The organism is Sutterella megalosphaeroides (assembly GCF_003609995.1).
Classification (GTDB): Bacteria; Pseudomonadota; Gammaproteobacteria; order Burkholderiales; family Burkholderiaceae_F; genus Sutterella; species Sutterella megalosphaeroides.
In genome coordinates, this window is the sequence record NZ_AP018786.1 from 434878 (window position 1) to 620000 (window position 185123).

The window sequence follows — 185123 nt, forward strand, 5'->3', positions numbered from 1 at the left end:
AGAGGCGGTCGAGGTGCTGTGGGCCCGCCGCCGTCCGGGCGACGTGCTGCTCCTCTCGCCCGCTTGCGCGTCGTGGGACATGTTCCGCGACTACGCCGAACGAAGCCGCCGTTTCATTGAAGCGGCCGAGCGCATTCGTGCTCGTGAAGAAGCCGACTCCGCCGGGGGAAGCGCGTCGTGAAAAAGACCCTGGCCTCGATTCATCCTCTGAAGTCGCGTGCGACGAACGACTGGTCGCTCTACGACAACACGCCCGTCGGGCCCAACTGGGACGTCCTCGTCTGCGTGGTGGCGCTCCTTGCGATCGGCGCCGTCATGGTCTTTTCCGCGACGACCGCATTTGCCGAGAGCCCCCGCTTCAGCGTCGAGAGCACGACCTACCTCGTGCGACACCTCTCAAGCATCGCCTTTGCGACGGTGTGTGCGCTCGTCGTCTATCGGATTCCGATGAGCTTCTGGTTTCGCTGGTCGGTGCCGATCGGCGTTCTGGCCGTGCTCGTACTCGTCGCGGTCTTCATTCCGGGGTTCGGCAAGTCCGTGAATGGCGCCCGCCGCTGGATCACGCTCGGCTTCATGAACCTGCAGGTGTCCGAAATGGTGAAGGTGGCCGCGCTCATCTTCACGGCCGCCTTTACGGTGAAGAAACAGGACTACATGCACTCGTTTCTGTCGGGCTTTTTCCCGATGGCCGCGGTGATGATGCTTCTTTCCTTCCTCCTCATTCAGCAGCCCGACCTGGGTGCGACCGTCGTGATCGCCGCGGAGATCATGGGGATCCTCTTTCTCGGAGGACTCTCGATCAACATCTTCCTCGCGGTGCTCGTGATCGTGTGCACGTTCGTCGGGTGGATGATCTACGCAACGCCCTGGCGACTCGGGCGCTTTCTTGCGTACCTCGACCCGTGGTCGGAAGAGTACGTGCTCGGGCAGGCCTATCAGCTCTCGCACTCGCTCATCGCCTTCGGGCGCGGGGAACTCTTCGGGGTCGGGCTCGGCGGCTCGGTGGAAAAACTCAATTACCTTCCCGAGGCCCATACGGACTTCATCATGGCGGTGATCGCCGAAGAGACGGGCTTTGTTGGTGTTATCCTCGTTCTTTTCCTTTTTTACTGGCTCATCCGGCGGGCGTTCGAAATCGGACGACAGTCGATCAAGCTCGAACGCGCCTTCCAAGGGCTTCTCGCTCAGGGCGTCGGTCTCTGGTTCGGCGTGCAGGTGATCATCAACATCGGGGTCGCCTCGGGCGCCTTCCCGACGAAGGGGCTGACGCTGCCCTTCGTGAGCTTCGGAGGGTCGGCCCTCTTGTCGGGGCTCGTCGCCGTGGCGCTCCTCTTGCGGGTGGACAAGGAAAACAAGATTTTGATGCGCGGAGGTCAGGTGTGACGAACACGAAGCAGAAACATTTGGTGATTGCCGCTGCCGGTACGGGCGGCCATGTCATGCCGGGCCTTGCCGTCGCAAAGGTGATGCGCGAGCGCGGTTGGAGCGTCTCCTGGATCGGTACGACGACCGGGATGGAAGCCGAACTCGTCGCGCGTCATGACATCTCCTTTGCGGGGCTCAATTTTCAAGGCGTGCGAGGGAAGGGCCTCCTGGGCGCCCTCAAAGGGGGCATGAAGCTTCTCGGCGCGCTCGGCGCCGCCCGCTCGGCGCTCGGGCGCGAAAAGCCCGACGTCGTCTTTTCAACGGGCGGCTACGTGGCCGTTCCCGTCGGCTGGGCCGCAAAGAGCCTCGGGCGTCCGCTCGTACTTATGAATTGCGATGCGGACCTCCTGATGTCGACCAACACTCTCATGCCCGTCTGCACGTCGCTTGCGTGCGGCTTTTCGGGCGGGGCCCGTTCCTTTGCGGGCAAAAAGGGCCATACGACGGGGAACCCCGTTCGCGCCGACATCGTGGCGCTCCCCGATCCCGAAACGCGTCTTGCGGGCCGCACGGGCCCCTTGAAGCTCTTCGTCTTCGGCGGGAGCCTCGGCGCGCAGGTTTTGAACGACGTGCTCCCCGAAGCGCTCGCACGCATTCCCGCCGAGCATCGTCCGAAGATTCTCCACCAGACCGGCAAGAACCGCGACGAAGCGGTGCGCGCCAAGTACCGCGAGCTCGGCGTCGAAGCCGACGTGGTGCCCTTCATCACCGACATGGCGGTCTCGTACGCCGAGTCGGACCTCGTCCTGTGCCGTGCGGGCGCGACGAGCGTTTCCGAACTCTGCGCCGCGGGCGCGGCGGCGGTGCTCGTGCCGTTCGTCGCGAAGACGACCGCACACCAGCGCGGCAACGCCCGCTTCATGGCGGAGCGCGGCGCGGCGATTTGCGTCGAGCAGGCCGATTTTACGGTCGAACGCGTGACGGAGCTTCTCGAAGGCATGACGCGGGAGAAGATTCTCGAACTCGCCCGGGCCGCCCGCGCGATCGCGCGCCCCGACGCCGCGGAGCGCGTTGCGGACCTGATCGAAGAGGCCGCGCGCTAAGACATCGGTTAGACACCGAAAAGATCGAGGGGGAAAAGGTCGAAGGGACCGAAGCAAGCCCGAGGGGCTTGCGCGACGAACAGCATTACATCGGGATCCGGAGCGACGAAAGAAATTCTCCGGGCACGTCATCCAACAAGGAGCAACCGTGAAGTTTTTGGTCAATCATCTGCATTTCGTCGGTATCGGCGGCGCGGGCATGAGCGGCATCGCCGAAGTGATGCTCAATCTCGGCTACGTCGTGAGCGGCTCGGACATCGCGCGCTCGGCCGTCACCGAACGCCTGCAGAGTCTCGGCGCCCGCATCTATCAGGGCCACGACAAGAAGCACATCCGAGGGGCGGACGCCATCGTCATTTCCTCGGCCGTGAAGGCGGACAACCCCGAAGTGGTCGCGGCGCGCGAACTCGGCATTCCCGTCGTGCCGCGCGCCGTGATGCTCGCCGAACTCATGCGTCTGCGCCGCGGGATCGCCATTGCGGGCGCCCACGGGAAGACGACGACGACGTCGCTTACGGCGTCCCTTCTCGCGCAGGGCGGGCTCGACCCCACCTTCGTGATCGGCGGGAAGCTCAACAGCGCGGGTGCGAACGCGCGCCTCGGCGCGGGCGAATTCCTCGTCGCGGAAGCGGACGAGTCGGACGCTTCGTTCCTCAATTTGACGCCCGTCATCTCCGTCGTGACGAACATCGACGAAGACCACATGGACACCTACGGGCACGACTTCGAGAACCTCAAGACGGCCTTCGTCGACTTCCTCGAACGCCTCCCCTTCTACGGGGTCGCAGTCCTCTGCATGGACGACGAGAACGTGCGCTCGATCCGCGACCGCGTGACCAAGCCCGTGATCGGCTACGGCCTCTCGGCGGACGCCCTCGTGCGCGCGATCGACGTGAAGGCGGTCGGGACCCGGATGCATTTCACGGTGCTGCGCCCCGACCACGCGCCCTTGCCCGTCGTTCTGAATCTGCCGGGCCTTCACAACGTTCGGAACGCCCTCGCGGCCGTGGCCGTCGCGACCCTTGCGGGCGTTTCGAACGAAGCAATCGCCAAGGGGCTCGCGGAATTCACGGGTGTGGGCCGTCGCTTCGCGCAGTACGGCGAAATCCCCTGCACGGGGGCCGACGGCGAAACGGGCACCTTCACGCTCATCGACGACTACGGTCACCATCCGCATGAAATGGCGGCGACGATCGCGGCGTTGCGCGGCGCCTGGCCGGGCCGCCGCCTGGTCGTTGCTTTCCAGCCGCACCGCTACACGCGCACGCGCGACTGCTTCAACGATTTCGTCGAGGTGCTCAAAACCGTCGACGGCGTTGTCCTTGCCGATGTCTATCCCGCGGGCGAAGCCCCGATCGAAGGTGCGGACAGCGCGCACCTTGCGGCGGCTCTTGAAGCGGCGGGTTGCGCGAAGCCCGCGGTCGTTCCCGTCGAGGGCGTGGCCGATGCGATCCGCGCCGCGGCTCGCCCAGGCGACGTCGTCGTGACGATGGGCGCGGGCTCCATCGGGCGCGTGGCGCCCGCCATGGCGGGGCGCGCCTGAGACCGAACACTACCAATCAACGGAGAAAATTTGTCATGTCGAACGAAACGAATCAGCTCGGGCGCGTCGTCCTCCTGATGGGGGGCGTTTCCTCCGAGCGCGAAGTCTCCCTCATGTCGGGCGCGGGCGTTGAAAAGGCGCTCAAGTCCCGCGGCGTCGACGTCACGGTGTTCGATCCGAAGACGAGCAGCCTCGCCGAACTGGAGGCCGGGCACTTCGATCGCGCGTTCATCGCGCTTCACGGCAAGCTCGGGGAAGACGGCACGATCCAGGGCGTCCTCAACTACCTCGGCATCCCCTATACGGGCCCGGGCGTCGCGGCCTCGGCGACCGCAATCGACAAGGAACGCACGAAGACCATCTGGCGCGCGGCGGGGATCCCCGTGCCGCGCGGCGTGCTCCTGCACCCCGACGCCGACGAGGCGGCGCTTGAACGCGCGATGGCCGAACTCGGTGCGACGGGTCTCGTCGTGAAGCCCGCGAAGGACGGCTCCTCGATCGGCGTGACGAAGATTCACAAGGAAGACCTCACGGTCGAGGCGCTCCGCGCGGCGCTTGCCGCCGCGGGCGACGAAGACGTGCTCGTCGAAGAGTACATTCTCGGTCGCGAATTCACGGTGGCGGTGCTCGACGGCAAGGCCCTTCCCGTCATCGAAATCGTCGCTCCCGAAGGGAGTTACGACTTCCAGAACAAGTACTACACGGACGTGGTGCGCTACGAGTGTCCGGCCAACCTCCCCGAAGAGCGCGCCGCCGAACTCATGCGCACGGTCGAAGCGGCCTTTGCCGCGCTCGGCTGCCGCGGCTGGTCGCGCGTCGACGTGATGCAGCGCCCCGACGGGTCGTTTGCGCTCCTTGAAATCAACACGTCCCCCGGCATGACGCCGCACTCGCTCGTGCCGATGGCCGCCCGTGCCGTCGGGATGGACTACACCGAGCTTTGCCTTACGGTGCTCGGGCTTGCCCGCACCGACGCATAAATCGTGATCGAACCGCAACCCGCCCATTCGCACAACCCGCCCGCAGAGAGAACCGTGCCGCAGGACGAGACGAACGCCGCAGAATCGAAGGCCCTTTCTCAGATCCCCGTCGACGACGGGATCGAAGAGCAACCCGGCGACGAAAGTACGGAGACGACGAACGAGCGTCGCGCCGCCCGATGGCGTTGGGTGGGGCGCTTCGCGCTCGGCGCGATCGTGCTCGGTCTCGGGGCCGTGGCCGTACTCTCCTACGAGTGGGCGGGCAATGCCGTTCGGGAGCTCGACGCATTCCGACTGACGGAGCTCGAGCTCGCGGGCGACGCGCAAAAGGTGCCCGTCGATCGGATGCGCTCGGCGATCGAACCCGTGCTGAGCGGGAACTTCTTCACGGCGGACTTGGAAGCGGTGCGCCGTGCGGCCGAAACCGTTCCCTGGGTGAAGCGCGCGACCGTGCGTCGCGTCTGGCCTTCGGGCCTTCGCATCGACGTCGAGGTGTACCGCGCGATGGCGCTCTACGAAGACGGACGGCTCGTGAGTACCGAGGGCGTCCTCTTTTCGGCGAACCCCGAGGAGCAGGCGGACGGTGCGACGCTGCCCTACTTTTACGGGTCGGCCGCTCAGATCGAACGAATCGCGCGGAACTATCAGCGCTTTCGCGAGATTGTCGGGACGATTCCCGCGCAGATTTCGGACATCCAGTATTCGGACCGCGAAAGCTGGTCGATCGTCATGCAAAACGACTGGATGCCGCCGACGCGCGTCGAGCTCGGTCGCGACGATCCGCGCCGCCCCGTCGAAGAGCGCCTGCAGGACGTCGTCGACTCGTACCCGCAGGTGGTGAAACTCATGAAGGGGCCTCCTTCGTCGATCGACGCCCGGTACCCGGGGGCGTTCGCCGCGGGGATCCCCGATGCGGCGGCCGTGCGCAAGCACTTCAAGGAAGTGGCCGAGCGCCGTGCGGCCGCGCTCGAGCCGCCCGTCGCGGAGGTGCCGCCCGAGGATGCGGCGGACGATTCGGGCGATTCGGGCACCGAGGAAAATCTCGAGCGCGCGCCTCTCGGCCAAGAAGCTTCGCCCTCAAATCCCGCGCCCGCAACGCTTTCGGCCGGTTAATGTGACACAATGTTGCCGCGACGTACCGTTTCGTCGCGGCCGACTTCGAACGACTGCATTTCCAACATTCCAAACTTCATGACGACCAATTCGAACGACGTGATCGTGAGTCTCGACGTGGGCTCGAGCAAGGTGCTCTGCGTTGTCGCCCGTCCGGGCGACGACAAGGGATTTCACCGCGTGCTCGGGATCGGCAACGTGCGCTCGCAGGGCATTCGCCAGGGAACGGTGATCGATGTCGAAGAGGCCGTTCATTCGATTCGCAAGGCGGTTTCCGAAGCGCAGTACACCTCGGGCGTGAAGATCGACCGAGTTTGGGGCTCGATCGGCGGCCAAACGCAGGTGAGCTACAACTGTACGGGCGCGGCCGTGCCGCGCAGCCGCGAAGTGCGCCAGGAAGACGTGACGCTTGCGGAGGTGAATGCCCGGCAGAACGCGATCCAGCAGGGTCAGGGGCGCGACCTCGTGAAGCTCATTCCGCAGGGCTACCGCGTGGGCGACGTCATCGCGCCCCGGAGCCCCGTGGGGTTGACGGGATCGAAACTCGAAGCGCTCGTCCATGCGGTCTACGGGTCCGCGTCGAACGCGGAAAACCTCAAGCGCTGCATGCAGCGCTCGGGTCTCGAACTCGTCGACTACGAGCCCCACGCCTGGGCAGCCGCACAGGCAACGCTTACCGAAACGGAAAAAACGTGCGGCGCCGCCGTGATCGACATCGGCGCGGAAACCACCTCGATGGCGGTCTTTCGCGAAGAGGTCGTCGCGTTTTCGAACGTGCGCCCGTGGGGCGCGGAATATTTCACGCGCGACATCGCCATGGTGCTCGGTGTCGAACTCGACGAGGCCGAGGCGCTCAAGGTGTCGGCCGGGACCTGCGACCCCGATCGCGTGCTCCCGGGCGAAATCGTTCAGGCCGGGAAGCGCCCCCGTCCTTATCTGCGCGAACTCGTCGCGAAGACCCTCCAGGCGCGCGTCAAGGAGTTTTTCGAACTCTATCGGCGCACGCTCATCGAGGCGAAAGTCTTCGATTCGATCGAACTCGTCGTATTGACGGGGGGCGGCGCGAGCCTCAAGGGGATCGACGTCGCCGCGGGCCGCCTGCTCGGGAAACGCGTTCGCATCGGCTGTCCGCAATTCATCGAGGGCGACACGCCCGTTCTTTTGCAACCCGATGCGACCGTGGCGATGGGACTCATCCGCTGCGCCGAAATGGGCGACTTGAGCGACACCGCTTCCTACGGGAAAAAACCTTTGCCGAACTTTTTCGGTCGACTGAGAAACGTCTTCGTGGGAGACTATTGAGAACACCCGATACGAGACCTGCGGTTCTCTGAAAACCGTAACAAAAAACTACCGAACGCTCCGCAAAAGCATGTGCGGGGCGTGCGCGATTCGCTCATCTAAGCGATAATTTCGAAATTCTGAATAAAAGAGGTCGACGATGCCTTTTGAAATCCTGCAGGAGATTGATCCGCTGAACACCGTGATCAAGGTGATCGGCGTCGGCGGTGGCGGCGGCAATGCCGTCGAACACATGATTGCGCACGGCGCCAAGGGTATTGAGTTCATTGCGGCCAATACCGACCACCAGGCCCTTCAGCGCTCGAAGGCTCACGTGAACATCCAGCTCGGCAGCACCGGGCTCGGCGCGGGCGCGCGTCCCGAAGTGGGCGCCGCTGCCGCGCAGGAAAAGCGCGAACAGGTGGCCGAAGCGATTCGCGGCGCTCACCTGCTCTTCATCACGGCCGGCATGGGCGGCGGCACCGGTACGGGTGCGGCTCCCGTCATTGCCGAGATTGCGAAGGAAATGGGCATCCTCACGGTGGCCGTCGTCACGAAGCCCTTCAGCTTCGAAGGCGCCCGCCGCATGCGTACGGCCGAACTCGGCATCGAGAACCTCAAGGACAAGGTCGACTCGATGATCGTCATCCTCAACGAAAAGCTCGAAGAGGAATGCCCGCCCAACGCGACGATGAAGGAATGCTTCGAAACGAGCAACGAAGTGCTCTACAAGGCCTGCGTCGGTATTGCGGAAATCATCCATACGCCGGGTACGATCAACGTCGACTTCGAAGACATCAAGACGGTGATGGGCGAACGCGGCACGGCGATCATCGGGCTCGCGACCGCGTCGGGTCCGGACCGCGCCCGCGTCGCCGCCGAAAAGGCGATTGCCTGTCCGTTGCTTGAAGGCGCCAACCTGCAGGGCGCCCGCGGCATGCTCGTCTACTTCACGGGCAACGACTCGCTCACGCTCGCGGAAATCCGCGAAGCCATGGGCGTTCTGAACACCTTCGTTCACAAGCAGGCGACGGTGATCTTCGGCTCGGCCCTCTCGGAAGAAATGGGCGACGAAGTGCGCGTCACGGTGGTGGCGACGGGTCTCGATCGACCGTTCGAAGCCGAACCCGGTCCCGGCTCGGAACAGCCCGTTTCTTCGGACGTGTTCGTCGTGTCCCCCGGCAAGCCTGCGGCGCCGAGCGCCCCCGCCGTTGCGCCGACCGACTACCCGGCGAAGACCTTTGCCGAACCGCAGCCTCAGGCGCCCGCCGTGCAGCCGCAGCCCGCGGCTCCGGGGATCGCGCCCGCCGTTCCGACGCCCTCGATGCCCCAGCCCGCCGCTCCGCAGGCCGGTCAGCAGTCGGGCTCGAACGGGAATCCCTTCTCTTTCGGCTACACGATTCCGAGCTACCTGCGCTCGGGCAACAACTAAGAGAAACGCTTTCGGGCTCGGACCCGAACGCTTCGCGCGGCGCGCTTTCCCGCCCCGACTCGGGCGGACGAAAGCCCGCCGCAATGCAAAGGCGGCTTGCGTCCGAACGGACGGGCCGCCCTTTCTTTGAAGAAACCATCGGAAATTCCAATAGAGAGCGCCGTCCTTCGTCGAACGAAGGATTCCTCGAACGAGCGACGGCTCGGGAGCAAGTTATGACCTACTTCAAGCAACGCACCTTGGGCGAAGCCGTCGAAACCGTCGGCATCGGGCTGCATTCGGGCCGCAAGGTGAAGTTGCGGCTTCTCCCGGCGGCGCCCGACACGGGGATCGTCTATCGCCGCACCGACATCGATCCGCCCGTCGACATTCCGGCTCAACCCCTCAACGTGAACGACACCCGCATGGCGACCACCGTCAACATCGGGTCGACGGCCGTTTCGACGATCGAACACCTGATGAGCGCCCTGAGCGGTCTCGGGGTCGACAACTGCGTGATCGAAGTCACCGCTCCCGAAATTCCGATCATGGACGGCTCGGGCGCAAGTTTCGTCTTTCTGCTCCATTCGGCGGGCATCGTCGAGCAGGACGCGCCGAAGAAGTTCGTGAAGGTGATCGCCCCCGTCGAAGTGCGCGAAGGCGACAAGTGGGCGCGGCTTGAGCCTCACATGGGCTACAAGCTCTCCTTCTCGATCGCGTTCGGGCACCCCGCAATCGACGCGACGGAACAGTTCTCGGAGGTCGACTTCTCGAAGACGACCTACGAGCAGGCCGTGGCGCGCAACCGCACGTTCGGCTTCGTGCAGGACGTGGAAATGTTGCGTCGCCTCGGGCTCGCCCAGGGGGGCTCGCTCGGCAACGCGATCGTCATGGACGAGTACCGCATCCTCAACCCCGAGGGGCTGCGCGAAGGGGACGAATTCGTGAAGCACAAGATCCTTGACGCCATGGGAGACCTCTACGTGCTCGGTCGTCCGCTCCTCGCGCACTACCGTGCTCACAAGTCGGGGCACGCGCTCAACAACCTCTTGCTTCGCGAACTCCTCAAAAAGCCCGAGTGCTGGACGGAAGTGGTCTTCGAAAACGACCGGGACTGCCCGGTCGACTTCTGGCTCCAGAAGGCGAAAGCCCCGAAATCCGCCCGTTGTTAATGCGCCGAGTGGTCGATGGCGCTCTCAAGCGCCTCGACTTCGTTTCGTAGGTCGAGCAACCGCGCCTTGAGCGCGAGATAGTCGCGCTCGAGACGCGCAACGTCGTCGGCGGACGGTTCGGGCATCCCCGACTCGGACCCCGCATCGCCCTCGAAATCGAACCCGAGTTGAAACCGCGCCGATTCGACGGCGAGGAGTTCGTCGCCCGCGCGCGCTCTCAGGCGCCCGAGGCGATCTTCGAGCGCGACGCGACGCGTGAGTTTGGAAAGGAGCCGATCGCGCACGCCCGCGAGTTCGGGCTTGTGTTGCACGTCCTCTTCCGTCGGCACGAGCCGGGGGTCGGGCGCTTCGGGGAGATGATTCTCCAGCCGCGCGAGCGCTTCGAGGAGATGCCGCGCGTCGTTCCCCGCTTCGTCGAACCCCGAACGCAACTGTCCCGTGCGCTCTTCGGGGCGCGGGGCGATCGCGTCCGCGAGGCGCGCGAGCGTCGCGCGCAGGTCCGGATCGTGAAAGTCGTCGAGCCGCGCGCGAAGGCGCGCCGAGGCCGCAATCGAATGCTCGCGAGGCGGAGCGGGCGGCACGGGTTCGGGTTCGGGTTCGGCGGGAGGCGCAATACGAATGTCGATCTCGGCAACGGGAAGGCCCTTCACGGCCAAGGCCGCAAGCATGCGCGGTACGAGCTGGCGCAGGCGGTTCAATTGCGCCGCATTTTGCGCAAGCAACACGAGCGTGTGATCTTCGTAGCGCGTGTGCCCCCGGGAGAAGTCGAGCACGAGTCGGAAAGGCTTCACGACGGGCTGAATCACCTCGCCCGCGCGGCGCGCGATCTGAAAGTCCGACATGAGGCGCGCCGTACCGTCCTCTTCCGAGAGAAGCCGATCCATGGACCGGAAGCCTTTGCGGCGGGTGAAATCTTTCAAATTCCTGCTCACGATCTCTCCTCCAACTGCGCGCAAGCCCTGAGAAACGCACCAACAGACTATGCGATAATCGACAAGTTACCCTCGGCGCCTGCGGGTGCCGGGACGAGGGCGTATCGAGCCGCGGGTGCCTTGCCGGGATGTGCAAGTGTACCCGAGGGACGTCGTCCGACCATCTTAAGCAGCGCGCGGACCGGGTTCGGCCCGCACGGAGGACCTCCCCGCGTCGCGGACTCGACGGGACGGGACGAGGGGGCCGCTCAGAACCGTAGAAGCCATGTTTGACGAACTCCTTACCAAAATCTTCGGCAGCCGCAACGACCGCCTGATCAAGCAGTATCGCCGCCAGTGCGAAGCGATCAACAAGCTCGAACCCGCCATGAAGGCGCTCTCGGACGAGGAATTGCAGGCCAAGACCGGGGAATTCCGCGAACGCATCGCCAAGGGCGAAACGACGGACCAGCTCCTGCCCGAAGCGTTCGCCGTGGTGCGCGAAGCCGCGGTTCGCGTGCTCGGCATGCGCCACTACGACGTGCAGCTGATCGGCGGCATGGTGCTCAACGACGGCAAGATCGCCGAAATGCGCACGGGCGAAGGGAAGACCCTCACCGCGACGCTCGCCGTCTATCTCAACGCCCTTCCGGGCAAGGGCTGCCACGTCGTGACGGTGAACGACTACCTCGCTTCGCGCGACGCGGACTGGATGGGGCGCCTCTACAACTGGCTGGGCCTTTCCGTCGGCAAGATTCTCACGCAGCAGGACACCGAAACGAAGAAGGCTGCCTACGCGGCCGACATCACGTACGGCACGAACAACGAGTTCGGCTTCGACTACCTGCGCGACAACATGGAGTACGACGTCGCGAACCGTCGTCAGCGCGGTCTCTACTACGCGATCGTCGACGAAGTGGACTCGATCCTCATCGACGAAGCGCGCACGCCGCTCATCATCTCGGGGCCCGCGAACGACAACACGGACCTCTACCGCGCCATCAACGAAATTCCGCCGCTTTTGACGCGCCAGGCCGAAGAAAAGGGCGAGGGCGACTACTGGGTGGATGAAAAGGCCCATCAGGTCTACATCTCCGAAAGCGGTCACGAAAAGCTCGAGGCCATCCTCTCCGAGCGCGGCCTCGTCGCCGAAGGCGAATCGCTCTATTCGCCGAAGAACATCATCCTCATGCACCACCTGATGGCGTCCCTGAAGGCTCACAACCTCTTCAAGCGCGATCAGCACTACGTCGTGCAGAACGGCGAAATCGTCATCGTCGACGAGTTCACGGGCCGCCTGATGCCCGGCCGCCGTTGGAGCGAAGGCCTTCACCAGGCGGTCGAAGCCAAGGAAGGCGTGCGCATCCAGCAGGAAAATCAGACGATGGCTTCGATCACGTTCCAGAACTACTTCCGCATGTACGAGAAGCTCTCGGGCATGACGGGTACGGCGGACACCGAAGCCTATGAATTCCAGGACATCTACGGCCTCGAAACGGTGGTCGTCCCGACGCACCGCAAGATGGTCCGCGTCGACGAACAGGACAAGGTCTACCGTACGGTCGCCGAAAAGTACCGCGCCATCATCGAAGACGTGAAGGCCTGCCACGCCAAGGGGCAGCCCGTTCTGCTCGGCACGACCTCGATTGAAAATTCCGAAGTGCTCTCGCAGCTCCTCACGAAGGAAGGGATCGAGCACAACGTGCTCAACGCCAAGCAGCACGAAAAGGAAGCCCAGATCGTTCTAGAAGCCGGCCGTTCCGGCATCGTCACGATCGCGACCAACATGGCGGGGCGCGGCACTGACATCGTGCTCGGCGGCGGTATCAACAAGCACATCGACGACGTTCGCAACGACGAAACGCTCACCGAAGCCGAACGCGAACTGCGCATCGCCAAGCTCAAGGCCGACTGGCAGGTCGAACACGACCGCGTCGTCGCCGCGGGCGGCTTGCGCATCATCGGCTCCGAACGCCACGAGTCGCGCCGCATCGACAATCAGCTCCGCGGCCGTGCGGGCCGTCAGGGCGACCCGGGGAGCTCGTGCTTCTACCTCTCGATGGAAGATCAGCTTCTGCGCATCTTCGGCGGCGAACGCATGCGTGCGATTGCCGACCGCTTGAAGCTCGAAGAGGGTGTCGCGATCGAATCGAAGATGCTCACCCGCATGATCGAATCGGCGCAGCGCAAGGTCGAAGGCCGCAACTACGACATCCGCAAGCAGCTCCTCGAATTCGACGACGTTCAGAACGACCAGCGTCACGAGATCTACGGTCTCCGCAACGAAATCCTCGAATCCTCCGACTGCTCGGAAATGGTGAAGAACTTGCGCGAAGGGTACTTCCGCGACCTCTTCCGCTCGTTCGTGCCGGCCGACACGGTCGAAGAACAGTGGGACCTCCCGGGGCTCACCGCGAAGTTGACGAACGACTTCGGGATCGACATCGACCTCCAGAAGATGCTCGACGCCTCGGATTCGACCACGGACGAAGATCTGCTCGAAGCGCTCGTCGCGAAGGTGAACGAACTCTACGGCGCGAAGGAAACCCTGGTGGGGCACGACGCCTTCACCGCGTTCGCGCGCTCGGTTCTTCTGCAGGTGATCGACCAGCTCTGGCGTCAGCACATTGCCGCGCTCGACGCTCTGCGTCAGGGGATCTATCTGCGCGGCTACGCTCAGAAGCAGCCCAAGCAGGAGTACAAGCGCGAAGCGTTCACGATGTTCGAGCAGCTCCTCGACAGCATCCGCGAAACGCTCGTCTCGGTGCTCATGCACGTCGAAATCAAGATGCCCGAAGAGGCGCAGGAAGCGACCGACACGGCCATCGCGATGGGCGAACAGACGGCTGCGGAAGCGGCCGACCCCGCTGCGGGTCGCCACGAAGGCGGCAGCGCCCTCGACGCGATGCAGGCCGACGAAGCCGAAATGCGCCGCCGCTTCGCGCACGCGGGCCGCAACGATCCGTGCCCCTGCGGCTCCGGCAAGAAGTTCAAGGACTGCCACGGCAAGCTCGCCTGATCGGTCCGAAAGGCGCGGGAGCCGAGCTCGCTCGGCCCCGCACGCATGAGAAACGCCCGGCGGTTCGACGACTTCCGGGCGTTTTGTCGTCCGCAGGCCCCGACCTCGGACGCCGCCCCCGAAACCGCAAGGAATCGTTCGTATGTGGAACCCCTTTTCGCGAAAGACCCGCACCGCTCCGCAGATGGCTCCGAGCGCCCCGCAGACTCATTCCGACAACCCCTTCGGGCGGGCGGCTTCTGCCGCTTCCGATCCCCTCTGGTTTTCCGACCCCGAGGGGCGGCTTGCCCTGATGGCGCTCCCCGCGTCGGGGACGGGCGTCTTCGCTCTGAGGGGCGGATTGGGTCTCGACGGTCGCGTGCGGGAACTCGCCGAGCGCCGTGCGAACGGGGACGGTACCGACTTTCGGGCGGTGATCGTGACGCCCGAGGCGGCGGCCGAAGGGCTCGGTGCGGCCTCGACAAGTGTCGCGGAAGCACTCGGCTTTGAGTGGGAACGACGGCTCGGCCTCGCACGGTGCGACCTCCTCTGGGCCTCGGGCGGCCCGATCGGCGAGACCCTCGAGGTCGGCACCCTCATCGGGGCCGCAAGCGTCCTTCGAGAAGTCGCAACGCGTGAGGCGGGGAAGTCGGACCCGCCTTTCGGCCCCCTGCGCCGCATGCCCTTTCGCATGCCCGAGGGGCATACGGAACTCTCCCTCTGGGAGACGCCGCCCGCGGTTGATCTCGCACGCGCGTCGGTGCACGGGCTTCACGTAGGGCTTCCCGTACGGCGAAACGTCTTGGAGGTTTTTGCGGAAACTCTGGCGCCTAAGCTTTGGGCGGGGCTCCATCCTGCGGGGACGGCCGGCGACCTGCTCGTCATTACGGCGTCGGGCGAAGGTGTCGAACGCAGCGGGAACGCGTCGCAGCCCCCCGTCGAACGCTGGGACGACCCGCGCGTCGAAGCGATTTCGGCGGGCCTCACGAATCTGCTGGAAGACGCCCTGCGGCGGCGCGCGCTCGTGCGCGGGATGCGCACGATGCTCGCGGTCGAAGGGGCGGAAACGACGAAGGAAGCCCATGAACTCGCGGAGAGTCTCTGGCCCGCGGCCGTTGCGGCGGGACGCGCTTTGCGGACTTCCGGAAAGCCCGAGCGCCCCTCCGGCTGGGAGCGGGTTTTTCGAGTGGCGCTCTCGCTCCGTGTCTCGGAAGGCGTCGAGCGTTCTCGCCTTGCGGTGCGCTTCGAAGGGATCGGTGCCGAAGCGACCGATGCAAGCGATGCGACCGACGCATCCAAACTTCCCGCACGCATCGTCGTTTCCTTCGGCCGTGGGCGTGCGTCGGTCATGATGCCGCTTCCGATCTGATGCGTCGGAATGGGCGTGACGGCGTTCATTCCGCCGCAGGCGGGGTAAGATGAACTGTTGTCGCAACCCTCAAGGAGACACCCCATGACTCAACCCGTCGTCGACGTGGCCGTCGGCGTTCTGATTCGTGAAGACGGCCGGATGTTGCTCGGTTCCCGCCCGCAGGGCAAGCCCTATGCCGGTTATTGGGAATTCCCGGGCGGCAAGATGGAACCGGGCGAAACCGTGCACGACGCTCTGAAGCGCGAACTCGACGAAGAGCTCGGGATTACGTTGCGCCGTTCCGTGCCGTGGTTCGTGACGGAACACCGCTACGAGCACGCGCACGTGCGTCTGCACTTCCGCCGCTCGAAGGACTTCACGGGCGAGCCCGTCGCCAAGGAAGGCCAGGAATTCGGTTACTTCTCGGCCTCCGAACGTACGCCGGGGCTCCTCCTGCCCGTGGACCTCGCGATCGTGGCCCGTGCGGAACTTCCCGACGTCTTCGAAGAGCGCGCAGACCAGACGGTGCTTTCGACCGCGGCGTTGCGCGCGACGGTCGTTCGCGACCGCGACGCCCGCTACGTGGGGGCCCGTGCCGAAACGTTCGACGACGTGATGAAGGCCCGCGCCATGGACTTCGACTTCGTGATCGTGCCGAAGGCGGCCTTTGAAGAGTGCGTGCGCGGGGGCGAAGCGCTCTTGCCCGTCTATGTGGAAGGCGTTCCCGCGGCCGAGCTCGACCGTTGGCAGGAAGCGGGCGCTCACGGCGTGAAGCCTTGAGGCGGCGAGCTTCCCGAATCGTGTTGCGCGCCCTTTCGGGGCGCGCAAATAAAGAAAAGCCCGATCGAGGCGTCTCGGTCGGGCTTTTTGCGAGTTCGGGTCGCGAAGGCTCGGAGGCTCAGCGGCGCTTCGCGCGCTTTTCCATCGCGCGCATCATCGCTTCGCGCTGCGCGGTCTCGTAGTCTTCGGGATTCATCGAGGCGGCGGAGCCCGGCTCCCCTTCGATGCGGTACTCGTCGTTTGCCCACGCGCCGAGGTCGATCAGGCGGCAGCGTTCGGAGCAAAAGGGACGGTAGGGATTGGCGGGCGAATATTCGGCTTCGGCGCCGCAGGTCGGACACTTGACTTTCATGGAAAGGAACGCGGCCCGACGCCGTCGGGCCGAAAGAAAAAAGGAAAAAGAATTCGGAAGGCCGTCGAGAAAGAAGAGCGGAAGAGCTCAACCGCAGAGGCCGAGCCGGAATTCGACGCGCTCGTGGACGACGTGGAGGCGCCGGCGGTGGTCGGGGCGCGAGAAGCGCACCCAGAGCATGTACTTGTTCGCGCTCACTTCCGGAATGAGCGTGTCGCCCTCCGGGATCCAGATGCGCGCAAGCGCGTAGTTGCGCCCCGTCATGGGCTTTTGGAACATGCCGTCGATCGCGGTGCAGTAGTGTTCGACGGACGAAGCGCGCAGGAGGCGCAACACGAGCTGGATCGCGTCCCGCGTCGGGAACATCGACTGCGCCCAACCGAGGAGCTCCTCGCGACGCACCTCGGGGCGAAGCGCGAGCCAGTAGTGGAGCATCGGCATGTCGAATTCGCACGTGCCGCCCGGAATCGACTGGCGCGTGCGAACGAGCTGCAGCCATTCGTTTTCGCGGATCACCTGACCCGAGCGCCCGACCGTATTGGAAATCGTGCGGCAGCACTCCGAGAGTTCGGCAATGGCGGGCTCCAGCGCGTCCTGACGCACCGCTTCGTTGCCGCGCAGGTTTTCGAGGTGCTGACGCTGACGTACGAGCTCCTGAATGAGTTCGTTGCGCAGATCCGAGCGGGCCGACGCGTCGACGAGGTCGAAGAGGGCCGAGAGCGCCGCATGGTGCGCGACCGGCTCCTCTTGGGCGCAGAACCAGTCGAAACGTCGGAAGAGCATCTCGAGCCGCAGATACATGCGGATTTTTTCGTTGCACGGGAACTCGTAAAGCATGAAGCCCGCGGTGTTCTCGGAGGCATCAGGCTGTTCGATCGAGTTGACGGACGAAAGAGTCATGTCGGGGCCGAAGGAGATGGGCGGGACGTCGCTCGTGAGGGGACGTGCGCGGCGGATGGAAACGGGGGGCGAACTCGCCGAAAGGCCTGCGGACGGCGGCTTTCGGCGCAAAGGCGCATGTTCCAAAAATACCACACGCCGCCGTATGGAAAATGGGAATTACCCGCAGGCCGAAAGGAAATTTGTATGCAAAGTTTGGACGGCCCGTTCGAGCGCTTCGGGCGTGCCGCCGTTGTAGAGGACGTAGTCGGCAATCACAAGCCGTTCGGCGCGCGAGGCCTGCGCGGCGAGAATAGCGCGAACCGCGGATTCGGGGAGGTGCGAGCGGCACATCACGCGGGCGATCTGCTCCTCTTCGGCAAGGTCGACGACAAGGACCTTCGCGCAGGCCTTGCGCCAGGCGGGGCGCTCCGCAAGGAGCGGACAATCGAAGAGCGCGTAAGGGAGCGCGCGTTCGCGCGCAGCGTCGAGCGCCGCCCGGATCCCTTCGGAAATTTCCGCTTCGAGGTGGGGGGCAAGCACCCGTTCGAGCTCCCGCCGCTTTTCGGGGTCGGAAAAAACGAGTTCGCGCATGGCCGAGCGGTCCATGGCGCCTTCGGGCGTGATGAAGGCGTCGCCGAAATGCGCGCGAACCGCTTCGATCGCGCGTCCTCCCGCAGCCGTGACGGCGCGCGAGAGCGCGTCCGCGTCGACGACAGGAACGCCGAGCCGCGCGAAGGCGGCCGCGGCCGTCGATTTTCCCGAGCCGATGCCGCCCGTAAGGCCGAGCAGATAGGGCATGCCGATTCTCCGTTGAGTGCGTTTCGAGCGGACAAACAAAAAGGCACCGCACTTGCGTGCGGTGCCTTTGGAAACCTGGTCGGGGTGAGAGGATTCGAACCTCCGACTCCTACGTCCCGAACGTAGTACTCTACCAGGCTGAGCTACACCCCGAAATTCCCGATTCAGCGTTATCGATCACGCTTAACCGTGAAGGACAACAATTCTAGCAGACTTTCGCTGAAAATGGAAGAGGGAATTTTCGAAAGAGCCTTGCGGCCCCGTTCCAGTTCCTTCTCAGCTCGTGCTCTGCATCGATCGAGAGCTTCGCAGTCTATCACAAGCTTTGCGATTTTGTCAAATTCTCCGTCACCCTGACGAATCGCGTCGTCGATGAGGCGGCGATCCTCGTCGGAAACGAGCTCGCGCGTATAGATCAGGGGGAGCGTTACCTTCCCTTCGCGCAGGTCGGCGCCGAGTGATTTGCCGGTTTCGGCGGTGTCGCCCGCGTAGTCGAGCATGTCGTCGGCGATCTGGAAAGCGTTGCCGAGAGCGAGCGCGTATTCGGCCACGGCTTCTTCGGCTTCCGGGGTGGCGTCGGCGATGGCGGCCGCCATACGGGCGCCCGCCTCGAAGAGGCAGGCGGTCTTGCGTTCGATCACCTTGAAGTAACGCTCTTCGTCGACCGTCGGGTCGTGGGCGTTGACCATCTGGATCACTTCGCCTTCGGAAAGGCGGTTGGCGGCGTTCGAGAGCGCCTCCATCACCTTGAGGTTCCCCGCCTTCACCATCATCTGGAAGGAGCGGGTGTAGAGGAAGTCGCCCACGAGCACCGCGACGCCGTTGCCCCAGCGGGCGTTGGCCGTCGGACGGCCGCGGCGCATGTCGCTCTCGTCGACCACGTCGTCGTGCATGAGGGTGGCCGTATGGAGAAGTTCGATCGTGGCGCCGAGATACTGGTGCAGCGTCCCTTCGTAACCGAGCGCGCGGGCGATGAGCATGAGCAGAGCGGGACGCATGCGCTTGCCGCCCGCACTCGTGATGTACTCGCCGATCTCGTGCATGCGACGGACGTCGCTGGCGAGTTCTTGGCGGATGACGTCGTCGACCGCGGCCATGTCGGCGGCGATCGGCGCAAGGAGGGCGCGCACGAGCGCCTTCGGATCCTCGGTGTGCGTGGTCTCTTCCATGATGTGTTCGACTTCGAAAAACGGAGGGCCGCCCGAAAGGGGCTCGGGCGAAACTGCCTCAAGTATATCGGGCGACGAGAGGGACGGACGGTCGATCCCGGCTCGACGGAAGGTCGACGTGCGTTCGGCGGGCGGGCTCTTTGCGGGAGACGTCGAAAACCGGAACGCAACTCCGTAAATTTTCGGGAATTTCGCTTGACGGAGAGGACCCCGCATGAAATAATGCGCTCCTTTCCACGCAACCGATGCGTCGCGTGCGCGCCCTCGGGATTTTCCCTTCGGACGCCGCGGTCGCATGCATTACAAAAAGGCTTCGCATACGTCGCATGCGCGATCGAAGCGAAGCGGGCGAGGTTTATTTACATGTACGCTATCATCAAGACGGGCGGTAAGCAGTACCGCGTCAGCGTCGGCGACAAGCTCAAGGTCGAATCCCTTGCTGTCGAAGCCGGCTCCCAGGTTACCCTCTCCGAAGTGCTCGCTGTGAGCAACGAAAACGGCCTCAAGGTCGGCGCTCCCTTCGTCGAAGGCGCCTCCGTGACGGCGACCGTTGTCTCCCACGGCCGTGGCGAAAAGGTCCGCATCTTCAAGTTCCGTCGTCGCAAGCACTCCATGAAGTCGGGCGGCCATCGTCAGAACTACACGGAGCTCAAGATCGAATCGATCGCGGCTTAATTTTCAACCGGTTTTTTAGCAGAGCATAGAAAATGGCACATAAGAAAGGCGGCGGCTCCACCCGCAACGGTCGCGACTCCCAGGCCAAGCGTCTCGGCGTGAAGGTCTTCGGCGAATCCCACATCAACGCCGGTTCCATCATCGTCCGTCAGCGCGGCACGAAGTTCCACGCCGGCGACAACGTCGGTATGGGCAAGGATCACACGCTCTACGCGCTCGTCGACGGCGTCGTCAAGTTCGAAGTGAAGGGCGCTTTCAACCGTCACTACATCAAGGTTGAACCGACCTCCCTCTAATCGACTGCGTTCGATCCGGAGAGCCGGCGCGGCGGACCGACGTCCCCGAAGGGGGTCGGCCGCGAGCGCCGGACAAAAAGCCCAGTACGGCTCCGCCGACTGGGCTTTTTTAGTAGAGTGGCAACACGGGGACGAAGGCCGAGTCGCTTGAAGCGCCGTCCTCACCCCATCATCCATAAAAAGCGGCTACGCCCTTTCGGGCGTCGCCCCCGCGGTGCGAGTGGTTCGGCTGCGGCGCAGGGAGAGATTCATGAAGTTTGTTGACGAAGCCCGAATCGAAGTGCAGGGCGGCAAGGGCGGGAACGGCGCGGCCAGTTTCCGACGCGAAAAATTCATTCCCAAGGGCGGTCCCGACGGCGGCGACGGCGGTCGCGGCGGCTCGGTCTGGGCCGTGGCCGACCGAAACATCAACACGCTCGTCGACTACCGCTACACGCGCAAGTTCTTCGCCCCGAACGGCGAGAACGGTCGCGGCGCGGACTGCTACGGTGCGGGCGGCGAAGACATCGTCCTGCGCATGCCCGTCGGCACGCTCGTGCGCGACGTGGATACGGGCGAGCTCGTCGCCGACCTCAACGTGCACGGGGCGCGTCAGCTCCTCGCCGCGGGCGGCAAGGGGGGGCTCGGGAACCTCCACTTCAAGAGCTCCGTGAACCGCGCTCCGAAGCAGGCGACGCCGGGAGAACCCGGGCAGTACCGCTCGCTCGAGCTTGAACTCAAGGTGCTTGCCGACGTGGGTCTCCTGGGGATGCCCAATGCCGGGAAGTCCACCTTCATCACGGCCGTCTCCAACGCCCGTCCCAAGATCGCCGACTACCCCTTCACGACCTTGCACCCGCACCTCGGCGTGGTGCGCGTCGGCCCCGAACAGAGCTTCGTGATCGCCGACGTCCCAGGGCTCATCGAAGGTGCGGCCGAAGGCGCGGGCCTCGGGCACGTGTTCCTGCGTCACCTCGCGCGCACGAAGGTGCTCCTGCACGTGGTGGACGCGGCGCCGCTCGCCGAAGAGACGGATCCCATCGCCGAAGCGAAGGCGCTCGCGCTCGAACTCGAAAAGTACGACCCCGAGCTCGCGGCCAAGCCCCGCTGGCTCGTTCTCAACAAGATCGACCTCGTCGACGCCGCGGAACGCGACGCGCTGATCGAACGGTACCGCGCCGAACTTGCGGGCCCCGACACGCCCGTCTATGTGATTTCGGCCGCGACCCGCGAAGGTTGCGAAGAACTCGTGAAGGCGCTCGCTCAATTCATCGACGAAGCGCGCCGCGAAAGCATGATGTTCCTCGACGACGAACGATTCGATCCGACGGCGGACTGATCGCAATCCGCTCAACGCGAAACGCTTGACCGAAAACGCCCGGAAGGCCCGAACGCTCTTCCGGGCGTTTTCCGTTTCGGTTGGCAAAACACGGGCGCTTCTTGCGGTATCCTCAAAGATCCGTCTCAATCCCGGGAGCCCAATTATGTCCTCGCTTCTTCAAAACGCGCACCGCATCGTTGTCAAAGTCGGCAGCGCCCTCGTCACGAACGACGGTCGCGGCCTCGACGAGTCCGCGATCGAGCGGTGGGCCGGTCAGATCGCCGAGCTTCGCCGCATGGGGCGCGAAGTGATTCTCGTGAGTTCGGGGGCGGTCGCCGAAGGCGTTCTGCGCCTCGGCTGGGAAAAGCGCCCTCAGCGCGTCTATGAAAAGCAGGCCGCGGCCGCCGTCGGGCAGATGGGGCTCGTGCAGGCCTACGAGACGCACTTTCGCGCGTACGGGATCCGCACGGCGCTCGTTCTCCTCACGCACGCGAACTTGGTCGACCGCGAGCAGTACCTCAACGCCCGCATGACGCTCAACGAGCTCCTTCGTCTCGGGATCGTTCCCGTCATCAACGAAAACGACACGGTCGTCACGAGCGAAATCAAGGTGGGTGACAACGACACGTTGGGGGCGCTTGTCACGAACCTCGTCGAAGCCGACTGTCTCGTGATCCTCACGGATCAAAAGGGTCTCTACACGGCCGACCCGCGAAAGGATCCGTCGGCCGACTTCGTTTCGAGCGCCGAGGCGGGCCGGCCAGAACTCGAAGCGATGGCGGGCGGCGCCGCAAGCTCGATTTCGACGGGCGGGATGATCACGAAGATTCTTGCCGCGAAGCGCGCCGCGCGCTCGGGAGCGAACACGATCATCGCCTCGGGCCGCGAGGAAAACGTGCTCGTGCGCCTCGCAGAGGGCGAGGCCGTAGGCACGCACCTCTATGCCGCTTCGAGCAAGCTCCACGCCAGGAAGCAGTGGCTCGCGGACCATCTGCGCATGGTCGGCACGGTCACGATCGACGCCGGAGCGGTGTCGGCACTGCGCAACGGCAAGTCGCTCCTTCCCGTCGGGGTCGTCGGGGTCGAGGGCGACTTCGTGCGCGGCGACGTCGTGGGGTGCGTGACCGAAGACGGGGTCGAAGTTGCGCGCGGGCTCGTCAACTACTCGAGCGACGAAGCGCGCCGCCTCTGCCGCGCGCACACCGAAGAGATCGAAGAGCGCATCGGGCACCTCGACCGCCCCGAACTCATTCATCACGACAACATGGTTCTTCGCTGACCTCTTCGCCGACAAAGGATGATCCCGCGGATCGTCTAAAATATTCGGACTTTTTCCCACAGCGCCCCCGACGAGTTCGGGGGCGTCCACTTTCAAGCACAAACTTATGCGCGCCCGTTCCTTTTTTATTTCCACGCTCAAGGAAGCGCCGGCCGATGCCGACGTGGTGAGCCAGCAGTACATGATTCGTGCCGGCATGATCAAGAAGCTTGCCGCCGGCGTCTATACCTACATGCCGATGGGGCTACGCACGATCCGCAAGATCGAAGGCATCATCCGCGATGAAATGAACCGTGCGGGCGCGATCGAACTCCTGATGCCGATCGTGCAGCCCGCCGAACTCTGGCAGGAATCGGGCCGCTGGGAAAAGTACGGCGACGAACTCCTGCGCTTCAAGGACCGTCACGACCGCGACTTCGTGATCCAGCCGACCTCCGAAGAAGTGATCACGGACGTCGCCCGTCAGGAAATCAAGAGCTGGCGTCAGCTCCCCGTGAACTTCTATCACATCCAGACGAAGTTCCGCGACGAACGTCGTCCCCGCTTCGGCGTGATGCGCGGGCGCGAGTTCACGATGAAGGACGCCTACTCGTTCGACCGCGACGAAGCGGGTGCGGCGAAGTCCTACGATACGATGTACGACGCGTACTGCAAGATCTTCAACCGCCTCGGGCTCATGTTCCGCGCCGTGCGCGCCGACACGGGCGCGATCGGCGGCTCGCGTTCGCACGAATTCCAGGTGATCGCCAACACGGGCGAAGACGTGATTGCGTACTGCCCCGAGTCCGACTACGCGGCGAACATCGAACTTGCCGAAGCTTCGAGCCTTCTTGCGGGCCGCGAAGCCGCGACGGAAACGATGGAAAAGCGCGCGACGCCGGGCAAGGAAAAGTGCGAGGATGTTGCCGAATACCTCGGCATTCCCTTCACGAAGAGCGTCAAGAGCGTGGTGCTTGCCGCCGACCGCACGAACGAAAAGGGCGAACCGCTTCCCGCGAAGATCGTGCTGGTCCTCCTTCGCGCCGACCACGAACTCAACGACGTGAAGGCGGGCCATATCCCTGAGCTCAAGGAAGGCTTCCGCTTCGCGACCGACAAGGAAATCGAAGCGGCCTTCGGCTCGAAGCCCGGCTACCTCGGCCCGGTCGGTCTCGGCGAAGACGTCGCCGTCTACGCCGACCTTACGGTCGCCGACATGTCGGACTTCTGTTGCGGCGCGAACGAAGAAGGTTTCCACTACACGGGCGTCAACTTCGGGCGCGATCTGCCCGAACCCAAGGCGATGGACCTTCGCAACGTCGTCGAAGGCGACAAGTCGCCCGACGGTGCGGGCGAACTGAAGCTGCAGCGCGGCATCGAAGTCGGTCACGTCTTCTTCCTCGGCACGCGTTACTCCGAAGCGCTCAACGCCACGTACCTCGACGAAAACGGCCAGCCCAAGGTCATGCAGATGGGCTGCTACGGTATCGGCGTCACCCGCATCGCGGGCGCCGCGATCGAGCAGAACCACGACGACAAGGGCATCATTTGGCCCGATGCCATCGCCCCCTTCGAAGTCGTCATCTGCCCGATGAACTACTCGAAGAGCGAAGACGTGCGCAACGCCGCCGAAAAGCTCTACCGCGAGCTGCAGGCCGCCGGCGTCGACGTCATTCTCGACGACCGCGACATGCGTCCGGGCGTCATGTTCGCCGATTGGGAATTGATCGGCGTTCCGCACCGCGTCGTGATCGGCGACCGCGGTCTCAAGACGGGCGAAGTCGAATACGCCGCCCGCCGTCACCTCGACGAAAAGGTGATGGTGAAGGTCGACGAAGCGCTCGACTTCATCGTGCGTCAGCTGAAGCGCTGATCGCGCAAGTGAGCCCGCGCCTGCGGGCTCCGACCTTCCGAAAAAGGCCGACCCGCCCCGTGCGCGTCGGCCTTTTTGCTCGGGCTACGTCGGCCCCGGCGGCACGGACGGGAACACCCGACGCGAAAAGGGCTCCGCACTGCGGAGCCCTTTTCGTGACCGGAAGCTCTTATTTTTTCCGGTCGTCGACCGGGTCGAAGGAGAGCGTCAGCTCCCTCGGCGCATCCTGACCGGTGTCGGGGCGCGGGAAGGGGTTGCAGCGCCGGATGGCGCGCTCGACCGCCGCGTCGTATGCGGCCCAGCCCGACGCCTTTTCCTGCTTCGGGTCGCCCACCTGTTCGCCCGTGGGGAGAAGACGCACGCTGTAGATCGCCTGGTACTGACCGCGCACCGTGGAAGAGGGAACCTCGATCATGATGTGCGGACGGATGCAGGCCGCAACGCGCGCGACGTAGCGAGCGCGCGCCGACCCCGTCAGGTTCTGGCGCACGTTCTTCGGGTCGCCCTTCGTCGTGCCGGAGACGGTCGAATTGGGATCGGCCTTCGCGGAAAGACGCGCGAGCTCCTGCTGACGGACTTCGCGCGCGATGCGGGCGCGCTCTTCGGCGGCCTTCTTTTCCGCGATGCGGCGGGCCTCCTCGGCCTTTCGCTTTTCTTCGGCCTTGCGAGCCTCTTCGATCTTGCGGGCTTCTTCGCGCTGACGGGCTTCTTCCTGCTTTCGGGCTTCTTCGGCTTTGAGGCGCTCGACTTCGAGTCGACGCGCTTCCTCGGCCTTGCGGGCTTCTTCGGCACGGCGTTGCTCTTCGGCGAGGCGTTCCTGCGCGAGACGTTCGTCTTCGCGGCGCTTTTCCTCTTCGAGGCGTCGCGCTTCGGCTTCGATCGCTTCCTGACGCTGCCGCTCGATTTCTTCGGCGCGGGCGCGTTCCTGAGCGAGACGCTCGTCTTCGGCACGGCGCGCCTCTTCGGCCTTGCGGGCCTCCTCGGCGACGCGCTCGGCTTCGATGCGGGCAGCCTCTTCGGCCTGACGGGCTTCTTCGGCACGCGCGGCCTCTTCGAGTTCCTCGGCCCGGCGCTCCTCTTCGGGATCGGGCTCGGGTTCGGCGGCCTTCTGCGGTTCGGGTTCGGGTTCGGGCTCGGGTTCGGTTTCGGGGGTTTGGGGTTCTTCGAGAACGGGCTTTTCCTCAAGTTTCGCCGCACCCGTCGGATCGTTGCCGCCCGAGACGTCCTCGGGGGCCCAGAGTTCCGCGTACACCGTCTCCGACTGCGTCTGCCAGTGGAAGGCCGTGAAGAGGGCGGCGAAAAGCGCCGTGTGCACGGCGCAGGAAAGGACGGCCGCCGGAAGGAAGTCCTTTCGGTCTTCCTTTCGGTAGAGCACCTTCCATGCGTTCGTTTCGCTCGACATCGACGTACCTCGCGTTACTTGGCCGCGGCCGAGCGTTCGATGCGAAGCGACAAGCCGACGCGGGCGACCTCGGCCGCCTGCAGAGTCTTCATGACGTTCATCACGTCTTCATAGCGTACGTCCTTGTCGGCGGCGATCACGACGGGCGTGTCGGGGTTCGTGCCCTGCGCTTCGCGCACGGCCGCAACGAGCCCGGCGGCGTCCGTCGGGCGCATTTCCTTGCCGCTTCGGAGCGACAATCGCCCGTCGGGATAGACGATCACTTCGACGACCGTTTCGGGCGCCTTCGACGCTTTGTTCACCGACGGAAGATTCACCACGCTCGGATTTACGAAGGGGGCCGCGACCATGAGGATCACGACGAGCACGAGCATCACGTCGATGTAGGGAACGACGTTGATCTCGGCCAGGAGCCCGCGGCGGTTGTTTTGACGTCTGAGCGACATGGCTTACCTCGTCTGGCGCTCGAGAATGTTGAGGAACTCTTCGCTGAAGCCGTCCATGCGGTTCGAGAGACGACCGACGCGGTTGTTGAAGTAGTTGTAGGCGGCCACGGCCGGAATGGCGGCAAAAAGACCGATGGCGGTCGCGACGAGCGCTTCGGCAATGCCCGGGGCGACGACCGCAAGGCTCACGTTGTCGAGGGTCGAGAGGCCCGTAAAGGCGTTCATGATCCCCCAGACCGTGCCGAAAAGGCCGATGTAGGGCGAAGTGGAGCCGATCGAGGCGAGAAGCGGAAGGCCGCTTTCCAAGTGATCGAGTTCGCGCGTGAAGACCGCACGCATGGCGCGCGAGACGCCGTTGATGACATCGCCCGAGCTGCGCTGCTGCTTGATGTATTCGTTCATGCCCGCGGCGAAGACGCGCTCTTCGGAGCCCGAGGTTTCGCGGTTGCGGTTGGCGGTTTCAAGGAGCTTCGTCAGCTCCGTGCCGCTCCAGAAGCGGGTTTCGAATTCGTCCGTCTGACGCGCCGCGCGCGCGATCATGATGGCCTTGCGGAAGATCACGGTCCAGCTCAAAAGCGAGAGGAAAACCAAGATCGCCAGAACGATCTTCACGACGGGACTCGCCTGGGCGACGAGCGTCAGAAGGGAGAGGTCGGAGACGGAATTCATGGTGCAAAAAAACAAAAAACGAGTGGAGAAAAGAGCGTTCGGTCGTGTCAGGCGGCGGGCGCCGTAAGTTCGGCGATCCGCTCGTAGAGTTCGTCGGGAAGCGGCGCGGGCGCAAAGGTCTGCGCGGAGACGACCCCCACGCGAATGCGGCCTTCGACGATCGTTTCGTCGCCGCGCTTCACGAGCTGCTCGAAAACGATCGAGGCGCGGCGCAGCGTTTCGATTTTCGTGTGCACCGTAAGTTCGTCGTCGAGCCGCGCGGCGCGACGGTACTTGAGCGCGGCGTCCGCCACGACGAAAAGCACCCCCTGCGGGTTCGAGAGCTCGGCGTTTTGCGAGACGTTCAGGCGGCTGAGGAGGCTGGAACGGGCGCGTTCCATGAATTTCAGATAGTTGGCGTGGTACACGATGCCGCCCGCATCGGTGTCTTCCCAATAGACGCGGACGGGAAACGCGGCAAGTTCTCGAGACATGGTTCCGACAAAAAAAGTGAAGCGGCCGCGAGCGGGAGCCCCCGAGCGCGGGTCTTGGTAGTATAGGGGCGATGCCGGTCGACGACGCCGTCAACCGTAAGAAATTGCAAGCGCATGCGCGGGTTGCGCGTCGCGCGCCCGCCAAACACCGAATTTTGTCATGATCGATTTTTTCCCCTGGGCATTCTGGGGCGCACTGTTCTTTTTCGCCGCGGCGGTTCTTTTCGTTCGCCGCACGGCCCCGAAGGGGCTCTTTCCGACGGCCGCGGGACGCGGCCCCGTGCTGGTCCTCGCCCTGCTCGTCCTTCTGACGGCGCTCGGGCAGATCCCGACCGAGAACGGCTCGGTCCTGCGTACGATCCTCACCGAAGGCTTTGCGGTCGGCCGCGCCGAAGCGGGGGCCTCCCTTCCCTTTGCCATGACGGACCTGCGCGGAGCGGCGCTCGTTCATGCGGGGACGACCGTTGTGTCGACGCCCGCCGTTCGCATCGCGATTCAGACGCTCGTTGCGCTCATTGCCGGCGGCGTCACGTCGTTCGTTGCGTGGATGCTCACCGCGGGCTGGTTCGGCGCGAAGCGCGGCGTCGGCTTTTCCGAGGGCGTTCGCGCGCTCGGCGACGCGAACCCCTGGCGCGGCGCGATGATCGCGGGGACGATTTTCTGGATGGCGACCACCTGGGTGCTCTTTCTCGGTCGGGACTGGCATCTTTTCGGTACGTCCCCGTCGGGCGAAGACCTCTTTCTCGAAGTGCTCGCGCACCTCTCGGGCCCCGTGACGGCGGGTCTCGTGGCGGGCGCCTTGGGGCTTCTCGCTTCGCGCGGCGGCTACCTGCGCCGCTGGGCGGCGTCGGGCTTTGCGGCCGGGGTCGTTTTGGACGGCCTTCTCGGCGTGACGGGCTTGGCGCCCGCGGGTCTCGGGGCGCTCTCGGCCGCGGGCCCCGCCTGGGGTACGGCGGGTGCGGTGGCGGCGACGCTTCTTCTTCTCGCGCTCTCGATTTCGGCCGCGCGCGAGTGAGTGAGGCGTCCGAAGCGCCTGAAGCGCTTCGAACAGATCGAGCAAAAACGGAACGGGGCCCTTCGGGCCCCGTTCCGTTGGATCGGATCTCAGCTTATTTTTCGGCGAAGGCCTTCACGAGCATCGCCTCCGCGCCCGGAGGGGGCATGCGGAAGTGCTCCCACGCGAGCATCGTGGCCATGCGGCCTCGGGGCGTACGCTGCACGAACCCCTGCTGAATGAGGTAGGGCTCGACCACGTCCTCGAGCGTGTCGCGGTCTTCGCCCACCGCGGCGGCGAGGTTTTCGATCCCGACGGGGCCGCCCGAGAATTTTTCGAGAATCGTGAGGAGGAACTTGCGGTCGATCATGTCGAGGCCCGCCGGGTCCACGTCGAGCATTGTGAGCGCGCGGTTTGCGACCTCCTGCGTGATCGTGCCGTCGTGCTTCACCTCGGCGTAGTCGCGCACGCGTCGGAGAAGACGGTTTGCGACGCGGGGCGTCCCGCGGGAGCGGCACGCCACTTCGCGCGCGCCCTCGGGGTCGATCGCGACGCCGAGCAGACGGGCCGAGCGGCGAACGATCGTCACGAGCTCTTCGGTCGTGTAGAACTGGAGCTGATTGACGATGCCGAAACGCGCGCGCAGGGGGTTCGTGAGCGAACCCGCACGGGTCGTTGCGCCGATCAGCGTAAAGGGCGGCAGATCGATCTTGATCGAGCGCGCCGCGGGCCCCTCGCCGATCATGATGTCGATCTGATAGTCCTCGAGCGCGGGGTAGAGGATTTCCTCGACGACGGGCGAGAGACGATGGATTTCGTCGATGAAGAGGACGTCGTTTTTCTCAAGGTTCGTGAGAATCGCCGCTAGGTCTCCGGGGCGCTCGAGCACGGGGCCCGACGTTTGCCTGAGGTTCACGCCCATTTCATGGGCGACGATATGGGCGAGCGTCGTCTTCCCTAGCCCGGGAGGTCCGAAAAGGAGCAGATGGTCGAGCGGATCTCCGCGGCGTTTGGCGGCTTCGATGAAGATATGGAGCTGTTCGCGCACGGCCTGCTGGCCGACGTAGTCGGCGAGCATCGTCGGGCGCAGCGCGCGGTCGATGTTCTCTTCGTTGGGGCTCGCGGTTTCGCCCGCGATGAGGCGCTCGTCGGCGGACATGAGATTCTCCCGGGAAAAGACGTGGCGTAGTGGGTGTGTGAGAGACTAGCGCGTTTCGGCCCGAGGGCTCGGGCCTGTTCGGCGTTCTCTCTCAGCGCGCAAGCGCCTTCAAGGCGAGTCGGATCCCGTCCGAGACGCTCGCCTCGGGCGGGAGTCCCTTCATGGCCGCCTTGGCTTCGCGTTCCGAGTAGCCGAGCGCAAGGAGCGCGCTCAGGATGTCGGCGTTGTGCGAGGACGCTTCCGTCGCGCCCGCGGCGGCAAAGAGCCCCGTCACGATCGCGGAACCTGCGAGCTTCCCCTTGAGTTCGAGAACGAGGCGTTCGGCGGTCTTTTTCCCGATCCCGGGCACCCGAATGAGCGGGGCGGTTTCGCCCGATTCGACCGCTTCGGAAAGCTTCTCGGGGGAAAGCCCCGAGAGGATCGCGAGCGCAATCCTCGGGCCGACCCCGGAAATCTTGATGAGCTCTCGAAAGGCCGCGCGCTCCGCGCCCGTCGCGAAGCCGTAGAGAAGCTGCGCGTCTTCGCGCACGACGAGGTGCGTGAAAAGCGTCACTTCGGCCCCTTCGGCGGGGAGGTTGCAGAAGGTCGACATCGGCACGTCGACTTCGTAGCCGACGCCCGAAACGTCGACGAGGATTTGCGGAGGCCGTTTTTCGAGCAGTTGGCCGCGCAGACGTCCGATCATGAGCGTGTTCCTTTCTGAAGTAGTTGCGTCCAGGCCGCGCGCGCGCCGCGCGAGGAGGCGCCGCGCCGGGCGGTCGCGTAGGTGCGCGCCGTGGCGCCCGAGCGCTCGAGCGCTCGAAGTTTCAAGGTGTGCGAGCAGCAGAGCGCGCACGCGAGCGCGTCGGCCGCGTCGGTGCGCGGAAGCGTCTCAAGGCCGAAGAGAAGCGCCATCATCTGCTGAATCTGCGCCTTGTCGGCCTTGCCGCTTCCCGTCACCGCCTGCTTGATTTCGCTCGGCGTGAATTCTTCGACGCGCAGCCCCTTGAGGGCCGCCGCGACGAGCGCCGCGCCGCGCGCCTGCCCGAGGCGAAGCGTGCTTTGCGGATTGATGTTGACGAAGACCCGCTCGGCCGAGCAGACGGTCGGGCGGTGCGTTTCGATAAGTTCCGTCAAGCGCGACGTGATGACGCCGAGCCGGAAGGCGAGTTCCCCGTCGGGCACGTCGATGACGCCGCAGGCGACGAACCGTTCGGTGCCCCCGCTCGCTTCGACGACGGCCCAACCCGTGTGATTCAACCCCGGGTCCATGCCGAGGATGCGCAGGGGAGCCGTCGTCGGGGAAGTCCCGAGCGCGTCCGGCATCAGGGCTTCAGCCCTCCGAAGCCGCCCATGCCGGGAAGCCCCATGCCGCCCAAGGCACGCATCATGCGGGAGAGCCCGCCCTTTTTCATGCGCTTCATCATTTCCTGGGTCTGCTCGAACTGCTTCAGAAGGCGATTGACTTCCTGCACGGGCACGCCCGCACCGAGGGCGATGCGCTTCTTGCGGCTCGCCTTGATGAGTTCGGGCTTGCGGCGCTCCAGGGGCGTCATCGAGTCGATGATCCCCATCGTGCGGCGCACCTGCTTCTGGACTTCCTTGTCGTTCACCTTCCCCGCCATTTCCTGGAACTGCGCGGGGAGCTTCTCGAGGATCGAGGAGAAGTTGTCCATGGCGCCCATTTGCGCGAGTTGCGCGCGGAAGTCGTTGAGGTCGAAGCGGTCGCCCGCCTTCAACTTCGTCGCGAGCTTTTCGGCTTCGGCGATGTTGATCGACTTCGTGACGTCCTTCACGAGACCCACGATGTCGCCCATGCCGAGAATGCGGGAGGCCATTGCTTCCGGATCGAACGCATCAAAGCCCGTGAGCTTTTCGCCCGACCCCACGAACTTGATGGGCTTCCCCGTGACGTGGCGCACGGAGAGTGCCGCACCGCCGCGGCTGTCGCCGTCCGTCTTCGTGAGGATGATCCCCGTAAGGGGGAGCCGCTCGTGGAAGGCCTTCGCCGTGTTGACCGCGTCCTGACCGAGCATCGCGTCGATCACGAAGAGCGTTTCGGCGGGCTTCAGGAACGTATTGAGTTCGGCGACCTCGCGCATCATCGCTTCGTCGATCGCCAGACGACCGGCCGTGTCGACGATCAGAACGTCGTAGAAGCGGCGGCGGGCGTGATCGATCGCGCCCGCGGCGATGTCGAGGGGCTTTTCGTTCGGGGTCGAGGGGAACCAGTCGGCGCCCGCCTGTTCGGTGACGGTCTTCAACTGATCGATGGCGGCGGGTCGATAGACGTCGGCCGACACCGTCAGAACTTTCTTCTTCATCGTCTCGACGAGGTACTTCGCGAGCTTGCCCGCGGACGTCGTCTTACCCGCACCCTGAAGGCCCGCGAGAAGGATCACGGCCGGAGGCTGTACGCGCAGGTTGAGGCTGCGCTCTTCTTCGGTGAGGTCGCCCCCGATGACGGCCGTAAGTTCGCGTTGCACGACGCCTACGAGCGCCTGACCGGGGTTGAGGTTGCCGACCACCTCTTCGCCCATGGCTTTTTCTTTGATGCGCGCGAGCACTTCGCGCACAACGGGGAGCGCCACGTCGGCTTCGAGAAGCGCCATGCGCACTTCGCGCAGCATGTCGCGGGTGTTTTCTTCCGTAAGGCGCGCCTGACCGCGCATCGTCTTCACGATTTTCGAAAGACGCTGGCTGAGTGAATCGAACATGTGGGTTCCTCTGTGGATCCCGGCGTCAACCGCGACGGGGATCGGAATTGGGGCCGGCCGCGTCGGGGGCGCAGTCGCCCGAAAGGGGCGAGCGCCGCACCCGGAGCCCGCCGGACGTGCCGCTCCGGAGTCGGTCGGAAGCACTGAAACTTCAGTCTTTCCTAAGACCGGAGGCTATAGAATAAAGACAATTGCGGCGGGTCTTCCCGAGCATCCCGGACGGGGTGCGGGCCCGCGGCATCCGGGGAGTTTTCCGTCCCTCGGAAAACGACATATTTTAAGGGGAGCCGGCCGCTTTTGCTTGTACGGTCATTCACCCGAACGCACGGCAAAGAGGACCACGGTCGACGAGCTCCGACGACGAATCGAGAAAGACAGAATGACAATGATGACGATTTGCACGGGCCTGGCCGCCCTCTTGTATCTTGCGGCCGGAACGGCCATCGTGGGCGCCATGAAAAACGACACGCCGCGCGCGTCGGGCCTCATCCGGGTGCCGATCCTGCTCGGCATGCTCCTGCAGGGCTACGCGATTCAGGGCGAAATGTTCCGCGCCGACGCCGTTCACTTCGGGTTCGGCTTTGCGATTTCGGTGACGTTCTTCTTCGCGGTGCTCGTGCTTCTCGTCGAATCGTACGTGCACCGTCTGCACGGACAGTTCGGGATCATTCTCGTGGCGGCCGCCTTTGCCGTGCTTCTCCCCGTGGTCTTCCCCGGGCAGCCGATTCCGGCCGCCGAATGGACGACGCTCTTCCGCTGGCATCTTCTTCTCGCCATCGCCGCTTACGGCTTCATGACGATCGCGCTCGTGCACGCCGTCCTGATGGGGTACCAGAACCGCGCGCTCAAGGCGCCGGGGGAAGAATCGAAGTTTCTCGCTTCGATGCCGGGGCTGGTCGTCATGGAACGCATCTTCTTTCGCATCGTGGCGGCGGGCTTTCTCTGTCTCACGCTCGTTCTCGTGACGGGGTCGATTGCGACGAAGGAGCAGTACGGCGTCTTCATCCATCTCGACCACAAGATGATTCTCACGTGGCTCTCCTGGGCGATCTTCGGGTTGCTGCTCGCGGGCCGCTACTTTGCCGGGTGGCGCGCGAAGACCGCCCTCCGGTGGTTCTGGGTGGGTTTTGCTGTCCTCGTCATCGCGTACGTGGGCTACAGCTTCATCCTTGAAGTTTTCTGAGCACCAAGCATGGGACGCATTCTCTTTTTCGTGGGTCTCGCCGTCCTCGTGTGGGTGGCGTGGGCGATCTCGCGCCGCAACAACAAGCTCGACAACGAAGAGCGTCGCGAACTGCGGCGCCTGCGTCGGGAAAAGGCCGAAGGCGAAAAGCGTGCCGAGCGCACGCGAGCCCTCGGCGAAACGATGGTGAAGTGCGCGCACTGCGGCACGTACTTCCCGAAGAGCGAAGGCGTGCGCCGGGGCGACCGCCTTTACTGCTCGGTCAAGTGCCGCGACAAAGCGAACGACACGAAGGGAGCCGACCCGTCGTGACCGCTTCCGCGCTTTTCCCGCGCTCCGGCCGACTCGAAGGCCTCCTTCAGCGCACCTCCCCTCACTGCGACGCCCGCCCTGCGGGCGTTGTCGTTTCGCTCCTCGTGCTCCACTACATATCGCTCCCCGCAGGCGTCTTCGAGGGCGAATGCGTCGACCGGCTCTTTACGGGCACGTGGCGCGAAGGGGACCCCGAAGAGATTCGGGACCTGCGCGTCTCCGCACACTTTTTCATTCGCCGCAACGGAGAAATCCGTCAGTACGTCTCGATCGACGATCGGGCCTGGCATGCGGGACTCTCGAACTTTCGGGGCCGAAACGCCTGCAACGACTTTTCCGTGGGTGTCGAAATCGAAGGTACGGGCGAGGTGCCTTTCGAAGACGCGCAGTATGCGGCCTTGGGGCGCCTCGTCGAGCGGCTCGCGGCGCTCCTGCCTCTGGAATTCGTCACGGGCCACGAAGTGATCGCCCCGGGACGAAAGCAGGACCCCGGCCCCTTTTTCGACTGGGACCGCGTCGAGCGGATGTTGCCTTCCGGGCTCTCCCGCGCCACCGCGCCCGAGGATTGCGATCGAGCGGCGCTTGAAAAACGCATGCGGGAATTGGCGGCCGCCGCGGGCCGCTGACCGAGACGCCGCACCTCCATTCCGGGCATGCCTTGTTGCATGTCGGTACGGTTGCGTGCGTCCGACGGCGGGCGGTTTTGCTATAGTCCCGAGAAAATTTTCTTCACGACTCTTTTTCGAACCGTACCGCAACAAGGACCGACGCCGACATGCTCGCTTCTCTCCTTCAGCTCGTTATCGGCCTCGTCACGACCATCGTCGGGGCGATGCTTCTTCTTCGCGCCTGGCTTTACTACTGGGCCGTGTCGTCGCGCCATCCGCTCGTCGAGATGTCGCGCCGCACGACCGACTGGCTCGTCGGGCCGCTCTCGAAAATCGCTCCCGCCAAGGCGGGGATCGACCGCGCGTCGATTTTGGGGGCGTTTCTCACGGCCTGCGTGACGGTGGTGCTCATGCGGCTTCTTGCGGGCGGCTTCATCGCCGCGCCGCTCGGCCTCGCGATCGCGCCCTTCGCGCTCCTTTTGCGCTGGGCGCTCGAAATGATTTCCTGGGGTACGCTCATCTGGGCGGTGCTCACGTGGGTGAATCCGGGGAGCCCCATGACCTACACGCTCGCCCTCCTGATCGACCCCTTCCTGCGTCCGGTGCGCCGCATGCTCCCGAACTTCAAGGGGATCGACTTTGCGCCCCTCGTCGTCATTCTGCTCGCGAACGTGCTCCTCATTTTCGTTGCGCCCCTTTCGCGCGGGTATCTCGTCTTCTGACGCGTCCCGACGCGTTCGAATTTCTCTTCGGCCAAGCCGAATGAAGCAAAAAGCCCGAGACGTCGTCTCGGGCTTTTAAAGTTTTCGGGCGTCGGCTCAGCGTACCTTCGAGCTCTCCGACGTTTTTCCGATGAGCGCGAGCGCTTGCGCGCGGGAGAGCGCGTAGTCCTGCGAGCCGCGGTGCGTCACCTTGACGGCGGCCGCGTAAGCGCCCGCACGGGCGGCTTCGACGGGGTCCGCCCCTTCGACGATCCCCCAGAGAAGGCCGCCCCGATAGGCGTCGCCCGCCCCGACCGGATCGACCGCGCTCTTGCCTTCGGGCAGCATCTCGGCGGGGACAAACTCGGGCGCCTCCGCCCCCGGCCGCCACACCGAAGAGCCGCGCGCGCCGTGCGTGTGCCAGACGGTCTTCCCTGATGCGGCAAGCAGCCGCGGCGTAAGCCCCGTGAAGCGCTCGATGAGTTCGGCTTCGTAGTCGGAAAAGGCGACGCCGAAGGCGCCCGCAACGAGCGTTTTGAGGCCCTCGGGGCCGTAAAGGGGCGTGGCCTGTCCGGGGTCGAAGAGGTACGGAATCCCCGCTTCGACGCACCGCTCGGCCTGCCGCAGCGTCGCGCGCCGTTCGCCCGGCGCGAGAATCGCGAGTTTCGCGTCCGCTTCGGGCATCGGTGCTTCGTCCGCACGATCGAGCGCCCCCGCATGAAAGGCGGCGATTTGGTTGCCGTCCGCGTCCGTCGTGATGAAGCACTGCGAGGAGAAGCAGTCCTCCAGCACGATGAGACCCGAAAGGTCCGCGCCCCAACTTTTGAAGCGCTCCAGGTAGGGACCGCCGTCGGCGCCGAGCGCGCCCCAGAGAACGGGGCGGCCGCCCAGAGCGTGCATCGCCCAGGCGATGTTCGCGGCACAGCCCCCGAAGGAGCGACGCATGACGGGGGTCGGGAAGGTGAGGTTGATGTGGTCGAGCCCTTCGGGGGTCAGGGTGTCGGAGAAGCGTCCGGGGGTCGCGAGCACGGTGTCGTAGGCGACGGACCCTGCGACGAGCACGGCAGGCGAAGAAGAGGAGGAAGCGGGAGACATCGAAGCGGTCATGGGGTAAGCGGTAGAAAAGCATTCGCCCCGAAACCGAAGGTCGCGGGGCGAAGCGGGAAGCGCAAAACCGAAAGCGAACGGAGTGAACGGCGAACGGCGCCCGTCAAAGGAGCGGATCCACCGCCTTGACGGCCACGCTCGAAGCGCCGTGCGGCAGCGGCGTCGTCACCGTGACGCGGGTGGCGACGGAGTCGCCCGCCGCGAGCACCGCGGGCGTCTGCGGGTAGCCGTAGTCGGCGGGCTCAAGGAGGCGCTGCGCGATGGTGTCGCCCGCGGGGTCGAGGAGCTTCACTTCCAGAGTCGGCAGGTACTGCGGACGGTCCGTCGTGTTGGCGATCGTGAGCGCAACGACAACGGGGACGGGCGCGTCGGCGCTCATCGCGCCCGTCGGGGCGGCTCCGGCCGTCGCATTCGCCGCATTCGCGTCGGTCGCGGGCGTTTCCGCGGGCACGATCGCGGGCACCGCCTCCAGGCGTCCCGACACGGTGAGGGCCGCCGGCTCGAACCACACGAAGCCCGGGCAGGGGAACGTACGGCAGACGTCCTGGTAGATGACGCGCAGTGCGGGCATCTGCTGCAGAACCGGTCGGTGGAAGTAAAGGAGCGCGGCCGCCGCGAGAACGACGAGGAGAACGAGCGCAACGAGCGCCTTCAGGAGCCCGAAGGCGCCCGATCTTGCGGGCGGCTCGGCTCGGGAATCGAACTCGGCCAGGTCGTTTGCGAGTGCGCTCATGGCGGCTTCGCCCTTCTCCGCGGGATCTTCGGGCGCGATTTTTGCTCGGAGCGCTTCTTCAAGACGCGCGTCGTCGACGGACGCGGTTTCCGCCTTGGAGAGCGAAAACACCGTACCGCATTCGCCGCAGCGCAGCGTCTCGTCCGCTTCAACGTCGTCGAAGCGCCAGAGCGCTCCGCAGGCCGGGCATCGAAGGATTTTCGCCATGGTTGAATTCTCCCTCTCTCAGAATGTTCTCTCTCGTGGATCGTGACGGTTCGTGCGTTCGACGCCGTCAGGCGCGCGTGCCCGCGATGCAGACCCAGTCGCCTTCCTGACGCCAGACGGCGAGCTTCACGGCGGGGTCGACCGCACGGTAGGTCTCGATCACTTCGTCGGCTTGCTTGGCGAGCACGCCCGAGAGGACGAGTCGACCGCCCGGAGCGACGCGCCCGAGAAGCGCGGGGGCGAGGAGCTTCAGCGGGTTGGCGAGAATGTTCGCGACGACGATTTCGAAGGTGCCGTCCTTCATGCCTTCGGGCAGAACGAATTCGGCAACGACTTCGTTCATGCGGGCGTTTTCGATCGCGGCTTCGACGGCCTGCGGGTCGATGTCGGTGCCGACCGCTTCGCGCGCGCCGACAAGCTTCGCAGCGATCGCGAGAATGCCGGTTCCGCACCCGTAGTCGAGCACGCGGTCTTCGGCGCCGACGTTCGCGTCGAGCCACTGCAGGCAAAGGTGCGTCGTCGGGTGCGAGCCCGTACCGAACGCCACCCCCGGGTCGAGACGCAGATTGAGAGCGCCCTCTTTGGGCTCGTGCCAGGTCGGGACGATCCAGAGGCGGTCCGAGACCTGCGTGGGCGGGAACTGCGCCTGCGTCAGACGCACCCAGTCCTGATCCTCGACGGGAGCGCTCGAAAGCACTTCGGGCATGTCGCAGCCGAGTTCCTTGCAAAGACGTTCGAGCTCGGCGACGAGGTCGAAATCCTTTTCGACCAGAAGCGACACGATCGAACGGGGCCAGGCGCAGGCCGCGGGCTCGAGCCCGGGCTCGCCGTAGAGGGGCTGCTCGTCGGGACGGTCGGCGTCCGCGTCCTCAATGGTCGCGGAGAGCGCCCCGGCATCCATCAGTTGGTCGGCGAGTGCTTCCGCACAGCGTTCGTCGGCAAGAAGTTTGATTTCACGCATGTCGAATCGGGCTCCGATGTTCGCGGCGGTCGAGTCGTTGAAACGGGACGCCGGACACGGGAGGGGTGAAGAAAAGATGAAACGAAACGGGGCTCCGTCGGGGAGCCTCGGAAAAAAAGAAGACGGAGGCCGCGGCCTCCGTCTTCGAAGTGTACTTGAGAACTCAGCCCGCGCTTGCGCGGTGGCGAAGCTTTTCTTCCAAATAGTGGATGCTCGTTCCGCCCTGGAAGAAGCGCTCGTCGGCGAGCAGTTCGCGATGGAGCTTCGTATTGGTTTTGATGCCTTCGACGGCCAATTCCGAAAGCGCCACGCGCATGCGCGCAATCGCCTGCTCGCGGGTGTCGCCGTGCGCGATGATCTTGCCGATCATGCTGTCGTAGTAGGGCGGTACGGTGTAGCCCGCAAAGACGTGCGTGTCGATGCGAATGCCGGGGCCGCCCGGCAGATGCCAGGCCGTGACCTTCCCGGGACTCGGGACGAAGGTGAAGGGGTCTTCGGCGTTGATGCGGCACTCGATCGCGTGCCCGCGCATCACGATGTCGCGCTGGCGGTAGCGCAGGCGCTCGCCCGCGGCGATGCGGATCTGTTCGCACACGATGTCGATCCCGGTGACGAGTTCCGTCACGGGGTGTTCGACCTGAACGCGCGTGTTCATTTCAATGAAGTAGAACTCGCCGTTTTCGTAGAGGAATTCGAACGTGCCGGCGCCGCGGTAGCCGATGCGGCGGCAGGCTTCGACGCAGCGGCTGCCGAGCTTGTCGATCGCGCGACGCGGAATGCCGAAAGCGGGCGCCTCTTCGATCACCTTCTGGTTGCGGCGCTGCATGGAGCAGTCGCGCTCGCCGAGGTAGATGGCGTTCTGGAAATTGTCGGAAAGAACCTGGATTTCGATGTGACGCGGATTTTCCAGGAATTTTTCCATGTAGACGGTCGGATTGCCGAAGGCAACGCGCGCTTCTTCGCGGGTCATCGCGACCGAGGTGAGGAGCGCGGCTTCGGTGCGCACGACGCGCATGCCGCGCCCGCCGCCCCCGCCCGCCGCTTTGATGATGACCGGGTAGCCGATCTGGCGGGCGATGCGAAGGACTTCCTGAGGGTCCTCGGGAAGCGCCCCGTCGGAGCCCGGAACGCACGGAACGCCCGCTTCGCGCATCGCTTTCTTCGCGCTCACCTTGTCGCCCATGAGGCGAATGCTCTCGGCGCGCGGACCGATGAAGGCAAAGCCCGAGTGCTCGACGCGCTCGGCAAAGTCCGCGTTCTCGGAGAGAAAGCCGTAGCCCGGGTGAATCGCTTCGGCGTCCGTCACTTCGGCCGCGGAGATGATCGCGGGGATGTTCAGGTACGAAAGCGGCGACTGCGCGGGGCCGATGCACACGCTCTCGTCGGCGAGACGCACGTACTTCGCGTCCGCGTCGGCCGTCGAATGGACGGCCACCGTCTTGATGCCCATTTCGCGACACGCGCGTTGAATGCGCAGAGCGATTTCACCGCGGTTGGCAATGAGGATCTTTCCGAACATAAGGAGCTCCGCCTCTTATTCGAGGATGAGGAGCGGCTGGCCGAATTCGACGGGCTGGCCGTTTTCGACGGCAAAACCCGTGACGACGCCGTCCTGATCGGCTTCGACTTCGTTCAGCAACTTCATGGCTTCGATGATGCCGATCACCTGACCCTTCTTCACGGTGTCGCCCACTTCGACGAAGGGAGCGGCGCCAGGGGAGGGCGCGCGGTAGAAGGTGCCCACCATGGGGCTCGTGATCGAGCGGCTGTTGGTCTGCGGTTCGGCCGCGGCGGGCGCGGGCGCAGGGGCTGCGGGCTGGGCAACGGTCGCCGTCACGACGGCGGGGGGCGCCATCGTCACCGGTTCGGCGACGGACACGGCGGGACGATTCACGATGCGGACGCGGTCTTCGCCTTCGGTGATTTCAAGTTCGGCAACGCCGCTTTCGCTAACGAGGTCGATGAGCGTCTTCAGTTTACGCAGATCCATGGCAGAAAAACCTTTGTGTGTGATATGAGGGAAGAGCCGGATGTCAGGGCCGGTCGATCTTCGGTTCGCGCGCGCTTCTCCGGCCGAACGCTTCGGGCGGGGAAGACGAGCCGTCCGCTTCAAAAGCCGTGCGGAACGGACGCCGCGGAGAGAGGGAAGTCGCAGATTGTACGCAAATGTTGCGAACGCGGCGTCAACTCTCCCTTATTTCTTCGCAATTCTCAACACTTCCGGGTGAAAAGTAAAGAGAGGAATCCTTCGAAGAAGAGTCCTTCGGAACTCATCCCTCCCTTTTCGGCGGCAAACGGTCGCGAAAAATGCGATTTGGAAGAAGTTTATCGAGGCGGCGCGGCATTGCCATGCCCTCAATCGGGTAATCCTCTTCATCCTTCCGCGTCATCTCCGTCCTCATCCTTCGGGGGGAGTGAGGGCGGGCGAGGGGGGCGAGCTTGAGGCCTTCCCGTCCCCGCACGCTCAGGCGCGGCGCTTCTTCGCGCCCCCTCGATCGACGATCCGCACGAGGACGAGTTCGGGCCGGGCGGCTTTCCGCGCGTCGAACCGCATCCCGGCTCGGTGCGGGCTCGAACGCTCGAGGGCGAGCATCAAACGCTCCGTTTCGCCCGCGCGCGGCGCCTCGGCCTGAAAGTCGATGCGGGCATTGAGAAGCGCGATTTCAACGGACTTCGCATCGTCCGCGCGAAGGACGATTTCGGTGACGGTGCCGGGAAGCGCCGCTCCCGCGGCGACTTCGCCTTCGAGGGTTCCCTCGAAGGGTGCGAACACCCCGTCGAGCAGTTCGCGCGCAAGCGCGCGTTTCTCCGCCGAGGCGCGCTCGCGCACGCCCGGATAAAAGAGGTCCGCCTCGGCCGCCGTGCGACGACGCAGCTCCGACAGCGCCCCCGCGTCGGACGACCCCGAAATCCTGCGGAGGGCCCCGCGAATGTCGTCGGGGGAAAGCGTCCCCGAAAGGCCCTCTTCGACGAGTTCGCGAACGACCTCGTAGGCGAGTGTTTCGCGGTCCCGCGCGCGGAGTGCGGCCGGGAATCGGGGATCGGAAGGAGACTCGGCATTCGATTTGCGACGGGAAGACGACATGGTCGAACTCGATGACAAACGGAAGGGAAAATCGGAAGGGGAAATCGACGGGATGCGCGCACCTCCACCATTTCGGCCCTTCGGCTTGTCGCTCTCGGGCCGGGCGTGGGAAAATCACGGATCCTCGGCGGCGAATCCGCGTATTCGCGTATTCGCCCGCCGCTTTTTCCCCGCTTCGTCGAGCGACGCGGACATCCTTCGACGATATTTTGGCAGGTCAGGCATGCACATTCATATTCTCGGCATTTGCGGTACCTTCATGGGCGGCGTCGCACAGCTCGCTCGCGCGGCCGGTCACCGTGTGACGGGCTGCGACAAGAACGTTTATCCCCCGATGAGCGACGCGCTGCGCGCGGCGGGGATCGAACTCGTCGAAGGGTACGACCCGTCGCAACTCGAATTCGCGCCCGACCTCTGGGTGATCGGAAACGCCGTCTCGCGCGGGAATCCCCTCCTCGAAGCGATTCTCGAATCGGGCGCACCCTACACGTCGGGCCCGCAGTGGATGTCGGAACACATCTTGCAGGGGCGTCACGTCCTCGCGGTGGCGGGCACCCACGGGAAGACCACGACGACGTCGATGCTCGCCTGGATTCTCAAGGAAGCGGGCCTGGAGCCCGGGTGGCTGATCGGGGGTGTTCCGCAGTGGAGCAGCCTTTCCGCCAATCTCGGCCGCACGGACGCGCCCTTTGTGATCGAAGCCGACGAATACGACACGGCGCTCTTTGACAAGAGGAGCAAATTCGTTCACTACCGCCCCCGCACGGCGATTCTCAACAACCTCGAGTACGACCACGCGGACATCTTCGAAAACCTCGCGGCGATCGAAAAGCAGTTCCATCACCTCGTGCGCACGATGCCGGGGTCGGCGCTCGTCGTTCGCAACGCCCGCTCCGAAGCGCTCGATCGTGTGCTCGCCATGGGCTGCTGGTCGCGTACGACCGCGTTCGATACGCCCGAGAATGAAGCGGGTTGGTCGCTTGCGGGCGAGGCGGGCGCCTATCGCGTTCTGAAGGACGGGAGTCCGGTCGGGGACCTGCGCCTTGCCATGCCCGGTCGCTACAACGCCCTCAATGCCGTCGCGGCGATCGCCGCTGCGACGAACGTCGGGGTCGAACCCGCGACGGCCCTCGAAGCGCTCGCGCGTTTCGGCGGCGTCAAGCGCCGCCAGGAAGTCAAGGGGCGTGCGTACGGCTGCACCGTGATCGACGACTTCGCGCACCATCCGACCGCGATCGAAGAGACGATCGGGGCGGTTCGCGAAGCGATGCGCGCCTCGGGCGAGCCCGGTCGCCTTTTGGCCGTGCTCGAACCCCGAAGCAACACGATGAAGCTCGGTACGATGAAGGGGCGCCTCGAAGGGGCGCTCTCCGGAGCGGACGCCGTCTACTGCTATGCGGGTGCGGGCGTACGCTGGGAGCCGGGCGACGTGTTGCACCGCAACGCGTTCGCGACGCACGATTTGGAGGCGCTCGTCGCCCGAATCGCGGCGGATGCGCGCCCCGGGGATCGAATCCTCTGCATGAGCAACGGCGCCTTCGGCGGCGTGCACGGGAAGCTCCTCGCGGCGCTCGCCGAAAAAGAACACAAGGAAGCAAAGTAAGCGCGATGACGAACGAACTTTCGGAAATCGGGATGTCGGGTCCGATCCCGGGCACGGCCGGAAAGAAAAAAGGTTTTCTCTACCTGCACGGGTTCCTCTCCTCGCCCGCGTCGGCGAAGTGCCGTGAATTGGCCGAAGCGGCCCGTGCGGCGGGCTTTGCCTTCGTTGCGCCCGACCTCAACCTCGCGCCCGCCAAGGCGGCGGACCTCGCGGAAGCGCAGGTGCGCGCGATGGAAAGCGAGGGGCTTGAGGTGACGGTCGTGGGCTCCAGCCTCGGGGGCTTTTACGCCGGGCGTCTCGCCCGACGGTTCGGTCTTCGCGCGGTGCTTCTCAACCCGTGCCTCAACCCCTGGGCGATCGTCTCGCGCGAAACGGGGCTCCGTACGATCTACGGCACGGACCGCACGCTTCTCGTCGAGGAGCATTTCGCCGACGAACTCCTGGCGCTTGCGGAAGAGACGCCGCCCGTGCCCGCGGACCTGACGCGCACGCTCGCCGTCCTTTCCACGGCCGACGAAGTGCTCGACTGGAAGGACGCGTACGGGAAACTGAAGGGCGCCGAAATTCTTCTTTCCGACGGCGACAACCATCGGCTCGAACGCTTCGCGGATTTCATTCCCGCGATCCTGAGCGTCGCGACCGAGGGCTGAATCGCGGAGCGCACGCGCACGGAGCGCCGGGAGCGGCACAAACAGTACGAACAGCACGAACACGACGGAAACACACACACCATGCATCTCTATTTCGAAGAGGACGGCGCCTTCAAGGCGGGTACCGTTCTCAGCCAGGCCGGTACCGCCTATCAGGTGGAACTGACGACGGGTCGCCGCACGAAGGTGAAGCAGGCGAACGTCTTTTTCTCCTTCGAGTCGCCGAGCGCCTCGGAATTGATGACGCGCGCGCCGCAGGAAGCGGCCGAGCTCGATCCCGCATTCCTCTGGGAAGTGGCGCCCGAAACGGGCGAATTCGGCTTTGCGGACCTCGCGACCGAGTACTGGGGCGGCGACGAAGGCCCCGTACAGAAGGCGGCGCTTCTCCTTGCGCTTCACGGCAATCCCGTCTACTTCTACCGCAAGGGGCGCGGCGTCTACCGGCGCGCGCCCGCCGACATTCTCCAAAAAGCGCTCGAAGCGGTGGAACGCAAAAAGCGCCTCGAAGCGCAGAAGACCGCTTGGGCGAAGGCCATGGCGGCGGGCGAGCTCCCCGAAGAAATCGGTCGCGACGCGCTGAAGCTTCTGACGGCGCCCGACAAAAACGGCATCGCCTGGAAGGCCTTGTCCGACGCCGCGTCGGAAACGCGTCAGACGCCGTTGCGTCTCCTTCTCTCGCTCGGCGCGATTCCTTCGGCCTGGGACTGGCACGTCGAAAGCTTCTACGCCATCAACTTCCCGCAGGGCCGGGGCTTCCCCGCGGGGCTGCCGCTTCCCGAAACGTACGGCGACGATCTGCCCGTGGCCGACGTCACCGCCTTCTCGATCGACGATTCGGCGACGACCGAAATCGACGACGCGGTGAGCGTCACGCATTTGGAAGACGGTCGCACGCGCGTGGGCGTACACATTGCGGCGCCTTCGCTCGGGATTCTGCGCGACGACGCCTTGGACAAGACGGCGCGCACGCGCATGAGCACGGTCTATGCGCCGGGGCTCAAGACGACGATGCTGCCCGAACCCTGGGTGAAGGCCTTCTCGCTCGACGAAGGCGCGGCCGTTCCCTGCGTCTCGATCTACTTCACGGTGAAGGACGAAACCTTTGAAGTCGAGTCGAGCGAAACGAAGCTCGAAAAGATCGTCGTCGCGAAGAACCTGCGCTACGACAAGATCGACGATCTCGTGACGGAAGAGGCCCTTGCCGCGGACGCCCTCGAGATTCCGTACGCGCACGAAGTCGCCTGGCTCTGGCACTTTGCAAAGGCTCTTCAAAAGAAGCGCGAAGAAGTGCGCGGTCGCCCCGAACCCACGGGTCGCATCGATTGGTACTTCGTCCTTGAGGGCGAAGGGCGCGACGCGCGCGTGGTCGTGAAGGGCCGCCGCCGCGGTGCGCCCCTGGATCTTCTCGTTGCCGAACTCATGATCCTTGCAAACAGCACCTGGGGTCTGTGGCTTGAAGAAAAGAAGACGCCGGGGATCTACCGTTCGCAGCGTATGGGCCGTGTGCGCATGAGCACGAGCCCGGGGGCGCACGACGGTCTGGGCGTTGCGCGCTACGCGTGGTCGACTTCGCCCTTGCGCCGCTACGTGGACCTCGTGAACCAGCGCCAGATCGTCTCGGCGCTTCTCGGCACCGGCCCCGTCTATCAGGGGAACGACGCGGACTTCTTCACAATCGTCAGTCAGTTCGAAACGATCTACGGTCTCTACAACGACTTCCAGACCCGGATGGAACGCTACTGGTCGCTGCGCTGGATCGAACAAGAGGGCGTCAAGGAACTCGAAGGCGCCGTCATCAAGGGCGAGCTCGTCCGCATCGACGGCCTTCCCTACGTGCATTGCGTCGCGGGTCTTCCCGAAGACCTCGCCCGCGGCCGCAAGGTGCGCCTGCAGGTCATCCGCTGCGACCTCGTGGACCTCGTGATGGAAACGAAGCTCTTGGCGATCCTCGACGAAGCGGAAACCTCGACCGAGGACTTCGACGAAGAGGTGATCGAGGAAGAAGCCGAATCCGCGGAAACGGCGCAAGCCGCCAAGGCCGAAGCGAGCGCCCCCGAGGAGGATGCGACCGCGGCGACGCTGTCCACGGCTTCGTAATCGCAACCCCGAGCACGAAAGCCGCCGCGTCGCGCTCGAAATTTCGACGAACTCGGAGAGCTTTGTGCTAGTCTCTCGGCGAGCCGCGCCGTCCCCGGTGCGGCTCGCCCAGTTTTTTCATGTCGCTTCGGGACGGTGGTCCGCCCGAGGGCGGACCCGACAACCGATTCCCGAAACCGGACCACGGTGCTCGCACCGAATCGACGACGAGGAGACGCAGAGGTATGGCGGCCCATGATCCGGAGGATCTGAAGAACCACCTTCCGCAGGAAGACGACGCGCCCTCGCCGGTACGGGACTCGGACGAGGCGAGCCGTGCGCTCGCACGCGTGCAGCAGATTCTCGAAGAGGATCAGGAACGCACGAAAGACCATCCGATTCCGAAGACGGAAGAGGACGACGAGGCGCTGCCCGTCTCCGTCGAAGCGGCCGCGGAACTGCGCGCCGTTCTGGAACCCCTGCACCCCGCCGACATCGCCTGGGTGCTCGAAGCCCTTCCCGTCGACGAACGACTCGCCGTCTGGAATCAGGTGAAGAGCGAATCGGACGGCGACATTCTCGTTGAGGTCAACGACGGCGTTCGCGAAACCCTGATCGACGCCATGGATCGCGACGAACTCGTCGACGCGGTCGAAACGCTCGACACGGACGAGATCGCGGACCTGGTCGACGACCTGCCGCCCGACGTCATGGCGGAGGTCCAGGAAGGCCTCTCGCACGAAGAACGCGCGCAACTGCGTGCGGCGATTTCGTACCCCGAAGAAAGCGTCGGCGCCCGCATGGACTTCGAGATGGTTTCGATCCGCGAGGAAGTGACGGTCGACATGGTGCTGAGGTACCTCCGCCGCTTCGAAGCGCTTCCCGACCACATGGACCAGATCTTCGTCGTCGACCGGCTCGGGCACCTGAAGGGGTCGGTGGCGATCGCGCAGCTCCTCACGTCGGACCCTGCGACCCAGGTGCGTCGGATCATGAAGACCGACCGCCTCACCCTCAATCCGCTCGACGACGCGAGCGATGCCGCGCAGGCCTTTGAACGCTACGACCTCGTGAGCGCCGCGGTCGTCGACGAGGCGGGACGCCTCGTCGGGCGACTGACCGTCAACGAAGTGGTCGACGTCATTCGTGAGGAAAGCGAAGAGGACGCGTTCGGCGCCGTCGGTCTCGACGACGAACAGGACTTGTTCGGTAGCGTCTGGGAAGCGGCCAAAAGCCGCTGGCTCTGGCTCGGTGTCAATCTCTGCACGGCGTTTTTCGCTTCGCGCGTGATTTCCGCTTTCGACGGCACGATCGAGCGCGTGGTGGCGCTCGCTGCCCTCATGCCGATCGTGGCGGGCATGGCGGGGAATTCCGGCAACCAGACCCTGACGCTTCTCGTACGCTCTTTGGCCATGGGGCAGGTGACGGAAGCGAACAAGGCCGACCTCATCAAAAAGGAAATCGGTGTTTCGCTCGTGAACGGCCTCATCTGGGGGTTGATCGCCGGCGCGTGCGCCTGGGGGCTCTACTGGGATCAGCCCGAAGGGAAGACCCTGGGGCTCGTCATGTGCCTTGCGATGCTCCTCAACATCATCCAGGGAGCGGTCGTGGGGCTCGCGGTCCCGCTCATTTTGCGCCGCTTCGGTCGCGACCCGGCCATGGGCGGATCGGTCCTTCTCACCTTCACGACCGACTCGGGGGGGTTCCTCATTTTCTTGGGGCTCGCCACGTTCTTCTTTGCCTGAGGGTTGCGAGGAAGTCGCATCCCGCGCAGCACGCGACAAGGCGAAGCGAAACCGACAAACGAAACAAACGAAAAGGGCGTCCCCGGCGGGGGACGCCCTTTTCGTTCGGGCCCGTCATGTCCGTTCATGCCCGTTCGAATCGGTCTGCTTCAGAGGTCGCCGAAGAGGCGCTTCAGGTCGTCGAGACTCTTTTTCGCCTCGGGCTTTTCCGAGTCGCTTTCCCGGAGGGAGACTTCCCGCACGGGGTAGTTGTCTTCGATTTCGTCCTTCCAGTACCCGAAGGGGCTCGAAGAGCGCAGGAACCGTTCGGCCGCCTCGGAGCCGATGCCTTCGACCCGCAGGATGCGGTGCGTGTCGAATTCGATGTCGAGCCAACGGCGCGACGGATCGTAACCGGCGGAGAGGATTCCTCCGCGATGAATCGGCTGCCTCTTCATATTTTTTTCCTCCTCGAAGGGTGGCGTGCGCCCCGGGTCGACGTCGGACGCACCGTCGATTCGTCCATTCTACCGAGCCCGACGGCTCGCGCCGAGTGCGGGTGTTTCCCCTGCGTTCTCCGCGTTTTCCCCCTCGGACAACCCGAACAAAAGCTCCTTTTTCGCTTGCATCCGTTCCCGCCGAGCGTCGCATAATAGGAGGCAACCTATCGGATGAATACGGAAAATTTACGCGCAGAGCCCGAAGTGCGCTTCCGAATTTTGGTTAGAATGCGCCCTTTCTTATTCCGGAGCAAAGGACGGCCGCCCCTCGGCGAGGGGTCTTGAGGTGCCGTCAAAGCGAACCATGAAACTTCACCGAACCCAAGCCGCCCCGTCCTCAACCCGCAACCCTCGGTCTTCCGCAATGAAGTCCGTTTGGGCGAAGCGCGTCGCCTTTACGGCGGCCGCCGGGACGATCGTCGGGCTCTTTACGTTCGGGGAAGGGTTCGAACGCGTTTCGATGGCCAAAAGCGAACCGGCTTTCGAAGCGCCCCGCGTCGCGGAAGTGAAGCCCGTGGAGGCCGAACCCGCGGTCGTGCCCGTCGAAACCGTGCCTTCGAACCTCGGGATTTCGGGTACGTCCGTTGCGACCTACATTTCCCGCTCCTACCGCGTCACGCGCGAAGATGCTCTCCAGATGACCGAGTGGGCGATCGAAATCGGACGCGCCCAGGACGTCGATCCGCTCCTCATTCTCGCCGTCGTCGGCACGGAGTCGAGCTACAACGCCAAAGCAAAGAGCGGCGCGGGGGCCGAAGGCCTCATGCAGGTGATGACCCGCGTGCACCTCGACAAGTTCGAACCGTTCGGGGGTCGTGCCGCCGCGCTCGAACCCTACCCCAACATGGTGGTGGGAACGAGCATTCTCGCCTCGCTCATCAAAAAGACGGGGAGCGTCACGAAGGCCCTGAAGTGGTACTCGGGGGCGGCGCTCCACGACACCGATTTCGGCTACGGTGCCAAGGTGCTCAAAGAACGCAGCCGTCTGCTCGTCGCCGCCAAGGGCGATTCGGATCGCGCGGTGCAACTTTCGCGCACGAAAAAGAGCGGCCCCGCCTTTGAAAAGAAGGCGGTCGTGAAGCACCTTCCCTACGAACACTGGGAAGCCGTGGAAGTGGCCGCGAACAAGGCGGCCGCAAAGCGCGCCGACTCGGCGTCCGAAGCCGTGTTGCGCGTCGAGAGCGGCCGAGAGGCACAAATCGCGAACATCGCTCCGAAGACCGACGTCTCGCCCGTCCGGTCGGCCGCGGGCGAAAAGCGCGCCTATCCCGCCGAAAAGAAAACCGCGCAAGGGAGCGAATCCCGCGGCTCCTGAGAGCGACCAAGAATTTCCTTCCCCGCATCGCCTCCCGAATGAGGTTCGACGGAGGTTCAAGAAAGGCTCGGTTGAGGTCCGTCGAAGGGTTGCCCTTCCGGGCCGTCCGAGCCTTTTTCGCGTCTTGAGGTGCCTCTATCCCTCAGCGCTTCGGGAAGTCCCCCGCGAGGGTCGAGACCCACACGGCGCAGGCCAGGCCCGCCGTTTCGGTGCGAAAAACCCTCGGCCCGAGAAGCGTCGGGTGCCAGCCCGCTCCTTCGGCCCGCTCGATTTCGGCGGGCGAAAAGCCTCCTTCGGGGCCGACCGCAAAGGCGATGCTCGAGATCCCCGGCTCGATGGCGGGACGCGGAGCGTCCGCCTTCGCGCCCGGGGCAAGCAGAATGCGAAGCACCCCTTCCGTTCGAAGCGCCTCGTCGAGACTTGCCGCTCCGTCGACCGACGGAATCACGTTTCGGCCGCACTGCTCCACGGCGGCCCGGGCCGTTTCGCGCAGTTTTGCAAGGCGCTTTTCAAGTCGGTCGCCCGAAAGCCGCGTGACGCTTCGCTCGGCGGGCGTGACGACGATGCGGGAGACCCCCGCTTCGGTCGCTTTTTCAACGATCCAGTCCATCTTTTCGGGGGACACCCAACTCTGAACGAGCGTCATGCGTACGGGTGACTCGACGGGAGGCTCCTCGACCCGGTCGACGTGCACGAGGGCGCTTTCGGCCGTGAACTCGATCGTTCCCGACCAAAGCTTTCCGCGACCGTTGAAAAGATCCACCCGTTCGCCCGACGCCAGACGCAGCGCGCGTCCCGCGTGGTGTGCGGCTTTGGGGGGAAGCGTGACGGTGCCCTCGAAAGTGTCGTCGGGGGCGTCGATGTAAAAGCGCGGATTCGCCATGGTGCTCGAAAAGGATGGGAACGTCGCCGCGGAGCGGAAAACGTTGCGTTCGAAGAGAAACTCGGGAAAACTCAGGGGCCTCGGAGTCGGGCTCCCGACCGTGAATGATAAAATAAGACGTTTGTCGGAGGCGCCCGCACGGGGCGACCGCGCAAGCGTCCGACCGGACGCTTGCGCGGCCCGACGGGAGAAGAAGCCTCCCCCTCCTCTGAGTCAACTCAATCAACGGATACATATGTCTCACGTTTCCGCTCAGACGATGGCCAACGCCATTCGTGCTCTCGCCATGGATGCGGTCCAGAAGGCGAAGTCCGGTCATCCGGGCATGCCGATGGGCATGGCCGACATCGCCGTGGCGCTCTGGTCCCGTCATCTCCGCTTCAATCCTCAGGATCCCCGCTGGGTCGGTCGCGACCGCTTCATTCTCTCGAACGGTCACGGTTCGATGTTGCAGTACGCGCTTCTGCATCTGACCGGGTACGATCTCACGATCGACGACCTGAAGGCCTTCCGTCAGCTGGGCAGCAAGACGCCGGGGCACCCCGAAGTCGACGTGACGCCGGGCGTGGAAACGACGACCGGTCCGCTCGGTCAGGGCATCGCCAACGGCGTCGGCATGGCGCTTGCGGAAAAGATGCTCGCGAAGGAATTCAATCGCGAAGGCTTCCCCGTCATCGACAACCACACGTACGTGTTCCTCGGCGACGGCTGCCTCATGGAAGGCATCAGCCACGAAGTCTGCTCGCTCGCGGGCGTCTGGGGCCTCAACAAGCTCGTGGCCATTTACGACGACAACGGCATCTCGATCGACGGCGACGTGCGCGGCTGGTTCCGCGACGACACGCGCGGTCGCTTCGAAGCCTACGGCTGGAACGTGATCGGTCCCGTTGACGGTCACGACATCGACGCCATGGACCGCGCGATCGCCGAAGCGAAGCGCTCCGCCGACAAGCCCACCCTCATCATCGCCAAGACGACGATCGGCAAGGGCGCCCCCAACCGTCAGGGTACGGCCAAGGTGCACGGCGAAGCGTTGGGCAACGACGAAATCGCCGCCACGCGCGAAGCGATCGGCTGGCCCTATGCGCCCTTTGAAATCCCGGCGGAAGTCTACGCCGCATGGGACCACAAGGAAGAAGGCGCCAAGATCGAAGGCGAATGGAACGCGATGTTCGCCGAATACGAAAAGGCCTATCCGGAACTCGCCGCCGAACTCAAGCGCCGCCTCGCGGGCGACCTTCCCGAAGGGTGGTCCGACGTCGTGATGGACGCGCTCTGCGCCGCGGAAGAAGCCCAGGAAACGATGGCGACCCGCAAGGCGAGCCAGAAGGCCTTGAACGCCCTCGCTCCCGCGCTGCCCGAACTCCTCGGGGGCTCGGCCGACCTCACGGGCTCGAACCTCACCAACTGGTCGGGCGTGAAGAGCCTCAACTCGGGCGAATTCGATGCGCGCCACATCAGCTACGGCGTGCGCGAATTCGGCATGTCGGCCGTCATGAACGGGATTGCGCTCTACGGCGGCTTCATCCCCTACGCGGCCACGTTCCTCACGTTCTCCGACTACTCGCGCAACGCGCTTCGCATGTCCGCGCTCATGAAGCAGCGCGTCATCAACGTCTTCACGCACGACTCGATCGGTCTCGGCGAAGACGGTCCGACGCACCAGTCCGTCGAACACGTTCCTTCGCTGCGCCTCATCCCCGAGATGGACGTCTGGCGTCCCGCCGACACCGTCGAAACGATCGTGGCCTGGGCCTCGGCGATCGAACGCCGCGACGGTCCGTCGTCCCTCATCTTCACGCGTCAGAACGTTCCCTTCCTCGATCGCGACGAAGTCGACGCCGACGCCATGGCCAAGGGCGGGTACGTCGCGGCCGAAGCGCCTGCCGGTGCGGGCGAAGCCGACGTCATCCTTCTTGCGACGGGTTCCGAAGTGGGTCTCGCGATGAAGGCCCGCGCCGAACTCGCGGCTCTCAACGTCCAGGCACGCGTCGTCTCGATGCCCTGCACGAGCATCTTCGACCGCCAGGATGCCGAATGGCGCGCCTCGGTCCTGACCCCCGGCACCCCGATCCTCGCGATCGAAGCCTCGAAGACCGACCTCTGGTGGAAGTACATGTCCGGCAAGGGCGACGTGCTCGGTGTCGACCGCTTCGGCGAAAGCGCCCCCGCGGACGTGCTCTGGCAGCGTTTCGGCTTCACGGTCGAAAACGTCGTCGCCAAGGCGACCGCGCTTCTCAAGTAATTTTCACGTCACACTCCAAAAAACAGGAACCGCAACAAAATGACCATCCGTGTTGCCATCAACGGTTTCGGCCGCATCGGCCGCAACGTTCTTCGCGCCCACTACGAATCCGGCAAGGCCCACGACATCGAAATCGTGGCCGTCAACTCCCCCGGTGACGTGAACATCAACGCGCACCTCCTGCGCTACGACTCCTGCCACGGCCGCTTCAACGCCACGGTTGAAACGGACGGCGACGACATGATCGTCAACGGCGACCGCATGCGCGTCTTCGGCACGCGCGATCCGCGCGAACTCCCCTGGGCCGACCTCGGCGTCGACCTCGTCATGGAATGCACGGGCGCCTTCAACTCGAAGGAAAAGAGCCAGGTGCATCTCGACCAGGGTGCGAAGAAGGTGCTCCTCTCGGCTCCGGGCAAGACCGCCGACGCGACGATCGTCTACGGCGTCAACCACAAGAGCCTGAAGGCCTCGGACCTCATCGTCTCGAACGCCTCCTGCACGACGAACTGCCTCGCGCCCCTCGTCAAGCCCCTGCAGGAAGCGATCGGCCTTGAGCGCGGTCTCATGACGACCGTTCACGCCTACACGAACGACCAGGTCCTCACGGACGTCTACCACAAGGACCTGCGCCGCGCCCGTGCCGCCACGCAGTCGATGATCCCGACGAAGACGGGTGCCGCCGCGGCCGTGGGCCTCGTGCTCCCCGAATTGAACGGTCTTCTCGACGGCTTCGCCGTTCGCGTTCCGACGATCAACGTGAGCTTCGTCGACCTCACCTTCATCGCGAAGCGCGACACGTCGCTCGAAGAAATCAACGCGATCATGAAGGCCGCTTCGGAATCCGAAGAACTTCGCGGCATCCTCGGCTACAACGATCTGCCGCTCGTTTCCTGCGACTTCAACCACGATTCGCACAGCTCCACGTACGATGCGACCCTCACGAAGGTCTCGGGCGGCCGTCTCGTCAAGGTGACGTCCTGGTACGACAACGAATGGGGCTTCTCGAACCGCATGCTCGATACGGCCGTCGCCATGATGGCCGCGAAGTAAGTCGACCGACGAAATCCGCCAAACGCAGCCGGCCGCGGGCCGGCTGCGTTTTTCCAATGAATCGGAGGGGGGCGTTTCCGCAGACCCCTCCGGGTACGGAGAAAAGAATGCACGTTAAAACTCTCGAAGAGCTCGCGAAGGCCGGTCAGCTTGCCGGCAAGCGCGTGATGATCCGCAGCGACCTCAATGCGCCTCACGACGAGGCGGGCAACATCACGAACGAAGCCCGTCTCGTGGCGAGCGTTCCCGCGATCCGCACGGCGCTCGAGGCGGGTGCGGCCGTCATGGTGGTGAGCCACCGCGGTCGTCCGACGGAAGGCACCGTGACCGAGGCCGACAGCCTCGTGCACGTCGCGCGCCGCATGGGCGAACTCCTCGGTCGTCCGATGCCGCTCGTCGAAAACTGGGTGGACGGGGGCTTCGACGTGAAGCCGGGCGAAGTCGTCATGCTTCAGAACTGCCGCTGCAACGTCGGCGAAAAGAAGTGCGACGAAGCGCTCTCGAAGAAGTACGCCGCGCTTTGCGACGTCTTCGTTCACGACGCCTTCGGCACGGCCCACCGCGCTCAGGCGTCTACGGTCGGCGTCGCGCGCTTTGCGCCCGTCGTGTGCGCGGGTCCCCTGATGGCGGCCGAAATCGACGCGCTCACGCGCGCCGTTGAAAACGCCAAGCACCCGCTCGTCGCGATCGTCGGCGGCTCCAAGGTTTCGACGAAGCTCACCATCCTCTCGAACCTCGCCGAAAAGGTCGATCAGCTGATCGTCGGGGGCGGCATCCTCAACACGTTCCTCCTCGCGGCCGGGAAGCCCATCGGCAAGTCCCTCGCCGAACCCGAGCTCGTCGACGAATGCAAGCGCGTTCTCGCGATCCTCGAAAAGAAGGGCGCGAGCCTCCCGATGCCCGTCGACGTCGTTGCGGCGAAGGCCTTCGCGGAAGACGCCGAACACCGCGTTGCCGACGTCGACGACGTGCGCGAGGACGAAATGATTCTCGACGTCGGCCCCAAGACCGCGGCGATGCTGGGTGAACTTCTCCGCTCGGCGGGCACGATCGTCTGGAACGGCCCCGTGGGCGTCTTCGAAATGGCTCCCTACGCCGAAGGCACGCGTCAGATGGCCGAAGCGATCGCGGAAGCGACCGACAAGGGCGCTTTCTCGATCGCGGGCGGCGGCGACACGGTCTCGGCCGTGGCGAAGTTCGGCATCGAAGACCGAATTTCCTACATCTCGACGGGCGGCGGCGCCTTCCTCGAATTCCTCGAAGGGAAGACGCTTCCGGCCGTGGCCGTTCTGGAAGAACGCGCCTAAGTAACGTTCGGTGACCGACGGGGGACGGCCGCAAGGCCGCCCCCCGTTCGTCATCAAGCCGGGGGAAACACAGCCTTTTCCGGCAAACCACCATCCACACCAAAGGAGCACAAACAATGGACAAGAAGCAGGCGCTTTTGGAGCGGTTTCTCCGCTATGCGGCCGTAACGAGTCAGAGCAGCACGAAGACGGGGACCGTCCCGAGCACGCCCGGTCAGCGGACGCTTGCCGAACTGCTCGCTCGCGAGCTCGAAGAACTCGGGCTCGTCGACATTGAAATTTCCGAATTCTCCGTTCTGACGGCGAAGCTCCCCGGGAACCTTCCCGAAGGGAAGAAGGTTCCGACGGTCGGTTGGGTCGCGCACCTCGACACGGTGGACGCGGGCCTCTGTGCGGACATCCATCCGCACGTCGTCAAGAATTACGCGGGCGGCGACATCTGCCTCAACGAAGAAAAGCAGATCTACCTGCGCACGGCCGAACACCCCGAAATCGAACGCTACGTCGGCGACGACATCGTCGTGACGGACGGTACCTCGGTGCTCGGCGCCGACAACAAGTCGGCGATCGCCAACATCATGACGGCTCTTTCCATCGTGCAAAGCGAAAACCGTCCGCACGGCGACATCTACGTGTGCTTCGTGCCGGACGAAGAAATCGGCCTTCTCGGCGCGAAGAAGATCGACTTCTCGAAGTTTCCCGTCGATTTCGCCTACACGATCGACTGCTGCGAACTCGGTGAAGTGGTGTACGAAACCTTCAACGCGGGCGGCGCCACGCTGAAGATCAAGGGCGTGACCGCTCACCCGATGTCGTCGAAGGGCGTTCTCGTCAATCCGACCCTGGTGGCTGTTGACTTCATCAACATGCTCGATCGCGGTGCGACGCCCGAATTCACGGAAAACACCGAAGGCTTCGTTTGGGTGAATGCCATGCAGTCGACCCCGTCGCAGGCGACCGTCTCGCTCAAGATCCGCGACCACAACCGCGAAAAGTACGAAGCGAAGAAGGCCCAGATTGCCGCGGCGGTCGAGTACCTCAAGGTGCGTCACCCGCGCGCCGTGCTCGAACTCACGATGTCGGATGTCTACGGCAACATCGCCGACGCCGTCCGGGACGCAAACCGCATCTGCATCGATCACCTCTACCGCGCGCTTGAGATCCAGAAGATCGAACCCAAGACGATCGCCATGCGCGGCGGCACCGACGGCTCCTTCATCTCCACGAAGGGGATCCTGACGCCCAACTACTTCACGGGCGGACTCAATTTCCACAGCAACTGCGAATTCCTGCCGCTTTCCGCCTGGGAAAAGAGCCTCGACGTGACGCTCACGCTGATCGATCTGATCGCCGAGTAACGCGCTTGAGCAACGCGTACGAAAAGAAAGGACGCCCGCGAGGGCGCCCTTTTCGGTCACTCAAGGCAGAACGGTAGACCAAGAGGAGGCGTTTCCTCAACCTTTGTGCGCTCCCTGGTGTGCTCTAGCACGTTGCTTATAGGGGCGCAGTTATAATCACTGCCACAGCCGCATTTATTCCTGGAACTCGATCGCCGATCTGCCCTCAGCGAGTGAAGCTGAGAATTCGACCCCGACCACTTTGTGTCAGAAAACCATAAGATCTGCCGAACCTCATATGCCCCAGAACAAACATAATCCGTTCTTGCAACAAAGTGCCGATAAATGGCCGGGTGTAGCCATAATCATTCCGGTTTATAACGTTGCCGAGTATCTTCGCGAGTGTCTGGATTCGATGCTTGCGCAGACCTATGAAAACTTCACTGTATTTGCTGTTGATGACGGATCGACCGACGATTCCGGTTCAATTCTTGATGAATACGCGAAAAAGGATAAGCGAATTGTAGCTATTCATCAAAAAAATGCAGGTCAGGGGGCGGCTCGAAACAATGCTCTGGATAGAATCGAGGCTCTTGGGACGTTTGACTATGTGACGTTTGCGGATGGGGACGATAAGGTTCAGCCTCAATTCGTTTCTCAGCTCGTTGCAACAGCTGAAAGAACTCACGCCGATATTACTATCTGTGCATTCCATTATTTGGAGTCCGACGGTTTGCACGCCAGCGGAAGACTTCACGAAGAGATGTTCTTAGATAAGGAGACGTATTTCGAATTTGTCCTATCTGCTGGTGCGCGTCCTACGTATCACGGAATAATAGGCACTGGTGGAATGGTCTGGAATAAGCTTTTCCATCTTCACGCATTAAAGGGCGTTCGATTCCTTACGGATAAGGGGCTTGTGGAAGATGAGCTTTTTTGTCTTCAAGCAGGGGAGCGTTCAAGAGGAAATGTTTATTTTCCAGGGATGCTTTACATCTATAGGCAAAGACCGGGCTCGGATGTCAAACAAAGCTCGATCTACAGAAAGATGCTTGCAGCCCGCATATTGATTTTGGAACATGCCTTTTCCCCTCGCACGAAGTTGATTGCAACAGCAGGGCTCGTTGCTGCCGCGGTTGATTATTTTAAGAGGTATGAGAAGTTTCCGCCTCTAAATCTTTACGAGCATAAAGAGCAGGCCGTTAAGGCATGTGATAAGGGGTACCTGCGCAAAAGAATACTTCAGCGTTTCGCGCTGATGTGTGATCATCCGCGTCTTGCTTTCTACTATGTTGTTCAACGGAGAATCTTCAATTCCATCATGTTCTGGAGGAAAAGATAATTATTCGGATGTATAGGGTCTTCGAGAATTCCAGATCTTGTTGCCATCAAGAATTAAGCATTAGGTCGATTTTATTGCTTAAGGGTATGCTTAATTTTTTGAGTTCAATTTGGTAAATTTAAGCTTGAAATAATGTGATTAAATATATTCTCCAATGTGTCGATCAATGTGTTGCAGATGTGGCATACATAAGAAGTCGGAGGATATGCTGGGGCGCTTAGAGGTGAAAGATAAAATGAACGTACGAGCTCGCAATGTGGACGCGCTTTTCTACTGGAATTGTAGTCCTAACTTTGGTGATGTTTTGTCTCCGTATATTCTGCGACGCTTGCTTGGCCATGATTTGCATTGGGTTGCTCCTAGTGATCAAAATAAGTTTCTCGGGGTCGGTTCTATACTCACAGATCAAACTTTCTATTCCGGCGGTAATATCATCTGGGGGTCTGGCACAATAACTCCGAAAGCGCTGTCCCCCATTGCTTACAGGTTCCCCTTAAGACGATTGGGAAGATCTCTGCATACACGTATCAAGTTAATTTTTCAGCCAAATATCATTTTGGCGGTGAGAGGGCTAAGAACCCGCATGCTCTTGGAGCGTGCGGGTTCTGCATGTCCCGAGATTTTTGGAGACCCTGGGGTGCTGATGCCGCGATTTTATAAGCCCAAAGTCACCGCTGAGCGAGCTCCCGTAGGGATCATTTTGCATCACTCCCAATCAAAGTATGCGAAGAGCGCAGGCCTAAAAGGGTTTCGTTTTATCACTATTGAACGCGAATCCGAAGAAGAAATTGAAGCGTTCATCGATGAGGTTTGTTCGTGCGATAAAATTTTCACGACAAGCTTGCATGGACTCATCATTGCTCAAGCTTACGGTGTGCCTGCGCAGTGGATTGAGCTTCGAGGAAGTCCAATTCATGATGAAGCTTCCCATAAGTTCCTGGATTACTTTGAAGGAGTGGGCGTTCCTCCACAGAGTCCAGTGAATATTGATGCCCAAGGAGAAGGGTTTAGTGTGCTACTAAATTTTGACGCGCCTCGGATTACTGTGTCCGCAGAGGTTGGAGACCACTTAATCGATGTAATTCAACCGTTCGTATCAAGGCGCAAATAAATCCATATGGTAGACACCCTTGATTCATGTTCTATTACGAAACATCTCTTTGAGCACAAGCTTGAGCTTGAAATGCAAAAGTAAATGCATGATCGGGTTGGCGGGTTGCATCAATTTGTAAACCAAGCTTGAGAGCAGGAGGCCACGTGCACGCGGCTGTATTCCATATGAAATTTCGAGTTCGTTTCCCCTGATCTTTCGTGCTGAATGTACGAGCGTCATGAGGCTTTTCAGTGTGTGTTCTTGAAGCTCGGGAAAGAGCCTGAGGTTTTCTTCTTGAACGATTATCTGCGACAAGAGTCTTGCTGCATTGCTTGCGCCAGAAAAGATAGACGGGAGTCCCATCCGGTAGCTCATGACTTCCTTGTGGGAAAAGAGAATCAGTCCCTTCTTGAGTAGTAATTTTGTGAGTGTTGTGTCGTTGCAGTAGAGCTCCGCACTTTGTAGAGCATCAAGTCCGATCTGACGACGAAAGACCACAGTATTGAAGGAAAAGTATTTTCCGCTGGATGCGTGTTTGAGATACTCCACCACAGCTCCGTCAGAGTAGGGTGGAGTAACCTTTACCATTTGTTGCGTATTTTCGTGGAACTCAACGTACTGGTGGGCACATCCAACGAAGGCCAGATTTTCTGTTTTATTGAGAAAATCGATCGCTTCATCGAAAACGTCTAGGTACTCATCATCACCGTCGAGCAGTAGCGCATAAGTTCCTTGTGCTTTCTTCAGAAGGTGAAGACGGTTCGTAGACGCACGTGAGAGAGGAATCAGATTTGAATCACTCTTAAGCGTAATGATTCGAATATTCGGGTGATCTTGTGCTATGCGCTCAGCATTTGCAAGCCCCTGAGAGGTTGCATGATCGAGCCCGACTAGAATTTCCCACGAATATCGGGAGCGATCCGCAAGACCAAGGAGTTTGATCAGTAGCGGTTCGATGTAGCAGTCTTGGTTGCGGAACGTAATGCAGATCGAGAGGTCAGGTGTGGAACTCATCGGATTATTTTTTAAGGAAGTGGGATCGATTTTAACAATGGGTAATTCTGATATTCGATCAAAATCAGTCAGCCCAGAAGATTGTCACTAGTTAAGGATCCCGAAGATAACCAGATGGGCGATCCCACTGATCCAAGCAGGGTGTTTGGTCCAGCACACTTTGTTACTGAGAAACAGAAGATCGGCCCGACAAACACCCTCAAGGCATGGATCTTAAATCTGACCGTAGTGCTTCGCGAGATAGTCCTGCGAATCCACGGCCTTTTCGCCGCGCTTCACGGTCTGACGCGTATAGCGGCCGTCGCTTCCCATGGTCCAACTCTGGACGTTGTCGGCAAGTTGCAGGTCGAGGCTGCGCTTGAGGCGGTCGCGGATGCTCTTGTCGAGCACCGGAACGAGAACCTCGATACGCCCGTCGAGATTGCGCGGCATGAGGTCGGCCGAGCCGATCAGCACGACGGGCTCGCCCGCATGGTCGAACCAGTAGGCGCGGGCGTGCTCGAGGAAGCGTCCCACGATGCTCGTCACGGTGATGTTGTCACTGATACCGGGGATGCCGGGGCGCAGACAGCAGATGCCGCGAATGATGAGCGAGATGCGCACGCCCGCCTGGCTCGCTTCGTAAAGCGCGCGGATGATGTGGCGGTCGACGAGCTGGTTGCACTTGAAGATGATACGACCGTTGCCGTTCGCCTTGTGGCATTCCACTTCCTTGCGGATGTGCTCGAGAATCGAGGTGCGCGTCGAGTGGGGCGAGACGACGAGCTGACGGTACTTCGTCTGGGACGAGTAGCCCGTCATCACGTTGAAGAGGTCGGAGACGTCGGCGCAAATGTCGTTGTTCGCCGTGAGCAGCCCGTAGTCCGTGTAGATCTTCGCGGACGAGGGGTTGTAGTTCCCCGTCGAAATGTGCACGTAGCGCTTCATGCCGTCGACTTCGCGACGAACGACGAGACAGAGCTTGGCGTGGATCTTGAGGCCGACGAAACCGTAGACGATGTTGACCCCCGCCTTTTCCATTTCTTCGGCCCAGTTGATGTTGCGCTCTTCGTCAAAGCGCGCCTTCAGTTCGACGACGGCCGTCACCTGCTTGCCGCGTCGGCGGGCGTCGATGAGAGCGGCGACGATGGGGCTGTTGTTGCCGCAACGGTAGAGCGTCTGCTTGATTGCCACCACCTGCGGATCGACCGAAGCGCGACGAATGAAGTCGAGCACGCCCGAGAAGCTTTCGTAGGGGTGGTAGAGGAGGATGTCGCGGTTGCGCGTCGCCGCAAAGACATCGCCCTCCTGAACGAACGTGGGTTCCAGCCCCTTGTAGGAGGGATCCTTGAGGTTCGGACGATCGAGACCGATGAGCGGCATGAATTCCGACATCGCCAAGGGGCCCTTCACGCGGTAGATCTGGAAGGGAAGGAGCTCGAGGTGATCGACAAGGAAGCTCGAGAGCTCCGTATCGGAGCCGTGCTCGAGTTCGAGGCGAATGACGTCGCCGAAGCGGCGCTGATCGACGAAGTCCTTGACGGCTTCGAGAAGGTCGTCCGCTTCGTCCTCTTCGATTTCGAGGTCCGTATTGCGGGTGATGCGAAAGAGCATCGACGCCGAGACACGGTGCCCGGGGAAGAGCGAGCCGATGTGTTCGCGGATCAGGTCTTCGAGCAGAATGATGTCGTCGTCGCGACTGTTTGAGTTGAAGCCGAGCTCGTTGTAGGTCGACTCCTTCGTGCGGGGCACGAAGATAAAGCGCGACATGTTGTTCGGGCACTTAAGGCGGGCGTATCGAACAACGCCCTCTTCGGACTCAAGCTTCACGAGGAAATTGAGGCTCGTGTTGGAAATCGTCGGGAAGGGATGCCCCGGGTCGATCGCCTGCGGGGTGAGAATCGGGTAGATCTCGTTGTCGAAGTACCCTTCGAGGAAAGACTTCTGACGGTCCGTGAGGTCCTTGTAGCGAACGAGGCGCACGCCGCGCTCCATGAGGGCGGGGTGTAGCTTCAGGCGCCAGTGATTCTGAGCGCGGTTGAGAAGCCCCAGAACGCGCTTGCGGATTTCGGCGAGCTGCTTCGCGGGAGGCAGTTCGTCGGGCGAGCTCGACGAGGCGCCGCCCTTCATCTGTCGGCAGATGTTGGAGACCCGTACCATGAAGAATTCGTCGAGGTTGTTGTAGAAGATCGAGAGGAACTTGAGTTGTTCCAGAAGCGGCACGTTCGAATCGCACGCTTCGTCGAGGACCTTTCGGTCGAACTCGATCCAGTTGATTTCGCGGTTGATGTAAAGACGCGGATCCGAGAGATCTGTGACGCCTTCCGCCGAGGGAAGAGGAGGCGGCAGATCGTCGTCGGCCGTCGATCGGGCGGCGCGTGCAGGCGTCTTGCGCGTGCCGGTCTTGGCACGGGATTTCGTGGTGCGGGCCTTGGGTTTGGCGGGTGCTTCCGGTTGAGCGACCGCAGCGGCGGTGGCGGCAACGGCGGATTCGGGCGTCTGCGTCTCGGTCATGGTGATTCGGGTTGTCCTCGGAGCCGTGAAAGGTAAGATCAATCATTCTAGAGAACCCATATGTAATTTCCATGAAAAAGGGCCGCTTGCGCGGCCCTTTACGGGGTTATTCCGAGGTGCTTCCGATTTTCAGGCGTTTTCCTCGGCCTTTTGCTTTTGTTTTTGCGCCTGCCAGGCCTGGAAGTATTTCCAGGCGAAGCCCACCACGACGGGGCCGAGGAGGGCGGCAACGATGCCGAGGAGAAGAATGAGCGAGAGATTGTTCTTGACGAAGGGGACGTTGCCGAAGAGGTAGCCAGCCCCCACGATCGTCACCGCCCAGAGAACGGCGCCCGCGCCGCTGAAAAGTTCGAACCGCAGGCCGTTCATGCGGGCAGCGCCCGCGATGAGCGGAGCGAACGCGCGAACGATCGGAATGAAACGGGCAAGGAGAATCGTCTTGCCGCCGTGGTCCGTGTAGAACGAGTGGGCGTGCTGCAGCTTGGAGGCGTTGATCCAGGAGATGCTCCCGTCGTAGATCTTGTTGCCGAGCCACTTGCCGGTGGCGTAGCCGACGGAGTTGCCGAAGATGGCCCCGAGGATCACGGCGAGCATGATCATCCAGGGACTGGCCGTTCCGGAGGCGGCCACGGTGCCCGCCACGAAAAGGAGCGAGTCGCCGGGCAGGAACGACATGACCACGAAGCCCGTCTCCAGAAAGAAGATGATGAACATCGCCGCGTAGATCAGCGTCCCGTAATTGGTCGCGAGGTGGACCAGAAAATGGTCGGCGTTCGTGAAAAGATCGACGATGAGCTCGATAAAATCCATGGTGCGGTGTGCTGTGGACCTATGACAAATGTTCCATATCATACTGAAGACGCCCGAAGCGCGGCTTAACCGTTCTTCAGGATTTTGTAATCCCGTACCAAGGATCTTCATGCCATCTGAGAATCGCCGTCCTCCCATCCGGGAGCTCTCCTCCGAGCTCATCAGTCAGATTGCGGCGGGCGAGGTGATCGAGCGCCCCGCGTCGGTCGTCAAAGAACTCGTGGAAAACTCCGTCGACGCGGGCGCCATGAATATCGAAGTGCGTGTCGACGGGGGCGGCCTGAAGCGCATCGTCGTTACGGACGACGGCTGCGGCATCCCGAAGGAAGAGCTTCCGCTCGCGCTCAAACGCCACGCGACGAGCAAAATCCGCAACCTCCTCGACCTTGAGAACGTTGCGACGCTCGGCTTTCGCGGCGAAGCGCTCGCTTCGATCGACTCGGTTTCGGCGGTGACGATTCAAAGTCGAGCGACGGGCTCCGAGCGCGCTTGGGAACTTTCCGAAGGCGAACTCGTCCCCTCGGCGGGCCCTCAGCAGGGCACGCGCATCGAGGTGCGCGACCTCTTTTACAAGACGCCCGCCCGGCGCAAATTCATGAAATCCGAGGCGACGGAGAACGCGCACGTCGTCGCGCAGCTCCATCGCGTCGCCTTGGCGAACCCCGCGGTGCGCTTCGTCCTCTACCAGAACGGTCGCCAGACTTTCGACTTGGAGGCCGTCGAAACGCAGGACGAACGCATCGTCGCTCTGATGCCGAGGGCGTTCGAGGGCGGTTACCGCTCGGTCGACAGGGAAGAGTCCGGCATGCGCTTGACGGGCCTCGTCGGACTTCCGACCCTCTCGAAGCCGAAGGGGGACGCACAGTACCTCTTCGTCAACGGTCGCTTCGTGCGCGACCGAACCTGCGCGCACGCCGTGCGCCAGGCGTACCAGGACGTGCTTCACGGGCAGGCGCAACCCCTCTATTGTCTCTTTCTCACGGTGCCCGCCGCCGAGGTGGACGTGAACGTGCACCCGACGAAGACCGAAGTGCGTTTTCGCAACACGCAGCGGATCCACTCCTTCGTCGACCGGGCGGTCGGCGAAACGTTGGCGCCCCCTCGGACGGGTGAAGAGGAAAGCGATCGGCTTTCGGCCGAAGGCCTGGCCGACTCGGCAACGGCCCCGGGTCCGTCTCTTGCGCCCCGTCCCCGGTACGAACCCCGCTATGAGCCCCACTCTGTGTCGCCCAATCGGCCGCTCAAAGAGCCGCACCGCGAACCCGAGGCGTACGTCGCCTCGACGCCCCGCACCGCCCCCGAAGCGTCGGAGCGCCTCTCGGCTTCTGCCGTCGATTCGGCGCTGCGTCTTTTCGGTGCGTCGGAGGCCGTCAGGGACCATGTCCTTGAGCCGAATACGTCTTCGGGCGCGCGCCTTCCGCAAAGCTTCCGCGATTTCCCGAGCCCCGGTCCCGCTCCTGCGTTCCCTTCCGCTCCGGTCGAGCAACGTACTTTCGGGTTTGACAAAGTCACCGAGGCCTATGCCGGTGCGGTCGATGCGGCTAATGTGGCCGATGTTGCGGACAGTGCCGACGTGGGGTTCGAGTCTCGGATAGACGTTGCAATGCCCGAGAGCGTCGTGCCGTCTGCGGACTCCGTCGAGCCCGTTCGCGTGCGTGAAGAGCCGACATCCGAACCCGTTCTCCCGAGCGACGCTCTGCCGATGGGGCGCCTCGGGCGTCCCGTCGCTCAGATTGCCGGCCTCTACGTGATTGCCGAAAACGAAGAGGGACTCGTCATCGTCGATCAGCACGCGGCGGCCGAACGCATCACGTATGAAAAACTGAAGGCCTCGATGGCCTCGCACACGATGCCCGTGCAGCCGCTTCTGCTTCCGCAGGTGATTCGCGTATCGGCCGTTGAAATGGCGACTTTCGAAGAACACTCGGACGCGTTGAAAGAGATGGGGATCGAACTTTCGGTCGCGGGTCCAGACTCGCTCGCACTTCGCGCCGTGCCGGCGATCCTGCACGATGCGCCCATCACGGCGCTCGAAAACACGGTGCGTGCGGTGCTCGAAGACCTGGAGGCCTACGGCGAAAGCTCCCTGATCGAAGAAGCCCGAAACAAGATTCTCGCGACCATGGCCTGCCACGGTTCGATCCGTGCCAACCGCAAGCTCGCCGTGAAGGAAATGGAAGAGCTTCTGCGCGCGATGGAGCGCACGGAACGGTCGGATCAGTGCAACCACGGTCGCCCGACCTGGACGCAATTGACGGTCGCGGAACTCGACAAACTTTTCATGAGAGGCAAGTAATGACGGAACGCAAGCCCGATGCGGTGATGATCATCGGACCGACGGCTTCTGGAAAATCCGCCTTGTCGTTGGAAATCGCCCGACGCATCCCCGTCGAAATCATTTCCATGGACTCGGCGCTCGTCTATCGGGGGATGGACATCGGGACGGCGAAGCCGACGCTCGAAGAGCGTTCAGTCTGTCCCCACCATCTGATCGACATCCGCGACATCGGCGAAAGCTACAGCGCGGCCGAATTTCTGGAGGACACTCTGCGGCTTGTTCCGGAAATTCGGGCTCGCGGGAGAGTGCCTTTGATCGTGGGCGGAACGATGCTCTACGCCAAGGCGCTTCGCGATGGTCTGAACGACATGCCGAGCAGCACCCCCGAGGTGCGGGCCGAGGTCGCCGAAGAGGCGGCTCGGATCGGTTGGCCCGCCATGCACGCCGAACTCGCGCGCGTCGACCCAGTCACGGCGCAGCGCCTTGCGCCCAACGACAGTCAGCGTATCGGTCGCGCGCTCGAAGTCTTTCGCATGACGGGGCGCCCCATTTCGTCCTTCCACAAAGAGAAGACGGAGTCGCCCCTTTCCTGCGTTACGGTCGGGGTCCTTCCCGAAAATCGCAAGGAACTCCATGCCCGCATCGAGGCGCGCTTTGACACCATGCTTCGCGACGGGTTCCTCGACGAAGTGCGCGCCCTGATGAAGCGCCCCGATTTCGACCCCGACAGTCCGGCCATGCGCGCGGTGGGTTACCGCCAGGCCGTCGACTTTTTGAGCGGGCGCTGCGATGCGTCCGCCTTCCGTTGGGCGGGCATCGCCGCCACCCGTCAGTTGGCCAAGCGTCAGATCACGTGGATGCGGGGTTGGAGTTTGGATTTCGTCTCAAACTGAAATCGACTCGGCCATTGCGGCGGAACCGATCATGAACGTGCTCGATCCCGCGAAATTCCGATAACCCTGCAAACGAAACGGCCCCGAGAAATCGGGGCCGTTCGTTATTCGGGCATCGCGCATCCCGCACGAGCGGGGTGCCGGGACGTTCCGAGGATCAAAGCACCACGCAGGCGGCTTCGCCTTCAAGGCGTTCGACGACCGAGCCGAGCGTGAAGACCTTTTCGCCGGCGGCTTCGAAGGCCTGCTTGGCCTTGTCGGCGTCTTCGGCCTTGACGATCACGACCATGCCGATACCGTTGTTGAAGACGCGGTGCATCTCATGGCGGTCGATGTTGCCCTTTTCTTCGAGCCAGTCGAAGATCGCGGGACGGGTCCAGGACGCGCCGTCGATGCGGGCCTGAACGCCTTCGGGGAGCACGCGGGGCACGTTTTCGATGAGGCCGCCCCCGGTGATGTGGGCCATGCCCTTGATCGTGACCTGCTTCATGACTTCGAGAACCGACTTCACGTAGATGCGGGTGGGTTCCATGACGCGGTCGGCGAGCGTGGCGCCATCAAAGGGCATCGACCAGTCGGCGCCCGAGACTTCGACGACCTTGCGGATGAGGGAGAAGCCGTTCGAGTGGGGGCCGCTCGAAGCGAGGCCGAGAACGACGTCGCCCGGGCAGATCGTGGTACCGTCGATGATCTGATCCTTTTCGACAACGCCGACCGCGAAGCCCGCGAGGTCGTATTCGCCTTCGGGGTACATGCCGGGCATCTCGGCGGTTTCGCCGCCGATCAGCGCGCAACCGGCCAGCTCGCACCCCTTGGCCACACCGGTGACGACGCGCGAGGCGACGTCGACGTCAAGCTTTCCGCAGGCGTAGTAGTCAAGGAAGAAGAGGCTCTTCGCACCCTGCACCAGGATGTCGTTCACGCTCATCGCGACGAGGTCCTGACCGACCGTGTCGTGGCGGCCGAGGCGGAAAGCGAGCATCAGCTTCGTACCCACGCCGTCTGTACCGGTGACGAGGACGGGGTTCTTGTACTCTTTGCCGACTTCGAAGAGGGCGCCGAAGCCGCCGATGGAACCGAGCACGCCGGGGATGAGCGTGCGCTTGGCCGCAGGCTTGATGCGTTCAACGAGCTCGTCGCCGGCATCGATGGAAACGCCGGCAGCCGCGTAGGAAAGTTGACTCATGGATAGTCTCACGGAAGGGTAGGAACTCCCGGAGCCCGGCCGGACAAAGCGCAATCGACGGGGAGCATCGGGTTGCGAGGACGGGTCCGGTAGTGGTTGATGAAAAGTGCTTGAAGTATAAGACATCGACCCGAGGGCTTGTCGGCGCAAGGTCGACTGAAAACGGTTGCGTCGAAGCGCGTCTACAGCAGGGTGCGGTCCCGCTCGTCGGTTTCGCGGTCTCGGGCAAGCCAGAAGACGGCGGATTCGAGGTAAACTCTGCACAGTTTTGTGATGCAGACCTCAACGTGACAGCCGGCATGCAGGAACCCGATCAATATCTACTCGACCTCCCTGAACTTCAGGAACGCGACCTCCCGACGCTCGACAACTTCGTCGTCGGCGCGAACGCGGAGGTTGTGGCCGTGCTTCGGGAGATGGCGCAGGGAAGCGGACCGAAGTTCCTTTACCTCTACGGCCCGCAGGGGTGCGGTCTCACGCACCTTCTGAAAGCCGTGAATCCCGGAAACGGCACGCCGCAGTTCCGCGTCCCCGTCTTCAAGGCGGGAACGCCGCTCTACACGGTGGACGACGTTCACGATCTCGATCTCGGGTATGCGCGACAGCTCTTTGCGCTTCAGAATGCGGTCTATGCCGATCCGACGGCCAAATTGATCTGTGCCGGACGCACGGCGCCGCAAAAGCTCAAGTTGGCCGAGGCGATTCGCAGCCGCCTCGCTTGGGGTCTTTCCTATGCCGTCAAGCCGCTGGACGAAGAGGAGCGCTTCCGGGTGCTCGCGCGCCTTGCGTCTCTGCGCGGCATCCGCATGACGCCCGACATCGAGCGCTGGATGACGACGCACCTGCCGCGCGACATGCGCACGCTCACCCGCGTTCTGGATCTTGCCAATCAGTTGGGTCTTCGCGGCAAGCGCCGCGTCTCCCTTGCCGTGATCCGCGAGGCGGCCGACGTTCTGGATCTCCATTGAGCTCCGTCGCCCGCGCTTTGTCACGGACAGCAATAGTTGAAGAATGAAATTAGCCGTTTTTGATTTAGACGACACGTTGCTCCCCGTGGATACGGGGAACCGGTGGCCTCGCTGGGTGGCGAAGTGCGCCGGACTCGACCGGAAGGCTTTCGACGCCAAGGTCGATGCGTTTGCCGAGGCGTACCGTGCGGGCACGTTCTCCCCGGAAGAATTGGTGCGTTTCCACACGGAATTGCTCGCGCGCTTTCCCCGCAAAGAGCTTGACCTCTGGCGGGCGTCCTTCATCGAGTCGGTCGTGAAACCCGCACTGCGGCCGGAAGCCGCGGCGCTCGTTGAAAAAGAGCGTGCCGCGGGTGCCCTACTCCTTCTTGCCACGGGCACGAACCGCTACGTGACCGAGCCCGTCGCCCGACTTTTCGGCATCCCCAACCTGGCGGCCGTGACGCCCGAAGAAACGCCCGAGGGCGAATTCACCGGGAATTTCATCGGATCGCACTCGTACGGCGAAGGGAAGCTTTCGCTCGTCACGGATTTCGTGCGAACGCTCAAGGCGACGGAGCCGCTCTCGGTGACGGCCTACAGCGATTCCATCAACGATCTGCCGCTTCTCAACTATGCCGCGGGCACTGCGGATGGCGCCGCCGTTGCCGTCAATCCCGACCCGAAGCTGCGCCGGGAAGCCGAGGAGCGCGGTTGGACGGTACTCGACATTTTTGGGGAAGCACACCATGTTTGAGCGCATCATTCGTCGCGTCCGCGCGTTCATGGGTTCGGGACCCGATACGAGCGTCGTGAAGGAACCTCGCATCTACACGAAGGAAGAGCACGGCATTTCGCCCGACCTCGTTTCGTGGGAAGCCAAGCGTACGTGCGAACTCCTGCATGCCCGCGGCTTCAGAGCCTACATCGTGGGCGGGGCCGTGCGCGATCTTCTTCTCGGCGTCAAGCCGAAGGATTTCGACGTGGCCACGGACGCCACGCCCGAACAGGTGAAGCGCGCGCAGCGTCGCGCCGTCATCATCGGGCGTCGTTTCCGGCTCGTGCACGTCATTTTCGGCCGTGAAATCATCGAGTGCTCGACCTTCCGCGCTCTCGAAGGCGCGGGGGTCCGCAAGGACGCTTCGGGGCGCGTCATTTCCGACAACGTCTTCGGCGAAATGTGGGAGGACGCGGCGCGTCGCGACTTCACGATCAATGCGCTCTACTACGATCCCGCCACCGAAGAGCTCTGCGACTACCACCACGGTTTTGAAGATATCGGCAAGAAGCGCCTGCGCATGATCGGCGAACCCGCCGAGCGTTACCGCGAGGACCCCGTGCGCATGTTGCGCGCGGTGCGCATCGCTTCGAAGCTAGGTTTCGAAATCGAGCCGCAGACGCGACGTCCCATCGCCGAAATGGCGAAGCTTCTCTCGAACGTGCCCACGGCCCGTCTTGTCGATGAACTTCTGAAGCTCTTTACCTGCGGTCATGCCGTCGAATGCGTGAAGGCGCTTCGAAAGGAGAACCTGCAAAAGGCGGTCTTCCCGGTGCTCGACGTGATTCTCTCGGAGCCCGACGGGGAGCGCTTCCTCATGTTGGCGCTTCAGCGAACGGACGAACGCATCGCCATCGGGAAGAAGATTTCGCCCTCGTTCCTTTTCGGAACGCTCCTTTGGCCCCAGGTGATCAAGCGCTGGCGCCACAACTTCGAGGCGCGCGGCATGTCGTACATGGGGGCGCTCTATTCGGCCTCTCAGGACGTGTTGGCCACGCAGTGTCAGCAACTCTCGATTCAGCGCCGCTACCAGGTCGACATGCACGACCTTTGGATGATGCAGGCGAAGCTCGAGCGTCGCACCGGGAAGAACCCCTTCGCCGTGATCAATCATCCGCGTTATCGCGCCGCGTACGACTTCCTGTTGCTGCGCTCCCTCGTGGGCGAAACCGAAACCGAGCTCGTCACGTGGTGGGAAACCTTTGCGGAAGCTTCGGAAGAGGAACGTCACGAAATGATCGAGGCCGCGCAACGCGAGGCCCGTCAGAACGCCGCGAACCAGCGTAAGAAAGCTTCGCCCGACGTGCAGGGCGGGTCTCCGGAGGGAACGACAAGTTCGTCGAAACGCCGCCGTCGTCCCCGTCGCCGCTCGTCCCGCAACAAAGCGGAGTCGGCGGAATGAAAAAGGCGTTCGTTGCGCTCGGCGCCAACCTCGGTAACCCCGTCGAAATGTTGCATGCGGCGCTCGACGACATGCGCGCGCTCCCGGGGGTCGAGGTCCTGCGCGTCAGTCGCTTTTACCGTACGTCGCCCGTCGACTCTTCGGGCCCCGACTACGTGAACGCGGTGGCGTCCGTAACGTTCGAAGGGACGCCCGAAGCGTTTCTGCACGAACTGCAGGCAATCGAAGAGCGCCGCGGGCGCGTGCGCCCCGCGGGCGTACACAACGCCCCGCGCACGCTCGACCTGGATCTTCTTGAGGTTGAAGGGGAAGTGCGTTCGACCGCATTCCTCACGCTTCCTCACCCCCGCATGACGGAGCGGCTCTTCGTTTTGGTGCCGCTTCGCGACGTGGCGCCCGACTGGCGAGCCCCGAACGGGGAAAGGGCGGCCGAGCTGATCGAAGCCGTCCGTCGGGCGGACGCGACGCAGAAGATCGAGCCGCTTGAAGCGACGGAAGCATCCGAAGCCGTCGATTCGGACGACCCTCGGGACGAACGATGAAAAAACACTGTGCTCCCGAACCGAAACGGGAGCGCTTCTGATATACTTCGTCCTCTCTCCCCGGATGGCGGAATGGTAGACGCAGCGGATTCAAAATCCGCCGGGTAAAACCGTGTGAGTTCGAGTCTCACTCTGGGGACCACCACTGAAAAGTCCAGTCGACGATCGATCGCCTGGGCTTTTTTGCTTTTCGGCGTGCCGACGGCGCGCCCTGTCGAAGACTTGGAGACTTCACCATGCGCGTCGAACGACTCGAGCTCGACGGACCGATGCTTCTTTACCCGAACGTCCATGCCGACGATCGGGGGTACTTTTCGGAAACGCTCAGCTTGCGCGACCGGACGTGCGCGTTGCCGTACTTCGTGCAGGAAAACGAAAGTTGGACGCGTCGAAAGGGGACGTTGCGCGGGTTGCACTTCCAGCGCGGAGCTTCGGCACAGGCCAAGCTCGTACGGTGCCTGACGGGGACCGTGCGGGACGTGATCGTGGACATTCGGGCGGGAAGCCCGACGCGGTTTCGATGGCTTGCGGTCGAACTTTCGGCACACGACCACGCGATGCTCTTCATCCCGAAGGGCTTCGCGCACGGCTTTCTCACGCTGACGGACGACGTCCTTTTTCAGTACAAAACCGACGCCTATTACGATCCGGCGAGCGAAGGAGCCGTTCGATGGAACGATCCGACGCTCGCCGTCGATTGGGGTGTTGAAACGCCGATCCTTTCCCCGAAGGATGCCGCGGCCCCCTTCCTGGAGGCCGCAAATCTCGGCTGAGCGCCGGCCGACGGCCGGCGCTTCTCAAGTCGAGCTCAGAAGCTCTGAGCCACGGAGCGAAGGAATCGCCCGAGGTCGTAGAGTTCCTCGCCGCCCACTTCGTGCTCCATGTCGTAGGTCTTCCACGAGAAGGCGGGAGCCACTTCGCGGATGACGCTCGCGCTGCGCTCCGCCGTGACGGGCGAAACCACGCTGTCGAAGACGCCGTGCGCCATGAAGACGGGCGTCGCGCGGCCCGCGGCCGTTGCTTCCGAGTAGAGGCGCTGAGCAAGCGGCAGGTAGCCCGAAAGCGCGGCAATGCCGCCGATCGGAGCGGAAAGACGCAGACCCGCGTAAAGCGAAATGGCCGCCCCCTGGGAGAAGCCCCCGAGGACGATGCGACGGCGGGGAATGCCGTTCGCTTCAAGTTCGTCGATCAGGGCCGACACACGGGCCGCGGACTCGCGAATGCCGAGCACGTCTTCGTTTTCGTCGATCGTGTGGCTGCGCAGATCGTACCAGCCGCGAAGCGGAAAGCCTGGGTGAAGCGTCAGTTCGCGCACCGGGGCGTTCGGCATCACGAGGCGGCAGACGGGGCCGTCCTGATGCAGGATTTCGTCCGCAAGCGGCAGGAAGTCGCGATTGTCGGCGCCGAGCCCGTGCAACCAGACGAGCGTCAGCTCCGCGGGCGCATCCGTGCTGCGGGGCGTCGCAAAGACGATCTCCGACGGGCCGAACGGCGCCGGAGCGGGTTCGGCACGTTCCTCACGGGGTTCGATGCCGGTCTCCGCCTTCGGTTCGGCTTGCTGTTCGGGTTTCGGCTCCGTCTTCGCTTCGGGCGCGGCCTGAGCGGGCGTCGCTTGGGGTTCGACGGGCTTGGCGGGCTCGGGAGCGGTTTCGGGCTTGCGAGCTTCGTCGGCCTTCGCTTCTTCGGCGGGGGCGGCTGCCTTCGGACGGCGGGCGCTCTTCGGGCGGAAGGCTTCGACCACGTCTCCGTTCGTCTCGATGTAGGGGCCGCCGATCAAGTCGATGCAGTAGGGGACGGCGGCGAAAATGCCGTTCACGAGCACCTTTCCGTCGTCGTCGCGCAGGCCTTCGAGCGTTTCGGCAATCGCCTTGGGACGCCCGGGGAGATTGAGAATGAGCGCGGCATGATCGGGCGTTTCACGAAGGACGCCCACCTGGCGCGACAGAATCGCGGTGGGAACGAAGTGGCCCGAAATCGCGCGCATCTGTTCGCCGAAGCCGGGAAGCTCGCGCGTCGCGACGGCGAGCGTTGCCTCGGGCGTCACGTCGCGGCGGGCGGGACCCGTCCCGCCCGTCGTGAGAATGAGGTCGCAGCCGATGATGTCGACCAACTCGCGAAGCGTCTTTTCGATTTCGAAGCGTTCGTCCGGAATCAGGCGCTTGTGAACCCGAATGGGGTTCGTGATGGCCTTTTTGCACCAGGCTTCGAGATTGGGGATGCCTTCGTCCGTGTATTGACCGCGGCTCGCACGGTCGGAAATCGAAACAAGACCGAGGATGAGTTCGTTTTCGGTACTGCGGGGCGGCTTCATGCTCGTCCTCCAAAAGAGAGGCCGTCGGAAAAGCCGACGGCCGAAGTGAAACTGTGCGAATGCGCCGGGTTAGCGGCCGTCTTCCTCGTCCTCGTCGTCAGGCGCGTAGAGGGAGACGGGTTCGTCAAGCAACGCGTGCAGGAACTTGTAGAGTTCGCGGGCGCTCTTCGGGGGCTTTTGCAGTTCGCGCTCGCGGCGGGCGTTGCGCACGAGCCCGCGAAGCGTCTGAATGTCGACGCCCGGATGCTCGTCGATGAACTTCGTGAGGGCCTTGTCGTCCGCAATCATCTGTTCGCGAAGCGTTTCGCAGCGGTGCAGGAGCGCCACGGCGGCCTTGGATTCGCCCGTCGCGCGGTCGATGGCTTCACGTACGGCCTTCGGATCCATGTTGCGCATCTTCTTGCCGATGAGTTGCAGCTGTCGGCGCTGCGCGCCGAAGGAGCGCATGCGGCGGAATTCGAGAATCTCGACGAGCACGTCTTCGGGCAGATCGATGCGCTTGAGCTGATCGTCGCCGAGTTTCGTCATCTCCTTGCCGAGATCCTGCAGTTCGAGCTGTTCGCGTTTCAGCTGCGATTTGGAAGGGCCTCGATAGCGGTCTTCCGATTCGTCGTCTTCGTCGTAGTAGGCGTCCTCACGCATGGGCGGCACCGTTTGTTCAGAAAAGTTCAGGGTTTCGAAAACCCTTATGATAACGGGTTTCCCCGAGGCCTCGGGGGGGCGCGTCGCTCGTCCTTTCGGAGGAGACGGAGCGCGGCTCGACCGAGGTTCCGAGGGTTCGTTTACTCATTACGCTTCGCATCGTTTTCCGCCATGACGAATTCCGCTTCTCCTTTGCCGGACGCTTCCCTTGAGACCACCGCACAACTCGCCCGTTGGGCGATCGAGCGCGCGAAGCAGCTCGGTGCGGACGAGGCGTGTGCCGAAGTGAGCTTTGACAAAGGCCTCTCGGTCGCAACGCACCTGGGGGAAATCGAATCGGTCGAGCACTCGGACGAGACGGTCCTCACCGTGACCGTCTGGAAAGGAAAGCGCCGCGGCCGGGCGAGTACCTCCGACCTTTCGGAGCGCGCGATGGAGGCCGTACTGAAGGGCGCCGCGGAGATCGCCTCCGTCGCGGCGGAAGATCCGGCGACGGGGCTTCCCGACGAGCGGGATCTGCAGACGGAATTTCGCGAGCTCGACCTCTGGCACCCGTGGACGGGGACCGTGGAGGACGCCGTCGAACTCCTTACCCGCATGGAATCGGCCGCCGAGGCGTACGACAGCCGCATCACGAATTCGGACGGCGCGCGCTTTGAGACGTCGGAGGGTGCCTTTACGCTCGCGAACACCCTGGGCTTTTGCGCGGGCTACCGGTACGGGCGGCACAGCATGGACTTGGGCTCCATTGCCGAGGATGCCCGCGGCATGCAGCGCGGCGACGCCTGGACCGAAGAGCGAAGCGTCGCTCGACTGAAAAGTCCCGAAGTGCTCGGGCGGCTCGCCGCCGAGCGCGCCGTGGCACGCCTCGGGGCAAAGCCCCTTTCGAACCGTACGGTGCCCGTACTGATCGATGCGAACATCGCAACGGGGATGCTCGACATGCTCGCAGGTCTCCTCTGGGGCGGTGCGCTCTACCGTCACGCTTCGTGCCTGGAGGGGCGAGAAGGAACGGCCGTTTTCCCTTCGCACGTTTCCGTTCTGGAGTCCCCGTACACGGTCGGTGCGATGGGCTCGGGCGTTTTCGACGACGAAGGCTGTGCGGGGCTGGAGCGCGCCGTCGTCGAAGAGGGCGTGCTGCGCGGCGTCTTCCTGACGTCCTACAGCGCCCGAAAGCTCGGTCGACGCACGACGGGGAACGCGGGCGGCGCCTACAACCTCGCGCTCGTCTCGAGCCGTACCGAAGCGGGCGACACGCTTCCCGCCATGCTCGAGCGTCTCGGCACGGGTTTTTACGCGACGGAGGTGATCGGCCACGGGTTCAACCCCGTGACGGGCGACTATTCGCGCGGTGCCTCGGGTTTCTGGGTGGAAAACGGCCGCATCGTCGCTCCCGTCGAAGGCGTGACGATGGCGGGGAACGTACTCGACATGATGGCGGGACTCGTGGCCGTGGGGAGCGACGTCGCGATGAACGGCGCCCGCTCTTCGGGGAGTCTTCTCCTCTCGCCCCTGATGCTCGCGGGTTCGAACGACTGAGTCGGCGCGCACCGAGGTTTTTCAAGTACAATCACGCACTTTGCTTTCCCGACCGTTCGCCCGCGAGCGGTCATCAACGTCTCTGGCCGGTCAAGCCATGCAGGAACAATTTCTCTCCGACTTTGATTTTGAGCTCCCTCCCGAGCTCATCGCTCAGTATCCGCTTGCGGACCGCTCCGCATCGCGTCTTCTCCACATCACGACGGACGTCATCGAAGACAAGCGCTTCACGGACATCGAGTCCTATCTGCGTCCGGGCGACCTCCTGATCGCCAACAACACCCGCGTCATCAAAGCGCGCTTGCTCGGGCGCAAGGAAACGGGCGGCGCCGTCGAGGCGCTCGTCGAACGCGTCACGGGCGAGAAGTCCGCGATTGCCATGGTGCGCGCGAGCAAGTCCCCGAAGCCCGGCACGAAGCTGATTTTTTCCGCCGACGGCGCCGAAGAAACCGTGATCGTAACGGGGCGTCAGGGCGAATTCTTCGTGCTCGAATTCGATCGTCCCGTGCTCGACGTCCTGGAAGCTTTCGGCAAGGTTCCGCTTCCTCCCTACATCGAACACGCCGCCGAAAAGAGCGACGAAGGTCGCTATCAGACGGTCTACGCGAAGTACCCGGGCGCCGTGGCGGCGCCGACGGCGGGTCTGCACTTTACGGACGAGTTGCTCGAACGCCTGAAGGAAAGGGGCGTCGACATCGAATACGTCACCCTGCACGTGGGTGCGGGCACGTTCCAGCCCGTGCGCGTCGAGAAGCTTTCCGAGCACCACATGCACTCCGAGTGGTATTCGATGCCCGCGGACGTTGCCGAAAAGATCAACCGCGCGAAGGCCGAAGGCCGTCGCGTGATCGCGGTCGGCACGACGTCCCTGCGAACGCTTGAGAGCGCGGCCGACCGCATCGGGCACGTCGAAGCCGGAGCGCGCGACACGGCGCTTTTCATCACGCCGGGCTACACCTTCCGCATCGTCGACGCGCTCGTCACAAACTTCCACCTGCCGAAGTCGACGCTCGTCATGCTTGTTTCCGCCCTCGTCGGGCGCGAACGCATCCTCGAAGCGTACCGTCACGCGGTCGATGCGAAGTACCGCTTCTTCAGCTACGGCGACGCCTGCTTCATCGAAAAGGCGCCGGGCGCCTGATCGAGCCCACAAACAAGGACACGAACGAAATGGCTTTTTCCTTCAAGGTCAAAACCACGTGCGGCAAGGCCCGCCGCGGCGAACTGACCCTCAACCACGGCGTCGTGCAGACGCCGATCTTCATGCCCGTCGGCACGTACGGCTCCGTCAAGGCGATGGCGCCCTACGAACTGAAAGAAGTGGGCTCGCAGATCATTCTCGGCAACACGTTCCACCTGTGGCTGCGCCCGGGGCTTGAAGTGATCGAAGCCCACAAGGGGCTGCACGACTTCATGCAGTGGGACAAGCCCATCCTCACCGACTCGGGCGGCTTCCAGGTCTTCAGCCTCGGGGAGCTGCGCAAGATCACCGAAGAGGGCGTGAAATTCAGCAACCCGATCAACGGGAACAAGCTCTTTTTGACGCCCGAAATTTCGATGCAGATCCAAAAGACGCTCAATTCCGACATCGTGATGGTGCTCGATGAGTGCACGCCCTACAAGATCGGCGACCGTCCCGCGACCGAACTCGAAGCCGCGAAGTCGATGCGCATGAGCCTTCGCTGGGCGAAGCGCTCGAAGGACGAGTTCGAGCGCCTCGAAAATCCGAACGCGCTTTTCGGCATCGTTCAGGGCGGCATGTTCACGAAGCTTCGCGAAGAGTCGCTGGACGGCTTGAAGAGCATCGGCTTTCACGGCTACGCCTTGGGCGGCCTCTCGGTGGGCGAACCCAAGGAAGAGATGCTGCGCATTCTCGACGAAGTGGCGCATCAGCTGCCCGACGATCGTCCCCGCTACCTGATGGGTGTCGGTACGCCCGAAGACCTCGTCGACGGCGTCTCCTCGGGGATCGACATGTTCGACTGCGTGATGCCGACCCGCAACGCGCGCAACGGCTGGCTCTTCACGCGCTTCGGCGACGTGAAGCTCAAGAACAGCCGCTACCGCAACGACCTTCGCCCGCTCGATCCGTCGTGCAACTGCTACACGTGCCGCAACTTCAGCCGCGCGTACCTGCACCACCTGCACAAGGTGGGCGAAATCCTCGGGGCGCGACTCAACACGATCCACAACCTCCACTTCTACCTCAACCTCATGCAGGAGATGCGCGACGCGCTCGAAGCGGGGACGTTCGAGGAGTGGAAGACGCGCTTCCGCGAGGATCGCGCCCGCGGGATCGAGTGATTTTTCCCCGTGCTTCGCGGAGGGCGACCTTCGGTAAGTCCCGACGGACCCTTGAAAATCCTTAAGGTCTCGCGGAAGGTTTCCCCTCTATAATGCAAAAATCGCTCGCTTCGGGCCTCTCGCAGGCGCGAAGCGGGTTTTGGACTAGCCACTTCCGGAGTAGAAATGTTTTTTGTTACTGACGCCTTGGCGGCGGAAGCCGCCCCCGGCGGTATGGAGGGTTTCCTCCTTCAGGTCGTTCCCCTGATCGTCATCTTCGTGGTTTTCTGGTTCTTCCTCATTCGTCCGCAGCAGAAGCGCCAGAAGGAACATCAGCAGATGTGCGAAGCGCTTGCCCGCGGCGATGAAGTCATGACGCTCGGCGGTCTTTCGGGTCGCATCGAAAGCGTCGGCGAACAGACGATCAATCTGCAGATCGCCTCCTGCGACGGCAAGCCCGTCGTCGTGACGATGCAGCGTGCGGCGGTTCAGATGGTTCTCCCGAAGGGATCCATCAAGTTCTGATTCCCGCTGGAATTCAAAAAGGCGTTGAGGGCGCGTCCCTCGACGCCTTTTGAGCTTGAGCCGAAAGGCTCGGGCAAGGTCGGGGCAACGGGCCCCGACGGACAAAAGGGCCGGTAAAGCCCTTTTTTGCGCATTGAACGGACGGAGTAAGCGGATGAATCGCTATCCTCTTTGGAAATACATCATGATCGGCATCGTGCTCGTCATCGGGCTCATCTACACGTTGCCGAACTTCTACGGCGAGTCGCCTGCGGTGCAGATCTCGTCGGGCAAGGCTACCGTCAAGGTGACCGAAGACACGCTCAACCGCGTGCAGACGGCGCTGGCGAACGCCAAGCTCAACCCGAACGGCGTCTTTTTCGAACAGGGCGCCCAGCAAAATACGATTCGCGTGCGGTTTGATCCGACTCAGACCGAAGAGCAGCTTCAGGCCCGCGAAGTGATCGATCACGCGCTCAACAGCGATCCGAAGGATCCGAGCTACATCGCGGCGCTCAACCTCGTGCCGAACACGCCTCAGTGGCTCCTTTCGATCCGCGGTCTGCCGATGTACCTCGGTCTCGACCTTCGCGGCGGCGTGCACTTCCTCCTGCAGGTCGACATGCGCGCGGCGATCACGAAGCGCGCCGATGCAACGGCGGCCGACCTTCGCACGCAGCTGCGCGACAAGCGCATCCGTCACACGGGCATCAACCGCGTCGGCAACGACGTCGAAGTGAGCTTTGCGACTGCGGAAGAACGCGCCCGGGCAAACGACCTTCTGCGCAACACGCAGACGGATCTGCAGCTGACGCTCCCCGAAACGACGAAGGCTCCCTTCATCATTCGCGCTTCGCTGACGCAAAAGGCCATTCAGGCCGTGCAGAACAACGCTCTCAAGCAGAACATCGCGACGCTGCACAACCGAATCAACGAGTTGGGCGTGGCCGAACCCGTGATCGCCCAGCAGGGTGCCGACCGCATCGTCGTGCAGCTCCCAGGCGTTCAGGATACGGCCAAAGCAAAGGACATTCTCGGTCGTACGGCGACGCTCGAAGTGCGCCTGGTCGACGACTCGCCCGAAGCGCTCGCACAGCTCGCTCAGGGGAACGTTCCCTTCGGCGACGAAAAGTATACGGACCGCGAAGGTCGTCCGATCCTCGTGAAGCGCCGTGTCATCCTCACGGGCGACAGCCTCAACGACGCGCAGCCGGGCTTCGACAGCCAGACGCAGGAACCGACCGTCAACCTCGAACTCGACAACCGCGGCGCCCGCATCTTCCAGGAAGTGACCCGCGAAAACGTCGGCAAGCGCATGGCCATCCTGCTCTTTGAAAAGGGCAAGGGCGAAGTCGTGACGGCGCCGGTGATCCGCCAGGAAATCGGCGGCGGCCGCGTGCAGATTTCGGGTGCCATGACGACGATCGAAGCGACCGATACGGCGCTTCTGCTGCGTGCCGGTTCGCTCGCCGCGCCGATGGAAATCGTCGAAGAACGCCTGATCGGGCCGAGCCTCGGCGAAGCGAACATCGAAGCGGGCTTCCGCTCGACGCTCTACGGTTTCATCATCATTGCGGTCTTCATGGCGCTTTACTACCAGGTCTTCGGTCTGGTGTCGGGTATCTCGCTCATCTGCAACGTGATGATGCTTGTCTCGATTCTCTCGCTCATGCAGGCGACGCTCACGCTGCCGGGTATCGCGGCCATCGCGCTTACGCTCGGTATGGCCGTCGATGCGAACGTGCTCATCAACGAACGCGTGCGCGAAGAGTTGCGTATCGGCCGCTTGCCGCAGACGGCTATCGCGGAAGGTTACGACCGCGCGTTTGCGACCATTCTCGACTCGAACATCACGAGCCTGATCGCCGGTCTGGCGCTCCTTATCTTCGGCTCGGGCCCCGTGCGCGGCTTTGCCGTTGTCCACTGCCTCGGCATTGCGACCTCGATCTTCACGTCGGTCGTGGTGTCTCGTGCGCTCATCAACCTCATCTACGGCCGCAAGAAGAAGCTGACCGCCGTTCACATCGGTCAGGTCTGGCGTCCGGATGCGGACAAAGCGTCGGCCAAGTGATCTGAGGGAGAACTACGCAAATGGAATTTTTCCGCATTCATAAAACGATCCCCTTCATGCACTACCGCCACGTGCTGAACTCGATTTCGCTCGTGAGCTTCGTCGTGGCGGTCTACTGGATCTTCGCACACGGGCTGGCGTTCTCGATCGAGTTCACGGGCGGTACGCAGATCGAAGTGAACTTTCCGCAGGCGGCCAACACGGAGCAGATCCGTACGGACCTCGCCAAGGTCTCGAAGGAAGTGCTCGTGCAAACCTTCGGCTCCTCGCGCGACGTGGTGATCCGCGTTCCGACGAAGGAAGGCCAGACCTCCGGTCAGGTTGCCGCTGAAGTGATGAAGGTCCTCGAAAAGACGACTCCGGGCGTGCACATGAAGAGTACGGAGTTCGTCGGTCCGCAGGTGGGTGACGAACTTGCCCGAGACGGCGGTACGGCGCTTGCGCTCGTCGTGGTCGGCATCATGATCTACCTCGCCTTCCGCTTCGAATGGAAATTCGCTCTCGCGGCCATCATCGCGAACCTGCACGACGTGGTGATCGTGGTGGGGATCTTCTCCGTGATGCAGTGGGAGTTCACGCTTCCGGTGCTCGCGGCCGTCCTCGCCGTGCTCGGTTACTCCGTCAATGAGTCGGTGATTATTTTCGACCGCGTTCGCGAGCACTTCCGCAAGATGCGCCGCGCGGACACGATCGAGGTGATCAACTCGGCCATTACGGCGACGATCTCGCGTACGGTGATCACTCATACGTCTACCCTCTGCATGACGCTCTCGATGTTCTTCTTCGGCGGCCCGGCGTTGCACTACTTCTCGCTCGCGCTCACGATCGGCATCCTGCTCGGCGTCTACTCGTCCGTCTTCGTGGCGGCGGCCATCGCGCTCTACCTCGGCGTCAAGCGCGAGGACCTCGTGAAGACCGTCAAGAAGGATGAAGTGGAACAGATGGTTCCGTGACGAGCCAAATAACTTCAAAAAAGAGAGGGGAATTTCTCCTCTCTTTTTTTGAGTGGAAAACATGTGCAATATCGCTCTTTCGTAAGGGCTATCTGCTCAGATGGCCTTATACCTTCGATATTCCTGAGTATAAGCTTGATGTGAAAGGAGATGCTCTATGGGGTTGCCGCAGTTAAATGAAGCTCAACTTGTGCAAATTGCTCATGTCTTGGGGTCCACTGACAATGGATTTACGGGTTCTGAGATTGGGCGTCTTCTGGCGCAGAGGGGCTTGGAGGATCCGGGTTCAGGATTTACGAAGTGGAAACGGATTTATAATGCTTTTTGTATTGCCGTAAATAACAGTCAATCCACTAGTGTTGTGTTTGACTTCATGTTGGATTGTATGGATCCCGCTCAGGGGCTAGGGAAGAATTATGAGCGGTATAAAAGGATGCAAGCCGGCCTAAATCAAGTTTTAATGCTTGTGGGTATTGAAATAAGGGACGATGGAAAATTTCATTCGATTACAAAGGCGCAAACTCTTGAGGAGGTCCGACGGAGGACAAAGTCACTGCGTGAGAAATTGAATACTTATGGTGTGCATCCAGAAGTATTGAAATGTTGTCGCGATGAGCTACTAGCGCAGGATTATTTCCATGCCGTTCAAGAGGCAACAAAGAGCCTGGCTGGTAGAGTAAGAGAGATGTCAGGCTTAAAGACAGATGGGGCAGAGTTATTTAATGTCGCGTTTGGACAAAAAGAAAAATATATTGCCTTTAATAGATTAGAGAGCCCCAGCGAAAAGAGTCAACAAAATGGACTTAAGGAAATGCTATGCGGTGTTTTTCATATGGTCAGGAATGTTACTGCACATGAGCTTAGAATCCACTGGGATATCAATGAAAAAGATGCAGTGGATATATTGATTCTTATTTCATATCTCCATAAATTATTGGATGAATGTGTGCCTGTTCCAGGGCGAAAGAGTGGCTAAGAGGGATGAAAACATCAAATCCTATAAATGGATTGATCTTGAGTGGAGATACTGACCAGGAGCGTGCAGAATCTGCGCAGATCCTCTATTGAATCAACTAGGGTGAGCGCTTTTCGGGGTTGCATGTGGCGCACCTGAGAAGTGGACATGCTCGCGAGAGTGCGCTCTCGTTGCTGTCAATTCAGGGTTTGTAAAGCAGACTCTTTCGATGGTGCTGAAGCTGCTATCGACAATGATTAGTTTTGAAAAAACAGATTTTACAAAGTCGAGCAACTCGCGATGGTCACAAGTTTGCGATTGTCTTGCTTTCTTTACAAAGCAATGAATTGGGTTATCACTTTATAAAACCCGATGAAATTCAAGTAGGTCATGAAGGAAATTCTTACTTGATAAAAACGAAGAACACCGCTCCGACCATGCAGGCAAAGGCCGCGAGGTGGTTCCAGCCGAGCGCCTGGTTTTGGAAGGCGACGAGCGAGAAGACGGTGAAGACGAAGAGCGTGATCACCTCCTGGATGATCTTCAGCTGCACCAGAGTGAAGGGGCCGCCGTTGCCGACAAAGCCGATCCGGTTGGCGGGAACCATGAAGGAGTATTCGAAGAGGGCGATCCCCCAGGAAAAGAGAATGACCGTGTAAAGCGGCCAGCTGCTGATCAGCTTGGCGCTCTGAAGTTTCAGGTGGGCGTACCAGGCGAGCGTCATGAAGACGTTCGAGACGAGAAGAAGACCGACGGTGGTAAGGCCTTTCGTAAGCATGATGGCGGACGAGCTCAGACAGAGCGGTTGTAGAGCATGGTGAAGACGGCGCGAAGCACGGAGTCGATGCGCTGCGTAAGGAGCGGAAGCCCTTCTTCGGCCGCCATGTTTTTCAAGTCCGGAAGATCCATCGGTTGTGCGTTCAGGGCGTCCGTCGCGGCTTTCTTCCAGAATTCCGGACTTTCGCCTTCGGCCCAGTCGCCGCGCCCGCGCCCGAAGTGCGCGACCGCGAGGTAAAGGAGCACGGCCTCTAGGATGAAGCCCTTGAGCGCGTGCTCGCTCCAGGAAATTTCAATCCCGGACTTTTCGTGACGAGCATTGTAGAGCGTTGCGGCACCGATGCCGCCGATCGCACCGATCAAACCGCCGATCAGGGTCCCGAGACCGAGACTGAGGCCGCCCGTCGCGAAGTCGGTTGCGGCTCCGACGGCCGCGCCCGAGGTGGCGCCGATCCCGGTGCCGACCGCGGCGGCGCTGCCCGGATCGATCGAGTAGGCGGCGAGCTCCCAGTCGGTTTTCATGCGGCGAAGGATTTCTTTGGAGACGCCGCTGCCGCGCAAACCGTTCAGTTCGATGAGCGCGTTCGTGAGCGCGCAGAAGCTGTCGGCCGCTTGGGCGGAAAGGGCCGTTTGCGCGTCCGACAGACGATCCTCTTCCTTTTTCATGAGACCGAAATGCTTGACCATCGTGAGCATGTGGTCTTTGAGGGTCGGGGTCGGCACCGTTTCATGCGCCGTGATCTGCCGCCAGACGTGCAGGGCGATGGTGTCGAGCGAACTCGAATAAACGGCCCGGCGTCCGCGAATCCAGACGGTGCGCAGCGTGTCGAAGGTCGTCTGCGATTCGGGGGGAAGCGCTTCGGCCAGCGCGTCGAAGAGCGCTGCTTCCTGCACCCAGCACCGCGCAAAGGCATCCATGGGAAGGACGCTTTTGACGAAGTCGTACGGTGCGAGTTCGCTCTTCCAGAGTTCGAGTTCGGCTCGTTCGTCTTCGGGCGGACGGGGCTTCCCCATCTGGTTGAGAAGCACGATGACGGGCTTGCCGATCCAAGAGAGGATCCGCATCTCGGCGGGGATGTAGGGCGTGACGGACGGCCGTTCGGCGGCGTTCACGAGGTACAGCACGACGCTTGAGGTGTCCCGAATGTGGCGGACCGCCCGCTGATCGAGCCAGAAGGCTTTGTTCGTGAAGCGGTCCCACACTTCGGAGAGAAACCATCCGACCGGGTTCGAGCGCTCGGACAAGCGTTTCGCAAGCGCCACGGAGTTCCCGAACCCCGGCGTATCCCAAAGAACAAGTTCGCACCCCGCGGGACCGCGGGCGAGCACGTAGTCGTCCGTCGTTTCGGTAACGTGCGCCCGGTCGGCCACTTCACCCACGTCACGCATGAGCAGTGTTCGGGCGAGCGTTGTCTTGCCGATGTTCGTGTGGCTGACGAGGCTCAGATGAATGCGAAGCGGATCGGTTGTACTCATGACTCTCAATTGGGTTGAAACGCGTCGGCGCTCGAGCCGACCAACGCCTCAAGGGCGTCGATGAATTCGGGGGAGGCGTCCGCAAGATCGAGTGCCGCAATGCGGACGCCGTGATCGTGCGCGAACGTCTCCCAGAGCGCCAGACGGCTCCGGACGTTGGGCGCGTCTTTGCCGAAGCGCGCAAAGAGGGAAGAGACGTCGAGCAGCACGACGACGTTCTCGGAAAGGGCCGTAAGGAACCGACCGTGAATTTCTTCTTCGGGCGTGGCGGAAGCGTCGAGCGCCACCCAGAAGAGGCGCTCCGAAGCGCCTTCTTTTTGCACGCGTTCGAGAACCGCTTCGGGCGTCGTATCCCAGAGTTCGGCGGGGACGATTTTCAGAGCGACGTCCCGGGCCTTGAGGAGCGCCTCGGTGCGGCGGCAAAGGTCCGTCCAGTCCTTCCCGTGCGTTTCGGGTACGAGCACGACGACTTCGCGGCGACGGGCTTCGTTGTCCGAGAGGAGAAGTCGCCGATAGTAGGGAGTCGTTACGGGGAAAGGAAGCGCCTTTTCGCGCCGACGAATGCGCAACGTCGCGACAAACGCGAGACTCGCGCGGGGAACAAGTACCAGAGCGGCGATGAGGCCCATGAGGCGCAACAACCACGACGTGGATTCGGTAAGCGGTGCGGAAAGCCCGTCGGCAAGATTCATGAGCCGCACGTGTTCGACGTCGGGCATGGGTTGAGAGCCCGGCACGAGCCCGTAGGTCGCGTTGAGAATGCCGTGGACGATGTCGGGTCGGTCGGCAAGCCACGTGCTTTCCCACCCGACGACATAAGCCGTCCCGATGCCGCGAACGGCAAGACTCGTCAGAAGGCCGATTGCAAAAGCCAGGGTTGCCAGGTGGAGTGCCTGCGCGGCGCAGAGGGTGAGCTTCGGCGCCATGAGGGGCGCCCAACGCGCCCAAAAGCGCGTGCGGAGGCCGTCCTTTTTGAGGCCCGGAAGGTGCAGTTTCTCGAAGAGCCGCACCAGGGCCGATCGCAGGGGCGCGCCGACTGACTTTCCCGTCAGGGCGCCCGCGCCCTGAACGAGAAGAAGGAGATAGACAAAGATATTCCAAAGGAAGAAGGCGAGAAGCGGAGGCGACAAAAGATTCACCACCGATCCCGTCGTGGCGAGTCGGTCCGTGAGCACCCCCGCAAGATAGCCGAGCATCGCGAGCGTCAGAAGGACGGGGGTCGTGGCGATGCCCGTTCGTTCGAGCGTCGTTTTGACGCGACGCTCTTTGAGTCGCGCCAGAACGAGTCGCGCTCGCAGCGGCAGAAACAGACCCGGCGTACGCCGTTCGCCCGCCAAGTGGCGGGCATCCCGCGTTGCGGCGGCGGCATCGGCCGGGGTCCAAACGGCCTTCTCGCCCGGGGCGACCTCGGTCGGCGTTTCAAGAAGCTCGGAGAGAAGGACGTCTCGGGCGTCCTTCTCGGAGAGCCGGACCGTCGTGGGCAATTGACGCTCGCGCATGGGGATGTTTCCAAAAGAAGAAGGGTTTCCCCCATTCTACGGAGCCCGAGGGGTGCGGCGCCTCACGAATTTTTCCAAGGTGTGTGAAAACGCATCAAGGCGCCGCGTTTGCGCGACGTTCGGCTTCCCGAGCGGTGACGGCGTTGAGTTCCGGGTCGACGGCGGGAATGTCGGGCTTTTCCCAGACGTAGGCGGGATCAAGGAAGATGCGGCTTGCGTTTTCGTCTTTCCAACGGATGCCTGCAAGAGCGAGCAAGGTCGGGCTCAGATAGTCGGTGCGGAAGGGGCGGCTCTCCCAGCTCTTCACATCGGTTCGGTCGGAGAGCCAGAAAAGGAGCGGTACCCGATAGCCGTCCGCGGTCGTATTGGAGTGACCGGTGCGGTTTTCGTCGTCGCCGAGCTCCTGTCCGTGGTCCGAGACATAGATCCAATCGAGGATCTTCCCTGAGCTCGACGCGCGGGCGAGCTCCAGCGAGCGCGCAAGGATCTCATCCTGATAGCGAATGCCGAGGTCGTAGTCGCTGCGGGCGTCGATCACCCAGCTCGATCGATCGAGCGACTTCAGTTGCGTTTCGACGGCGTCGTTTTTCGCCCAGTCGGCCGTCCAGTCGCTCGGATGGCGCAGACGGTAGTGCGGGTGCAATCCGATGAGATGCACCACAATGAGGTGGCGTTCGGCGGGATCGTTCAGCGCCTTCTCCAGGGAGGGAAGAACGTTGCCGTCGAGCGATGCGCTCGAACGGCCGGAGAGGCGATTGAGCATTTCCGGATCGTCGTCCCAGGCGGCATAGCGATTCTTGATGGCCAGGTCGTCCTGGTTGCTGATCCACGTCACTTTGTAGCCCGCGCTTCGGAAAAAGGCGAAGAGATTCCCCGGGCCCGACGACGTGGAGAATTCGAACATGTCGTCGAACGCGGGAAGCGTCGACGAGGAAACGGACCACACCGGACGCACGGTCGCAAAGTGAGGGTCCTTCGTCAGAGCGTCGAGCTTCGGCGTGGTGTTTCGCGGATAGCCGTAGAGCGACAGGTTGTCGCGTACCGTGCTCTCACCCACCAGAAGCAGTAGGGTACGGGGTTCCTTTGAGGCGGAAGTCACCTGAGCGTCGGCCGTCGCACGACGAAGCTCATGCTCCTGCGTTTGATTTTCCCAACCCGCGCGAACGCTTTCGACGGATGCCGCCCACGAGGGCCAGTAGAAAATCGGCCAGTGACCGCGCCAGGGGCTCAGGGCCGCACCGACCGTCAAAACGAGCGCGAGAAAGCCGATAAGCGCCGTCTGGGCTTTGCCCGACACCGTGCGCGGTGCGGGCGTCGAAGGAATGCGGCGAATGAGAAAGAGTCCCGCGATCGCCAGAGCGAGGACGATCCCCGACCAGAGGGCGACGTCGCTCCAGAGCGTCTGAAAGTATTCGAAGCTCTCCGACGTATGGGTGTTCGCCACCGACTCGAGAACGAAAGTGGACTTCGGTTCCGCCCCGTAGATCGTACGCAGGAAGGCGCGAATGCCACCGTCGATCCAGATCAGCAGAAAGCCGAGGTAGGCGACCGCCTTGACGAGGCTCGAGCGTCCCCGATAGAGGAGCAGTCCGCCGAAGAGAATCGAGAAGGACCAGAGCTGGAACGCCCTATAGGGCGCAGCCGCAAAGGCGAGAAGCACCGCCGTGGCCGCCCACAGGAGAAGGGTGCTTGCGAGCGTGCCCGGCTGAACGGAAAAAAGCGTGCGAAGTTTCATCGAACGATTTGGGAACGAAGGGAAGCGGCCGCGTCGCGGGGCGAGCGGGTTCCGCAAACAGCGGAAACGACGGCGATGCCGTCGACACCCGTCGCCGTCACCGCGCGGGCGTTCTCCGTTTTGATGCCGCCGATGGCCACCGATGGCAGGGAAGACGCTTCGACGATCGTGCGCAACCCCTCAAGGCCGAGCGCGGGCGAAGCGTCGCGCTTTGTCGTCTGATGAAAGACGGGGCCGATGCCGACGTAGTCGACAAGATCGACGGGCGCTCGTCGCATCTCGTCGGGCGTATTGATCGAGAGCCCCACGATTTTTCCCGCTCCGAGAAGTCGCCGGCAGTCGTCGACCGCGAGGTCCTGCTGCCCCACGTGAACGCCGTCGGCGTTCACGGCAAAGGCCACGTCCGCGTGGTCGTCGATCACAAGCGGAACCCCCCGCGCGCGTGTCACCTCAAGAAGCGCCCGGGCGCATTCGGCCATGGCGCGCTTTTTCCAACGGGGGGCGCGCAGTTGAACGAACGTGACGCCTCCGAGGAGGGCCTCTTGCGTGGTGCGGATCATCCCTTCGGCACCCCCGCAGAGGTCGGGGTCGAGCACGAGGTAAAGACGCAGCGAGGCGGGATCAAATGCCGTCATCGTCAAGCCCCCAGTTCTTCGGGACGAATCGTATAAAGCGCGTCGATGTAGGCGACGTGGAAGCTCCCCGGGGCGTCCGCTTTGCGTCGGGCGACTTCGGCGGCGCGCTTCGCGAGCGCGCAGGCGGCCGCCGCGGCTTCGAGCGCGTTCGGATGCGCGGCGCAAAAGGCTGCAACCAAGGCGGAGAGCGAGCAGCCCGTACCGACGACGAGCGTCGCCATGGGATCGCCCCCCGTGATAGCGAAGGTGCGCGTGCCGTCCGTCACGTAGTCGACGGCGCCCGTTACGGCGACGACGCTTCCCGTGCGAGCGGCAAGCGCTCGCGCGGCTTCAAGAGCGTCGCTCGAATCGGCCGTGCTGTCGACGCCTTTGCCGCCCGTGCCCGCACCCGCAAGGGCGAGGATTTCGCTCGCGTTGCCGCGGATGACCGCGGGCTTCAGTTCGACGAACTCGCGGATGACGCCGTCGCGCCAGGGAATGCCGCCCGCGGCCACGGGGTCGAGCACCCAGGGGCGGCCCGCTTCGCGGGCGCCTTCGACCGCCTTGCGCATGGCGCGCAGGCGCTCCGGGAAGGGCGTCCCCATATTGACGAGAATGCCGCCCGCAATGCGGGCGAAGGTACCGGCTTCTTCTTCGGCCACCACCATGGCGGGCGAGGCGCCGGCCGCAAGCAGCACGTTGGCCGTGATTTCCTGAACGACTTCGTTGGTCAGGCAGTGAACGAGCGGACGGGTTGCGCGCAGATCAGAGAGGGCGCAGGAAAGCCGTGCGGAAGAAGGCGTTTCGATGGTCATGGTCGTCGAAGAAAACGAGGGTTTCGAAGGGCTCCACCTTAACACAAGCGATGCCCGGCGACCTTTGCCCGAGGCGCTCGGCCGCTACAATGGCGGCTCGACGAATGACGCAAAGGAACGTCGGAAATGCTGATTCATCCCCAATTCGATCCCGTGGCGCTCCAGCTTGGCCCCGTGGCCGTCCGCTGGTACGGACTCATGTACCTGGCGGGTTTTGTCGCCTTCTGGTTGCTCGGTCGCCTGCGGGCGAAAGACGCGTGGCGCGGCGTCACCGCCGACGACGTGGAAAATCTCCTTTTTTACGGAATCTTCGGCGTGATCCTGGGCGGACGCCTCGGGTACTGCCTCTTTTATCAGCCCGCCTACTATGTGGAGCACCCGCTCGCGATTTTTGAAATCTGGCAGGGCGGCATGAGCGCGCACGGCGGCTTGATCGGCGTCCTCGTCGTCATGGCCCTCTACGCGTATCGTCACGGCATCGGCTTTTGGAAGCTCGCCGACTTTGTCGCGCCGCTCGTTCCCCTCGGCTTGATGGCGGGACGTATCGGGAACTTCATCAACGGAGAGCTCTGGGGGCGCGAAGCGCCCGCCGCGCTTCCCTGGGCCATGGTCTTTCCGCAGGCGGGAGACGGCCTTCCCCGTCATCCGTCGCAGCTCTACGAAGCGGCGCTTGAGGGGCTGGTGCTCTTTCTTTTGCTCTGGTTCGTCTCCCGTCGACCGAAACCCGCCGGGTTCGTAGCCGGCCTTTTCGGCGTCGGTTACGGGGTGGCGCGCTTTTTCGTCGAATACTTCCGCGAACCCGACGCTTTCCTCGGCCTTCGGGCGTTCGATCTCTCGCAAGGTCAGTGGCTGACGATCCCGCTCATCCTCGCGGGGCTTTTCGTCATGGCCCGGAGTCTTCGCGGCGCAAAGTCGCACTGAGTCGTGCACAGTCGCGCACCGACCAACCACCGCCGAAATGAGAAAAGGGCGTCTTCCCCGAGGAAGACGCCCTTTTTCTCAAACGCAGGCGGCGTCGGTCAGAAGGCGCTGATCGCCTTCCAGAGCATGTAGGTTGCGAGCACGTAGAGAAGCGTCGCGAAGATGCGCTTCAGGGGCTTCGTGTCGATCGAGTGAGCCACCTTGGCGCCGAGGGGCGCCGTCAGGACGCTCATCACCGCCACGGAAAAGAGCGCGGGGAGGTGAATGAAGCCGAGCATCATCGGCCACTGCGGCAGCGTTTCAATGCCCCAGCCGCTCCAGATGTAGCCGATCGTACCCGCAAAGGCAATGGGAAAGCCCAGAGCCGCCGAGGTGCCGATGGCGTTGTGCATCTTGACGTTGCAGTAGGTCATGAAGGGAACGGAGATGAAGCCCCCGCCCGCGCCGACGAGCGACGAGATGACGCCGATGACGGAGCCTGCTCCGAACATCCCCGGCGCGCCCGGAAGATGGCGGGTCGGTGCGGGCTTGCCGCCCAAGAACATCTTCGTGGCCGAAAAATACACGAAGGCGGCGAAGATGAGCGCCACCCAGAAGGTGGAGAGGGCCCCCGAAATTTGGGCACCGATCACGGCGCCGCAGAGAATCCCGGGCGCCACCGCGGCGACGACGTTCCAGAGAACCGCACCGCGGGAAGCGTGCGCCCGCACGGAGGAGAGCGACGTAAAGAGGATGGTGCCCATGGACGTGGCGATCGCCGCGTGAACGACGTGCTCCTGAGGGACGCCCGCCGTACCGAGAAGCATCGTGAAAAAGGGCGTCAGTACCATGCCGCCGCCGATGCCGAGCAGGCCGGCCAAAAAGCCCGTGCATGCTCCGAGGAGAGCAAGCTCGATGATGATGGTGAGATCCATGATGGTGTGAGGGTGGGTGAGTCGAGGGTTGAAAGAACGACGCGGCTTTGGGGAAAATCAGCGAAGGAGCGTCGTGATGAAAGCAAATTCTTCGGGTGTCACGGGCGTGATCGACAGGCGATTCCCTTTCTGGAGGACGCGCATGCCGGCGAGCTCCGGATGTTCGCGCATGGCGCCGATCGAGAGGGCCGCGCACTTGACGAGCCCTTCGACGTCGATCGTAAGCCAACGGGGCTTCTCGACGGTGCTCTTCGGGTCGAAGTATTCGCTCGCGGGATCGAACTGCAGTTCGTCGGGATAGGCTTTCGAGGCGATGCGCGCCAGACCGACGATGCCGGGTTCGGCGCAGCTCGAATGGTAAAAGAGCACACCGTCGCCTTCGCTCATGTCGTCGCGAATGAAGTTGCGTGCCTGGTAGTTTCGGATGCCGAACCAGGACACCTTGCGGTCGGGGGCGGTGAGCGCGTCGTCGATCGAGCATTCGCCGGGTTCGGTCTTCATGAGCCAGAAGCGGCGGGCGGAGTGCTGCAGTTCGCGGGCGGCGTCGGTGAGCGAGACGGTCATGGGACCTCCAAAAGTTGTCGAATGGAATCGAGCATAGCGCACCGAACGAGCGAACGTACGAAAAGCAAAAAGGGCAGTCGCATGAGGGACTGCCCTTTCGGAAGAGGGGAACCTGCGGTGGGGCGGGGCTACGTATCCTGAACCGAGAGTTCAGGGCGGTCGGCTCCGGAGCGGACCGGGCCAGTCAACGCGTGACCGGCTCTCTGTCGGCCCTCGAGTGCGCCAACCAATGGGGTTTAGCATTGGTTCTAGGTACTTTGGAGCCCGGTTGCCGTCCGCCGCAGGTTTACTTGGAGTATAGCGAATCGGCGGCCGGTTTGGTAGGCGCTTTTCGCGGAAAGAGTGAATCGAGGTAGGCTTCGCGCCGAAAAAGCAACGAACCCATGCGTCGCAAGGCATAGGGTGACGGTAACGCGCGCTTCACGGCTTTTTGCAAAATGTATTGCATGCGCTCACGGAAGGTGTCGTCGATGATATAGGGTTGACGTTGCAACGCAATGAAAATGCGGCTCAGGGCATCTTCGTATGCTTTAAGTTTCTTGCCGCTGATCCTCTTTCGAGCGGGCTTTGCGAAGTAGGGCAAGAGTAGTCCGGGTACGCCGAGAGCGGCGAATGCGGCAGCTCGTATGCGAATGGCGCTCTCTTCTTGCGTTTTGACATACGCAGGGCGACTCCGAATCAATCGGTATCGGAGTAAGAGGGCTGGCAGGTTGGCGAAGCGTACTTCGGGATGGTGAAAGATCAGCTTCGTCCAGAGGGCGTAATCTTCTGCGTTGGGGTAGTCGATCGGATATCCTCCGGAAGCAAGAATAGGATTTTTTCGAAACATCACCGTCGGGTGAGCTATTGCGCAGCGATTCAACATCATGGTTGCAATTTCGTCATGATGTTCGGGGTTCTGACCTGCTGCTTCCAACTCGCCGAACATGTTCATGCCAGTTCCCAGCACCGTAATGTCGGGGTGGGTCTTAAAGAACTCGACTTGCTTTTCGAAGCGTTGTGGCTCGGAAATATCGTCGCTGTCCATACGGGCAATCCAGTCGTAACGTGCAAGCGTCAATCCCCGATTGAGCGTCTTGGCAAGCCCCATGTTTTCGGGGTTGTGGATCAGCCGCACCCGATCGTCGGCCTTTTCAAAGGCGGCGAGCGTCGCAAGGGTATCAGGATTTGTCGAACCGTCGTTGAGAAGCAACAGCTCGAAGTCTCGGTACGTTTGGCTCAGAACGGACTCGATCGCAACGCTCAACCAGTCGGCTCGCGTGTTGTAGACGGGCAAAAGAACGGAGAGCTTCTCAGGGCCGGTCATGGTTTAGAAGAGCGAACCGAGCTTCGTATCCTGGAAAATCGCCTCCTCGCACATTCGGGAGAGCTCTTGAATTCGGGCAACGATCTCGGCTTCGTTGGGAATCGAGGGGGCGGCCTGCGGAATCGGCTCCTGCTGCAGGGGGCGCACGAAGGGCTGAGCTTCCGCGGTCACACGGAGGGTTTCGAGTTCGGCCTGTGCGGCCGCCGCCGCGGCACGAGCGGACTCGAGTTCGGCGCGCAGCGCGTCGGCTTCCGACCGGACGGCGGCGATGTCGGCACGGGCCGAGTCGCCCTCCGTTCGGGCGGCGTTCACTGCTTGCGTTGCGGCCTCTTCCGATTTCTTGGCGTTGTAGACGATCTCAAGTGCCGAAAGAACGGCGATCTGATCGGCGGCGAGCACGCGCCCGCCCGCGCGCATCGCCTCCATTTGCTTGTCGACGATTTCGGCGCAGTTCTTGATGAGCTCTTCTTCGCCGGTGCTGACGGCGAGCCGGTAGTTGTGGCTGAAGATCGAGACGGTGACTTCCGACATGGCTTTCTGAGAAAAACGGGACAAGGAGAGACAAACGGTCGAGCGTCAGAGGAGGGGTTCCTCGGTGTTGGCAAACTGAGAGGCCAGGCCGTTCACCTTGCGTCGCAGATCGTTGAGTTGCGACTTCGCGCGGGAGAGCTCCGCTTCGCGGGCTGCAAGCTGGTTGCGCAACTGCGAGTTCATCGAGCGTTCGTTCTGAAGACGCACGACGAGCTGCTCGATAAGCGACTGGAGCCGATCAAGTTCTTCCTTCATACAAACTCCTCAAGATCCGTCAGGGAGCGGGGGTCGAGGCGGCGTCGGCCGGAGCGTTCTCTTCGGTCTGCGCCTTGGGCGCCTCGGGGACGAACGTATCGATGTTGCCGAGAATCAGCTGGTCGGCCTGCTCTTCGTTCGGCATCGGGTCCGAGATCCAGTGGTCGAGTCGGCGCTCTTCGTCGAAGAAGACCGTCAGGCGACGAAGCTGGCGATCGCCGTTCCCGCGCTGGAGGAAATACACGTAGTCCCAGCGGTTCGGGTGGAACTGGTCGCGCACGAGCGGAACGCCGAGCAGGAACTGCACCTGCGCGTCGCTCATGCCCTTTTCGAGCTGGAGCACCATGTCGCTCGTCACGAGGTTGCCTTGATGCACGTCGGCCTTGTACGGTCGAAGGTAGTAGGGAACATAGTCATTGGGATTTTCCCAGGCGTCCGCCATCGTGTAGCAACCGGTCAGAGATGCCGCCGTCGCAAGGCCGGCGACGGCAAGAAGAAGCTGTCTAGTGAACATAAAAACTATAGAATGACGGTTTACCTTCTCGGCAGTGCAAAGGCACTGATGAGAACGTATGATAAAGGTATTCGAACCGATAGAAGGGTAGTCCGTCGTGCACGAAGTGTCTCGAAATCAAACCAACGACCTGAAGACCATGGGCCTCAAGGTCACGGTGCCTCGTCTGAAGATCCTCGACCTCTTCCAGAGGCTCGCCCAGAACGAGCAGGTCGAAAAGCGCCACCTGTCGGCCGAAGAAGTGTACAAGCTCCTTCTGAACGACGACTGCGACATCGGCCTCGCGACCGTGTACCGCGTGCTGACGCAGTTTGAAAGCGCCGGCATCCTGGTGCGCCACCACTTCGACGAAGGTCGTGCGACGTACGAGCTTCAGGAAGGTCATCACCACGATCATATCGTCTGCGTTCGTTGCGGCAAGCTCGAAGAGTTCGTGGACCCTGCGATCGAACAGGCGCAGCGGGTCGTCGCGGGACGCCTCGGCTACGAGCTTACCGATCATTCGCTCGTTCTCTACGGGGTGTGCAGCGAGTGCCGCAAAGCTCGGGAGAAAGAGGACGTCGGCGTTTGACGTTCGCGTCGCTTGAAAAGATAAAAGGGAGCCGGAAACGGCTCCCTTTTTGGCAGGCGCCTTCGGCGCACAAAAAATGAAAGGCCTCGCGGTTTCCCGTGAGGCCTTTCGGAATCTGGTGCGCGGTACTGGTTTCGAACCAGTGACCCCTGCCGTGTGAAGGCAGTGCTCTACCACTGAGCTAACCGCGCGTCGAGAATTGAAATTTTACGGATCGAGCCGAAAAAATCAAGAGCGCCCGGCAAAAATACCATAAATGCGGTATTAAGGGCTTCGGGAGTCTCAGAACGTCGGCGCGGGGCGCTTGCCCAGAGCGACTTCCACGCCCAGGTTGGCGAGTTCGTCCGCCTTTTCGTTGCCAGGGTCGCCGTTGTGCCCCTTCACCCAACGCCACTCGATCTCGAAGCGGGAGGCCAGCGCGTCGAGGCGCTGCCAGAGTTCGACGTTTTTCACGGGCTTCTTGTCGGCCGTGCGCCAACCGTTGCGCTTCCAACCGTGCACCCACTGCGTAATGCCGTTTTTCACGTAGGAGCTGTCCGTGTGCAGGATGATCGGACAGGGGCGCTTCAGGGCGGAGAGCGCCGAGATGACGGCGGTAAGCTCCATTTGGTTGTTGGTCGTCAGACGTTCGCCCCCGTAGATCTCAAGCCTGTGTTCGCCCCAGACGAGCAAGGCGCCCCAACCGCCCACGCCGGGGTTTTGTTTGCAGGCGCCGTCGGTCCAGATTTCGAGTTTGGTGGTGCTCATGGGTGTGTTCTCTCGTTGTGCGTTACGGGTGCGTTATTGGGTGTGTGCGTGTTGTGTGGTGGCCGCGGGCCGCTGCGGTTGCCGTGGCCACGACGGGCGGGCCGCCGGTGCGGCGTCCGGTCTCTTTCAGGCTTCGGGAGACCGACGGTGCGAGGATGCAACCGGGAAGGTCGATACGGGTCGTCTCTCGGAGAGCGGTCGCGTCGCGCAGTCGATGAGGCGCGTGCCCGGCTGCCGTTTGACGGCGGAAAGAAGAATCAGGTTGGAAAACTGCGGGGCCCAACGGTCGCCCGCCTTGTCGAGCCAGGCCCATCGGCGAAGCGCCGCGGAGGAGCGAACTCCCGGACTGTAGATCCCGAAGCGCCCCCGGTCGACCTCCATGCCGAGGAGCGCGAGCCAATCCTTGAGTCGCCCGAGCGAAATCGGTTGGAGGCGCGTCGGCAGATAGGCTTTGCCGCCGAAGGCGGCCGTCATCCGCTCCTTGAGCCACCACGCCCCGAGCGCGTTGAAGGCGGTGAGAACGAGGCGCCCTTCGGGCGCCAGGGCGCGCACCGCGTCTCTCAGCACTTGCTGGGGGTGCTCGGCGAAGTCGAGCGTATGCGGGAGCGTGACGAGGTCGAGCGACTCCGCGGCAACGGGCAACGCTTCGGGCTCGCCCCGGAGCGCGTGTAGCTCCGGGCGAAGCCCGAAGAGCGAATCCTTTTCCTCAAGCAGAATCCACTGGCCCTGAATGCGGTTGGAGCGGAGCGTATCGAGCTGCGGGGCGCCGATTTGCAGTGCGGCCACGCCGAAGACGTCCGCCACGAGTTCGTCGAACTGCGATGCTTCCCATTCGCGGAGTCGCTCCCCGGGCGGGGTGGCGAGAAAGTCGTCGAAGGAAAGTCGGGTGTGCATGTGGGGTCGTCGATCGTGCGAAGGGGTGGAAAGCCGGGGCGGAGCCTCTTAACAGTTTGTTTCCACATTCCGCCGAGAATCGATACGTTGGAAAACAAAAGAAGCAAGGGTGCCGCCGAGCTACGCAGTAACATTACGGCAATTCCGATTTTACGCATTCCTCCACTCCCGGGGTTCGAGCTTCATGACTTTGCGTTGTCTCTCGTTTACTCTCCTCAGCTTGGGTTGTCTGGCGCTCTCGTGGGTGCCGGGCGACGTGCGCGCGGCCATAGAGCAACAGACTTCGGCTCAAGCGGACGGGGGAGCGGAGACGATGCCCAACGACGTGTGGGAGCGTATTCGGCGCGGCTACCGCATGCCAGAACTCGATTCGCCGCTCGTAGACCGGTGGGTGACCTACTACACGAAGGACCCCGCGTACATCCGGCGGATGACTTCGCGTGCGGGGCAGTACCTCTACCACATCGTCGAAGACGTCGAAGCACGCAACATGCCGACGGAGCTTGCGCTCTTGCCCTTCGTCGAAAGCGCCTTTCAGCCCGAAGCGCTCTCGCGCGTGAAGGCGGCGGGGCTCTGGCAGTTCATGCCCGCCACGGGGAACGATTACGCGCTCGCGCAGAACCTTTGGCGCGACGACCGTCAGGACGTTCTGGAAAGCACTCGAGCGGCGCTCGACTACTTCAATTACCTCCACGGCCTCTTCAACGATTGGCAATTGGCGCTTGCGGCCTACAACTGGGGCGAAGGGAGCGTTCAACGGGCGATCGCCCGCGCGAAGCGCAGCGGCAAGCCCACCGATTACGCGCATCTGCGCATGCCGAAGGAAACGGCCAACTACGTGCCGAAACTCATGGCGATCAAGCGGATCATTTCGAATCCGGAGCGCTACGGGATCGAGTTGCCGGACGTCGGGAACGAACCCTTCTTCATTCGCATCACCAAGCCGCGCGACATCGACGTGAAGACCGCCGCGGAGCTTGCGGGCATGCCGCTCAACGAATTCCGCGCTCTGAACCCGAGCTACAAGCTTCCGGTGATCGTGGCCGCGCACAACAACGTGATGCTCCTGCCCGCCGACAAGGTGGACTACTTCATCGACAACCTCGCGAGCTGGATGGACAGCGGTCAACCCCTTTCGCGCTGGTCGACCTATCGACTCAAAGAAGGTGAAACGCTTGCCGCCGTCGCGGCGCAAAGCGGCATGACGGAGTCGGAACTTCGCAAGGTGAACGGCATTCCCGAAGGGCGGCGCGTTCTTCCCAATTCGACGCTGCTCGTTCTCGCGGGAGCCGACGAACAGGTGGACATTTCGGCCGAAGAAGCGGACGCGCGCCTGCGACTTTCGCCCCTTACGACGTGGCGTCGCGTGACGTACCGCGTCCGAAGCGGCGACACGCTCACCTCCATCGCCCGCCGCTGGCATATCACGACGAAGTCGATCGTAACGGCCAACCGCCTGCGCTCCGACCGCCTGCGGGCGGGGCAACGTCTGGTGCTCACGGTGCCGAACGTGCAGCGTGCGTCCATTCCGGCGACCTCTTCGGGAAGCGCCTCGGGGCGTCACGTCATCCACACGGTTCGCTCGGGCGACACCCTCGACGCGATCGCCCGTCGCTACGGCGTTACGGTGGCGAGTCTGCGCATGACGAATCGCCTGGAAGGCAATATCATCCGCGCGGGGCAGCGTCTGCGCATTCCGGGCGCGGCGACGGAGTCCGATACGGTGATCTACACCGTGAAGTCGGGCGACACGCTCTCGACCGTCGCCGAACGCTACCGCGTGAGCGTGACGAAGCTGAAGCGCGCCAACCGCCTCACCTCGAACATGCTTCGTGTAGGCGACCGTCTCGAGATCCCGAGCGCGGACCGGGTCGAGCGCAACGTGAAGCCAGCCCCCGAAACCCGCGTCCACGTGGTGCGCTCGGGCGACACGCTCTCCGAGATCGGCGAACGTTACGGCGTGAGCGTCTCGAAGCTTCGCTCGGCGAACGGTCTTCGCGGCAACAACTTGCGTATCGGGCAGCGCCTCGTCATTCCCGCCACTGCTTCCAAGGTGAACAAAGCTCAGACGGTGCGCCAGGCTACGACCTATCGCGTGCGTTCGGGCGATACGCTGATCGCCATCGCGCGGCGTCACCACACGACCGTCTCCGCTTTGCAACGCGCGAACGGTCTCAAGGGTTCGGCCCTGCGCGTCGGGCAGGAACTTCGCATTCCCTGATGCTCTCCGGGCCCCTCCAACGACGGACGGCCTAACGCGCATTGGCGAGGGACCGCATCGACCCGAAGGGCGAGTGCCACTACAATGTCACGCAAAGAACGCAGGGGAGCGCACGCGGTCGTGCGCTCCCTCCTTGTGCGTCCGTCCGAGGCCGCACGAGTGCCATCGACGAAACACGAATCATTAGAACGAGGACAATCATGGGTTTCCTGACCGGCAAGAAGCTGCTCATCACGGGCGTCATCTCCAACCGTTCCATCGCTTACGGCATTGCCGAAGCGTGCCGTCGCGAAGGCGCAGAACTTGCTTTCACGTACGTCGGGGAACGCTTCCGCGATCGCGTGGCGGCCTTTGCCGAAGAGTTCGGGAGCTCGATTTGCCTGCCCATGGACGTGAGCAGCGATGAAGAAATCGCCGCCGTTGCCGAAGAGCTGAAGAACCGCTGGGGCGGTCTCGACGGCGTGGTGCACTCGATCGGCTTCGCGCCCCGCGAAGCGATTGCGGGCGACTTCCTCGACGGTCTCTCTCGCGACGCCTTCAAGACGGCCATGGATATTTCCGCCTACTCCTTCCCGGCTCTTGCGAAAGCCTGCCTTCCCCTGATGGAAGGCCGCAACGCCTCGGTGCTGACGCTCACCTACCTCGGCAGCGAACGCGTCGTTCCGAACTACAACACGATGGGTCTGGCGAAGGCCGCCCTTGAAGCTTCGACCCGCTACCTCGCTTCAAGCCTCGGTCCCAAGGGCATCCGCGCGAACGCCATTTCCGCCGGTCCCATCAAAACGCTGGCCGCCTCGGGCATTCAGGACTTCTCGAAGCTCCTGCACATCATGGAAGAAACGGCGCCGCTCGGCCGCACCGTGACCATCCAGGAAGTCGGCAACACGGCCGCCTTCCTTCTCTCCGATCTCGCGAGCGGCATCACGGGCGACATCATCTACGTCGATGCGGGCTTCCACGCGGTCGGCGTCGGCGTGCCCGCCGGCAAGTAACACGCCCTTGACGGGGTAACATTGGAGGGTCTCTTCCCGACGGGGGAGAGGCCCTTTTTCCTGCTTTTTCTTCTCACCCTCGATATGACGGCTTCACGTCCCCTGCGCGTTCTCATTGTCTCCACCCGCTATCTCGGCGACTGCCTGCTTGCGGCCTCGCTCGTCAACCCCATTCGGGAGCGTTACCCCGATGCCGAGGTCGACGTTCTGACGTTTCACCGCAACTGCGGGATCCTGGAAGGGGTGCCCGGCATTCGACGCGTCATCGGCGTCGAAGAGCGCCCCAAAAAGTGGCGTCAGTTCCTCGACATGTCCGCGATGTGGAATACGTACGACTGGGCGATCATCACCCAGCAGAGCACCCGCACGATTCTCTACGGGTATTTCGCGGCACGGCGTCAGGTGGTCTATGCGTCGGCGAACGACCATCGGGGGTGGTGGAAGCAAAAGCTCGTCACGCACAAGGTGAATCCGTACCCGGGGCACTGGCTGGATCAGGCCGAAGCGCTTCTGGAGCCCGTGCTCGGCGGACGGTACCACATCGATCCGTCGTGCCCGGACGCGGAACTCCCCGAAGCTTTCCGCATTCGCGACCCGTACGTTGTGTTCCAGGTGTGCTCGCGTTACGAAGACAAAGAATGGTCGACGGCGGGTTGGCGCGCGTTGATCGAAAAGCTCAACGCGCGGGGCTTGTGCGCCGTGATCGTGGGCGGCGGATCCGCCGCCGAACTCGAGCGCATCGGTCGCGTCACGGAGGGCTTTGCGGAAGCGAATGTGTGTGTGGCCGCCGGGAAGCTTTCCTTCGGTCAGACCGCCCGTCTGATCCGAGGCGCCCGCGCATTCGTCGGCGTGGATACGGCGACCTCGCACGTGGCGGGCGCCACGGGCGTTCCCGTCGTCGCGCTTTTCGGCCCGACGAATGTCACCGTCTGGGGCCCTTCGCCCAAGGAAGGGCGTCAAGGGGGTTATGCGTCCGACAAGCCCCGGCTCGTCCAGGGCAACGTTACGATTCTTCGCCACCCCGACTATCTCGGTTGCCACGCGTGCGACCGACACCGTTGCCCGAAGAACGTCCCCGACACGCTCGGGCGTTGCATGCAGGACCTGGCCTGGCAGGATGTTTGGGCCGAACTTGAAAAGAACCTTTGAGGAGAAGCCCGTGCTGCTCTACAAAACGATCGGACTTTGCGTCAAACCGACGAACGACGACCTCTCCTATCAACTCGAGCGCATCACCGCGCTTTTGAAGTCGCTCGGCTGCGACGTTCTCTATGAAGAACGAGCCGCGGAGTACCTCAAGACGACGAACTTTTGCACGCGTGAGGAATTGGGCGAGAGGTGTGATCTCATCATCGTTTTGGGGGGTGACGGCACCATGCTGAGCGTCGCCCGCAGCCTCTCCCGCTTCGGCAAGCCCGTTATCGGGATCAACGCGGGACGCCTCGGCTTCATTACCGACCTGTGCCAGGAGGATATCGGCGCGCGCCTTCCCGAAATGCTCGCGGGGCAGAGCATCTGTGACGAACGTCCCTTGCTCGAAGGGATCGTCCTGCGTAACGGTAAAGAAATCTACCGCCAGCTCGCCGTGAACGACATCGGCATCAGCCACGGTCGTGCGGGCGGCATGGTCGACTTCCTCGTCTATGTCAACAATCAGCAGATGTGCTGTCAGTCCGCCGACGGCGTCATTTGTTCGACGGCTACGGGTTCCACTGCGTATTCGCTTGCCGCGGGCGGCCCGATTTTGCACCCGTCGCTCGAAGGCATGATTCTGGTGCCCGTGGCGCCGCACACGCTCTCGAACCGTCCGATCGTTCTGCCGCTCAAGTCGCAGATCCAAATCGAACTGCTCGACGCCCGCGACGCCGTGGCGTACTTCGACATGCAGGAGTTCTGCGACATGCTGCCCGGCGACCGCCTGATCATTCGCCAGGCCGAGCACCGGGTCACGATTCTGCACCCGATCGGGTACGACTACTACAAGCTCCTTCGGCAGAAGTTGAAGTGGAACTTCATGCCGAAGGCGGGTTGAGTCGGCTGTCGAATCAGTCGATCAGCGTGTCGAGCCGGCTCCGAACCTCGTCGAGAGTCGGCCAATGGCCCATTTCGCCGCACACCGCGGCGCGGGTGTTCCACGGCGCCGTGCGTTTGAGGTCGGTTACGCCCACCACGGTGATCTGAGGCGCCGAAACCGCGGCGGCGATGTGGCTGATGCCCGAGTCGTTCGCAACGACGACGCGGGCAAGCTGCGCGAGCGCCGCGTAGTTGCCGAGGGTCGTCGGTTCGAGCACGATGCCGTTGGGGCACGCGGCCTTCGCCTCGTCGATTTCATGGGGCGAGGGGAAGATGATCGGGGCGACGTCGCGCGACTTCAGATAGACGCACAGCTCGTCGAAGTGCGGCCAGCACTTGTTCTGGCCGTGATGCGTTCCGCGGGCGATCGGCGCAATCAGCGCGAAGCGCTCGGGGATCCCGAACTTCTCAATCAGATTGTGGGCGGCCGCCTTGTGTCGGCTGAGCACCCGAAGGCCGAGCTCTTCCGGAGCCTTTTCCCACGCGGGGGTCTTCCCCCAAGCCTTCACGGCTTCGGCGGTCGTGTAGAAAAAGCGCTCGACCTCGTGCATTTTCGAGGGCTCGGGGATCGCTTTATCAAGCAGGAACGAGCGGCCGTCCGTCGCAAGACCCGCGCTACGGATCCCGCCGATGCGAAAGAGCAGCGCGGAGCTGAAGGAATTCGGGAAGAGCAACCCGAGCGGGGAACCGCCCGCAAGATCGGCGAGGCGCCGAATGCGTCGGAAGTCTTCCGTCACGTGACCTTCGATGGGGTCGAACCGCCAACCCATGCCCGCAAAGAGATCTTCGGCCCAGCGCTTCCCCGTCAGAACAGGCGTGAAGCCGCTCGCTTCAAGAAGGCGCAGGGCAGGAAGAGCCATGCAACAGTCGCCGACGTGATTGGGCAGACGACAGAGAACTTTGGTCGACATACGGTGCTCCGGGAAAGGGACGAGTTCGGTTCATTGTATCGGGGAATCTCGGTATCATGAGGGACTCGTAAATACGAAGGAATCACGTTTGATGGCCCGCTTCCCCGTTCTCTCCAACCCCTATTTGATGCGCCTTTTCCGCTACCTGCCGCCCTACAAGTGGTATATCGCCGGAGCGGCGGCGGCCATGGCCGCCGGGGGCGGCGCCTCGTCGCTCATCGCCCTCATTCTGGGCAAGCTCACCGACATGGGCTTTTACCAACAGGATCCGATCGTGGCCGTCCTCGCACCGATCGCCCTGATCGGGGTGGCGGCTTTGAACGGCGGCTCGCAGTACCTGAGCTCGTACCTCCTCGTGCGCGTCTCGCAGAGCATCATGCTCGAAATCCGCACGCTCATGTTCGAGCGCATCTCGCACTGGAGCGACGAGCTCTTTTTCAAATACCGTTGTTCGGAAGTTCAGGCGAAATTCATCAACGAAGCGTCTACGGCGCTGAGCCGTGCGGCGAGCGTGATGACGACCATGATCCGAGACTCGATTCAGATCGTCTGCTTGATCGGCGTTTTGATTTACCACAATTGGAAGCTCACGCTGGTCACCTTCGTGGTGGCGCCGCTTCTCGCCGCGGTGCTTCGCTGGGTCAGCAAGCGCATGAAGAAGCTCACTTCGCAAACGCAGCAAACGTTCGGGCAGCTTCTCGGCACCATTCAGGAGAGCTACCAGGGCGAACGCGTCGTGAAGATTTACGACGGGTACGACTACGAGCGCGACCGCTTCCGCGCGGTCAACGAAAAGCTCAAGGATCTGACGCTTCGCACGCAGCGCGTCGAGGCGGCGGGTACGCCCTTGACGCAGTTGATTGCCATGTCGGGCGTCTCCGTCGTGGTGGTGTATGCGCTGGCGCAGGCGCAAAGCGGCGCTTTGACGATCGGCGAATTCACGACCTTCCTCTCGGCCATGTTGCTCCTGATGCCGCCCATTCGTCATCTCTCGAGCCTCAACGGGACGACGGCCGCGATGACGGCCGCCGCGGAAAGCCTTTTTGCCATGATCGACGAGGAGCCCGAGAAGGATCCCGGCGAAAAGACGCTCGAGGACTACCGCGGGGCGGTGCGCTTCGAAAACGTGTGCTTTGCCTATCCGAACACCGACAAGCCGGCCGTCAAGAATTTCAACCTCGACGTGAAGCCGGGCGAGATGATTGCGCTCGTCGGTTCGTCGGGCTCGGGCAAGTCGACGCTCATCAATCTGATTCCCCGTTTCTGGGCGGCCACGTCGGGCGACATTTATTTCGACGGCGTGCCGCAGAGCGAACTCACGCTCGCGAGTCTTCGTCGACAGATCGGTCTCGTCAGCCAGGAAGTGACGATCTTTGATGACACGATCGCCGGGAACATCGCTTACGGGTGCCGCGACAAGGTGACGCGCGAAGACATCGAGCGCGCTGCGGAAGCGGCCGCTTTGACGGACTTCATCGCGACGCTCCCCCAGGGACTCGATACGCCCGTCGGCGCGAACGGCTCCATGCTCTCGGGCGGGCAGCGTCAGCGCATTTCGATCGCGCGCGCGTTTCTCAAGAACGCGCCCATCCTGCTTCTCGACGAAGCAACGAGCGCGCTCGACACCGAAAGCGAACGCCACATCCAGAAGTCGCTCGACTCGCTCCTCAAGGGGCGTACGGCCTTCGTCGTCGCGCATCGACTTTCGACCATCGTCAACGCAGACCGCATCGTCGTGATGCGCGAGGGTGAGATCGTCGAAATCGGCACTCACGAAGAGCTTCTGGAAAAGAAGGGCGTCTACGAGCACCTCTACAGTATCCAGTTCAAGAACCACCTCTGATTACCGTCGCCCGGACCGCGTGCTTGGGCAACAACCGCTAGAAAAAGGACTACGCACACATGGCTGTCAGCGTCTTCGATATGTTCCGCGTGGGGATCGGCCCCTCGTCCTCCCATACGGTGGGCCCGATGCGTGCCGGGGCGGCCTTCCTCGGATTGCTCCGCGATCGGGGGCTCTTTGACAAGGTCGGCCGCATCGGCGTCGAGCTCATGGGGAGCCTTGCCGCCACGGGCCGCGGGCACGGGACGGATACGGCCTGTCAGCTCGGGCTTGCGGGCGAAGTGCCCGAAACGTGCGATCCCGATCGCGTTGCGGAACTCATTGCCGCAGTCGCCCGCACGAAGACCCTGCGTCTCGGGGGCGAGCGCGCGGTGGCGTTCGAGCCCGCGGCCGATATCCTCTTTCATCCCGCGAAGGTGCCCGCTTTCCACACGAACGCGGTGGAATTCACGGCCTACGGCGAAGACCGTCGCGACGTTCCTCTCGTTCGCCGCTACTACTCGGTCGGGGGCGGCTTCATCGTGGCCGCCCGGGAAGACAACCCCGAAGAGCCGATCGTGCCCTCCGCGATCATCGAAGGGCAGAAGTCGATGCCCTACCCCTTCAAGTCCTGCGACGAACTCATGGCCCGTGCGAGCACCGCACGCCTCAGCATCGCGGAGCTCATGTTCGCCAACGAATGCTCGCGCCTTACGGCCGACGAGGTGAACGCGAAGCTCGATGCGATTTGGAGCGTCATGGAAGCCGGGATCGAACGCGGTCTTCGTCAGACGGAGCCTCTGCCCGGTCCCTTCCGTGTCGCTCGCCGCGCGAAGCGCCTGGCCGACGACCTGCGCGCCCGCGAAGCCGACGGGCACACCGATCCCCTGGGCGTTCTCGATTGGGTGAACGCCTATGCCATGGCTGTGAGCGAAGAAAACGCCTCGGGCGGTCGCGTGGTGACGGCGCCGACGAACGGCGCGGCCGGCGTCATTCCCGCCGTAATCCGGTACTACCTCAAGCACACGGAGAATCCTTCGCTTGAGGGCGTGCGCACCTTCCTGCTGACGGCGGGTGCGATCGGGATCCTCTACAAGGAAAACGCCTCGATTTCGGGTGCCGAAGTGGGTTGCCAGGGCGAAGTGGGCGTTGCGTGCTCGATGGCCGCGGCGGGTCTTGCGGCGGTGCTCGGCGGGACGATCGCGCAGATCGAAAACGCCGCCGAAATCGCGATGGAGCACAACCTCGGTCTCACGTGCGACCCGGTGGCGGGCCAGGTGCAGATTCCCTGCATCGAACGCAACGCCATCGCCGCCGTCAAGGCGATCAACGCGACGCGCATGGCGCTGCGCGGCGACGGTTCTCACTACGTGAGTCTTGACAAGGTGATCCGTACGATGCTCGAAACGGGACGCGACATGCAGAGCAAGTACAAGGAAACGAGCCGCGGCGGTCTCGCCGTGAGCATCGTCGAGTGCTGATGCGGGAACGCTCCGACTGAAATGCGACAAAGGGCGGCGAATTCGATTCGCCGCCCTTTGAGCTATTGGAAGTCGAGGCCTCAGAGCGCCACGCCCGGGCCTTCTTCCAGGTACCAGGCCACGGTCGCGCGCAAGCCGCTCTCGAAGTCGACATCGGGCTTCCAACCGAGGTCTTCGCGCAGCTTGCTCGAGTCGAGCGCGTAGCGCAGATCGTGCCCCGGGCGATCATGGACGTGTTCGATCAGATCGGCGTACGAGCCGCCCCCGGCGCGGGGGCGCAGCTCGTCGAGAACGGCGCAGATTTTCCGCACGTACGCGAGGTTTTCCCACTCGTTCGAGGCCCCGACGTTGTAGATATCCCCGGGGCGTCCGCCCGCGAGAATGCAGCGAAGCGCCGAACAAAAGTCGTCCACGTGGATCCAGTCGCGGATCTGTCGGCCCGATCCGTAGATTGGAAGGGGCAACCCCGCCGCGGCGCGGGTGATGATGCTCGGCGTCAGCTTTTCCGGGTACTGGCGCGGCCCGTAATTGTTCGTGCAGCGCACCGTCAGAACGGGAAGCCCGTAGGTGCGCGCGTAGGCGCGCCCGAACTGGTCGGCCGCCGCCTTGCTCGCGGAATAGGGGCTGCTCGGATCGAAGGGGGTCGACTCCTTGGCGGGCGGGCTCTCGCGGTCCATGGAGCCGTAGACCTCGTCGGTCGAGACGTTGAGGAAGCGAAAGTCCGCTTTTTCCTCGTCGGGAAGCCCGAGCCAATACCGGTAGGCCGTATTGAGAAGCGTCGTCGTACCCGTCACGTTCGTTTCGACGAAAACGGAGGGACCGGTAATCGAGCGGTCGACGTGGCTCTCGGCGGCGAAGTGAACGACCGCCCGGGGGCGGTAGCGCTCGAACAGGTCGGCGACGAGCGCCGCGTCGCAGATGTTGCCGCGCACGAAGCGGTAGCGCGGATCGTGCTCGACGGGGCGAAGGTTTTCAAGGTTGCCCGCGTACGTGAGCGCGTCGAGATTCACGATGCTCTCGTTGGCGTGCTCGAGCCAACGAAGAATGAAATTGGAGCCGATGAAGCCGGCTCCGCCCGTAACGAGAAGCATGGGAGAGCGTGCGCAAAGGAGAAAAGGGGAACGGAGGATCGCGCGGTTGAGAGGCGGGGCACTCGGTAGAATGGATGCCGTTCTTCAACGGACGGCAAACGCCACACGCACATACGCATCATGGAACACATTCTCATCAACTGCTCGCCTCGGGAAACGCGCGTCGCCATTGTAGTGGACAGCGTCCTGCAGGACCTTTTCATCGAGCGCGCCTGCGCCCGCGGTCTCGTCGGCAACGTCTACCTCGGAAAGGTGGTTCGCGTGCTTCCGGGCATGCAGAGCGCCTTCGTCGACGTGGGTCTGGAGCGAACGGCTTTCTTGCACGTCGCCGACATTTTCGAGGCGCACGGCGAAGGCGACAAGCCAAAGCCCATCGAGAACGTGCTTCACGAAGGGCAGTCCGTGATGGTGCAGGTGGCCAAGGACCCGATCGGCACCAAAGGGGCCCGATTGACGACGACGATTTCACTTGCAGGCCGAAAGCTCGTCTATCTGCCGCGCGACCCGCACATCGGCGTTTCGCAGCGCATCGAAGACGAAGCGCAGCGCGAGGCGCTTCGCGCCATGCTGACCGCCATGCGGCCGGAATCGGAAAAGGGAGGCTACATCATCCGTACGAGCGCCGAAGAGGGGGCGACCGAAGAAGAGTTTCGCGATGACATGGCCTACCTCGGGCGCCTCTGGGAGGAAATCCGCTCGAAGGCGGGCGTGAGTGCGGCGCCGACACTCCTTTATCAGGACCTCTCGCTCGCGCAGCGCGTGCTGCGCGACATGGTGCACAAGGAAACCGAGTGCGTCGTAGTCGACGGCGAAGCGGAATTCGAAGCGCTCGAGCACTTTGCGGAACGGTTCGTGCCGGTCGCGAAAGGTCGGCTCGAGCTCTACCGCGGCGACCGGCCGCTCTTTGAGACGCACGGGATCGACGACGAAATCGAACGCGCCCTCGGGCGTCGCGTCGATTTGAAGAGCGGCGGCTACCTCGTTTTCGATCAGACGGAAGCGATGACGACGATCGACGTCAATACGGGCGGTTACGTCGGGAAGCGCGACTTCAGCGACACGATTTTCAAAACGAACCTCGAGGCCGCGCAGACGATCGCGCGTCAGCTGCGCTTGCGCAATCTCGGGGGCATCATCATCGTCGACTTCATCGACATGTCGCGCGAAGAGCACCGCGAAGCGGTGCTCGCGGAATTGCGCCGTGCGGTCTCGACGGACCGCACGCGCATGACGGTGAGCAACTTCACGGAGCTCGGCCTCGTGGCCATGACCCGAAAGCGCACGCGCGAGTCGCTCGCGCACGTGCTCTGCGAGCCCTGTCCCATTTGCGGCGGACGCGGCGAAGTGAAGACGGCGCGTACGGTCTGCTACGACATTCTGCGCGAGATTCTGCGCTTGAGCCGTCAGTACAAGGACGCGAAGGAATTCCGCATTCAGGCGAGCCAGTCCGTGATCGACATGCTGCTCGAAGACGAATCGCCCGCGCTCGAACTCCTTCAGGCATCGATTGAAAAGCCCGTGCTTCTCGAAGTGGAGCCGAGCTACACGCAGGAAGTCTGGGATGTGATCCTGGCGTAAGGCCGGAAGCCCTCCCCGTTCGAATTCCGCGTTTTTCGGAGACCTTCATGGCCCAGACGACCACAACCTTTTATTGGTACGACTACGAAACCTTCGGCATCAACCGCCGCACGGACCGACCCGCGCAGTTCGCGGGTCTGCGCACGGGCGCGGACCTCGTGCCCGTGCCGGGCCCGGAGGGCGAGGGTGAAGTCTTTTACGCAAAGCCCGCGCTCGACTACCTGCCGAGTCCGGAAAGTTCGCTCCTGACGGGCATCACCCCGCAGGAGTGCGACGAGCGCGGTTTGCGCGAAACCGAGTTTGCCGGGACGATCTTCAAGCGCTTCAATACGCCGGGGACGGTCAGCATCGGCTACAACACGCTCGGCTTCGACGACGAAGTGACGCGGTTTCTTTTCTGGCGCAACTTCCTCGACCCCTACAGCCACAGCTGGGCGAACGGTTGCTCGCGCTGGGACCTGTTCCCGCTCGTGTGCGCCGTCTGGGCGCTGCGCGGCGACACGATTGCGTGGCCGCGCTGGGAAGACATCGACCCCGCGGTCTATCCGGCCGCTGAAGGGCGCAAGGGCGTCACCTTCAAGTTGGAATTCCTCACGAAAGCCAACGGGCTTGAACACGGACACGCGCACGACGCGCTCTCCGACGTCGAAGCGACGGTGGCGCTTGCGCGCCTCATCGCGCAAAAAGAACCCCGGCTCTGGCAGTGGGCGTTCGAGAATCGAACGAAAGACAAGATCGTCGCCGCGCTCGAAAAGGGGCCCGTCGTCTGGGTGTCGCCGAAATTCGGCGTCGTTCGCGGCTGTACCCGCATCGTGATGCTGGTGGGGCAGATCGGCAATGACGCGCTCGTTTGGGACCTGATGGCCGACCCGACGGAGTTGCGTGAAATCGACCGCGAGGCGCTCCATCGCCGACTTTTCGCCTCGCCCAAGAACCTTCCCGAAGGAGAACGGCCCCTGCCGCTCTGGAAGCTGAAGGTCAATGCTTCGCCCTTCGTCTGCGGGAGCCTTGCCGTGTTGAAGCCCGAACGGGCGCAGAAGTACGGGCTTGATCTCGAACGCATCCGCGCGAACGCCGAAAAGCTTTCCGCAATGCTGCGCGACATCCAGGGGACGATTCTCACGGCGGCTCAGACCAAAGAAGCGGAATTTCCGAAGAACGACGAAGAAGACGCCGAAACAGGCCTCTACAGCGGGGGCTTCCCCACGCCCGCGGACCGTGCGCGGTTTAAGAAAATCCGCGAGGCTTCGCCCGAATACCTCGCCGACCGGAGGATGGACTTCGACGATGAGCGCTTCGACGGGTTGCTTTTGCGCTTCCGTGCTCGCAACTGGCCCGAAAGCCTTTCGCACGAAGAGCGCGAAACCTGGCGCGCCTGGTGCGAAGCGCACGTTCTCGAAGGGCGCAATCGTGCGCGCACGATTGCGGACTACTTCGAGGAAATCGACCGCCTTGAAGGGGAGGCCGATCCCGAGGACGACGCGAAGCGCGAAGTGCTCGAGGCGCTTTACGCCTGGGGCGAACGCGTGGGCGAAGCGGCGTCTCCCGAATAAGGCCCGGGCTTCGTACGAACAGGACCGAAAGCGCTCGATGCCTTTGTCGGGAAACGACCGATTCCCCGCAGGGCGCGAGCGGTAGCACAATCAAGTTGCCGACTCCCGCACGAACGTTCGAACCCGCGTGCGAACGGACGGTGACAAAGGCCCGACCCCTCGCGTAGGAATCGGGCTCTCGAAAGAGGAGAAAAATCATGAAGAGTCTGACGATCGGCCTTGCGGCCGGGATCAATCCGTCGGTGGCGCTCGCACTCAAAGCTGAGCTCATCGGCGTAGGCGCACGAAACGATGTTCGCGTCAACGTGGTGACGAGCGAAATTGAAATGCGCAAGGACGCGCCCGATGCGCGGATCGAGCTCGGCGACCGCAAAATCGCGGCGCTCGAAAGCGTGATCGAACTGGAGCGCGCGGGTTGCGACGAAGTGGTGGTGCCCGACGTGCGGTGTGAACCCTTCTTCGACGAAGTCCAAACGGAAGTCGAAGTGCCGATGGTGTCTCTCTACCGGGGTCTCCCCGCGGCGCTCGAAGCGGCGGGCGTTCGCCGCATCGGCCTTCTCGGCGTGGCAGTCGATCGGGAATTCTTCGTGAAGCTTCTCGACGGGACGGCCGAAGTGCTCGAACTTTCCGACGAACTGAAGGCGCTTTACCGCACGGTGCAGGACCCCGAAACGGGCCTGCGTCGCACGGGGCTCACACCCGAACACAAGGCCGCGCTTCTGAAGGCGGCAGAGGAGCTTCTGGCAGACGGCGCGGAACTCCTCGTTACTGCCTGCGGTCAGATGGCGCGCTTCGTTCCCGACCTCAAGGCCGAGGGGCTTCCCGTCTTCGACCTCTTGCGCGATACGGCCGAGCGCGCCGTGCTCGCGCCGCTCGCGCGTCGTCCGAAGCCCTTCAAGGTGGGCATGATCGGCGGTCTCGGGCCCGCGGCCACGGTCGACCTCTACGACAAGATCGTGAAGGCGACGCCCGCGCGCAACGACCAGGAACATTTCAAGGTTGCGGTCGAACAGAATCCTCAGATTGCCGACCGCACGGCGTGCCTGCTCGGCAACGGCACCGACCCGACGCTCGCGATGTTCAACTGCGCCCGTCGTCTGCAGGAAGACGGCTGCGACATGCTGATCGTTCCCTGCAATACCGCGCACGCTTTCGTTCCGTACATCGAGCGCAACCTGCGCATTCCCTTCATCAACATGCAGCAGGTGACGATGGAGGAAATCCGCGAGAAGTTCGGCGACGCGGCCCGCATCGGCCTTCTGGCGACGGCGGGAACCGTGAAGGCGGGGATCTACGGTAAGAAAGCCGAAGCCATGAACCTTCCCATGTTCACGCCCGACGAAGCGCATCAGGAACGCGTCATGGCGGCGATCTACGGGCCGAAGGGCGCAAAGGCGGGTTACACGGACGGCGTCTGCCGCGAAGACCTCGTGAGTGCCGTCGAGTACCTCGTGACGACGTACGACTGCAACTGCCTCATTCTCGGCTGCACGGAGCTTCCGCTCATCCTGGACGAAACGGATGACTTCCGCGTGGCCGGCAAGACCGTTTCGCTCATCGACCCGACCTCGGCGCTCGCGCGTCGCGTCGTGAAGGAGGCGAAAAAGGCCGAGGCCGAACGCGGCGTTCGCTGACAAACCCGTACGCGGAAACGGAGCGTTTCGAAGGGCGCTCCGTTTCCTTCCAGTTCACTCCGGCACCGACGCGCGCTCCATTGCGCAAACGTCCGATTTCTCTTTTGCATTTCGAGGTCCTTTCGATGGCCGAAAAGATTTATCCCACCACTGTTCCCACTCGGGTCGCTTTCATCGGGCTCGGCACCATGGGCTACCCCATGGCGGGGCACCTGAAGCGCGCAGGGCACGACGTGTGCGTCTACAACCGTACGACCGCCAAGGCCGAAAAGTGGGTGGAGAAGTTCGGCGGCACCATGGCCGCCACGCCGCGCGAAGCGGCCGAAGGCGCGCGCATCGTCTTTGCGTGCGTCGGCAATGACGACGACCTTCGCAGCGTTGTGCTCGGCGACGATGGTGCTCTTGCGGGCATGTCGGCGGGGAGCATGTTCTGGGACCATACGACCGCGAGCGCTCACGTCGAGCGCGATCTTGCGAAGGTAGCCGCCGAAAAGGGCGTCGCCTGGGTGGACGCGCCCGTTTCGGGCGGTCAGTCGGGGGCCGAGAACGGAACGCTCACAATGCTCTGCGGGGGCGAGGAGTTGGCCTGCAATCTCGGTCGACCGATCGTGATGAGCTACGCTGCGGCCGTGACGCGCATGGGCGACACGGGTGCGGGGCAGTTGGCGAAGATGGTCAATCAGATCTGCATCGCGGGTTGCGTCCAAGGACTTGCGGAGGCCGTGGCCTTCGGCATGAACGCGGGGCTCGACATGGAAAAGGTGATCGACGCGATCGGTCGCGGAGCGGCTTCTTCGTGGCAGCTTGTCAACCGCGGCAAGACAATGGCGGAAGGGAAGTTCGACTTCGGGTTTGCGGTCGACTGGATGCGCAAGGACCTCGGCATCGTCATGGAAGAGGCCCGACGCAACGGGTCGCAGCTTCCCGTGACGGAGCTCGTCGACCGCTTCTACGGCGAAATTCAAGCCGAGGGCGGCAACCGGCTCGATACCTCGAGCCTCATTCTGCGACTTCCCCGCAAGGCGCGGCAAAGCTCGTGAAGCCTCCGGAGGCCGTAAAACCTGGCCCCGAAATTTGACGGTCGAGAGGCTCTGATAAAATGCGCGGATACGCCAAACGAGCGGATCCGCGCATTTTTCATGCAGCCCTCCGCACTTTTTTCTTTCTCGACTCTCTTTCGTTGGAATCAAACGATGAGTGAAAACTCGGAAACGCCCGTGAGCGGGCACGCCACCAACTTCATCCGCAACATCATCGAAGACGATCTGGCCCAAGGAGCGAACCTTCCCCGCTACTGGTGCGGCCGTCCGGCGCCCTATTCCGAGCAACTGAAGGAGGGTGCCCCCGACGAGGCGAAGATCCGCACGCGCTTCCCGCCGGAGCCCAACGGCTACCTGCACATCGGTCACGCGAAGAGCATCTGCCTGAATTTCGGTCTCGCCCGCGACTACGGCGGCTACTGCCACATGCGCTTCGACGACACGAACCCGGTGAAGGAAGACCAGGAATACGTCGACGGCATCATGGACAGCGTTCGCTGGCTCGGTTTCAACTGGGAGCACGACAAGGAGACGAACCTCTACTTCGCGAGCTCCTACTTCGAGTACATGTACCGCTTCGCCGAGCATCTCATCACGACGGGCTACGCCTACGTCGACGAGCAGACGGCCGACGAGATGCGCGACAACCGCGGCACCCTCAAGGAGCCCGGCAAGAATTCGCCCTTCCGCGACCGCTCGGTCGAGGAGAACCTGCGTCTTTTCCGCGAAATGCGCGAAGGCAAGCACGCCGAAGGTTCGATGGTGCTGCGCGCCAAGATCGACATGGCGAGCCCCAACATCAACCTGCGCGACCCGGCGATCTACCGCATTCGCTTCGCCGAACACCACGCCACGGGGAACGCCTGGTGCATCTACCCGATGTACACGTTCGCGCACCCGATCGAAGACTCGCTTGAGAACATCACGCACTCGATCTGCACGCTCGAATTCGAAGACCAGCGCGCGTTCTACGACTGGGCGCTGGAGCGCATCGTGCCCGTGTTGCGCACGCCGCAGTACGAAGAAGCTCGTGCGTTGATCGCGAAGATGGCTGCGGGCGAAGACGACCGCGCTCTTTCTTTCGCGGCCCGCGCGCTTGCGGCCAAGGAAAAGCTCGGTCAGAGCGAGCCCGAATGCGCGATGCGCCGACTCTTCGACGCGTGGGGCGACAAGGCGCCCGAAACGCTCGACGACGCGTCGATGAAGGAATTCTTCGCGCTTCTCGAAGCGCACCCCGAAAACTTCACGCCCCTCATGCAGGCGGCGCTCGATGTGGTTCGCAAGAACTTCTTCCTTCTTTCGCACCAGTACGAATTCAACCGTCTGAACCTCACGTACGTGGTCGTGAGCAAGCGCAAGCTCATTCAGCTCGTGACCGAAAAGTACGTCGACGGTTGGGACGACCCGCGCATGCCGACGATCGTCGGTCTGCGTCGTCGCGGCTTCACGCCCGAAAGCCTCCAGAGCTTTGCGGACCGCTGCGGCGTCTCGAAGGTTTCGGGCGGTTGGATCGACTATTCGGTTCTGGAGCAGTGCCTGCGCGAAGACCTCGAAGCGCGCGCCCTTCGCCGCATGGCGGTGATGAAGCCCCTGAAGCTCATCATCGACAACTACCCCGAAGGCGCGAGCGAAGAACTCCTCGCGGACAACCACCCGCAAAAGCCCGAACTCGGCCAGCGCAAGATCACGTTCTCGCGCGAACTCTGGATCGAAGAGACGGACTTCGCGGAGGTGCCCCCGAAGGGCTTCCGCCGCCTCACGATTCCGACCGACGGCACGCCCGCCAAGCCCGTGCGTCTGCGCGCCGGCTACGTCATCGTGCCGACGAGCTACGAGAAGGACGAAACGGGCCGCGTCGTCGCGGTGCACGCCGACTACCTCCCCGAAACGAAGTCGGGCACCGAGGGGTCGCTCTCCGTGAAGACGAAGGCGACGATTCACTGGCTCGACGCCAAGACGGCGGTTCCGGCCGAAATCCGCGTCTACGATCGACTCTTCTGCGAACCGAACCCGGAAGCGGGTGAAGGCTCGTTCCTCGACCGACTCACGCCGAATTCGAAGGTGATTCTCTCGTCGTACGTCGAACCCGCGGCGGCCGCGGCCGAACGCGACGAAAAGTTCCAGTTCGAACGCTGCGGCTACTTCGTTGCGGACCGCAAGGACCACACGGCTGAAAAACCTGTTTTCAATTTGGCCGTGGGCCTCAAGGACACGTGGCGCAAGTAATCCGAACATCGCGTTGAGAACGCGAAGGGCGGTGAAACTTCGGTTTCTCCGCCCTTTGTCATGTTCGTGAGGCGCTCGAAAATCTAAGCCGATCGGCCGATGATCGGAGAAAAGTCCTGTGATAATATCCCTGAGTCCCGTTTTGCGCAGCGCGTGCGAGGGCCTGTTCGGGCTCGACGTTTGCGCCGCAACCTCCCCCGGGGACACGGGAGTTGCCGCTCGTCGTGAACGGCACGCCTCTTGCGGCAAGTCGCCGCATCATCCATTCCGAACGTTCATTAGGAAGAAATATCATGAAGAAGATCCTCGCTGTCGCCGCCGTTGCCGCTCTCGCCGCCGGTGCCGCTCAGGCCGCCTACAAGGACGGCACGTACACGGGTGAAGGCAAGGGCCGCGAATCGATGATTCAGGTCCAGGTCGACGTCAAGGACGGCAAGATCGCCGACGTCAAGGTCGTCAAGCACGGCGAAACCGAAATGATCATCGCTGCCCCGATCGAAACGATGCTCCCCGAAATCGTCAAGAAGAACGGCGTTGAAGGCGTCGACAGCGTCGGCGGTGCCACGCTCTCCTCCGACGGCATCAAGGCCGCCGTCAAGGACGCTCTCTCGAAGGCGCAGTAATATGGACGAATGCGGCGGAACGCGTTTTCGCCGCACTTCATGAATCCATTGAAAAAAGGGGATGAACGCCACGCTCATCCCCTTTTTTCATTTTTCGTTCGGATATTTGCTTTTTCCCTTGCCAGTCATGCTTTCGAAGTCGCTCTTTTCCGCTCCCGCCGTCAAACCTTTCGTGTTCGCGCTTTCCGCCGCCCTGGTTGCAACCGCGGGCGCCGCGGCCGCTCCCGAGTTGCGGGCTGCCGAAGCGCCCGCTGTTGCCGAAGCGCAGGAGGTCGAGTATCAGCTTCCCTGGCAGAGCCTTCACATGGGGACGCTCATTCAGGGGCAGGTCTATGCCCGCACGCCCGAAGAAACGAAGCGTCTCGCCGGCATCATGGAGTCGGAAATCGAACGGTTCGACGACATGATGAGCGTGCACAAGGAAACGGTGTTGAACGACGTGAACCGTCGGGCGGGCGAACGCGTGACGGTGACGCCCGAAATCGCCGAGATGACGAAGATGGCGCTGCGTGTCGCGGAAGAAACGGACGGCGCCTTCGAGCCCACGATCGGCCCCGTCGTGAATCTCTGGAAAATCGGTTTCGGGGGCGACAAGGTGCCGTCCGACGCGGCGATCGAAGAGGCCGTGAAGCACGTCGACTACCGCAAGGTAGAGGTCGGCGAAACCGAGGGTTCCTGGTACGTGCGGATCGCTCCGGGGCAGAACATCGACATGGGCGGGATCGCCAAGGGCTACATCGGTCAGAAGCTCTCCGAGCGACTCAAAGCGGAAGGGGCCGTGCACGCGCTTCTCGACCTGGGCGGGAACGTCGTCGCCGTGGGCGAAAAATCGCCCGGACACCCCTGGCGCGTCGGCCTTCAGTCGCCCGATCAAACGCGCGGAGCCTACTTCGGGGTCCTGACCGTCTCCGACATGAGCGTCATCACCTCGGGCGCCTACGAGCGCAATTTCGAAAAGGACGGCAAGCGCTACGGCCACATTCTGAGCGCGAAGACGGGTCGCCCCGTTCTCACCGACATTGCTTCCGTAACGATCGCCGACCGCGACGGCGGTCGTGCCGACGCGCTCTGCACGGCCCTTTTCGCCATGGGTTGGGAAAAGGCGAAGGCCTTTCTCGCCGCCCACAAGGACGTGCACGCAGTGCTCCTCTTGAACGACATGAAGACCGTGCACGTGAGCCGCGAACTCCGATCCGCCTTCACCCTGACGGACGAGACAATGCGCCTTGAGGGCGACATTCCCTGATCTCCTCAGCGCGGAAGGATTCTGCTATAACCTTCACCGCCTCTCTTCGAAGCGCCCCCGCGACGGGGACGCTTCGCCGGGCCCCCGTTCGGGCGGCCGACTTCTCTTCTCCGTCGCAATTTCGCACCTCCGCAAGACCGACATGGCCGATCCCAAGTTCATCCACCTGCGCTTTCATTCCGAGTACTCCGTCACGGACGGGTTGGTTCGCATCGACCCGATGATTCACAAGGTGCTCGAAACGGGCGGCGTGGCCGTGGGGATCGCGGACTTGATGAATATTTTCGGCGGGCTGCGCTTTTACACGCACGCGCTCGCTGCGGGCCTGAAGCCCATTCTCGGGTGCGACTTGAGGGTCAAAAACCTCAAAGAACCCGAGGCGCCCACGCGCCTCGGCGTTCTCTGCATGAACCACACGGGCTACCACTCGCTGTGCGTGCTCCTCACGAAGGCGTTTCTCACGGAGGACGAGAAGTTCCGCGGGCAGGTCGATCCCGCGTGGTTTGCCAAGGGCGGTGCGGACGGTCTCATTGCTCTTACGGGCGGCGCCGAGGGCGAACTCGGGCGCTACCTCATCAACAAGCGCTTCAATCTCGCAGACCAGGCGGTTGAAGAGCTGAAGGCGATCTTCGGCGACCGTCTCTACATCGAAGTGCAGCGTGCGGGCCGTCCCAACGACGAACTCGCCACGGCGCGTCTTGCGAACCTTGCGGCCGAGCACGGGTTGCCCGTCGTCGCGACGCACCCGGTGCAGTTCCTCGAGAAGTCCGACTTCGAAGCGCACGAAGTGCGCTGCGCCATTGCGGAGGGCTTCTCGCTTCAGGACCCCCGTCGCTCGAAAAACTATTCGCCCGAGCAGTACCTCAAGTCCGAAGAAGAGATGTGCGAACTCTTCGCGGACATGCCGAGCGCGCTTCAAAATTCCGTGGAAATCGCGAAGCGCTGCAACCTGGACGGCGTCCTTTCGAAGCCGCAGCTGCCGCTCTTCCCGACCCCCGACGGCATGTCGCTCGACGACTACATCGAGCAGCTCTCGCGCGAGGGTCTTCAGAAGCGCCTCGACTTCCTCTACCCCGACAAGGCGGTGCAGAACGAAAAGCGCCCCGCCTACGACGAGCGTCTCACGTACGAGCTTGAAACCATCAAGGGGATGAAGTTCCCGGGGTACTTCCTCATCGTTCAGGACTTTATCAACTGGTCGAAGCGAAACGGCATTCCCGTGGGCCCGGGCCGAGGCTCGGGCGCGGGTTCGCTCGTGGCGTATTCGCTCGGCATCACGGACCTCGATCCGCTCAAATTCGACCTCCTGTTCGAACGCTTTCTCAACCCGGAACGCGTCTCGATGCCTGACTTCGACGTCGACTTCTGCCAGTACAACCGCGACCGCACGATCGAGTACGTGAAGCGAACGTACGGGGTCGACGCCGTGAGCCAGATCGCGACCTTCGGTACGATGGGCGCGAAGGCGGCCGTGCGCGACGTCGGTCGCGCGCTCGACGTCCCCTACATGAAGACGGACGCGCTCTCGAAGCTCATTCCGCAGCAGCCGGGCAAAAACATCACGCTCGACGACGCGTTGCGCGACGTCCCGGAATTCCGCGAAGCGGTCGAGCGCGACGACGAATACAAGGAAATTCTGCGCTTGGCGAAGCCCCTCGAAGGCCTCACCCGAAACCTCGGCATGCACGCCGGGGGCGTGCTGATTGCGCCCGGCAAACTCACCGACTTCTGTCCCCTCTACAACGCCGACGGTGCTCCCGAAAACACGGTGAGCCAGTTCGACAAGAAGGACGTCGAAAGCGTGGGCCTCGTGAAGTTCGACTTCCTCGGTCTGACGACGCTTTCCATTCTCGCGAAGGCGGTCGAGTACATCGATCAGCTCCATCCGGGGACGCACTTCGACCTCGACCACATTCCGATCGACGACGAACCGACGTACCGACTCTTCCAGGAAGCGAACACCGCGGCCATCTTCCAGTTCGAATCGGACGGGATGCGCTCGCTCTTGAAGCAGGCCCGCCCCGACCGTCTCGAAGACCTCGTCGCCTTGAACGCGCTCTATCGACCCGGCCCGATGGACCTCATTCCTTCCTTCATCGCGCGAAAGTTCGGTCGCGAAAAGGTGGAGTACCTCGACGAGCGCATGGAGCCCGTGTTGCGCGAGACCTACGGCATCATGGTCTATCAGGAACAGGTGATGCGAGTCGCGCAGGTGGTGGGCGGCTATTCGCTCGGCGGCGCCGACCTTTTGCGCCGCGCCATGGGTAAGAAGAACGTCGAAGAGATGAAGCGACAGCGCGCCGTCTTCGTGAAGGGCGCGGCCGAGCGAAACGTGAAGGAAGAAGTCGCCTCGGAAATCTTCGACCTCATGGAAAAGTTCGCGGGTTACGGCTTCAACAAGTCGCATGCCGCGGCGTACTCGTACGTCGCCTACCAGACGGCGTACCTGAAGGCGCACCACACGGCGGCCTTCATGGCGGCGAACTTGTGCATGGTGATGGACTCGGGCGAAAAGATGAAGGCCCTGATCGACGACGCGATCGCGAACGGGGTCGAACTCCTGATGCCCGACATCAACGCGTCCGACTGGTTCTTTACCGTCCCCGACGAGAAGCACATCCGCTTCGGTCTCGGCGGCATCAAGGGCGTGAGCCAGGCGGTCATTCAGGACCTCGTCGAAAAGCGCAAGAAGGACGGTCCCTACCTCGACATTTTCGACGTGGCGGCGCGCGTTACGGGCGCGAACGCCCGTCTTCTCGAAGCGCTCGTCAAGGCGGGGTGCTTCGATTCGATCGATCCCGACCGCAACAAGTTGATCGTCAACATTCCGCAGGCGCTCTCGGCGAGTCAGTCCCTGCGGGCGAGCGCCGGTCAGGAGAGTCTCTTCGACGAACCCGGTGAAACGGCGCGCATCGTGAGCTGGCTTCCCGCCGTCCCCTGGACGATGCGTCAAAAGCTCACGGAAGAAAAGAGCGTGCTCGGCTACTGGCTGACCGGACACATGTTCGATCAGTACCGCGAGGAACTCGCGCACTATTCGCGTCAGCGCCTCAAGGATCTGCAGCCGAGCCGCGAGCCCGTCAAAATGACGGGGATCGTCACCTCGGTGCGTCAGGTGCAAAGCAAGCGCGGCCGTATGGGGATCGTCACGATCGACGACGGCACGGCCGTCGTCGAAGCGATGTGCTTCAGCGAATTCTGGGAAAAGAACCGCCGCGTCTTCCAGGTCGACGGCGTCGTGTGTCTTACGGGCAAGGTGCGCTACGATGAATTCTCAAAGCGCATGTCCGTCACGCTCGAAAGCGTGAAGACGCTCGACCAGTTCCGGCACGGTGCGGCCAAACATCTCAAAATCCGCGTCAAGCCCGGAACGAACGCACAAACCCTGGCGCAAATCGAAGAGCTTCTGCGCCAGGAATCGGGCGAGAGCGGCGTGCCGCTCGTCCTCGAAACCACGGCGGCGGGCGCGACGGGGAGTGTCTTTGCGGAGCAACAGGTTCACGGCACCGAAAACTTCATGGCGGCTTTGCTCGCCGTTCCCGCCGTCGAGTCGATGCAGGTCGTTTATTGAGAGAGCAAGAACGGGTGTTGGGAAACCGTCATCCGTAATCAGTATTGCGTCTGCATCGGACGCCCGGGTTGCGTGCGGCCCGAGCGTTCCGTTTCCATGAGGCGGTCCCAGTTCGCATCCTTGCGACTGCGGTCCGCTTCGCGGTGCCAGAGGTGAAAGCACGGTGACGAACACAAACCCCAGGTCATCCGACAGCCGTTGTTGATGAGTCGGATCGCCATGTCGGAGTCTTCGTACCCCCAGCCTTCGAACTGCTCGTCCTGACCGCCCACCGCAAAGAAATCCTCCTTGAAAAGCGACCAGTTGCAGCCGCGCAGAAGTTGCCAGCGGCGCGAGCGCCAGAAGCGAATCGGTCCGAGCGAAAGGCCGAGTGCGGGTTGCCAGCGGTTGATCGATTTTTCGCGCGTGAGGCGCTTCAACGCACCGAGATCCTCCGTCCAGTCGATTTCCCCCGTCTCGAAGCACGAGCGGCTGAAGGCGTCCGAAAGCAGGATGCGTTGTCCCGCCACGATCCGGTGCAGCTTCGCGAGCGCGCGGTGCGTGGCGACGAAGTCTTTGCGTACGAAGCAGTCCCCGTCCATGAAGATGAGGTAGTCGCCCGAAGCGAGCGTCACCGCCTTGTTGCGCGAGCGCGCGAGGCGAAAGCCGTCGTCGGGTTGCCACGAATGAACGAGAGGAACGGGAAACTTCTCGCGCCAGGCGTCGATGAGCGCGCGCGTGTCGTCGCGCGAGCCGTCGTCGGCTACGACGACCTCATAGTTGCGGTCGGTTTGTCGGGCAAGCGACTTCAAGGCGAGATTGAGTGCGTCGGGCCAGTTGTAGGTGGCGAGGATGACGGAGATCTTCATCAAAATACTCCCTTGGTACGCTTTTCCAGGTCCCACTTGGCGTACTTCATGAACGTGTAGTAGGCGTGGTGGACGGCAAAAAGAAAGCCCATCTTCCCGTCGAGGAAGCCGCGATCGACGACGTAGGCTTTGAAAAACGCCCACGTCGGTTTCAGAAGCGCCCCCATGAGAAAAGAAGTGTCTTTCCCGCGTTCGGCTTGTTGCTTTCCGAGGTAGGAGGTGTAGCTGTCAAGCTTCCGGATGGTTTCGCTCCAGTTCCGGTACGTGTAGTGAAGGAGGTAGCCCGAGAGCTCCGAGGCGGGGTACGTGCTCGAGATTTTTTCATGAACACGCCCCGTGATGTCGGTCCCTTCTTTTGGCATGAGTCGCAGAACCCGGTCGCTTCTCATGGAGCCGTGTCGAATCGTGTGGTGTTCGAAACAGTTGAGGCGACGCAGGTAGTAGGAAGCGGGCGGACGCCGGACGGCCTCGAGAATCCGGGCCTGCAATTCCGGCGTGACGACCTCGTCGGAGTCAAGAAAGAGAATCCAATCGGAGGCGGCTGTCTCGACGCCGAAGCGGCGTTGCGCGGCGAAGTCTCCGTTCAGGGCGTGCTGAAGCACGCGCGCGCCACTCGATCGGGCGACGTCCGCCGTAGTGTCCGTACTGAAATCGTCGATGACGAGAACTTCGTCGGCAAAGCGTACGGACGCAAGCGTACGGGCGAGCGAAGACGCGCAGTTTTTCGCCAGAATGATGATGCTGAGACTGGGGGTCATTCGTTTTCCTTCGGACTCCGGATCATTTCCCGCGCCAGAGCCAACGTATTCTGCGTGATCGAAACGCCCGCCAACATGCGAGCCACTTCGTCGACGCGGGCGTCGCGGTCCAAGACCGTAAGCGTACTCACGGTGCGCTCGTTGCGCAGGCGCTTTTCGACGCGCCAGTGATTGTCGCCGCACGAGGCGACCTGCGGGAGGTGGGTGATGCAGAGCACCTGACGGTCCCGGCCGAGCTGCCTCAGCAGTTTACCCACAACTTCCGCCACGGCGCCGCCGATGCCGCTGTCGACTTCGTCGAAGATCAGCGTCGGCACGGGCGTTGCTTTCGCCGTGATGACGGCGATGGCAAGACTGATGCGGGCGAGTTCGCCGCCGGAGGCGACTTTGATGAGGGGCCGCGTCTGCACGCCCGCATGCCCCGCAATGAGAAATTCGCACTTTTCGCTCCCCGCGGGCGAAGGCTCGGACGGGGTGAGGGCGATTTCGAGGCGGGCGCCCTTCATGGCAAGGTGCTGCATTTCCGCCGTGACGGTGGCGGAAAGTTCCCGCGCGCCCGCGCTGCGGGCTTCGCTCAGAAGGCGGGCGACCTCGTCGTAGTCGGCGCGGGTTTGCTGCTCGGCTCGGGCCAGGGCGTCGACGTCCTTGGAACCGGTGAGCGAGCGGAGTTCCTCGCGGTAGGATTCGAGCAATTCGCCGAGGTGCTCGGGTTCGGTGTGAAATTTGCGCGCGAGATTGAAGTAACGCCCCACCCGGCGGTCGATTTTCTGGAATCGGTCGGCGTCGAGGTCCGTGCGATCCAAATACTTCGAGACGTCTCGCCCCGCCTCTTCGACGAGGTCGATCGCCGAAGCGAGGGTTTCGCCGAGCGCGGCGAGCTTTTCGTCGTAGCGGGCGAGGCTTGAGAGCTTTGCGTGCGCCGAGGAGAGGGCGGAAGAGGCCGAGTCGTCCCCCTCCGTGAGACGGTTGAGAATTTCAGCGAGACCTTCGGAAATCGCCACGCCGTGCGCAAGGCGCGTGTGTTCGGCGGTGAGCATTTCCCATTCGCCGGGCTTCGGGGAGAGGGTTTCGAGGTCTTCGATGATCCAGGTGAGGCGTTCCGTTTTTTCTTCGACGGAGCGCGCGTTGGCGGTTGCGTCCTCCAGGGCGCGTCGGGCGTCCTGCCAGGCGTGATAGGCCTTCTCAACGGCACGGACGAGTTCGGACGTACCCGCATGGCCGTCGAGGAGCTTGAGCTGATGGGCGGGCTTCAGAAGCGACTGATGAGCGTGCTGACCGTGGACGTCGACGAGCCGCTCACCCAGGTCGCGCAATTGCGTCGTCGTGACGGCGATGCCGTTGATCCAGGCGCGCGAGCGTCCCTTGTCGTCGATCGTGCGACGGATGAGGAGCGTCTCGTCCGCGCTTTGAAGCTCGTTTTCCTTCAGCCAGCGGTCGGCCCGCTCGGACGCCGAAAATTCCGCGACGATGTCGGCGCGCTCCGCACCTTCGCGAACGACGCCCGCATCGCCGCGGCCGCCGAGGATGAGTTCGAGCGCGTCGATCAGAATGGACTTCCCCGCACCCGTTTCCCCCGTGAGGACGGTGAACCCCCGACGAACGTCAAGGGAAAGAGATTCGACGATCACGAAGTCGCGAAGACTGAGGCTCGTGAGCATGGCGGGGCTCCGAAAAGGGAAAGAAAAAGGGAAAAACCGCCAAAGCGGTCGGCGGTAAAAGGAGGATACCCGAAACCGGAGCGGGTGCATCGGGTTGGAGCAAGGTTTGTGCTACAAAAAACGAATCCGCCCGAACCGGGCGGGTTCGGGCGGATTGAAAAAGAGGGGAAAGAGGGAAAGCGGAGTTCTCCGAGTCGGACGAAACACAGCTTTGCGGTCCGTCCGACGTCTTCGATTCAGGGCTTTCAGCTCTGCGAAGCCTTCCCCTTGCGGGAGGCGCCGCTCTTCAAGCCCGCCAGGTTGTCGACGCCTTCGGCGTCTTCGACGGCGAGGTTCTCTTCGGCGCGTTCGCCCACCCAGTAATCGGCGTTGACGATGCCGAGCTTGTCCGGATGGAAGACAGGATTGAGGCCGAGGTTGCGCTGGGCTTCGTAGTCTTTGAGAGCCGCAAAGGCGGGCTTCTGGAGAAGCAGAATCGCAATGAGGTTCAACCATGCCATCGTGCCCACGCCGACGTCGGCCATCGTCCAGATGAGGCTCGAAGCCTTCAGGGCGCCGAAGGCAACGGTCCCGAGGAAGACCACCTTGATGACGGTCATGATGATGGGTTTGCGCAGCGTACGGTTGATGTAGGCGGCGTTCGTTTCGGCCATGTAGTAGTAGCCGAGAATCGTCGTGAAGGCGAAGAAGAAGATCGTGATCGCGATGAAGGGGCCGCCCAGGCCCGGCATCAGACGATCGATGGCGGCCTGCGTGTAGACGGGACCCGCTTCAACGCCCTTGAGACCTTCGAAGAGCATCGTGCCGTCGGGGCTGGTGATGTTGTAGCAGCCCGTCATGAGGATCATGAAGCCCGTCGCGGAGCAGACGAAGAGCGTGTCGATGTAGACGGAGAAGGCTTGCACGAGACCCTGCTTGGCCGGGTGTGAAACGGCCGCGGCGGACGAGGCGTGCGGACCCGTACCCTGACCGGCTTCGTTCGAGTAGATGCCGCGCTTGACGCCCCAGGAGATGGCCGAACCGAGAAGGCCGCCCAGGAGGGAGTCCGTACCGAAGGCGCTCGAAATGATCATCGAGAAGACGGCGGGAATCTGCTCCCAGTTGATGCCGACGATGATGAGCGCCACCACGATGTAGGCCTGCGCCATGAAGGGAACGATGATGCTCGTGAACTGCGCGATGCGCTTGAGCCCGCCGATGATCACGAAGCAGAGAATCGAGGTGATGACGGCCGCGCTCACGGTCGCGTCGATGTTGAAGGCTTCCTGCCACGCGGCGGCAATGGAATTCGACTGCACGCCCGGACAAAAGACGGTCGAAGCGAGAATCGTCACGACGGCAAAGAGCCAGGCATAGGGCTTCGAGCGCAGGCCCTTTTCGATATAGAAGGCCGGACCGCCGCGGTACTGATCTTCGATCTTTTCCCTGTAGATCTGACCGAGGGTCGATTCGACGAAGGCGCTCGAAGCGCCGAGGAAGGCCACGGCCCACATCCAGAAGAGGGCTCCCGGGCCGCCGAAGCAGATGGCGGTTGCAACCCCGGCGATGTTCCCGGTGCCGACGCGGCCGGCGAGGGTCAGTGTGAGGGCCTGAAAGCTCGAAAGACCGATTTCGCCCTCACGGCGCTGAAAGAGCAGTCGCCACATTTCGGGCAACATCCGGAGCTGTACGAAGCGGGAACGGATCGAGAAGAAAAGCCCCGCAAGAAGACAAAGCCCCACGAGCGGCGGCGACCAAATGAGCGCGTTCAGTTGACTGATGAAGGATTCCATGATGTTCGAGCACGTTTGAAGGACGGAAGGGGTGGAAACGCGCGGAAAAGCATCCCCCGAGCGTGCCGTTGCGACAAAGCACGAAAGCCGGAAAAGCGTCCGGCCGGGGTGGGGGTGAGGAAGCGACGAGTGTCGACGGAGGAGAAAGGCGCCCGATGCGCGCTTTCGAGAGAAGGGCGGGGGATGCTCAACTCAACGAGTCATGGATCAAGTCTACTTCACTCGTCGGTCGGTAAAGCTTCCGCCTAGGGCCGAGGTCGTACGACAAAGCGCTTAAAAGAAAAGAGGATCGATCAAAATTCGGAAAGAAGAAACGTTGAGTTTATGGGCCGGGCACCCGGGAAAAGAACGAGGCCGAAACGTCGAAGACGTTTCGGCCTCGTGAAAGCGCTTCGTTCGGACGCCGCGCGAAGCCCCGCATGCGGAACTTCGAGCGGCAGCCGACAAACGAATTACTTCGCGGCGCGTTCGGCGATGATCGCTTCCCAACGGGCCACCTGACGGCGGACCTGGTTCGGGGCGGTGCCGCCGAGGTGGTCGCGGGCGTTGACGGAGCCTTCGAGCTTCAGAACTTCATAGACGTCGTTTTCGATCACGTCGCTGAAGCTCTTGAGCACGTCAAGCGGGAGCTCTTCGAGGCCGCAACCGCGTTCGGAAGCGGCGCGCACCGTCTGACCGACGATGTCGTGGGCCGTACGGAAGGGAACGCCGTGACGCACGAGGTAGTCGGCGAGGTCGGTGGCGGTGGGGAAGCCCATCTGAGCGGCGCGGTACATGACGTCGGCCTGGGGTTCAACGCCGGCCATCATGTCGCAGAACGCGCGCAGCGTGTCCTTGACGGTGTCGATCGCGTCGAAGACGGGTTCCTTGTCTTCCTGGAAGTCCTTGTTGTAGGCAAGCGGCGTCCCCTTCATGAGGGTGAGCATCGCGATGAGGTCGCCGTAGACGCGACCCGACTTGCCGCGGGCGGTTTCGGGAACGTCCGGGTTCTTCTTCTGGGGCATGATCGAGGAGCCCGTCGTGAAGCGGTCCGGAAGCTTGATGAAGCCGAAGCGCTGGCTCATCCACACCACGAGTTCTTCGGAGAGACGCGAGATGTGCATCATGATGAGCGAGGCGGCCGAGCAGAATTCAACGGCGAAGTCGCGATCGGAAACGCCGTCGAGCGAATTCTGGGAAACGGCTTCGAAGCCGAGGAGTTCGGCCGTGAATTCGCGGTCGATCGGGTAGGTCGTGCCGGCAAGCGCGGCCGAGCCGAGGGGGCTGCGGTTGACGCGGCGACGCAGGTCGAGGAGACGTTCGCGGTCGCGTTCGAACATTTCGACGTAGGCGAGCATGTGGTGACCGAACGTCACGGGCTGGGCGACCTGCATGTGGGTGAAGCCCGGCATGATCATGTCGGAACCGGCCTTGGCCTGGTGAACGAGCACGTCCTGGAGGTGTTCGATGCGACGAACGATTTCGTCGATTTCGGAGCGCAGGTAGAGACGGATGTCGGTCGCGACCTGGTCGTTGCGGGAGCGGCCCGTGTGGAGGCGCTTGCCGGCGTCGCCGATCAGGGCCGTGAGGCGCGCTTCGATGTTGAGATGCACGTCTTCGAGCTCAAGCTGCCACTCGAACGTGCCCGCCAGAATTTCCGAGCGGATCTGGTCCATGCCGCGGCGGATGTCTTCGAGATCCTTGGCGGAAATCACGCCGATCTTCTCGAGCATCGTCGCGTGCGCGACGGAGCCTTCAATGTCCGAGAGCGCCATGCGCTTGTCGAAGTCGACACTCGCCGTGTAGCGGAGAACGAAGGCATCGACCGGTTCGGAGAAGCGGCCCGACCACGCCTTCTTCTTGGCGTGCAGGGGGTCGTTGGAGTTGTCGTTTTCGTGGCTCATTTTTCAACCTGACGGTATGAGGTGTAAAGGAGCTGATATTTTAGACTCTGAGAAAGGCTCGTGCCGTAAAGACGGGGTTGGAAACGCTTTTTCGAAAGCGACGAGCCCGGGCGGAGACTTGCCCCGAACGCCTCAACGGACGGAGCGCCAACCGGGAGGACGGGCCCCGGGACGCGTCGGATGTAATTAAATGTAATAGTGCTTGACTTTTTCGGGGCGCAAAGATAATATTTCACTTCCTCGGGGTGTGGCGCAGTCTGGTAGCGCGCCTGCTTTGGGAGCAGGATGTCGGGAGTTCGAATCTCTTCACCCCGACCATCCCTTTAGGCAATCAGCCTGAAAGTATTCGACCTGCCCGTAGCTCAGTTGGATAGAGCATCTGCCTTCTAAGCAGATGGTCGCTGGTTCGAATCCTGCCGGGCAGGCCACAAGATTCAAAGTTTTGTGGTGGGAATAGCTCAGTTGGTAGAGTCCCGGATTGTGATTCCGGTTGTCGTGGGTTCGAGTCCCATTTCCCACCCCAGAAGTTCAACGCCCGCACGGAATACCGTGCGGGCGTTTTCCTTCCTTTTCTCTTCTTTCCGCGTCGCATCTCCGGATGCGCCCTCTGCGCCCCGCGCGCGCATCCCTTTCTTCCACAGGTTGTCCACAGCGCCCGCAGCCTTCGGCGCTTCCTCGGACGTTTTCCTTTTTCAAACAAAAGCTCGTAAAGACTCCGGGAAGCGGCGGCTCTCTTCGCGATAGCGAGTACTTGCTTCTCACACGTCGGGCGCACCTGTCTGCGAGGCGAATCGACGGATTTCGCCGCATGCGGCAACGGACTTTTCCACACGGTTTTTCCACAGGCGCCCGGGCGGGCGATGGAAATGCAAAAGCGCGCCCCCTGCGTTGCCGGACGCAACGCGCAATGGGCGCGCTTCGATGGTTCGGGGCGAGGTGCCGACGGACTTCGGGTGTTCGATGTCTTTACCGGGGTCTCACGGCTCACCGGTCTTCCGGCTCCAGTCTGGTGTTCCGGAGTCGTCGGTCGCTCGGGCGAATCAATAGCGGGCGTAGAGCTTCAGGAATTGCGCGACGGTGTCTTCGACCGTTGCGTCGGGCGCTTCGTAGGGTGCGTCCGAGAGTTCGAGGCCGAGAATGTCTTCGATCGTGTACCAACGGAGCTTGCGCGTGACGCCGGAGGTGCTTCCGCCGTCGGTCTGAAGGGCGACCAGCTTCAGTTCGTTCGTTCCGTTGAGGCCGCATGCATAGGGCGAAGCCACGCGGTCGTGACCGTGGTAGCTGAAGGCCACGGACTTCTTTTCTTCGATCGCCTTCACGAGAGTATCGACAGTCGTCATTTCTCTTACTCCTTCAAGTCGGAAGGGCGTCGTCCCCGAAGGGGCGGCACCGACGTCACAAGTCGAAGACCGAGGGACGCGGCGCGGCCGCGTCCCCGATCGAACCGTCGGGACGGTGCGTTGAGGGCGGCCGAAACGAAGCGTTGCGGCGGGACGACGAAGGCCGTACTCCCGCGAACTCGAACGCTTCCGGCATCCGCCCGACGACGCAACGTCCTCGGGGCGGCGCGAAAAAAGGGCGCTCGCCCGAATTCGATTATGACGTGAGGGCGCTCGGGGTGCGAGGGAATCTGCAAGGCATGGTGAATCAGGTCAAGAAAGCCCCAGGTTGGGGCGACCCGGCGGGCGTGCCTCAGTGTTCTTCCCGATGACAGCCGGGGAAAAAGGAAACGGGACCCCGAAGGGTCCCGTTTCCTTTGGACCGTGCGGCCCGGTCTTCACCGTGCCGCAGGTTGTCGTCCGCGTGCCGCGAGCTTCGAAGCTTTAGGCGGCGGGGAGTTTCGCGAGCTGTTCGCGCTGCTTTTCAAGGAGCGAGGCGAAGTTCGCGAGACGTTCCTTTTCGGTCGCGACCACTTCGGCGGGCGCGCGAGCGACGAAGCGTTCGTTGCCGAGCTTGGCTTCGCACTGCTTCACCTGAGCTTCGAGGCGCTCGATTTCCTTCGTGAGGCGGGCGCGTTCGGCGGCGACGTCGATTTCGACCTTGAGCATGAGCTTGAAGTCGCCGACGATGGCGACGGGCGCGAGCGCGCCGCGGTTGTCGAGCTCTTCGACGCGCTCGACAGCCTCAAGGCGGGCGAGCGCCTGGAGGTAGGGCGCCGCTTCGACGCAGACGTCGGAGGGACCCGAGACGACGAGCGGAACGCGCGTCGAGGGGGCGAGCTTCATTTCGCTGCGCAGATTGCGCACCGAGTCCACCATCGACTGCACGAGCGCCATGCGTTCGAGCGCTTCGGCGTCTTCGAGTTCGGGACGCACTTCGGGGTAGCTCTGGATCATGACGGAGGTTTCTTCGTCGGCCGCACGAACGCCCGCCGTTACGGAAACCTTCTGCCAGAGTTCTTCGGTGATGAAGGGGATGATCGGGTGCGCGAGGCGCAGGATCGTTTCAAGCACGGTGACGAGCGTGTGGCGCGTGCCGCGCTGCATCGCTTCGTCGCCCTTCAGCTGCACCTTCGTGAGTTCGAGGTACCAGTCGCAGAATTCCGTCCAGACGAAGGAATAGATGGCGTTCGCGGCGTTGTCGAGACGGTAGTCTTCGTAGGCGCGGCGCACGTCCTTCACGGTTTCGTTGAGGCGGGCGAGAATCCAGCGGTCCACGACCGTCAGGGTCTTTTCAAGGCCGGCCGTCGCACCCGTGCCGCAGTCCTTCCCTTCGACGTTCATGAGAACGAAGCGGGTGGCGTTCCAGAGCTTCGTGCAGAAGTTGCGGTAGCCTTCGGCGCGCTTGAGGTCGAAGTTCACGTTGCGACCGAGCGTGGCGTAGGCCGCCATCGTGAAGCGCAACGCGTCGGCGCCGTGCGCGGCGATGCCTTCGGGGTAGTTCTTGCGAAGCTTCTTTTCGACAATCGGCGCCTTTTCGGGCTGACGAAGACCCTTCGTGTTCTTGACGACGAGGCTCTCAAGATCGATCCCCTGAATGATGTCGAGCGGATCGAGCGTGTTGCCTTCGCTCTTCGACATCTTCTTCCCTTCGGCGTCGCGCACGAGACCGTGGATGTAGACGTCCTTGAAGGGCACGCGCCCCGTGAAGTGCTTCGTCATCATCACCATGCGGGCGACCCAGAAGAAGATGATGTCGTAGCCCGTCACGAGCACGCTGCTCGGGAGGTAGAGGTCGTACGCGGCCTTGTCTTCGCCTTCGGGGTTGGGCCAGCCGAGGGTCGAGAAGGGAACGAGGGCCGAGGAGAACCACGTGTCGAGAACGTCCTCGTCGCGCGTCAGCTTCACGCCTTCGCCCGCCTGCGCCTGCGCTTCGGCTTCGGTGCGCGCCACGAAGACGCGACCCGATTCGTCGTACCAGGCGGGAATCTGGTGACCCCACCAGAGCTGACGCGAGATGCACCAGTCCTGAATGTTTTCGAGCCACTGGCGGTAGACGCCGCGCCACTCGGCGGGGAAGATGTTCACTTCACCCGATTCGACGGCTTCGAGACCCACTTCGCCGATCGACTTCCCGGGGTAGAGGGTGCCTTCGGGAGCGGGCTTGCTCATCGCCATGTACCACTGCTCGGAGAGCATCGGTTCGACGATTTCGCCCGTACGCGCAACGCGCGGCACCATGTGCTTGTGGGGCTTGACGGCAACAAGGAGGCCCGCGGCTTCAAGGTCGGCGACGGCCGCCTTGCGGCAGGCGTAACGATCCATCCCGCGGTACTTCTCGGGGACGTTCTCGTTCATGGTCGCCGTCTTCGTGAGGACGTTGAGCATGGGGAGGTTGTGGCGGCGACCGACTTCAAAGTCGTTGAAGTCGTGCGCGGGCGTGATCTTCACGCAGCCCGAGCCGAATTCGCGGTCCACGTACTCGTCGGCGATGACGGGGATTTCACGGTCGGTGAGCGGGAGCTTGAGCATCTTTCCGACGAGGTGCTTGTAGCGCTCGTCTTCGGGGTGCACCGCCACGGCCTGGTCGCCGAAGAGCGTTTCGGGACGGGTCGTCGCCACGACGACGCCTTCCGAGCCGTCCGCGGCCGGGTAGCGGATTTCCCAGAGATGGCCGTTGTCTTCTTCGCTTTCGACTTCAAGGTCGGAGACCGCGCTCTGGAGCTTCGGGTCCCAGTTGACGAGACGCTTGCCGCGGTAGATGAGGCCTTCTTCGTAGAGACGAACGAAGACGTCGACCACGACCTTCGAGAGCTTCTCGTCCATCGTGAAGTAGGCGCGGTCCCAGTCGACGCTGTCGCCGAGGCGACGCATCTGCGAGAGGATCGTGCCGCCCGAAACCTTCTGCCAGTCCCAGATCTTCTGAATGAACGCGTCGCGCCCGAGATCGCGGCGGTCGATTCCTTCTTTCTCAAGCTGACGTTCGACCACGATCTGCGTGGCGATGCCCGCATGGTCCGTGCCCGGAATCCAGAGCGTGTTGTAGCCCGCCATGCGGTGGTAGCGCGTGAGCGTGTCCATCACCGTCTGGTTGAAGGCGTGCCCCATGTGCAGGATCCCCGTGATGTTCGGGGGCGGCAGCTGGATGGAGAAGCCCGGCTTTTCGGGATCGGTTCCGGCGCGGAAGTACCCGCGCTTTTCCCAGATGGGGTACCAGCGGGATTCGATTTCCGCGGGCTCAAAACTCTTGGCGAGTTCGTTCGTGGTGGATTCGCTCATCGTTTTAACCAACAAAACAACTAAGGGCAAAGGATTCGAGGGAGTGCGCCCGGTCGCAGGGCCGCAGGTTCGATGCGGCGCACGATGGCGTCGCGGCGACTCCCGAGGGTCGGAATGCCGAAGGACCCGCGAGGGTCCTTCGTCGATTCCGCATGAAAATGCGTGCGCGTGCATGATTGTCTCACGAACGCTCGTCGGGAGGCGTTTTCCCGAGGGTGCTTTCGTGTTCGCGCGGCGTGGTTGCGATCGCTTCGGGATACTCAGCGCCGCACGATGTCCGAGACGTCCAGGCGCCGCAACTCCTGAGCCACGGCCTGCGCGATCAGGTTGCCGAGCGACCGGTCCATGTCGCTCTTGACGCGCGTCAGCGCATTGGCGAGCACCATGTCGAGCGTGTCGCGCAGCGCCGAGCGAACGGCCGCCTCGACCTGCGGGGCGATGCGCTTCACGATCGCCTCCTTTTCTTCGTCCGTGAGGCGCAGGGGTTCGGGTTCGCGGGGCGCGACCGGTTGAAGGGCTTCCTTAACCGTCGCGACGTCGGGGGTTGCGGCGGGAGCCTCGGGTGCTTCGTGCGCTGCGGCCGGTGCGGTCGCAGAGGCCGCAACAGTTGCAGCGACCGGGGCGTCCGCACGGTCGGTTTCGGGGGTCTTTGCCGCGCGTTCCGTCGCGGGCGCCGTGCCGAGCGTCGGCTCCTTCGGCAGATCGTCCGGCGCGTCCGTCATCAGATCGCGCACTTCGCGCCACGTGAGGCGAATGCGGTCCGTCAGGGTTTTGGCATTGCGCTCGCTGCGTTCGAGGTCGATGACGGGCTCTTGTCGGTCCATAGCGTTGGGGTCCTTCTCGGGTGTTAGTGACGGCGGTCGTAGGCGGCGAGTTCCACGCCGGCCGCGCGGTAGGCGCGATAGCGCTCGCGCGAGAGCTGCAACTCCTGCGGCTCGGTGCTCACAACGTCGATGATGCGCGTGAAGCGCTCGAAATCGTCCTTCCAGGCGGGCGGCAGGTAGTCGTCGAGCAGGAGCAGCACGTCGCCCGAAAGCTTCGAGAGGTCCGTCGACCACACGATCGGCGTCTCGGAGGCCAAGGGCGAGCCCGCCTCCGCGTGCGGAAGAAAGGCGAGATCGTCGAATCGCCAGAGGAGATCGTCGAGGTGCTTCAAACGGTCCCTGTCCGAACTCCAGAGCGCGAGCGAGAGCCCGCGCTTGTGGACCGTGCGGGCCACAAGCGCCGCATAGGAGAGGCGATTGGGAACGTTGTAGTGGAAGTCGATTTTTTGCATCTCGTCATTATCGCGTAGCCGTCGGGGAATCGCCCGATTTCTTACGGGAAGGAACCGTGAGAAATGGTCACGGGGAGCGCTTGCCGGGGAAAGCTCGGCTTATCTCCGTCGGGAGCGCACGTTCGGACGTCCGCAGGAAGAAGGATACCGCAAATGTGGTATTTTTGGCGAGCGCTCTTGCCAAACGCAAAGTCGACGTGCATAATTCGTCTCCTCAGCAACGAACATTCGCTTCGTTGACTAAGACTCCGTGGGGGGGTAGCTCAGCTGGGAGAGCGCTGCGTTCGCAATGCAGAGGTCGGGAGTTCGATCCTCCTCCTCTCCACCACATACGAAGCCCGTCGGGAAAAGCCCGGCGGGCTTCTCCTTTTTCCGCTTTCAAAAAGTCCCGGGGCTCGTCGAACCTCTGCGTTCGTCGAACATTCCCGGCTCGCGCGGCACTTCGCCCGTTTCGCCGCGCATCGCTCCCGCGCCCGCCCGGTCTCAGGTCCGACCGAGCGGGCGTTTTTCGTTTCACGCGGTCGCAAGCTTTTCGGTTTCCGTATCGGTGAAACGCGCGATCGGCTCGGAAAATCCCCGGGTTCCGCTCGAATTGCACTTTTGTTATGCGTAAATCGTATGGACGAGCATGATGAAACATCATTGGTCTTTACACGCTCGGGTTTCTAAGCTTTTCCGTGACCCAACCGAAAAAGTGCGTGCGACGCATTCCCGATCCAAAGCTTCGGGGGCGTGCCGTTCGCGGAGAAACAATCATGAAAAGCTTGCAAAAACCTCTGGTTCTCTCGATGCTCTCGGCCTTGGCCGTCATGAGCGGCACCTCGAACGCCGCTCCCGCGGACGGCGTCTATCGCGCTACGGCGCAGGGCATGGGCGGTCCGCTCGAAGTTACGGTCCGCGTTGAAGGCGGCCGCATGGCGGCTGTTGAAGTCGACGCTTCCCGCGAAACGCCGGGCTACGGTCTGGAAGCCGGTCCGGAGGTTGCAAAGCGCATTGCCGTAGCGCACTCCCTTGAGGTCGACGGCGTGTCGGGCGCAACCGTGACGAGTCAGGCCGTGAAGGCGGCCGCCGAAGATGCGATGCGCGAAGCGGGGCTCCTTGAAGCCCGAGCCGCCCGAACCCTGAAGCCCGGCGAATACCGCGGCCGCGCGCGCGGCGGCAAAAGCGACGTCGAAGCGCTCGTGCGCGTTGCGTCGGACGGCTCGATCGAAGTGCTCGACGTGAAGACGGGCGACACGCCCTATTTGAGCGATACGGCCGTGCGCGAAGTCGTGCGTGCCGTCACGACGCAAAAGTCGCTGTCGGTCGATGCGGTGACGGGGGCGACGCTCACGAGCCGCGGCGTCACGGGGGCGATCGCCGACGCGCTCGAGCAGGCGGGTGCGGACCTTGCGGCTTGGCGCAAGGTTCCTCCGAAAGTTGAAAAGACGCGCGGTGAAGCGCTCGACGCGGACGTGGTCGTGGTCGGGGGCGGTGCCGCGGGCATGCTGGCGGCGCTCTCCGCTAAGACGGACGGGTCGCTGCGCCCCGAAAAGGCGAACGACCTCAAGGTGGTGCTCCTTGAAACAAAGGGCTACTTGGGCGGGGACCTCACGGTGTGCGGCGGCTATGTGGCGAGCTACTCGGGCACGCCCCTCAACGACCGTACAGGCCACTCGATCGACGGGAAGACCGTCGTCGAAGCGACCCTGGCGATGAAGTCGCCCGAAGTCGCGAAGATGCTCAATCAGGATCTGGCCGCCCGCGTCGTGGACGCCTCGGGCCCCGCCATGGCGATCCTCATGCAGGAAGGCTGGCGCGTGGTGCCCGAAGACGCGACGCGCGGGCTCGTCCTCTCGCCTTGGGGCAAAGACGGGTTCCTCCACTACACGGTGGCCCGCACGAGCGACCCCGCGACGGGCTACCGCAGCGGCGACTCGGGCTACGACACCACGTCGGGCTCGCCCGCGATGGCTTCGACCCTTGCCGACATCGTGCGCCGTGCGGGCGTCGACGTGCGACTCGAGACGAGCGCTACGGACGTGACCGCGACGAAGGACAAGGTCGAAGCGGTCGAGGTGAGCGACGCGAAGCAGGTCTATCGCATCAACGCGAAGGCCGTGGTGCTTGCCACGGGTTATTCGGGGCTCGATCCCGAGAGCATCAAGCGATTCTACCCGTCGCTTGAAGGCGTCATCCGTACGGGCGGCGCGGGGGTGACTTCTTTCGCGCCCAAGTGGGTGGCCGATCACGGCGGCGAAATCGCCTTGAATCCCGCAAGCTCCACGATGCTCGGTTACGACGCCGTGCTCGGGATCGACGGTCCGGAAAGCGCCCTCTACCTCACGACGGCGGCGCCGTGGGTGAACGCCCGGGGCGAACGCTTCATGTCGGAAGCCGACAACCCCTACCGCTACGGCGTGGGCGAACCCGATGCGAAGGGCGTGCGCTCGATGTGGATCGAACCCGGGAAAGGCCGTCCCATCGGCGAAGTGTTGAAGCAGCCCGGGAAGCGCGCCTGGATGATTTTCGACGCGAATTCGCCCGCGAACGCCCAGAAGGCGCACCTCGCGGCCGCAGGCCTCTGCGTTGAGGCGGACACCCTTCCCGAACTCGCCCGTCGCGCGGGCCTCCCCGAAGATACCTTCGTGAAGACGGTCGAGCGCTACAACACGGATGCCGCCGCGGGCGGCGACACGGTGTTCGGTGCGCCCGCCTCCGGGATGACGCCGGTACTGAAGGCCCCCTTCATCGCCGTGCGCGTGAGCGCCGTCAATACGATCGCGAACGCCGCCGTTCACGTCGCGGACGACTTCACGATCCTGATGGGGCCCGAAGGGTCGAACGCCCGCCGCATCGAAGGGCTCTTCGGCGCGGGCGGCGCGATCGGCAACGCCATCACGAATTCGGGGCTGGGCGCACACAACGCCACCGCGATCGGCTCGGGCGCCCTGGCAGGTGCCGAAGCCGCGAAGTACGCCGAACGGAACTGATCGCGGTTTCATGACGACTCCGAAGCTCTCCATCCTCCCGTAAGAGGCCGACGCCTCTTCCTGCCGTCCGTCGGGATCCGTCCCCGGCGGACGGTTTTTTTGTTTGTCGGCGCTTGATGCTCGGACGAGCGTCGTTTCCGAAGGAGCTCAGTCGTCCTTCGGTTCGGTCTCCCGTGCCTCCTCCCGGGCGTCCCGCGTGTCCTGCGCGGGGACCGAGCACCGCGCTTCGAGCACTTCAAGCACGTGCTCGACGTCTTTTTCTTCGATCATGTCCATGCGGAAGTGCCTCAGGTAAAAGAGACCCTCGAGGGCAAGGACGGCAATGAGCGCGTCGACGCCGCAGGGCGACTGCCCGACACGCTCGAAAACCCCGCGGTACCACCCTTGAAGCACTTCACGCATCCGTTCGTTTTTGGTCGTCAACGAGAGCACCGAAAGCCCGAACGCGGTGTTCGATGTCTGTTCGCCGCGAAACGTGCGATACCACTCGATGAAGCCCGCCACCGTTTCGTCGGTGACGGGGCTTTCGGAAATCGACGCTTCGAGCTCGCCGACGCGCAGTCGCCGATCGAGTCGGTCGCGGTACATCCCGATCAGATGTTCGAGGAGTGCTTCCTTGCTCGGGAAGTGGTACATGATCGCGCCCTTCGTCAAGCCCGTGCGCGTCGCGAGGTGAGCGAAGGTCAGTCGACTTGCGCCCTCTTCGATGAGGATTTGCATCGCCGCCTGCGCGATCGCTTCGATCGTCTCGCGACCGTGCCGGTTGCTTTTGCGGGCAAGCCCCCGCTTGATCGTGCGTGCTTCGTCGGACGTGTCGGTTGCCATGGTTCATCTCCTGAATGTAACAATTTCGACCGTATTTAACCTAGTAGTATAAAGAAACGGTTCTTCCTAGAATGACTCTTTATACGGTTGGTGTAAATTCTAGACCGACCCAAAAGGAGACATCTCATGGAACATCCCCACATCAGCCGCCGTCGCGTTTTGGGCGGGGCACTCGGTTCGCTTCTCGCCGCGGGCGCGGCGGGCGAAGCTCTGGCCAGAAACGTCAAACCTCAACATTGGGACGAAACCTACGACGTCGTCATCGTCGGCTCGGGTTTCGCGGGTCTTTCCGCCGCCTACGAAGCCGTGAAGCAGGGTGTGAAGCGCGTTCTCGTTCTTGAGAAGATGGAAGCCTGGGGCGGCAACTCGGCCCTGTGCGGCGCGCTCATGTGCATGCCGCTCACGAAGATGCAGAAAGCGAAGGGCATCGAAGACTCTCCCGAAAAGCTCGTTGCCGACATGATGGCCGCGGGTCGCGGCTTCAACCATCCGGAGCTTGCGCTCACGATGGCGAAAAACGCCGCGGGCGCCTTTGACATGCTCGAAGAGTGCGGCGTCGAATTCCAGGACAAGGTGATTCGCCTCGGCGGCCACAGCGCCCCGCGCGCGCACCTTCCGAAGGTGCCTTCGGGCGGCTCGATCACCGTTCCCATGCACAAGTGGCTCCGCTCGAAGGGCGTTGAGTTCCGCAACCGCGCGAACGTGCACGAACTCGTCTTCGACGACGACGGCGTTCGCGGCGTGAAGGTCACGTTCGACTACGACTGGCACACCGACACGGGGCGTCGCGAAGGCACGGTGCGCGCTCTGAAGGGCGTGGTCGTCGCCTCGGGCGGCTGGGGGCAGGACCACGAATTCGTGACGGCCACGATGCCCGCTTACGCGCAGCTCGAATGCACGTCGCAGCCCGGCGCGACCGCCACGATGATCAAGGCGATGCTCGCGGCGGGGTCGCTTCCCGTGATGCTCGACATGTTCCAGCTCGGCCCCTGGGCGAGCCCCGACGAAAAGGGTGCGGGTCCCGGGAGCTTCTTCGCGGACTATGCCTTTGCGGAAGGCATGGCGATCGACCCGAAGACGGGCGCCCGCTTCATGAACGAACTCGCCGACCGCCGCACCCGCGCCGAAGCGCAGCTGAAGGTTCTGGAAAAGGGCACGAAGGATGCGCCCAACTACCCCTTCTGCTTCTGCAGCCAGGCGACCGCCGACCATGCCGAAGGTTTCAAGGCCGCGTACCGCGAAGGGACGGTGAAGCGCAGTGACAGTGTCGAAGCGCTCGCGAAGCTCCACGGCGTCGACGTTGAGGCGTTGAAGCAGTCGATCGCCGACTGGAACGAAATCGTCGCCGGCAAGAAGGAAGACCCCTTCAAGAAGCCCCTTGACACCCGTACGGAATTGAACCCCCCCTTCTACTCGATGCGCCTTTCTCCGAAGCTTCACTACTGCATGGGCGGCGCCGCGATCACGCCGCGCGCCGAAGTCGTTTCGGCTCAGACTTGCAAGCCCATCCCCGGTCTTTACGCCGCGGGCGAAGTGACGGGGGGCGTGCACGGCATGGACCGCCTCGGCGGTTGCTCCTCGGTGGACTGCTTTGTTTTCGGGCGCATTGCCGGCGCTCAGGTGGCCGCTCGCAAGGCCTGATTCGGGAAGGACAAATATCATGAAGAAGATTTCGACGATCCTTGCCGCGCTCCTCATGAGCGCCGCCGCGGCGCAGGCCGCCACGCTCGCGGGCGTGCCGATGAAGGACCATCACATGGCAGCTTTCGGCGACAAGGCAACGTGCGCCGTCTGCCACGGGCCGGGCACGCCCGAATCGCGTCCGAGCGACAAGGCCTGCATCGGCTGCCACGGCACCATGGACAAGATCCCGACGAAGCCCAATCGTTTCGACAAGTTCCCGCACGCGTCCGCGCACTACGGCAACACGCTCGAGTGCACGACCTGCCACGCGGAACACAAGCCCTCGAAGGCGCTCTGCAACGATTGCCACAACGTCGAGTGGACGAACTTCAAATAAGTTCGTGAGCGAGGCTTTCGCTCTTTCGGAGTGAATCGGAGTGAAGGCGGAATAGTCCGACACGCCCCTCGGGGTGCGGTTTTCGACCGCACCCCGAGCGCGTTTTTGGAAAAGAGAACCTCTTCCAAGGAACCGAGGCACCGAGGCATCGCCAAGGGGCTTCCGACCGGCCATTGCTTGAGTCCTTCGCGCGCATGGTGCGAAAACGCAACAGTGTGGACGGGGAGCCGTCCGAATTTTCGACGCTCGGATTGCGTTCTGTAAATCAGGGGTCTCACAACGATTCGTCGTTGTATTGAGGGGTGTTCGGCGAGAAGCCTTCCCGCGCGCCGACGAAAGCGTCCGATGCGAACGTGTATTCTTCTAGGATCGGAAAAAGCGGCGTCGACGCTCGATCTTCTCGGCTTCGGCGGACCGTCCTCTGTTTTTGGAAGCGCCATGAATCTCTCCAGCCGTCTGGTTCTCCTTTTGTTGACCGCGCCCCTGGCGCCCGCTTCCGGAGTCGAAGCGGCCGGGAGTGCCGAACCCCTGACGGGTGCGGAATGGGCGCGCTTGGTCTACGCCCTGGGCGAGCGCGGTTCGAATCCCGGGGTGCTGCTCGACGCGTCGTCGGCCGAGGTGCTGCTCGGCGACGCGCGTTTCCTCACCGCGACGGCGCTCTCTTCGGGACGGCTGCGCGAGCTTCTCGGGCGCGGTGCGCGCCTCTTGGAAAAGCTTCGCGCCTGGCGCGCGGAGAACGTGTGGCTCCTCACGCAACTCGATCCCGATTACCCGGCGCTTCTTACGGAGCGCCTCGGCTCGAGCGCTCCGACCGTTCTTTTCGGTGTCGGCCCCCGAGCGCTCTTTACGCGCCAACCCCTCATCGGCGCGGTGGGTCCGAACGTCGCCTCCGCCCGACAGATGCCCGAAACGACGCGCATCGCGGCTTTGACCCGGGAAGCGGGCGCGACGCTTGTCGTGTCGCCCGAAGGCGGCACCGAGAGTCTCGTCGTCATGACGGCGCTCGAAGAAAAAGCGGGCGCCGCGGTCTTCGTCGACGGGAGCCTCATTGAGCTTGCCCGCAAACGCGAATGGGCGAAGGCGATCGACGCCAAGGTCCTCGCGGTCCTTTCCGCGACGGATCCCGACGTCCCCTCCGACAAGGAGCGTACGGCCGGCAAGGATCGCAACCAGACGTTCGTCTGCGCGGCGGCGTCCGCGCTCCTTCTACTCGCATCCGACAAGGGGGCGCAGCGCCTTCCGGGCTTCCGACTCGCTCTTCAAAAGGGCTGGGGACGCCCGCGCGTGTCGGAATACGTTCCGGAGGCGATCCGCTCGGCGTTTCTTGCGAACGGTGCGGCGCCGCTCACGGAGAGTGAACTCGCCTCGAACGAAAGGTTCCGCGCGCTCTTTGCGCCGGGGACGGTGTTCGCGCACGAAGAGGCGATCGGCCGCTTTGCGGACGATGCGAGCAATGCCGACGCGGCGCTCCTTGAAGAACTCGAAGCGCGTTGCCCGGTTGAAGTTCCCGTCGAAATTCCCGCGCAAGTCCCCGCTCAAATTCCCGCCGAAGTGCCTCCCGAGCCTTCCAAGCCTTCCGCCGAACTTTCGGCCGACGCCGAGGACTCGATCGAGGTCGTTGCGACCGTCGCTCCGGCGGTCGAGTCCGCTCCCGTTGCTCCTGTGGCGCCCGCTGCGCAGACGGAACCGACGGCGCCCGTCGTGCCCGAAAAGCGCGAAACCCTCACGCTCGTCCCCGACGACGAGTCGCAACGCGTCGGGGCGACCTCCTCGACGCGCGAAACGGGCCCCAAGGGGCCGAAACCCACCGTGCACGATCGCTTCTACGGGCTCTTCCTCGCACAGTGGGGCGAACGGTTGTCGGGTTGCGTTTCGGAGGACGAATTGGCCGATACGCTGGGACTCCACAAGAAGCAGGCCGCCAAGTGGCTGAAAAGCGCCTGCGCCGCGGGCGACGCGGCGCGCGTCTCGATTACGCCAAAGCGCTTCGCTCTGCAACGCTCTCTCTTTTCGGAAGAGCCCGTGCTCGAACGGGATTTTCTCGAGCTCTTTCTTTGCGCGTTCGAGCGCGACGCGTACGAAACGAAGGACACCCTCCAGGCGAAAACGGGGCTCGAATCCGTACAGGTGCGCGACTGGCTGAAGGCGGCCGAGGCGGCGGGTCGGGTCGTGAAGAAAATGCGCCCGGTCGGCTACCGACTGCAAGGCTGAGGGTCGAAGTCCCTCCGAAGCGCTTTCTCTCCGACCCCGCGGGGGCTCTCTATAATTTTCGGAATCCGCCCCGCTTGCGGCGCCCTCCCGAAAAGGAGAAGCGCGTTCGCAACCGGTCGCACACCGATGAGAGGAGGCCGCTTTTCGCGCGCGTCTTCCCGAAACGACTTCCGAACGAGGCACGCATGGCCGACAACGACGATGACGACGAAGTCCGACTGTCCGGACTTCCGCCCAACACCAAGAACTACATGACGCCCCCCTGCTACCGGAGGCTTCTGGACGAACGCGAACACCTCGTGAACGTCGAGCGTCCCGAGGTGGTGAACGTCGTTTCGTGGGCGGCGAGCAACGGCGACCGCAGCGAAAACGGCGACTACCTCTACGGCAAGCGCCGCTTGCGCGAGATCGACCGCCGCATCCGCTTTCTCAACAAGCGCATCGAAAATGCCGAGGTCGTCGACCCCGCGTCGCGTCCGCCCACGGACCAGATCTTTTTCGGCGCCACGGTGCTCTACGCCGACGAAAAGGGCGAGGAGCACAAGATCCGCATCGTCGGCATCGACGAAGCGGACGTCGCGCACGGCGACGTGAGTTGGGTGAGCCCCATCGCGCGCGTCTTCTTGAAGCGCTTCGAGGGCGACGAGGTGAAGCTCCCGACGCCCGCAACGAGTACGCACCCCGCGGGCGTTGAAACGCTCGAAATTCTCGAAGTGACCTACACGAACGAGCAGCCCCTGCCGTAAGCGCGGATCGGGACGGTTGGAGCCGCCCCCCGAAACAAAAGCGCCCCGAGGATCGCGATCCGCGGGGCGTTTCCTTCAGTGAGTGAGTGAGGGAGCGAGCGTCTTCAGACGTCGCTTCGGCGGTCGGGCGCTCAGGAAGAGCGCTTCGGAAGCAGAGGCTTCAGTCCCGCATCGACCGACCCCGCCAGGGCGAGCACCGTAAGGAGAATCAACTGCGGTCCGAGGTGCGGATTGATGTCGTCGTAGTACTCGTCGACCGTGTGGGTGCGCTTCTGCACGCCGCCTGCCGAGAGGCACGTCGCGGGAATGCCGAGACTCACGGGCATGTTGGCGTCGGTCGAAGAGGCGCCGTAGTTCGTGAGTTCGATCCCGAGCACGGACTGCGCGGCGCGCGCCGCCTGCAACACGGGGCAGTCGTCGGGACGGCGTCCCGCGGGGCGGTTGCCTATTTGCTCGAATTCGACGCGAAGCATCTTCTCGGGGTCCGTGATGCCCCAAATGGCGTGCTCTTCGGAGATCGCCTCTTCGAACGCCGTGCGAATCGCCCGTTCCGCGTCGAGGATCGGTTGGTTCTCGTAACTGCGGATGTCGATGTCGACCGAGCACGACGGGGCGATCGTGTTGACGGACGTCCCTCCGCGGATCGTGCCGATCGTAAAGGATGACTTCGGTTCCTTCGGTACCTTGAGGTGCGCGATGCGCGCGCCCGCTAGGCACACGGCGTGAACGGCGCTCGGCACTTCGCCGAAGGCGCCGAAGCTGTGCCCGCCCGGGCCCGTTACCGTGCAGCGCCAGCGGTGGGAGCCTATGGCGGTGTGCAGAATTCGACCCACGTCCGTGTTGTCGACCGCGATGAAGCCGTCGGGCGCGGGGGCCGTGGAAAAGAGGTGTTTCGATCCGCGAATGTCGCCGTTTCCTTCTTCTCCGACCGTGCCGACGAAAAGGAGGTCGGCTTCGGTCGCGAGACCGTGCGCTCTCATCGCCCGCAGCACTTCGAGCATCGCGCGAAGCCCCGCACAGTTGTCGCCGATCCCCGGGCCGTAGTAGCGGTTCCCTTCACGTCGCACGGTGACGTCGGTGCCTTCCGGAAAGACCGTATCCATGTGTGCGCCCACGGCGAGCAAGGGGCGCGGCCCCGTACCCCGACCGGGGCAACGTCCGATCACGTTCCCGACCGCATCGATTGACACGTCTTCGAGTCCGAAGGCTTTCATAAGCCGCATGATCTCCGCCGCACGCGTCTCCTCGTGAAAGGTCGGAGCGGGAATTTCGCAGAGCGACTTCTGAAGTTCCATCGCCCGAGGCGCGTGCGCTTCGAGGTCCCGCAGGGCCGCGTCGACGGCGGGGTGGCGTTTGAGCGCTTGAAGGCGCGCGAGAACGTCGGTACGAAGGGGCGGAATGTGAGTCATGATGCTTCCTCCTGGGTTCTTGCTTCTTGCGGATGTTCGGATCGGTGCGAACGGTTCGGAAAATCCTACGCCCGAGCGACCCGCAAGGGGAAAGAGGGAAAGTACTCACGGGAAGCATCCCGATCGTTTGCAACGAAAACCCCGCGCTTGGCATCGCGGGGACGAACAAGGCGCGGGGTGATCTTCGAGCTTCAGAGCTCGCGAACGGAGGGTGTCTCCGTCAGGACGAGGCGTCATCGTCGTGGGGGCGACCCTTCGCGGCCTTCGGCTCCTTTCCGGCCTTGCGGTCGTCGAGGATGCGCTTCACTTTGCGTACGACCTCGTTCTGGCGGATCGTGCGCATGACGTGTACGAGATGGTCGCGGTCGCGCACTTGAACGATCGGGCGGACGATGCAGGTGCCGTCCGCTTCGTCAAGCGCCAAGCCGACGATGCTCGAATTCGCCTTCGCCACCGACGTGGCCACGGCGGCAAGCCCCGCGTGCGCGTCGTCGACGAGGATTTCAAGCGGCACCGCAAAGCGCGGCTCCGTCTGCGGGACGTCGCTCCACTGGACGTCCATCCAGCGGGAGGGATCGGCCTTGGCGCCGCGCTTGGCGTGCATGCAGTCGGCGCGGTGCACGGTGAGACCCTGCCCCGGGCGGCTGAAGCCGCGGATGCGGTCGCCCGGAATCGGGTGGCAGCAGGGGGCGAGGTGAAGCCCCGCGCCTTCGCTTCCCTTGATGACGACGGCGGGGAGATTGTCGGCCTGCGCCCGGTGTTCGCCTTTTTCGGCAAGCACCTGGTTGCGGATCGTGAGTATGCGGTGGAGCACCGCGGCGGGAAGACACTTCCCGAGGCCGATCGCGGCGTAGAGGGACGCGAGGCTCTCGGCCCCGAACTCCTTGAGAACGAGCTTGCGTACGTCGTCGGCCAGGGCCGAGAGGTCGACCCCTTCGCTTTCGGCCAGATTTTCGAGCGCCAGACGCCCGAGCCTCACCGATTCGTCAAACTGGCAGTTGCGCAGGTACTGACGGATTTCGGCGCGGGCGCGCCCCGAATGGACGTGCTCCAGCCACGCGGGCGAGGGCGAGGCGTCGGGGCTCGTGACGATTTCGACCTTGTCGCCGTTTCGGAGTTCGCACGTGAGGGGCTTGGGTTCGCCGTTCACGCGCGCCGCCTTGGCGTGGTTGCCGACGTCGGTGTGGATTTCGTACGCGAAGTCGATCGGGCTCGAGCCGCGCGGCAGCGAGATGATCTTCCCCTGGGGCGTAAAGACATAGACGCGGTTCGGGAAGAGGTCGACCTTGATGTTTTCGAGGAATTCCGCGCTGTCGGTACTCGTGCGCTGGATTTCGAGGAGGTTCTGGAGCCAGGCGGTCGTGCGGGACTGAAGGCCGCTTGCGTCCTGGTCGCGGTAGAGCCAGTGAACGAGGATGCCGTCCTCGTCGATGCGGTGCATCTCTTCGGTGCGGATCTGGTATTCGATCGGCGTTCCGTCCGGACCGATTACGGTCGTGTGAAGGCTCTGGTAGCCGTTCATCTTCGGAATCGCGATGAAATCTTTGAAGCGCGCGTGCACGGGCTTGTAGAGGCGATGGAGGCACCCGAGCGCGAGGTAGCAGTCGTCGAGCGTGCGCACGATCACGCGGAAGCCGTAAATGTCGAGCGCGTCGGAGAAGGACTGGTGCTTTTCGCGCATCTTGTTGTAGATGCCGTAAATCGTCTTGTCGCGCCCGAGAATGCGCATGCGGATCCCGTCGCGGGCGAACTGCTCGCGCGTCTCGTTCATGATGCGCTCAAGAACGGGGCGTCGCTCGTTGCGCAGTTTCAGAACGTTCTCGTAGAGGACCTTGTAGCGGAAGGGGTAGCGGTTCGCGAACGAAAGTTCCTGCAGCTCGCGAAAGACGTTGTTGAGACCCAACCGGTGCGCGAGCGGCACGTAGATGTCGAGCGTCTCGCGGGCGATGCGGGCGCGCTTTTCGGGACGCATCACGCCGAGGGTGCGCATGTTGTGCAGACGGTCGGCGAGCTTTACGAGGATGACGCGCACGTCGCGCGACATCGCAAGGAGCATCTTGCGGAAACTTTCGGCCTGGGCGATTTCGTTCGAGGAGAAGCGCAGCTTGTCGAGCTTCGAGACGCCGTCGACGATGTTCGCCACTTCGGAGCCGAAGAGGTTCGTCATCTCGATTTTGCTCGTCTGCGTATCTTCGAGAACGTCGTGCATGAGGCCCGCGGCAATCGCCTGTGCGTCCATGCGCCAGGAGGCGAGAATGCCCGCGACGGCAAGCGGATGCGTGATGTAGGGCTCGCCCGACTTGCGGAACTGCCCGAGGTGGGCGTTGTCGGCATAGCGGTAGGCGCGTCGAACGTTCTCGACGTCCGAGGGCGAAAGGTACACCTTGATCGTATCAAGGAGCTGCGCGGCGGTGACGATCGGCGCGGGCGGCTCGGGGGTGAAAAGCGGCAGGTCGGCGTCGGGCAGACGACTCGGGTGCGGCGACGCGTAGGTGCGGGGCCGTTCGACCTTGTCGTTTTTCTGAGCAAACCGGAAGGGCGAAACGGAGCGCGCGGCCTGAGGGAAGGGCTGCGGCTCGGCGTCGGGAACCTCGTCGCGCGTGGCGTAGAGGTCCTCGGGCAAAGGGGGAATGTCGACGGTCATGACGGGAATCCTTCCGGAAGCGTTGTTTTTTTGTTGCCGAAACCCCGATCGACTCAAGCGCTTCGCGGGAGTTTGCGGCACCCGGGCTCGAAGGCGGGGATGCCGAAAAACGGCGAGTCCGAAAACAAATTCGGCCGGGCCCCGCGGGTGCTTGGCGCACCTCCCGGGACGTCCGGCCGACGGAGCTCTGGGGGCTTCAGTGCGTGTATCAATATTACGGCACGCGCTGGAGCATTTCGAGACCCACTTCGCCCTTCGCGATTTCACGAAGCGCGATCACGGTGGGCTTGTCCTTGGCGTCGACCTTCGGGGCGTAGCCCTGCGTGATCTGGCGCGCGCGGTAAGCGGCAACGAGAACCATCTGGAAGCGGTTCGGGATCTTCTTCAGGCAGTCTTCAACGGTAATACGGGCCATTTGGATTCGGAGCGTGTGAGTGTGAAAAAAGCAGAGGGGGGTCGGAAGTCGATCGTATGTCGACGAAAAGCGGGGCGATGCAGTCCTCCGCATCACCCCCTTCTGAGCCCTCGCGGGCGGTCAGGCGACGGGAGGAACGGGAACGCCGAGCGCGGCAAACTGCGTCCGATGGCGCACCGCCTGCTGCCCGAAGGCGAGACGGCTTGCGGTGACGACGGCGACCATTTCCTCGAGTGCCTTGTCGAAATCTTCGTTGATTATAACGTACTCGAATTCCGAGGCATGCGCCATCTCGGCGCCGGCGCCGAGCAAACGACGCGTGATCGTCTGCGCGCTGTCGGTGCCGCGGTGGTTGAGACGCCATTCAAGCGCTTCGATCGAGGGCGGAAGAATGAAGATGCCGACGGTGCCGGGGAAGCGGGCGCGCACCTGGCGCGCGCCCTGCCAGTCGATTTCAAGAAGGACGTCGTTCCCCGCGGCCATTTCCTTTTCGATCCACACGCGGCTCGTGCCGTAGTGGTTGCCGTGAACGAGGGCGGACTCGAGGAAGTCGCCGCGCTGCTCCATGTCGCGGAATTCCTGTTCGGTGACGAAGTGGTATTCGCGGCCGTTTTCTTCGCCCGGACGCGGATCGCGCGTCGTGTGCGAAATGGAAAGCTTGATGGCGGGTTCGCGTGCGAGGAGCGCGTTGACGAGCGTCGACTTGCCGGCACCCGACGGGGCCGTCACAAGAAAGAGTCGCCCGGGGTGCACCGGGGTGAGAAGCTGTTCGGTCATGGTAGGTCCCACAAAGAAACGGTTATTCGAGGTTCTGGATCTGTTCGCGCAGCTGCTCGATCACGATCTTCAAGGCGAGCGACGCGTTCGTCATTTCGATCGCGGCCGCCTTCGAGCCGAGCGTGTTGGCTTCGCGGTTCATTTCCTGCGCCATGAAGTCGAGTCGACGACCGACGGGGCCGCCCTTTTCGAGAATGCGGCGCACTTCGGCGATGTGGGTGAGGAGACGGTTGATCTCTTCGTCGACGTCGAGGCGAATGGCGTAGAGGGTCACTTCCTGACGGATGCGGTCCGACACTTCCGCGGGGTCGAGCGTGCTCTTTTCCGTGAGCGTGCGCGCAAGCGCCGTTTCGAGGCGCTCGGTGAGCTTGCCTTCGATGTGTTCGATGATGCGCGGAATCTCGCCGCGCACTTCCGTGACGGTCGCTTCCATGCGGTCGCAGTAGCCGCGGATGACGTCGGCCAGGGCCGCGCCCTCGCGGGCGCGGGCGGCGCAAAAGCCCTCGAGCGCCTTATCGAGCACGGCCAAGACGTCGCGCGTCACCGCATCGCGGTCCGTGGCGGGATGCGCGGCGATGCCGGGCATCTCGAGAATCTCCGCTACCGACAAGGGCCGCGCGTCGCGCGCCGTGTCGAGGATCGACTGCTGAAGGGCCATCAATCGTTCGAGCGATTCGCGGTGCACCGAGGCGGGCATTGCCGCGTCGTTCTGGCGCAGCGACACGCGCACTTCGAGCTTGCCGCGGCCCACGCGCTTCTGGAGCGTTTCGCGAATGAGCGGCTCCGTAAAGCGCAGTGCGTCGTCGATGCGCAGCGTGAGGTCGAGAAAGCGCGAATTGACCGCGCGACATTCGACGGCCACGGTGCCGAGCGGCGTGGAGCCGTCGGCGAGGGCGTAACCGGTCATGCTGGAAACATGGGCCATGGAGATCCTCTTCTTCGAGAAAAAACAAAAACGGCACCGCGGTGTTCGTCGTCCCGATCGGTCCGCGGCCGGCCGTGCCCGGCATTTTAAGAAAGATCCGAACGGGAAACCACAGAGAAGCCCTCTTGGTTTACCGAAAAGCCGTTCGGCGAAGATCTTCGGTCTTTCGCCCCCTCAAGGAACAGGGCGCCCCGAGAGTTCGGCCTCAAGCCGTCGTCGCGGCGTTTTGAAGAGCACCCGCCAGTCGGCCGGACGCGGATGGAGCGACACGTGCTCTTCGGAGCGGCGCAACCACTGCCACGGTTCGTCAAAGAGCGCCGCGCGCACGTCGATTCCCGTGTCGGTGCGCTTCCAGTCTCCGGCGTCGCGCAAAAGGGCGAGGTCGCGCTTTACTTGAGAAACGTTGGCGCTTACGACCGAAGCGAGCAGTTCGACGGGAAGCGACGGCGCAATGCGCACGCGGTCGCCCGCAAGCTCCCCGTAGACGAGTCCCCAGGTGAGGGCCCAGAGCAAAAGTCGCATCCGTACGGACAAAAGCGCGATGGCGCCGAACCCGATACGATCCGACTGAAGGCAGAGGTCGAGCTCGGCGGCGGCGAGTTCCAGGAGCTCGGGCTCGGCGCGAAGCCGCGCTTTGAGGGCCGCGCGCGGCGCGAACACCACCCGGGCGGGCGTGAGCGTCACGTAGCGACCGATCCCGGGGCGCTCGGACCAAAAGCAGTGGTTGCCGCCGAGAATACGCCCCGGAATGCTGAGTGCGATCGCACTTGCCTTCTGGTTGAGGGGACTTCCGAAGGCGCGCGCCCCGAGCCCGTCCGTGAGGAGCACGAGCGCGCCGAAGCTCGTCTGGGGCGGAAACACGTACGCTCCCGCATCGAGTTCGACCGTCCGACCGACTTCGCGCATGAGGTCCGCGAGCACCCGGGGAACTTTCGGCGTCACCCAGGGCATCACGGGGTCCGAGGCCAAACGCAACTCGGGTGCAACGGCCGACGGCCGGCTCGACGCGTCCGCGTCGAACCGTTGGTCGAGGAGCGCGGCGAGCATCGACGCGCCGCTTCGTATGGGCGAGACGGTCGGATTCGGCATGTCGGTTTCCTTTCGCATTCCTAATGTCGTTTCCCGTCGCCGCGGGCACGGCCGTCGGCGACTTAGGGGGCGATCATCCCGATGATGAACTGTTTCCTTTCGAGCGTCTCTAGGAAAAAGTCCCGACCGTGAAGCGGCTCTTTTGAACCTGTTGCGCGAAGCCGCGCATTTCGAAAATGACGGGGTCGGGAGCTCAAAGCGAAAAAGGACTCCTTCGCATTTCGTGCTCCGTTCGGACTTCAACGTGAAGGTTTTTCAAAAAAAGGAAAGATTATGCGCATTCGGACTCTCACCGCGGCTCTCGCCGCACTCGGTACGATCGCGTCGGCTCCCGCCTGGGCCGATCGTACGTACGACGTCGACGTGGCGGTCGTCGGGGCGGGCGCCTCGGGGACGGTTGCGGGCGTGAGCGCCGTCGAAGGCGGGCTCTCCGTCGTGATGCTGGAGAAAAACGCCTATGCGGGCGGTGCGGGGAACTTCATGGAAGGAAGTTTCGCCGCGGAAAGCTTCATGCAGAAGAAGGCGGGCGTGACGCTCACGAAGACGGAAGCCTTCAAGCAGATGGCGCAGTATCACCACTGGCGATTCAACGCGCCGCTTATGAAGAAGTTCGTCGACCTTTCGGGCGACACGATCCAATGGGTGTGGGATCACGGCGTGCACTGGAAAGAAGTCAAAACGGCCTGGCGCGACAAGAAGGATCTCACATGGCACATCTATCCGTCGGCGGGGTCGCTTCCGAAGGCGATGGTGGAGCACTTCAAGAAGGGCGGCGGCACACTGCTTCTCTCGACGCCCGCTCAAAAGCTCATCACCGAAAACGGCCGCGTTGCGGGCGTTGAAGCGGTCGACAAGGACGGTGAAAAGGTGACGGTCAAGGCGAAGTACGTCATTCTCGCCACGGGCGGCTACAACTTCGATACCGACCTCGTCAAAAAGACGACCGGGATCGAGATGATTCCGGTCGGCTCCCCGGGACGCACGGGCGACGGCATCAAGATGGCGTTTTCCGTCGGGGCGGTCGGCGACAACATGGGTCCGATGATGATCAACGGCGCCTTCATGCCCGCCGAAGGCGAGGCGATTTGCAACGGGCCCAACAAAGAGCTGCGCGCGATCTTCCGTCAGGGACTCCTTTACGTCGACGCTACCGGGAACCGCTTCTTCGACGAAGAACTGACGATCGACTGGCCGACCGCCTCGAACGCGATCGCGCGCTCGGGCGAATGGACGTACGTCGTCTTCGACGAAACGACGAAGAAGGAACTCGAAACGGAAGGGAAGGGTTACCTCAACCCGTGCGGGAACTTCATTCAGCGCCATCAGAAGGCGACCGAACTCGACCGCCTGATCGAAGCGAATGAAAAGCTCGGCAACGTCTTTGTGGGTAACACGATCGAAGAGGTCGCAAAGAAGGCCGGGATGGATCCCGCCACGCTCAAGCGCTCGTGCGACAACATGACGAAATTCGCCCGTCAGGGTCGTGACGACCAGTTCGGCAAAGATCCCTACTACCTGCGCGAAGTCGCCACGGGACCCTTCTACGTGATCCGCGGGAAGCTCAATACGCTCACGTCCCTGAACGGCGTCAAGGTGACGGAAAACCTCGAAGTGCTCGACAAGAACGACCGCGTGATTCCGGGGCTCTACGCGACCGGGCACGACGCGGGCGGCGTCTACGGCGACAGCTACGACTTGAAGGTGGGCGAAGGGACCGCCTCGGCCTTCGCCATCAACTCGGGCCGCATGGCCGTGATGGACATCCTCGCGAAGGAAAAGGCCGCGAAGGCGACGAAGTAAGCGCTCGAGAGTCATCCAAGAAGCACCCGAGAAGAGCCGTTCGGTTGGAAGAGAACCGGACGGCTCTTTCTTCGTTCTCCGCCGAGTCCTCTCGAGCGCAGCGCTCGTTTCTCACCCGTCGCGCGCGCCTTTGCTACGATGACGGCGCCAATCGTTCCTCATCGGAGACCACTCATGACCGAAGCAAATCGGACCCAGACTTATCCCGCCCGTCCCGACGGGCGTTCGGACGACGCGTTGCGTCCCACCGTGTTCGTGCGTCGTTACACGAAGTACGCCGAAGGGAGCGTGCTCGTCTGTGCGGGCGACACGAAGGTGATCTGCACGGCGAGCGTCGAAGCGGGCGTTCCGCCCTTTCTGCGCGGTCGCGGCGAAGGCTGGGTGACGGCCGAGTACGGCCTTTTGCCGCGTGCGACCGGCACGCGCTGCGACCGCGAAGCGGCGCGCGGCAAGCAGACGGGCCGCACGCAGGAAATCCAACGCCTGATCGGGCGGAGCCTTCGCGCCGTCGTCGACCGCAAGAAGCTCGGAGAATTCACGATCAAGATCGACTGCGACGTGATCCAGGCCGACGGCGGCACGCGTTGCGCCTCGATCACGGGCGCCTGGGTGGCGTTGCGCGACGCGGTGACGGGGATGCTCGAAAAGGGTGATATCACCGAAGACCCGATTCTCGCGCAGGTGAGCGCCGTCTCGGTGGGCGTCTCGAACGGCCGCCCCGTGCTCGACCTCAATTACGTCGAAGACAGCTCGAGCGACACGGACATGAACGTCGTCATGACGAGCGAAGGGAAGTTCGTCGAAATTCAGGGGACGGCCGAGGGCGTCCCCTTTTCCGAAGAAGAGCTCGCCGCGCTTTTGGCGCTCGCGAAGCGCGGCAACTTGGAGCTTGCGCGCCTGCAGCGCGAAGCGCTCGCCGCTCCTCTCTGATACGCGAATCCATCCGTTTTTGCTTTGGAAGAACACTCATGACGACTCCCGATACGACGAAAACCCTCGTGCTCGCCTCGAACAACGCGGGCAAGGTCCGCGAATTCCAGGCGATGTTCGGCGAACTCGGCATCCGCATCGTCCCGCAGGGCGAGCTCGGCGTCGGTTCGGCGGACGAGCCCTTCGGCACGTTCCTCGAAAACGCGCTTGCGAAAGCCCGCCACGCCGCGCGCGAAACGGGTTTGCCCGCCATGGCGGACGACTCGGGCATTTGCGCGGACGCCCTCGGCGGGTGTCCGGGCGTGCATTCCGCGCGCTTTGCGGGCGGGCACGACGATGCGGCCAACAACCGCCTGCTCGTTGAGAAGCTCCAAGGCGCCGCCACGCGCCGCGCGCACTACACGTGCCTTCTGGTGGCGGTGCGCCACCCCGAGGACCCCGAGCCGCTCGTTGCCGAAGGCGTCTGGCAGGGCGAAATCGTCGACGAGGCCGCGGGCGACGGGGGCTTCGGCTACGACCCGCACTTTTACGTGCCCGAATTCGGTAAGACCGCCGCGGAACTCACGGCCGAAGAGAAAAACCGCGTGAGCCATCGCGCCCGGGCGCTTGCAGCCATGGCCGAACTCATGCGCGCGCGGTGGATGTGATGACGACGCTCGACGCGCGCCGCAAGGCGCACGGGGCGAAAGCTCCGAGCCTTCCGCCCATGTCCTTGTACCTCCACTGGCCCTGGTGCGTGCGCAAGTGCCCGTACTGCGACTTCAATTCGCACCGGGCGCCTGCGGGCCTTGACGAGATGCGTTACGTCGAGGCGATGCTCGTCGATCTTGCCGCCTGGCCCGAGGCCGCCAAGCGCCGCCCCATCGAAACGATCTTTCTCGGGGGAGGCACTCCGAGCCTCATGTCGGGAGAAGCCCTGGAGCGGCTTCTTACGGGCGTGCGCTCGATCTGGCCCGTCACCGAGAATGCCGAAATCACGCTCGAAGCCAACCCCGGCACGGCCGACGAGGCGAAGTTCGAGCGCTTTCGCGCGGCGGGCGTCAATCGACTCTCGCTCGGGATTCAGAGTTTCTCGGACGAGCGCCTGAAGCGCCTCGGGCGCATTCACGATGCGGCGGGAGCCCGGCGCGCCGTCGCCGCGGCGGCGCGCGTCTTCGAGAATTTCAATCTCGACGTGATGTTCGCGCTTCCGGGCGAGACGCTCGAGATGCTGCGCGGCGAAGCGCGGGAAGCGGCGGACTCGGCCGCGACGCACCTCTCCTTCTATCAGCTCACGATCGAAGAGGGGACGGCCTTCGCAAAGCGCCCCCCGTCGGATCTTCCCGACGAGGATCTTGCGGCCGACATGGGCGAACTCGTCGAGCGGGTGCTTGCCGACGCGGGTTTTCGCCGCTACGAAGTGTCGGGCTATGCAAAGGAAGGCCGCCGCTGCCGCCACAACCTCAATTACTGGACCTACGGCGACTACGTCGCGGCGGGTGCGGGAGCGCACGGCAAGGTGACGCTCGCGAATCCGGACGGCACTTTTTCGGTGCGGCGCGAAGCGCGCTTTGCGTCGCCTGCCAAGTACCTCGCGGCAATCGAGTCGTGCGGGTCGGGGGCGGAAACGGCCTTTGAGGTCGAGTCCGAAGCACGCCCCTTCGAATTCATGCTGAACGCCCTGCGCCTCGCAGAGGGCGTCCCCGCGGAACTCTTCGAAGCGCGCACGGGGGTGCCGCTCTTCGTGATCGAGCTCAAACTCGAAGAGTTGCGCGCAAGCGGCCTGTTGGTTGCCGACCCCGCGCGTATCGCGCCCACGGAAAAGGGCCTTCTTTTCCTCTCGGACCTTCAGGAAGCGTTCCTTCCCGAGGCGCTCGCCGAATTCAACGGGCGCTGAGACCTTTCCCGCACGTCAACCTCCCAAAACGGTGCGTCGATCCTTCGCCGAAGGACTCGACGCACTGCTTTCGCGCGTTCGCACAACCGTTCTTCCCACTTTCGTTCGCCTCCGTCGGCAAAGTCCCCCGGACGATGCCCGAGTCCGTGTCCGGCCCGAAAGGGCAGTCGGGTACACGCCAACCGCCCCGAGGCTCGTTCCCGCACGCACCGCCCGCGCACCAAGCATGCACAAAACGGGCGCCTCGTTTCGCACCGATATGGTGCGACTGCGCCCGAAAGCGGGCATAATGAGCGCAATCTTCGGCGCACGTTGCCGTGCGGTCCCGCGAGGCCCTTCGGGGAGCTTCGGGCCGCAAGCGGCGCGCGTCGGTCGGTCCGGGCGCCCCTCGGGCGTTCGCCTTCGGTTTTTTCGTCGTCCTTCACCGGTTTTTCGGTTTGGCACGAATCTTGCTGCGTATAAAGGTACGCACCGAGAGACGGCGAGCGGTTCGACGCCTTGCGGTCCGATTTCTTTTTTCGGCGGTTCGCTTCGCCCGCTTCGCGAAGCTCCCCTCTTTCCTGATTCAACGGAGAACACCATGACGTCCAGTTCCGACGTGCTACAGATGATCAAAGACAACGACGTGAAGTTCGTGGATCTGCGCTTTACGGACATCCTCGGCAAGGAAATGCACCTCACGGTGCCCGCCGAGCGCATCGACGAAGACACGTTCGATCTCGGTCAGCCCTTCGACGGCTCGTCCTTTACCGGCTGGCGCGGCATCGAAGCCTCCGACATGCTTCTGCAGCCCGATCCCGCCACGGCGCGCATGGATCCGTTCCGCGAAGCCAACACGCTCATCCTCACGTGCGACGTTCTGGAGCCCACGACCGGCAAAGGCTACGAGCGCGATCCCCGTTCGACCGCCCGCCGCGCCGAAGCCTATCTGAAGTCGACCGGCATCGGCGACACGGCTTACTTCGGTCCCGAACCCGAATTTTTCATCTTCGACTCCGTCGCCTGGGACCATACGCCCGGCAAGAGCTTCTACCGTATCGAGAGCGAAGAAGGCCCCTGGTCGACGGGTCTTGACCTCGAAGGCGGCAACCTCGGTCACCGCAACCGCATGAAGGGCGGCTACTTCCCCGTGACGCCGGTGGATTCGCTCGCCGACATCCGCTCGGAAATGTGCACCCTCATCGAGCAGCAGGGCGTTCCGGTAGAAATCCACCACCACGAAGTGGGCGGCGCCGGCCAGTGCGAAATCGGCACGAAGTTCAGCACCCTCGTCGAACGCGCCGACTGGACGCAGATCACGAAGTACACGATCTGGAACGTGGCGGCCGCCTTCGGCAAGACCGCGACCTTCATGCCCAAGCCCATCGAAGGCGACAACGGCTCCGGCATGCACGTCCACCAGTCGATCTGGAAGGACGGCACGAACCTTTTCTCCGGGAACGGCTACGCGGGCCTCTCCGAACTCGCCCTCTACTACATCGGCGGCATCATCAAGCACGCCCGCGCTTTGAACGCCATCACGAACCCGGGCGTCAACTCCTACAAGCGTCTCGTTCCGGGCTTCGAAGCTCCGGTGAAGCTCGCCTACTCGGCGCGCAACCGTTCGGCTTCGATCCGCATTCCGCACGTGACGAGCCCGAAGGCCCGTCGCATCGAAGTGCGTTTCCCCGATCCGCTCTGCAACCCCTACCTCGGCTTCTCGGCCCTCCTCATGGCAGGTCTCGACGGCATCGAAAACAAGATTCATCCGGGCGAAGCCGCGGACAAGAATCTCTACGATCTGCCGCCCGAAGAAAACGCCAAGATCCCGACCGTTGCTCCGTCGCTCGACGCGGCGCTTGATGCTCTCGACAAGGACCGCGAGTTCCTGACGCGCGGCGGCGTCTTCTCGAACGACATGATCGACGCCTACATCGCCGTGAAGCGCAAGGAAGTGCTCCGCGCGCAGATGGCCGTGACGCCGCTCGACTTCGACCTCTACTACTCGCTCTGATCGTTCTCGTTCGACAAGGACCGGAACGATCCGAACGGGTTTCGGCCCCGGGGCGTCCGCTTGCAAGCGGGCGAGCTCCGGGCACCGACCGCCGGGGCGGCGCCGACCGAGCGTCGCCCCGTTTTTCATCTTTCCTTCGCACGCGGCGCATCGGACGCGCCCCCCGAGAGGCTCCACCGACATGACGACCGACCACCTTCTCGAGCCCGCCTGGGAGCGGTTGACGACCGCCCTCTGGGTGCTCGACGCCCGCGGGCGGATTCTCACCGCCAACGCCGCCGCGGAAGCGTTTGCGGCGAAGACCCGACGGGGACTCGCGGGGCTCGACTTTTCGACGTTCGTCGAAGAAACGGGCGCGCTCGTCGCGCATCTCGGCGCCGAACGGGGCGACCTACCGCAGGACGGCGAAGAGCTCTCGGCGAACGGGAGCGGAAACGCTTCGAACGTCTCCGGCATCGCGACCGCCTCCACTCTCTCGCACTTCAACCTCGGTCCCGACGGAGAGCGGCCCGTTCGGGCGGTTTTCTCCCGCTGGGAAGAGCCCCGCATTCCGGGAAGTGCCTTTCTCGTCGAGACGATCGATTTGACGGACGTCCTTCGGGACGAGCGGCGGCGTCTCGAAGCCGAAGTCGCGCGCGCGAATCGGGAGCTTCTTCGCAACCTCGCGCACGAAGTGAAGAACCCCTTGGGCGGCATTCGCGGGGCGGCGCAGTTGTTGGAAAGCGACCTCACGTGCGACGAAGACCGCGAGTGTACGGGCGTGATCCTCGACGAAGCGGACCGGCTGACGCGCCTCGTTGAAAGGCTGTTGGAACCCTACCGCTCGGCCGAACGGACGGGGCCCGTGGAACTCCATGAACTCCTCGAGCACGTGAAGAGCCTCATCGCGCACGAATTCCCCGAGGTGGCGTTCGTTCGGGACTACGACGTGTCGATTCCGCCCGTCCTCGCGGACGAAGGGCGCCTCACGCAGGTCTTTCTCAATCTCGTTCGCAATGCCGCCGAAGCGCTGCGCGGTGGCGCGGTTGCGGAACCCCGAATTGAACTGCGCACGCGCTTCGTGCGGGATGCCTTCGTCGGGGACGTGCGCCGAAAGCGGGCGCTCGCCCTGGATGTGCTCGATAACGGCCCGGGCATTCCCGAGGCGATCCGCGACCGGATTTTCTTTCCGCTCGTGACGGGCCGAGCCGAAGGCTCGGGCCTCGGGCTTTCGCTCGTCAAATCCTACGTGGAAGAGGCGGGCGGCTCGGTGCTCGTTGAAAGCCGCCCGGGGCGCACCGTTTTTCGCGTGTTGCTTCCCTTTGAGCCTGCCAAGCCCGCGGCTTCCCGAAACGCGCGCAACCATCCCCTAGGAACCGACAACGACCAAGGAGAACGAAATTGACGAACGAACCCCGTGCCGCATCTCCTGCCGACTCGCGTGATGTGTCCCGCGACGCATCGCGCCCTGCGTCTGCCGCATCGACGGCTCCCGTCTGGGTGGTCGACGACGATCGTGCGATCCGTTGGGTGCTCTCCCGCGCGCTCGAGCGCGCGGGGCACGCCGCCCGTACGTTCGAAAACGGCTCTGCGGTGCTCGAGAAGCTCGAAGCGGTGAAGCGGGGCGAAGTCGAGGAGCCCGCCGTCATCCTTTCCGACATCCGCATGCCGGGAATCTCGGGCGTGGAATTGGTGGAGCGCCTCAACACGGCGCTCCCTCAGGTGCCCGTCCTCATCATGACGGCCTTCTCCGACCTGGAGAGCGCCGTTTCCGCGTACCGAAGCGGCGCCTTCGAGTACCTGACGAAGCCCTTCGACATCGAGAAGGTTCTGGAGCTGGTCGAGCGCGCCGCAACCGAGTACGCGCGCCGCAAGCGCGCGCTCGAACCCGAAACCGCAGCCGAATCGGCGCTTGCCGCCGGGAAAACGGCCTCAGCCTCTTCGAACGATTCAAGCGATTCGGCCCGAACGGGCTCCGGCTCTCCGAGCGCCGACGCGCGCCGCACTGCGGGAGCAACGGGCGCCGTCGGCGGCGACGGTTCCGCTCTTGTCGACGACGGCCTCATCGGTCGCGCGCCCGCCATGCAGGAAGTCTTTCGTGCGATCGGGCGCCTGTCGCAGAGTTCCGTCACCGTGCTCCTTACGGGGGAATCCGGGGCGGGCAAAGAAGTGGTGGCGCGCGCCCTCTGGCAGCACAGCCCCCGTAGCCGCGCGCCTTACGTGGCGCTCAACATGGCGGCGATTCCTCGGGAGCTTCTGGAGAGCGAACTCTTCGGACACGAAAAGGGCGCCTTCACGGGGGCGAGCGCCTCGCGCGCGGGTCGCTTCGGCGAAGCCGCGGGCGGGACGCTCTTTCTCGACGAAATCGGCGACATGCCGATGGAACTTCAGACGCGCCTTCTGCGCGTTTTAAGCAGCGGCACCTACTACCGCGTGGGCGGCCGAGAACCCCTCAAGGCGGACGTGCGCGTGATCGCCGCAACGAACCGCGACCTCGAAGCGGCCGTGCGCGAGGGGACCTTCCGCGAAGACCTCTACCACCGTTTGAACGTCATTCGCCTGCGGCTTCCGCCGCTTCGGGACCGTCGCGAAGACGTGAAGCCCCTCGCGGAACACTTCCTCACGGCGGGCGCCGTCGAATTGGGGCTCGAACCCAAGCGCCTCACCCCGGAAGCGTTGGCGGCCTTGGAGCGCTTCCCCTTCCCGGGGAACGTCCGACAGCTCGAAAACATCTGCCGGTGGTTGCTCGTCATGGCGCCCTCGCAGGAAATCCGTTTCGAGGATCTTCCCTACGAGGTGCAGCGCCCCGAGGGGCGCACGGCGGGCGAGTCGGGATCGGTCGCGTCGACCGCATCGAGCGACTTGAGCAGCCGAGGGGGGGCGGACGCCCATCGGTCGGAGAGTGACTGGGTCGACTGGGCCGCGGCCCTCGAAGCGGACGTCGTCGCACGGCTGGAACGCAACGAACCCGGCCTCTGGGGGCATGTCACCGACCGCGTCGAAACCGTGCTCGTTCGTGCGGCCTTGGCCGCCACGAAAGGCCGCCGCATGGAGGCGGCCGAGCGGCTTGGGGTCGGGCGCAACACGCTCACACGCAAAATCCGCGCGCTCGGTCTCGAAGACTGAGCTCGGGAGGAGCCGCACCCATGGCCCGCGCACGACGTCGCAGCGACCCGCCCGGAACGGGGGAAACGCCCGAAAACGCCCGCGGGGGTTTTCTCATCGTGTTGTTGCCGGGCTTCGGACCGGAGCCCGAGCCCGGTGCGAAGCCCGCCGCGCGCGGTCTCATCACGGCCGCACGCATCGACCGGGGGCCTGCCGTACGGCGCGTCCTCGGGTGGCTTGCGGCGGCGGGTTTTCCCGTTGAGACGGAAGCGCGCCGCTTTTCGCTTGCCGTGTGGCCCGCGGGCGGCTGGAAGCGCGCGGTGCGCGGCCCCGAACAGGTGACGGAACTCGTTCGGGATTCGGACGACTTTGTGCGGCTCCTTGCCGAGCGGCGGCCGTCCCTTCTCGTTCTTGTTTCCTGCTACCTCTTCGACGCTCTGCGGGATCCCGCCCTGACGGACCGCATCGACGCCGCGCTCGGGCGTACGGTCGAGCCCGCGCGGCGCCTCACCTCGACGCGCCTTCGCGTCGAAGGCGAACGGCGCGAACGCGCGCTCGTTCTCGCGTTGCCCGTCCCCGGCCCCAATACGACGCCCGAGTTCGAGCGGGAACTGAGGGACGCCCTGCGGCTCTTTTTCGCAGGGACGCTCGAGGACTGAATTCGACGCTTCGAAGCTCCGAAGAGCTCCTCCGCCCGAAGGTCGCGCGGACCGCCTTCCCTGTAGAATGACGGCCGCTTCGGATGGTCCGAAGCGTTTTTCTTCGAACCTCTGCGAGCACTCATGTCCGACCCCGTCCTCGAGCCCGGCCGAAGCGCCCGGATCGACATCGTCCCCGAAACCGAAACCGCCCTTGAGGCAGAGCCCTTTTCCTCGATCGAGGAAGCCTCGATCGCGCTCGAAGCGCTCGGCGCGAAGCCCCAGCACGTGCGCACGCTCTTTCGCGCGTACCTCGGACGCGCCGCCTGGCCCGACGCGTCGGACGAACGCTTCCCGAAGCGCGTGCGCGAGGGGCTTGCCGCCTGGCGCGCCCGCATGGCGGCGGTTTTGTCGGTGCGCTCCCGCCACCCCGGGGCCGATCCCGAGAGCGAACGTCTTCTCGTGACGCTTGCCGACCGTCAAACGGTCGAGTGCGTGTTGCTGCCGCGACGCGGCGTGTGCGTTTCGACCCAGATGGGCTGCGCCGTCGGGTGCGTTTTTTGCATGACGGGGAAGGGCGGACTCGTGCGGCAGCTTTCGGACCTTGAAATCGCCGCGCAGGCGGCAACGGCCCGAGCCTTGCGGCCCCTTACGAAGAAAATCGTCTTCATGGGGATGGGCGAACCCTCCCACAACCTGAGGAACGTCCTTTCGGCCGTGCGGTTTCTCGCCGAGTACGGCGACTTCGGGCACAAGGACCTCGTCATTTCGACGGTCGGGGACGAGCGGCTTTTCAACGAACTTTTCGCCTCGCGCGTGCGGCCCGCGCTCGCCGTATCGCTTCACGCGATCGACGAAGTGAAACGCCGCACGCTTCTTCCCCGCGGCACGCGCATGACGGTCGAGGCTCTGACGGATGCGGCGGAGCGCTACGCGCGCTTCTCGGGCTACCCCGTGCAGTACGAATGGACCCTGATGGCGGGCGTGAACGACTCGTTCGAAGAAATCGACGAACTCGCGCGACGCCTCTCCGGTCAGTACGCGATGGTGAACTTCATTCCGGTCAACGCCGTCGAAGGGAGCCCCTACCGCCGTCCCGAGCCCGAACATGCCCGGGCGCTCGTCGCGCGCCTGCGCGCGGCGGGGATTGTTGCGACGCTTCGCGACTCGGCCGCCCAGGACGTCGACGGCGGGTGCGGGCAGCTGCGCGCCCGCGTGCTGAAGGAGGAAGGGAAATGACGAACATGACCGACCCGGACAACGACAAAGCGATCGTCGAAACGTCCTCCGAAGCCGACGACGCGACGAACGTCGACGCGCGCCTGCAAGGGCTCGGGAAACTCGTCGACATGCCCGTTGCCCGCGATCGGCGCCGCCGCTACTGGATGGTGTGGTTTCTCTGGGGGATGCTCGGCACGGCCCTCACCTTCGAGGGCGTCAAAGACGGCACGTGGCTTGCGGTCGCGGGGATTTTGGGCGGACCCTTCTGGTTCCTCTTTCTCGTGTGGCCGTTCCTGTGGCTGAGGGACCGGCTGCGGGCCCGATCGCTCTGGGCCGAAGACATGACGGCGCTTCTTCACGATGCGGGGGACGACCCCGACAGCACCTCGACCCTGATCGTCGTGTGGGGGAAGACGGGCGCCCTCGTGCCCGAGTCCGAATGGTGCGGAGCCTTCCCGAGCGTTCGACTCGATGTCGACAAGCTCGAACGCATCGAGGTCGGAACGCTCCCTGGCGTACGCACGGCGGGGTTTCTTGCAAAGGACCTTGTCGCCTGGGCGGCGGAAAAGAACGTTGAAGGGGCCTCGGGCGACTTGCGTGCCGCGCTTCTCTGGTGCGACACGCTCGATCGGGCGACGCGCTGAGCCCCTCCGAGCATCGAAACCGAAAACAAAACGGGCGCTTCCCCGCCGAGGGAAGCGCCCGTTTTTCATCCGGCTTCGGAGCCCAAGCGGCTCGTTCGTCCGGTCGATCCGTCAGTCGTCCTCTCGGAAGGCCTGTTCTCGGCCCGAGCGCACCGACGGGAAGACGACGATCGCAAGGAGCAGCACCGACACCGCAAGGAGCGTGGCGGAAATCGGCGACGCGACGAAGGTCGTGAGGTCGCCGCGCGACAAAAGGAGCGCGCGTCGGAAGTTTTCTTCAAGCATCGGCCCCAGGATGAAGCCGAGCAAAAGCGGCGCACACTCGCAGCCGAGCTTCGCGAAGACGTAGCCGAAAAGGCCGAACCCGATCGTCATCCAGATGTCGAACGTGTTGGCGTTGATCGAATAGACGCCGATCGCGCAGAAGATGAGAATCGCCGGGTAAAGGAGCGGATAGGGAACGCGCAGGAGCCGCACCCAGAGGCCGATAAGCGGCAGGTTGAGGATCACGAGGAAGACGTTCCCGATCCACATCGAGACGATGAGCCCCCAGAAGAGGCCGGGGTTCGTGGTCATCACCTGGGGACCGGGCGTGATGTCGTGAAGCATCAGGGCGCCGATCATGAGTGCCATCACGGCGTTCGACGGAATCCCGAGCGTGAGCATCGGAATGAAGCTCGTCTGCGCGCCCCCGTTGTTGGCGGATTCGGGACCCGCCACGCCGCGGATATTGCCTTCGCCGAAGCGGGGTTCCGCCTTGTCGCCCGCAAGCTTTTTCTCCAGCGTGTAGCTCGCAAAGGATGAAAGAAGCGCCCCGCCCCCGGGCAGGATCCCGAGGAAGGACCCCACGACCGTGCCGCGGCAGATCGCGCCCGCGCTCTCGCGGATGTCTTTCCACGAGGGAAGGACCGAGCCCACGGGTTCGGGCACGGTTTCGCGACCGGCGTTGGCTTCGAGGTTGCGGATGATTTCCGAGAAACCGTAGATCCCCATCGAAAGCGCCACGAAGTCGATCCCGTCCATGAGTTCGTCGACGCCGAAGGCGTAGCGAAGAGCTCCCGAATTGACGTCCATTCCCACGAGCCCGAAGAGGATCCCGATGAAGATCATCCCGATCGCTTTGAGCAGCGACCCGCTTGCGAGCACCACCGCGCCCACGAGCCCCAGAACCATGAGGCTGAAGTATTCGCGCGGACCGAATTCGAAGGCGATTTCGGTCAAGGGCGCCGCAAAGGCGGCGATCAGGACCGTCGCAAAGCACCCTGCCGCAAAACTCCCGAGCGCGGCGATGCCGAGCGCCGCTCCGGCGCGACCCGCTTTCGCCATGCGGTGGCCGTCCAAGCACGTGACGACCGCCGAGGCTTCGCCCGGAATGTTGACGAGCACGGCGGTGGTGGAGCCCCCGTACTGCGAGCCGTAGTAAATGCCCGCGAGCATGATGAGCGCGGTCGACGGATCGAGCGAATACGTGATCGGAAGAAGCATCGCCACCGTGGCGACGGGCCCCATGCCGGGGAGGACCCCCACGAGCGTGCCGAGCGTCACGCCGACGAAGCAGTAGAGGAGATTGGTGAGCGTGACGGCGTTCTCAAGCCCGAGCTGAAGATTTTGAAGCAAATCCATGGTCATTTCCTCAGATGAGATCGAACGCGGGCGGAAGGAGCGTGACGGAAAGCCCCATGCCGTAGACGAAGATGAGCGCGGTGAGCGCCGTCAGGCCCGCCGCAAGGAGCACCGAGCGCTTCCAGGCAAAGGACGGGTGCGCGAGCGTCGACGCGAAGACCGTGAGGAATGCGGAGAGCAGGAACCCGAACGGAAGAAGCGTCAGGGCGAAGATCACGGCGCTTCCGAGAATGACGAGAACGGGCATGGGACGCCAGGCGTGCAGGTTGAGGCGGTCGGCGTTGTCCGCATCGGCCGCACCGAGCCTGAGGCTCTTCAAAAGGACGGCCGTACCCGTCAGGGCCAAGCCGGCTCCGACGATTTTCGGGAAGTAGAGGGGGCCCATCTGAGCGAGCGTTCCGAGCTCGCCCTCACCGATGAAGGTCATGGCGCCGAGCCCCAAGAGGATGTAGAGCAGACCCGCAGCGAAGTCTTTGAGATTGTGAATGTGCATGAGTGTTCGTTCGGGCGCCCGTCGGTCGGGAGCCCGGATGCTTGCCCGCAACACGAGCGGACGCAAAACGGGAAGGCCGAGCGAACCGCTTCAAACGCTTGAAGCGGCTCAATCGGTTCGAACGGTTCGAACGGTTCGAGAAAGAACGCGGTTTCGGCCGGAAAACGCCTCGAAGAGCGAGGATCCGATGCTTCCGGATCCTTGCCCTCGAGGTAACCACGAAGAAGTGTACCGAGCTTGGGGGGCCAACGAAGAACGCCCCCGAAAGCGCGAGTGCTTGCGGGAGCGTCGGCGTCAAGCGAGCGGCCTCAGTCGACTCGCGCGCCCGAGAGGGCCACGAGTTCCTTGTATTTGGCGCGTTCCTCGACCATCAGTTTTCCGAAGTCTTCGGGCGACGTGGGCGATGCGACCGCACCGAACGCGGCGAATTTCTTCACCGTTTCGGGGTCGGCGAGTACCGGACGGATCGCGTCCGAGAGTTCGGCGACGAGGTTGTCGGGGGTCTTCGCGGGCACCATCAGACCGAACCACGTGTAGATGTCGAAGTCGGGTACCCCCGCTTCGGCCATGGTCGGAATTTCGGGCATGAGGGGGGACCGTTCCTTCGTCGTGACGGCAAGCGCCAGGAGTTTCCCCGCACGGATGTTCGCGGCGGAACTCGCGAGGTTGTCGAAGATCAGGTCCGTCTGGCCCGAGAGCACCGAGAGAAGCGCGGGCGACGCGCCCGCAAAGGGGATGTGAACGAGATCGATCCCGCAGCGGTTCTTGAGAAGTTCGCCCGCCATGTGACCGGCGGAGCCGTTGCCGCCCGAAGCGTAATTGAGCTTCCCCGGATTCGCCTTCGCGTAGTCGACGAGATCCTTGAGGGATTTGACGCCGGTCTTCGCGGAGAATTCCGGCGTGATGACGAGCACGTTCGGCGCCGTCGCGACGAGCGTCACGGGGCGGAAATCGTTTTCGGCGTCGTAGGGGAGATTCTTGAAGAGGAAGGGATTGATGGCGTGCGTTGCCACGGCCCCCATGACGAGCGTCATCCCGTCGGCGGGACGGCGCTTCACGTAGGCCATGCCGACGTTGCCGCCCGCTCCGGGGCGGTTTTCGACAACGACCGTACCGAGTACGGGTGCCACCGCATCGGCGATCGCGCGCGCGGAGACGTCCAGGGGGCCTCCGGGCGGGTACGGAACGACGATGCGAACGGGGCGGCTTCCTTCTCCCTTGATCGTCGCGGCGTGCGAGGCGATCGGAAAATAGGAGGCACTACTCAGTGCCACCACACCGATGGCACTCAACAAAGTGCGACGATTCAACATGAAAATCTCCTTGATTCGGGGATTCGTTTGGAAAAAAGGGCGGGGCGTTGTCCCCGTCCCCAAGAGGCTCCGAGATTTGCCGCTTCGGCAAAAAGGAGGGCCCGCTTCGATTCATTTAAGCACGGCGCACGGCCTTCCGAGGTCGTGCAAAAAGGCTCCGGCGCGCGGCCCGCAGTCAAATGAAAACTCTCTTGCGCCAACGCAGTGGGTCTCCAACGGAATGCTTAGACGGGTTCGCCTAGGCGGTTTCTCGCGTGCGGGCCTCCCGTCGCCCTTCCATCAAAGCCTTTGCGCGCCGATCGCGCATCGATCACGCGTCAATGCCCCAGCGTCGCGCAAGCTCGGAAAGCGCCCCGTCGGCGGCCAAATCCTCCCAGGCGCGCCGAAGAGCTTCCGCTCCCGCAAAGCCTCGACGCACGTAGAAGGCCTTGTATTCGACGGGGGTGAAACGTTGCGCAAGGACCGCGAGCCTCGCGTCGCGCGCCGCGTACCAGCGCGCTTCGGTGACGTCCGTCACCATCAAATCCCCTTCGCCCGCGGCGATGAGACCGGGGATTTCTTCGTTGACGGGATGAAGCCGCACGCGGGCGTGCGTAAGGTTCGCGTCCACCCAGGTTTCGTTCGTGCCGCCCGGGTTCTTGACGACGCGAAGGTTTTCGTTGTCGAACGCCTTGACTTCAAGCCCCGCGAAGCGCTCCCGATCCTCGCGCCGCACGAGCCCCGTTTTCCAAAAAGGGGCGTAGCGGGGAAGGGCCGTCGCCGTTCGGCACCGCTCGGGCGTCACGGATACGCCCCCGCAGACAAGATCGACCCGCCCCGAAACGAGGTCCGAAAAGAGGGTCTTCCAGGCGGAGGCGCACAGGACGACCCGTCCCGCAAAACCCGCCCGCTCGGCGAGAAGCTCCAGAAGTTCAGCGTCGTGCCCGACCACGTTGCCCTCGGTGTCGCGAAGCGCAAACGGAATGAAGTCCCCGGGGATCCCGACGCGAAGCGGCGTCGGTTCGGAGTCCGAGAGGAATTCGACGTTCTCATCCGGGCGGCGGGCGGTGCGAACTTCAAGATCGTCACAAACGGCGTCACAAAGAGCATCGCCCTCGGCGTATCGGGGCTCTTGCGCGGAGGCGTCCGACGGGTCGGAGCTTGCGGCGGGGGCGGGAACACAAGGCGGTCGGCGCATGGCGAAAAACAGGGAAAGATCGAGGGTTGTCGGAAGGACGAGCGTATTGGATTTTTTCTCAGTCGAGCTCAAGCGCAAGCGTCACGGGCGCGTGGTCCGAAGGCTGCGCGTTCGCGCGGGGACGGGCGTCGACGGTGCTCGCCTTCACCCGCGCGCGAAGCGCTTCGGAAACGAGCAGCAGGTCGATGCGAAGACCCCGGTTCTTCTCGAACCCCGCCTGGCGGTAATCCCACCACGAGTAGGTTTCGGGCGACTGGGGAAAGAGTCGGAAGGCGTCCGAGAGGCCGCACGTGCGCATGAGGCGCGCCAAAGCCGCGCGTTCGGGTTTGGAGACGAGGATTTGCCCTTCGCGCTCCGCGGGATTCCAGCAGTCGCGGTCTTCGGGCGCGATGTTGAAGTCGCCCCCGAGAACAAGGCGCGGGTTCGTGCGGAGGAATTCCCCCGTCACGCGCTCCAAGGCCGCGAACCAGTCGAGCTTGTAGAGGAACTTCCAACTGCCCGTCTCCATGCCGTTCGGGATGTAGCCCCCGCAAAAGACGAAGGCCTCGCCCCCGGCTGCGGGCGCGAGTTCCGTGGCGACGAAGCGCTTCTGCTCGTCGGGGAGGCCGGGAAGATTCAGGGTCGTGCGCTCGGGGTTCGCAACGCGAAGCGTCTCGCGTCGGTAAAGGAGCGCGACGCCGTTGTAGGTCTTTTGCCCCGTGAAGATCGCCTCATAGCCGGCCGCGGCCAAGGCCTCGACGGGAAACGCCTCGTCGACGAGCTTCGTTTCCTGCAGGACGACCGCGTCCGTGCGGGTTTCGGCAAGCCAGTCGAGCACCTGAGGAAGGCGCACTTTGAGGGAGTTGACGTTCCAGCTCGCAAGCGTGAGTGGGGTGGGCATCGGATGAACCTCGTTGCGATCGCGCGGGTCGCGCAAAAGTGAAAATTCGGAAAAACGTCTTCGTAGTGTAACCCGAGGGCCGCACTCGAAAGCACGGCACAAAAACGCCGCCCGAAGCACGGAGGGCTTCGGGCGGCGTGAAGGACGGTCTTACGGAGCTGAGGGCGAGCGCTTACTTCGCGGCGTCCTTCGCTTTCGTTTCAATGCCAGTCAGACGCAGGAGCGCGTCGATCGCGGGCTTCCTGCCGCGGAACGCAACGAAGTTTTCCATTGCGTCGCGGCTCGAACCGCGCTCGAGGATCTCCGTGAGGAAGCGCTTGCCCGTCGCGGGATCCAAGACGCCCGCTTCTTCGAAGGCCTCGAAGGCGTCGCAGGAGAGGACTTCCGCCCACTTGTAGCTGTAGTAGCCCGCGGCGTAGCCCCCCGCAAAGATGTGGGAGAAGCTCTGCGCGAAGCGGTTCCAGGCGGGCGGGAACGCCACCGCCACTTCGCGGCGCACGGCCTCGAGCACCCCCTGCACGGTCTCGTGCGCGGGGTCGAACGACGTGTGCAGGATCATGTCGAAGAGTGCGAATTCCACCTGACGCACGCACGCCATGCCGGCTTCGAAGTTCTTCGCCGCAAGCATCTTCGCAAAGAGTTCGTGCGGGAGCTTTTCGCCCGTTTCGACGTGCTTCGTCAAGGTCGCGACGACGCGCTCGTCCCAGGCGAAGTTTTCGAGGAACTGGCTCGGAAGTTCCACCGCGTCCCATTCGACGCCGTTGATCCCCGAGACGCCCGATTCGGTCTGGGCCGTAAGGACGTGGTGGAGCGTGTGCCCGAACTCGTGAAAGAGCGTCGTCACGTCGTCGTGCGTGAGGAGCGCGGGCGCGCCGTCGACGCCCGGCGTGAAGTTGCAGACGAGATAGGCCACAGGGGTCTGCAAAACGCCGTTGCGGAACGTGCGGGTGCGTTCCCCGTCCATCCAGGCGCCCGAGCGCTTGCCCGCGCGCGCGTAGAGGTCCGCGTAGAAGCTCGCGACGATCTTGCCCTCGCGAAGCACTTCGAAGTACTTCACGGTCGGGTGCCAGACGCTCGCGTCCGCGGCGCGGATCGTGATCCCGAAGAGCGTTTCCACGAGCGCGAAAAGGCCCGAAAAGACGGCGGGTTCCGTGAAGTAACGCTTCACTTCCGCGTCCGAATAGCTGTAGCGGGCTTCGCGGAGCTTTTCGGAAGCGTAGGCCTGGTCCCAGCTCTGAAGATCCTCAAGCCCGAGCGTCTCGCGGGCAAAAGCGCGCAATTCCTCCATGTCGCGCTCGGCCGCGGGCTTCGCGTGGGCGGCCAAATCGCGCAGGAACGCCATGACCTCGGCGGGGCTTTCGGCCATCTTCGTCTCAAGCGACAACGTGCCGTAGTCCGCAAAGCCGAGGAGCTTCGCCGTTTCGGCGCGCAACGCGAGGATTTCCGACATGAGGGGCGTGTTGTCGAAGCGCCCCCCGTCGAACTCCGACGCGCGCGTCGCAAACGCGCGGTAGAGCGTTTCGCGCAGTTCCCGATCTTCGCAGTAGCGCATGAAGGGAAGGTACGAGGGGAACTGAAGCGTCACGCGGTAGCCCGTGCGACCGGCGGCTTCGGCCTGCATGCGGTAGAGCGCAAGCGTGTCGGCGGGGATCCCTTTCAAGCGCGAGTCGTCCTCAAGGTCGAGCGTGTAGGCGTTCGTCGCGTCGAGCAGATTTTCGCTGAACTTTTGCGTGACGACCGACAGTCGCTCGCCGATTTCCTTCACGCGGGAGCGTTGCGCTTCGGGAAGCGCCGCCCCCGACAAGACGAAGTCGCGCAGTTCGCGCTCGACGAGGCGACGGCGCACGGGGGAGAGCGTTTCAAAGTCGGCGCTTTCGCGCATCGCCTTGTACTTCCCGTAGAGCGCTTCGTTTTGCGAGAGGCGGATGAAGCACTCCGACACCTTGGGAAGCGCCTCGTTGTAGGCGGCGCGCAACTCGGGCGTATCGACGACGCTTTGCAAGTGGGCGATCACGCCCCAGGTGCGGCCGAAGTCGTTCGCGGCCGCTTCAAGGGGCTCGACCACCGCGTCCCAGGCGGCGGGCGTTGCGGGGTCGGCGGCGTGCTCGAGCGCGGCGTTCACGCGCGCGAGCTGTGCCTCGACCGCGGGCGCGACGTGTTCGGGGCGCACGGCCGCGTAGTCGATGAGGCCGTCGAGCTGAAGAAGGGGGTTCGTTTGCTGAAGATCCTGTTCGGAAGTCGACATGTGAGCGTATTTTAAAAGCGGAGAATGAGAGAGAAGAAAATGCGGGCCTCAGTGCGCCTTCCCGAGACGACCTTCGGCCGATCGGATCGTGTTTTCGATCAGCATGGCAATCGTCATGGGGCCCACTCCCCCGGGAACCGGGGTCATGACGGACGCGCGGTCGACGACGTCGGGAGCGACGTCCCCGACGAGCCGGCCGCTCGGCAGTCGGTTCGTGCCGACGTCGATCACGACGGCGCCTTCCTTCACCATGTAGGCTTTGACGAGGTCGGCCTTTCCTGCGGCGGCGACGACGATGTCGGCCTGGCGGCAGAGTTCGGGCAAATTCGGCGTGCGGCTGTGCGCGATCGTGACGGTCGCGTCGGCGTCAAGGAGCATGAGCGCCATGGGTTTGCCGACGATCATCGAGCGCCCGATCACAAGGGCCTGCTTGCCTGCGGGGTCGATTTCGGCCGCTTTGAGGATTTCCATCACGCCTGCGGGCGTGCAGGGGCGAAAACCGGGGAGCCCCTGAAGAAGAGAGCCCGCCGACGTCGTATGAAAGCCGTCCACGTCCTTGGCGGGGTCGATGGCGGAGACGACCTTCGACGCGTCGACGTGCTCGGGCAACGGGAGCTGCACGAGAATGCCGTCCACCTCGGGATCGGCGTTGAGACGCGCGACTTCGGCGAGAACGGTTTCTTCGGTCGTTTCGTAGGGGAGCGTAATCTCGATCGAGCGCACGCTCGTACGTTCGCAGGCCCGCACTTTGTTGCGTACGTAGACGCGGCTTGCGGGATCGTCGCCCACGAGAACGACGGCGAGCGCCGGGTTGCGGGGGAGCGCTTCGGCGCGCACTTTCTGATCCGATTCCATGGCAAGAGCAAGCGCCTTGCCGCTGAAAAGCCTGGCAGTCATGGGGATGTCCTCGGAAAATGAAAAGAGATTCTCCGAGTGTAGCGGTATTCGGGGCGTATTCGGGCGGGCGTTTGCGCTTCGTCCCCCGAAACGACGACGAGGCACCCTTTCGGAGTGCCTCGTCGTCGGAGGTTGCGATCGGTTCAAACCCGATTCAAACCGCTCGAGCGTTCAATCGATCCGTCGATCAGTAGCGGCTGCCGGGATAGCGGTCGTGGCGCAGGACGCGCTCTTCGGCCTCGGTCGAGTGCGGAAGGCCCGTTTCGGCCGTGTGACCGGGCAGAGACGAGACGATTTCGGCGAGCGTGGAGCTCAACTGCGGGAAGAGTTCCGACTTGAGAACGACGCGCATCAGGTCGGCGACCGTGCCCGAGCCCGTCTTATCCATGATCGAGGCGCGGTGCGCTTCGACGGTCTTGATCGAGATCCCGAGGTCGTCGGCGATTTGCTTGTTCAGGCGCCCGTGCACGATGCGGTCGAGCACCTGCTGTTCGCGGGGCGTGAGCTTTTCGATGAGCGAGCGGTTCTGAAGCATCTCGAGGCGGCGACGGCGGATTTCGCGGGCGCGCTCCAACATGCGGTTGACGAGCTCTTTCACCTGCTGCTGTTTGAAGGGCTTCTGAATGAAGTCGACCGCTCCCTTTTTGAAGGCTTCGACCGCCTGCGGAACGTCGCCGTGGCCGGTGATGAAGATGAAAGGCGCGTCGACGCGTCGCTTGAGGAGGTGATCCTGAACGTCCGCACCCGACATGCCGGGCATGCGCAGGTCGCACAGAATCACGGACGGGACGTTTTCGTTGAACTGCGCGATGAACGTTTCGCCGCTTTCGTAATCTTCGACGCGGTAATCGTTGGCTTCGAGCAGCCACTTGAGCGAATCGCGCACGTCAAGGTCGTCGTCGACGATATAGACGATGCCGGGTACGTCGTTCGAATCGGCGCCGTAGTCGTAAGGAAGCATTCTGAGCAGTCTCCTCGAAATAATTGCTCTAAAAGTTTAGCGGGCTTGCGGCGACGTGGTCTCGGCGCCGCAGGCTCTTCCTTAAGGGTCGGGTGGCATCGAACGGTCTCAGGCCTCGCCCGTCCAGACGGGCACGGTAAAGGAGAACGTGGCGCCGCCCCCCGGAGTGTCGGTGATGCCGAGTCGGCCCCCGTGAAGCTCCGCAATCGAGCGGCAGATGTTGAGTCCCATCCCCATGCCTTCGGACTTCGTCGAGTAGAAGGCGTCGAAAAGCCGCGCTTTTTCCTCGTCGGAAATGCCCGGACCGTGGTCGATGACTTCAAAGCGTACCATGTTTTGATGCGCTTCAAGGCGTGCGACCCGTACCCGAATCGTGTGGTTGTCGCTTTCGAAAACAGCTTCCATGGCGTTTTTGAGGAGATTGAGAAGCAGTTGCTCCAGCATCACTTCGTCGCCCCTCAGAGTGGGAAGATTCTCCTCAAGGTCGATCTCCAGGCGTGCGTTGAGTTTTCGCGCCTGGATGTTCGCAAGTTCCATCGTTTCCTGGATCACCTTCGAAACAAGCACGGGCTCAAGCTTCGCGTCCGTCTTCTTCGCAAAGCCCCGGATGCGCTGGATGATCTTCCCCGCGCGCACCGCCTGGTTTTCGATGCGCTCGAAGGCGGTCCGGCACCGCTCGCTCGAAAGCGTCCCGTTTTCGAGCATCGTGTAAGCGCCCCCGGCGTAATTCGAAATGGCCGCAAGCGGCTGATTGAGTTCGTGCGCGAGGGAACTTGCCATTTCGCCCATCGTCACGAGGCGTTGCGTCGCTTCGGCGCGTCGCAGCTGCTGCTCGCGGGCGATTTCGAGTTCGCGGCGGGCCGTGATGTCGGTTGCGATCATGAGGCGCGCGTTTTCGCCCTTCGTCCAGACGAGCGGCCGCACGCGCACGTCGAACCACCGCTCGGTCGCTTCGTCGTAGAGGCCCTCGCGGTGTTCGGCTTCGGGCAGCGTCCTGAGGCTTTCGAGAAGCCGCACGGCCCCTTCGGACGAACGGCCGAAAAGCCGCTCGTAGCCGCGGTTCGCAAAATAGAGTTCGTCCGAGTCGGAAAGGACCGCAAGGGACGAGTTCAACGACTGCACGACGCGCGTGAAGCGGTCGTTGGCGGCCAACACCTCTTCGCGGGCGAGCGCCTGCGCGGTCACGTCGTAAAGCGCCCCGATGTAGCCGAGGCTGCGCCCGTTTTCGTCCTCCAGGGGTGAGAGACGCACTTCGGCGTGAAAGACTTCGCCCGACTTGCGCCGTGCGAGGAACGTGACGGGTTCGGGCGTGGGGTTCCCGGCCTTGAGAATCTCGTCGAGTCGCTCGTGAATGTCTTCGAGCCAGTAGGTGTAAGGCGGTCGCTGCCCGAGCAGATCCGACGCTTCGCAGCCGAGAATCTTCTGGAAGGTTTCGTTCACGTAGATGATGCGCCCTTCGCGGTCCGTGACGCGCAAGCCCACCACGGCCGACTCCGACATGGCGCGGCGAAGCGAATATTCGGCGGCAAGGAGCCGGTGCGAGCGGTGTTGCTGGCGCTGGTAGTAAAAGAGCCACGCAAGCGTCAGGGCGAGCATCACGGAGAGGCCCGCCACGAGAAAGACGGGGACCTTGTTCGTGGCGGAGAGCGCATGGTCGAAGCTCGTCCCGAGGATCGTCGTTTTGACGTCGCTCCGACGGCCGAGGAGCGTCAGAGGCGCCTCGTACCGCACGGCGCTCTCCGCGTCCGTCGACTGTTCGCGGTCGCCCTCCAGGACGTAGTCGCCGTTTTCAAGAAAAACGAAGCGGTAGCGGTCGTTGGAGGAAAAACGCACGGCGCTCGTCAAAAGGCGCGAGAGGTCGACGCGCGCAACGAGCACCTGCTGCGAGGAGGGGGTCGGGACGATCAGGTCCGCATAAACGAGCTGCGTGTCTTTGAGCGTGTAGAGCGGCGTGATTTCCGACGTATCCGTAATGAAGACCCGGGCTACGGCGGCCGTGAGTTCCTTCTCGGTGAGGAGCGCCCCGACCTGACGGCGCTCGATCGTGGGCGAGACGCTCGAGGTCCACGAGCGGATCACTTCGTTTTCTTTCGTGACGAGCGCGATCGAAGTCACCTCGCTGCGCTCCTCCATGAGGGTCGTCGCGGAGAGTTCGGCGCTTGCCATCGGGAAGCGCCCGTTTTGCACCTGCATGAGGCGCATGCTCGTTTTCTGAAGGAGTTCCGCCGTGCCGAGGATGCGCGACTCCAACGACTGCACGACGAGGTCGGTCGACTGCTGCAGACGGATTTCTTCGGCGCGCCGCTCCGAGTCGATGACAAGAAAGGAGACCACGATCAGACAGGCGGCAAGAAGAACGAGCGCGGCCCAGCTCGCCCAGAGACCGTACTTCGTGACTTTGGGGATCTGATCCGAAGTGGTGAGCTTTTGAAAGGCGTCGGCGACCGCCGTGACGGAGGAATCGGCTGGCATCGGTACAAAGGTCGGTTGAAAAAGAGAACGATTCTAACGGAGCGCTTGCGGGCGCAAAGACCGCAAACCCGCGGAAAGCCCCGCGAGGCCTTCGAAGAGCCCCTCGAAGGCCTTCGAAGGTTCTCCAAGAGCTCGACGGGAAAGCGCCCCGAAGCGAGTGTGCGCTCAGTCCGTTATTGTGAGCTTATTCGTTTGTGCTCGGGCACATAAACACGCCTCGAAAACGAAAAAAGCCGTTCGTCACAGGACTTGCGCCCCCGCGCTTCGATAAAATGCGCGCTGAGACAACTTTCACTCCCGTCGAGGTCGTGCCCCGCACGGCTCGCACAATCCGATACACGCTATGACCACCGATCAAAACGCCCTGAAGCGCGCCGTCGCGCGCGCCGCGCTCGAGTACGTCGAAGAAGGCCGCATCCTCGGCGTCGGCACGGGTTCCACCGTCGACTGCTTCATCGATTTGCTGCCCGAAATCCGCGAGCGGATTCCGGCCTGCGTGTCGAGCTCGGAGCGCTCCACGAAGCGCCTCGAAGCGCTCGGCTTCAAGGTGCTCGACATGAACGACGTCGAAGAAATCGGCGTCTACGTCGACGGTGCCGACGAAATCGATCCCTCGTTCGCGATGGTGAAGGGCGGGGGCGGCGCGCTCACGCGCGAAAAGATCGTCGCTTCCGTTTCGAAGACCTTCGTCTGCATCGCGGACGCGTCGAAGCAGGTCGACGTGCTCGGGCGTTTCCCCCTGCCCGTCGAAGTGATCCCGATGGCGGCGCGCGCCGTGAAGGCGAAACTCGAAGCGCTCGGCGCGACCGTGACGTTGCGCGACTTCGTCACCGACAACGGCAACGCCATTCTCGACGCGAAGGGCCTCGCGATTGCGGAACCCGAAAAGCTCGAAGCCGAAATCAACATGTGGCCGGGCGTCGTGACGGTGGGGCTTTTTGCCAAGCGCGGCGCGGATGTCCTTCTTCTCGGCACGACCGAGGGCGTGAAGACCTTCGCGAAGGGAGAATAAGCGCCCCTCGGCTCCTCGGAGCGCACCGAACAAGAAAAAGGCCCCGGCCGCGAGAGCGCGGTGTCGGGGCCTTTTTGCGCGCCCTCCCCGAGAGAGCGGAGAGGGGCGCGTGCGGGTGACTTACTTCGCGGGCGGCACGTAATTGGGCACCGTCATCCCTTCGGCGTCGCCGAAGAAGTAGCGCTCGCACTGCGCCATGAGGTGCTGACGGGCCGAGAGGTCGGCGAGGTTGAGGCCGTACTCGTTCACCATCATCGTCTGCAGACGGGTCCATTCGTCCCAGGCTTCCTTGCTGACGTTGCGCCAGATCTTCACGCCGAGTTCGCCGGGGAAGGGGGGATATTGGAGCCCTTCGGCTTCTTTCTTCAGTTTGACGCACTGGACCATGCGGGCCATGGCGGTCCTCCTATTCTCGTTGGTGTATGGACGGGCGAAGGTGCGCACGGGGCGCCCTTCGCGGCTGGGCTTGCGGACGCGTCTCGAAAATCAAAACGCACTTCGCCCCCGAGGGGCGGGGGTGCGCAAGGAGACGGTCGTTTTTCCGAAGTCTACCGCGGGAAGCACCCGCAACGAGGAAGAAAGTTTGCAAAGCCGTTAACATGTCGGCCTCGAACGATTTCACCAGTTTTTTTGGAAAGGCATTCCCGCATGTCGAACCGAGCACTCTTTGCCGCATTCAACAAGGTCCGCACGGACGTCGAGGGGGCGCTCGAAGCCTCCCGCAAGCGCGAGGAGGAAAAGCGCCTTCGCGAAGAGGCCGAGGCCCGCGAGGAGAAGCGCCGGGAGCGCGAAGCGCGTCAACGCGGGCAAACCCCCGCGAAAAGCACTCCGAAGCCCGCGGTGCCCGTCGCCAAGGCCGCAACGTCCTCTTCGTCCGCTCGCAACCCGAAGTCCGCCCCGACCCGCTCGGAGTCGGAACGCGTTCCCGTGCGCGAACCCAACGCCGCCACGAGCGCCTTCGGCGCGATGCTCGCGGGCGCGGCCCGCGAGAAAGGGGCGCTCTTCCGACGCGCCGACGCGCTCAAAAGCGAAGGGAATGCCGACAAAGCGGTGCCCGCCCCCGAGGGGAAGACGCACGAGGCCGCCCGCGCCTCCGATACGCAGCGCGACGGCAAGCGCGGCTCCGATCGCGGCAGGCAGCGGGACCCCAAAAACGAATCGAAGCGCGGCACCGGCGACAATCGCGAACTCCGCGAAAATCGAGAAAGCCGCGAACCCCGCAGCGCCCGGCCGAAGTCGTTGGAGCGCCTCTCCGAGCGCATGTCCTCCCGCAGCGCCGAAGCCCGCAATCGTGCGGCCGCCTCGGACGCAAGCGAGGCCGACCACGCCCGCCGCGCGCTCGATCGCCGCAAGGGCGAGCGTCGCCCGCGCCTTTCCTTTGCCGAACGACAGAATCCGATTCCGAAAATCGAACTCGCGCCGGGCCTTCCCGTTTCGGCGCGCGCCGACGAAGTGCGCAAAGCCATCGAAGACAACCGCGTGGTCGTCGTCTGCGGCGAAACGGGTTCCGGCAAAACCACGCAGCTTCCGAAGATCGCGCTCCTTGCGGGGCGCGGTCGCACGGGCATGATCGCTCACACGCAGCCCCGACGCATTGCGGCAAGTTCCATCGCGCGTCGCATCGCCGAAGAAATGAAGACGCCGCTCGGCGAAGTCGTGGGCTTCAAAGTGCGCTTTACGGATCAAACGTCTCCGGGCGCGACCGTGAAACTCATGACGGACGGGATTTTGCTGGCGGAAACGCAAACGGATCCCATGCTCGCCGCCTACGACACGATCATCATCGACGAAGCGCACGAGCGTTCGATCAACATCGACTTCCTCCTCGGGTATCTCAAGCGCCTGCTGCAGAAGCGCAGCGACCTCAAGGTGATCGTCACCTCGGCGACGATCGACGCGGAGCGCTTCGCGGAGCATTTCGCGATCGACGGGAAGAAGGCTCCGGTCCTCACGATTTCGGGCCGCACCTACCCCGTCGAAATCCGTTACCGCCCGATCGAAGACGCGGACGAAACGGACGATCACACGCTTCTCGGCGCAATCGACGACGCCTGTTCGGAACTCGAAGCCGAAGGGCGCGGGGACATTCTTGTTTTCCTCCCCGGCGAACACGAAATCCGCGAAGCCGCGGACTGGCTCCGGAAGAGCCGTCCGGCAACAACCGAAATTCTGCCCCTTTACGCGCGTCTTTCCGCCTCCGAGCAGGAACGGGTCTTCCGCCCGGGCGGCGCGCGCCGCATCGTCCTGGCGACAAACGTCGCGGAAACCTCCGTCACGGTGCCGGGGATTCGGTACGTGGTGGATACGGGGCTTGCGCGCGTCAAGCGCTACTCCTACCGTTCGAAAGTCGAGCAGCTTCTCGTCGAACCCGTGAGCCAAGCGTCCGCCAATCAGCGCGCGGGCCGCTGCGGGCGCGTTGCGGACGGGATCTGCATTCGCCTTTACGACGAAAACGACTTCAATCGTCGTGCGCCCTTCACGGACCCCGAAATCGTTCGCACGAACTTGGCGGGCGTGATTCTGCGCGCCATGAGCCTCAAGCTCGGCGACGTGCGCGAATTCCCCTTCGTCGAAGCGCCCCCGCCGCGCGCGATCGCGGACGGCTACCAGATCCTGCAGGAATTGGGTGCGGTCGACGCCGAAAGCGCCTTGACGGAAGTGGGCCGACAGCTCGCCAAACTTCCCGTCGACCCGAAGTTGGGGCGCATGCTCCTTGCGGGGAGTCGCTTCGGCGCTCTGCGCGAGGTGCTCCTCATCACTTCGGGCCTCTCGGTGCAGGATCCGCGCGAGCGCCCCGTCGACGAGCAGCAGGCGGCCGATCAGGCGCACAAGACGTTTGCCGACGAGAAGTCCGACTTCCTCTCCTACGTGAAGCTCTGGGACTGGTTCGTGAAAGCGAAGGCCGAAAAGGTCTCGAACCGGAAGTTCGAAACGGAACTGAAGAAAAAGTACCTGTCGCCTCGTCGTCTTCGCGAATGGGTCGACGTCGAGCGTCAGTTGGAGGGGCTCGTTGCCGAACTCGGCTGGCGCATCAACACGGCGCCCGCGACGTTCGAGGAGGTGCACCGCGCGCTTTTGACGGGGCTTCTCGGCAACATCGGATCCAAAACGGTCGAGAGCGACTTCCGTGCGCCCCCGTACGCGGGCGCGCGCGGGATCAAATTCTGGATTTGGCCGGGTTCGGTGCGCGCCAAAAAGGGCGGGCGCTGGATTTTCGCGGGCCAGATCATGGAAACGTCGAAGCTCTACGCGCGCTGTGTGGCCGAAATCGAGCCCGAGTGGATCGAGCAGGCGGCCGAGGGGCTCTTGAAGAAAGCGTGGTCCGAACCCCACTGGGAGAAGCGCCGCGGCGAAGTGGTCGCTTTCGAGCGCGCCACCCTCTACGGGCTCACGATCTACCAGGGGCGTCGCACGGCCTTCGCGCCCCACGACCCGAAGCTCGCGCGCGAACTCTTCATCCGCGAAGCGCTCGTCGCGGGCGAACTCGACGCGAAGGCCCCCTTCTACCACCACAACCGCCGGCTCGTTGCGCAAATCCGCGAGCTCGAACACAAGACCCGTCGCCCCGACGTGCTCGTCGACGACGAACTGATTTTCGAGTTCTACGACAAGGTGATCCCCGAGAACGTGTCCTCGGTCCGCACGCTCGAAGCGTGGCTGAAGGACCTCACGCCCGAGGAGGAAAAGCGCCTTCGTCTCTCGAAGGACGAACTCATGCGGCACGAGGCGGCGGGAGCCGCCACGGCCTACTTCCCGAAGTCCTTGGAAATGGCGGGCGTGACGATGCCGCTCACGTACCACTTCGAGCCGGGGTCGGTGCGCGACGGGGTGACGCTCACGGTGCCCTTGTTTGCGCTCAACCAGGTCGACGCCGTGCGCTGCGAGTGGCTCGTCCCCGGGATGATGAAGGAAAAGGCGCAGGTCCTTTTGAAGACGCTCCCGCAGAAGGTGCGCCGCAACTGCGTGCCGCTTGCGGACTATGCGGCGGGCTTTTGCGAGCGCCACGCCGATGCGGCCGAGCGCACGCGCCCGTTTGTCGAAGCGCTTGAAGCGGACGTGCGCGAAACGACGGGCGTACCGTGCCGCGCGAGCGACTTCAAGTCGGAGCAGCTCCCCGCGCACCTCATCATGAATTTCAAGGTGGTGGACGAGCACGGGCGTCAGCTCGGCATGGGGCGCAATCTTGCGGAACTCCGCGCCGAACTCGGCGAAGCCGCCCAGGAAACCTTCCGAAGCGTCGCGCAGCAGGACGCGGCCGTGGCGGCCGATTTGTCCGACGCGGTGACGGATTGGGATTTCGGGGAACTCCCCGAACTCATGGAAATCTCCCGCGGGGGTCAGACCCTGATCGGCCACCCGGCGCTCGTCGACAAGGGGACGGTCTGCGCGATCGAAGTGTTCGACGACCCGCGCGAAGCGCAAAAAGAGCACGAAAAGGGGCTGCGACGCCTCTTCCGTCTGTCCCTCAAGGAGCAGGTGAAGTTCGTCGAACGGAGCCTGCGCGAACTCGGGCGCGAGCAGATGCAGGCGTCCGTCGTCCCGGGGCTCGCACGGAACTTCGAAAACATCGAAGAGCTCACGAACGACGTGGTCGACGCGGTGCTGAATGCGACCGCCCTGGCGGAGCCCCGTCCCGCCGACGAAGCCTCTTTCCGCGAGCGGCGCGAAAGCGTGCGCGGGCGTCTGACGCTCGTGGCGGGCGAGGTGACGCGTTTGCTCGTCGAAATCGTTCGCGAAGCGGCGCCGATTCCTTTGAAGCTCAAGCGCCTCTCGTCCGAAAAAGAACTCGTCGCGGACGTGACGCAGCAGTTGGAGCGGCTCTTTCCGAAGCATGCTTTTGCGCAGGTGCCGCTTTCGAACCTCATGCACTACCCGCGTTATTTGAAGGCGATCGTCTACCGGCTCGATCGGTACGCGGACGACCCCGAACGGGACCGCACCCGCATGCGGGACGCGGAGCGCTTGACGACCGAGTGGCTCCGCGCGGTCGCGGCGCGCCGAGGCGAGCGCGATCCGCACCTCGTCGAGTTCGGATGGCTTTTGGAGGAGTTGCGCGTGTCGCTTTTCGCGCAGCAGCTGCGCACCCCCATGCCCGTGAGCGTGAAGCGTCTCGAACGCGTCTGGGCGTCGATTGCGCGCCTCTGAGCCTTTGAGCCGCCGAGTCTCGGAGCGCGCGGAGGGTCGGGCGACGCTCGCAAGTCCTTGTTTTCAGAAGAGGCCCTTTTGCAACAAAAGGTAAGGAAGAGGGGCTTTCGAAGAGGGACCTCATCCGACGGATGAGTAAAATTGCGGGATGCACTCGCCGGAGGGCGTCGGTTTGCGACGCCCTCCGGCCTTTTCAAATGCGCATTCCCCTTGATGCGCTTTCTCGTCGCCCCGAGTTTCCCTTCGCATCCATGCCTTCCGCCGCCCTCGCTCGCTCCGCTTCCCTTTCGTTGAAGACGCTCGTTCTCGCCGCCTCGGTTTCGGGGCTTCTCTTCGCCAACGGCATCCTTGTGCCCGAAGCTCAAGCCGCCCAGGCCGCTCAAACGACGCAAACCGCTCAAAATTCGGCGAAGACCGCGGGCGCGAAGAAGACCTCCGCGAAGACGAGCGCCAGGAAGGCAACGGCCAAAAAGACGTCGGCGAAGAAAACAAAACGCAACATGAAGCGCACGTCGCTTCGCCGCCGCACCGGGGCCGCGCCCTCGCAGGCGACGTTGGCGGGGCTGCGCAAGACCGAAGATCCGCTCGCGCTCGGGAGTTCCGTCGCGTACGTGATCGACCAGGATACGGGCGAAGAGCTTGTCGTTAAGAACGCGGACATTCCGCTTCCGATCGCCTCCGTCACGAAGCTCATGACGGCCTTGGTCATCGCGGAAAGCGACCTCCCCTTGGACGGCAAAGTGCGCATCACGCGCGAAGACTACGTGCGCTCGAACGCCACGTCGAAGCTTCGCAACGGCATGACGATGACGCGCGAAGCGCTTCTCAAGGCGGCGCTCGTTTCGAGCGACAACCGTGCGGCCCATGCTTTGGCGCGCACGTACCCGGGCGGGAAGAAAGCCTTTGTTCGTGCGATGAACGAAAAGGCGGCAGCCCTCGGCATGACGAACTCCTTTTTCGCGGACCCGACGGGGCTCGACAACCGCAACCATTCGAGCGCCCGCGACCTCGGGAAGCTCGTTTCCGCGGTCTACGAATATCAGACGATCCGCACCGCGTCGACCCTTCCTTCCGCGCGCGTTCGCGCCGGTCGCCAGGTGCTCGACTTCCGCACCACGAATCGCCTGATCGGCGACCCCTCCTGGAAGATCGGCATCCAGAAGACGGGTTTCACGACCGCGGCGGGCCGCTGCATGGTGGTGCAAAGCGAAGTGGGCGAACGCCGCCTCGTGATGGTGGTGCTCGACAGCCCCGACAACTCGCAGCGGGCGCTCGACATGCGCACGATGCGCACCTTCGTCGAAGCGGAAGAAGCCTTCAAGCGCGACTTCTCGGACGCGGTGCCGTACGAACTCTTTTGAGTTCGAGAAGTCCGAAGCACGGAAGACGAGAACACACGAACAAAAGAGAAAGGCCGCCCGAACACGTTCGGACGGCCTTTTTGATTTTTCTCTTTTTCGTCTTCCCTCCGTCCCCCGTTTGCCGTCCGGGCACGCGTTTCGCGTGCCCGGACGGCAAAAGGAAAGCGGAACGGTCGGGCGCGACGTCAGGCTTCGGCTTTCGCTTCGGCCTCTTCGCACTTCTCGCCCTTCGTTTCCGTCAGGCGTTCCGCCACGATTTCGGCGATGTCGCGAACGAGCGTTTCTTCGTCACCGGTCGTAGCCTTCGCCGATTCGAGCATCGTGAGGCAGTGCGGGCACGCAACCGCGACGCGGCGGGCGCCCGTCTTTTTGAGGTCTTCGAGACGTACGATGTTGACGGGCTTCGGGTTCTTCGTCTCGGCCCACATCTGCCCGCCCCCGGCGCCGCAGCAGAGGGTCTTTTCGCCCGTCTCTTCGGGGTAGAGGGGACGGGTGGCGGCGTCGAGCACGGAGCGGGGCGCGTTCGTCACGCCGTTCAAGCGCGCGAGGTAGCAGGGGTCGTGGTAGACTGTCGCGGTCGCGTCGGGGGAGATCCCCGCAAGGCGCCCGGCTTCGATCAACTCCCGGATGAAGGTTGCGTGGTCGACGACCGGCACCTCGGGGAAGCCTTCGAAGGTCGGGTATTCGTTCGCAAGCGTATTGAAGCAGTGCGGGCAGGCCGTGAGGATCCGGTCGAACGCATAGTTCGCGAAATTCTCGATGTTCTCCTGCGCGGCCGTCTGGAAGAGGTACTCTTCGCCGAGACGACGCGCGAATTCGCCGTGGCAGCGCTCTTCGCTCATGACGGCGAATTTGACGCCCGCGGCACGCAGAATCGTCACGACGGCGCGCGCGACCTTGCGGGCGCGACGGTCGTAGCTTGCCGCACACCCGACCCAGTAAAGGACGTCGTAGTGTTCGCCCGGTTCCGCCACGGGGAGATCCAGATCCTTCCCCCAGTCGAGGCGTTCGTAGGGATCGAGCCCCCAGGGGTTCCCGACCGAGGCGGTGTTTTCCAGGGCCGTCGCGGCCCCTTCGGGGAAGGCCCCTTCTTCAAGCGCCAAGTGCCGACGCATGCGCACGATCAGGTCGGGCGTCTGAATTTCCGCGGGGCACGCGCGGGCGCACGCGCCGCAGGTCGTGCAGGAGAAGAGCTCCTCGTGCGTGACGACGTCGCCCGTGAGATGCTTCCCGTCGTCGGGAAGGCCCGCCGCGAGTCGCTCGGCGCGTTCGCGAAGCTTCATCACGATGGTGCGGGGCGCAAGGGGCGTACCCGCACGCACGGCCGGGCACACGTCGTTGCAGCGACCGCACTCGACGCACCCTTCCAACTGGAAGCGCTCGTGCGCGGACAGCTGCTCGATGTGCGAAAGCCCGAACGTTTCCTGCTCTTCGATCGCTTCGATCTTGGGAAGGCGCCCCAAAGGAGCGGCCTTGCGGTGGAAGATCGACAAGGGCGTACGGTACATGTGCCCGTAGAAGGTCAAGGGAATCGTTGCGATGAAGGCCAAAGCCGCAAGGCCGTGGACGGTCCAAAGAAGAACGTGCACGGATTCGAGCCCCGCACGCTCGATGCCGAGCGCGATGAACATCTTCGCCGCGACGGAGCCCACGGGCGAGAAGCTCATCCAGAGAGGCTGCTCGACTGCAAGTCGGAGGCCTTCGACCGCGTACCCCGAAAGCACGATGAAGGCAAGCGACGCATAGGCCCAAAGGAACCGGTCCGTGCGGGGAAGCGTCACGCTCTTCATGCGGCGCACGAACCCGATGAGAAGCGCCGCCAGCACGGCAACGCCCGCAACGTCGAGGATCAGCTTGTAGGCGAGGTAGACGTTGCCGCGCAGAAACTGCGTGCCGAAGACGTAGTGGCCGATGTCCCAGTCGAGGGTCGCCAAGGCCGTCCCCAGAAAGAGGAAGAAAAAGCCGACGACGAGCGCGGCGTGCACGTTCCCGAAGGCCGTTTCCCGAATGCGGTCCGCAAAGAGCACCGCACGCAGGGTGCGCTTCAGAGCCTGCGGATCCTTTTCGGTCTTGGTCGACGGATCTCCGAGTGCGCCTTCGCGCGTCAGCTTCATCCCTCGGACGATGCCCCAGACGCACAAAGCGACGGCGGCAAGCCCGACGACATAGACGCCGATTTCTCCCCAAAGGGGAACGTTCCAAAAGCCGGGACGCACCGGCATGTCGGGGGGTAGGGGTGTGGTCATAGGGCACCTCGGGCCGAAGGGCGGCCGCCCGCAAACGGAGCGGCGACCCCGGGAAAAACGGAAAAAGGGCGAAAAGGGGAGAGAGACGGAAGGCAACAACTCCCGAAAGCCGTGCGTTTCCGGGAGCCCTCCCGACGGACGGCTATTCTAACGAAGGGGACGGTGCGCCAACGGGTGCGCAAAAGAGACTTTCGAGAGGGTCCCGCTGCCCCGAACGCCGAAAAAACAAAAAACCCGCACCGATCGTCATCGGTACGGGTTCTTGTGTTTGGTTGCGGGGGGAGGATTTGAACCTCCGACCTTCGGGTTATGAGCCCGACGAGCTACCGGGCTGCTCCACCCCGCGGTAATTCTGTCGTCGCTAATCAGTAGCGAGACTTGAATTGTGCCTGAGGACTTTCGAGTTGTCAAGGATGATTTCCGCGCTCCACCCCAATTAGAGGTAACAATTTGTAAGAGAACAGCTGAAAATCCAGCTTTTTATGGTCAACTCATTGAAATTCAAGGAAAAGATTTTTGCGCCCCTTGATCGGAGGCCGCTTTCCTGCAATGCGTTCGCTCACCCTCATCCTGCTCCTCAACCCTCGCCCCTTCCGTCGACACCCCCGGTCCCGACCGTTCCGAACGGCCCGGGTGGGGGAGGGGGGTACCCTCTCCCCCACCCGGGGGAGGCCCCCTGCGGGGAAGTTTTCGTCGATTCAATGCCCGACGGGGGTGCGTAAGGTCCGTCGAAAGGAGTAGCGTTTATAATCTCCGCCGTTGGTCGGCTTCCCCATTTCATCCCGCGTTTCCACGGGAGGCGGGGCTTTTTCGAGCCCCGACCCCGACGTCCGATCCGTTTTTCCCCAGGGCGGGGGCGCCAAGTTCGTCTTCGCCCGCAACGACACGGCTTCTGCTTTCTTATGACGCTCTACAACATTGCGCGACGCGTTCTTTTCTCGATGAACCCCGAAACGGCTCATGCCGTCACGATGGCCAACCTCGACTGGGTGGTGCACACGGGTCTTCACAAGCTCATCACCCACATGCCCGACGAAGATCCCGTCACGGTGATGGGCGTGCGCTTCCCGAACACGATCGGTCTGGCGGCCGGCATGGACAAGGACGGCACGCGCGTGAGCGCGTTCGGCGGTCTCGGCTTCGGCCACGTTGAAATCGGCACGATCACGCCGCTCGCGCAGCCCGGCAATCCCAAGCCCCGCCTCTTCCGTTTGATCCCCGCCGAAGGCGTCATCAACCGCATGGGCTTCAACAACGAAGGCGTCGTGCAGGTTCTCGAAAACCTACGTTCGGCCGACGCCTTCCGCCTTCGCGGCGGCGTCCTCGGGATCAACATCGGCAAGAACGCCGTGACCCCGATCGAAAACGCTCTTTCCGACTACGTGAAGTGCCTCGACGCGGTGTACGACCACGCCGACTACATCGCGGTGAACATTTCGTCCCCGAACACGAAGAACCTGCGCACGCTCCAGGGCGAAGGCGAACTCGATCACCTCGTGAAGGGCATCACCGAAAAGCGCGCCGACCTCAAGGCGCAGCGCAACGGCAAGCATGTGCCGATCGCCGTGAAGCTCGCTCCGGACTTGGAAAACGACGAAATCCTCCGCTGCGTCGACACGCTCATGAAGTACGGCATCGACGCCGTGATTGCGACGAACACCACGATCGGTCGCAAGCGTGTTCAGGGTCTCCTGCACGCCGAAGAAACGGGCGGCCTCTCGGGGGCTCCGCTTCGCGAACGTTCGACCGAAGTCGTGCGCCTTGTGGCCGAGCATGTGAAGGGGGAACTTCCGATCATCGCCTCGGGCGGCGTCATGTCGGGTGCGGACGCCGTGGAAAAGATGGAAGCGGGCGCTCAGCTCGTGCAGCTCTTTACGGGCTTCATCTATAAGGGCCCCGCTCTCATCGCCGAATGCTCCGAAGCGGTCGCCGCCTGGCGCCGCTCTCAGCAGAAG

Annotated in this window: 152 protein-coding genes and 8 tRNA genes (2 of these 160 only partly in view); 87 read left to right on the top strand and 73 right to left on the bottom strand. The window is 63.3% G+C overall.

Annotated elements, in window-relative coordinates; all coding sequences use genetic code 11:
- The 9 genes from murD to lpxC form a co-directional block, all read left to right on the top strand.
- A protein-coding gene (gene murD, locus S6FBBBH3_RS02105) for a UDP-N-acetylmuramoyl-L-alanine--D-glutamate ligase (protein ID WP_120176205.1) crosses the window boundary here: on the top strand, window positions 1-181 show its final stretch. The gene continues 1364 nt to the left of window position 1, outside the view; the window shows 181 of its 1545 coding nt (coding positions 1365-1545); its start codon lies beyond the left edge, outside the window; its stop codon occupies window positions 179-181.
- Window positions 178-1383: a putative lipid II flippase FtsW gene (gene ftsW / locus S6FBBBH3_RS02110; RefSeq protein WP_232008814.1), complete on the top strand. Its 1206-nt coding sequence runs from the start codon at window positions 178-180 to the stop codon at window positions 1381-1383. Before murD ends, ftsW begins: the two co-directional genes overlap by 4 nt.
- Window positions 1380-2468 carry an undecaprenyldiphospho-muramoylpentapeptide beta-N-acetylglucosaminyltransferase gene (gene murG / locus S6FBBBH3_RS02115; RefSeq protein ID WP_120176206.1) on the top strand — a complete coding sequence of 363 codons (1089 nt, stop codon included), beginning with the start codon at window positions 1380-1382 and terminating at the stop codon, window positions 2466-2468. The genes ftsW and murG overlap by 4 nt, the downstream gene beginning before the upstream one ends.
- Before the next feature lie 148 nt (window positions 2469-2616).
- A complete protein-coding gene (gene murC, locus S6FBBBH3_RS02120; RefSeq protein WP_120176207.1) occupies window positions 2617-4011 on the top strand; it encodes a UDP-N-acetylmuramate--L-alanine ligase in 1395 nt (464 codons plus the stop codon).
- A gap of 35 nt (window positions 4012-4046) precedes the next feature.
- Complete coding sequence (locus S6FBBBH3_RS02125) at window positions 4047-4991, top strand: D-alanine--D-alanine ligase (protein WP_120176208.1); 945 nt, start codon at window positions 4047-4049, stop codon at window positions 4989-4991.
- 3 nt (window positions 4992-4994) lie between these two features.
- Entirely contained in the window at window positions 4995-6104 is a 1110-nt protein-coding gene (locus S6FBBBH3_RS02130) for a cell division protein FtsQ/DivIB (protein ID WP_120176209.1), read from the top strand.
- Between the two features lie 78 nt (window positions 6105-6182).
- A complete protein-coding gene (gene ftsA, locus S6FBBBH3_RS02135) occupies window positions 6183-7406 on the top strand; it encodes a cell division protein FtsA (RefSeq protein WP_120176210.1) in 1224 nt (407 codons plus the stop codon).
- A gap of 139 nt (window positions 7407-7545) precedes the next feature.
- Complete coding sequence (ftsZ, locus tag S6FBBBH3_RS02140; protein WP_232008815.1) at window positions 7546-8817, top strand: cell division protein FtsZ; 1272 nt, start codon at window positions 7546-7548, stop codon at window positions 8815-8817.
- Window positions 8818-9032: 215 nt separating this feature from the next.
- Window positions 9033-9968, top strand: a complete 936-nt coding sequence (gene lpxC / locus S6FBBBH3_RS02145; protein ID WP_120176211.1) for a UDP-3-O-acyl-N-acetylglucosamine deacetylase — start codon at window positions 9033-9035, stop codon at window positions 9966-9968.
- On the opposite strand, the gene S6FBBBH3_RS02150 is transcribed toward lpxC, so the two are convergent.
- Window positions 9965-10852 (bottom strand): hypothetical protein, encoded by an 888-nt coding sequence (locus S6FBBBH3_RS02150; protein WP_120176212.1) that lies wholly within the window; start codon window positions 10850-10852, stop codon window positions 9965-9967. The two genes, lpxC and S6FBBBH3_RS02150, sit on opposite strands and share 4 nt — an antisense overlap.
- Window positions 10853-11165: 313 nt before the next feature.
- Between S6FBBBH3_RS02150 and secA the strand changes: the two genes are divergently transcribed.
- From secA to S6FBBBH3_RS02165, 3 genes are all read left to right on the top strand, one after another.
- A complete protein-coding gene (gene secA, locus S6FBBBH3_RS02155) occupies window positions 11166-13898 on the top strand; it encodes a preprotein translocase subunit SecA (protein WP_120176213.1) in 2733 nt (910 codons plus the stop codon).
- A 142-nt stretch (window positions 13899-14040) separates the two neighbouring features.
- A complete protein-coding gene (locus tag S6FBBBH3_RS02160; protein WP_120176214.1) occupies window positions 14041-15246 on the top strand; it encodes a hypothetical protein in 1206 nt (401 codons plus the stop codon).
- Window positions 15247-15330: 84 nt separating this feature from the next.
- Window positions 15331-16008: an NUDIX domain-containing protein gene (locus tag S6FBBBH3_RS02165; RefSeq protein WP_120176215.1), complete on the top strand. Its 678-nt coding sequence runs from the start codon at window positions 15331-15333 to the stop codon at window positions 16006-16008.
- A 118-nt stretch (window positions 16009-16126) separates the two neighbouring features.
- Here the strand turns inward: S6FBBBH3_RS02165 and S6FBBBH3_RS02170 are convergent, their stop codons facing one another.
- The 5 genes from S6FBBBH3_RS02170 to S6FBBBH3_RS02190 form a co-directional block, all read right to left on the bottom strand.
- The gene (locus tag S6FBBBH3_RS02170) at window positions 16127-16360 is read right to left on the bottom strand and encodes a DNA gyrase inhibitor YacG (RefSeq protein ID WP_120176216.1); all 234 of its coding nucleotides are present in this window, start codon (window positions 16358-16360) and stop codon (window positions 16127-16129) included.
- An 87-nt stretch (window positions 16361-16447) separates the two neighbouring features.
- Complete coding sequence (zapD, locus tag S6FBBBH3_RS02175; RefSeq protein WP_120177787.1) at window positions 16448-17260, bottom strand: cell division protein ZapD; 813 nt, start codon at window positions 17258-17260, stop codon at window positions 16448-16450.
- 159 nt (window positions 17261-17419) lie between these two features.
- The gene (gene coaE, locus S6FBBBH3_RS02180) at window positions 17420-18040 is read right to left on the bottom strand and encodes a dephospho-CoA kinase (RefSeq protein ID WP_120176217.1); all 621 of its coding nucleotides are present in this window, start codon (window positions 18038-18040) and stop codon (window positions 17420-17422) included.
- Between the two features lie 76 nt (window positions 18041-18116).
- Window positions 18117-18193: transfer RNA gene (locus S6FBBBH3_RS02185), tRNA-Pro, on the bottom strand.
- Between the two features lie 17 nt (window positions 18194-18210).
- On the bottom strand, window positions 18211-19209 hold the full coding sequence (locus tag S6FBBBH3_RS02190) for a polyprenyl synthetase family protein (RefSeq protein ID WP_120177788.1): 999 nt from the start codon (window positions 19207-19209) through the stop codon (window positions 18211-18213).
- A 363-nt stretch (window positions 19210-19572) separates the two neighbouring features.
- On the opposite strand from S6FBBBH3_RS02190, the gene rplU reads away from it, so the two are divergent.
- The 5 genes from rplU to S6FBBBH3_RS02215 all read left to right on the top strand — a co-directional run bounded on the left by rplU (window position 19573) and on the right by S6FBBBH3_RS02215 (window position 24611).
- Window positions 19573-19884 carry a 50S ribosomal protein L21 gene (gene rplU, locus S6FBBBH3_RS02195; protein WP_120176218.1) on the top strand — a complete coding sequence of 104 codons (312 nt, stop codon included), beginning with the start codon at window positions 19573-19575 and terminating at the stop codon, window positions 19882-19884.
- A 32-nt stretch (window positions 19885-19916) separates the two neighbouring features.
- Window positions 19917-20180, top strand: a complete 264-nt coding sequence (gene rpmA / locus S6FBBBH3_RS02200) for a 50S ribosomal protein L27 (RefSeq protein WP_120176219.1) — start codon at window positions 19917-19919, stop codon at window positions 20178-20180.
- A 250-nt stretch (window positions 20181-20430) separates the two neighbouring features.
- Window positions 20431-21498: a GTPase ObgE gene (obgE, locus tag S6FBBBH3_RS02205; RefSeq protein WP_120176220.1), complete on the top strand. Its 1068-nt coding sequence runs from the start codon at window positions 20431-20433 to the stop codon at window positions 21496-21498.
- A gap of 145 nt (window positions 21499-21643) precedes the next feature.
- On the top strand, window positions 21644-22759 hold the full coding sequence (gene proB / locus S6FBBBH3_RS02210) for a glutamate 5-kinase (protein WP_120176221.1): 1116 nt from the start codon (window positions 21644-21646) through the stop codon (window positions 22757-22759).
- Between the two features lie 106 nt (window positions 22760-22865).
- Window positions 22866-24611: a proline--tRNA ligase gene (locus S6FBBBH3_RS02215; RefSeq protein ID WP_120176222.1), complete on the top strand. Its 1746-nt coding sequence runs from the start codon at window positions 22866-22868 to the stop codon at window positions 24609-24611.
- A 169-nt stretch (window positions 24612-24780) separates the two neighbouring features.
- Here the strand turns inward: S6FBBBH3_RS02215 and tolA are convergent, their stop codons facing one another.
- Genes tolA through ybgC form a run of 4 tightly spaced genes read right to left on the bottom strand, consistent with a single transcriptional unit; the run spans window position 24781 to window position 27601 of the window.
- Window positions 24781-26013, bottom strand: a complete 1233-nt coding sequence (gene tolA, locus S6FBBBH3_RS02220) for a cell envelope integrity protein TolA (RefSeq protein WP_120176223.1) — start codon at window positions 26011-26013, stop codon at window positions 24781-24783.
- Between the two features lie 14 nt (window positions 26014-26027).
- Entirely contained in the window at window positions 26028-26459 is a 432-nt protein-coding gene (locus S6FBBBH3_RS02225; RefSeq protein ID WP_120176224.1) for an ExbD/TolR family protein, read from the bottom strand.
- Between the two features lie 3 nt (window positions 26460-26462).
- Window positions 26463-27128 carry a protein TolQ gene (gene tolQ / locus S6FBBBH3_RS02230; RefSeq protein ID WP_120177789.1) on the bottom strand — a complete coding sequence of 222 codons (666 nt, stop codon included), beginning with the start codon at window positions 27126-27128 and terminating at the stop codon, window positions 26463-26465.
- Between the two features lie 47 nt (window positions 27129-27175).
- Entirely contained in the window at window positions 27176-27601 is a 426-nt protein-coding gene (gene ybgC, locus S6FBBBH3_RS02235; RefSeq protein WP_120176225.1) for a tol-pal system-associated acyl-CoA thioesterase, read from the bottom strand.
- A gap of 160 nt (window positions 27602-27761) precedes the next feature.
- Here ybgC and S6FBBBH3_RS02240 point away from each other — a divergent pair, with 160 nt between their 5' ends.
- On the top strand, window positions 27762-28616 hold the full coding sequence (locus S6FBBBH3_RS02240) for a hypothetical protein (protein ID WP_120176226.1): 855 nt from the start codon (window positions 27762-27764) through the stop codon (window positions 28614-28616).
- Between the two features lie 94 nt (window positions 28617-28710).
- Here the strand turns inward: S6FBBBH3_RS02240 and ruvB are convergent, their stop codons facing one another.
- From ruvB to ffh, 4 genes are all read right to left on the bottom strand, one after another.
- Window positions 28711-29754 (bottom strand): Holliday junction branch migration DNA helicase RuvB, encoded by a 1044-nt coding sequence (gene ruvB, locus S6FBBBH3_RS02245; RefSeq protein ID WP_120176227.1) that lies wholly within the window; start codon window positions 29752-29754, stop codon window positions 28711-28713.
- A 91-nt stretch (window positions 29755-29845) separates the two neighbouring features.
- Entirely contained in the window at window positions 29846-30439 is a 594-nt protein-coding gene (gene ruvA, locus S6FBBBH3_RS02250) for a Holliday junction branch migration protein RuvA (RefSeq protein WP_120176228.1), read from the bottom strand.
- Entirely contained in the window at window positions 30436-31059 is a 624-nt protein-coding gene (gene ruvC / locus S6FBBBH3_RS02255; RefSeq protein WP_120176229.1) for a crossover junction endodeoxyribonuclease RuvC, read from the bottom strand. Before ruvC ends, ruvA begins: the two co-directional genes overlap by 4 nt.
- Window positions 31059-32450: a signal recognition particle protein gene (gene ffh / locus S6FBBBH3_RS02260; protein ID WP_120176230.1), complete on the bottom strand. Its 1392-nt coding sequence runs from the start codon at window positions 32448-32450 to the stop codon at window positions 31059-31061. The genes ruvC and ffh overlap by 1 nt, the downstream gene beginning before the upstream one ends.
- A gap of 379 nt (window positions 32451-32829) precedes the next feature.
- On the opposite strand from ffh, the gene S6FBBBH3_RS02265 reads away from it, so the two are divergent.
- The 4 genes from S6FBBBH3_RS02265 (at window position 32830) to S6FBBBH3_RS02280 (ending at window position 35275) form a co-directional block, all read left to right on the top strand.
- Window positions 32830-33633 (top strand): cytochrome C assembly family protein, encoded by an 804-nt coding sequence (locus S6FBBBH3_RS02265; protein ID WP_120176231.1) that lies wholly within the window; start codon window positions 32830-32832, stop codon window positions 33631-33633.
- 9 nt (window positions 33634-33642) lie between these two features.
- Complete coding sequence (locus tag S6FBBBH3_RS02270) at window positions 33643-33945, top strand: PP0621 family protein (RefSeq protein ID WP_120176232.1); 303 nt, start codon at window positions 33643-33645, stop codon at window positions 33943-33945.
- Window positions 33942-34571 (top strand): 1,6-anhydro-N-acetylmuramyl-L-alanine amidase AmpD, encoded by a 630-nt coding sequence (gene ampD / locus S6FBBBH3_RS02275; protein WP_120176233.1) that lies wholly within the window; start codon window positions 33942-33944, stop codon window positions 34569-34571. The genes S6FBBBH3_RS02270 and ampD overlap by 4 nt, the downstream gene beginning before the upstream one ends.
- 149 nt (window positions 34572-34720) lie before the next feature.
- Entirely contained in the window at window positions 34721-35275 is a 555-nt protein-coding gene (locus S6FBBBH3_RS02280) for a YggT family protein (RefSeq protein ID WP_120176234.1), read from the top strand.
- A gap of 96 nt (window positions 35276-35371) precedes the next feature.
- Here the strand turns inward: S6FBBBH3_RS02280 and S6FBBBH3_RS02285 are convergent, their stop codons facing one another.
- The 6 genes from S6FBBBH3_RS02285 to S6FBBBH3_RS02310 form a co-directional block, all read right to left on the bottom strand.
- Complete coding sequence (locus tag S6FBBBH3_RS02285) at window positions 35372-36361, bottom strand: carbohydrate kinase family protein (protein WP_120176235.1); 990 nt, start codon at window positions 36359-36361, stop codon at window positions 35372-35374.
- Window positions 36362-36464: 103 nt separating this feature from the next.
- Window positions 36465-37301 carry a DUF3426 domain-containing protein gene (locus tag S6FBBBH3_RS02290; protein ID WP_120176236.1) on the bottom strand — a complete coding sequence of 279 codons (837 nt, stop codon included), beginning with the start codon at window positions 37299-37301 and terminating at the stop codon, window positions 36465-36467.
- Between the two features lie 67 nt (window positions 37302-37368).
- Window positions 37369-38262, bottom strand: coding sequence for a 50S ribosomal protein L11 methyltransferase (gene prmA, locus S6FBBBH3_RS02295; RefSeq protein WP_120176237.1), 894 nt, complete (start codon window positions 38260-38262; stop codon window positions 37369-37371).
- Window positions 38263-38425: 163 nt separating this feature from the next.
- On the bottom strand, window positions 38426-39781 hold the full coding sequence (gene accC, locus S6FBBBH3_RS02300) for an acetyl-CoA carboxylase biotin carboxylase subunit (protein ID WP_120176238.1): 1356 nt from the start codon (window positions 39779-39781) through the stop codon (window positions 38426-38428).
- Window positions 39782-39796: 15 nt separating this feature from the next.
- The gene (accB, locus tag S6FBBBH3_RS02305; protein WP_120176239.1) at window positions 39797-40252 is read right to left on the bottom strand and encodes an acetyl-CoA carboxylase biotin carboxyl carrier protein; all 456 of its coding nucleotides are present in this window, start codon (window positions 40250-40252) and stop codon (window positions 39797-39799) included.
- Between the two features lie 474 nt (window positions 40253-40726).
- Complete coding sequence (locus tag S6FBBBH3_RS02310) at window positions 40727-41347, bottom strand: hypothetical protein (RefSeq protein WP_120176240.1); 621 nt, start codon at window positions 41345-41347, stop codon at window positions 40727-40729.
- 223 nt (window positions 41348-41570) lie between these two features.
- On the opposite strand from S6FBBBH3_RS02310, the gene mpl reads away from it, so the two are divergent.
- From mpl to mgtE, 4 genes are all read left to right on the top strand, one after another.
- On the top strand, window positions 41571-42950 hold the full coding sequence (mpl, locus tag S6FBBBH3_RS02315; RefSeq protein ID WP_120177790.1) for a UDP-N-acetylmuramate:L-alanyl-gamma-D-glutamyl-meso-diaminopimelate ligase: 1380 nt from the start codon (window positions 41571-41573) through the stop codon (window positions 42948-42950).
- Between the two features lie 5 nt (window positions 42951-42955).
- Window positions 42956-43600 carry a YqiA/YcfP family alpha/beta fold hydrolase gene (locus tag S6FBBBH3_RS02320; protein ID WP_120176241.1) on the top strand — a complete coding sequence of 215 codons (645 nt, stop codon included), beginning with the start codon at window positions 42956-42958 and terminating at the stop codon, window positions 43598-43600.
- A gap of 81 nt (window positions 43601-43681) precedes the next feature.
- The gene (locus S6FBBBH3_RS02325) at window positions 43682-45697 is read left to right on the top strand and encodes a ribonuclease catalytic domain-containing protein (RefSeq protein WP_120176242.1); all 2016 of its coding nucleotides are present in this window, start codon (window positions 43682-43684) and stop codon (window positions 45695-45697) included.
- Between the two features lie 224 nt (window positions 45698-45921).
- On the top strand, window positions 45922-47421 hold the full coding sequence (gene mgtE / locus S6FBBBH3_RS02330; protein WP_120176243.1) for a magnesium transporter: 1500 nt from the start codon (window positions 45922-45924) through the stop codon (window positions 47419-47421).
- Window positions 47422-47570: 149 nt separating this feature from the next.
- Here mgtE and S6FBBBH3_RS02335 read toward each other — a convergent pair whose 3' ends face one another.
- Window positions 47571-47858: a KTSC domain-containing protein gene (locus S6FBBBH3_RS02335; RefSeq protein WP_120176244.1), complete on the bottom strand. Its 288-nt coding sequence runs from the start codon at window positions 47856-47858 to the stop codon at window positions 47571-47573.
- A 406-nt stretch (window positions 47859-48264) separates the two neighbouring features.
- Between S6FBBBH3_RS02335 and S6FBBBH3_RS02340 the strand changes: the two genes are divergently transcribed.
- Window positions 48265-49215, top strand: a complete 951-nt coding sequence (locus S6FBBBH3_RS02340; protein WP_120176245.1) for a transglycosylase SLT domain-containing protein — start codon at window positions 48265-48267, stop codon at window positions 49213-49215.
- A gap of 142 nt (window positions 49216-49357) precedes the next feature.
- Here S6FBBBH3_RS02340 and S6FBBBH3_RS02345 read toward each other — a convergent pair whose 3' ends face one another.
- The gene (locus S6FBBBH3_RS02345) at window positions 49358-50098 is read right to left on the bottom strand and encodes a 16S rRNA (uracil(1498)-N(3))-methyltransferase (RefSeq protein ID WP_120176246.1); all 741 of its coding nucleotides are present in this window, start codon (window positions 50096-50098) and stop codon (window positions 49358-49360) included.
- A gap of 235 nt (window positions 50099-50333) precedes the next feature.
- On the opposite strand from S6FBBBH3_RS02345, the gene tkt reads away from it, so the two are divergent.
- From tkt to S6FBBBH3_RS10970, 6 genes are all read left to right on the top strand, one after another.
- Entirely contained in the window at window positions 50334-52343 is a 2010-nt protein-coding gene (gene tkt / locus S6FBBBH3_RS02350; protein ID WP_120176247.1) for a transketolase, read from the top strand.
- A 39-nt stretch (window positions 52344-52382) separates the two neighbouring features.
- Window positions 52383-53396: a type I glyceraldehyde-3-phosphate dehydrogenase gene (gap, locus tag S6FBBBH3_RS02355; RefSeq protein WP_120176248.1), complete on the top strand. Its 1014-nt coding sequence runs from the start codon at window positions 52383-52385 to the stop codon at window positions 53394-53396.
- A 107-nt stretch (window positions 53397-53503) separates the two neighbouring features.
- A complete protein-coding gene (locus S6FBBBH3_RS02360) occupies window positions 53504-54703 on the top strand; it encodes a phosphoglycerate kinase (protein WP_120176249.1) in 1200 nt (399 codons plus the stop codon).
- Window positions 54704-54819: 116 nt separating this feature from the next.
- Window positions 54820-56061, top strand: coding sequence for a peptidase T (pepT, locus tag S6FBBBH3_RS02365; protein ID WP_120176250.1), 1242 nt, complete (start codon window positions 54820-54822; stop codon window positions 56059-56061).
- Window positions 56062-56338: 277 nt separating this feature from the next.
- The gene (locus S6FBBBH3_RS02370; RefSeq protein ID WP_120176251.1) at window positions 56339-57382 is read left to right on the top strand and encodes a glycosyltransferase family 2 protein; all 1044 of its coding nucleotides are present in this window, start codon (window positions 56339-56341) and stop codon (window positions 57380-57382) included.
- A gap of 205 nt (window positions 57383-57587) precedes the next feature.
- A complete protein-coding gene (locus S6FBBBH3_RS10970) occupies window positions 57588-58493 on the top strand; it encodes a polysaccharide pyruvyl transferase family protein (protein WP_123957625.1) in 906 nt (301 codons plus the stop codon).
- A gap of 24 nt (window positions 58494-58517) precedes the next feature.
- Here S6FBBBH3_RS10970 and S6FBBBH3_RS02375 read toward each other — a convergent pair whose 3' ends face one another.
- From S6FBBBH3_RS02375 to S6FBBBH3_RS02385, 3 genes are all read right to left on the bottom strand, one after another.
- Window positions 58518-59489 (bottom strand): glycosyltransferase family 2 protein, encoded by a 972-nt coding sequence (locus S6FBBBH3_RS02375; RefSeq protein WP_120176252.1) that lies wholly within the window; start codon window positions 59487-59489, stop codon window positions 58518-58520.
- A 213-nt stretch (window positions 59490-59702) separates the two neighbouring features.
- Window positions 59703-61982 carry a polyphosphate kinase 1 gene (gene ppk1, locus S6FBBBH3_RS02380; RefSeq protein ID WP_120176253.1) on the bottom strand — a complete coding sequence of 760 codons (2280 nt, stop codon included), beginning with the start codon at window positions 61980-61982 and terminating at the stop codon, window positions 59703-59705.
- Between the two features lie 129 nt (window positions 61983-62111).
- Window positions 62112-62792: a VTT domain-containing protein gene (locus S6FBBBH3_RS02385; protein WP_120176254.1), complete on the bottom strand. Its 681-nt coding sequence runs from the start codon at window positions 62790-62792 to the stop codon at window positions 62112-62114.
- 109 nt (window positions 62793-62901) lie between these two features.
- Here S6FBBBH3_RS02385 and mutL point away from each other — a divergent pair, with 109 nt between their 5' ends.
- Together mutL and miaA are read left to right on the top strand one after the other, a co-directional pair.
- Complete coding sequence (mutL, locus tag S6FBBBH3_RS02390) at window positions 62902-65088, top strand: DNA mismatch repair endonuclease MutL (protein WP_170143796.1); 2187 nt, start codon at window positions 62902-62904, stop codon at window positions 65086-65088.
- Complete coding sequence (gene miaA / locus S6FBBBH3_RS02395) at window positions 65088-65963, top strand: tRNA (adenosine(37)-N6)-dimethylallyltransferase MiaA (protein WP_120176256.1); 876 nt, start codon at window positions 65088-65090, stop codon at window positions 65961-65963. Before mutL ends, miaA begins: the two co-directional genes overlap by 1 nt.
- 157 nt (window positions 65964-66120) lie before the next feature.
- Here miaA and purM read toward each other — a convergent pair whose 3' ends face one another.
- A complete protein-coding gene (gene purM / locus S6FBBBH3_RS02400) occupies window positions 66121-67149 on the bottom strand; it encodes a phosphoribosylformylglycinamidine cyclo-ligase (protein ID WP_120176257.1) in 1029 nt (342 codons plus the stop codon).
- 299 nt (window positions 67150-67448) lie between these two features.
- Between purM and S6FBBBH3_RS02405 the strand changes: the two genes are divergently transcribed.
- From S6FBBBH3_RS02405 to rfbC, 6 genes are all read left to right on the top strand, one after another.
- Window positions 67449-68117: an HdaA/DnaA family protein gene (locus S6FBBBH3_RS02405; protein WP_120176258.1), complete on the top strand. Its 669-nt coding sequence runs from the start codon at window positions 67449-67451 to the stop codon at window positions 68115-68117.
- 43 nt (window positions 68118-68160) lie between these two features.
- A complete protein-coding gene (locus S6FBBBH3_RS02410; RefSeq protein ID WP_120176259.1) occupies window positions 68161-68853 on the top strand; it encodes an HAD family hydrolase in 693 nt (230 codons plus the stop codon).
- On the top strand, window positions 68846-70276 hold the full coding sequence (gene pcnB, locus S6FBBBH3_RS02415; protein ID WP_120176260.1) for a polynucleotide adenylyltransferase PcnB: 1431 nt from the start codon (window positions 68846-68848) through the stop codon (window positions 70274-70276). The genes S6FBBBH3_RS02410 and pcnB overlap by 8 nt, the downstream gene beginning before the upstream one ends.
- Window positions 70273-70818, top strand: a complete 546-nt coding sequence (gene folK / locus S6FBBBH3_RS02420) for a 2-amino-4-hydroxy-6-hydroxymethyldihydropteridine diphosphokinase (RefSeq protein ID WP_120176261.1) — start codon at window positions 70273-70275, stop codon at window positions 70816-70818. The genes pcnB and folK overlap by 4 nt, the downstream gene beginning before the upstream one ends.
- A gap of 58 nt (window positions 70819-70876) precedes the next feature.
- Window positions 70877-70960 (top strand) — tRNA-Leu (locus S6FBBBH3_RS02425).
- A 94-nt stretch (window positions 70961-71054) separates the two neighbouring features.
- The gene (rfbC, locus tag S6FBBBH3_RS02430; RefSeq protein WP_120176262.1) at window positions 71055-71591 is read left to right on the top strand and encodes a dTDP-4-dehydrorhamnose 3,5-epimerase; all 537 of its coding nucleotides are present in this window, start codon (window positions 71055-71057) and stop codon (window positions 71589-71591) included.
- A gap of 35 nt (window positions 71592-71626) precedes the next feature.
- On the opposite strand, the gene mog is transcribed toward rfbC, so the two are convergent.
- Together mog and yjgA are read right to left on the bottom strand one after the other, a co-directional pair.
- Window positions 71627-73129: a molybdopterin adenylyltransferase gene (gene mog, locus S6FBBBH3_RS02435; protein WP_120176263.1), complete on the bottom strand. Its 1503-nt coding sequence runs from the start codon at window positions 73127-73129 to the stop codon at window positions 71627-71629.
- 69 nt (window positions 73130-73198) lie between these two features.
- Window positions 73199-73771: a ribosome biogenesis factor YjgA gene (gene yjgA, locus S6FBBBH3_RS02440; RefSeq protein ID WP_120176264.1), complete on the bottom strand. Its 573-nt coding sequence runs from the start codon at window positions 73769-73771 to the stop codon at window positions 73199-73201.
- Window positions 73772-73942: 171 nt separating this feature from the next.
- On the opposite strand from yjgA, the gene S6FBBBH3_RS02445 reads away from it, so the two are divergent.
- The 7 genes from S6FBBBH3_RS02445 to S6FBBBH3_RS02475 all read left to right on the top strand — a co-directional run bounded on the left by S6FBBBH3_RS02445 (window position 73943) and on the right by S6FBBBH3_RS02475 (window position 82097).
- Window positions 73943-75310, top strand: coding sequence for a TldD/PmbA family protein (locus S6FBBBH3_RS02445; RefSeq protein WP_120176265.1), 1368 nt, complete (start codon window positions 73943-73945; stop codon window positions 75308-75310).
- Between the two features lie 97 nt (window positions 75311-75407).
- The gene (gene queA / locus S6FBBBH3_RS02450; protein WP_120176266.1) at window positions 75408-76451 is read left to right on the top strand and encodes a tRNA preQ1(34) S-adenosylmethionine ribosyltransferase-isomerase QueA; all 1044 of its coding nucleotides are present in this window, start codon (window positions 75408-75410) and stop codon (window positions 76449-76451) included.
- A gap of 29 nt (window positions 76452-76480) precedes the next feature.
- On the top strand, window positions 76481-77614 hold the full coding sequence (gene tgt / locus S6FBBBH3_RS02455; protein WP_120176267.1) for a tRNA guanosine(34) transglycosylase Tgt: 1134 nt from the start codon (window positions 76481-76483) through the stop codon (window positions 77612-77614).
- Window positions 77615-77779: 165 nt separating this feature from the next.
- Window positions 77780-78118 (top strand): preprotein translocase subunit YajC, encoded by a 339-nt coding sequence (yajC, locus tag S6FBBBH3_RS02460; RefSeq protein WP_120176268.1) that lies wholly within the window; start codon window positions 77780-77782, stop codon window positions 78116-78118.
- 154 nt (window positions 78119-78272) lie between these two features.
- Window positions 78273-80168 (top strand): protein translocase subunit SecD, encoded by a 1896-nt coding sequence (gene secD, locus S6FBBBH3_RS02465; protein ID WP_120176269.1) that lies wholly within the window; start codon window positions 78273-78275, stop codon window positions 80166-80168.
- Window positions 80169-80188: 20 nt separating this feature from the next.
- The gene (gene secF, locus S6FBBBH3_RS02470; RefSeq protein ID WP_120176270.1) at window positions 80189-81121 is read left to right on the top strand and encodes a protein translocase subunit SecF; all 933 of its coding nucleotides are present in this window, start codon (window positions 80189-80191) and stop codon (window positions 81119-81121) included.
- Window positions 81122-81278: 157 nt separating this feature from the next.
- Window positions 81279-82097 (top strand): TIGR02391 family protein, encoded by an 819-nt coding sequence (locus S6FBBBH3_RS02475; protein WP_120176271.1) that lies wholly within the window; start codon window positions 81279-81281, stop codon window positions 82095-82097.
- 382 nt (window positions 82098-82479) lie between these two features.
- On the opposite strand, the gene S6FBBBH3_RS02480 is transcribed toward S6FBBBH3_RS02475, so the two are convergent.
- The 6 genes from S6FBBBH3_RS02480 to thiM all read right to left on the bottom strand — a co-directional run bounded on the left by S6FBBBH3_RS02480 (window position 82480) and on the right by thiM (window position 88992).
- Window positions 82480-82854 (bottom strand): DMT family protein, encoded by a 375-nt coding sequence (locus S6FBBBH3_RS02480; RefSeq protein WP_120176272.1) that lies wholly within the window; start codon window positions 82852-82854, stop codon window positions 82480-82482.
- 14 nt (window positions 82855-82868) lie between these two features.
- Window positions 82869-84329 (bottom strand): DUF3482 domain-containing protein, encoded by a 1461-nt coding sequence (locus S6FBBBH3_RS02485; RefSeq protein WP_120176273.1) that lies wholly within the window; start codon window positions 84327-84329, stop codon window positions 82869-82871.
- 5 nt (window positions 84330-84334) lie between these two features.
- Complete coding sequence (locus S6FBBBH3_RS02490) at window positions 84335-85828, bottom strand: DUF2868 domain-containing protein (RefSeq protein WP_120176274.1); 1494 nt, start codon at window positions 85826-85828, stop codon at window positions 84335-84337.
- A gap of 94 nt (window positions 85829-85922) precedes the next feature.
- Complete coding sequence (locus S6FBBBH3_RS02495; RefSeq protein WP_120176275.1) at window positions 85923-87563, bottom strand: phosphoethanolamine transferase; 1641 nt, start codon at window positions 87561-87563, stop codon at window positions 85923-85925.
- Window positions 87560-88198: a thiamine phosphate synthase gene (gene thiE / locus S6FBBBH3_RS02500; RefSeq protein WP_120176276.1), complete on the bottom strand. Its 639-nt coding sequence runs from the start codon at window positions 88196-88198 to the stop codon at window positions 87560-87562. Before thiE ends, S6FBBBH3_RS02495 begins: the two co-directional genes overlap by 4 nt.
- A gap of 2 nt (window positions 88199-88200) precedes the next feature.
- Window positions 88201-88992: a hydroxyethylthiazole kinase gene (gene thiM / locus S6FBBBH3_RS02505; RefSeq protein WP_120176277.1), complete on the bottom strand. Its 792-nt coding sequence runs from the start codon at window positions 88990-88992 to the stop codon at window positions 88201-88203.
- A gap of 126 nt (window positions 88993-89118) precedes the next feature.
- On the opposite strand from thiM, the gene lgt reads away from it, so the two are divergent.
- Window positions 89119-89913: a prolipoprotein diacylglyceryl transferase gene (lgt, locus tag S6FBBBH3_RS02510; protein WP_120176278.1), complete on the top strand. Its 795-nt coding sequence runs from the start codon at window positions 89119-89121 to the stop codon at window positions 89911-89913.
- Window positions 89914-90011: 98 nt separating this feature from the next.
- Here lgt and S6FBBBH3_RS02515 read toward each other — a convergent pair whose 3' ends face one another.
- The 6 genes from S6FBBBH3_RS02515 to S6FBBBH3_RS02540 all read right to left on the bottom strand — a co-directional run bounded on the left by S6FBBBH3_RS02515 (window position 90012) and on the right by S6FBBBH3_RS02540 (window position 93997).
- On the bottom strand, window positions 90012-90827 hold the full coding sequence (locus S6FBBBH3_RS02515; RefSeq protein ID WP_120176279.1) for a sulfite exporter TauE/SafE family protein: 816 nt from the start codon (window positions 90825-90827) through the stop codon (window positions 90012-90014).
- A 57-nt stretch (window positions 90828-90884) separates the two neighbouring features.
- Window positions 90885-91391 (bottom strand): EVE domain-containing protein, encoded by a 507-nt coding sequence (locus S6FBBBH3_RS02520; RefSeq protein ID WP_120176280.1) that lies wholly within the window; start codon window positions 91389-91391, stop codon window positions 90885-90887.
- Between the two features lie 286 nt (window positions 91392-91677).
- Window positions 91678-92697: a glycosyltransferase gene (locus tag S6FBBBH3_RS02525; protein ID WP_120176281.1), complete on the bottom strand. Its 1020-nt coding sequence runs from the start codon at window positions 92695-92697 to the stop codon at window positions 91678-91680.
- Window positions 92698-92700: 3 nt separating this feature from the next.
- Window positions 92701-93228, bottom strand: coding sequence for a cell division protein ZapA (locus S6FBBBH3_RS02530; protein ID WP_120176282.1), 528 nt, complete (start codon window positions 93226-93228; stop codon window positions 92701-92703).
- A gap of 45 nt (window positions 93229-93273) precedes the next feature.
- Window positions 93274-93483, bottom strand: a complete 210-nt coding sequence (locus S6FBBBH3_RS02535) for a hypothetical protein (RefSeq protein ID WP_120176283.1) — start codon at window positions 93481-93483, stop codon at window positions 93274-93276.
- Between the two features lie 19 nt (window positions 93484-93502).
- Complete coding sequence (locus S6FBBBH3_RS02540; RefSeq protein ID WP_120176284.1) at window positions 93503-93997, bottom strand: outer membrane protein assembly factor BamE; 495 nt, start codon at window positions 93995-93997, stop codon at window positions 93503-93505.
- 97 nt (window positions 93998-94094) lie between these two features.
- Between S6FBBBH3_RS02540 and fur the strand changes: the two genes are divergently transcribed.
- Window positions 94095-94568 carry a ferric iron uptake transcriptional regulator gene (gene fur / locus S6FBBBH3_RS02545; protein ID WP_120176285.1) on the top strand — a complete coding sequence of 158 codons (474 nt, stop codon included), beginning with the start codon at window positions 94095-94097 and terminating at the stop codon, window positions 94566-94568.
- A 116-nt stretch (window positions 94569-94684) separates the two neighbouring features.
- Here fur and S6FBBBH3_RS02550 read toward each other — a convergent pair.
- The 3 genes from S6FBBBH3_RS02550 to S6FBBBH3_RS02560 all read right to left on the bottom strand — a co-directional run bounded on the left by S6FBBBH3_RS02550 (window position 94685) and on the right by S6FBBBH3_RS02560 (window position 96209).
- A tRNA-Val gene (locus S6FBBBH3_RS02550) sits at window positions 94685-94759 on the bottom strand.
- Between the two features lie 91 nt (window positions 94760-94850).
- Window positions 94851-95315 carry a ribonuclease HI gene (gene rnhA / locus S6FBBBH3_RS02555; protein WP_120176286.1) on the bottom strand — a complete coding sequence of 155 codons (465 nt, stop codon included), beginning with the start codon at window positions 95313-95315 and terminating at the stop codon, window positions 94851-94853.
- A gap of 126 nt (window positions 95316-95441) precedes the next feature.
- The gene (locus S6FBBBH3_RS02560) at window positions 95442-96209 is read right to left on the bottom strand and encodes a class I SAM-dependent methyltransferase (RefSeq protein WP_120176287.1); all 768 of its coding nucleotides are present in this window, start codon (window positions 96207-96209) and stop codon (window positions 95442-95444) included.
- Window positions 96210-96522: 313 nt separating this feature from the next.
- Between S6FBBBH3_RS02560 and S6FBBBH3_RS02565 the strand changes: the two genes are divergently transcribed.
- The 4 genes from S6FBBBH3_RS02565 (at window position 96523) to S6FBBBH3_RS02580 (ending at window position 101454) form a co-directional block, all read left to right on the top strand.
- A complete protein-coding gene (locus S6FBBBH3_RS02565) occupies window positions 96523-98430 on the top strand; it encodes a LysM peptidoglycan-binding domain-containing protein (protein ID WP_232008816.1) in 1908 nt (635 codons plus the stop codon).
- Between the two features lie 200 nt (window positions 98431-98630).
- Complete coding sequence (gene fabI, locus S6FBBBH3_RS02570; protein WP_120176289.1) at window positions 98631-99422, top strand: enoyl-ACP reductase FabI; 792 nt, start codon at window positions 98631-98633, stop codon at window positions 99420-99422.
- Between the two features lie 84 nt (window positions 99423-99506).
- On the top strand, window positions 99507-100571 hold the full coding sequence (locus S6FBBBH3_RS02575; RefSeq protein WP_123957626.1) for a glycosyltransferase family 9 protein: 1065 nt from the start codon (window positions 99507-99509) through the stop codon (window positions 100569-100571).
- A 10-nt stretch (window positions 100572-100581) separates the two neighbouring features.
- Window positions 100582-101454, top strand: a complete 873-nt coding sequence (locus S6FBBBH3_RS02580) for an NAD(+)/NADH kinase (protein ID WP_232008817.1) — start codon at window positions 100582-100584, stop codon at window positions 101452-101454.
- 13 nt (window positions 101455-101467) lie between these two features.
- Here S6FBBBH3_RS02580 and S6FBBBH3_RS02585 read toward each other — a convergent pair whose 3' ends face one another.
- Window positions 101468-102406 (bottom strand): glycosyltransferase family 9 protein, encoded by a 939-nt coding sequence (locus S6FBBBH3_RS02585; RefSeq protein ID WP_120176291.1) that lies wholly within the window; start codon window positions 102404-102406, stop codon window positions 101468-101470.
- 91 nt (window positions 102407-102497) lie between these two features.
- On the opposite strand from S6FBBBH3_RS02585, the gene msbA reads away from it, so the two are divergent.
- On the top strand, window positions 102498-104249 hold the full coding sequence (gene msbA / locus S6FBBBH3_RS02590; RefSeq protein ID WP_232008818.1) for a lipid A export permease/ATP-binding protein MsbA: 1752 nt from the start codon (window positions 102498-102500) through the stop codon (window positions 104247-104249).
- Window positions 104250-104308: 59 nt separating this feature from the next.
- Complete coding sequence (locus tag S6FBBBH3_RS02595; protein WP_120176292.1) at window positions 104309-105709, top strand: L-serine ammonia-lyase; 1401 nt, start codon at window positions 104309-104311, stop codon at window positions 105707-105709.
- An 80-nt stretch (window positions 105710-105789) separates the two neighbouring features.
- Here the strand turns inward: S6FBBBH3_RS02595 and rfbB are convergent, their stop codons facing one another.
- Window positions 105790-106800: a dTDP-glucose 4,6-dehydratase gene (gene rfbB, locus S6FBBBH3_RS02600; RefSeq protein ID WP_120176293.1), complete on the bottom strand. Its 1011-nt coding sequence runs from the start codon at window positions 106798-106800 to the stop codon at window positions 105790-105792.
- A 117-nt stretch (window positions 106801-106917) separates the two neighbouring features.
- On the opposite strand from rfbB, the gene rng reads away from it, so the two are divergent.
- The 8 genes from rng (at window position 106918) to dnaE (ending at window position 120271) form a co-directional block, all read left to right on the top strand.
- Entirely contained in the window at window positions 106918-108378 is a 1461-nt protein-coding gene (rng, locus tag S6FBBBH3_RS02605) for a ribonuclease G (protein ID WP_179950571.1), read from the top strand.
- Window positions 108379-108425: 47 nt separating this feature from the next.
- Complete coding sequence (sbcB, locus tag S6FBBBH3_RS02610; RefSeq protein WP_120176295.1) at window positions 108426-109931, top strand: exodeoxyribonuclease I; 1506 nt, start codon at window positions 108426-108428, stop codon at window positions 109929-109931.
- A 197-nt stretch (window positions 109932-110128) separates the two neighbouring features.
- Window positions 110129-111565, top strand: a complete 1437-nt coding sequence (cuyB, locus tag S6FBBBH3_RS02615) for a cysteate racemase (protein ID WP_120176296.1) — start codon at window positions 110129-110131, stop codon at window positions 111563-111565.
- Between the two features lie 125 nt (window positions 111566-111690).
- Window positions 111691-112605 (top strand): NAD(P)-dependent oxidoreductase, encoded by a 915-nt coding sequence (locus S6FBBBH3_RS02620; protein WP_120177793.1) that lies wholly within the window; start codon window positions 111691-111693, stop codon window positions 112603-112605.
- A gap of 153 nt (window positions 112606-112758) precedes the next feature.
- A complete protein-coding gene (locus S6FBBBH3_RS02625) occupies window positions 112759-114831 on the top strand; it encodes a glutamine--tRNA ligase (RefSeq protein WP_120177794.1) in 2073 nt (690 codons plus the stop codon).
- A gap of 293 nt (window positions 114832-115124) precedes the next feature.
- The gene (locus S6FBBBH3_RS02630; RefSeq protein ID WP_120176297.1) at window positions 115125-115454 is read left to right on the top strand and encodes an FMN-binding protein; all 330 of its coding nucleotides are present in this window, start codon (window positions 115125-115127) and stop codon (window positions 115452-115454) included.
- A gap of 127 nt (window positions 115455-115581) precedes the next feature.
- Window positions 115582-116700, top strand: coding sequence for an FAD:protein FMN transferase (locus S6FBBBH3_RS02635; RefSeq protein WP_120177795.1), 1119 nt, complete (start codon window positions 115582-115584; stop codon window positions 116698-116700).
- Window positions 116701-116842: 142 nt separating this feature from the next.
- Window positions 116843-120271 (top strand): DNA polymerase III subunit alpha, encoded by a 3429-nt coding sequence (gene dnaE, locus S6FBBBH3_RS02640; RefSeq protein ID WP_120177796.1) that lies wholly within the window; start codon window positions 116843-116845, stop codon window positions 120269-120271.
- Window positions 120272-120309: 38 nt separating this feature from the next.
- Here the strand turns inward: dnaE and S6FBBBH3_RS02645 are convergent, their stop codons facing one another.
- The 5 genes from S6FBBBH3_RS02645 to argH all read right to left on the bottom strand — a co-directional run bounded on the left by S6FBBBH3_RS02645 (window position 120310) and on the right by argH (window position 127190).
- Window positions 120310-121119, bottom strand: a complete 810-nt coding sequence (locus tag S6FBBBH3_RS02645) for a glycosyltransferase family 2 protein (RefSeq protein ID WP_120176298.1) — start codon at window positions 121117-121119, stop codon at window positions 120310-120312.
- Window positions 121119-121877 carry a glycosyltransferase family 2 protein gene (locus tag S6FBBBH3_RS02650; protein WP_120176299.1) on the bottom strand — a complete coding sequence of 253 codons (759 nt, stop codon included), beginning with the start codon at window positions 121875-121877 and terminating at the stop codon, window positions 121119-121121. The genes S6FBBBH3_RS02645 and S6FBBBH3_RS02650 overlap by 1 nt, the downstream gene beginning before the upstream one ends.
- The gene (recN, locus tag S6FBBBH3_RS02655; RefSeq protein ID WP_120176300.1) at window positions 121874-123535 is read right to left on the bottom strand and encodes a DNA repair protein RecN; all 1662 of its coding nucleotides are present in this window, start codon (window positions 123533-123535) and stop codon (window positions 121874-121876) included. The genes S6FBBBH3_RS02650 and recN overlap by 4 nt, the downstream gene beginning before the upstream one ends.
- A gap of 245 nt (window positions 123536-123780) precedes the next feature.
- Window positions 123781-125307, bottom strand: a complete 1527-nt coding sequence (locus S6FBBBH3_RS02660) for an alanine/glycine:cation symporter family protein (protein WP_120176301.1) — start codon at window positions 125305-125307, stop codon at window positions 123781-123783.
- A gap of 452 nt (window positions 125308-125759) precedes the next feature.
- A complete protein-coding gene (gene argH / locus S6FBBBH3_RS02665; protein ID WP_120176302.1) occupies window positions 125760-127190 on the bottom strand; it encodes an argininosuccinate lyase in 1431 nt (476 codons plus the stop codon).
- A 241-nt stretch (window positions 127191-127431) separates the two neighbouring features.
- On the opposite strand from argH, the gene S6FBBBH3_RS02670 reads away from it, so the two are divergent.
- From S6FBBBH3_RS02670 to S6FBBBH3_RS02680, 3 genes are all read left to right on the top strand, one after another.
- Window positions 127432-127508: transfer RNA gene (locus S6FBBBH3_RS02670), tRNA-Pro, on the top strand.
- Window positions 127509-127541: 33 nt separating this feature from the next.
- Window positions 127542-127618: transfer RNA gene (locus tag S6FBBBH3_RS02675), tRNA-Arg, on the top strand.
- Between the two features lie 19 nt (window positions 127619-127637).
- A tRNA-His gene (locus S6FBBBH3_RS02680) sits at window positions 127638-127713 on the top strand.
- Window positions 127714-128230: 517 nt separating this feature from the next.
- Here S6FBBBH3_RS02680 and S6FBBBH3_RS02685 read toward each other — a convergent pair.
- The 4 genes from S6FBBBH3_RS02685 to S6FBBBH3_RS02700 all read right to left on the bottom strand — a co-directional run bounded on the left by S6FBBBH3_RS02685 (window position 128231) and on the right by S6FBBBH3_RS02700 (window position 133124).
- Window positions 128231-128530 carry a hypothetical protein gene (locus tag S6FBBBH3_RS02685; RefSeq protein ID WP_120176303.1) on the bottom strand — a complete coding sequence of 100 codons (300 nt, stop codon included), beginning with the start codon at window positions 128528-128530 and terminating at the stop codon, window positions 128231-128233.
- Window positions 128531-129013: 483 nt separating this feature from the next.
- Window positions 129014-131848: a valine--tRNA ligase gene (locus tag S6FBBBH3_RS02690; RefSeq protein ID WP_120176304.1), complete on the bottom strand. Its 2835-nt coding sequence runs from the start codon at window positions 131846-131848 to the stop codon at window positions 129014-129016.
- A 260-nt stretch (window positions 131849-132108) separates the two neighbouring features.
- Entirely contained in the window at window positions 132109-132672 is a 564-nt protein-coding gene (locus S6FBBBH3_RS02695; RefSeq protein WP_120176305.1) for a hypothetical protein, read from the bottom strand.
- 23 nt (window positions 132673-132695) lie between these two features.
- Entirely contained in the window at window positions 132696-133124 is a 429-nt protein-coding gene (locus tag S6FBBBH3_RS02700; protein ID WP_120176306.1) for a DNA polymerase III subunit chi, read from the bottom strand.
- Window positions 133125-133376: 252 nt separating this feature from the next.
- Between S6FBBBH3_RS02700 and S6FBBBH3_RS02705 the strand changes: the two genes are divergently transcribed.
- Together S6FBBBH3_RS02705 and S6FBBBH3_RS02710 are read left to right on the top strand one after the other, a co-directional pair.
- Window positions 133377-133452, top strand: a tRNA-Ala gene (locus tag S6FBBBH3_RS02705).
- Window positions 133453-133879: 427 nt separating this feature from the next.
- The gene (locus S6FBBBH3_RS02710; RefSeq protein WP_120176307.1) at window positions 133880-136096 is read left to right on the top strand and encodes an FAD-dependent oxidoreductase; all 2217 of its coding nucleotides are present in this window, start codon (window positions 133880-133882) and stop codon (window positions 136094-136096) included.
- 147 nt (window positions 136097-136243) lie between these two features.
- On the opposite strand, the gene S6FBBBH3_RS02715 is transcribed toward S6FBBBH3_RS02710, so the two are convergent.
- Window positions 136244-136921, bottom strand: coding sequence for a TetR/AcrR family transcriptional regulator (locus S6FBBBH3_RS02715; protein ID WP_120176308.1), 678 nt, complete (start codon window positions 136919-136921; stop codon window positions 136244-136246).
- A gap of 126 nt (window positions 136922-137047) precedes the next feature.
- Between S6FBBBH3_RS02715 and S6FBBBH3_RS02720 the strand changes: the two genes are divergently transcribed.
- The 4 genes from S6FBBBH3_RS02720 to greB all read left to right on the top strand — a co-directional run bounded on the left by S6FBBBH3_RS02720 (window position 137048) and on the right by greB (window position 141898).
- Window positions 137048-138562, top strand: coding sequence for a flavocytochrome c (locus S6FBBBH3_RS02720; RefSeq protein WP_120176309.1), 1515 nt, complete (start codon window positions 137048-137050; stop codon window positions 138560-138562).
- A gap of 19 nt (window positions 138563-138581) precedes the next feature.
- The gene (locus tag S6FBBBH3_RS02725) at window positions 138582-138941 is read left to right on the top strand and encodes a cytochrome c3 family protein (protein WP_120176310.1); all 360 of its coding nucleotides are present in this window, start codon (window positions 138582-138584) and stop codon (window positions 138939-138941) included.
- Window positions 138942-139379: 438 nt separating this feature from the next.
- Entirely contained in the window at window positions 139380-141152 is a 1773-nt protein-coding gene (locus S6FBBBH3_RS02730; RefSeq protein WP_170143797.1) for a DNA-processing protein DprA, read from the top strand.
- A 185-nt stretch (window positions 141153-141337) separates the two neighbouring features.
- Complete coding sequence (gene greB, locus S6FBBBH3_RS02735; protein WP_120176312.1) at window positions 141338-141898, top strand: transcription elongation factor GreB; 561 nt, start codon at window positions 141338-141340, stop codon at window positions 141896-141898.
- A 131-nt stretch (window positions 141899-142029) separates the two neighbouring features.
- Here the strand turns inward: greB and S6FBBBH3_RS02740 are convergent, their stop codons facing one another.
- From S6FBBBH3_RS02740 to S6FBBBH3_RS02765, 6 genes are all read right to left on the bottom strand, one after another.
- Entirely contained in the window at window positions 142030-143307 is a 1278-nt protein-coding gene (locus S6FBBBH3_RS02740) for a M20/M25/M40 family metallo-hydrolase (protein ID WP_120176313.1), read from the bottom strand.
- Between the two features lie 220 nt (window positions 143308-143527).
- Window positions 143528-145951 (bottom strand): RelA/SpoT family protein, encoded by a 2424-nt coding sequence (locus S6FBBBH3_RS02745; RefSeq protein ID WP_120176314.1) that lies wholly within the window; start codon window positions 145949-145951, stop codon window positions 143528-143530.
- Window positions 145952-146165: 214 nt separating this feature from the next.
- Entirely contained in the window at window positions 146166-146366 is a 201-nt protein-coding gene (rpoZ, locus tag S6FBBBH3_RS02750) for a DNA-directed RNA polymerase subunit omega (RefSeq protein WP_120176315.1), read from the bottom strand.
- A 120-nt stretch (window positions 146367-146486) separates the two neighbouring features.
- Window positions 146487-147143 (bottom strand): guanylate kinase, encoded by a 657-nt coding sequence (gene gmk / locus S6FBBBH3_RS02755; protein WP_120176316.1) that lies wholly within the window; start codon window positions 147141-147143, stop codon window positions 146487-146489.
- 22 nt (window positions 147144-147165) lie between these two features.
- The gene (locus tag S6FBBBH3_RS02760; RefSeq protein ID WP_120176317.1) at window positions 147166-148068 is read right to left on the bottom strand and encodes a YicC/YloC family endoribonuclease; all 903 of its coding nucleotides are present in this window, start codon (window positions 148066-148068) and stop codon (window positions 147166-147168) included.
- A gap of 174 nt (window positions 148069-148242) precedes the next feature.
- Window positions 148243-149157, bottom strand: a complete 915-nt coding sequence (locus tag S6FBBBH3_RS02765) for a hypothetical protein (RefSeq protein ID WP_123957627.1) — start codon at window positions 149155-149157, stop codon at window positions 148243-148245.
- Window positions 149158-149430: 273 nt separating this feature from the next.
- Here S6FBBBH3_RS02765 and S6FBBBH3_RS02770 point away from each other — a divergent pair, with 273 nt between their 5' ends.
- The 10 genes from S6FBBBH3_RS02770 to S6FBBBH3_RS02815 all read left to right on the top strand — a co-directional run bounded on the left by S6FBBBH3_RS02770 (window position 149431) and on the right by S6FBBBH3_RS02815 (window position 161343).
- The gene (locus S6FBBBH3_RS02770) at window positions 149431-150957 is read left to right on the top strand and encodes an FAD-dependent oxidoreductase (RefSeq protein ID WP_120176319.1); all 1527 of its coding nucleotides are present in this window, start codon (window positions 149431-149433) and stop codon (window positions 150955-150957) included.
- A 174-nt stretch (window positions 150958-151131) separates the two neighbouring features.
- Window positions 151132-151887 (top strand): ribonuclease PH, encoded by a 756-nt coding sequence (rph, locus tag S6FBBBH3_RS02775; RefSeq protein ID WP_179950563.1) that lies wholly within the window; start codon window positions 151132-151134, stop codon window positions 151885-151887.
- A 38-nt stretch (window positions 151888-151925) separates the two neighbouring features.
- Window positions 151926-152534, top strand: a complete 609-nt coding sequence (gene rdgB, locus S6FBBBH3_RS02780; RefSeq protein WP_120176321.1) for an RdgB/HAM1 family non-canonical purine NTP pyrophosphatase — start codon at window positions 151926-151928, stop codon at window positions 152532-152534.
- Window positions 152534-153763 (top strand): radical SAM family heme chaperone HemW, encoded by a 1230-nt coding sequence (hemW, locus tag S6FBBBH3_RS02785; RefSeq protein ID WP_120176322.1) that lies wholly within the window; start codon window positions 152534-152536, stop codon window positions 153761-153763. Before rdgB ends, hemW begins: the two co-directional genes overlap by 1 nt.
- Window positions 153764-154343: 580 nt before the next feature.
- Window positions 154344-155756: a type I glutamate--ammonia ligase gene (glnA, locus tag S6FBBBH3_RS02790; protein ID WP_120176323.1), complete on the top strand. Its 1413-nt coding sequence runs from the start codon at window positions 154344-154346 to the stop codon at window positions 155754-155756.
- A gap of 181 nt (window positions 155757-155937) precedes the next feature.
- Window positions 155938-157140, top strand: coding sequence for a two-component system sensor histidine kinase NtrB (locus S6FBBBH3_RS02795; RefSeq protein WP_120176324.1), 1203 nt, complete (start codon window positions 155938-155940; stop codon window positions 157138-157140).
- Window positions 157137-158861: a sigma 54-interacting transcriptional regulator gene (locus S6FBBBH3_RS02800; RefSeq protein WP_170143798.1), complete on the top strand. Its 1725-nt coding sequence runs from the start codon at window positions 157137-157139 to the stop codon at window positions 158859-158861. Before S6FBBBH3_RS02795 ends, S6FBBBH3_RS02800 begins: the two co-directional genes overlap by 4 nt.
- A gap of 20 nt (window positions 158862-158881) precedes the next feature.
- Window positions 158882-159499, top strand: coding sequence for a hypothetical protein (locus S6FBBBH3_RS02805; protein WP_120176326.1), 618 nt, complete (start codon window positions 158882-158884; stop codon window positions 159497-159499).
- A 123-nt stretch (window positions 159500-159622) separates the two neighbouring features.
- The gene (locus S6FBBBH3_RS02810; protein ID WP_120176327.1) at window positions 159623-160717 is read left to right on the top strand and encodes an RNA methyltransferase; all 1095 of its coding nucleotides are present in this window, start codon (window positions 159623-159625) and stop codon (window positions 160715-160717) included.
- The gene (locus S6FBBBH3_RS02815) at window positions 160714-161343 is read left to right on the top strand and encodes a DUF805 domain-containing protein (RefSeq protein WP_120176328.1); all 630 of its coding nucleotides are present in this window, start codon (window positions 160714-160716) and stop codon (window positions 161341-161343) included. Before S6FBBBH3_RS02810 ends, S6FBBBH3_RS02815 begins: the two co-directional genes overlap by 4 nt.
- A 111-nt stretch (window positions 161344-161454) precedes the next feature.
- Here the strand turns inward: S6FBBBH3_RS02815 and S6FBBBH3_RS02820 are convergent, their stop codons facing one another.
- The 9 genes from S6FBBBH3_RS02820 to S6FBBBH3_RS02860 all read right to left on the bottom strand — a co-directional run bounded on the left by S6FBBBH3_RS02820 (window position 161455) and on the right by S6FBBBH3_RS02860 (window position 173404).
- Window positions 161455-162966, bottom strand: coding sequence for a tripartite tricarboxylate transporter permease (locus S6FBBBH3_RS02820; RefSeq protein ID WP_120176329.1), 1512 nt, complete (start codon window positions 162964-162966; stop codon window positions 161455-161457).
- A 10-nt stretch (window positions 162967-162976) separates the two neighbouring features.
- The gene (locus S6FBBBH3_RS02825; protein ID WP_120176330.1) at window positions 162977-163459 is read right to left on the bottom strand and encodes a tripartite tricarboxylate transporter TctB family protein; all 483 of its coding nucleotides are present in this window, start codon (window positions 163457-163459) and stop codon (window positions 162977-162979) included.
- 308 nt (window positions 163460-163767) lie between these two features.
- Window positions 163768-164772, bottom strand: coding sequence for a Bug family tripartite tricarboxylate transporter substrate binding protein (locus tag S6FBBBH3_RS02830; protein ID WP_179950564.1), 1005 nt, complete (start codon window positions 164770-164772; stop codon window positions 163768-163770).
- A 310-nt stretch (window positions 164773-165082) separates the two neighbouring features.
- Window positions 165083-165949: a transporter substrate-binding domain-containing protein gene (locus S6FBBBH3_RS02835; protein ID WP_123957628.1), complete on the bottom strand. Its 867-nt coding sequence runs from the start codon at window positions 165947-165949 to the stop codon at window positions 165083-165085.
- 58 nt (window positions 165950-166007) lie between these two features.
- On the bottom strand, window positions 166008-166829 hold the full coding sequence (gene xth / locus S6FBBBH3_RS02840; RefSeq protein WP_120177798.1) for an exodeoxyribonuclease III: 822 nt from the start codon (window positions 166827-166829) through the stop codon (window positions 166008-166010).
- Between the two features lie 172 nt (window positions 166830-167001).
- Window positions 167002-169074 carry a M3 family metallopeptidase gene (locus S6FBBBH3_RS02845; RefSeq protein ID WP_120176332.1) on the bottom strand — a complete coding sequence of 691 codons (2073 nt, stop codon included), beginning with the start codon at window positions 169072-169074 and terminating at the stop codon, window positions 167002-167004.
- Window positions 169075-169122: 48 nt separating this feature from the next.
- Window positions 169123-169971: a bifunctional methylenetetrahydrofolate dehydrogenase/methenyltetrahydrofolate cyclohydrolase FolD gene (gene folD, locus S6FBBBH3_RS02850; protein WP_120176333.1), complete on the bottom strand. Its 849-nt coding sequence runs from the start codon at window positions 169969-169971 to the stop codon at window positions 169123-169125.
- Window positions 169972-170158: 187 nt separating this feature from the next.
- Window positions 170159-170932, bottom strand: a complete 774-nt coding sequence (locus S6FBBBH3_RS02855) for a response regulator transcription factor (RefSeq protein ID WP_120176334.1) — start codon at window positions 170930-170932, stop codon at window positions 170159-170161.
- Between the two features lie 108 nt (window positions 170933-171040).
- Window positions 171041-173404 carry a PAS domain-containing sensor histidine kinase gene (locus tag S6FBBBH3_RS02860; RefSeq protein WP_120176335.1) on the bottom strand — a complete coding sequence of 788 codons (2364 nt, stop codon included), beginning with the start codon at window positions 173402-173404 and terminating at the stop codon, window positions 171041-171043.
- Window positions 173405-173747: 343 nt separating this feature from the next.
- Between S6FBBBH3_RS02860 and rpiA the strand changes: the two genes are divergently transcribed.
- On the top strand, window positions 173748-174416 hold the full coding sequence (gene rpiA, locus S6FBBBH3_RS02865) for a ribose-5-phosphate isomerase RpiA (RefSeq protein WP_120176336.1): 669 nt from the start codon (window positions 173748-173750) through the stop codon (window positions 174414-174416).
- 120 nt (window positions 174417-174536) lie between these two features.
- Here the strand turns inward: rpiA and S6FBBBH3_RS02870 are convergent, their stop codons facing one another.
- Window positions 174537-174812: an oxidative damage protection protein gene (locus tag S6FBBBH3_RS02870; RefSeq protein ID WP_120176337.1), complete on the bottom strand. Its 276-nt coding sequence runs from the start codon at window positions 174810-174812 to the stop codon at window positions 174537-174539.
- A gap of 252 nt (window positions 174813-175064) precedes the next feature.
- On the opposite strand from S6FBBBH3_RS02870, the gene hrpA reads away from it, so the two are divergent.
- On the top strand, window positions 175065-179561 hold the full coding sequence (hrpA, locus tag S6FBBBH3_RS02875; protein ID WP_120176338.1) for an ATP-dependent RNA helicase HrpA: 4497 nt from the start codon (window positions 175065-175067) through the stop codon (window positions 179559-179561).
- 197 nt (window positions 179562-179758) lie between these two features.
- Window positions 179759-180922: a D-alanyl-D-alanine carboxypeptidase family protein gene (locus S6FBBBH3_RS02880; RefSeq protein WP_232008819.1), complete on the top strand. Its 1164-nt coding sequence runs from the start codon at window positions 179759-179761 to the stop codon at window positions 180920-180922.
- 185 nt (window positions 180923-181107) lie between these two features.
- Here S6FBBBH3_RS02880 and S6FBBBH3_RS02885 read toward each other — a convergent pair whose 3' ends face one another.
- Together S6FBBBH3_RS02885 and S6FBBBH3_RS02890 are read right to left on the bottom strand one after the other, a co-directional pair.
- The gene (locus S6FBBBH3_RS02885) at window positions 181108-183168 is read right to left on the bottom strand and encodes a (Fe-S)-binding protein (protein ID WP_120176339.1); all 2061 of its coding nucleotides are present in this window, start codon (window positions 183166-183168) and stop codon (window positions 181108-181110) included.
- A 269-nt stretch (window positions 183169-183437) separates the two neighbouring features.
- Window positions 183438-183514, bottom strand: a tRNA-Met gene (locus S6FBBBH3_RS02890).
- Between the two features lie 556 nt (window positions 183515-184070).
- Between S6FBBBH3_RS02890 and S6FBBBH3_RS02895 the strand changes: the two genes are divergently transcribed.
- Window positions 184071-185123, top strand: partial view of a quinone-dependent dihydroorotate dehydrogenase gene (locus S6FBBBH3_RS02895; RefSeq protein WP_120176340.1) — the 5' portion only. Its footprint extends 6 nt past the window's final position; the window shows 1053 of its 1059 coding nt (coding positions 1-1053); its start codon is at window positions 184071-184073; its stop codon lies off the right edge, out of view.

Bases quoted from the DNA above. Each gene is read 5' to 3' on its own strand.
- S6FBBBH3_RS02125 (WP_120176208.1), top strand. From the start codon at position 4,047: ATGTCGAACGAAACGAATCAGCTCGGGCGCGTCGTCCTCCTGATGGGG.
- ftsA (WP_120176210.1), top strand. From the start codon at position 6,183: ATGACGACCAATTCGAACGACGTGATCGTGAGTCTCGACGTGGGCTCG.
- ftsZ (WP_232008815.1), top strand. From the start codon at position 7,546: ATGCCTTTTGAAATCCTGCAGGAGATTGATCCGCTGAACACCGTGATC.
- lpxC (WP_120176211.1), top strand. From the start codon at position 9,033: ATGACCTACTTCAAGCAACGCACCTTGGGCGAAGCCGTCGAAACCGTC.
- S6FBBBH3_RS02150 (WP_120176212.1), bottom strand. From the start codon at position 10,852: ATGGATCGGCTTCTCTCGGAAGAGGACGGTACGGCGCGCCTCATGTCG.
- secA (WP_120176213.1), top strand. From the start codon at position 11,166: ATGTTTGACGAACTCCTTACCAAAATCTTCGGCAGCCGCAACGACCGC.
- S6FBBBH3_RS02160 (WP_120176214.1), top strand. From the start codon at position 14,041: ATGTGGAACCCCTTTTCGCGAAAGACCCGCACCGCTCCGCAGATGGCT.
- S6FBBBH3_RS02165 (WP_120176215.1), top strand. From the start codon at position 15,331: ATGACTCAACCCGTCGTCGACGTGGCCGTCGGCGTTCTGATTCGTGAA.
- S6FBBBH3_RS02170 (WP_120176216.1), bottom strand. From the start codon at position 16,360: ATGAAAGTCAAGTGTCCGACCTGCGGCGCCGAAGCCGAATATTCGCCC.
- zapD (WP_120177787.1), bottom strand. From the start codon at position 17,260: ATGACTCTTTCGTCCGTCAACTCGATCGAACAGCCTGATGCCTCCGAG.
- coaE (WP_120176217.1), bottom strand. From the start codon at position 18,040: ATGCCCTATCTGCTCGGCCTTACGGGCGGCATCGGCTCGGGAAAATCG.
- S6FBBBH3_RS02190 (WP_120177788.1), bottom strand. From the start codon at position 19,209: ATGGAAGAGACCACGCACACCGAGGATCCGAAGGCGCTCGTGCGCGCC.
- rplU (WP_120176218.1), top strand. From the start codon at position 19,573: ATGTACGCTATCATCAAGACGGGCGGTAAGCAGTACCGCGTCAGCGTC.
- rpmA (WP_120176219.1), top strand. From the start codon at position 19,917: ATGGCACATAAGAAAGGCGGCGGCTCCACCCGCAACGGTCGCGACTCC.
- obgE (WP_120176220.1), top strand. From the start codon at position 20,431: ATGAAGTTTGTTGACGAAGCCCGAATCGAAGTGCAGGGCGGCAAGGGC.
- proB (WP_120176221.1), top strand. From the start codon at position 21,644: ATGTCCTCGCTTCTTCAAAACGCGCACCGCATCGTTGTCAAAGTCGGC.
- S6FBBBH3_RS02215 (WP_120176222.1), top strand. From the start codon at position 22,866: ATGCGCGCCCGTTCCTTTTTTATTTCCACGCTCAAGGAAGCGCCGGCC.
- tolA (WP_120176223.1), bottom strand. From the start codon at position 26,013: ATGTCGAGCGAAACGAACGCATGGAAGGTGCTCTACCGAAAGGAAGAC.
- S6FBBBH3_RS02225 (WP_120176224.1), bottom strand. From the start codon at position 26,459: ATGTCGCTCAGACGTCAAAACAACCGCCGCGGGCTCCTGGCCGAGATC.
- tolQ (WP_120177789.1), bottom strand. From the start codon at position 27,128: ATGAATTCCGTCTCCGACCTCTCCCTTCTGACGCTCGTCGCCCAGGCG.
- ybgC (WP_120176225.1), bottom strand. From the start codon at position 27,601: ATGTCTCGAGAACTTGCCGCGTTTCCCGTCCGCGTCTATTGGGAAGAC.
- S6FBBBH3_RS02240 (WP_120176226.1), top strand. From the start codon at position 27,762: ATGATCGATTTTTTCCCCTGGGCATTCTGGGGCGCACTGTTCTTTTTC.
- ruvB (WP_120176227.1), bottom strand. From the start codon at position 29,754: ATGTCCGCCGACGAGCGCCTCATCGCGGGCGAAACCGCGAGCCCCAAC.
- ruvA (WP_120176228.1), bottom strand. From the start codon at position 30,439: ATGATCGGACGTCTGCGCGGCCAACTGCTCGAAAAACGGCCTCCGCAA.
- ruvC (WP_120176229.1), bottom strand. From the start codon at position 31,059: ATGCCGGACGCGCTCGGGACTTCCCCGACGACGGCTCCCCTGCGCATC.
- ffh (WP_120176230.1), bottom strand. From the start codon at position 32,450: ATGTTCGATTCACTCAGCCAGCGTCTTTCGAAAATCGTGAAGACGATG.
- S6FBBBH3_RS02265 (WP_120176231.1), top strand. From the start codon at position 32,830: ATGACAATGATGACGATTTGCACGGGCCTGGCCGCCCTCTTGTATCTT.
- S6FBBBH3_RS02270 (WP_120176232.1), top strand. From the start codon at position 33,643: ATGGGACGCATTCTCTTTTTCGTGGGTCTCGCCGTCCTCGTGTGGGTG.
- S6FBBBH3_RS02280 (WP_120176234.1), top strand. From the start codon at position 34,721: ATGCTCGCTTCTCTCCTTCAGCTCGTTATCGGCCTCGTCACGACCATC.
- S6FBBBH3_RS02285 (WP_120176235.1), bottom strand. From the start codon at position 36,361: ATGACCGCTTCGATGTCTCCCGCTTCCTCCTCTTCTTCGCCTGCCGTG.
- S6FBBBH3_RS02290 (WP_120176236.1), bottom strand. From the start codon at position 37,301: ATGGCGAAAATCCTTCGATGCCCGGCCTGCGGAGCGCTCTGGCGCTTC.
- prmA (WP_120176237.1), bottom strand. From the start codon at position 38,262: ATGCGTGAAATCAAACTTCTTGCCGACGAACGCTGTGCGGAAGCACTC.
- accC (WP_120176238.1), bottom strand. From the start codon at position 39,781: ATGTTCGGAAAGATCCTCATTGCCAACCGCGGTGAAATCGCTCTGCGC.
- accB (WP_120176239.1), bottom strand. From the start codon at position 40,252: ATGGATCTGCGTAAACTGAAGACGCTCATCGACCTCGTTAGCGAAAGC.
- S6FBBBH3_RS02310 (WP_120176240.1), bottom strand. From the start codon at position 41,347: ATGTCGTCTTCCCGTCGCAAATCGAATGCCGAGTCTCCTTCCGATCCC.
- mpl (WP_120177790.1), top strand. From the start codon at position 41,571: ATGCACATTCATATTCTCGGCATTTGCGGTACCTTCATGGGCGGCGTC.
- S6FBBBH3_RS02320 (WP_120176241.1), top strand. From the start codon at position 42,956: ATGACGAACGAACTTTCGGAAATCGGGATGTCGGGTCCGATCCCGGGC.
- S6FBBBH3_RS02325 (WP_120176242.1), top strand. From the start codon at position 43,682: ATGCATCTCTATTTCGAAGAGGACGGCGCCTTCAAGGCGGGTACCGTT.
- mgtE (WP_120176243.1), top strand. From the start codon at position 45,922: ATGGCGGCCCATGATCCGGAGGATCTGAAGAACCACCTTCCGCAGGAA.
- S6FBBBH3_RS02335 (WP_120176244.1), bottom strand. From the start codon at position 47,858: ATGAAGAGGCAGCCGATTCATCGCGGAGGAATCCTCTCCGCCGGTTAC.
- S6FBBBH3_RS02340 (WP_120176245.1), top strand. From the start codon at position 48,265: ATGAAGTCCGTTTGGGCGAAGCGCGTCGCCTTTACGGCGGCCGCCGGG.
- S6FBBBH3_RS02345 (WP_120176246.1), bottom strand. From the start codon at position 50,098: ATGGCGAATCCGCGCTTTTACATCGACGCCCCCGACGACACTTTCGAG.
- tkt (WP_120176247.1), top strand. From the start codon at position 50,334: ATGTCTCACGTTTCCGCTCAGACGATGGCCAACGCCATTCGTGCTCTC.
- gap (WP_120176248.1), top strand. From the start codon at position 52,383: ATGACCATCCGTGTTGCCATCAACGGTTTCGGCCGCATCGGCCGCAAC.
- S6FBBBH3_RS02360 (WP_120176249.1), top strand. From the start codon at position 53,504: ATGCACGTTAAAACTCTCGAAGAGCTCGCGAAGGCCGGTCAGCTTGCC.
- pepT (WP_120176250.1), top strand. From the start codon at position 54,820: ATGGACAAGAAGCAGGCGCTTTTGGAGCGGTTTCTCCGCTATGCGGCC.
- S6FBBBH3_RS02370 (WP_120176251.1), top strand. From the start codon at position 56,339: ATGCCCCAGAACAAACATAATCCGTTCTTGCAACAAAGTGCCGATAAA.
- S6FBBBH3_RS10970 (WP_123957625.1), top strand. From the start codon at position 57,588: ATGCTGGGGCGCTTAGAGGTGAAAGATAAAATGAACGTACGAGCTCGC.
- S6FBBBH3_RS02375 (WP_120176252.1), bottom strand. From the start codon at position 59,489: ATGAGTTCCACACCTGACCTCTCGATCTGCATTACGTTCCGCAACCAA.
- ppk1 (WP_120176253.1), bottom strand. From the start codon at position 61,982: ATGACCGAGACGCAGACGCCCGAATCCGCCGTTGCCGCCACCGCCGCT.
- S6FBBBH3_RS02385 (WP_120176254.1), bottom strand. From the start codon at position 62,792: ATGGATTTTATCGAGCTCATCGTCGATCTTTTCACGAACGCCGACCAT.
- mutL (WP_170143796.1), top strand. From the start codon at position 62,902: ATGCCATCTGAGAATCGCCGTCCTCCCATCCGGGAGCTCTCCTCCGAG.
- miaA (WP_120176256.1), top strand. From the start codon at position 65,088: ATGACGGAACGCAAGCCCGATGCGGTGATGATCATCGGACCGACGGCT.
- purM (WP_120176257.1), bottom strand. From the start codon at position 67,149: ATGAGTCAACTTTCCTACGCGGCTGCCGGCGTTTCCATCGATGCCGGC.
- S6FBBBH3_RS02405 (WP_120176258.1), top strand. From the start codon at position 67,449: ATGCAGGAACCCGATCAATATCTACTCGACCTCCCTGAACTTCAGGAA.
- S6FBBBH3_RS02410 (WP_120176259.1), top strand. From the start codon at position 68,161: ATGAAATTAGCCGTTTTTGATTTAGACGACACGTTGCTCCCCGTGGAT.
- pcnB (WP_120176260.1), top strand. From the start codon at position 68,846: ATGTTTGAGCGCATCATTCGTCGCGTCCGCGCGTTCATGGGTTCGGGA.
- folK (WP_120176261.1), top strand. From the start codon at position 70,273: ATGAAAAAGGCGTTCGTTGCGCTCGGCGCCAACCTCGGTAACCCCGTC.
- rfbC (WP_120176262.1), top strand. From the start codon at position 71,055: ATGCGCGTCGAACGACTCGAGCTCGACGGACCGATGCTTCTTTACCCG.
- mog (WP_120176263.1), bottom strand. From the start codon at position 73,129: ATGAAGCCGCCCCGCAGTACCGAAAACGAACTCATCCTCGGTCTTGTT.
- yjgA (WP_120176264.1), bottom strand. From the start codon at position 73,771: ATGCGTGAGGACGCCTACTACGACGAAGACGACGAATCGGAAGACCGC.
- S6FBBBH3_RS02445 (WP_120176265.1), top strand. From the start codon at position 73,943: ATGACGAATTCCGCTTCTCCTTTGCCGGACGCTTCCCTTGAGACCACC.
- queA (WP_120176266.1), top strand. From the start codon at position 75,408: ATGCAGGAACAATTTCTCTCCGACTTTGATTTTGAGCTCCCTCCCGAG.
- tgt (WP_120176267.1), top strand. From the start codon at position 76,481: ATGGCTTTTTCCTTCAAGGTCAAAACCACGTGCGGCAAGGCCCGCCGC.
- yajC (WP_120176268.1), top strand. From the start codon at position 77,780: ATGTTTTTTGTTACTGACGCCTTGGCGGCGGAAGCCGCCCCCGGCGGT.
- secD (WP_120176269.1), top strand. From the start codon at position 78,273: ATGAATCGCTATCCTCTTTGGAAATACATCATGATCGGCATCGTGCTC.
- secF (WP_120176270.1), top strand. From the start codon at position 80,189: ATGGAATTTTTCCGCATTCATAAAACGATCCCCTTCATGCACTACCGC.
- S6FBBBH3_RS02475 (WP_120176271.1), top strand. From the start codon at position 81,279: ATGGGGTTGCCGCAGTTAAATGAAGCTCAACTTGTGCAAATTGCTCAT.
- S6FBBBH3_RS02480 (WP_120176272.1), bottom strand. From the start codon at position 82,854: ATGCTTACGAAAGGCCTTACCACCGTCGGTCTTCTTCTCGTCTCGAAC.
- S6FBBBH3_RS02485 (WP_120176273.1), bottom strand. From the start codon at position 84,329: ATGAGTACAACCGATCCGCTTCGCATTCATCTGAGCCTCGTCAGCCAC.
- S6FBBBH3_RS02490 (WP_120176274.1), bottom strand. From the start codon at position 85,828: ATGCGCGAGCGTCAATTGCCCACGACGGTCCGGCTCTCCGAGAAGGAC.
- S6FBBBH3_RS02495 (WP_120176275.1), bottom strand. From the start codon at position 87,563: ATGAAACTTCGCACGCTTTTTTCCGTTCAGCCGGGCACGCTCGCAAGC.
- thiE (WP_120176276.1), bottom strand. From the start codon at position 88,198: ATGACGGCATTTGATCCCGCCTCGCTGCGTCTTTACCTCGTGCTCGAC.
- thiM (WP_120176277.1), bottom strand. From the start codon at position 88,992: ATGACCATCGAAACGCCTTCTTCCGCACGGCTTTCCTGCGCCCTCTCT.
- lgt (WP_120176278.1), top strand. From the start codon at position 89,119: ATGCTGATTCATCCCCAATTCGATCCCGTGGCGCTCCAGCTTGGCCCC.
- S6FBBBH3_RS02515 (WP_120176279.1), bottom strand. From the start codon at position 90,827: ATGGATCTCACCATCATCATCGAGCTTGCTCTCCTCGGAGCATGCACG.
- S6FBBBH3_RS02520 (WP_120176280.1), bottom strand. From the start codon at position 91,391: ATGACCGTCTCGCTCACCGACGCCGCCCGCGAACTGCAGCACTCCGCC.
- S6FBBBH3_RS02525 (WP_120176281.1), bottom strand. From the start codon at position 92,697: ATGACCGGCCCTGAGAAGCTCTCCGTTCTTTTGCCCGTCTACAACACG.
- S6FBBBH3_RS02530 (WP_120176282.1), bottom strand. From the start codon at position 93,228: ATGTCGGAAGTCACCGTCTCGATCTTCAGCCACAACTACCGGCTCGCC.
- S6FBBBH3_RS02535 (WP_120176283.1), bottom strand. From the start codon at position 93,483: ATGAAGGAAGAACTTGATCGGCTCCAGTCGCTTATCGAGCAGCTCGTC.
- S6FBBBH3_RS02540 (WP_120176284.1), bottom strand. From the start codon at position 93,997: ATGTTCACTAGACAGCTTCTTCTTGCCGTCGCCGGCCTTGCGACGGCG.
- rnhA (WP_120176286.1), bottom strand. From the start codon at position 95,315: ATGAGCACCACCAAACTCGAAATCTGGACCGACGGCGCCTGCAAACAA.
- S6FBBBH3_RS02560 (WP_120176287.1), bottom strand. From the start codon at position 96,209: ATGCACACCCGACTTTCCTTCGACGACTTTCTCGCCACCCCGCCCGGG.
- S6FBBBH3_RS02565 (WP_232008816.1), top strand. From the start codon at position 96,523: ATGCCCAACGACGTGTGGGAGCGTATTCGGCGCGGCTACCGCATGCCA.
- fabI (WP_120176289.1), top strand. From the start codon at position 98,631: ATGGGTTTCCTGACCGGCAAGAAGCTGCTCATCACGGGCGTCATCTCC.
- S6FBBBH3_RS02575 (WP_123957626.1), top strand. From the start codon at position 99,507: ATGACGGCTTCACGTCCCCTGCGCGTTCTCATTGTCTCCACCCGCTAT.
- S6FBBBH3_RS02585 (WP_120176291.1), bottom strand. From the start codon at position 102,406: ATGTCGACCAAAGTTCTCTGTCGTCTGCCCAATCACGTCGGCGACTGT.
- msbA (WP_232008818.1), top strand. From the start codon at position 102,498: ATGGCCCGCTTCCCCGTTCTCTCCAACCCCTATTTGATGCGCCTTTTC.
- S6FBBBH3_RS02595 (WP_120176292.1), top strand. From the start codon at position 104,309: ATGGCTGTCAGCGTCTTCGATATGTTCCGCGTGGGGATCGGCCCCTCG.
- rfbB (WP_120176293.1), bottom strand. From the start codon at position 106,800: ATGCTTCTCGTTACGGGCGGAGCCGGCTTCATCGGCTCCAATTTCATT.
- sbcB (WP_120176295.1), top strand. From the start codon at position 108,426: ATGGCCCAGACGACCACAACCTTTTATTGGTACGACTACGAAACCTTC.
- cuyB (WP_120176296.1), top strand. From the start codon at position 110,129: ATGAAGAGTCTGACGATCGGCCTTGCGGCCGGGATCAATCCGTCGGTG.
- S6FBBBH3_RS02620 (WP_120177793.1), top strand. From the start codon at position 111,691: ATGGCCGAAAAGATTTATCCCACCACTGTTCCCACTCGGGTCGCTTTC.
- S6FBBBH3_RS02625 (WP_120177794.1), top strand. From the start codon at position 112,759: ATGAGTGAAAACTCGGAAACGCCCGTGAGCGGGCACGCCACCAACTTC.
- S6FBBBH3_RS02630 (WP_120176297.1), top strand. From the start codon at position 115,125: ATGAAGAAGATCCTCGCTGTCGCCGCCGTTGCCGCTCTCGCCGCCGGT.
- S6FBBBH3_RS02635 (WP_120177795.1), top strand. From the start codon at position 115,582: ATGCTTTCGAAGTCGCTCTTTTCCGCTCCCGCCGTCAAACCTTTCGTG.
- dnaE (WP_120177796.1), top strand. From the start codon at position 116,843: ATGGCCGATCCCAAGTTCATCCACCTGCGCTTTCATTCCGAGTACTCC.
- S6FBBBH3_RS02645 (WP_120176298.1), bottom strand. From the start codon at position 121,119: ATGAAGATCTCCGTCATCCTCGCCACCTACAACTGGCCCGACGCACTC.
- S6FBBBH3_RS02650 (WP_120176299.1), bottom strand. From the start codon at position 121,877: ATGACCCCCAGTCTCAGCATCATCATTCTGGCGAAAAACTGCGCGTCT.
- recN (WP_120176300.1), bottom strand. From the start codon at position 123,535: ATGCTCACGAGCCTCAGTCTTCGCGACTTCGTGATCGTCGAATCTCTT.
- S6FBBBH3_RS02660 (WP_120176301.1), bottom strand. From the start codon at position 125,307: ATGGAATCCTTCATCAGTCAACTGAACGCGCTCATTTGGTCGCCGCCG.
- argH (WP_120176302.1), bottom strand. From the start codon at position 127,190: ATGAGCCACGAAAACGACAACTCCAACGACCCCCTGCACGCCAAGAAG.
- S6FBBBH3_RS02685 (WP_120176303.1), bottom strand. From the start codon at position 128,530: ATGACGACTGTCGATACTCTCGTGAAGGCGATCGAAGAAAAGAAGTCC.
- S6FBBBH3_RS02690 (WP_120176304.1), bottom strand. From the start codon at position 131,848: ATGAGCGAATCCACCACGAACGAACTCGCCAAGAGTTTTGAGCCCGCG.
- S6FBBBH3_RS02695 (WP_120176305.1), bottom strand. From the start codon at position 132,672: ATGGACCGACAAGAGCCCGTCATCGACCTCGAACGCAGCGAGCGCAAT.
- S6FBBBH3_RS02700 (WP_120176306.1), bottom strand. From the start codon at position 133,124: ATGCAAAAAATCGACTTCCACTACAACGTTCCCAATCGCCTCTCCTAT.
- S6FBBBH3_RS02710 (WP_120176307.1), top strand. From the start codon at position 133,880: ATGAAAAGCTTGCAAAAACCTCTGGTTCTCTCGATGCTCTCGGCCTTG.
- S6FBBBH3_RS02715 (WP_120176308.1), bottom strand. From the start codon at position 136,921: ATGGCAACCGACACGTCCGACGAAGCACGCACGATCAAGCGGGGGCTT.
- S6FBBBH3_RS02720 (WP_120176309.1), top strand. From the start codon at position 137,048: ATGGAACATCCCCACATCAGCCGCCGTCGCGTTTTGGGCGGGGCACTC.
- S6FBBBH3_RS02725 (WP_120176310.1), top strand. From the start codon at position 138,582: ATGAAGAAGATTTCGACGATCCTTGCCGCGCTCCTCATGAGCGCCGCC.
- S6FBBBH3_RS02730 (WP_170143797.1), top strand. From the start codon at position 139,380: ATGAATCTCTCCAGCCGTCTGGTTCTCCTTTTGTTGACCGCGCCCCTG.
- greB (WP_120176312.1), top strand. From the start codon at position 141,338: ATGGCCGACAACGACGATGACGACGAAGTCCGACTGTCCGGACTTCCG.
- S6FBBBH3_RS02740 (WP_120176313.1), bottom strand. From the start codon at position 143,307: ATGACTCACATTCCGCCCCTTCGTACCGACGTTCTCGCGCGCCTTCAA.
- S6FBBBH3_RS02745 (WP_120176314.1), bottom strand. From the start codon at position 145,951: ATGACCGTCGACATTCCCCCTTTGCCCGAGGACCTCTACGCCACGCGC.
- rpoZ (WP_120176315.1), bottom strand. From the start codon at position 146,366: ATGGCCCGTATTACCGTTGAAGACTGCCTGAAGAAGATCCCGAACCGC.
- gmk (WP_120176316.1), bottom strand. From the start codon at position 147,143: ATGACCGAACAGCTTCTCACCCCGGTGCACCCCGGGCGACTCTTTCTT.
- S6FBBBH3_RS02760 (WP_120176317.1), bottom strand. From the start codon at position 148,068: ATGGCCCATGTTTCCAGCATGACCGGTTACGCCCTCGCCGACGGCTCC.
- S6FBBBH3_RS02765 (WP_123957627.1), bottom strand. From the start codon at position 149,157: ATGCCGAATCCGACCGTCTCGCCCATACGAAGCGGCGCGTCGATGCTC.
- S6FBBBH3_RS02770 (WP_120176319.1), top strand. From the start codon at position 149,431: ATGCGCATTCGGACTCTCACCGCGGCTCTCGCCGCACTCGGTACGATC.
- rph (WP_179950563.1), top strand. From the start codon at position 151,132: ATGACCGAAGCAAATCGGACCCAGACTTATCCCGCCCGTCCCGACGGG.
- rdgB (WP_120176321.1), top strand. From the start codon at position 151,926: ATGACGACTCCCGATACGACGAAAACCCTCGTGCTCGCCTCGAACAAC.
- hemW (WP_120176322.1), top strand. From the start codon at position 152,534: ATGACGACGCTCGACGCGCGCCGCAAGGCGCACGGGGCGAAAGCTCCG.
- glnA (WP_120176323.1), top strand. From the start codon at position 154,344: ATGACGTCCAGTTCCGACGTGCTACAGATGATCAAAGACAACGACGTG.
- S6FBBBH3_RS02795 (WP_120176324.1), top strand. From the start codon at position 155,938: ATGACGACCGACCACCTTCTCGAGCCCGCCTGGGAGCGGTTGACGACC.
- S6FBBBH3_RS02805 (WP_120176326.1), top strand. From the start codon at position 158,882: ATGGCCCGCGCACGACGTCGCAGCGACCCGCCCGGAACGGGGGAAACG.
- S6FBBBH3_RS02810 (WP_120176327.1), top strand. From the start codon at position 159,623: ATGTCCGACCCCGTCCTCGAGCCCGGCCGAAGCGCCCGGATCGACATC.
- S6FBBBH3_RS02815 (WP_120176328.1), top strand. From the start codon at position 160,714: ATGACGAACATGACCGACCCGGACAACGACAAAGCGATCGTCGAAACG.
- S6FBBBH3_RS02820 (WP_120176329.1), bottom strand. From the start codon at position 162,966: ATGGATTTGCTTCAAAATCTTCAGCTCGGGCTTGAGAACGCCGTCACG.
- S6FBBBH3_RS02825 (WP_120176330.1), bottom strand. From the start codon at position 163,459: ATGCACATTCACAATCTCAAAGACTTCGCTGCGGGTCTGCTCTACATC.
- S6FBBBH3_RS02830 (WP_179950564.1), bottom strand. From the start codon at position 164,772: ATGTTGAATCGTCGCACTTTGTTGAGTGCCATCGGTGTGGTGGCACTG.
- S6FBBBH3_RS02835 (WP_123957628.1), bottom strand. From the start codon at position 165,949: ATGCGCCGACCGCCTTGTGTTCCCGCCCCCGCCGCAAGCTCCGACCCG.
- xth (WP_120177798.1), bottom strand. From the start codon at position 166,829: ATGCCCACCCCACTCACGCTTGCGAGCTGGAACGTCAACTCCCTCAAA.
- S6FBBBH3_RS02845 (WP_120176332.1), bottom strand. From the start codon at position 169,074: ATGTCGACTTCCGAACAGGATCTTCAGCAAACGAACCCCCTTCTTCAG.
- folD (WP_120176333.1), bottom strand. From the start codon at position 169,971: ATGACTGCCAGGCTTTTCAGCGGCAAGGCGCTTGCTCTTGCCATGGAA.
- S6FBBBH3_RS02855 (WP_120176334.1), bottom strand. From the start codon at position 170,932: ATGCTTCCTTACGACTACGGCGCCGATTCGAACGACGTACCCGGCATC.
- S6FBBBH3_RS02860 (WP_120176335.1), bottom strand. From the start codon at position 173,404: ATGCCAGCCGATTCCTCCGTCACGGCGGTCGCCGACGCCTTTCAAAAG.
- rpiA (WP_120176336.1), top strand. From the start codon at position 173,748: ATGACCACCGATCAAAACGCCCTGAAGCGCGCCGTCGCGCGCGCCGCG.
- S6FBBBH3_RS02870 (WP_120176337.1), bottom strand. From the start codon at position 174,812: ATGGCCCGCATGGTCCAGTGCGTCAAACTGAAGAAAGAAGCCGAAGGG.
- hrpA (WP_120176338.1), top strand. From the start codon at position 175,065: ATGTCGAACCGAGCACTCTTTGCCGCATTCAACAAGGTCCGCACGGAC.
- S6FBBBH3_RS02880 (WP_232008819.1), top strand. From the start codon at position 179,759: ATGCGCATTCCCCTTGATGCGCTTTCTCGTCGCCCCGAGTTTCCCTTC.
- S6FBBBH3_RS02885 (WP_120176339.1), bottom strand. From the start codon at position 183,168: ATGACCACACCCCTACCCCCCGACATGCCGGTGCGTCCCGGCTTTTGG.